Origin of the sequence: Bacillus sp. RC242 (genome assembly GCF_044908245.1) — a bacterium.
Lineage (GTDB): Bacteria > Bacillota > Bacilli > Bacillales > Bacillaceae_G > Bacillus_A > Bacillus_A mycoides.
The window spans coordinates 1-221,440 of sequence record NZ_JBIYCZ010000008.1; the positions used below are offsets into that span (position 1 = coordinate 1).

Annotated in this window: 235 protein-coding genes, 8 pseudogenes, 1 riboswitch and 7 other annotated features; of the genes and pseudogenes, 74 read left to right on the top strand and 169 right to left on the bottom strand. The window is 36.8% G+C overall.

The window, feature by feature from the left end; genetic code table 11:
* Nucleotides 1-217 (bottom strand): annotated as a pseudogene (locus ABH957_RS16185) (BclA C-terminal domain-containing protein); the annotation flags it as partial.
* Nucleotides 218-537: 320 nt separating this feature from the next.
* Nucleotides 538-843 (bottom strand): annotated as a pseudogene (locus tag ABH957_RS16190) (sigma factor); the annotation flags it as partial.
* Between the two features lie 236 nt (nucleotides 844-1,079).
* Between ABH957_RS16190 and ABH957_RS16195 the strand changes: the two are divergent.
* Nucleotides 1,080-1,583, top strand: coding sequence for a DinB family protein (locus ABH957_RS16195; RefSeq protein WP_002129313.1), 504 nt, complete (start codon nucleotides 1,080-1,082; stop codon nucleotides 1,581-1,583).
* 134 nt (nucleotides 1,584-1,717) lie between these two features.
* Entirely contained in the window at nucleotides 1,718-2,050 is a 333-nt protein-coding gene (locus ABH957_RS16200; protein WP_001093305.1) for a YfjL-like protein, read from the top strand.
* Nucleotides 2,051-2,113: 63 nt separating this feature from the next.
* Here ABH957_RS16200 and ABH957_RS16205 read toward each other — a convergent pair whose 3' ends face one another.
* The 6 genes from ABH957_RS16205 to ABH957_RS16230 all read right to left on the bottom strand — a co-directional run bounded on the left by ABH957_RS16205 (nucleotide 2,114) and on the right by ABH957_RS16230 (nucleotide 6,485).
* The gene (locus ABH957_RS16205; RefSeq protein ID WP_404511805.1) at nucleotides 2,114-2,809 is read right to left on the bottom strand and encodes an ABC transporter permease; all 696 of its coding nucleotides are present in this window, start codon (nucleotides 2,807-2,809) and stop codon (nucleotides 2,114-2,116) included.
* Nucleotides 2,810-2,913: 104 nt separating this feature from the next.
* On the bottom strand, nucleotides 2,914-3,618 hold the full coding sequence (locus tag ABH957_RS16210) for an ABC transporter permease (RefSeq protein ID WP_404511807.1): 705 nt from the start codon (nucleotides 3,616-3,618) through the stop codon (nucleotides 2,914-2,916).
* 34 nt (nucleotides 3,619-3,652) lie between these two features.
* Nucleotides 3,653-3,814 carry a hypothetical protein gene (locus ABH957_RS16215; RefSeq protein ID WP_002143307.1) on the bottom strand — a complete coding sequence of 54 codons (162 nt, stop codon included), beginning with the start codon at nucleotides 3,812-3,814 and terminating at the stop codon, nucleotides 3,653-3,655.
* A complete protein-coding gene (locus ABH957_RS16220) occupies nucleotides 3,807-4,730 on the bottom strand; it encodes an ABC transporter ATP-binding protein (protein WP_002015435.1) in 924 nt (307 codons plus the stop codon). The genes ABH957_RS16215 and ABH957_RS16220 overlap by 8 nt, the downstream gene beginning before the upstream one ends.
* Before the next feature lie 125 nt (nucleotides 4,731-4,855).
* Nucleotides 4,856-5,791, bottom strand: coding sequence for a HAMP domain-containing histidine kinase (locus ABH957_RS16225; RefSeq protein WP_404511809.1), 936 nt, complete (start codon nucleotides 5,789-5,791; stop codon nucleotides 4,856-4,858).
* 1 nt (nucleotide 5,792) lies between these two features.
* The gene (locus ABH957_RS16230) at nucleotides 5,793-6,485 is read right to left on the bottom strand and encodes a response regulator transcription factor (protein WP_002088884.1); all 693 of its coding nucleotides are present in this window, start codon (nucleotides 6,483-6,485) and stop codon (nucleotides 5,793-5,795) included.
* Between the two features lie 171 nt (nucleotides 6,486-6,656).
* On the opposite strand from ABH957_RS16230, the gene ABH957_RS16235 reads away from it, so the two are divergent.
* Nucleotides 6,657-6,830, top strand: coding sequence for a hypothetical protein (locus ABH957_RS16235; protein ID WP_002015431.1), 174 nt, complete (start codon nucleotides 6,657-6,659; stop codon nucleotides 6,828-6,830).
* Complete coding sequence (locus ABH957_RS16240) at nucleotides 6,831-7,025, top strand: YwbE family protein (protein WP_001014315.1); 195 nt, start codon at nucleotides 6,831-6,833, stop codon at nucleotides 7,023-7,025.
* A gap of 40 nt (nucleotides 7,026-7,065) precedes the next feature.
* On the opposite strand, the gene ABH957_RS16245 is transcribed toward ABH957_RS16240, so the two are convergent.
* Nucleotides 7,066-8,265, bottom strand: a complete 1,200-nt coding sequence (locus ABH957_RS16245) for a class I SAM-dependent rRNA methyltransferase (protein ID WP_002184870.1) — start codon at nucleotides 8,263-8,265, stop codon at nucleotides 7,066-7,068.
* Nucleotides 8,266-8,512: 247 nt separating this feature from the next.
* Here ABH957_RS16245 and isdG point away from each other — a divergent pair, with 247 nt between their 5' ends.
* Nucleotides 8,513-8,836, top strand: coding sequence for a heme oxygenase (gene isdG / locus ABH957_RS16250; RefSeq protein ID WP_404454199.1), 324 nt, complete (start codon nucleotides 8,513-8,515; stop codon nucleotides 8,834-8,836).
* A 72-nt stretch (nucleotides 8,837-8,908) separates the two neighbouring features.
* On the opposite strand, the gene srtB is transcribed toward isdG, so the two are convergent.
* The 13 genes from srtB to zapA all read right to left on the bottom strand — a co-directional run bounded on the left by srtB (nucleotide 8,909) and on the right by zapA (nucleotide 24,944).
* Nucleotides 8,909-9,673: a class B sortase gene (gene srtB / locus ABH957_RS16255; RefSeq protein ID WP_201056952.1), complete on the bottom strand. Its 765-nt coding sequence runs from the start codon at nucleotides 9,671-9,673 to the stop codon at nucleotides 8,909-8,911.
* A gap of 43 nt (nucleotides 9,674-9,716) precedes the next feature.
* Complete coding sequence (locus tag ABH957_RS16260; protein ID WP_016120867.1) at nucleotides 9,717-10,487, bottom strand: ABC transporter ATP-binding protein; 771 nt, start codon at nucleotides 10,485-10,487, stop codon at nucleotides 9,717-9,719.
* Nucleotides 10,477-11,460: a FecCD family ABC transporter permease gene (locus ABH957_RS16265; RefSeq protein WP_016120868.1), complete on the bottom strand. Its 984-nt coding sequence runs from the start codon at nucleotides 11,458-11,460 to the stop codon at nucleotides 10,477-10,479. The genes ABH957_RS16260 and ABH957_RS16265 overlap by 11 nt, the downstream gene beginning before the upstream one ends.
* 27 nt (nucleotides 11,461-11,487) lie before the next feature.
* A complete protein-coding gene (gene isdE / locus ABH957_RS16270; protein ID WP_340953400.1) occupies nucleotides 11,488-12,369 on the bottom strand; it encodes a heme ABC transporter substrate-binding protein IsdE in 882 nt (293 codons plus the stop codon).
* Between the two features lie 69 nt (nucleotides 12,370-12,438).
* Nucleotides 12,439-15,582, bottom strand: coding sequence for an NEAT domain-containing protein (locus ABH957_RS16275; RefSeq protein ID WP_404511811.1), 3,144 nt, complete (start codon nucleotides 15,580-15,582; stop codon nucleotides 12,439-12,441).
* Nucleotides 15,583-15,614: 32 nt separating this feature from the next.
* On the bottom strand, nucleotides 15,615-16,073 hold the full coding sequence (locus ABH957_RS16280) for an NEAT domain-containing protein (RefSeq protein ID WP_404511813.1): 459 nt from the start codon (nucleotides 16,071-16,073) through the stop codon (nucleotides 15,615-15,617).
* Nucleotides 16,074-16,096: 23 nt separating this feature from the next.
* Nucleotides 16,097-16,807, bottom strand: a complete 711-nt coding sequence (gene isdC, locus ABH957_RS16285) for a heme uptake protein IsdC (protein WP_016120874.1) — start codon at nucleotides 16,805-16,807, stop codon at nucleotides 16,097-16,099.
* A gap of 488 nt (nucleotides 16,808-17,295) precedes the next feature.
* Complete coding sequence (brnQ6, locus tag ABH957_RS16290; RefSeq protein WP_404511815.1) at nucleotides 17,296-18,621, bottom strand: branched-chain amino acid transport system II carrier protein BrnQ6; 1,326 nt, start codon at nucleotides 18,619-18,621, stop codon at nucleotides 17,296-17,298.
* Between the two features lie 113 nt (nucleotides 18,622-18,734).
* Nucleotides 18,735-18,985 (bottom strand) — a binding site (T-box leader).
* 107 nt (nucleotides 18,986-19,092) lie between these two features.
* Nucleotides 19,093-19,782 (bottom strand): 23S rRNA pseudouridine(2604) synthase RluF, encoded by a 690-nt coding sequence (locus ABH957_RS16295; protein ID WP_404454213.1) that lies wholly within the window; start codon nucleotides 19,780-19,782, stop codon nucleotides 19,093-19,095.
* Nucleotides 19,783-19,978: 196 nt separating this feature from the next.
* Nucleotides 19,979-22,339 (bottom strand): endonuclease MutS2, encoded by a 2,361-nt coding sequence (locus ABH957_RS16300; protein WP_404491709.1) that lies wholly within the window; start codon nucleotides 22,337-22,339, stop codon nucleotides 19,979-19,981.
* Between the two features lie 19 nt (nucleotides 22,340-22,358).
* On the bottom strand, nucleotides 22,359-24,077 hold the full coding sequence (gene polX, locus ABH957_RS16305) for a DNA polymerase/3'-5' exonuclease PolX (RefSeq protein ID WP_002129332.1): 1,719 nt from the start codon (nucleotides 24,075-24,077) through the stop codon (nucleotides 22,359-22,361).
* A 55-nt stretch (nucleotides 24,078-24,132) separates the two neighbouring features.
* Nucleotides 24,133-24,672 (bottom strand): CvpA family protein, encoded by a 540-nt coding sequence (locus ABH957_RS16310; protein WP_002129333.1) that lies wholly within the window; start codon nucleotides 24,670-24,672, stop codon nucleotides 24,133-24,135.
* A 2-nt stretch (nucleotides 24,673-24,674) separates the two neighbouring features.
* Nucleotides 24,675-24,944 (bottom strand): cell division protein ZapA, encoded by a 270-nt coding sequence (gene zapA, locus ABH957_RS16315; protein ID WP_002112165.1) that lies wholly within the window; start codon nucleotides 24,942-24,944, stop codon nucleotides 24,675-24,677.
* A gap of 123 nt (nucleotides 24,945-25,067) precedes the next feature.
* Here zapA and rnhC point away from each other — a divergent pair, with 123 nt between their 5' ends.
* The 3 genes from rnhC to ABH957_RS16330 all read left to right on the top strand — a co-directional run bounded on the left by rnhC (nucleotide 25,068) and on the right by ABH957_RS16330 (nucleotide 26,660).
* A complete protein-coding gene (rnhC, locus tag ABH957_RS16320; RefSeq protein WP_404491711.1) occupies nucleotides 25,068-26,003 on the top strand; it encodes a ribonuclease HIII in 936 nt (311 codons plus the stop codon).
* Between the two features lie 137 nt (nucleotides 26,004-26,140).
* Nucleotides 26,141-26,395 (top strand): hypothetical protein, encoded by a 255-nt coding sequence (locus ABH957_RS16325; protein WP_404491713.1) that lies wholly within the window; start codon nucleotides 26,141-26,143, stop codon nucleotides 26,393-26,395.
* Nucleotides 26,396-26,408: 13 nt separating this feature from the next.
* Nucleotides 26,409-26,660, top strand: a complete 252-nt coding sequence (locus tag ABH957_RS16330; protein ID WP_404454226.1) for a hypothetical protein — start codon at nucleotides 26,409-26,411, stop codon at nucleotides 26,658-26,660.
* A 41-nt stretch (nucleotides 26,661-26,701) separates the two neighbouring features.
* Here the strand turns inward: ABH957_RS16330 and ABH957_RS16335 are convergent, their stop codons facing one another.
* The 5 genes from ABH957_RS16335 to ABH957_RS16355 form a co-directional block, all read right to left on the bottom strand.
* A complete protein-coding gene (locus tag ABH957_RS16335) occupies nucleotides 26,702-26,836 on the bottom strand; it encodes a YuzL family protein (protein WP_000039594.1) in 135 nt (44 codons plus the stop codon).
* 92 nt (nucleotides 26,837-26,928) lie between these two features.
* Nucleotides 26,929-28,320: an asparagine--tRNA ligase gene (asnS, locus tag ABH957_RS16340; RefSeq protein ID WP_002015453.1), complete on the bottom strand. Its 1,392-nt coding sequence runs from the start codon at nucleotides 28,318-28,320 to the stop codon at nucleotides 26,929-26,931.
* A gap of 52 nt (nucleotides 28,321-28,372) precedes the next feature.
* Nucleotides 28,373-28,624 (bottom strand) — a binding site (T-box leader).
* 194 nt (nucleotides 28,625-28,818) lie between these two features.
* Complete coding sequence (gene pheT / locus ABH957_RS16345) at nucleotides 28,819-31,239, bottom strand: phenylalanine--tRNA ligase subunit beta (RefSeq protein WP_404454229.1); 2,421 nt, start codon at nucleotides 31,237-31,239, stop codon at nucleotides 28,819-28,821.
* A gap of 18 nt (nucleotides 31,240-31,257) precedes the next feature.
* Complete coding sequence (pheS, locus tag ABH957_RS16350) at nucleotides 31,258-32,292, bottom strand: phenylalanine--tRNA ligase subunit alpha (protein WP_002015457.1); 1,035 nt, start codon at nucleotides 32,290-32,292, stop codon at nucleotides 31,258-31,260.
* Between the two features lie 43 nt (nucleotides 32,293-32,335).
* Nucleotides 32,336-32,564 (bottom strand) — a binding site (T-box leader).
* A gap of 92 nt (nucleotides 32,565-32,656) precedes the next feature.
* Complete coding sequence (locus ABH957_RS16355) at nucleotides 32,657-33,454, bottom strand: TrmH family RNA methyltransferase (RefSeq protein ID WP_002015458.1); 798 nt, start codon at nucleotides 33,452-33,454, stop codon at nucleotides 32,657-32,659.
* 82 nt (nucleotides 33,455-33,536) lie between these two features.
* On the opposite strand from ABH957_RS16355, the gene sspI reads away from it, so the two are divergent.
* The 5 genes from sspI to ABH957_RS16380 all read left to right on the top strand — a co-directional run bounded on the left by sspI (nucleotide 33,537) and on the right by ABH957_RS16380 (nucleotide 36,208).
* On the top strand, nucleotides 33,537-33,746 hold the full coding sequence (gene sspI / locus ABH957_RS16360; RefSeq protein ID WP_000009511.1) for a small acid-soluble spore protein SspI: 210 nt from the start codon (nucleotides 33,537-33,539) through the stop codon (nucleotides 33,744-33,746).
* 177 nt (nucleotides 33,747-33,923) lie between these two features.
* Nucleotides 33,924-34,481, top strand: a complete 558-nt coding sequence (locus ABH957_RS16365; protein WP_367962333.1) for an HD domain-containing protein — start codon at nucleotides 33,924-33,926, stop codon at nucleotides 34,479-34,481.
* A 139-nt stretch (nucleotides 34,482-34,620) separates the two neighbouring features.
* On the top strand, nucleotides 34,621-35,334 hold the full coding sequence (locus ABH957_RS16370) for a CPBP family intramembrane glutamic endopeptidase (RefSeq protein ID WP_404511817.1): 714 nt from the start codon (nucleotides 34,621-34,623) through the stop codon (nucleotides 35,332-35,334).
* A gap of 142 nt (nucleotides 35,335-35,476) precedes the next feature.
* Complete coding sequence (locus ABH957_RS16375) at nucleotides 35,477-35,848, top strand: DNA-binding protein (RefSeq protein WP_404443542.1); 372 nt, start codon at nucleotides 35,477-35,479, stop codon at nucleotides 35,846-35,848.
* A 24-nt stretch (nucleotides 35,849-35,872) separates the two neighbouring features.
* The gene (locus ABH957_RS16380; RefSeq protein ID WP_404511819.1) at nucleotides 35,873-36,208 is read left to right on the top strand and encodes an ammonia permease; all 336 of its coding nucleotides are present in this window, start codon (nucleotides 35,873-35,875) and stop codon (nucleotides 36,206-36,208) included.
* Nucleotides 36,209-36,229: 21 nt separating this feature from the next.
* Here ABH957_RS16380 and ABH957_RS16385 read toward each other — a convergent pair whose 3' ends face one another.
* Together ABH957_RS16385 and ABH957_RS16390 are read right to left on the bottom strand one after the other, a co-directional pair.
* Nucleotides 36,230-38,023, bottom strand: a complete 1,794-nt coding sequence (locus ABH957_RS16385; protein ID WP_002088915.1) for a DHA2 family efflux MFS transporter permease subunit — start codon at nucleotides 38,021-38,023, stop codon at nucleotides 36,230-36,232.
* Between the two features lie 12 nt (nucleotides 38,024-38,035).
* Nucleotides 38,036-38,689 (bottom strand): HlyD family secretion protein, encoded by a 654-nt coding sequence (locus ABH957_RS16390; RefSeq protein WP_002088916.1) that lies wholly within the window; start codon nucleotides 38,687-38,689, stop codon nucleotides 38,036-38,038.
* A gap of 296 nt (nucleotides 38,690-38,985) precedes the next feature.
* Here ABH957_RS16390 and ABH957_RS16395 point away from each other — a divergent pair, with 296 nt between their 5' ends.
* Nucleotides 38,986-39,603: a TetR/AcrR family transcriptional regulator gene (locus tag ABH957_RS16395; protein WP_404511821.1), complete on the top strand. Its 618-nt coding sequence runs from the start codon at nucleotides 38,986-38,988 to the stop codon at nucleotides 39,601-39,603.
* Between the two features lie 41 nt (nucleotides 39,604-39,644).
* Here ABH957_RS16395 and ABH957_RS16400 read toward each other — a convergent pair whose 3' ends face one another.
* The 24 genes from ABH957_RS16400 to ABH957_RS16515 form a co-directional block, all read right to left on the bottom strand.
* Nucleotides 39,645-40,730 (bottom strand): M42 family metallopeptidase, encoded by a 1,086-nt coding sequence (locus ABH957_RS16400; RefSeq protein WP_002088917.1) that lies wholly within the window; start codon nucleotides 40,728-40,730, stop codon nucleotides 39,645-39,647.
* A gap of 69 nt (nucleotides 40,731-40,799) precedes the next feature.
* Complete coding sequence (locus ABH957_RS16405) at nucleotides 40,800-41,291, bottom strand: dUTP diphosphatase (protein ID WP_002015469.1); 492 nt, start codon at nucleotides 41,289-41,291, stop codon at nucleotides 40,800-40,802.
* Between the two features lie 668 nt (nucleotides 41,292-41,959).
* Nucleotides 41,960-42,316, bottom strand: coding sequence for a 50S ribosomal protein L20 (rplT, locus tag ABH957_RS16410; RefSeq protein ID WP_001138364.1), 357 nt, complete (start codon nucleotides 42,314-42,316; stop codon nucleotides 41,960-41,962).
* A 38-nt stretch (nucleotides 42,317-42,354) separates the two neighbouring features.
* A complete protein-coding gene (rpmI, locus tag ABH957_RS16415; protein ID WP_001125945.1) occupies nucleotides 42,355-42,555 on the bottom strand; it encodes a 50S ribosomal protein L35 in 201 nt (66 codons plus the stop codon).
* 21 nt (nucleotides 42,556-42,576) lie between these two features.
* Nucleotides 42,577-43,080, bottom strand: a complete 504-nt coding sequence (gene infC / locus ABH957_RS16420; RefSeq protein ID WP_002015470.1) for a translation initiation factor IF-3 — start codon at nucleotides 43,078-43,080, stop codon at nucleotides 42,577-42,579.
* 63 nt (nucleotides 43,081-43,143) lie between these two features.
* Nucleotides 43,144-43,264: a sequence feature (ribosomal protein L20 leader region), on the bottom strand.
* 206 nt (nucleotides 43,265-43,470) lie between these two features.
* Nucleotides 43,471-45,408 carry a threonine--tRNA ligase gene (gene thrS, locus ABH957_RS16425; RefSeq protein WP_002034275.1) on the bottom strand — a complete coding sequence of 646 codons (1,938 nt, stop codon included), beginning with the start codon at nucleotides 45,406-45,408 and terminating at the stop codon, nucleotides 43,471-43,473.
* Between the two features lie 48 nt (nucleotides 45,409-45,456).
* Nucleotides 45,457-45,684: a binding site (T-box leader), on the bottom strand.
* A 31-nt stretch (nucleotides 45,685-45,715) separates the two neighbouring features.
* On the bottom strand, nucleotides 45,716-46,597 hold the full coding sequence (ytxC, locus tag ABH957_RS16430; RefSeq protein WP_404443557.1) for a putative sporulation protein YtxC: 882 nt from the start codon (nucleotides 46,595-46,597) through the stop codon (nucleotides 45,716-45,718).
* A gap of 389 nt (nucleotides 46,598-46,986) precedes the next feature.
* A complete protein-coding gene (dnaI, locus tag ABH957_RS16435) occupies nucleotides 46,987-47,925 on the bottom strand; it encodes a primosomal protein DnaI (RefSeq protein ID WP_354656657.1) in 939 nt (312 codons plus the stop codon).
* Between the two features lie 33 nt (nucleotides 47,926-47,958).
* Nucleotides 47,959-49,365, bottom strand: a complete 1,407-nt coding sequence (locus tag ABH957_RS16440) for a replication initiation and membrane attachment family protein (protein ID WP_113935711.1) — start codon at nucleotides 49,363-49,365, stop codon at nucleotides 47,959-47,961.
* Between the two features lie 145 nt (nucleotides 49,366-49,510).
* Nucleotides 49,511-49,972 (bottom strand): transcriptional regulator NrdR, encoded by a 462-nt coding sequence (gene nrdR / locus ABH957_RS16445; RefSeq protein ID WP_001203686.1) that lies wholly within the window; start codon nucleotides 49,970-49,972, stop codon nucleotides 49,511-49,513.
* Between the two features lie 196 nt (nucleotides 49,973-50,168).
* A complete protein-coding gene (speD, locus tag ABH957_RS16450) occupies nucleotides 50,169-50,552 on the bottom strand; it encodes an adenosylmethionine decarboxylase (protein ID WP_002003660.1) in 384 nt (127 codons plus the stop codon).
* Between the two features lie 388 nt (nucleotides 50,553-50,940).
* On the bottom strand, nucleotides 50,941-51,969 hold the full coding sequence (locus tag ABH957_RS16455; protein WP_002088923.1) for a glyceraldehyde-3-phosphate dehydrogenase: 1,029 nt from the start codon (nucleotides 51,967-51,969) through the stop codon (nucleotides 50,941-50,943).
* Between the two features lie 109 nt (nucleotides 51,970-52,078).
* A complete protein-coding gene (gene coaE, locus ABH957_RS16460; RefSeq protein WP_002088924.1) occupies nucleotides 52,079-52,681 on the bottom strand; it encodes a dephospho-CoA kinase in 603 nt (200 codons plus the stop codon).
* Between the two features lie 53 nt (nucleotides 52,682-52,734).
* A complete protein-coding gene (gene ytaF, locus ABH957_RS16465) occupies nucleotides 52,735-53,367 on the bottom strand; it encodes a sporulation membrane protein YtaF (RefSeq protein ID WP_404511823.1) in 633 nt (210 codons plus the stop codon).
* A 72-nt stretch (nucleotides 53,368-53,439) separates the two neighbouring features.
* A complete protein-coding gene (gene mutM, locus ABH957_RS16470; RefSeq protein ID WP_002015480.1) occupies nucleotides 53,440-54,270 on the bottom strand; it encodes a DNA-formamidopyrimidine glycosylase in 831 nt (276 codons plus the stop codon).
* A gap of 12 nt (nucleotides 54,271-54,282) precedes the next feature.
* Complete coding sequence (gene polA, locus ABH957_RS16475; RefSeq protein WP_002138586.1) at nucleotides 54,283-56,916, bottom strand: DNA polymerase I; 2,634 nt, start codon at nucleotides 56,914-56,916, stop codon at nucleotides 54,283-54,285.
* 284 nt (nucleotides 56,917-57,200) lie between these two features.
* Nucleotides 57,201-58,964, bottom strand: coding sequence for a sensory box histidine kinase PhoR (gene phoR / locus ABH957_RS16480; RefSeq protein ID WP_002167588.1), 1,764 nt, complete (start codon nucleotides 58,962-58,964; stop codon nucleotides 57,201-57,203).
* Entirely contained in the window at nucleotides 58,957-59,676 is a 720-nt protein-coding gene (gene phoP / locus ABH957_RS16485; protein WP_002129355.1) for a two-component system response regulator PhoP, read from the bottom strand. The genes phoR and phoP overlap by 8 nt, the downstream gene beginning before the upstream one ends.
* A 164-nt stretch (nucleotides 59,677-59,840) precedes the next feature.
* A complete protein-coding gene (locus tag ABH957_RS16490; protein WP_404511825.1) occupies nucleotides 59,841-60,077 on the bottom strand; it encodes a hypothetical protein in 237 nt (78 codons plus the stop codon).
* Between the two features lie 95 nt (nucleotides 60,078-60,172).
* Nucleotides 60,173-60,646: a MaoC/PaaZ C-terminal domain-containing protein gene (locus ABH957_RS16495; RefSeq protein ID WP_002015489.1), complete on the bottom strand. Its 474-nt coding sequence runs from the start codon at nucleotides 60,644-60,646 to the stop codon at nucleotides 60,173-60,175.
* A 216-nt stretch (nucleotides 60,647-60,862) separates the two neighbouring features.
* Nucleotides 60,863-61,801, bottom strand: coding sequence for a malate dehydrogenase (gene mdh, locus ABH957_RS16500; protein WP_002131240.1), 939 nt, complete (start codon nucleotides 61,799-61,801; stop codon nucleotides 60,863-60,865).
* 19 nt (nucleotides 61,802-61,820) lie between these two features.
* The gene (icd, locus tag ABH957_RS16505; RefSeq protein WP_002088934.1) at nucleotides 61,821-63,113 is read right to left on the bottom strand and encodes an NADP-dependent isocitrate dehydrogenase; all 1,293 of its coding nucleotides are present in this window, start codon (nucleotides 63,111-63,113) and stop codon (nucleotides 61,821-61,823) included.
* A gap of 160 nt (nucleotides 63,114-63,273) precedes the next feature.
* Nucleotides 63,274-64,422, bottom strand: coding sequence for a citrate synthase (gene citZ / locus ABH957_RS16510; RefSeq protein WP_404491717.1), 1,149 nt, complete (start codon nucleotides 64,420-64,422; stop codon nucleotides 63,274-63,276).
* 386 nt (nucleotides 64,423-64,808) lie between these two features.
* Nucleotides 64,809-65,270 carry a DUF441 domain-containing protein gene (locus tag ABH957_RS16515; RefSeq protein WP_000625507.1) on the bottom strand — a complete coding sequence of 154 codons (462 nt, stop codon included), beginning with the start codon at nucleotides 65,268-65,270 and terminating at the stop codon, nucleotides 64,809-64,811.
* Between the two features lie 420 nt (nucleotides 65,271-65,690).
* On the opposite strand from ABH957_RS16515, the gene ytvI reads away from it, so the two are divergent.
* Complete coding sequence (gene ytvI, locus ABH957_RS16520; RefSeq protein ID WP_002129361.1) at nucleotides 65,691-66,809, top strand: sporulation integral membrane protein YtvI; 1,119 nt, start codon at nucleotides 65,691-65,693, stop codon at nucleotides 66,807-66,809.
* A 474-nt stretch (nucleotides 66,810-67,283) separates the two neighbouring features.
* On the opposite strand, the gene ABH957_RS16525 is transcribed toward ytvI, so the two are convergent.
* From ABH957_RS16525 to dnaE, 8 genes are all read right to left on the bottom strand, one after another.
* Nucleotides 67,284-67,673 (bottom strand): FxsA family protein, encoded by a 390-nt coding sequence (locus ABH957_RS16525; RefSeq protein ID WP_002088939.1) that lies wholly within the window; start codon nucleotides 67,671-67,673, stop codon nucleotides 67,284-67,286.
* A 233-nt stretch (nucleotides 67,674-67,906) separates the two neighbouring features.
* Nucleotides 67,907-69,664 (bottom strand): pyruvate kinase, encoded by a 1,758-nt coding sequence (pyk, locus tag ABH957_RS16530; protein WP_002088940.1) that lies wholly within the window; start codon nucleotides 69,662-69,664, stop codon nucleotides 67,907-67,909.
* A gap of 53 nt (nucleotides 69,665-69,717) precedes the next feature.
* Nucleotides 69,718-70,677, bottom strand: a complete 960-nt coding sequence (gene pfkA, locus ABH957_RS16535; RefSeq protein ID WP_002034288.1) for a 6-phosphofructokinase — start codon at nucleotides 70,675-70,677, stop codon at nucleotides 69,718-69,720.
* A 128-nt stretch (nucleotides 70,678-70,805) separates the two neighbouring features.
* On the bottom strand, nucleotides 70,806-71,780 hold the full coding sequence (gene accA, locus ABH957_RS16540) for an acetyl-CoA carboxylase carboxyl transferase subunit alpha (RefSeq protein ID WP_000818787.1): 975 nt from the start codon (nucleotides 71,778-71,780) through the stop codon (nucleotides 70,806-70,808).
* Nucleotides 71,768-72,637, bottom strand: coding sequence for an acetyl-CoA carboxylase, carboxyltransferase subunit beta (gene accD / locus ABH957_RS16545; RefSeq protein WP_002015500.1), 870 nt, complete (start codon nucleotides 72,635-72,637; stop codon nucleotides 71,768-71,770). The genes accA and accD overlap by 13 nt, the downstream gene beginning before the upstream one ends.
* Before the next feature lie 185 nt (nucleotides 72,638-72,822).
* The gene (locus tag ABH957_RS16550; protein ID WP_002129364.1) at nucleotides 72,823-73,467 is read right to left on the bottom strand and encodes a FadR/GntR family transcriptional regulator; all 645 of its coding nucleotides are present in this window, start codon (nucleotides 73,465-73,467) and stop codon (nucleotides 72,823-72,825) included.
* A 14-nt stretch (nucleotides 73,468-73,481) separates the two neighbouring features.
* Nucleotides 73,482-74,690 (bottom strand): NADP-dependent malic enzyme, encoded by a 1,209-nt coding sequence (gene ystJ / locus ABH957_RS16555; protein WP_161793975.1) that lies wholly within the window; start codon nucleotides 74,688-74,690, stop codon nucleotides 73,482-73,484.
* Between the two features lie 133 nt (nucleotides 74,691-74,823).
* Nucleotides 74,824-78,156 (bottom strand): DNA polymerase III subunit alpha, encoded by a 3,333-nt coding sequence (gene dnaE / locus ABH957_RS16560; RefSeq protein ID WP_033707218.1) that lies wholly within the window; start codon nucleotides 78,154-78,156, stop codon nucleotides 74,824-74,826.
* Between the two features lie 42 nt (nucleotides 78,157-78,198).
* On the opposite strand from dnaE, the gene ABH957_RS16565 reads away from it, so the two are divergent.
* Both ABH957_RS16565 and ytrI read left to right on the top strand, forming a co-directional pair.
* Nucleotides 78,199-78,612: a YtrH family sporulation protein gene (locus ABH957_RS16565; protein WP_002015507.1), complete on the top strand. Its 414-nt coding sequence runs from the start codon at nucleotides 78,199-78,201 to the stop codon at nucleotides 78,610-78,612.
* Complete coding sequence (ytrI, locus tag ABH957_RS16570) at nucleotides 78,609-79,112, top strand: sporulation membrane protein YtrI (protein ID WP_002088948.1); 504 nt, start codon at nucleotides 78,609-78,611, stop codon at nucleotides 79,110-79,112. Before ABH957_RS16565 ends, ytrI begins: the two co-directional genes overlap by 4 nt.
* Nucleotides 79,113-79,163: 51 nt before the next feature.
* Here the strand turns inward: ytrI and ABH957_RS16575 are convergent, their stop codons facing one another.
* A complete protein-coding gene (locus tag ABH957_RS16575; protein ID WP_404491719.1) occupies nucleotides 79,164-80,096 on the bottom strand; it encodes a DHH family phosphoesterase in 933 nt (310 codons plus the stop codon).
* Between the two features lie 316 nt (nucleotides 80,097-80,412).
* On the opposite strand from ABH957_RS16575, the gene ABH957_RS16580 reads away from it, so the two are divergent.
* Complete coding sequence (locus ABH957_RS16580; protein WP_002138595.1) at nucleotides 80,413-80,718, top strand: YtpI family protein; 306 nt, start codon at nucleotides 80,413-80,415, stop codon at nucleotides 80,716-80,718.
* A 7-nt stretch (nucleotides 80,719-80,725) separates the two neighbouring features.
* On the opposite strand, the gene ABH957_RS16585 is transcribed toward ABH957_RS16580, so the two are convergent.
* Together ABH957_RS16585 and ABH957_RS16590 are read right to left on the bottom strand one after the other, a co-directional pair.
* Entirely contained in the window at nucleotides 80,726-80,989 is a 264-nt protein-coding gene (locus ABH957_RS16585) for a DUF3949 domain-containing protein (protein WP_002015513.1), read from the bottom strand.
* 213 nt (nucleotides 80,990-81,202) lie between these two features.
* Nucleotides 81,203-82,516 carry a CBS domain-containing protein gene (locus ABH957_RS16590; RefSeq protein WP_002088951.1) on the bottom strand — a complete coding sequence of 438 codons (1,314 nt, stop codon included), beginning with the start codon at nucleotides 82,514-82,516 and terminating at the stop codon, nucleotides 81,203-81,205.
* 244 nt (nucleotides 82,517-82,760) lie between these two features.
* Here ABH957_RS16590 and ABH957_RS16595 point away from each other — a divergent pair, with 244 nt between their 5' ends.
* Nucleotides 82,761-82,922: a hypothetical protein gene (locus tag ABH957_RS16595; RefSeq protein WP_404443586.1), complete on the top strand. Its 162-nt coding sequence runs from the start codon at nucleotides 82,761-82,763 to the stop codon at nucleotides 82,920-82,922.
* Nucleotides 82,923-82,962: 40 nt separating this feature from the next.
* Here the strand turns inward: ABH957_RS16595 and ABH957_RS16600 are convergent, their stop codons facing one another.
* Nucleotides 82,963-83,646 (bottom strand): metal-dependent hydrolase, encoded by a 684-nt coding sequence (locus ABH957_RS16600; protein WP_113935787.1) that lies wholly within the window; start codon nucleotides 83,644-83,646, stop codon nucleotides 82,963-82,965.
* A gap of 149 nt (nucleotides 83,647-83,795) precedes the next feature.
* Here ABH957_RS16600 and pepQ point away from each other — a divergent pair, with 149 nt between their 5' ends.
* Nucleotides 83,796-84,893, top strand: coding sequence for a Xaa-Pro dipeptidase (pepQ, locus tag ABH957_RS16605; RefSeq protein ID WP_404443589.1), 1,098 nt, complete (start codon nucleotides 83,796-83,798; stop codon nucleotides 84,891-84,893).
* A gap of 31 nt (nucleotides 84,894-84,924) precedes the next feature.
* Here pepQ and ABH957_RS16610 read toward each other — a convergent pair whose 3' ends face one another.
* Nucleotides 84,925-85,299 (bottom strand): hypothetical protein, encoded by a 375-nt coding sequence (locus ABH957_RS16610; protein WP_404443592.1) that lies wholly within the window; start codon nucleotides 85,297-85,299, stop codon nucleotides 84,925-84,927.
* Between the two features lie 93 nt (nucleotides 85,300-85,392).
* Between ABH957_RS16610 and ABH957_RS16615 the strand changes: the two genes are divergently transcribed.
* On the top strand, nucleotides 85,393-86,223 hold the full coding sequence (locus tag ABH957_RS16615; protein WP_404443595.1) for a DUF2785 domain-containing protein: 831 nt from the start codon (nucleotides 85,393-85,395) through the stop codon (nucleotides 86,221-86,223).
* 13 nt (nucleotides 86,224-86,236) lie between these two features.
* On the opposite strand, the gene ABH957_RS16620 is transcribed toward ABH957_RS16615, so the two are convergent.
* From ABH957_RS16620 to ABH957_RS16650, 7 genes and pseudogenes are all read right to left on the bottom strand, one after another.
* Nucleotides 86,237-86,443 carry a hypothetical protein gene (locus tag ABH957_RS16620; protein WP_002129372.1) on the bottom strand — a complete coding sequence of 69 codons (207 nt, stop codon included), beginning with the start codon at nucleotides 86,441-86,443 and terminating at the stop codon, nucleotides 86,237-86,239.
* 63 nt (nucleotides 86,444-86,506) lie between these two features.
* A pseudogene (locus ABH957_RS16625) lies at nucleotides 86,507-86,790 on the bottom strand (anti sigma factor C-terminal domain-containing protein); the annotation flags it as partial.
* A gap of 125 nt (nucleotides 86,791-86,915) precedes the next feature.
* Complete coding sequence (locus ABH957_RS16630; protein ID WP_002088958.1) at nucleotides 86,916-87,371, bottom strand: GNAT family N-acetyltransferase; 456 nt, start codon at nucleotides 87,369-87,371, stop codon at nucleotides 86,916-86,918.
* Between the two features lie 69 nt (nucleotides 87,372-87,440).
* Complete coding sequence (locus tag ABH957_RS16635; protein ID WP_404443600.1) at nucleotides 87,441-87,785, bottom strand: DUF6176 family protein; 345 nt, start codon at nucleotides 87,783-87,785, stop codon at nucleotides 87,441-87,443.
* A gap of 3 nt (nucleotides 87,786-87,788) precedes the next feature.
* Nucleotides 87,789-88,583, bottom strand: coding sequence for a GNAT family N-acetyltransferase (locus tag ABH957_RS16640; protein ID WP_404443603.1), 795 nt, complete (start codon nucleotides 88,581-88,583; stop codon nucleotides 87,789-87,791).
* Nucleotides 88,580-88,912, bottom strand: coding sequence for a cupin domain-containing protein (locus ABH957_RS16645; protein ID WP_404443606.1), 333 nt, complete (start codon nucleotides 88,910-88,912; stop codon nucleotides 88,580-88,582). The genes ABH957_RS16640 and ABH957_RS16645 overlap by 4 nt, the downstream gene beginning before the upstream one ends.
* Before the next feature lie 44 nt (nucleotides 88,913-88,956).
* On the bottom strand, nucleotides 88,957-89,379 hold the full coding sequence (locus tag ABH957_RS16650; protein ID WP_107887375.1) for a hypothetical protein: 423 nt from the start codon (nucleotides 89,377-89,379) through the stop codon (nucleotides 88,957-88,959).
* A 131-nt stretch (nucleotides 89,380-89,510) separates the two neighbouring features.
* On the opposite strand from ABH957_RS16650, the gene ABH957_RS16655 reads away from it, so the two are divergent.
* Nucleotides 89,511-89,774, top strand: a complete 264-nt coding sequence (locus ABH957_RS16655; RefSeq protein WP_404454258.1) for a helix-turn-helix transcriptional regulator — start codon at nucleotides 89,511-89,513, stop codon at nucleotides 89,772-89,774.
* Nucleotides 89,771-90,196 (top strand): hypothetical protein, encoded by a 426-nt coding sequence (locus tag ABH957_RS16660; RefSeq protein ID WP_002138610.1) that lies wholly within the window; start codon nucleotides 89,771-89,773, stop codon nucleotides 90,194-90,196. The genes ABH957_RS16655 and ABH957_RS16660 overlap by 4 nt, the downstream gene beginning before the upstream one ends.
* A 51-nt stretch (nucleotides 90,197-90,247) precedes the next feature.
* Here ABH957_RS16660 and ald read toward each other — a convergent pair whose 3' ends face one another.
* Nucleotides 90,248-91,381 (bottom strand): alanine dehydrogenase, encoded by a 1,134-nt coding sequence (gene ald, locus ABH957_RS16665; protein ID WP_098635277.1) that lies wholly within the window; start codon nucleotides 91,379-91,381, stop codon nucleotides 90,248-90,250.
* Nucleotides 91,382-91,594: 213 nt separating this feature from the next.
* Nucleotides 91,595-92,386 carry an SDR family oxidoreductase gene (locus tag ABH957_RS16670; protein ID WP_002015530.1) on the bottom strand — a complete coding sequence of 264 codons (792 nt, stop codon included), beginning with the start codon at nucleotides 92,384-92,386 and terminating at the stop codon, nucleotides 91,595-91,597.
* A 147-nt stretch (nucleotides 92,387-92,533) separates the two neighbouring features.
* Here ABH957_RS16670 and ABH957_RS16675 point away from each other — a divergent pair, with 147 nt between their 5' ends.
* Complete coding sequence (locus tag ABH957_RS16675) at nucleotides 92,534-92,992, top strand: universal stress protein (RefSeq protein WP_002164984.1); 459 nt, start codon at nucleotides 92,534-92,536, stop codon at nucleotides 92,990-92,992.
* A 41-nt stretch (nucleotides 92,993-93,033) separates the two neighbouring features.
* Here the strand turns inward: ABH957_RS16675 and ABH957_RS16680 are convergent, their stop codons facing one another.
* Nucleotides 93,034-93,738, bottom strand: coding sequence for a hypothetical protein (locus ABH957_RS16680; protein ID WP_404443614.1), 705 nt, complete (start codon nucleotides 93,736-93,738; stop codon nucleotides 93,034-93,036).
* A gap of 95 nt (nucleotides 93,739-93,833) precedes the next feature.
* Here ABH957_RS16680 and ABH957_RS16685 point away from each other — a divergent pair, with 95 nt between their 5' ends.
* Complete coding sequence (locus ABH957_RS16685) at nucleotides 93,834-94,013, top strand: ProA domain protein (RefSeq protein ID WP_113935729.1); 180 nt, start codon at nucleotides 93,834-93,836, stop codon at nucleotides 94,011-94,013.
* 96 nt (nucleotides 94,014-94,109) lie between these two features.
* A complete protein-coding gene (locus ABH957_RS16690; protein ID WP_404443617.1) occupies nucleotides 94,110-94,676 on the top strand; it encodes a DinB family protein in 567 nt (188 codons plus the stop codon).
* 37 nt (nucleotides 94,677-94,713) lie between these two features.
* Here ABH957_RS16690 and ABH957_RS16695 read toward each other — a convergent pair whose 3' ends face one another.
* The 3 genes from ABH957_RS16695 to ABH957_RS16705 form a co-directional block, all read right to left on the bottom strand.
* Nucleotides 94,714-95,067 (bottom strand): DUF3139 domain-containing protein, encoded by a 354-nt coding sequence (locus ABH957_RS16695; protein ID WP_002067555.1) that lies wholly within the window; start codon nucleotides 95,065-95,067, stop codon nucleotides 94,714-94,716.
* A gap of 98 nt (nucleotides 95,068-95,165) precedes the next feature.
* Nucleotides 95,166-96,554, bottom strand: a complete 1,389-nt coding sequence (gene argH, locus ABH957_RS16700) for an argininosuccinate lyase (protein ID WP_404443620.1) — start codon at nucleotides 96,552-96,554, stop codon at nucleotides 95,166-95,168.
* On the bottom strand, nucleotides 96,551-97,756 hold the full coding sequence (locus tag ABH957_RS16705) for an argininosuccinate synthase (protein ID WP_002088976.1): 1,206 nt from the start codon (nucleotides 97,754-97,756) through the stop codon (nucleotides 96,551-96,553). Before ABH957_RS16705 ends, argH begins: the two co-directional genes overlap by 4 nt.
* Before the next feature lie 167 nt (nucleotides 97,757-97,923).
* On the opposite strand from ABH957_RS16705, the gene ABH957_RS16710 reads away from it, so the two are divergent.
* The gene (locus tag ABH957_RS16710) at nucleotides 97,924-98,241 is read left to right on the top strand and encodes a radical SAM protein (protein WP_113935732.1); all 318 of its coding nucleotides are present in this window, start codon (nucleotides 97,924-97,926) and stop codon (nucleotides 98,239-98,241) included.
* Nucleotides 98,242-98,269: 28 nt separating this feature from the next.
* Here ABH957_RS16710 and ABH957_RS16715 read toward each other — a convergent pair whose 3' ends face one another.
* Complete coding sequence (locus tag ABH957_RS16715; RefSeq protein WP_002067549.1) at nucleotides 98,270-98,464, bottom strand: hypothetical protein; 195 nt, start codon at nucleotides 98,462-98,464, stop codon at nucleotides 98,270-98,272.
* A gap of 851 nt (nucleotides 98,465-99,315) precedes the next feature.
* On the opposite strand from ABH957_RS16715, the gene ABH957_RS16720 reads away from it, so the two are divergent.
* A complete protein-coding gene (locus ABH957_RS16720) occupies nucleotides 99,316-99,966 on the top strand; it encodes a YitT family protein (protein ID WP_404443624.1) in 651 nt (216 codons plus the stop codon).
* Nucleotides 99,967-99,997: 31 nt separating this feature from the next.
* Here ABH957_RS16720 and ABH957_RS16725 read toward each other — a convergent pair whose 3' ends face one another.
* Nucleotides 99,998-100,831 (bottom strand): EcsC family protein, encoded by an 834-nt coding sequence (locus ABH957_RS16725; RefSeq protein WP_098586020.1) that lies wholly within the window; start codon nucleotides 100,829-100,831, stop codon nucleotides 99,998-100,000.
* 137 nt (nucleotides 100,832-100,968) lie between these two features.
* Between ABH957_RS16725 and ABH957_RS16730 the strand changes: the two genes are divergently transcribed.
* Both ABH957_RS16730 and ABH957_RS16735 read left to right on the top strand, forming a co-directional pair.
* Nucleotides 100,969-101,604: a DUF1796 family putative cysteine peptidase gene (locus ABH957_RS16730; protein ID WP_404511850.1), complete on the top strand. Its 636-nt coding sequence runs from the start codon at nucleotides 100,969-100,971 to the stop codon at nucleotides 101,602-101,604.
* Between the two features lie 71 nt (nucleotides 101,605-101,675).
* Nucleotides 101,676-102,110: an NUDIX hydrolase gene (locus tag ABH957_RS16735; protein WP_002138624.1), complete on the top strand. Its 435-nt coding sequence runs from the start codon at nucleotides 101,676-101,678 to the stop codon at nucleotides 102,108-102,110.
* Nucleotides 102,111-102,136: 26 nt separating this feature from the next.
* On the opposite strand, the gene ackA is transcribed toward ABH957_RS16735, so the two are convergent.
* The 5 genes from ackA to ABH957_RS16760 all read right to left on the bottom strand — a co-directional run bounded on the left by ackA (nucleotide 102,137) and on the right by ABH957_RS16760 (nucleotide 106,510).
* A complete protein-coding gene (gene ackA, locus ABH957_RS16740; protein WP_002015546.1) occupies nucleotides 102,137-103,330 on the bottom strand; it encodes an acetate kinase in 1,194 nt (397 codons plus the stop codon).
* Between the two features lie 299 nt (nucleotides 103,331-103,629).
* Complete coding sequence (locus tag ABH957_RS16745) at nucleotides 103,630-104,616, bottom strand: class I SAM-dependent methyltransferase (protein WP_002015548.1); 987 nt, start codon at nucleotides 104,614-104,616, stop codon at nucleotides 103,630-103,632.
* 211 nt (nucleotides 104,617-104,827) lie between these two features.
* Nucleotides 104,828-105,328: a thiol peroxidase gene (gene tpx / locus ABH957_RS16750; RefSeq protein ID WP_002015549.1), complete on the bottom strand. Its 501-nt coding sequence runs from the start codon at nucleotides 105,326-105,328 to the stop codon at nucleotides 104,828-104,830.
* A gap of 135 nt (nucleotides 105,329-105,463) precedes the next feature.
* The gene (gene ytfJ / locus ABH957_RS16755) at nucleotides 105,464-105,859 is read right to left on the bottom strand and encodes a GerW family sporulation protein (protein WP_048544422.1); all 396 of its coding nucleotides are present in this window, start codon (nucleotides 105,857-105,859) and stop codon (nucleotides 105,464-105,466) included.
* Between the two features lie 12 nt (nucleotides 105,860-105,871).
* Nucleotides 105,872-106,510 carry a DUF2953 domain-containing protein gene (locus ABH957_RS16760; protein ID WP_002129404.1) on the bottom strand — a complete coding sequence of 213 codons (639 nt, stop codon included), beginning with the start codon at nucleotides 106,508-106,510 and terminating at the stop codon, nucleotides 105,872-105,874.
* A gap of 205 nt (nucleotides 106,511-106,715) precedes the next feature.
* On the opposite strand from ABH957_RS16760, the gene ABH957_RS16765 reads away from it, so the two are divergent.
* Nucleotides 106,716-107,519 carry an NAD kinase gene (locus ABH957_RS16765; protein ID WP_002015552.1) on the top strand — a complete coding sequence of 268 codons (804 nt, stop codon included), beginning with the start codon at nucleotides 106,716-106,718 and terminating at the stop codon, nucleotides 107,517-107,519.
* A 261-nt stretch (nucleotides 107,520-107,780) separates the two neighbouring features.
* Here the strand turns inward: ABH957_RS16765 and ABH957_RS16770 are convergent, their stop codons facing one another.
* The 8 genes and pseudogenes from ABH957_RS16770 to ABH957_RS16805 all read right to left on the bottom strand — a co-directional run.
* Entirely contained in the window at nucleotides 107,781-109,349 is a 1,569-nt protein-coding gene (locus tag ABH957_RS16770; protein WP_404454267.1) for an amidohydrolase, read from the bottom strand.
* Between the two features lie 88 nt (nucleotides 109,350-109,437).
* Nucleotides 109,438-109,869: a VOC family protein gene (locus tag ABH957_RS16775; RefSeq protein WP_404454270.1), complete on the bottom strand. Its 432-nt coding sequence runs from the start codon at nucleotides 109,867-109,869 to the stop codon at nucleotides 109,438-109,440.
* A 102-nt stretch (nucleotides 109,870-109,971) separates the two neighbouring features.
* Nucleotides 109,972-111,558 (bottom strand): acyl-CoA synthetase MbcS, encoded by a 1,587-nt coding sequence (gene mbcS, locus ABH957_RS16780; RefSeq protein ID WP_404454273.1) that lies wholly within the window; start codon nucleotides 111,556-111,558, stop codon nucleotides 109,972-109,974.
* A gap of 221 nt (nucleotides 111,559-111,779) precedes the next feature.
* Nucleotides 111,780-111,974 (bottom strand): alpha/beta-type small acid-soluble spore protein, encoded by a 195-nt coding sequence (locus ABH957_RS16785; protein WP_000168891.1) that lies wholly within the window; start codon nucleotides 111,972-111,974, stop codon nucleotides 111,780-111,782.
* A 79-nt stretch (nucleotides 111,975-112,053) separates the two neighbouring features.
* A complete protein-coding gene (gene thiI / locus ABH957_RS16790; RefSeq protein ID WP_002067574.1) occupies nucleotides 112,054-113,268 on the bottom strand; it encodes a tRNA uracil 4-sulfurtransferase ThiI in 1,215 nt (404 codons plus the stop codon).
* A gap of 6 nt (nucleotides 113,269-113,274) precedes the next feature.
* Entirely contained in the window at nucleotides 113,275-114,417 is a 1,143-nt protein-coding gene (locus ABH957_RS16795; protein ID WP_002167571.1) for a cysteine desulfurase family protein, read from the bottom strand.
* Nucleotides 114,418-114,843: 426 nt separating this feature from the next.
* Complete coding sequence (gene ezrA / locus ABH957_RS16800) at nucleotides 114,844-116,553, bottom strand: septation ring formation regulator EzrA (protein WP_002129414.1); 1,710 nt, start codon at nucleotides 116,551-116,553, stop codon at nucleotides 114,844-114,846.
* Nucleotides 116,554-116,801: 248 nt separating this feature from the next.
* A pseudogene (locus tag ABH957_RS16805) lies at nucleotides 116,802-117,368 on the bottom strand (LysR family transcriptional regulator substrate-binding protein); the annotation flags it as partial.
* Between ABH957_RS16805 and ABH957_RS16810 the strand changes: the two are divergent.
* A pseudogene (locus ABH957_RS16810) lies at nucleotides 117,357-117,671 on the top strand (EamA family transporter); the annotation flags it as partial. The pseudogenes ABH957_RS16805 and ABH957_RS16810 overlap by 12 nt on opposite strands.
* Nucleotides 117,672-117,682: 11 nt before the next feature.
* On the opposite strand, the gene refZ reads toward ABH957_RS16810, so the two are convergent.
* Nucleotides 117,683-118,321, bottom strand: a complete 639-nt coding sequence (gene refZ / locus ABH957_RS16815) for a forespore capture DNA-binding protein RefZ (protein ID WP_002164973.1) — start codon at nucleotides 118,319-118,321, stop codon at nucleotides 117,683-117,685.
* A 147-nt stretch (nucleotides 118,322-118,468) separates the two neighbouring features.
* On the opposite strand from refZ, the gene ABH957_RS16820 reads away from it, so the two are divergent.
* Entirely contained in the window at nucleotides 118,469-118,948 is a 480-nt protein-coding gene (locus tag ABH957_RS16820; RefSeq protein WP_002138633.1) for a GAF domain-containing protein, read from the top strand.
* A 63-nt stretch (nucleotides 118,949-119,011) separates the two neighbouring features.
* Here ABH957_RS16820 and megL read toward each other — a convergent pair whose 3' ends face one another.
* Nucleotides 119,012-120,187 carry a methionine gamma-lyase gene (megL, locus tag ABH957_RS16825; RefSeq protein ID WP_404443649.1) on the bottom strand — a complete coding sequence of 392 codons (1,176 nt, stop codon included), beginning with the start codon at nucleotides 120,185-120,187 and terminating at the stop codon, nucleotides 119,012-119,014.
* Nucleotides 120,188-120,585: 398 nt separating this feature from the next.
* Between megL and rpsD the strand changes: the two genes are divergently transcribed.
* A complete protein-coding gene (gene rpsD / locus ABH957_RS16830; protein WP_340813131.1) occupies nucleotides 120,586-121,188 on the top strand; it encodes a 30S ribosomal protein S4 in 603 nt (200 codons plus the stop codon).
* A 379-nt stretch (nucleotides 121,189-121,567) separates the two neighbouring features.
* On the opposite strand, the gene ABH957_RS16835 is transcribed toward rpsD, so the two are convergent.
* Complete coding sequence (locus ABH957_RS16835) at nucleotides 121,568-121,696, bottom strand: hypothetical protein (protein ID WP_002015573.1); 129 nt, start codon at nucleotides 121,694-121,696, stop codon at nucleotides 121,568-121,570.
* Between the two features lie 149 nt (nucleotides 121,697-121,845).
* Here ABH957_RS16835 and ABH957_RS16840 point away from each other — a divergent pair, with 149 nt between their 5' ends.
* Nucleotides 121,846-122,148, top strand: a complete 303-nt coding sequence (locus ABH957_RS16840; protein WP_377953525.1) for a YjdJ family protein — start codon at nucleotides 121,846-121,848, stop codon at nucleotides 122,146-122,148.
* Between the two features lie 78 nt (nucleotides 122,149-122,226).
* On the opposite strand, the gene tyrS is transcribed toward ABH957_RS16840, so the two are convergent.
* The 6 genes from tyrS to acsA all read right to left on the bottom strand — a co-directional run bounded on the left by tyrS (nucleotide 122,227) and on the right by acsA (nucleotide 127,497).
* On the bottom strand, nucleotides 122,227-123,483 hold the full coding sequence (gene tyrS / locus ABH957_RS16845) for a tyrosine--tRNA ligase (RefSeq protein WP_404511828.1): 1,257 nt from the start codon (nucleotides 123,481-123,483) through the stop codon (nucleotides 122,227-122,229).
* Nucleotides 123,484-123,552: 69 nt separating this feature from the next.
* Nucleotides 123,553-123,781: a binding site (T-box leader), on the bottom strand.
* 77 nt (nucleotides 123,782-123,858) lie between these two features.
* Nucleotides 123,859-124,104, bottom strand: coding sequence for a hypothetical protein (locus tag ABH957_RS16850; RefSeq protein ID WP_016092439.1), 246 nt, complete (start codon nucleotides 124,102-124,104; stop codon nucleotides 123,859-123,861).
* On the bottom strand, nucleotides 124,085-124,630 hold the full coding sequence (locus ABH957_RS16855; protein ID WP_002129421.1) for an RNA polymerase sigma factor: 546 nt from the start codon (nucleotides 124,628-124,630) through the stop codon (nucleotides 124,085-124,087). Before ABH957_RS16855 ends, ABH957_RS16850 begins: the two co-directional genes overlap by 20 nt.
* Complete coding sequence (locus ABH957_RS16860; protein ID WP_404443657.1) at nucleotides 124,611-125,066, bottom strand: hypothetical protein; 456 nt, start codon at nucleotides 125,064-125,066, stop codon at nucleotides 124,611-124,613. Before ABH957_RS16860 ends, ABH957_RS16855 begins: the two co-directional genes overlap by 20 nt.
* 66 nt (nucleotides 125,067-125,132) lie before the next feature.
* Nucleotides 125,133-125,690, bottom strand: coding sequence for a maltose acetyltransferase domain-containing protein (locus ABH957_RS16865; RefSeq protein WP_404443660.1), 558 nt, complete (start codon nucleotides 125,688-125,690; stop codon nucleotides 125,133-125,135).
* Nucleotides 125,691-125,778: 88 nt separating this feature from the next.
* Nucleotides 125,779-127,497: an acetate--CoA ligase gene (gene acsA, locus ABH957_RS16870; RefSeq protein ID WP_002067621.1), complete on the bottom strand. Its 1,719-nt coding sequence runs from the start codon at nucleotides 127,495-127,497 to the stop codon at nucleotides 125,779-125,781.
* A 176-nt stretch (nucleotides 127,498-127,673) separates the two neighbouring features.
* Here acsA and acuA point away from each other — a divergent pair, with 176 nt between their 5' ends.
* The 4 genes from acuA to ABH957_RS16890 all read left to right on the top strand — a co-directional run bounded on the left by acuA (nucleotide 127,674) and on the right by ABH957_RS16890 (nucleotide 131,114).
* Complete coding sequence (gene acuA / locus ABH957_RS16875) at nucleotides 127,674-128,306, top strand: acetoin utilization protein acetyltransferase AcuA (protein ID WP_404454278.1); 633 nt, start codon at nucleotides 127,674-127,676, stop codon at nucleotides 128,304-128,306.
* Between the two features lie 17 nt (nucleotides 128,307-128,323).
* On the top strand, nucleotides 128,324-128,968 hold the full coding sequence (locus ABH957_RS16880; protein WP_002160217.1) for an acetoin utilization AcuB family protein: 645 nt from the start codon (nucleotides 128,324-128,326) through the stop codon (nucleotides 128,966-128,968).
* Entirely contained in the window at nucleotides 128,965-130,131 is a 1,167-nt protein-coding gene (gene acuC / locus ABH957_RS16885) for an acetoin utilization protein AcuC (RefSeq protein WP_404443831.1), read from the top strand. Before ABH957_RS16880 ends, acuC begins: the two co-directional genes overlap by 4 nt.
* Before the next feature lie 143 nt (nucleotides 130,132-130,274).
* Nucleotides 130,275-131,114, top strand: a complete 840-nt coding sequence (locus tag ABH957_RS16890; RefSeq protein ID WP_404443669.1) for an alpha/beta fold hydrolase — start codon at nucleotides 130,275-130,277, stop codon at nucleotides 131,112-131,114.
* Between the two features lie 52 nt (nucleotides 131,115-131,166).
* On the opposite strand, the gene ABH957_RS16895 is transcribed toward ABH957_RS16890, so the two are convergent.
* Nucleotides 131,167-131,454 carry a hypothetical protein gene (locus ABH957_RS16895; RefSeq protein WP_404443672.1) on the bottom strand — a complete coding sequence of 96 codons (288 nt, stop codon included), beginning with the start codon at nucleotides 131,452-131,454 and terminating at the stop codon, nucleotides 131,167-131,169.
* A gap of 281 nt (nucleotides 131,455-131,735) precedes the next feature.
* On the opposite strand from ABH957_RS16895, the gene ABH957_RS16900 reads away from it, so the two are divergent.
* Both ABH957_RS16900 and mscL read left to right on the top strand, forming a co-directional pair.
* Nucleotides 131,736-132,662: a Gfo/Idh/MocA family protein gene (locus ABH957_RS16900; RefSeq protein WP_404443675.1), complete on the top strand. Its 927-nt coding sequence runs from the start codon at nucleotides 131,736-131,738 to the stop codon at nucleotides 132,660-132,662.
* Between the two features lie 128 nt (nucleotides 132,663-132,790).
* Nucleotides 132,791-133,192, top strand: a complete 402-nt coding sequence (mscL, locus tag ABH957_RS16905; RefSeq protein ID WP_002015591.1) for a large-conductance mechanosensitive channel protein MscL — start codon at nucleotides 132,791-132,793, stop codon at nucleotides 133,190-133,192.
* A 49-nt stretch (nucleotides 133,193-133,241) separates the two neighbouring features.
* Here the strand turns inward: mscL and ABH957_RS16910 are convergent, their stop codons facing one another.
* Nucleotides 133,242-133,514 (bottom strand): DUF3917 domain-containing protein, encoded by a 273-nt coding sequence (locus tag ABH957_RS16910; RefSeq protein ID WP_000636592.1) that lies wholly within the window; start codon nucleotides 133,512-133,514, stop codon nucleotides 133,242-133,244.
* Nucleotides 133,515-133,625: 111 nt separating this feature from the next.
* Here ABH957_RS16910 and ABH957_RS16915 point away from each other — a divergent pair.
* Nucleotides 133,626-133,733, top strand: a pseudogene (locus ABH957_RS16915) (DUF3949 domain-containing protein); the annotation flags it as partial.
* Nucleotides 133,734-133,748: 15 nt separating this feature from the next.
* Nucleotides 133,749-134,111, top strand: a complete 363-nt coding sequence (locus tag ABH957_RS16920; RefSeq protein WP_002184820.1) for a DUF4288 domain-containing protein — start codon at nucleotides 133,749-133,751, stop codon at nucleotides 134,109-134,111.
* Nucleotides 134,112-134,145: 34 nt separating this feature from the next.
* Here the strand turns inward: ABH957_RS16920 and ccpA are convergent, their stop codons facing one another.
* From ccpA to ABH957_RS16945, 5 genes and pseudogenes are all read right to left on the bottom strand, one after another.
* Nucleotides 134,146-135,144: a catabolite control protein A gene (ccpA, locus tag ABH957_RS16925; RefSeq protein ID WP_002034370.1), complete on the bottom strand. Its 999-nt coding sequence runs from the start codon at nucleotides 135,142-135,144 to the stop codon at nucleotides 134,146-134,148.
* Nucleotides 135,145-135,420: 276 nt separating this feature from the next.
* Nucleotides 135,421-135,819, bottom strand: a pseudogene (locus ABH957_RS16930) (bifunctional 3-deoxy-7-phosphoheptulonate synthase/chorismate mutase); the annotation flags it as partial.
* Between the two features lie 166 nt (nucleotides 135,820-135,985).
* Nucleotides 135,986-137,002 (bottom strand): CamS family sex pheromone protein, encoded by a 1,017-nt coding sequence (locus tag ABH957_RS16935; protein WP_002015611.1) that lies wholly within the window; start codon nucleotides 137,000-137,002, stop codon nucleotides 135,986-135,988.
* Nucleotides 137,003-137,115: 113 nt separating this feature from the next.
* A complete protein-coding gene (gene ytxJ / locus ABH957_RS16940; protein ID WP_404443681.1) occupies nucleotides 137,116-137,442 on the bottom strand; it encodes a bacillithiol system redox-active protein YtxJ in 327 nt (108 codons plus the stop codon).
* Nucleotides 137,443-137,444: 2 nt separating this feature from the next.
* Nucleotides 137,445-137,954 carry a DUF948 domain-containing protein gene (locus ABH957_RS16945; RefSeq protein WP_016095984.1) on the bottom strand — a complete coding sequence of 170 codons (510 nt, stop codon included), beginning with the start codon at nucleotides 137,952-137,954 and terminating at the stop codon, nucleotides 137,445-137,447.
* Nucleotides 137,955-138,141: 187 nt separating this feature from the next.
* Between ABH957_RS16945 and ABH957_RS16950 the strand changes: the two genes are divergently transcribed.
* Nucleotides 138,142-139,257, top strand: coding sequence for an aminopeptidase (locus ABH957_RS16950; RefSeq protein WP_002184819.1), 1,116 nt, complete (start codon nucleotides 138,142-138,144; stop codon nucleotides 139,255-139,257).
* 37 nt (nucleotides 139,258-139,294) lie between these two features.
* Here ABH957_RS16950 and ABH957_RS16955 read toward each other — a convergent pair whose 3' ends face one another.
* The 16 genes from ABH957_RS16955 to ABH957_RS17030 form a co-directional block, all read right to left on the bottom strand.
* A complete protein-coding gene (locus ABH957_RS16955; RefSeq protein ID WP_002129451.1) occupies nucleotides 139,295-139,729 on the bottom strand; it encodes a hypothetical protein in 435 nt (144 codons plus the stop codon).
* A 348-nt stretch (nucleotides 139,730-140,077) separates the two neighbouring features.
* The gene (locus tag ABH957_RS16960; protein WP_078177727.1) at nucleotides 140,078-140,482 is read right to left on the bottom strand and encodes a PH domain-containing protein; all 405 of its coding nucleotides are present in this window, start codon (nucleotides 140,480-140,482) and stop codon (nucleotides 140,078-140,080) included.
* 76 nt (nucleotides 140,483-140,558) lie between these two features.
* Nucleotides 140,559-141,050 (bottom strand): GNAT family N-acetyltransferase, encoded by a 492-nt coding sequence (locus ABH957_RS16965; protein ID WP_033731444.1) that lies wholly within the window; start codon nucleotides 141,048-141,050, stop codon nucleotides 140,559-140,561.
* A complete protein-coding gene (locus ABH957_RS16970; RefSeq protein WP_088004788.1) occupies nucleotides 141,047-141,595 on the bottom strand; it encodes a GNAT family N-acetyltransferase in 549 nt (182 codons plus the stop codon). Before ABH957_RS16970 ends, ABH957_RS16965 begins: the two co-directional genes overlap by 4 nt.
* Before the next feature lie 64 nt (nucleotides 141,596-141,659).
* The gene (locus ABH957_RS16975) at nucleotides 141,660-142,556 is read right to left on the bottom strand and encodes a DMT family transporter (RefSeq protein WP_002164956.1); all 897 of its coding nucleotides are present in this window, start codon (nucleotides 142,554-142,556) and stop codon (nucleotides 141,660-141,662) included.
* Complete coding sequence (locus ABH957_RS16980; RefSeq protein WP_002015599.1) at nucleotides 142,546-142,959, bottom strand: MerR family transcriptional regulator; 414 nt, start codon at nucleotides 142,957-142,959, stop codon at nucleotides 142,546-142,548. Before ABH957_RS16980 ends, ABH957_RS16975 begins: the two co-directional genes overlap by 11 nt.
* 121 nt (nucleotides 142,960-143,080) lie before the next feature.
* Nucleotides 143,081-144,391 (bottom strand): UDP-N-acetylmuramate--L-alanine ligase, encoded by a 1,311-nt coding sequence (gene murC, locus ABH957_RS16985; protein WP_016120911.1) that lies wholly within the window; start codon nucleotides 144,389-144,391, stop codon nucleotides 143,081-143,083.
* A 251-nt stretch (nucleotides 144,392-144,642) separates the two neighbouring features.
* Entirely contained in the window at nucleotides 144,643-145,761 is a 1,119-nt protein-coding gene (locus ABH957_RS16990) for a nicotinate phosphoribosyltransferase (RefSeq protein ID WP_404511830.1), read from the bottom strand.
* Between the two features lie 61 nt (nucleotides 145,762-145,822).
* Nucleotides 145,823-149,764, bottom strand: coding sequence for a DNA translocase FtsK (locus ABH957_RS16995; RefSeq protein WP_404511832.1), 3,942 nt, complete (start codon nucleotides 149,762-149,764; stop codon nucleotides 145,823-145,825).
* A 156-nt stretch (nucleotides 149,765-149,920) separates the two neighbouring features.
* Nucleotides 149,921-150,877, bottom strand: coding sequence for an N-acetylmuramoyl-L-alanine amidase (locus ABH957_RS17000; protein WP_002015615.1), 957 nt, complete (start codon nucleotides 150,875-150,877; stop codon nucleotides 149,921-149,923).
* A 40-nt stretch (nucleotides 150,878-150,917) separates the two neighbouring features.
* Entirely contained in the window at nucleotides 150,918-151,262 is a 345-nt protein-coding gene (locus ABH957_RS17005) for a hypothetical protein (protein ID WP_002015616.1), read from the bottom strand.
* Nucleotides 151,263-151,406: 144 nt separating this feature from the next.
* Nucleotides 151,407-152,021 (bottom strand): YtpR family tRNA-binding protein, encoded by a 615-nt coding sequence (ytpR, locus tag ABH957_RS17010; RefSeq protein WP_002089041.1) that lies wholly within the window; start codon nucleotides 152,019-152,021, stop codon nucleotides 151,407-151,409.
* On the bottom strand, nucleotides 152,018-152,830 hold the full coding sequence (locus ABH957_RS17015; protein WP_003191882.1) for a DUF1444 domain-containing protein: 813 nt from the start codon (nucleotides 152,828-152,830) through the stop codon (nucleotides 152,018-152,020). Before ABH957_RS17015 ends, ytpR begins: the two co-directional genes overlap by 4 nt.
* Before the next feature lie 79 nt (nucleotides 152,831-152,909).
* Nucleotides 152,910-153,224 carry a thioredoxin family protein gene (locus ABH957_RS17020; protein ID WP_002015619.1) on the bottom strand — a complete coding sequence of 105 codons (315 nt, stop codon included), beginning with the start codon at nucleotides 153,222-153,224 and terminating at the stop codon, nucleotides 152,910-152,912.
* 83 nt (nucleotides 153,225-153,307) lie between these two features.
* A complete protein-coding gene (locus ABH957_RS17025) occupies nucleotides 153,308-153,817 on the bottom strand; it encodes a DUF84 family protein (RefSeq protein ID WP_404491741.1) in 510 nt (169 codons plus the stop codon).
* 356 nt (nucleotides 153,818-154,173) lie between these two features.
* The gene (locus tag ABH957_RS17030) at nucleotides 154,174-155,247 is read right to left on the bottom strand and encodes a M42 family metallopeptidase (RefSeq protein ID WP_078184718.1); all 1,074 of its coding nucleotides are present in this window, start codon (nucleotides 155,245-155,247) and stop codon (nucleotides 154,174-154,176) included.
* 148 nt (nucleotides 155,248-155,395) lie between these two features.
* Between ABH957_RS17030 and ABH957_RS17035 the strand changes: the two genes are divergently transcribed.
* On the top strand, nucleotides 155,396-155,707 hold the full coding sequence (locus tag ABH957_RS17035) for a PepSY domain-containing protein (protein WP_002015622.1): 312 nt from the start codon (nucleotides 155,396-155,398) through the stop codon (nucleotides 155,705-155,707).
* Nucleotides 155,708-155,835: 128 nt separating this feature from the next.
* Here ABH957_RS17035 and ABH957_RS17040 read toward each other — a convergent pair whose 3' ends face one another.
* Both ABH957_RS17040 and trmB read right to left on the bottom strand, forming a co-directional pair.
* Nucleotides 155,836-156,690 carry a YtnP family quorum-quenching lactonase gene (locus ABH957_RS17040; protein WP_431183423.1) on the bottom strand — a complete coding sequence of 285 codons (855 nt, stop codon included), beginning with the start codon at nucleotides 156,688-156,690 and terminating at the stop codon, nucleotides 155,836-155,838.
* Nucleotides 156,691-156,760: 70 nt separating this feature from the next.
* A complete protein-coding gene (gene trmB, locus ABH957_RS17045) occupies nucleotides 156,761-157,414 on the bottom strand; it encodes a tRNA (guanosine(46)-N7)-methyltransferase TrmB (protein WP_002138679.1) in 654 nt (217 codons plus the stop codon).
* A gap of 232 nt (nucleotides 157,415-157,646) precedes the next feature.
* Here trmB and ABH957_RS17050 point away from each other — a divergent pair, with 232 nt between their 5' ends.
* Nucleotides 157,647-157,925, top strand: coding sequence for a YtzH-like family protein (locus ABH957_RS17050; RefSeq protein ID WP_002015625.1), 279 nt, complete (start codon nucleotides 157,647-157,649; stop codon nucleotides 157,923-157,925).
* Between the two features lie 3 nt (nucleotides 157,926-157,928).
* Here ABH957_RS17050 and ABH957_RS17055 read toward each other — a convergent pair whose 3' ends face one another.
* The 4 genes from ABH957_RS17055 to pepV all read right to left on the bottom strand — a co-directional run bounded on the left by ABH957_RS17055 (nucleotide 157,929) and on the right by pepV (nucleotide 163,306).
* Nucleotides 157,929-158,726: a phosphotransferase family protein gene (locus ABH957_RS17055; protein ID WP_002034382.1), complete on the bottom strand. Its 798-nt coding sequence runs from the start codon at nucleotides 158,724-158,726 to the stop codon at nucleotides 157,929-157,931.
* A gap of 245 nt (nucleotides 158,727-158,971) precedes the next feature.
* Nucleotides 158,972-161,113 carry a type I pullulanase gene (gene pulA / locus ABH957_RS17060; protein WP_404491743.1) on the bottom strand — a complete coding sequence of 714 codons (2,142 nt, stop codon included), beginning with the start codon at nucleotides 161,111-161,113 and terminating at the stop codon, nucleotides 158,972-158,974.
* A 137-nt stretch (nucleotides 161,114-161,250) separates the two neighbouring features.
* A complete protein-coding gene (gene thpR / locus ABH957_RS17065) occupies nucleotides 161,251-161,796 on the bottom strand; it encodes an RNA 2',3'-cyclic phosphodiesterase (RefSeq protein WP_404491744.1) in 546 nt (181 codons plus the stop codon).
* 103 nt (nucleotides 161,797-161,899) lie between these two features.
* Nucleotides 161,900-163,306, bottom strand: coding sequence for a dipeptidase PepV (gene pepV, locus ABH957_RS17070; RefSeq protein ID WP_404511834.1), 1,407 nt, complete (start codon nucleotides 163,304-163,306; stop codon nucleotides 161,900-161,902).
* Nucleotides 163,307-163,663: 357 nt separating this feature from the next.
* Here pepV and ABH957_RS17075 point away from each other — a divergent pair, with 357 nt between their 5' ends.
* The gene (locus tag ABH957_RS17075; protein ID WP_000805512.1) at nucleotides 163,664-163,885 is read left to right on the top strand and encodes a DeoR family transcriptional regulator; all 222 of its coding nucleotides are present in this window, start codon (nucleotides 163,664-163,666) and stop codon (nucleotides 163,883-163,885) included.
* An 82-nt stretch (nucleotides 163,886-163,967) separates the two neighbouring features.
* Here ABH957_RS17075 and ABH957_RS17080 read toward each other — a convergent pair whose 3' ends face one another.
* Entirely contained in the window at nucleotides 163,968-164,696 is a 729-nt protein-coding gene (locus tag ABH957_RS17080) for a pseudouridine synthase (protein ID WP_002034388.1), read from the bottom strand.
* 41 nt (nucleotides 164,697-164,737) lie between these two features.
* A complete protein-coding gene (locus ABH957_RS17085; RefSeq protein ID WP_404511836.1) occupies nucleotides 164,738-166,390 on the bottom strand; it encodes a putative polysaccharide biosynthesis protein in 1,653 nt (550 codons plus the stop codon).
* A gap of 284 nt (nucleotides 166,391-166,674) precedes the next feature.
* Between ABH957_RS17085 and ABH957_RS17090 the strand changes: the two genes are divergently transcribed.
* Nucleotides 166,675-167,946, top strand: a complete 1,272-nt coding sequence (locus tag ABH957_RS17090) for a BaiN/RdsA family NAD(P)/FAD-dependent oxidoreductase (RefSeq protein ID WP_002129466.1) — start codon at nucleotides 166,675-166,677, stop codon at nucleotides 167,944-167,946.
* Between the two features lie 212 nt (nucleotides 167,947-168,158).
* On the top strand, nucleotides 168,159-169,601 hold the full coding sequence (locus ABH957_RS17095) for an MDR family MFS transporter (RefSeq protein WP_404454300.1): 1,443 nt from the start codon (nucleotides 168,159-168,161) through the stop codon (nucleotides 169,599-169,601).
* Between the two features lie 40 nt (nucleotides 169,602-169,641).
* Here the strand turns inward: ABH957_RS17095 and ABH957_RS17100 are convergent, their stop codons facing one another.
* Both ABH957_RS17100 and ABH957_RS17105 read right to left on the bottom strand, forming a co-directional pair.
* Complete coding sequence (locus ABH957_RS17100) at nucleotides 169,642-169,965, bottom strand: ArsR/SmtB family transcription factor (RefSeq protein ID WP_113935762.1); 324 nt, start codon at nucleotides 169,963-169,965, stop codon at nucleotides 169,642-169,644.
* Nucleotides 169,966-170,397: an SRPBCC family protein gene (locus ABH957_RS17105; protein WP_404454303.1), complete on the bottom strand. Its 432-nt coding sequence runs from the start codon at nucleotides 170,395-170,397 to the stop codon at nucleotides 169,966-169,968.
* 424 nt (nucleotides 170,398-170,821) lie between these two features.
* Between ABH957_RS17105 and ABH957_RS17110 the strand changes: the two genes are divergently transcribed.
* Nucleotides 170,822-171,049, top strand: a complete 228-nt coding sequence (locus tag ABH957_RS17110; protein WP_002129470.1) for a DUF3973 domain-containing protein — start codon at nucleotides 170,822-170,824, stop codon at nucleotides 171,047-171,049.
* A gap of 34 nt (nucleotides 171,050-171,083) precedes the next feature.
* On the opposite strand, the gene ABH957_RS17115 is transcribed toward ABH957_RS17110, so the two are convergent.
* A complete protein-coding gene (locus ABH957_RS17115; RefSeq protein ID WP_000621751.1) occupies nucleotides 171,084-171,266 on the bottom strand; it encodes a sporulation protein Cse60 in 183 nt (60 codons plus the stop codon).
* Nucleotide 171,267: 1 nt separating this feature from the next.
* On the bottom strand, nucleotides 171,268-171,504 hold the full coding sequence (locus ABH957_RS17120) for a DUF2553 family protein (RefSeq protein ID WP_002089059.1): 237 nt from the start codon (nucleotides 171,502-171,504) through the stop codon (nucleotides 171,268-171,270).
* A gap of 280 nt (nucleotides 171,505-171,784) precedes the next feature.
* Here ABH957_RS17120 and ABH957_RS17125 point away from each other — a divergent pair, with 280 nt between their 5' ends.
* Nucleotides 171,785-172,264, top strand: a complete 480-nt coding sequence (locus tag ABH957_RS17125; protein ID WP_002089061.1) for a CarD family transcriptional regulator — start codon at nucleotides 171,785-171,787, stop codon at nucleotides 172,262-172,264.
* A gap of 74 nt (nucleotides 172,265-172,338) precedes the next feature.
* Here ABH957_RS17125 and ABH957_RS17130 read toward each other — a convergent pair whose 3' ends face one another.
* From ABH957_RS17130 to ABH957_RS17160, 7 genes are all read right to left on the bottom strand, one after another.
* A complete protein-coding gene (locus tag ABH957_RS17130) occupies nucleotides 172,339-173,124 on the bottom strand; it encodes a glucose 1-dehydrogenase (RefSeq protein ID WP_002015659.1) in 786 nt (261 codons plus the stop codon).
* 12 nt (nucleotides 173,125-173,136) lie between these two features.
* Entirely contained in the window at nucleotides 173,137-173,994 is an 858-nt protein-coding gene (gene glcU / locus ABH957_RS17135; protein WP_002129475.1) for a glucose uptake protein GlcU, read from the bottom strand.
* Between the two features lie 33 nt (nucleotides 173,995-174,027).
* Entirely contained in the window at nucleotides 174,028-174,450 is a 423-nt protein-coding gene (locus ABH957_RS17140) for a DUF3888 domain-containing protein (RefSeq protein WP_002089063.1), read from the bottom strand.
* Nucleotides 174,451-174,549: 99 nt separating this feature from the next.
* On the bottom strand, nucleotides 174,550-174,783 hold the full coding sequence (moaD, locus tag ABH957_RS17145; protein ID WP_000621795.1) for a molybdopterin converting factor subunit 1: 234 nt from the start codon (nucleotides 174,781-174,783) through the stop codon (nucleotides 174,550-174,552).
* Between the two features lie 2 nt (nucleotides 174,784-174,785).
* Entirely contained in the window at nucleotides 174,786-175,250 is a 465-nt protein-coding gene (gene moaE / locus ABH957_RS17150) for a molybdopterin synthase catalytic subunit MoaE (RefSeq protein WP_404454308.1), read from the bottom strand.
* On the bottom strand, nucleotides 175,247-175,768 hold the full coding sequence (gene mobB / locus ABH957_RS17155; protein ID WP_404454311.1) for a molybdopterin-guanine dinucleotide biosynthesis protein B: 522 nt from the start codon (nucleotides 175,766-175,768) through the stop codon (nucleotides 175,247-175,249). The genes moaE and mobB overlap by 4 nt, the downstream gene beginning before the upstream one ends.
* Nucleotides 175,732-177,021, bottom strand: a complete 1,290-nt coding sequence (locus tag ABH957_RS17160) for a molybdopterin molybdotransferase MoeA (RefSeq protein WP_404511838.1) — start codon at nucleotides 177,019-177,021, stop codon at nucleotides 175,732-175,734. The genes mobB and ABH957_RS17160 overlap by 37 nt, the downstream gene beginning before the upstream one ends.
* An 83-nt stretch (nucleotides 177,022-177,104) precedes the next feature.
* Here ABH957_RS17160 and moaC point away from each other — a divergent pair, with 83 nt between their 5' ends.
* Nucleotides 177,105-177,590: a cyclic pyranopterin monophosphate synthase MoaC gene (gene moaC, locus ABH957_RS17165; protein ID WP_002129484.1), complete on the top strand. Its 486-nt coding sequence runs from the start codon at nucleotides 177,105-177,107 to the stop codon at nucleotides 177,588-177,590.
* 42 nt (nucleotides 177,591-177,632) lie between these two features.
* On the opposite strand, the gene ABH957_RS17170 is transcribed toward moaC, so the two are convergent.
* The 6 genes from ABH957_RS17170 to ABH957_RS17195 all read right to left on the bottom strand — a co-directional run bounded on the left by ABH957_RS17170 (nucleotide 177,633) and on the right by ABH957_RS17195 (nucleotide 183,769).
* Complete coding sequence (locus ABH957_RS17170) at nucleotides 177,633-178,646, bottom strand: molybdopterin-synthase adenylyltransferase MoeB (RefSeq protein WP_201038830.1); 1,014 nt, start codon at nucleotides 178,644-178,646, stop codon at nucleotides 177,633-177,635.
* A gap of 16 nt (nucleotides 178,647-178,662) precedes the next feature.
* Nucleotides 178,663-179,676 (bottom strand): GTP 3',8-cyclase MoaA, encoded by a 1,014-nt coding sequence (gene moaA / locus ABH957_RS17175; RefSeq protein WP_242248659.1) that lies wholly within the window; start codon nucleotides 179,674-179,676, stop codon nucleotides 178,663-178,665.
* A gap of 196 nt (nucleotides 179,677-179,872) precedes the next feature.
* Entirely contained in the window at nucleotides 179,873-182,695 is a 2,823-nt protein-coding gene (locus ABH957_RS17180; protein ID WP_404454318.1) for a BclA-related collagen-like exosporium protein, read from the bottom strand.
* A gap of 121 nt (nucleotides 182,696-182,816) precedes the next feature.
* Nucleotides 182,817-183,140: a hypothetical protein gene (locus tag ABH957_RS17185; RefSeq protein WP_113935769.1), complete on the bottom strand. Its 324-nt coding sequence runs from the start codon at nucleotides 183,138-183,140 to the stop codon at nucleotides 182,817-182,819.
* Between the two features lie 20 nt (nucleotides 183,141-183,160).
* Complete coding sequence (locus tag ABH957_RS17190) at nucleotides 183,161-183,385, bottom strand: spore germination protein (RefSeq protein WP_113935770.1); 225 nt, start codon at nucleotides 183,383-183,385, stop codon at nucleotides 183,161-183,163.
* Nucleotides 183,386-183,463: 78 nt separating this feature from the next.
* Nucleotides 183,464-183,769, bottom strand: coding sequence for a rhodanese-like domain-containing protein (locus tag ABH957_RS17195; RefSeq protein ID WP_000141214.1), 306 nt, complete (start codon nucleotides 183,767-183,769; stop codon nucleotides 183,464-183,466).
* Between the two features lie 199 nt (nucleotides 183,770-183,968).
* Here ABH957_RS17195 and ABH957_RS17200 point away from each other — a divergent pair, with 199 nt between their 5' ends.
* The gene (locus tag ABH957_RS17200; RefSeq protein WP_002129493.1) at nucleotides 183,969-184,151 is read left to right on the top strand and encodes a hypothetical protein; all 183 of its coding nucleotides are present in this window, start codon (nucleotides 183,969-183,971) and stop codon (nucleotides 184,149-184,151) included.
* 48 nt (nucleotides 184,152-184,199) lie between these two features.
* Here the strand turns inward: ABH957_RS17200 and ABH957_RS17205 are convergent, their stop codons facing one another.
* The gene (locus ABH957_RS17205) at nucleotides 184,200-185,324 is read right to left on the bottom strand and encodes a homoserine O-acetyltransferase family protein (RefSeq protein ID WP_404443756.1); all 1,125 of its coding nucleotides are present in this window, start codon (nucleotides 185,322-185,324) and stop codon (nucleotides 184,200-184,202) included.
* A 152-nt stretch (nucleotides 185,325-185,476) separates the two neighbouring features.
* Between ABH957_RS17205 and ABH957_RS17210 the strand changes: the two genes are divergently transcribed.
* The 5 genes from ABH957_RS17210 to ABH957_RS17230 all read left to right on the top strand — a co-directional run bounded on the left by ABH957_RS17210 (nucleotide 185,477) and on the right by ABH957_RS17230 (nucleotide 190,529).
* Nucleotides 185,477-187,564, top strand: a complete 2,088-nt coding sequence (locus ABH957_RS17210; protein ID WP_404511840.1) for a spore germination protein — start codon at nucleotides 185,477-185,479, stop codon at nucleotides 187,562-187,564.
* 16 nt (nucleotides 187,565-187,580) lie between these two features.
* On the top strand, nucleotides 187,581-188,675 hold the full coding sequence (locus tag ABH957_RS17215; RefSeq protein ID WP_002138709.1) for a spore germination protein: 1,095 nt from the start codon (nucleotides 187,581-187,583) through the stop codon (nucleotides 188,673-188,675).
* Nucleotides 188,651-189,730, top strand: coding sequence for a Ger(x)C family spore germination protein (locus tag ABH957_RS17220; RefSeq protein WP_404511842.1), 1,080 nt, complete (start codon nucleotides 188,651-188,653; stop codon nucleotides 189,728-189,730). Before ABH957_RS17215 ends, ABH957_RS17220 begins: the two co-directional genes overlap by 25 nt.
* 92 nt (nucleotides 189,731-189,822) lie before the next feature.
* Nucleotides 189,823-190,008 (top strand): hypothetical protein, encoded by a 186-nt coding sequence (locus tag ABH957_RS17225; RefSeq protein WP_002129504.1) that lies wholly within the window; start codon nucleotides 189,823-189,825, stop codon nucleotides 190,006-190,008.
* Between the two features lie 98 nt (nucleotides 190,009-190,106).
* Nucleotides 190,107-190,529 (top strand): pyrophosphohydrolase domain-containing protein, encoded by a 423-nt coding sequence (locus ABH957_RS17230; RefSeq protein WP_404511844.1) that lies wholly within the window; start codon nucleotides 190,107-190,109, stop codon nucleotides 190,527-190,529.
* A 44-nt stretch (nucleotides 190,530-190,573) separates the two neighbouring features.
* Here ABH957_RS17230 and ABH957_RS17235 read toward each other — a convergent pair whose 3' ends face one another.
* Nucleotides 190,574-191,641 (bottom strand): VrrB protein, encoded by a 1,068-nt coding sequence (locus tag ABH957_RS17235; RefSeq protein ID WP_404511852.1) that lies wholly within the window; start codon nucleotides 191,639-191,641, stop codon nucleotides 190,574-190,576.
* Between the two features lie 157 nt (nucleotides 191,642-191,798).
* Between ABH957_RS17235 and ABH957_RS17240 the strand changes: the two genes are divergently transcribed.
* Nucleotides 191,799-192,227 (top strand): GNAT family N-acetyltransferase, encoded by a 429-nt coding sequence (locus ABH957_RS17240; RefSeq protein WP_404443771.1) that lies wholly within the window; start codon nucleotides 191,799-191,801, stop codon nucleotides 192,225-192,227.
* A 25-nt stretch (nucleotides 192,228-192,252) separates the two neighbouring features.
* On the opposite strand, the gene leuS is transcribed toward ABH957_RS17240, so the two are convergent.
* From leuS to ABH957_RS17295, 11 genes are all read right to left on the bottom strand, one after another.
* Nucleotides 192,253-194,661 carry a leucine--tRNA ligase gene (gene leuS, locus ABH957_RS17245; protein WP_404511846.1) on the bottom strand — a complete coding sequence of 803 codons (2,409 nt, stop codon included), beginning with the start codon at nucleotides 194,659-194,661 and terminating at the stop codon, nucleotides 192,253-192,255.
* A 65-nt stretch (nucleotides 194,662-194,726) separates the two neighbouring features.
* Nucleotides 194,727-194,945 (bottom strand) — a binding site (T-box leader).
* 198 nt (nucleotides 194,946-195,143) lie between these two features.
* Complete coding sequence (locus ABH957_RS17250; protein ID WP_002089089.1) at nucleotides 195,144-196,337, bottom strand: MDR family MFS transporter; 1,194 nt, start codon at nucleotides 196,335-196,337, stop codon at nucleotides 195,144-195,146.
* A gap of 190 nt (nucleotides 196,338-196,527) precedes the next feature.
* Nucleotides 196,528-197,751, bottom strand: coding sequence for a cation:proton antiporter (locus tag ABH957_RS17255; RefSeq protein ID WP_404443777.1), 1,224 nt, complete (start codon nucleotides 197,749-197,751; stop codon nucleotides 196,528-196,530).
* 3 nt (nucleotides 197,752-197,754) lie between these two features.
* Nucleotides 197,755-198,252 (bottom strand): cation:proton antiporter regulatory subunit, encoded by a 498-nt coding sequence (locus ABH957_RS17260; protein WP_002089091.1) that lies wholly within the window; start codon nucleotides 198,250-198,252, stop codon nucleotides 197,755-197,757.
* A gap of 39 nt (nucleotides 198,253-198,291) precedes the next feature.
* Nucleotides 198,292-198,858: a tyrosine-type recombinase/integrase gene (locus tag ABH957_RS17265; protein ID WP_404443780.1), complete on the bottom strand. Its 567-nt coding sequence runs from the start codon at nucleotides 198,856-198,858 to the stop codon at nucleotides 198,292-198,294.
* A gap of 112 nt (nucleotides 198,859-198,970) precedes the next feature.
* Nucleotides 198,971-199,159 (bottom strand): hypothetical protein, encoded by a 189-nt coding sequence (locus tag ABH957_RS17270; protein WP_002067637.1) that lies wholly within the window; start codon nucleotides 199,157-199,159, stop codon nucleotides 198,971-198,973.
* A gap of 158 nt (nucleotides 199,160-199,317) precedes the next feature.
* Nucleotides 199,318-201,177 carry an FtsX-like permease family protein gene (locus tag ABH957_RS17275; protein WP_404443783.1) on the bottom strand — a complete coding sequence of 620 codons (1,860 nt, stop codon included), beginning with the start codon at nucleotides 201,175-201,177 and terminating at the stop codon, nucleotides 199,318-199,320.
* A 16-nt stretch (nucleotides 201,178-201,193) separates the two neighbouring features.
* Nucleotides 201,194-201,955, bottom strand: a complete 762-nt coding sequence (locus tag ABH957_RS17280) for an ABC transporter ATP-binding protein (protein ID WP_105585974.1) — start codon at nucleotides 201,953-201,955, stop codon at nucleotides 201,194-201,196.
* 239 nt (nucleotides 201,956-202,194) lie between these two features.
* Entirely contained in the window at nucleotides 202,195-203,217 is a 1,023-nt protein-coding gene (locus tag ABH957_RS17285) for a DUF418 domain-containing protein (protein WP_404511848.1), read from the bottom strand.
* A gap of 136 nt (nucleotides 203,218-203,353) precedes the next feature.
* Nucleotides 203,354-203,503, bottom strand: coding sequence for a hypothetical protein (locus tag ABH957_RS17290; protein WP_001129345.1), 150 nt, complete (start codon nucleotides 203,501-203,503; stop codon nucleotides 203,354-203,356).
* A gap of 15 nt (nucleotides 203,504-203,518) precedes the next feature.
* The gene (locus ABH957_RS17295; protein WP_002089099.1) at nucleotides 203,519-203,782 is read right to left on the bottom strand and encodes a YtzC family protein; all 264 of its coding nucleotides are present in this window, start codon (nucleotides 203,780-203,782) and stop codon (nucleotides 203,519-203,521) included.
* A gap of 261 nt (nucleotides 203,783-204,043) precedes the next feature.
* Between ABH957_RS17295 and mnmL the strand changes: the two genes are divergently transcribed.
* The 6 genes from mnmL to ABH957_RS17325 all read left to right on the top strand — a co-directional run bounded on the left by mnmL (nucleotide 204,044) and on the right by ABH957_RS17325 (nucleotide 209,446).
* Nucleotides 204,044-205,003: a tRNA modification radical SAM protein MnmL/YtqA gene (mnmL, locus tag ABH957_RS17300; protein ID WP_002034421.1), complete on the top strand. Its 960-nt coding sequence runs from the start codon at nucleotides 204,044-204,046 to the stop codon at nucleotides 205,001-205,003.
* Nucleotides 205,000-205,572 carry a tRNA 5-(aminomethyl)-2-thiouridylate-methyltransferase MnmM gene (mnmM, locus tag ABH957_RS17305; RefSeq protein ID WP_404443791.1) on the top strand — a complete coding sequence of 191 codons (573 nt, stop codon included), beginning with the start codon at nucleotides 205,000-205,002 and terminating at the stop codon, nucleotides 205,570-205,572. The genes mnmL and mnmM overlap by 4 nt, the downstream gene beginning before the upstream one ends.
* 185 nt (nucleotides 205,573-205,757) lie before the next feature.
* The gene (locus ABH957_RS17310; protein WP_002034419.1) at nucleotides 205,758-206,591 is read left to right on the top strand and encodes an ABC transporter ATP-binding protein; all 834 of its coding nucleotides are present in this window, start codon (nucleotides 205,758-205,760) and stop codon (nucleotides 206,589-206,591) included.
* A gap of 18 nt (nucleotides 206,592-206,609) precedes the next feature.
* On the top strand, nucleotides 206,610-207,290 hold the full coding sequence (locus ABH957_RS17315) for an ABC transporter permease (RefSeq protein WP_404443794.1): 681 nt from the start codon (nucleotides 206,610-206,612) through the stop codon (nucleotides 207,288-207,290).
* A gap of 24 nt (nucleotides 207,291-207,314) precedes the next feature.
* The gene (locus ABH957_RS17320) at nucleotides 207,315-207,989 is read left to right on the top strand and encodes an aspartate/glutamate racemase family protein (RefSeq protein ID WP_404454340.1); all 675 of its coding nucleotides are present in this window, start codon (nucleotides 207,315-207,317) and stop codon (nucleotides 207,987-207,989) included.
* 155 nt (nucleotides 207,990-208,144) lie between these two features.
* The gene (locus tag ABH957_RS17325; protein ID WP_404491902.1) at nucleotides 208,145-209,446 is read left to right on the top strand and encodes a PepSY-associated TM helix domain-containing protein; all 1,302 of its coding nucleotides are present in this window, start codon (nucleotides 208,145-208,147) and stop codon (nucleotides 209,444-209,446) included.
* A gap of 34 nt (nucleotides 209,447-209,480) precedes the next feature.
* Here ABH957_RS17325 and ABH957_RS17330 read toward each other — a convergent pair whose 3' ends face one another.
* Together ABH957_RS17330 and ABH957_RS17335 are read right to left on the bottom strand one after the other, a co-directional pair.
* The gene (locus tag ABH957_RS17330) at nucleotides 209,481-210,545 is read right to left on the bottom strand and encodes a tetraprenyl-beta-curcumene synthase family protein (protein WP_002089107.1); all 1,065 of its coding nucleotides are present in this window, start codon (nucleotides 210,543-210,545) and stop codon (nucleotides 209,481-209,483) included.
* 37 nt (nucleotides 210,546-210,582) lie between these two features.
* On the bottom strand, nucleotides 210,583-211,386 hold the full coding sequence (locus ABH957_RS17335) for an alpha/beta hydrolase (protein ID WP_002129529.1): 804 nt from the start codon (nucleotides 211,384-211,386) through the stop codon (nucleotides 210,583-210,585).
* Nucleotides 211,387-211,460: 74 nt separating this feature from the next.
* On the opposite strand from ABH957_RS17335, the gene ABH957_RS17340 reads away from it, so the two are divergent.
* From ABH957_RS17340 to ABH957_RS17360, 5 genes and pseudogenes are all read left to right on the top strand, one after another.
* Nucleotides 211,461-211,973 carry a gamma carbonic anhydrase gene (locus ABH957_RS17340; RefSeq protein WP_002015678.1) on the top strand — a complete coding sequence of 171 codons (513 nt, stop codon included), beginning with the start codon at nucleotides 211,461-211,463 and terminating at the stop codon, nucleotides 211,971-211,973.
* A gap of 145 nt (nucleotides 211,974-212,118) precedes the next feature.
* A complete protein-coding gene (locus tag ABH957_RS17345) occupies nucleotides 212,119-212,649 on the top strand; it encodes a phosphatase PAP2 family protein (protein ID WP_404454349.1) in 531 nt (176 codons plus the stop codon).
* Nucleotides 212,650-212,661: 12 nt separating this feature from the next.
* Nucleotides 212,662-213,804: a glycosyltransferase family 4 protein gene (locus ABH957_RS17350; RefSeq protein ID WP_404454352.1), complete on the top strand. Its 1,143-nt coding sequence runs from the start codon at nucleotides 212,662-212,664 to the stop codon at nucleotides 213,802-213,804.
* A gap of 3 nt (nucleotides 213,805-213,807) precedes the next feature.
* Nucleotides 213,808-213,991, top strand: a pseudogene (locus ABH957_RS17355) (IS200/IS605 family transposase); the annotation flags it as partial.
* Nucleotides 213,992-214,002: 11 nt separating this feature from the next.
* Nucleotides 214,003-215,115: an RNA-guided endonuclease TnpB family protein gene (locus tag ABH957_RS17360; protein ID WP_404454354.1), complete on the top strand. Its 1,113-nt coding sequence runs from the start codon at nucleotides 214,003-214,005 to the stop codon at nucleotides 215,113-215,115.
* A gap of 218 nt (nucleotides 215,116-215,333) precedes the next feature.
* Here ABH957_RS17360 and ABH957_RS17365 read toward each other — a convergent pair whose 3' ends face one another.
* A complete protein-coding gene (locus tag ABH957_RS17365) occupies nucleotides 215,334-215,936 on the bottom strand; it encodes a molybdenum cofactor guanylyltransferase (RefSeq protein WP_404454357.1) in 603 nt (200 codons plus the stop codon).
* Complete coding sequence (locus tag ABH957_RS17370) at nucleotides 215,933-216,442, bottom strand: MogA/MoaB family molybdenum cofactor biosynthesis protein (RefSeq protein WP_002034407.1); 510 nt, start codon at nucleotides 216,440-216,442, stop codon at nucleotides 215,933-215,935. Before ABH957_RS17370 ends, ABH957_RS17365 begins: the two co-directional genes overlap by 4 nt.
* 238 nt (nucleotides 216,443-216,680) lie before the next feature.
* On the opposite strand from ABH957_RS17370, the gene ABH957_RS17375 reads away from it, so the two are divergent.
* Together ABH957_RS17375 and ABH957_RS17380 are read left to right on the top strand one after the other, a co-directional pair.
* Nucleotides 216,681-216,860, top strand: coding sequence for a hypothetical protein (locus tag ABH957_RS17375; RefSeq protein ID WP_000424802.1), 180 nt, complete (start codon nucleotides 216,681-216,683; stop codon nucleotides 216,858-216,860).
* A 6-nt stretch (nucleotides 216,861-216,866) separates the two neighbouring features.
* Nucleotides 216,867-217,049, top strand: a complete 183-nt coding sequence (locus ABH957_RS17380; RefSeq protein ID WP_404454362.1) for a hypothetical protein — start codon at nucleotides 216,867-216,869, stop codon at nucleotides 217,047-217,049.
* Between the two features lie 190 nt (nucleotides 217,050-217,239).
* Here the strand turns inward: ABH957_RS17380 and metK are convergent, their stop codons facing one another.
* Nucleotides 217,240-218,439: a methionine adenosyltransferase gene (gene metK / locus ABH957_RS17385; RefSeq protein WP_002015707.1), complete on the bottom strand. Its 1,200-nt coding sequence runs from the start codon at nucleotides 218,437-218,439 to the stop codon at nucleotides 217,240-217,242.
* 169 nt (nucleotides 218,440-218,608) lie between these two features.
* Nucleotides 218,609-218,730, bottom strand: a riboswitch (SAM riboswitch).
* 228 nt (nucleotides 218,731-218,958) lie between these two features.
* On the opposite strand from metK, the gene pckA reads away from it, so the two are divergent.
* Both pckA and ABH957_RS17395 read left to right on the top strand, forming a co-directional pair.
* Entirely contained in the window at nucleotides 218,959-220,545 is a 1,587-nt protein-coding gene (gene pckA, locus ABH957_RS17390) for a phosphoenolpyruvate carboxykinase (ATP) (protein ID WP_002089118.1), read from the top strand.
* Between the two features lie 296 nt (nucleotides 220,546-220,841).
* A complete protein-coding gene (locus ABH957_RS17395; protein WP_404454366.1) occupies nucleotides 220,842-221,039 on the top strand; it encodes a hypothetical protein in 198 nt (65 codons plus the stop codon).
* Nucleotides 221,040-221,440 lie beyond the last annotated feature (401 nt).

Consider the following 221,440-nt stretch of genomic DNA (forward strand, 5'->3'; position numbering starts at 1 on the left):
CTGTTGCTCCTGTTGCTCCTGTTGCTCCTGTTGCTCCTGTTGCTCCTGTTGCTCCTGTTGCTCCTGTTGCTCCTGTTGCTCCTGTTGCTCCTGTTTCGCCTGTTGGACCGAGCTTAGGAACTGTCCCATCGCAACTAAAACAGCATGAATCAACATGCACACCATTTTGATTATTACATCCACAATATCCATTTGCATTATTACTCCATAAAGACATGTTGACCCTCCTTCGTGTTCGATCTTTTAAGTAAGCCCACTAATTAAAAATATCTTTCTAATAAAAATCAGTTTTTATTTTCCTTATCAACTACCCGCTCTGGAACAAACCTTTTATAAACAAAGTTTTTTTCCTTACATTCTAATAAATATTACATGCAATACGCTCTCCCTTCGCTTGTACTTTCGCCTTCCTCATTAAAGGAATTTCAGCTCCTTCAACCTTGATACACGTATATATTTTAATACAATATATTAAAATCCGTATAAATCGTTATTATTTCGTCAAAATTCCCAAAAAATATTAACACTTAAAATACCCTCATATTTTGTTAAATTAACATTTTTTCCTTCTACATATATTTTTTGCTGAAACTCTTGTAATTGATAGACCTTATTACTTTTTCGTTTATAATCAATGGCTTTAAATTTCGCAACAGATATAAGCCAATTTCTAAACTTCCCACGATTTTTATCATAACTATTAATGTTGTACCAAACGATTAATAAAATATCGTCAACACATTCATCCACTAGCACCTTACTATGTGCCGTATCTAAAACACTATGAACCACCTTATAAATTAAATCTCCATATTGATCAATGACTGTATGTAACGCTAACATTTCTTGTTTTCGAAGACCTTCTACTATTTCTATATCCTTCACCCTTATCACCACTCTTTACTCTATTCTTTATTCATTACATATACGAATGAAAAGATCGATTTTCTGACACTTTTACAAATATTTTCTAATTATTTTTATATCGTATCAATATATATTGAATTTTTTCTATAAAAAGGGAATGAATTAAGTATCTCGAATTTAATCTATGAACATAAGTAGAGGGGATAACAATAATGTACCAAACCATTGAAGGTTTTCTACAATCATGGACATACGAAGCTGAGTCTACTCAGAAGATGCTCGATGCATTAACCGATGAATCTTTATCACAAGAAATTGCACCTGGGCACTGGACTTTAGGGAGAGTCGCTTGGCATATCGTTACAGCACTTCCTATTATGCTATCAGGGACAGGACTTAAGTTTGAAGGAGAAACGAAAGATTATCCTGTACCAACTTCAGCAAAAACAATTGCAGATGGGTATCGCAAAGTGAATACGGCTTTTATTGAAGCACTTCAAAGTGAGTGGACTGATAAAGACTTAGCTACTATTAATAACTTCTTTGGTCGTCCTATGCCGAATTCTATATTTTTAATGACACTCATCAATCATCAAAATCACCACCGCGGACAGATGACTGTTTTAATGCGTCAAGCTGGCTTAACAGTCCCTGGCGTTTATGGTCCTGCAAAAGAAGAATGGGCTGCTACTGGAATGGAAGCTCCCCAAATGTAACGACAGAAAAAGACAAGGTGTTTATGCACCTTGTCTTTTTCTGTAACTTGTTTCATGTGAAACTATTTTCTACTAAATGGTATTTTATGAGAAAATACGTTAAGATAAATTCATATTAATTGGAGGGAACTAAATTGAATACAAAAAACAAAAAAATAACAATAAGAACTCTCTTACTAACTTCTATCATTGGAGTTATCGGTGTATCTCTTTATTTCACAAGTTATGGTACCCCTTGGGGAAAACAAACAGCAGTTACGGAATCAAAAGAATATATTACAAAATACTTTGATCTAGATGCAGAAGTCAAAAATACTTCTTACGATGCTAAAATGAATAGCTATGCAATCGCCTTTGAAACAATTGAAGATGGAGAGTTTACTATCGAATATAAAGGTCCTAATAACTTTAACATTTCTCCAGGAGTGCAAGAGTATTTAAGCAAACACTATAAATTTACAGAGTAGTAACGAAGCATACATATACAAAAAAGAGTTGGTATAACGCCAACTCTTTTTTACGTATTCTTGTCATACTGTTATATCTTCCTTCTCTATATTTTTAATTCCGTAATATGCAATCGCAACTCCAATCGCTGCAAATGTGAATTGAAGAGGAAGAAACGTCGCTATAGGAAATATGGACGGGTTATTAATTGCGATTAATACAACGATAATAGAAGAAACGATTGTAGCTGGCACAGAACGTTTACGCATCCCGAAATATAGAGGAATTAAGCTTATTCCTGCCGTGGCAATGGCTAAAGGAATAAGATTTATCCCTTCTTGAATCAATTGATCTACTGTGAATGAATTAGGAAGAATTGAAAAATAACTATCTATCCCAAAGAAAATTCCTACTACTAAAATGTTCGATAAAATAACTGTTATAAATGTTAATGTCGCTGTAATAGCCAACTTACTAACCATCATTTTCTTTCGGTTAATTGGATAAGAAAACATGAGTAGTATTGTTTTACTTTTATATTCATCAATTATTAACTTGGCTATTAGTACGCCACCAAAAATAATAAATGTTGCTCTTACTAACGCACTAGCCATCGACAAAATTATCTGCGGATCCCTTATTTTTGGATCCCCTTCTATTTGAGCAACGATACTAACGAAGATTAGTAGTGCCAGTATAACGATATTTGCAATAACTGCTCTCTTCACATACCATCCAAGCTTAAACTTCCTCAATTCTAGCTTCATAAGACGTAGCATGATAGTCCTCCTTTCATGTAAGCCACTGAAATTAACTTAAAATTGCAATTACTATTATTTTTTTCACTATTCATACCCCAGTTCGTTGTTGTTTTAAGCTTGCTTCACGCCACATCAATCTTGTCGATTTTACGATATGAAAGATAACTAATAAAAATCCCTAATAAACAGAGCACTATTGGGATAGCGATAAAATTAAACATACTTACTTGACCGTTTCCAGAACCAAAGTTACTACTAATTAGCATCCCAATTATTACTGCAGAAGTAATTGTTGTCGGTGTCGATTTCTTTCTCATCCCAAAAAATAAAGGAATTAAACTTATACCAGATATCATAAATGCATTTATAAAAGTAGCTGGAACGATAGCTATTATTTCACCTATCGTAGCTGGCGTTTCAATCAGCCCCATCATTGGACTCACAAAATATACGAGTAAACTAATACTGAAAGTAGCGATAATCGTGCTCACAAAACAAAAACAAAAAACAATTGTTAATTTCGCCCTCATTAGCATTTTTCTTTGCAGTGGGTACATAAACAATAGTTGTATTGTTTTGTTCTTATACTCATCAATTATTAAACGTGATAAAATGACCGAACTAAAAATAATGAATGTTATCCTAATAACAGTGTTTATTAAAACCATTTGTTGCGTGAAGTCAGAGAATAGCCCATCTACCTCGTCTTTCGCTCCCAACGCCATGAGGTTTACTACGGTGAAAATTGTTATAATACAAATTGCTACACTTTTAAAATAACTAGATAATTGATGTTTCTTCCATTCAAGCTTCATTAATTTAAACATGTAAACCATGCCTCCATTCCTTATATAACTGCCTCTACGCTACTAACATTCTAATTCCAGCAGTAACTACGCTTAACATTCCTATCACTAATAAAATTAAAATCCATTTCCGCTCAGGTTTTCTATAATATAAAATCCCACTTATGAACATTACGATCAATCCACTTACTATATTCACTAACAATCCATTAAGCATGAATGCCCTCTCCATCCATTACATTTAAGAAATACTCCTCTAAAGAACTATGTTTCTTATTAATACTTTCAATTTCTACATCGTTCATAATGAGTGCTTTTGAAATGGCTTGCTGCGTCGCCTTCAATTCATACACACGAATCATGTTTCCACTCATTATTTTGTAATTTTTTATAGCGAGTTTATCTTCTAAAATATAAGCTGCACGCTTCACATCAGGAACAGTAATTTCAATGTACTCTGTTTGTTTTCCGTTAATACTCTTCATTGAAACTTCTTTTATTAGCTTTCCATTTTGAATCATACCGATTGTATCTGCCATTAGTTCCATCTCGCCTAAAATATGACTAGAGACTAATAACGTAATACCATATTCTTTGCAAAGCATTTTAAATAAATCTCTTAATTCTTTAATACCAATTGGATCTAATCCGTTAATTGGCTCATCTAAAATGAGTAATTCTGGCTTCGTCATAATCGCCCTTGCAATACCAAGTCTTTGCTTCATCCCTAATGAAAAATCTTTTACTTTTTTATCATCTATACCGTGCAGCTTCACTAAATGTAAAGCATGATCAATGGCGTTTTTATCGTAATACCCCATATATTCACAATGTAATTCTAGGTTTTCCTTCGCCGTTAATTTATCATAAAAAATTGGATATTCGATAATTGTCCCCATGCGCTTTAACAATTCATAAGATGTATCCGTTAACTTCTCACCAAAAATTTCAATATCACCGCTCGTCGGTTTTATTAAGTTTGTGATCATTTTCATAATCGTTGTTTTACCTGCACCATTCGGTCCTAAGAAACCATATATCTCACCTTTTTTCACATGCATGTTAACGCTAGAAATTACTTCTTTCCCTTTAAACACTTTCGTTAACTGATTCGTTTTTAATATATATGTCATGTCACTATCTCCTTTCGCACTACCTTATACTTCTATAATAGACAACGGAATTCTCTTTTTTCTTACCCGTTCCTTACAAATTCCTTACGCTGAAAAAAAGCTTGTAGAATCTACTTCTCTACAAGCTAAAACAGCATCTTTTTTAATACAACAGTAAAAATTGTTTTTTCATACGGCTTACTAGAAAGATGTATTTTTCCATCCATCGCTTCCACAAGTCTTTTCGTAATCGTTAACCCTAAACCGCTCCCTTGGTACAATCTATTTCTGGAATCTTCAAGTGTGTACATACGCTCAAACACTTTATCAATATGAGATTCATCAATTCCTTTTCCTGTATCCCATACATCTATATACACACTCGTTTCATCATCTCTTAACGTCACACCAAGTGTCTTTCCATCGTCTCCATATGTAATTGCATTGGATATTAAATTATTCAATACTCTACCTAATACTTCTACATTTCCAAGTGCAAATATATTTCTTTCTGGTATATCAATATGAACTTGAAATCCTTTCGTCGTCACTAAATCATAAAAAGACAAAATCTTCTCGCGGCAAACTTCATTCATATTTACTTTTGTCATCTCGATTGCCTTGTCACCAGATTCTAATTTTGCTAAATCAAAAAACTTATGAATTAGTTCCATTACCTCTAATGTTTTCACATGCACCTTTTCAAGTAATATTTGCTGTTCTTCTTTACTTATCGCTTTATCCTTATTTAACATTTCTGTATATCCAAGAATAACTGTTAGTGGTGTTTTCAAATCATGTGAAATATTTGAAAGCATTTTTCTCATCGAAATTTCCACTTTCGCATGATCTGCATTCGTTTTCTGTTTTGCATCTAATAAATGATTAATCGCCACTAATAACTTTTGCAATTCTAGATCATCTGTCATAATTAATAGCTTCTCACCAGTTTGTTCTTTTACAATTCGATTTAACTTCTCATACGTGTAGCGTAAATTCCTACTACTATTTTTCCTAATTTTATATTGCACGTAAATAACGATAAGCAATATAATAATCACCACTGTTAAAAATACAACCATACTACATCACTTCCAACTTATAGCCGATGCCCCATAATGTTTTAATATATTCTGGATTAGATGGATCACTTTCAATTTTCTCACGTAATCTTCTCATATGAACATTAATAACATTATCATCACCATAATATTCTTCATTCCAAACAAGCGTATATATTTGTGCTTTCGTAAAAACACGATTTTGATTCTTCACGAATAGCTTTAAAATCTCAAATTCTTTTAAAGTAAGTTTAAGCTGTCTTCCCTTTTTCTCCACAGTAAAATTAATTGGGTCAATTATTAAATCACCAATCTGAATCGCCTCATCTTTTGATTCCACAGCTGAATACTTTGTAGACCTCCGAATACCCGCTTTTACACGTGCAGCTAGTTCAATCATAGAAAACGGCTTACAAATGTAATCATCTGCTCCAAGTCCTAATCCAACAGCTTTATCAACATCTGTATCTTTCGCTGACATCATTAAAATCGGAACGGCACTTTTTTCTCGAATGATTCGCACAACCTCTAAGCCATCTAACTTTGGCATCATAATATCGAGGATAATCAAATCAAATGAACCTTTTAAAAATGCGTTAACTCCTTCTTCTCCATCAGATGCGATTGTAACTTGAAAACCTTCTTTTACTAAATATGTTTCAACCATCTCCTGAATTGAGATATCATCTTCAACTAATAAAATATGATGTGACATATTTCTATCCCCTTTTTTTTACAAACATTAACATTTTAATTGTATCGTAACGAATGAATACTGGAAAGAATTATATGAATTTTCAAACCAACTTCCCTTCCTTCCCTAACAATGATATGATGAAATTCACTACTATTGTTCATAATTAACTTTATATAAAGGAGACTTATCATGTCAGAAAACAAAAAAGTAAGCTTAGCTGATTTAATGCGCGAACAACTTGCAAAGAAAAAGCAAGGAAATGGAAACGGCTCAAATAATGGAAGTCAAAGTCAAGAAACGAAAAAATTACAAAACCAACAAACGAAGAAAACAAACAACCAACGTAGACGTACAGGTGTATAAATGAACGGGCAAAAACGATCTAACATTTCATCAGGCCTTGAAGTTGATATTGTATTAAAACAAGATCAACGTACAGGCAAGCTAACAAGAGGAATTGTAAAAGATATTTTAACTAACTCACCCTCTCATCCGCACGGCATTAAAGTACGATTGCAGGACGGGCAAGTTGGCAGAGTCCAAAATATCATTCAATAAGAAAAGGAGCTCATTTAAACTTGAGCTCCTTTTTTCTTTATTAACCTTTAATTTTCTCGATGAAAACTACTTTTAAATAGTCTCCTTCTTTAAATTGATCAATTGTACGGAAATCTTCCGGTAAAGAATGTTCTTCTAATATTTTATACTTACCGTTCATTTCTTTAAATGCAGTATCGATAAAGCCTTTAAACTTTTTCATATCGAATGCACTGCAATTTGTTGAAGCGACGATAATACCATTATTTTCTGTAATGGCAATTGTTTCTTTTAATAAATTTTTATAATCTTTCGCTGCACTAAATGTATATTTTTTCGAACGTGCAAAGCTTGGAGGATCTAGCACAACCATATCAAACTTCATCTTTTTCTTAGCTGCATATTTAAAGTAAAGAAATACATCTTCTACGATAATATCTTGTGCTTCGTAATCAATTTCATTTACACTGAACTGCTCAATCGTTTTACTTAAACTACGATTGGCAAGGTCAACACTTGTTGTTTTACTTGCCCCGCCAAGCGCTGCAAATACAGAGAAAGCCCCAGTATAAGAGAACATATTTAAAACCGTTCTTCCTTGTGCATACTTATCACGAATTTGTTTTCGAACGTTACGCTGATCTAAAAACACACCAACCATCGCCCCGTCATTTAAATATACAGCAAAGTTTACACCGTTTTCTTTTACGATAAGTGGGAACTCACCGCGCTCTCCTGTTACGAAATCATCACCTTCAATGTACTTTCCTTTCGTATCAAAACGCTTTTTCTCATAAATCCCTTTGAAGTTTGCTACTTTTTGAAGAGCTGCTATAATTTCATCTCGGAAAGTATAAATCCCTTCACTATACCAGCTTACTACGTAATAGCCGTCATAATAATCGATGATTAAACCGCCAAGGCCATCACCTTCACCATTCAGGGCACGAAATGCTGTTGTATCATTTGATTTATAAAAATCTTTTCGTTTATGTAAAGCAGATTTGATTTTACTTTCAAAGAAAGATTGATTCACTTCCTCCTTCTCTTTTCTCGTTAAAATCCATCCATATCCTTTATTTTGTTTTCCATAATAGCCTTTTCCGATGAATTGGTTCTTCTCATCCACTACGTTGATGATTGTCCCTTCTTCACGTACATCATTTAAATTTTGAATTGCATCTTTTAAAATAAGTGGATATCCACCTTTAATTTCTTTTATAAACTTCGGTTTTATTTTTATAGTTACTTCAGATCGCATGTAATGTCTTCCTTTCCATTTGAATGCTTTCTATTAGTAGGAAGCATTTAAAAAACGAGACTGAAAAAAGCCTCGTTTCACTATACCATATTATTGCTTTGCTAGTACAACTAGCTCATCCTCTCGCTTAATCGAAAAAAAACTTATATATTTTATCATTATCATTGACAACGATAATGATTTTCATTATCATTTAATACATATGAAACGATGAACATAATGATAGATTTATAGGAGGAATAAAGAAATGATTATTGTTACAAATACATCTAAAATTACGAAGGGTGACGCACATAAATTAATTGAGCGCTTTAATAAAGTAGGTAAAGTTGAAACGATGCCCGGTTTCTTAGGATTAGAAGTTCTTCTAACTGAAAATACAGTTGATTATGACGAAGTGACGATCAGCACTCGTTGGAATGCAAAAGAAGATTTCCAAGGTTGGACGAAGAGCACTGCCTTTAAAGATGCGCATTCACACCGCGGTGGATTACCAGACTTTATTATCGATAATATAATCTCATTCTATGACGTTAAAATTGTTCGTATGCCAATAGCTGCGGCTCAATAACTTCGGTTTTAATAATTGGTATAGAAGTATGAGAAGTGATACATCTTCTCTACTTCTATACCTTTTCTTTTTTCAATTTCTTTTCACCAATTTCGCATGCACGACTAGTCTACCAGCCTCTGGATCCAGTGCATAATCACACGTTGAAAGTGTTACAATTTGATCATCCGCTGTCACTTTTGTATCTGTTTTATAGAGTGACCTTCCCTTAATTTTTTCTAGAAAAGATACATAGTCCTCATCGCTTCCAAAATCCGTTTCAATATAATAGAAATCAGTTGTCGTTGTATATACTGAAAATACTTCTACATCGTATCCTTCAAACAAAGTATCGTAATACAATTTGCGATGAGACATAAAGAAATCTTCTTCTAACATTTTTTTTAGACTCCCAAACATAGAACCGTCTTTCATACGATGTCCGTATAGAATCGTATTTCGATTTTGAGATTTCACATCGTTACGATGATCCATGAAGATACTTCCTGCTCTCATATCCTCGCCTTTATAATTACGATACAAATAGTAATCATTATCTTTCGCTTGAACAATCGGATAATTGATTTGCGTATCATCCATCGTAATCCAGCCAACTATTTCTGGATTAATTTTTTGTAAGGCTTGGAACTGTGCACGTACTGCTCCATCTGATGATTTTTCTTCCATCGGACTCCTTTGATAAATATCTTGTGCTTCAGCCATTACTTTGCGATTTTCATAGTAATCTATGAACATCCCGCCTAATTCATACACAGAGTAGAAAAAGATGCCTAAAAAAACAACTGTAAGTATTCTTTGAAAAAAGGAATTCTTTTTCTTTTCTTTCTTGCTGCTCAAAATATCACCTCAAAATGAATTGCCAAAGGGATTTAGCCGCCTGTCAAATCCCCATTGGTACCATATACAATCCTGTATCTTCATCGTGTTTCACAACGACCTCTACGCCATATATGCTCTTAATCATATCTTCTGTTACAACATCATGTGGCGTACCTTTCATAACTATTTCTCCATCCTTCATCACGATAATATGATCGCTATAACGGATTGCTTGATTAATGTCATGTAATACCATAACAATCGTTAAACCATGTACTTCATTTAACTCTTTCACTAACTCTAATATTTCAAGCTGATAGTAAATATCTAAATACGTCGTTGGTTCGTCTAAAAACAGCATGGGCGTATTTTGCGCTAAAGTCATCGCAATCCAAACACGTTGCCTTTCTCCACCAGATAATGCGTGTATTGGCTTATCACGCTTATCTTGTAGTCTCGTACACGTCAATGCTCTTTCGATTGCTTCGCTATCCTCATCCGTTTGTGTAGAAAAAATATTTTTATATGGCATACGCCCAAAACTCGTCAATTTTTCAACTGTAATATCTGCTGGCGCCTCATTTTGCTGATGAACGACCGCTAGCTTTCTAGCAAACTCTTTCGGCTTATACTGGCTAATAGCTTTACCATCTAGCATTACTTCTCCACTACGGGGATCATGATTTCGCGACATAACACCTAGTAATGTTGATTTCCCACAACCATTTGGGCCAATAATTGTTGTAATTTTTCCAACCTCTATTTCACTACTAACAGACTTTAAACGATCCGTTACATTATCATAAGAAAAGGTTACATTTTTAATTTCCATGAACTTGATCACTCTTTCTAAGCAAGAATATTAAGAACGGACCACCGATAACTGCCATAATCGTTGCTGCTGGAATTTCATTTGGCGGTACGATAAGCCTACCGATTGTGTCTGCCGTTAAAATTAATAACGCACCTGCAAGGGCTGAAAACGGAATAAGTACTTTATGATCCGATCCAACCAATTGCCTTGAAATATGCGGGATAAGTAATCCAACGAAAGCGATAACGCCCGCAATCGCAGTTGATACAGCCGCTAACAAGACAGCGATAGCAGAAATAATAAGGCGTACCCTTGTTACATGAAGTCCAAGGTTTTTAGCCGTTTTATCTTGTAAAGATAATAAATTACACCATGCCCCTACAAACAGTGCAAGTATAAGGCCGATTGATCCATATGTAACAAGTACTTCCACATCGCTCCATGTCTTCATCGTTATATTAGATGTTGTCGTCTGCTTAATACTTTTAATGAAATATCCGCAAATCGTAACGAAAGATTCATTTAAACCAGTAAACATCGCATTTATCGCTATACCGATCAAAATGATACGCAGCGGACTTAAACCTGATTTCCAAGAAAACGCATAAACGAGATAACAAGCAAACGCACCGCCTAAAAACGCGAATAGTGGTGTCCAGAAAAAGAACTGAGGAAATAGTGTAATGATAACAAGTGTCATAAAACTGGCCCCTGAAGATATCCCGATAACCCCAGCATCCGCAAGTGGATTTTTCATAACCGCTTGGAAAAGCACACCAGAAACAGCAAGCGCTGCTCCAGTGAAAAGTGCAATAATAATACGCGGGAAACGTAAATCTTTAATGACTTCAACATCTTCATTTGTCCCTGTAAATATACCTTGTAAAAGATCAATGACACCTATTTCTAAACTACCTTTCACAGCGGATACAGTAGTCATAATAACTAGTAATACCGTGACGATGAAGAAACTCCAAAATTTTTTATTCATCTCAATCTTCCTTTATATATACATGTATCATGGATACATCATTTTCTTTAATTCATCTAGAGCTTCAATAGCTGCTAAATTCCCTGTTGTTCCAAACAAACGCTCTTCTAAATCGTACACTCTATTATTTTTAACTGCGGCAAAATGCTTCCAAATGTCGTTCGTTTTAAATTCCTTATCGAACATTTTCACAACTTCATCTGGCATACCGTGTGCTGCACGTAAAATAATATCTGGGTCAGCTTTTTTTAAGTACTCTGTATTAGAAGCTAAATACTCTACTTTTTCACCTTGTACGATATTTTTACCACCTAGTTGTTTTACTAAATCCCCAATATATGAGTGTTCTGTCGCTACCAAATAACTTCCAGGTACTCCAAGTAAAATAAGGACTGTCGGTTCTTTCTTCCCTTTTACTTGTTTTTGAATGTCTGTAACCTTGTTATCAAACTTTGTTACAACTGCTTCAGCCTGCTTCTCACGCCCATACTTTTCACCCAACTCTGTAATTGAGTTTTTCATGTTTTTTAAACTCGTTAAATTTAAAAAATTTGCCTTAATGCCCGCTTCATTAAAAACTGGCTTCAACTCATATTCAAGCGTCGTAACAGATAATACTTCTGATGGTTTCATTGATTTTACTTTTTCCATATCAGGACTCATCGGATTTCCAACATCCGGTAAACCTTTATAACGCTTCGGTAATGTTTTATAACTAGTTGGAACACCAACTAAATCTACTTCTAATGCATCCATAATTTCAGTCACGGCGACTGTCGTTGCAATAACACGTTCCTCACTACTGCTCTTTACCTTTTTTGCCGTTTCTTTTTTGGGTGATGAGCACCCAGCTATACTAAATAAAAGAATGATAGCCATGAATACACTCGTGATTTTCTTCACTCTCAATCACCACTCCTTTCGGTACAATATGAAACGAGTCTTGATGCATGAAACCATGCATCAAGACTCCAAATTTTACAGTCTACCTGCTCTATATTTACGAACTAAGAAAGCAAGTGATCCTAGTAATAGCAACATATACATTCCAATCTGTGCTGTATCTGCTGTTTTTGAGTTTTTCTCTTTTTTTACATCATTCTTCACATTTTCATTTTGCTTCTTACCGTCTGCATTTCGATTAAAATCAGGATTACTGATTGTTTTTACATTGTCTACTTTCGGTGTACTCACTGGATTTTTCGGTTCATTCTTCGGATCGTTTTTCGGATCCTCTTTAATAGTTCCTACTGCACCAATATTATTTGTATCAAATTGAATTTGCACGTCGTAGAAATGATGGTAGTTCATTGAATCGATATCTACTTTTGTTTTCGCATTTAATTTCGCAAATAACTCATCAATTTCAAACTCTACTACTCTCGTATCTGCATTTTTATCTTCACTCACTACTTTTGCATCAACAAATGCACCAGCACTTTCTGTTTGGAACTTCGTAATCCATGCACTATTTTTCAGTGTCATCGCAACATATTTCTTGCCATCTTTCACTGTTAATCTTGCTGGCTTTACAACGTATTGATTCATCATTGAAATCTCATCCGTTTTATCTTTTAACACTTTAAAAGTAACATCATATTGACCGTCTTTTAAATTTTTCGGATCAACTATTGTGTGTCCATTTTGATTATTATTTCCACCTTGATTATTGTTATCGTCTTGGTTGTTATTTCCACCTTGGTTATCGTTTCCGCCTTGGTTGTTATTTCCACCTTGGTTATCGTTTCCACCTTGGTTGCCTAAAGCTTTAATACTACCTTTATCAAATGCGAATTGAATGTCGTAGAAATGATGGTAATTCATCGCATCAATATCAACTTTCACTTTTGCATTTAACTTTTTCGATAAGTCGTCTACTTCCACTACTCTTGTATCTAGCTCTTTATTTGTACCTAATACTTTCGCATCGACAAACGAATTATTCTTTTCAAACTCAAACTTTGTAATCCATGAGCTATTCGTTACTGTGAAAGATACATATTTCTTACCATCTTTCACTTTTAATACGCCTGGACTCTTCGTATATGTGTTCATCATTGAAATTTCGTCTGTTTTATCTTTTAGCACTTTAAAACCGATACTGTATTCACCGTCTTTAAGAGCATTGGGATCAATTGTTGTGTTATTGTCTTGGTTGTCGTTTCCGCCTTGGTTGTCGTTTCCACCTTGGTTATTGTTTCCGCCTTGGTTGTCGTTTCCACCTTGGTTATTGTTTCCGCCTTGGTTGTCGTTTCCACCTTGGTTATTGTTTCCGTTTTGGTTGTCGTTTCCACCTTGGTTATCTAACGGCTTAATGCTATCTTTATCAAATGCAAATTGAATATCGTAGAAATGATGATAATTCATTGAATCGATGTCTACTTTTACTTTTACATTTAATTTTTTTGATAAATCTGCTACTTCTACTTCCACTACGCGTGTGTCAGCTTTCGTATCTTCACTTAATACATTCACATCAACAAACGAACCATTTTTATCAAATTCAAACTTTGTAATCCATGCGCTATTCGTTAATGTAAATGATACATATTTCTTACCATCTTTTACTTTTAATACACCTGGATTTTTTGTATATGTGTTCATCATTGAAATTTCGTCTGTTTGATCTTTTAATGTTTTAAAATTGATGCTGTATTCACCATCTTTAATTGTTTCAGCATCTGGGTTCTTATTTCCATCCGGTTTTTCTACTTCCGGCTTTTTATCTTCATCCGGTTGTTTCTCTTCATTTTTAACTTGTTCAAGTTTATCTTGCTCAAATACAAGCTGTACGTCATGAGTTTGCTTGTAACCTTGCGATGCCACTTCAATAAATACTTTTGTATTTAGTTTTTTTGATAAATCAGCTACTTCAAATTCTACTACTCTTGTATCTTTTTCTTTATCTTCACTCACTACTTTTGCATCAACAAATGCACCATCTTTTTCCGTTTGGAAATTTTTAATTAATGAGCTACTTTTTAGCGTTACAATCGCTTTTTTCTTACCATTTTCTACTTTCAATACCCCTGGATTTTCCATGTAAGTATTCATCTTAGATTCTTCATCTGTTTGATCTTTTAATACTTTAAATGGAATGCTGTACGCACCATCTTTAATTATTTCAGCATCCGGCTTTTTATCTTCATCCGGTTGTTTCTCTTCATTTTTAATTTGTTCAAGCTTGTCTTGTTCAAATACAAATTGTACGTCATGAGTTTGCTTGTAGTTTCTTGATGCCATCTCAATAAATACTTTTGTGTTTAGTTTTTTTGATAAATCAGCTACTTCAAATTCTACTACTCTTGTATCTTTTTCTTTATCTTCACTCACTACTTTTGCATCAACAAATGCACCATCTTTTTCCGTTTGGAAATTTTTAATTAATGAGCTACTTTTTAGCGTTACAATCGCTTTTTTCTTACCATTTTCTACTTTCAATACCCCTGGATTTTCCATGTAAGTATTCATCTTAGATTCTTCATCTGTTTGATCTTTTAATACTTTAAATGGAATGCTGTACGCACCATCTTTAATTGTGTTAGAATTTGGTTGTTGATCTGAGTCAGGCTTTTGGTCGGGCTTCTGACTTGGATCCGGATTTTCATTTGGATCTGGCTTATTAGCTGGGTCCTCTTTTTCATCTGGTTTTTCTACATGAATTGGTGTAATGCTATTTTGGTCGAATGAAATACGAATATCATAGTAATGATGATAATTAAAAGCATCAATATCAACTTTCACTTTCGCATTTAATATTTTCTCTAAATCTTCCACATCAAATTCTACTACTCTTGTATCGCTCTCTTTATCTTCACTAACTACATTTACATCAACGAATTGACTACCTTTTTCTGTTTCAAACTTCGTAATCCATGAGCTATGCGTTAACGTAAAGGATACTTTCTTTTTCCCATCCTTCACCTTCAAAGTCCCAGGGCTTACAGAATATTGATTCATCATTGATTCTTCATCTGATGTATCTTTCAAAACTTTAAAACCAATTGAATACTCACCGTCAGCTAATTGGGTAGCTGCTTGAACTGCAAGTGGTTGTAGTGTCGACACGAATGTAAATATGGTTAAAAACATTGCAACGACAATTTTAAAATATCTGTTCAATAGAATGACTCTCCTTTTTGAAAAATTTCCAATTATTTAATACTGTTCCCATCAAATACAAAACGAATATCATATGAAGCGTTATAATTAATAATTGGGATATTAATTTTCACCTTGCCTTTTAGTTTTTCTGACAAGTCAGCAACTTCAAATTCTACTACTCTAGTATTCTCTTTTTTGTTTTCACTTAAGACTGTTGTTTCTAAGAATTGACCATCTTTTTCTACTTGAAAACTTTTAATAGAAGCACTATCTTTCACTTTAAATGAAACATATTGTTTTCCATTTTTAACGGTTAATGTTGCTGGGCTTTCAAAATAACTATTCATTCTAGATGATTCATCTTTATCGCCTTTCCACACAGTAAAAGCAATATTATATTTTCCATCAGCTAGTTGTGTAGCAGCTTTTGCATCTTGTAAACCTAGTGTTGCTATAAACGTAAATAAGGCAGCAAATACGGCAATAATCATTTTAAATTGTTTAAACATATATTCATCGCCCTTCCAAAGATTTATTTACTTAACTTCACTTTACGAACTAAGAAAATACCTGAGATTAAAACTAACGCTGCAAATAATCCAATGCGAGCATCATCACCTGTTTTTGGGTTATCTGTTTTTTCAGCCTTTCCACTTTCATTTGTTCCTTTATTTGCATCTTTATTTGTTGCTTTGCTCTCTTCTTTCTTTTGCTCTTCTTTTACTTGGCCATCTTTTTTAGTTTGATCATCAGTTTTTGTTACACCAGCTACACCTTTATCGCCACCTACAGCTTTTACATTCGCATCAAATGCAAAGCGAACTGTGTAATGATGGTCATAGTTTGCACTTGGTACAACAACATGAATTTTTACTCCTAACGGTTTAGATAAATCATCAACTTTAAATTCAACCGTTCTTTTATCTGCTGCTTCGTCTTTGCTAATTACTTTTGAATCAACGAAGTTCCCATTATCTGGTGCTTTAAATTCTGTAATCCAAGCACTATGATTCATTGGAACTTGTACTCTCATCTCACCATTTTTCACAATTAACTTAGCTGGTTTTTCAAAATAATCATTTGCCATTGAAGCTGAATCATCTTCCGCCTTTTTGATAACGTAGTTAATATCGTAAGTACCGTCAGCTAATTTTGCTGAAGCTTGTCCAGATGGCATTACGAGAAAAGCTAGCATACATACTAACGTTATAATAAATGCGGATAATACTGAAAACTTTCTCATTTTGCTTACTTCCTCCTTGTTTATCTTTCGTTTTATAATTTGAAAATGATAATTATTCTCAATTTATAAGAAAAAAATAATCTCTTCTACCTTTATTTAATTGTCATTACTTTATGTAATATAAGTATCATTGATTATCATTCTCACTAGAGGTCAAAAAATATAATATCCCTCAATATTCCCTATAAAAAGCAATCTAAAATAATTTAACCATTTTACTGATTATCATTCTCAACAGACTACAAAAAAAATAAACTACCTATTCTACTGTTCCATCACCCCTTCTTCAAAAATGATATAGTCATAGAAAACCTCTTCCCTTGCCCCCGTCACTTCCCTTCCAACATTTCCACAACTAAGTCAATCTTAGCCTAATGCTAATTTTTTTGTCAACTATATTATGTATAAAATTTTTAATATCTAAATTTCTCTATATACGGCTTTCCCTACAAAAAAAGAGACTTTCTTTCATAGAAAGCCTCTTTTCTCTATTTTTCTACAGCAATTTTTTGCTTTTGAAACTTAGGAACTATATAACCAATTCCTATACCGATCATACCTGGAACTAACCAGCCAATCCCTACACTATATAATGGAATCTTCTCTAAAATAGGTGCTAATGCTGCAATTTGCAGATTCGCATTGTGCAATCCATCAAAGAAGCTAATTGCAAATGCGCCTACAATACCGCCTACATACATAGCTAATGGAAGACGAATATAGTTTTCAACAAGTGATAATACGATCAGTACGATACCAATTGGGTAAATTGCAATTAAGATTGGTAATGCTAATGCGTTTAACTGAGTTAAACCAAGATTTGCTACCATAAATGCTAATACAGAGAAAATGAAAATGACTTTTTGATAAGAAAGCTTTGGTAATAACGAAGAAAAATATTCTCCACAAGCTGCTACAATACCGACAGAAGTTGTTAAGCATGCTGCTGTAATTGCGATACCTAGTAATAATGTTCCGTAGCTACCAAATAAATGATTCACGACGTTTGTTAAAATAATTCCGCCGTTTGCTCCCATTCCAAGTGAAACACTTGAAGCTCCAAGGTAAGCAAGTGCTAAATAAACAAGAAGTAAGCCAAGTGCTGCAATAAATCCTGCAAAGATTGTTACTTTCGCAATACTGTTCTTATTTGTAATGCCTTTTGCTTTTAAAGCATTGATCACAACATTTCCGAAAACAAGTGCTGCAAGTCCATCTAAAGTTAAATATCCATCAATAAAACCTTTAAAGAGCGGGGCACTATACGCTTCTGTAGGGGCACCAAACTCTCCCATTGGAGTCATAATTGCTTTCGCTACAATAATTGCAATAACAGCTAATAAAATTGGAGTTAACACTTTACCAATGCGCCCCACTAATTTCGATGGGTTTAATGCTAAATAGAAAGTTACTGCAAAGAAAATAAATGTAAAGATAACAAGTGGATAGGATTGACCAGCTATCTCACTTGGTAAAAACGGTGCAACACTCATTTCATAAGCAACAGTCCCTGTACGTGGCACACTAACAAATACGCCTAAACATAAATAAATTGCAGTAATGAAAATTAGCGCGAATACAGGATGTACACGTCTTGCTAATTCATTAATATCTCCCTTTAGAGCTATAACAATAACTCCTAATAAAGGCAGTCCTACACCTGTTACGATAAAGCCAAATAACGCGATCCATACATCTGTTCCAGCACCTTGCCCTAACGCTGGTGGGAAAATCATATTACCGGCACCGAAAAACAGTGCAAATAACATTAAGCTTATTGCAAACATCTCAGAAAACTTTAAAGATGACTTCATTTCTACTACCTCCTAATTATTTTATTGACAAAATATTCTGAATTAAAATCCGTCACATATCCTCTTTCAAGCATACTTCCCCGTAAAAGAACGCAAAAAACACCCGTCCCTAACAAAGGGACGAGTGTTGAAATCGTGGTTCCACCCTTATTCTAATAAAATGAATTTATAACGAAATAAGCTCATTTTATAGCTCGTGTAAATTGATAACGGTTTTATCCGCCAAGAATTACAATGCATCTGCAGTTCACTCTTGAAGTTTAGAGGTGGTAAGTTTGTCTTTCCGTATTAGGAAGCTCACAGCCTAAGGCTTCCCTCTCTGAAAATCGTCAAAAACAACTCATGTCCTCATCATTACTTTTATAAAATATGTTGTCGAAACTTGTTGTTTTTTATTATATGGGCTATTTTTTAAAAAATCAATAGTTTTATTTTTTCTGACAAAAAAATATAGGGAGAAAACTTTCCTCCCTATAACTGCCTTATTAATATTTCTAATTCCTTAGGTGTAATGTCTCGCCATTTTCCAGCTTCAAGCTCATTTAGCTCTATATTCATAATGCGCACTCGCTTTAGCTTTGTTACAGTAAATCCGAAAGCACGACTCATTCTACGAATTTGCCTGTTCATTCCTTGCGTTAAAACGATGCGGAATGTAGACTGATTAACTCTCGTCACTTTACATGGCTTCGTCATTCCATCTTTAATCTTTACACCGCTGGACATCTCATCAATAAACCAATCTGTAAACGGCTTATCAACAGTGACAACATATTCTTTCTCATGCTCATGATCACTGTGCAAAATTTGATTCGCAATCGTGCCATCATTCGTTAATAAAATGAGTCCTTCCGATGCTTTATCTAATCGTCCAACAGGAAAGATTCGCTCTGGATAATTGATATAATCAATAATATTATCTTCAATATGATCGGCTGCTGTACAAGTAATTCCAACTGGTTTATGGAAGGCAATATACACCTTTTCTTTCTCTTCTTTTGCAATAACTTGCCCATCAATCGTTACAATATCACCTTCATTAACGAGTGCACCGTGCGTACATACTTCACCGTTAATACAGGCACGTCCTGCTTTAATGAGACGGTCTGTTTCACGTCTTGAGCAGGATTTTGCTTCGCTTATGTATTGGTTGATTTTCATGTTTTATTCCTTTTCTTATAGATTAAAAGCGTCAATCCATGGCAATATCATTATGCCAAGATTGACGCTCCTTTACTTCGCAAAAACAACTAAATAAATAACCCCAATTACCAAAAATATTCCGCAACAAGCTAACAATACTTTTGCAAGTTTGTCCATAAACATATAATGGTTTCCCCTTTTGTTTGGTTGTTTGCTATTTTAATTCGACAACTGTTACGCCTAGGCCTCCCTCGCCCATATCACCGTAGCGGTAGGTTTTCACGCCGCGATGTTTCTTCAAGTAATCTTGTACACCTTGGCGAAGCGCTCCTGTTCCTTTGCCGTGAATAATTGATACACGAGGATAGCTTGCAAGCTGTGCATCGTCTAAATATTTTTCAACGCGCATCATTGCATCTTCATAACGTTCGCCGCGAAGGTCTAGCTCTAACGACACGTGATAATCTCTACCCTTCACACTTGCGACTGCTTTTTTCTCAGTTTGCTTCGGTGTATTAATGTATTCCATATTGGATTCTTTCACTTTCATCTTCAGAATACCAATTTGTACGCTCCACTCTGTATCACTTACTTTTTCAAGCAATTGACCTTTTTGACCGAACGTTAACACTTTTACTTCATCACCTGATCGTAATTGTTGTTTCGGCGCTGTATTTTTCACATGTACTTTTTGTTTCTTCACAAGCTCTGGCGCTGCCCCTTCTAGACGGCTCTTCGCTTCAATAAGCTCATGGTCTTTCACATTTACAAGCTGTGCTTTACGCAATTGACGAAGTTCATGAATAATGCCTTCTGCTTCTTTCTTCGCAGCTTCGACTTTTTCTTCCCCTTCTTTTTGCGCTTTTAATAATTTTTCATCGCGCTCATCATTAAATTCAATAATTTGACGCTGTAATTCACGATGAAGTTTTTCAGATTGCTTACGATGCTCTTCCGCTTCTTTTCGTTCGCGCTCTGCATTTTTTTGGCTTTCTTCTAGCTTTGCAATCATATTTTCGATTTTGTTCGTATCTGTACTAATATGGTTACGAGCGCGATCAATAACTCGATCAGACAAACCAAGACGCTTCGAAATTTCAAAGGCGTTACTACGTCCTGGTACACCGATTAATAATTTGTACGTTGGGCTTAATGTATTCACATCGAACTCAACGCTCGCATTAATAACTTGCTCACGATTGTATCCATATGCTTTTAATTCTGGGTAATGCGTCGTTGCAACAACGCGAGCACCACGGTTACATACTTCATCTAAAATAGAAATCGCTAGTGCAGCCCCTTCTTGCGGATCTGTCCCAGCACCTAATTCATCAAATAGGACTAAACTTTCAAAATCAGCTTTTTCTAAAATATCTACAATGTTTACCATATGAGAAGAGAATGTACTTAAATTTTGTTCAATCGATTGCTCATCACCGATATCAGCAAAGATGTTTTTAAATACACATATCTCTGATTCATCCATTACTGGAATATGAAGACCAGATTGCGCCATTAAGACACAAATACCGACTGTTTTCAGTGTAACTGTTTTACCACCTGTATTCGGTCCTGTAATAACGATTGTTGTAAAGTCTTTACCAAGCATAATGTTATTTGGCACGATAATTTCCGGATCAATAAGCGGATGGCGTGCTTGTTTTAAATCCATGTAGCGTTCATTATTTACGATTGGCTTCGTCGCTTTAATTCGCTTCGCATAAAGAGCTTTCGCAAAAATAAAATCAAGATTTGCAACTACTTCTACGTTTGATAAAACAATATCAGCTTCCACTGCCACTTCTTCCGTTAACATCATTAAAATGCGTTCTACTTCTTGTTTTTCTTTCACACGTGCTTCTTGAAGTGCGTTATTTAATTCCACGATTACTTGCGGTTCGATAAATAATGTTTGTCCAGAAGCAGATTGATCGTGAACAATACCACCATATACGCCGCGGTATTCTTGTTTTACCGGGATTACGTAGCGTTCGTTACGAATCGTTACAATTGCATCTGATAACATTTTTTGCGCGTTTGAAGAACGCGTCATGTTTTCTAATTTCTCACGAATACGGCTTTCCGCAGTACGAATTTGATTACGAATACCACGCAATTTGTCACTTGCGCTATCGACTACTTCACCGCCGTCACCAATACAATTTGTAATCTTCTTTTCTAAGTCATATAAAGACACAATTTGCGCGACATGTGTTTCTAAAATTGGAAGCTCAACACCGTTGTCAATCATATCGTCAATGAAACGTTTCATTTGGCGACTACCGTACATCGTACTTGCGATTTCAATTAATTCATAAGGACTTAACATACTTCCAATTTTCGCACGCTTAATATTTGAACGAATATCAGAAATCCCTCCAAGTGGTACATGTCCTTTTAAACGGATGACTTTCACTGCCTCATCCGTTGTTTCTTGCAATTCCACAATTTCTTCAAAATCTGTGCTTGGCACTAAATTCTTCACTTTATCACGACCAAGTGAAGATGCTGTATGTTCAAGTAATTGTTCTTTTACTTTATTGTATTCTAATACACGCAACGTTCGTTCTAACATGTTGCAGGTCCCCCCTGTATTACTTATTACGTTTAATATAGTCTAATAAACGTTCAATATCCCATGTGTTAATCACGTTATCTTTTTGAATCCAACCTTTACGCGCTGCTGCTACACCTGTTTCCATATCTTCTAACATTTCAAGTGTATGGGCATCCGTATTAATCGCTACTTTTACACCAGCATCTTGTGCTTGTTTTAATAATTTCGCGCTTAAATCTAGACGGTTTGGATTTGCATTTAATTCTAAAACTGTATTTGTTTCTTTTGCGAGCTGGATTAATAAATCTGTATCTACATCGTAACCCTCACGGCGCCCAAGAAGACGTCCTGTCGGATGGGCAATCATTGTGACATGCTTATTCTCAAGTGCAGTGCGAAGACGCTTCATAATCGTTTCACGGTCTTGTGAGAAGCTTGAGTGAATAGCTCCAATGACATAATCTAGTTCTGCTAATACTTCATCGTCAAAATCAAGTGTCGCATCTGGTAAAATGTCCATTTCAATCCCGCGCAAAATTGTAATGTCTGGATACTTTTCATTCATACGTTCAATTTCTTTCGCTTGTTCACGAAGACGCTCTTTCGTTAAACCGTTCGCTACTTTCAAGTATTGCGAGTGATCAGTAATTGCCATAAATTTATATCCATGAGCGCGGCACGCTTGTACCATTTCTTCAATTGAAAAAGCACCGTCACTCCACGTTGTATGCATATGTAAATCACCCTGTATATCAGAGAACTGAATTAAGTTCGGATACTCTTTAATTAATTCAATTTCTTTTCCATCTTCACGCACTTCTGGTGGGATGAATGGAAGGCCAAAGTGGGCGAAGAATGCTTCTTCTGTTTCGAATGTTTTCACTTCACCTGTGTCTAAGATTTCCACACCGTATTCACTAATTTTCTCGCCTCTATCTTTCGCAATTTGGCGCATTTTTACGTTATGGTCTTTTGATCCGGTGAAATGGTGAAGAGTTGTAATAAATTCTTCTGGTTTTACTAAGCGGAAGTCAATTGAAATATCATATTCATATTGAAGACGAACAGATACTTTCGTATCTCCACTTGCAATCACTTCAATCATATTATCAAATTGTAGTAAATGTTCACGCACTACTGCTGGCTCTGTCGTTGCAATGATGAAATCTAAGTCCTTCACTGTCTCACGAACACGGCGTAAACTACCAGCGCGTGAGAAACGAATTATTTCAGCAACATTCGACAATTTCTCCTCTATTTCCCCGGCAATAGGCAATACCATCGCAATTGGTAAACGCTCTGGACGAGAGCCTACTTGATCAATTGCTTCTAATATTTTCTCTTCTGTTTTCTTACCGAATCCAGCTAAAGCTTGTACTTTATTTTCTTCACAAACAGCTTTTAACGTTTCCATATCAACAACACCAAGTTCTTTGTATAACTTGGCCACCTTCTTACCACCAAGGCCTGGTAGTTTTAATAGTGGTAATAAACTGCTTGGTACTTCTTTTTCAAGTTCTTGTAGTACTTCAGATGTTCCCGATTCTATATATTCTTGAATAACTGCTGCCGTTCCTTTTCCGATACCTGGAATCTTTGTGAAATCTTCAATTTCAGAAAGACTACGGTCATCACTTTCTAGTGCTGCCGCCGCTTTACGGAATGCAGATATTTTAAATGGATTCGCGCCCTTTAGTTCCATAAATAGGCCGATTGTCTCTAGTAATTTGATAACTTGTTTTTTATTCACTTTCATCATTGCCCCGCCTTTCTTTCATAGAAAAAAACTTCTCTTTCCGAAAAAAGAGAAGTTACACTCTGCTACCTGTCTGCCATAGTTCCTTCACCTTTTCAGAAAGAATCGGTGTATCGTCTACAATTATTTTGCTAATTGATGATTTTTGTAATGGTGTTTGTATTTGTTCAATTGGAAGAATTGTTCCAACAATAATTAAGACAAACAGAATGATATACACTTCTAAAAAGCCAAGAAGTGCCCCAGCAACCGCATTGACTTGCTTTAAAACTGGGATTTCTGCAAACATATTCAGTAAATTACCAAGTAGTGAAAGTGCGATTTTTGTAATAATAAATAATACGATAAACGCAATTGCTTGATAGAAGACACCCTCAATATTATTCGCATCTATCCATTCTGGAACAGAAACATTCTTATCAAATGGATACGGAATAATTTTCGCAAGTGCTGGCGCTAAATCTTTACAATACCAGTATGCAACGAGGTATGCGATAATAAAGCTTGTTAACTTTACAAGTTGCAAAATAAATCCTCTGCGTAAACCGAGGAAGAATCCCATAACAAGCAATAAAATGATAATAATATCAATCATGTTTATTCAATTCCTTTTTGTGTCATACTTTCTTTCAATTTCTCATGTTCTTCTTTTAATTTTATGTAATCGTGTATGACGTTTACCGCCGTCAATACCGCTAGTCTACTCGTATCAAGCGAAGGATTCTTGGCATTGAGTTCGCGCATTTTATCATCCACAATCGCTGCTACCATGCGGATATGACTTGTACTTTCATCGCCAACAACTGAATACTGTTGGCCATATATTTCTACATTAATTCGACTTTTATTTCCCTTTTGTTGTGACAACTCACCGGCCTCCAATCACGTACAGAATCCTAAAGTTTATCATACCATGAACCATCATAATATGGAAACAGAAAGAACAATCCGATATGATAAAAATAACAACATAAAAAAGGAGCGACCATTTTGTCAAATTCTATCGTAATACAAACAAGTTCTACAGTAATTGAAGACATGAAACAACAATACAAACAAGCACTTAGCCCCAAAATTCCGCAAGGCGGTATCTTTATGGCAAAAGTTCAATCTTGCACAATTACAGCTTATAAATCAGGAAAAGTGATGTTTCAGGGTGGACGTGCTGAAGCAGAAGCTTCTCGTTGGCAAACTGTCTCTCAAACACCAAAATCAGCTGTAAAAAAATCGGTCAATTCACATCGTTATGCGCCGCCCGCTTCCATCGGCACAATGTCTATTCTAGGATCAGACGAAGTAGGTACTGGTGATTACTTCGGACCGATGACAGTAGTTGCTGTATATGTGGATGCAAAGCAAATTCCACTTTTAAAAGAACTTGGTGTAAAAGACTCCAAAAACTTAAATGATGCTCAAATTGCTGAGATTGCAAAACAACTCCTTCACGTTGTTCCTTACAGCTCCCTCGTTCTTCATAATGAAAAATATAACGAGCTATTTGATAAAGGAAACAACCAAGGTAAACTAAAAGCTTTACTGCATAACAAAGCCATCACAAACTTATTGGCAAAAATCGCGCCTACAAAACCAGAAGGCATCTTAATCGACCAATTTACACAGCCTGATACATACTATAAATATTTAGCGAAACAAAAACAGGTACAGCGTGAAAATGTTTACTTCGCTACAAAAGGTGAAAGTGTCCATTTAGCAGTAGCCGCCGCTTCCATTTTAGCTCGTTACTCATTCGTAAAACAATTTGACGAACTAAGCAAAAAAGCTGGTATGCAACTTCCGAAAGGTGCTGGTAAACAAGTTGATATTGCCGCTGCTAAATTAATTCAAAAGCTTGGTAAAGAACGACTACCTGAGTTTGTGAAAGTGCATTTTGCTAATACAGAGAAGGCGTTTCGCTTATTAAAATAGTATCGACAAAAACAGGAGCCTACAAACTCCTGTTTTTTGTTTCGCTTTAGTCCACTCTACTATCGCCTGTGTATTTTTGTTATAATTAAAATATACATATTTTTCAAACATATGAGTTCCTATTACTACTTCTACAAATGATTCTAGATATTTTACTAGGTGATCCACACGAAAAACAGTTCGAAATTAGAGAAAACATTCAGCTACTAAGTGAACAACCAGTGTTCAACGATTTAATAGAGCGCTATGGCCGATCTTTCTTATTAAACTTTCGGATTCAAAGATTTATCGGGAAACACGATGCCCGCTTGTTAATACATAATCCAGCAAAGCTGCAACACTTCTGTGAGGAACTTGAATTTATGATTAGAAAAAGAGGATTGTTTAAATAAGGAGGTAATTCATATGAACTCTGTTAAAGTTAAAAAGATATTATATGTTTTCGTACACCTCGTGTTCCCTCTTTCTTATCTTACAATCTCTATCATTTGGGGAGCTTTTTTCACTTCCAAATCCACATTCGAAAATATATCTGATAATCTTTGTGTTATGGCCATCTATTACGTTCTCATGAGCTTACTGTGGTTTTTCTATTTAGATCGATTAGACAAAGATGTAGATAAAATTACAAAAGAGATTAATGATAATAAGATGTAATACATAAAAAAGGAGAGCCGCCAAGACTCTCCTTTTTTATGTTAGCTTCGTTTCTGCTTCTTATTTGATGAAGATACTTTATGAGAACCTGTTTCATGTGTCGTCGTTCCTTGCCCTTCTACTTCTGGAGAACCTAGGCTTGATCTTGAATGATCTTTTTTCACTTTTTTACTCATTTATATTCACCCCTTCGCGTTACTTTTTGCTACGAGGTAATAAACTATTCAAAATAAAAAGCGAGAGGAAACCCTCTCGCTTTTTTCATATTTTAGAACTCAGAAGAACCTGGAGTTCTTGGGAATGGAATTACGTCACGGATGTTAGCCATGCCAGTGATGTACATTAGGAAGCGCTCGAAACCTAGGCCGAATCCAGCGTGTTTTGTACCGCCGTATTTTCTAAGTTCTAAGTACCACCAGTAGTCCTCTTCGTTCATACCTAATTCTTTAATTCTGTCTACTAAAACGTCCATTCTTTCTTCACGTTGGCTACCGCCGATTAATTCGCCGATGCCAGGAACTAGAAGGTCAGTAGCAGCTACTGTTTTACCATCTTCGTTCATACGCATGTAGAATGCTTTAATGTCTTTCGGATAGTCAGTTACGAATACAGGGCGTTTGAAGATTTCTTCTGATAAGTATCTTTCGTGCTCTGTTTGTAAGTCAATACCCCATTCTACTGGGTATTTAAATTCAGCACCTGATTCTTGAAGTACTTTAATTGCTTCTGTATAAGTGATGCGACCGAAGTCAGAGTTGATCACGTTGTTCATGCGCTCTAGAACTGTTTTATCAACGAAGCTGTTGAAGAAGTCCATTTCTTCTGGTGCATGCTCTAGTACGTATTTCATTGCATATTTCAGCATATCTTCTGTAAGATCCATTACATCGCCTAACTCAGCGAATGCAATCTCAGGCTCAACCATCCAGAACTCAGCTGCGTGGCGAGTTGTGTTTGAGTTTTCTGCACGGAATGTAGGACCGAATGTGTACACATCACGGAATGCTAACGCATAAGCTTCAGCATTAAGCTGTCCACTTACTGTTAAGTTTGTTTCTTTACCGAAGAAGTCTTTTGATTCGTCAACTTGTCCGTCTTCACCTTTAGGTACGTTGTTTAAATCTTGCGTTGTTACGCGGAACATTTCGCCTGCACCTTCTGTATCACTACCAGTGATGATTGGTGTGTGAACATGTACGAATCCACGCTCTTGGAAGAACTGGTGAATCGCAAATGCTGCGATAGAACGCACACGGAACGTTGCAGAGAATGCATTTGTTCTTGGACGTAAGTGAGCGATTGTACGTAAGTATTCAAACGTATGACGCTTCTTTTGAAGTGGGTAATCAGAATCTGATAAGCCCTCGATATCAATTTTTTCTGCTTTAATTTCAAATGGTTGCTTCGCTCCAGGTGTTGCAATTACTTTACCTTCTACTTTAACTGAAGAGCTAAGTGGAAGTTTTGCAATTTCTTTGAAGTTCTCTAATTCTGTATCGAAAACGATTTGAACGCCTTTGAAGAAGCTACCGTCGTTTAATTCGATGAAACCAAATGCTTTTGAATCACGTAAGTTACGAATCCACCCTGATACTTGTACTGTTTGATCTGCATACTTTTCTGTATCTCTATACAGACTTTTTACTAATGTGTTTTCCATAGTGAAATTCTCCTTTGCTGATATATTTAAATACAAAAAAACCTTTCATCCATAAAGGGACGAAAGGTTAAACTTCGCGGTACCACCCAATTTGTCATAAAGACCAACTTTAACTCGTATGTAATACATACTTCCCGGTTTGTAACAGGCCGGATTCCCGTCTAAGTCTACTCTTGAATACAAGTTTCAATTTCGGTTAGCAACTCCAAGGTGTTCTTCACATATACCGCCTCATCAGGCTCTCACCGTCCCTGACTCGCTTTGGATTATAGTATATACTACTTTTCCTTATCATCGTCTTTCGTTTTGTTAAACTAAAATTAATGTACTACATTCGAGAGAAAGATGCAAGATGCCAGAAAATATATCAGCGATTTTCGCAATATATCGACCGTAACTCCAAATATATCAGCGATTTTTATAATATATCGACTTACCGACATTTTCCGACAATCATGCCATAAAAAAAATTACCGGACTTAATCCGGCAATTTTTTATTACTTACGTAACTCCGCACCAAATTTCTCTTCTACCGCTGTTAATACACGGTTATGTGCTTCTGTTACTTCTTCGTCTGTTAATGTACGTTCTGCATCGAAGTAGTTCATAGAGAATGCAAGTGATTTCTTGCCTTCTTCCATTTTTTCGCCTTCGTATAAGTCGAATAGTGCTACGTCTTTCAGAAGTTCTCCGCCAGCTTCAGCAATGACTTGCTTCATTTCACCAGCTTTTGTTTCTGTTGTTACTACAACAGCCATATCACGTGTCATAGATGGGAAACGTGGAATTGCTAAGTAGTAAGTTTCCTCAGCGTCTGCACCGAATACTTTTGCAAGAGATAATTCGAATACGAATGTATTTTTCACATCTAATTGTTTTTCTGTTTCCGGGTGCAATTGACCGATGAATCCGATTGCTTCACCATCTAATACGATGTCAGCTGTACGGCCTGGGTGCATACCTTCACGTTTTGCTGGTGCATAAGTGATTTGATTTGCCACGCCAAGTACGTCGAATAATCCTTCTAATACACCTTTAACAACGAAGAAGTCTACAACTTTCTTCTCACCTTGCCATGCATGGTGAAGAGCAAGACCTGTCATAACACCTGCAAGATGTTGTTCTTCTTTCGGAAGTTCTCCTGCTTCTGTTGGTAAGAAGATAGAACCTACTTCATATAATGCAACGCTGTCGTTTTTACGTGCAACATTGTATGAAACTGCTTCTAACAATTGTGGCACTAAGCTTAAACGAAGTTGGCTACGCTCTTCGCTCATTGGAAGCGCAAGATTTACAGGAGCTTTTTCGTTCGGCTCAACCATATATTGTTTCGCTTTGTCAGCGCTTGTTAATGAATATGTGATTGCTTCATATAAACCAGCACCTTCTAGGAAGCGGCGTACTTTACGACGTTTCGTTTGTGCTGATGTTAATTTACCACGTGTCATTGTTCCAGATGGTAATGTAACTGGAATGTGATCATAACCATACAGACGACCTACTTCTTCTACTAAGTCTTCTGAAATTGTAATGTCAGGACGACGTGCTGGTACATTTACATGGAATGTTCCTTCTACTTCTGTGAATGGGAATTTTAAGTTTGTGAACATTGTACCCATTTCACTCGCAGAAATATCTGTACCTAATACACGGTTTACTTTTTCAGCTGTAACAGATACTGTACGTTCTTGTACTTGTAAGTTATCAGCTTCTACTACACCTTCAAGTGCTTCTCCACCAGCGTATTTTGCCATTAAAGCAGCTGCATGTTGAATTGCTTCAAATGTACGTGTTGGGTCGATTCCTTTTTCAAAACGTGCACTTGATTCGCTACGAAGACCTAAGTCTTTTGATGTACGGCGCACGGTTTGACCTGCAAAGTATGCAGACTCAATTAGAACGTTTACTGTCTCGCTATCAACTTCAGAATCCGCTCCGCCCATTACACCAGCAACAGCTAACGCTTTTTCACCGTTTGTAATAACAAGGTGGTGGCTTTGTAACGTACGTTCTTGAGCATCTAATGTTTGAATCTTTTCGCCTTCTTTTGCAAGACGAACAACGATTTCTTTTGAACCTAATTTATCGTAATCGAATGCATGTAACGGTTGACCGTATTCCATTAAAATGTAGTTTGTAATATCAACTACATTACTAATTGGACGAATGCCAGCTGCCATAAGACGAGTTTGCATCCACATTGGTGATGGACCAATCTTTACGTTCTTCACCATTTTTGCAATATATAATGGGTTTTCTTCTTTCGCTTCTACACTTACAGAAATGTAATCAGAAGTTTTTTCTTCTGTTTCTTGTAAGTCGATAGCTGGAAGTTTTACTTCACGGCCGTAAATAGCAGCTACTTCATATGCAACACCTAACATATTTAAGCAATCTGCACGGTTTGGTGTTAAACCAAGCTCAAGTACTTCATCGTGTAAGTTTAAAATTTCAAGTGCATCTGCACCAACTTCAGCGTCACTTGGGAAAATGAAAATACCATCTGCGTATTCTTTTGAAACTAACTTCCCATCAATGCCAAGCTCTTGAAGAGCGCAAACCATACCGTGAGAAGCTTCACCGCGTAGTTTTGCTTTTTTAATTTTGAAGTTACCAGGAAGTACAGCGCCTACTTTTGCAACTGGTACTTTTAAACCTTTTGCAATGTTAGCAGCTCCACAAATAATTTGAACTGGTTCTTCTTCACCGATATCGATTAAGCATTTGCTTAATTTATCAGCTTCTGGGTGTTTTTCACATTCTAATACGTGACCAACTACAACACCTTTTACACCTTTATTTAATACTTCAACGCCTTCTACTTCAATACCACTTTTCGTGATTTTGTCTGCTAGTTCTTGTGCTGTTACATCTTTAATATCTACATACTCTTGTAACCAACGATATGATACGAACATATTTATCCTCTCCTTCCCTTACGCTCGTTTGAATTGTTGTAAGAAACGTACATCATTTGTATAGAAATGACGAATGTCATCTACGCCGTATTTCAACATTGCAATACGCTCTGCGCCCATACCGAATGCGAAACCTTGATATTCTTTTGAATCATAACCAGCCATTTCAAGTACGTTCGGGTGAACCATACCTGCTCCTAAAATTTCGATCCAGCCAGTCCCTTTACAAGTGCCACATCCTTTACCGTGACACATCATACAAGAAATATCCATCTCTACAGACGGCTCTGTGAATGGGAAGAAACTTGGACGAAGACGGATTTCACGATCTTCACCGAACATCTTTTTCACGAATACTTGCAGTGTACCTTTTAAGTCACTCATGCGAATGTTTTTATCAATTACAAGACCTTCAATTTGCATGAATTGGTGTGAATGCGTCGCATCATCGTCATCGCGGCGATACACTTTACCAGGACAAATAATTTTAATCGGTCCTTTTTCTTTATTCTTTTCCATCGTACGTGCTTGCACAGAAGATGTATGTGTACGTAGTAACGTTTCTTCTGTAATGTAGAATGTATCTTGCATATCACGCGCTGGGTGATCTTTCGGTAAGTTTAATGCTTCGAAGTTGTAGTAGTCTTTTTCTACTTCTGTTCCTTCAGCTACTTCATAGCCCATACCGATGAATACATCTTCAATTTGTTCAACAACTGCTGTTAACGGATGGTGACAACCTGTTTCAACAGGACGACCTGGCAGTGTAACATCAATTGTTTCAGTAGCTAATTTCGCCTCAATTACTGCTTTTTCTAAGTTGCCAATTTTGTCTTCTAGACGCGTTTGAATCGCTTCACGTACTTCATTTACTAATGCTCCCATACGTGGACGCTCTTCTGCTGATAATTTTCCCATGCCGCGTAATACTTCTGTAATTGGACCTTTTTTCCCTAAATACGCTACGCGTACGTCGTTTAAGCCCTTTAGCTCTTTCGCTTCTTCAATAAGCTCTAACGCTTTTTGCTTTAGCTCTTTTAAACGTGCTTCCATTTGGAACCCTCCTAATTTTAAAAATAAAAAAACCCCGCTCCCAAAAAGGGACGAGGTAAATTCGCGGTACCACCCTAAATTGACAGAACAAGTCTGCCCACTCATTAGTTATAACGATCAATTCTGACCGGAACGCCTTTACATATAAATGGTCCTGGCGCCAACTCCAGAGGTGAATTCACTTCCATCTACCATAAGAATGCTTTCAGTCTACGGCACTCTCTCCCTATATGGCGATTTTGTAAGCTACTCTTCTCTATCAACGTTTTTCATTAATATACTTTTATTATATGTTCAAAAAAGTTCGATACTCATTTCACCACTTTTTTATGAACATGCACTTCAACTTATTATAAAAAGTTTTTTATCGATTCGCAACTGGGCTTTGTAAATAATACGTTAAAATCCCTGCTGCAACCGCAACATTTAATGATTCTGCCCCGCCGTAAATCGGAATATACAAGTTTTGATCACTTTTCGCAAGAATTTCTTGGCGTACGCCGCTTCCTTCATTCCCTACAATTAATGCAAAACTTCCAGCCGGGGTTACTTCACCAAATGGAACTCCATTTTCAAGAGCTGTTCCATATACAGGGACGTTATTTTCTTTTAACTTGTCTACCCATTCTTCTAAGTTCCCTTTCACAACCGGTAAGTGGAAAATAGAACCTTGTGTAGATCGTAGTACTTTACTATTATAAACATCAACGCACCCTTCTCCAAGCACAACGGCATGAATACCCGCTGCATCCGCTGTACGAATAATCGTTCCCAAATTACCTGGGTCTTGAAGGCCGTCTAATAAAAGAAATTTCCCATCAGTAAGAGCTACTTCTTTCTCATGTTTCTCACAAACAGCAAATACACCTTGCGTTGTTTCTGTTTCGCGAAGTACTTTTACAATTGCTTCAGGCACAATATACATTTCAACATCATTAACTGTCCAATCTTTCGGAAGATCTGTCTGATCTGAAACGATAAGTTCTGTTACAACTCCTGCCTTTAACGCTTCCTCTACTAAATGGAATCCTTCTACAAAAAATAAAGCTTTGTTATCGCGCTCTTTTTTCGTCTGCAGCTTTTTCCACTGCTTCACACGCGGGTTTTGTACTGAATCAATGTTTTTCATAATATGTATTTCCCTCTCTTCTTGTCTTATCATTATAGCCTATTTTTCATACATATTTACATAAAAAAGAACAAAAACTAACGTCAGTTTCAATTCTGAAGAAGAGGTGAAGATAATGAGTTTTAATTTACGCGGCGCGGTATTAGCGAATGTATCTGGAAATTCACAAGATCAATTACAAGAAACGATTGTCGATGCAATTCAAAGCGGTGAAGAAAAAATGCTTCCAGGTCTTGGCGTTTTATTCGAAGTCATTTGGAAAAATGCTGATGAAAATGAAAAACACGAAATGTTAGGAACACTGGAGCAAGGATTAAAAAAATAAGCAATAAAAGGTCACCTTAGAAAAAAAACTAAGGTGACCTTTTATGTCTATAAAATTTTTCTTCTCCTAAACATTTCTACTTTACTAACGCTGATTGATGGAGTACAATGTTCAAAATACATTTAAACCGATCGATTTTCTTCATATACATCATTGGATAAAAGGAGTGAATGTTTTATGCACCGTATTACGCTTGAACAAATTTTTAAACATCACATTACGCAAAAATATGTAAACCGTTCTGGAATGGTCCACGCGATTGCTGTCGCTTACCATGCGTTTCACTTAGCCAAAAAGCATCACGCCTCAGTCGATGCTGCGACAAAGGCTGGCTTCCTTCATGATATCGGACATCATACGTGGTACACAGGCGGCGAATGGGACTATGACTTGTATAAAAAGAATGATATACATGCGATTAAAGGAGCAGAAAGATCTCATAAATTGCTTATTAGATTAGGAGAACATCCTAAACTAGCAAAAGAAATTTCTATTGCGATTCTTCTTCATACAGATTCTTTCTTAGTACAGCAAGAAATTGAAAGAACATCTCTTCAAAACATTATTAAATGGGCAGACGAAGCAGATGAAGAACCGGGCGGAGCGCATCATTATAGAACGATTTCTTATGAAAAAGCACTTAAAGCAATTCAGCAGTTAGATCGATTGGTCGAGCGTGAATTACAAATAGAGCAATCGAAATCGAACAATAAAGCAGAACATAGTTATCAATGAGAAAGAGGCATCACTATAGGGTGATACCTCTTTTATTATTTTGCGAAAAATACACCTTTATATGTAATATTTAAATATTACACTCAAAAGCAAAATACTTTATAATTAAATATACAAATATAAAGAGGTGATTTTACAAATGCAACCCGTTACACAACTTTCTAATGAGCAGCAATACTCTATGTCATGGGGACAATTTATTAGCTCCGTTTTATTCGCTTTTTTCGGAACCGGACTTATTACTGTGTTCCTCGCAATGCCCTTAACAATTTATACAGCCGGTCTTACAGATAAAAAACAAATTGCCCTGTATGAATCTATTGCAAATACTGCAAGTATCGTATTACAACTAGCCGTGTTGTTATTCTTCATTTTTAAATTCGAACCCGCAAAAAAATTACTACTAAAATCTTTTAACTTTAAAGTACTTAAAGAATGGCGTACATACGTATACTTACTTCTTTTCTTCGCTATAAACATTATACTCAATTACATCTTGTTAAATTATGTGTTCCAAGACGCAACGAAGCAGCAATCTTCCGCACTAAACTTAGACGTTTTTAAGCAGTATCAAATATTATTACTTCTCGGCTTCGCTATACTCACACCAATTTTTGAAGAACTTATTTTCCGTGGCTTTATACTTCGCTTCTTCTCAGAGCGCTTTCCATTTTGGATTGCAGCCATCATAACAAGCTTCTTCTTCGGTATCGCTCATACATACTCACTTGGAGTAATGGTAATTACTTTCTTCATGGGATTATTAATGGCTATTTTATGTAAAAAAACAAAATCCATTATTCCAGCTATGTTATTTCATATTATGAATAATATGTTAGCATTCTTGAATTAGAAAGAGGTGTCATCGCGATACCTCTTTTATTAATTCGTATCATCACTTCTCATTTCTATCAATTTATACATATTTATTAATAACATCCAAAATAAACCTCATGTAGTAAAATATAACTCATCACCATAGAAGGAGATTATTTATGTCGAGCTTACTTTGGATTTTTTATATGCCACTTCTTGTTTTATGCGGATTTTCCGGTGGTATTTTTTTAATTATTACTAGCATTAAACATCTTAAATTATTTGTGGGTTTAATGGGGCTACTTATCCTATCTTTTGTCACACTACCTTTTGTTTTTTGGGGCATGGGGGTGAATAGCGATACGATCCTCCCTATTTCAACTACTTTATATTGGATACTGTTTTCTTTAACTGGATTATTGGCAGGATTAAATGGATTACAGGCAAAGATTAAAAGTATACGTAATATGGGATTCATTATTTTTATCGCTGGCATATTAGGGGTTATTTTCTGGGTACTTATGTCTGTAGGGGATTCATTCTATATATAATATTTTATCGGAGGTAATACAGAAGTGTTTGGAATATTAACTTGGATGTTATGCCAATTCATCGTTGGCATTTTTTTAATTATTGCTGGCATTAAATATCGTAAATCACTTACTATTATAGCTGGTTTGATTAGCATATCGCTTATCTTTGTTCCTATCATTTGTATAGGTTTTGGAATAGATTTAGAGGGGATGGTTCCAATTTCAGGAACTTTATATTGGTGTTTCTTCTCTTTAGCTGGACTATTAGCTATTATAAGCGGAAGACAAATATCCAGCATTCGTGCTATGGGAACAATTTTGTTTATAACAGGGCTGTGCTCCGTAGCTGGTTATCATTTTTTATATCTCACTCTTTAAAAAGACAAAAAAGCAGGGAAATTAATTCCCTGCTTTTCTATTTGGTTTATTGCCTGATGGTAAGAAGAACGATAACACCCAAGCAATACCTGCGAGTATTGTCGCAATTAAGAAGGCATCGTTAATACCGTTAATTGCAGATAGCTTTGAAATTTGTCCGAATAATAGTTGTGTACTCATCGCATCTCCTGCTTGAGCTGATCCGGCTAATGCCGCTAAGCTTTGGCCCATACCGTGTACTTTATCAACTAAAATCGGGTTTGACGTTGTTAACATATTGCCATAATCCGCTACGTGAGCAGTAGTTTGTTGCGTCATAAGCGTGATTAATATCGCTGTTCCAATTGAACCAGCTACTTGTCTTGACGTATTTTGCGTTGCTGTACCGTGAGAAATTAATTTCATCGGCAGTGCATTCATACCAGCTGTCATAATTGGCATCATAATGAATGACATACCAATTGAGCGTATAATATAATCCGTCATAATAACGCTATACGGTGTATCCATCGATAAGGTTGTAAATTTATATGTCGCAAATGTTGTAATGGCTAATCCGACAATTGCTAACGGACGAATACCATACTTATCAAATAGTTTACCTGCAACTGGTCCCATGATCCCCATAATTAATGATCCTGGAAGTAATAATAAACCAGATTCCATCGGTGTAAAACCGCGAATGTTTTGCAAGTATACTGGAAGTAATAACATACCTCCGAATAAGGCCATCGTTACAATCGCGTTAATTACTAATGTGAAAGTGAACGTCGGATATTTAAACACTTGTAAATCAAGCATTTTATTGTCTGTTGTTAACTCTCTCCAAATAAATACAGCTAAACCAATGACACCGATGATAAGTGTTATAACAACTTCTGCACTAGTCCAGCCATTATTTCCAGCTTCACTAAATCCGTACAGTAAGCTACCTAGTCCAATACTTGAACTAATAACACCGAATACATCTAACTTTGTTTTAGACACTGGCTGAGCTAGTGTAAAGAATTTTAAAGATAAGAACGTAATAATTAAACCGATAACAAACATCCCATAGAACATTAAGTTCCAGCTATAGTTTTCAATTACCCAACCTGTTACAGTTGGTCCGATAGCTGGTGCTAAAATCATCGCTACCCCAAGTAGTCCCATAGCTGCTCCGCGTTTATTAGGCGGGAATAATGTCATGAAGATATTCATACCAACTGGCATTAAAATACCTGCACCAACCGCTTGAATAACGCGGCCCGTCATCATCATTGTGAAGTTTCCTGATGTAGCACAAATGATAGATCCTACAGTGAAGAATAACATTGCTGCTATGAATAATTTACGATACGTAAACCGTGAAACTAAAAATGCACTGATTGGTACTAAAATTCCGTTTACAAGCATGAAGCCTGTAATTAGCCATTGTGCTGTTGAAGTTGATACGTTAAATTCGTTCATTAATGGAGGCAGTGCAACATTAATGATCGTTTGGTTTAAAATAGAAACGAACATACCGAGAATTAATACAGCTACAACTGCTTTTACATTCACATTCTCTACCGGCAATTGTCTCTTCAGCATTTCTTTTTCCTGTTTTACTTGCTCTTGCTTCCCTGTTTCTAATTCCACTACGTTAGAAGCTTCTGTTTCTTGTTTTTGTTCAAGTTCTTTCTCTACTGTTTCTGCTTGACTTACTTCTATCTTACTTACGGCTGGGACTTGTTCTTCTCCCACATTCGTTTTTTTCTTTCGTAAAAGACGATTTATAAGGAAGAAGACGATTATACAAAATAGTGCATATCCTACAATTGCAATTGAGGACATCTCATCTCCCCCTTACTTATGAATACGAACTGACACATTCATTCCAGGAACAATATTTACTGATTTACTATGATCTAAAGAAATTTTAACTGGTACAACTTGCTTTACTTTCGTATAGTTCGCTGTTGAGTTACTTGATGGTAACATCGAGAATGTATTCGCCGTTGTTAATCCAACTTGTTCTACTTTTCCTGTTAACGTTGTATCTGGGTATGCATCTACATACACATCTACTGTTTGGCCTTTTTGAACATCATCAATATTTGTTTCTTCAATATTTGCTGTTACCCATAAATTGTTCATATCAAATGCATAAGCAATTGGGCTTCCTGCTCCAACGAACGCATTAGTTGTTGCGTTTGATTGTACAACTGTTGCATTTTGTGGAATTGTTACATCTACTGTTTGCTCACCATTTGCTCCTGCTACAGTAACCGCACCTAATTTATCGTTCTCATTGTAGTTTTTTCCTACTTCAGCTTTCCAGTCTGTTAATTTACCTGCTACTGGTGATGCAATTGGGATTACTTTCCCATCAATCTTTGCATTTTCTGTTTTTAAATAGTTTTCCGATTGATTGTAATAGTAATAACCGCCAATACCGCCGCCAACTAATACAATTAATGTGATAATGTTGATAATTACCATTCTTCGAAACTGATTCATTGCATTCCTCTCCTTATATCGCATATAATTTTTTTCTAAACTATTTACACCCTTAGTGTTTATATTGTTTAATTGTTAATTATATTAACCTTTAAACAAAAAAAGCACACCTTTTACGATGCAAACTATGTTTTGTCTGCATCCTAGCGGTGCTGATTTCTAAAGGACTATCGTTTATAATTATAAATAATTATCCCGAATCTACAACCAACAATTTAAACCTATATGTTGTTTAAACAACATTACACTATACATGTGTTGTTTAAATTCAAAAAATTAAACGAGGTGAAGTAAAAATGTCTATTAAAAATACAAATGATCCACGTGTAAAACGAACGAGACAACTCATACAGGATGCTTTTGTCGATTTAGTAGGCGAAAAGGGCTTCGAAAATGTAACTGTGCAACATATCGCGGAACGTGCTCCTGTAAATCGCGCTACATTTTATAGCCATTACCATGATAAATATGATTTATTAGACAAAAGCATAGAAGAAATGTTAGAAAAATTAGCTGAAGTAATTAAACCACAAAATCGAAATAAAGAAGATTTTCAGCTCACTTTTGATTCACCGCATCCAACATTTTTAGCTTTGTTTGAACATATAGCAGAAAATGTGAACTTCTATAACGTTATGCTTGGTGATAAAGCCGCTGGAAACTACTCTTATAAAATGATGAAAACAGTCCAAACACATTTAACATTAAGCTTATCTATTTCACAACCTGATGATGAAGAACTCATGGTTCCTCGTGACATTCTTATTAGTTATGTTACAGGGGCTCATATCGGAATGATTATGTCATGGTTAAAAAGAGGCATGATTTATACCCCGCATTTCATGGCAATGCAATTAACTCGCTTAATTATTTTAGGAGCCCATACTGCAGCAGGATTAGAACGACCGTTTTAAAAATGGAAAAAGCGAAGGAAATTATCCTTCGCTTTTTTCTATTAATTAAATGTAATGTTATGTACAGCCTCTTTATCAAGACGTTTAATAACTTCCACAATTAACTTCACTGCGTTTTCATAATCATCACGATGTAACATCGCTGCATGAGAATGAATGTAGCGTGTCGCAATCGTAATTGCCATAGACGGAATACCGTTTACAGAAATGTGAATTGCTCCTGCATCCGTTCCCCCGCCCGCTACAGAGTCATATTGGTATGGAATTTGTAATTCATCAGCAACATCAACTACGAAATCACGTAAACCTGTATGACCTATAACAGAAGCATCATATAAAATGATCTGCGGTCCATCGCCCATTTTACTTTGCGCTTCTTTTGCCGTTACACCTGGTGTATCCCCAGCAATACCAACATCTACAGCGAATGCGATATCAGGTTTAATATAGTTTGCAGATGTTTTCGCACCACGAAGACCAACTTCTTCTTGTACAGTACCAACGCCGTATACAACGTTTGGATGCTTTTCATCTTTTAATTGTTTTAATACGTCAATTGCAATTGCACAACCAATTCGGTTATCCCATGCTTTTGCAAGTAACATCTTTTCATTCTTCATCACTTGGAATTCGAAGTACGGTACAACTTGATCTCCTGGTCGTATGCCCCACTCCATCGCTTCTTCTTGGCTAGAAGCACCAATATCAATGAACATGTCTTTAATTTCAACTGGCTTTTTACGAGCTTCTGGAGGTAAAATGTGCGGTGGTTTTGAACCAATTACACCTGTTACATCTCCTTTACGCGTTACAATCGTTACGCGCTGTGCAAGCATAACTTGCGACCACCAGCCACCCACCGTTTGGAAACGAAGGAAGCCTTTGTCATCAATTTGCGTAATCATAAAGCCAACTTCATCTAAATGACCTGCAACCATAATTTTCGGGCCGTTTTCTTCCCCAACTTTTTTCGCAACTAAACTTCCTAAATTGTCAGTAGAAAGTTCATCTGCAAACGGCTCAATATATTTCTTCATTACTTCACGTGGTTCGCGCTCGTTACCCGCAATACCGCGTGCGTCTGTTAATTCTTTTAGCATTGTCAATGTCTCGTCTAATTTTATCATTGCCAACACCCTCCTTTTTCTTCAGTCACTTTATTATACAAAAGGAAATTGAAATATTCAAAAATTAAATTAGTATCCTTGTGTTTGACGCTGATGATTTACTTCATTTTTATCTAAATATGCTTTTTCAATTTCATCTTGTTCAAATTCAAGCGCTTGTCCAAGGCGAAGATAGCTTGTAAATAGTTCAATATAGTTCGTAATAGAAGGTTGATCTGTAAAACGAATTACTTTCGCATATGTGTCTAAGAAAATTTCCACTTGTGTTTTATTCGTTTGCGCACATTTATAGAATAAGAAGTTTTTATCAATTCCTAAATCGATTCCGATTGATAAAATAAAATGCAAACCATCTACGTATTCTTCTAATATTACTTCACGTTCTGAAGCTGGTTTATTGCTCCAATATTTAAAACAACGTGTTTCATTTGCAAGTTCTCCAATTTCTACAAGAAGAGCTAACATTTTTTCTTTTAACAATTTCTTCGGTTGTAAGTCATGTTCTTTCACAATACGGTCATCTAATTCTTTTTGTAATTTAAATAGTTGTAGTAAGTCCATTCTATTGTCCTCCTCCAACATCGCATTTTCCGCAACAATGTTGTTTCATCTCAAAGTTCATTATTATTTTTCGTTTCTTATTAACAAGTCAGCTACCTACATCTTATAAAGATAGCTTGTCCTTAATTTGCAAATACGTTTCAATCATCACTCATATATTGTTCACTTGATGAAAGTTCCATATCATCTTTCCATTATAGCAGTGTCGTTTCTGCTAGGAAAGATGCACTTCTCACGAATGAGTTCAAATAAAGTGAAACTTTAATAAGTGGGGGGTTTTGTTCATCCCCACTTATTATTAGCCTTCACCAATCGGGCTTTTACGGGCAGTTGATCTCCCACCTAACTTCTTTGCTCCAGCTGAATTTTGAGGTGGGAGTTTTACTGCCCGCAAATAGCGGGATAAAAAAAGTCAGGAGGATTCTCCTGACTTTATATATATATTCTTTTATATCGCTATAGCTTTTATATTGATTTTGTCATATCGATAACGACACATCCGTTAATCTTTCCTACTTTCATGTAAAAGCCTCCTCGTTATCGTTACAAAAGTTCTTACAAGCACATCTTAATATACTTGAGCAAGAAATAACGATAATAAGTGGAGGATTTTACAATAAATGCAAATAAAAAAACCTTAGAAGAAAATCTTCTAAGGTTTTAAACAATTAGTTAATGTTGTTTTTTGCAACTGTTGCTAATTCAGCGAAAGCTTTTTCGTCATGAACAGCTAAGTCAGCAAGCATCTTGCGGTTAACTTCGATGCCAGCATTTTTTAAACCGTGCATTAAGCGGCTGTAAGAAAGACCATTCATACGAGCTGCTGCGTTGATACGTGTAATCCATAATTTACGGAAGTCACGTTTCTTTTGACGACGGTCACGGAATGCATACATTAGAGATTTCATAACCTGTTGGTTAGCAACCTTAAATAATGTACTCTTAGAACCGTAGTAACCTTTTGCTAATTTTATAACTTTTTTACGACGTTGACGAGTAACTGTACCACCTTTTACTCTTGGCATAATATTACCTCCTAGTTTGTTCTATATATCAGCCGAACTTATTTTAAGTTGTCAAGCATTTGACGAATGCGTTTGAAGTCACCAGCGCTAACTACACCAGCTTTACGTAGTTTACGTTTAGCTTTTGTAGATTTGTTAGCGAATAAATGGCTTGTGTAAGCGTGAGAACGCTTCAGTTTACCAGATCCAGTCTTTTTGAAACGCTTTGCAGCGCCGCGATGAGTTTTTTGTTTAGGCATAGGTATTTCCTCCTCTATCTATTACTTATCGTTTTTCGGTGCTAAAACTAAGAACATACTACGTCCTTCCATTTTAGGCTTAGATTCAATTGTACTAACTTCAGCACAAGCTTCTGAGAAGCGATCTAAAACACGTTGACCGATTTCTTTATGAGTAATGGCACGTCCTTTAAAGCGAATTGACGCTTTAACCTTGTCGCCTTTCTCTAAAAACTTGACAGCATTACGAAGTTTTGTGTTAAAGTCATGTTCATCAATTGTTGGACTTAAACGAACTTCTTTCATGCTAATTACTTTTTGATTTTTGCGCTGTTCTTTTTCTTTCTTCTGTTGCTCAAAGCGGAATTTACCGTAGTCCATAATGCGGCATACTGGTGGTTTCGCATTTGGAGCAACCAATACTAAATCAAGATTAAGACCTGCAGCTAAGTCTAAAGCGTCATTACGAGACTTGATTCCAAGTTGATCGCCGTTTGCGCCAACTAAGCGTACTTCACGTGCACGAATTTGCTCGTTAATCATCATATCCTTGCTAATAGTAAGCCACCTCCAAGGTTTTCTTAGAATACGTTTTGCAATTGTAGAACCCGAACAAAAAAAGTGCGGGCACACGGCACCCACACTTGTAATATCTCTAGTAAGAAATACATTTACCTGCTAACTGCGAATGCGTCCATCAGGTGAGAAGCGGGTGCTTCTACTTGTCAAAACCATATTCTATTATCCTTGATGAGTTTATCATAGGACATGACGTCTGTCAAGAAGACGCGATGTGTTTTACTAACAACAAGAAATATTGTAACAAACAACCAGCATACTTGCAATACTTTTTTATGATAAGTATTGTTTGGTTATTTTTTCTAGATTTTCTTTTTTATTATACATAAAAAAGCCGCGGTATACCGCGGCTCTTTCTTATCGTTTTCCTTCTACCTTAATCATGTCAACAAACGCATCTAATGCGATTGTTTCTGATTTTTGTTCACCATATTTACGTACGTTAACGCCATTTTCAGTAACTTCATTGTCACCTACTACAAGCATGTACGGAATCTTTTGCATTTGTGCTTCACGGATTTTGTAACCAATTTTCTCTTCACGAGTGTCTAATTCAACACGGATACCAGCACGTCGTAATTCATCTTGTACTTTCTTCGCATAGTCTAAATGTACTTGCGGAGAAACTGGAATTACTTGCGCCTGAACTGGAGCTAACCAAGTTGGGAATGCGCCTTTGTATTCTTCAATTAAGAAGGCTACGAAACGTTCCATAGTTGATACAACACCACGGTGAATTACAACTGGACGATGTTGTTTACCGTCTTCACCAACGTAAGTTAATTCAAAGCGTTCTGGAAGTAAGAAGTCTAATTGTACAGTTGAAAGTGTTTCGTCTTTTCCAAGAGCAGTACGAACTTGAACGTCAAGTTTCGGACCATAGAATGCCGCTTCACCTTCAGCTTCATAGTAATCAAGACCCATTTCATCCATAGCTTCTTTTAACATACCTTGTGCTTTTTCCCACATCTCATCATCAGCATAATACTTTTTAGTATCTGCTGGGTCACGATAAGATAGACGGAATGAATAGTTTTCTAAACCGAAATCTTTGTACACTTCTAACGTTAAGTTTACAACACGTTTTAATTCTTCTTTAATTTGATCTGGACGAACGAAAATGTGCGCATCATTTAAAGTCATTCCGCGTACACGTTGTAATCCAGATAATGCTCCAGACATTTCATAGCGGTGCATTGTTCCAAGTTCCGCAATACGGATTGGTAATTCACGGTAGCTGTGAATATCGTTTTTATAAACCATCATATGGTGAGGGCAGTTCATTGGACGAAGAACTAACTCTTCATTATCCATTTCCATTGATGGGAACATGCCATCACGGTAATGGTTCCAGTGACCAGAAGTTTCATAAAGTTCTCTACTTCCTAATACTGGAGTGTATACGTGATCATAGCCTAAGCTTGCTTCTTTATCAACGATGTAACGCTCGATAATACGGCGAATTGTTGCACCTTTTGGTAACCAAAGTGGTAAACCTTGTCCTACTTTTTGGCTATTAGTAAATAGTTTTAACTCTTTACCTAATTTACGGTGATCGCGCTCTTTCGCTTCTTCAAGCATACGTAAGTGCTCATCTAATTCTGCTTTCTTAACGAATCCAGTACCGTAAATACGTTGTAACATTTTATTATTGCTATCGCCGCGCCAGTAAGCACCAGCAACACTTAATAATTTAAACACTTTAATCTTCCCTGTAGATGGAAGGTGAACACCACGGCAAAGGTCGAAGAATTCGCCTTGCTCATAGATTGAAATAACTGCATCTTCTGGAAGATCGTTAATTAAATCTAATTTTAACTCATCGCCGATTTCTTCAAAGCGACGAAGTGCTTCTGCACGTGGTACTTCATGACGAACGATTTCTAAGTTTTCGTTCACGATTTTTTGCATTTCTTTTTCGATTTTCTTGAAGTCCTCAACCGTAATTGCTTCTTCCATATCAATATCGTAGTAGAAGCCATTTTCGATTACTGGACCAATGCCAAGCTCAAGCTTAACATCTTTATATAAACGTTTTAACGCTTGTGCTAAAAGGTGAGCTGTTGAGTGGCGTAAAATATATAAGCCATCTTCAGAATCTAATGTAATAATAGAAACTGCACCATCTTCTTCGATTGGTGTAACAAGATCAATCATCTCATCGTTTAATTTTCCAGCCACAGCTTTTTTCTTTAAGCCTGGGCTAATAGAAGCTGCGATTTCTTCAGTTGTTACTCCTTTTGGAAACTCCTTCACAGCTCCATCAGGGAAAGTAATTTTAACTACATCTGCCATCACTGGTCACTCCTCTTTTTTTTCAAAATAAAAAACACTCATCCCATAAAAAGGGACGAGTGTTGAATTCGTGGTTCCACCCTTGTTCCAATTAACCTTATTGTTAATTGCTCAAGTTCAACATAACGGTGTTGTCCGTTAGCAATTACTAGAAAAACGTTCACTGCTAAAGTTTAGAGGTGGTAAGTAATAATCCCGTACTAGGAAGCTCGCACCCTAAGGCTTCCCTCTCTGAAAATCGTAGATAACTACTCATGTCCTCATCATGACATTTCAATATATTTCATTTATGTAGGTAATTATATGCTCAAAAACTTAGAAAATCAAGGGCGTTACCTTTATTTTTTAAATTTTTCACATTGCGCTCAAACTCATGCAAACCATGTAATTGGACCCGTTCTTGAAATACATTTCGCAAAGTAACAATCATGTTATGATCTTGTTTTTTCGTATATAAATAAATCTTTTTCGGCGAAATAGAAAGAAGTGGTGCAATTACTTTCGTATCGATATATACATCCTGTTTCTTTAATAATTCTTCATCTATATATTGAACCAATTTCTCCTGTTTTAAACGCCTACCTTTATCATCATAGAAAATAAAACTTTCATCAAAAATAAGATGTACACAGGACAAACGTGATTTCCGGCTACTTACTTGTTGGCGAAGTGTCTCAATGAATATTTGGTATTCCTGCTCCATCTTATACTCATCAATTGCAACTTCAGCAAGCTTAGTTACCATTTCCCTATATGTACGAAGACGAAAACGAACGTATGATGAAAACGAGAATGAGAGCGGATCACAAAGCCATTCATTCAAAGACGACGCAATATAAGATTCAAATTTTTGACGTGTTAAATCACTAGCTACTCCTTTTCTTCTTTCCTTTAAAATCTCATGTGCCATATGCAATATTTGATGACACTCTTCTTGTTCTTCATAAAAAAACTTTTCCTTTAAAATGGTATGAATCCATTCATTTTGTTTCACATTCATAATGAAATATAGTAATACTGGCAATAAAATCTTTTCAATATAATTTGATTCACATAATGGTATATGAATAACAACCTTTTGTTCATTTAAATATACACTTGTTTCCTTATATAAGGATTCTGTTCTTTTCGTTAGTTGTCTGTATACGTACACAGCATCATTTTTTTCTTCGAAGCAAATTTCAATCACTTTTGTCCCCCCTTTTATCCCCGCTCTAAAGGATTGCATCTATACGTTACAAATCCTATAAGAGTCCGATCTATGGAAGTTCACTCTTAGTAGAAACCTATCTCCCATCGTTAGAACATCCACTCGATATGGCTTGCTAATTTTATATATATTAAGGGAGGGAGAAAAAAATGATACAAGCTACTCTGAAAAAATGATTAAAATAAAGTGAAGCTTTAATCAGTGGAGGTTTTGTCCATCCTCCACTGATTATTAGCCCGCACCAATCGGGCTTTTACGGGCAGCAGGGCTCCCACCTAACTTCTTTGCTTTACAGCCGAATTTTGAGGTGGGAGTCTTACTGCCCGCCAATAGCGGGATAAAAAAGAGCAAGCTTCTCAGCTCGCTCTTTACTTATTACGACGATTTTTCCCGCCAATTGGGATTGGCTTCGCTAAATATTTAATTCGTTCCATAATACGGGCTGCTTTCATCTCTTCTGCTTCACCGCGCTGTGTATACGTTAAATGATGTTCCAACTGTTTGAAATCAAAGTTAGATGTAAAGAACGTCGGTAAGTTTTCCAACATACGGAATTGCAAGATTGCACCGAGTACATCATCACGTACAAAACTTGACATCGCTTCTGCCCCGATATCATCTAACATTAATACTTGTACACGTTTGACAGCATCAATCTTTCCGCTAATCGAATTATCTTGAATCGAACTTTTGATTTCACGTAAAAATTCAGGGAAGTATACGAGCATCGAACTAATTTTCTTTCGCGCAAGCTCATTTGCAATTGCCCCTAAAAGATACGTTTTCCCTACACCAAATTTACCGTACAAATATAAACCTTGTGCTTTTTTACCTGGTTCGTATGTGTTTAAAAATTCATTCGTTGCACCTATTGCATCAATACGTGCATCTAAATCTGAAGGGTCTAAATTTCCCATAGTTGCCTGCAAAATGTCAACTGGCATATATACACTTTGAACGAGTTTTTCATATTTTTTTCTCTCATCATATGCTACTTTTCTAATACAACGATCGTATTGAATATCAATCATCTTACCTTGAATGACGAGCTTCGGCTCATATCCTTGTAGCATATTTTTACATGACCCTAAATCTGGACAATCCGCACACCCTACACTTTGTCCAATATATTCATATAACTTCACAAGACTTCGTTCAATCATAGAAGTCGTTACTTCACCTTTATGTTCGTCTATAAATTCTTTCACACGAGGGTGCGCCATCACTTCTGCCTTTAAGACTTCATATCTATTTTTAAAGTTTTTATTTTCCATTAATTTCGTAAATGAATTTTGAATATGCTCCATTTTCTCACCTCAAAGAGCGTTCATTTTATTTTATTAATCACGCTTATATTTTTTCAATACTTCTTCTAATCGTTTCCGTTCATCTTCTAACGTACTTGCATCTTTTTTCGCACTTACGTCATTTTTTACAGGTTCTTTCTCTTCTTCTTTCGACTCTTCCTTAAGCCAATCTGGTACCATTTCTTTTCGCACTGTTTTCTTCGCTGTACGACCTTTTTTCTTCGTCTCAGCCCACTCTTGATATTGACGATTCTCTTCTTTTGCTAGCGCCATCGCCTCGCCTACTGTACCGACCTTTTTTCGCGCCCAATGTCCAGCAATCTTCTCGACATACGTTTTAGCAAGCTTCATATCTGAGCGTAGCATAACGTAATAAATAAGTACATTCACAACCCCTGGCGTTAATTTTTGATTTATCATTACATCCTCAACGATTTGCAAGTCCGCTTTCGTCGCCTCTGCACCGCCTGAAATCTCTTTCAATAGTTGTTTTGGCGAGATTTCCTCTAACTGCTTCATTAGCATCTCTTCTTGCGTAGATGGCTCTTTCTCTTTCATTGTACGAGCAGCATGAGGTTGCACTCTTTCACTTAATACAGGTAACGCTTGACCATTTTCGAATTGATACCAATCGCGTGCTCCCTTCCGAAGCCTTTCGATATCAATTGTTTGCACTTCTGTCACTGCGCCAAGAACGATATTTTGCATCGATAACACATCCACACCGTACACATAAGCGAGTGTAATAACACATTCTCTCACTTGATCTGTAATCGCCTTTTTAGGAACAAGCGCTGATAGTCCGTCTACAAATAAAGAGAAATCAAAGAAGTCGTTCCAAACTTTCGGAGCATCCCCATTCTCGTTACTTGGCATAATTGTCGTTTTCGGGATACGCAGTTCTTCTTGCGCATATTCAAACTGACCTGGGTTAAACGAATCAAATATATCGTTGAAGGAGCGCGTAACATTTTCATAAGAACCAAAATCGAATTCTTCTTCTAAGAAATATTGCTTTACTTGGTTGTATTTTGTCCGACTCAAGCGATTATATAAAAAGATACTTAAAACAATATCATCAAAAAACTGCTTCGGAGATAAAGGTGGTTGCAATTCATATATAAACATTCGAATATCTTTTTCTTTCTTAATATATACATTTAAAAGACCAATCGCTTCTAACTTTACTCGTTCCCCATATATTTCAGGAAGTTGCATTTGCATAGTCACCATAAGGGAGTGATGTGTATTCTCTTTTCCAAACACACGATCTTGCTCTAACTCTCCCCATAGTGTCATGTATAAGCTAAAAGCTCTACTACCTATTAACGGCTGATACAACATCGTTAATACTTTCCGGTCGTAATTATGTAACAACCCTTTCGCACTTACTTTATAACGATCAATCGGCAATAGCTCCATCCATGACTGTTTTTCCATTCTTGCTTTTCCTTTCTCTCATCCAATCTAACCTACATTTCACTCGTTCTATCTTTATTATATAATTTATTAGCGAAAAAGAGCTATTAGCTTCCGCTTCTAGCTCTCTTATCTCGTTTACTTACAGTATATAAAGAGATTCCTTCTACTCTCTCTCTTTTTGCAGTATATCTTTTAATTCTTCAATAAATACATTTAAATCTTTAAATTGACGATACACAGAAGCAAAACGTACGTAAGCAACATCATCAATATCACGAAGTTCTTCCATAACAATTTCACCAATCATATCACTTTTCACTTCTGATATACCTAAGTTACGAAGTTCACGCTCCACACTTTGTGTTACTTCCTCTAACTGCCTTAAAGATACAGGTCTTTTTTCACACGCTTTAATTAAACCGCGTAAAATTTTCTCTTTATTAAACTCTTCTCGTGTTCCTTCTTTTTTAACAACGATAAGAGGTGATTCTTCTACTCTTTCAAAGGTCGTAAAGCGACTTAAACAACTTTCACACTCTCTTCTTCTTCGAATAGAGCGCCCCTCGTCTACCGGACGCGAATCTAACACTCTTGTTCCATTATGAAAACAGGATGGACAACGCAATTCATTCACTCCTTTACACTATAATCTTTATTCTTTCGCTACTCACCTACATGTGAAAATATATATACAATATTATATAACTCATTCTTCTATAATGACCACTCTAAGTTATTACATATCATGATCCTATTTTATATAAACTAAAAAAGAGGTGCATTATACACCTCTTTACATTTTAAATCAATTATGTTCTTTTTTAAAGAGCTTTTGTTTCTCTCTGCTTAATTTCGAAGCTACCAGTGCCTCGAGGAAGCTCGATGCTCTCACGCGTTTTCGCGTTTAAACCTTCTGCAATATATTCTGCAGCAACATTTGGATCAATACGATCCCCACAAGTATAAACATCAATACTTGCGTAACCGTGCTCCGGAAAGCTATGAATTGTTAAATGTGATTCCGAGATAATTACTACTCCACTTACACCTTGTGGTGCAAATTTATGAAAAGCAACCTCACGTACCTCAGCACCAGCTCTTAGTGCTGCATCCACAAATAATTGTTCAATATACGGCATGTCATTAAGCTTGTCGAAATCGCAATCCCAAAGTTCAGCAATCACGTGACGACCCATCGTATCCATAGTATCCATTCTACAGTTCCCCCTTGTAAATTTATTCTAACTGTTCGAATTGAAAACTAATTTGCAATTTGGCTTGCTCCACTACCACGGGGGAAAGTTAGTCCAGAGAGGTCCTAACCCTTTAAGTAGTGACTACGTACCTCAGCTCTTAAGTTTACGAGTGTTAGTATACTTTGTTTATTTTCATTTTGCAACAACAGTTTTTTCGATTTTCTGTCATATTTTCCTCTTTACTTTTCCCTAAAAAAAATTAATGATTCACGAATACAGTAATCCCAACGTTTCGTGGTATGTCCACTATTTGAAAATATATTCATATAATTTTTTCCCTTTTCAGAAAAAAATAAAAAAAGAGGGCAAATATTTACTTGCCCTCTCTCTATTTCACTTAAATATGTTGCACATTTTCTTGTTTTGCTAATTCATCAACAACTAACGTTACAAGATCTACAACACGACGAGAGTAGCCCCACTCGTTATCATACCAAGCAAGCACTTTCACTTTACGATCACCCATTACTATTGTAGATAAACCATCAATAATAGCTGAGTGTGTATTTGTATTAAAGTCGATAGACACTAAAGGCTCTTCGCTGAATTCTACAATTCCTTTTAACGCACCGTTTGCAACAGTTTTGAATGCTTCATTAATATCTTCAACTGTTACATCACGTTTTACGTCTACTACTAAATCAACAAGAGACACGTTTGGTGTTGGTACACGAAGTGCCATACCATGAAGTTTTCCGTTTAAGTGTGGAAGAACTTTTGCTAGCGCTTTTGCAGCACCCGTCGTTGTTGGAATGATAGACTGTCCGCAAGCACGCGCTCTTCTTAAATCTTTATGTGGGTTATCAATATTTTTTTGGTCATTTGTATAAGCGTGAACAGTTGTCATTAAACCGTTTTCAATTCCGAACTGCTCATCTAACACCTTTACAACAGGCGCTAAACAGTTTGTTGTACAAGATGCATTTGAAATAACAGTATGTTTTGTAATATCTAATTGGTCTTCGTTCACACCAACTACGATTGTTACATCTTCATTTTTACCAGGTGCTGTTAAAATAACTTTTTTCGCTCCAGCTTCAACATGAAGAATTGCTTTTTCTTTCGAGTTAAATTTACCAGTTGCTTCAATTACAACTTCAACACCTAGATCTTTCCAAGGCAACTCCTTTGGATCGCGGTTGTTTAAAAGGCGAATCATTTTCCCATCAACTAGTAAGTGATCTTCAAATGCTTCCACTGTTCCGTCAAACTTTCCATGAACTGTATCATATTTAATTAAATGCGCTAACGTTTCTGATGGATAGCTTGCATTGATCGCTACAATTTTGAATGCGCTTTCTTTTATTGCTTGACGAAATACCATTCTCCCGATACGTCCAAATCCATTAATTGCCACACGAGTCATAATATGTTATCCCCCTTGAATGCGTTATACTATTTATCTCCAATCCCAATAATAGTATAACACAAAAAGGAGATATGTCACTAAGCATTTTCATTAATTTCACAATTTTTTAATCAATAATGTTCCATTCTTTCAAAATAGAAGCTAATTGTGTTTTCGTTCCAGTAATTGTGCCATCATTATAAATCACCTCATCTGCCTTCTTTACTTTTTCTTCTAATGGCATTTGAGATTGAATACGAGCCGTTGCTTCTTCTTCTGAAAAGTTATTTCGTTTCATTAAACGTTCCAATTGCGTATTCGGTGTGACTGCTACAACTAAAACACGATCAACGAGATTTGTTAATTTACTTTCAAACAAAAGGGGGATATCTAACACAACCGCTTGCATACCTTCTTTTATGTACATCTCCTTTTGTGCATTCATTTCTTCACGCACTGCAGGATGAACAATTTCGTTTAACTGCAATCGTTTTTCTTCATTATAAAAAACGACACTCCCAAGCTTTGGTCGATCAAGCTCTCCATCTTTTTGTAACACTTCCGTTCCGAACACCTCTACAATTTTGTTATATGCCGGTTTTCCTCGTTCTACAACTTCTCGCGCAATAATATCTGCATCAATAACCGGTATACTCATTTCACGAAACATTTCTGATACCGTACTTTTTCCGCTTGCAATGCCTCCTGTTAATCCAATTACTACTGTCATAATAATCCTCCTCACAATATTAAAGGCGCGAAACTAATGTTCCACGCCCATACTTACATTTTCCAAATTCCAATAATAATGAGTAATACCCCAGGCAGGAATGTAAATTTTTGTAACCATTTCATATTTGATAAAATCGTACCGAGCTTCATTCCAATAAATAAAAATAAAGAACTCATAATCGCGACTAATGCCGCCATCATCGCGGGTGCATAACCTAATAAAGATGCACCAATTCCAGCACCAAACGAATCTATAGAAAGAGCGATACCGAGAAGTAGCGCTTCTCCTGCAGAGATAGTTCCTGATTTATCAAAATCCGCAACAGTCGGCTTCCGCAAAATTTGAATCACTAACCCTAGCGAAGCAATTTCTAGTTTCCAAACCTTCTCCTCTTGCTTCGGTTCTTCTTTTTTATCACTTCGAAAAAATTGATATAATACCCAAATACCTATTCCAATAAGAACAAATCCGCCGATACGCGTTGCGATAACAGGTGAAAATATTTTCGCGATCATATGTCCAATTCCCATGGAAACGAGCATTACAGCTGCTGAACAGATCCCGATAATTATAATTGATCTTAGTGGAATTCTTACGCTCCTTAACCCGTATGTTAGCCCTACACTACAGCTATCTAAGCTTAATGTAAAAGCTAATAAAATAAGAGATAAATAAAGGTACATCGGTAAGCTCCTCCCTTATACATAGCTCTGCTCTATGTATATGACAAATGCCTATCCGATGTTATCCCTTTTCTATATTCTAGGTTGGCAAATTGGGCAGTAATGTGTTCCCCTTCCGCCAACAACCGTTTTTTCTAATAGCGTACCGCAAGTCACACACGGTTCTCCTTTTTTCCCATATACATTTAGAAGTTCCTGGAACGAACCAATTTGTCCTTGTGAATTAATATACGTTCTAATTGTACTTCCGCCTCGCTTAACAGCTTCGCCCAGCGTTGTAACAATCGCCTCGTAAATTCTTTCTATTTCTTCTTCTGTTAAAGATGCAGCTTCTCGTTCTGGGTGAATTTGAGAACGGAATAACACTTCATCTACATATATATTTCCAAGCCCTACTAAAAGACGCTGATCTAATAATACGACTTTTATTTTACGATTTGTTTTTTGCAATCTTTCTTGTAAATACTGCGGTGTCAATTCAGCATCAAATGGCTCCGGGCCTAAGTCAGCAAGAGGCATTTGATTCAACTCTTCACCTTTCTTAAAGAGATGCATCGTACCAAACTTCCTCACATCTTTATAATGTAATTCAGTTCCATCTGTAAATAAGAAACGGACGTGCGTATGTTTATCAATCGGCTCATCCTCTTGATGAAGTAAAAACTTACCTTCCATGCGCAAATGTGAAACAATGACATAATTCGTTACATATAAAAGCAAAAACTTTCCTCTTCGCTTTATATTTTCAATTGTCTCGCCTCTTAGCATTTCTTTAAAAATTTCTGCATCATCCGGTCGTTTTACTATTTTGGGATAAGTAATAACGACATCTTCAATCGTTTTTCCTGTTACAAGATTTTCAAGCGTCCGTCTAACGTTTTCAACCTCTGGTAATTCCGGCATTTCATCACGTCCTTATTTCGCATCGTACCAAGTTGGACCGTAAGAATAATCAACTTTCAATGGAACGGCTAGTTCAATTGCATGCTCCATTACTTCAGGTACAAGCTTCTCTAATTTTTCAATTTCTTCTTTTGGTGCTTCAAATATCAATTCATCGTGTACTTGCAGAAGAAGACGTGCTTGTAATCCTTCTTCTTCTAGACGATCTGCCATAATAATCATCGCTTTTTTAATAATATCAGCCGCACTACCTTGAATTGGTGTATTCATAGCTGTACGCTCAGCAAAGCTACGTAAATTGAAATTACGACTCGTAATTTCCGGAATGTAACGGCGACGATTTAATAATGTAACCACATATCCTTTTTGTTTCGCATCTTTTACGATTTCATCCATGTATTCTTGTACACCAGGGAAACTTTCTAAATACTTTTCAATAAATTCCGCTGCTGCTTTTCTTGTAATTCCTAAGTTTTGCGAAAGACCATAATCACTAATACCATACACAATTCCGAAGTTAACAGCTTTTGCTTGTCGTCTCATGTTAGATGTTACTTCATCTTTCCCAACACCAAATACATCCATAGCTGTTTTCGTATGAATATCCATGTCATGTTGGAACGCTTCAACTAACCCTGGATCATTTGCAATATGAGCAAGCACACGAAGTTCGATTTGTGAATAATCAGCCGCGTACATGATCCATCCTTCTTCTGATGGAACGAATGCCTGACGAATCTTTCTTCCTTCTTCTAATCGAATCGGGATATTTTGTAAGTTCGGATCTGTTGAACTTAATCGACCTGTTTGCGTTAACACTTGATTAAAACGAGTATGGATTTTAGATGAATCTTCATGTACAACTTTCAATAAACCTTCAATGTACGTTGAATTTAGCTTTCCTAATTGACGGTAATGTAAAATATTTGGAATAATTTCATGACGATCCATAAGTTTATCTAATACATCCGCCGACGTAGAATAACCTGTTTTCGTCTTTTTAATAACTGGTAAATTTAAATTCTCAAACAGAATAACCCCAAGTTGCTTCGGTGAATTAATATTAAATTCTGTTCCCGCAAGCTTATAAATTTCCTGTTCCATTTCCTTTAATCTACCTGCAAGTTCTTCTCCCATATTACGAAGACGCTCCGTATCAACTTTTACACCTTTCACTTCCATATCAGCTAATACACGTGCAAGTGGTAATTCTAATTCCGTAAATAATTCATATTGCTCGTTCTTTTTTAATTCTTCTAAGAACGTTTGCTTTACATCATATAATACATGCACTTTACGAGCTATATGCTCCGCTACTACCTCTAGCTCCGGAACAGCACGCTTCGCACCTTTTCCGTAAACTTCTTCATCTGATTTTACGGCATGCGTTTCTTTCATTTTCGCTACAGTACGGAAATCTTTATCCGTATCAGCTGGATCAAGTAAATAAGCAGCGATTAATAAATCAAAGTCAATTCCTTGAATATCTACACCTTTCCACTTGAGGGCAACGATAGCACGCTTCGCATCAAATGTATGTTTTCTCATTTCTCCATTTGCAAGCCACTCTTTAAAAGCATCCGATTTAAGAGCAACATCGGCTGGAATGAAGTAACAACCATTTTCATTTTGAATACCAAAACCTTGAATATCGGCTTTATGATAATTATCTTCTTGCACTTCAACAATAAGCGCACTATCTTGCTGAAGCATTTCTTCTGTAACTTCTTCTACAATATCAAATGTAATATCATCTAATTCAGCTGGAGCCGTTTCCTCCGGCGTAACACCTAACTTATTTAAAAGGGATGTAAATCCTAAATTCTCGAACATTGGAATCAAATCGCTTGGTTCATACCCTTTATATTCCATATCATCTACATGCACAGTAATCGGTGCGTCTGTAATAATAGTCGCAAGTTCTTTACTCATAAGAGCTTGTTCTTTATTCGCTTCTAACTTTTCTTTTAATTTCTTTCCACTCACTTGATCTAAGTTTTCATATACTGCTTCTACCGTTTCAAATTGCGTTAATAATTTAATGGCGGTCTTCTCACCAACACCTGGTACACCTGGAATGTTATCCGATTGGTCTCCCATTAAACCTTTCATATCGATAATTTGCTTTGGTGATAAGCTATATTTCTCAAATAAAGCTTCTTTCGTATATTCATCTACTTCCGTAATCCCTTTGCGAGGAATACATACGAGTGTATTATCTGAAACAAGTTGCAGTAAATCTTTATCTCCTGAAATAACTTTAACATGAAACCCTTGCTCACTCGCTTCTTTCGCTAACGTTCCCATAATGTCATCCGCTTCATAATTTTCCAGCTCATAACGCGGTACATTGAATGCATCAAGCACCTCACGAATAAACGGGAATTGCTCTGATAACTCAGGTGGAGTCTTTTGACGCCCTCCCTTGTAATCACTATACGTTTTATGACGGAATGTTGTTTTCCCCGCATCAAATGCCACAAGCATATGCGTCGGTTTTTCTTCCTCTAGTATCCTCATTAACATCATTGTAAAACCATAAATTGCGTTCGTATGTATACCTTTGTCGTTATTTAAAAGCGGTAGTGCAAAGAAAGCACGATACGCGATATTATTACCATCTACTAATACGACTTTTTTTTCCAAACTACAAACCTCCCCATACATATTTGAAACGATTTTTCCCACAGAAAAAAACCGTTCCTGTCCTCTCTCTATATTAACATGACTAATAGAGAGAAGAAAAATAACGGTTTTTTTCTATCATATATAAACAGACTTACATTGGCATAAAGGGAAGTGACGAGAATAGCATAACTACTCTCGTCCAAAATTACTCCTTGGATGAAGGGGTTTTCATATATTATATTAACAGAGCTTTATTAATATTTAATTAAGCCATTGTTAATATATTGTAAATATCCTTCATCCTATTTTTCAGTAGCTGATTTTGGTAAAACAACTGTAAATGTTGTTCCTTCCCCAACCTCACTATCCACCGTAATCGTACCTTGATGCGCTTCAACTAAATGTTTTACAATTGATAAACCAAGACCCGTTCCACCCGTATTTCTACTTCTTGCTTTATCCACTCGGTAAAAGCGTTCAAAAATACGCGGAATTTCCTCTTTACTAATACCAATTCCAGTATCAGATACTTTTATATAAGCATTATATTTATCTTCTGCCAATTCAACAGAAACAACGCCTCCAGCCGGTGTGTATACAATCGCGTTATTAATTAAATTAATAAAGATTTGTTTCAAGCGGCCTGGATCTCCAATAACGGAAACTCGTTTCAATGCATTCACTTGTAAAGAGATTTCTTTTTCTCCCGCTTTATTATCAAGCACCATATGAATATCTTCAAGAAGTTCCTTCATATCAACGGTCCCCATATTTAGTTTAAACCCTTGTTGCTCGATCTTTGACAAGTCTAATAAATCTTCAATTAATCCTTGCATGCGTTCACTTTCTTTTAAAATAATATGTAAGAAATGTTCGCAGAATTTTTTATTATCCATAGCCCCATCCAAGAGCGTTTCTGAAAAACCTTTAATAGAAGTAATTGGCGTCTTTAGTTCATGAGAAACATTCGCTAAAAAGTCTTTTCTCATTTGTTCTAATTTCTTTAACTCTGTTATGTCATGGAACACAAGAACAATACCTTTCCATTCATGGTTCGTCCCGATAATCGGCGCTCCATATACTTCAAAATGCTTTCGCTCAATTCCAAGCGGCAATAACATTTGTTTACGCACTTTCACTTCTGTCATAAAGATTTCTTCCACAAGCTCAATAATTTCTGTATGGTGAAATGATTCATAATATAAGCGATCTAAATATTCTTCATCTGTTACGTGGAAAGTTTCCTTATAAGAACGGTTTACAAGGTTTATATAACCGCGGCTATCAATTAAAATCATTCCACTTCCCATATTTTCAATTAACGTATGCAGACGATCCTGTTGCATTTCCTGCTCAAGAGTCATCTCTTGTAAATTACGAGCTAAAATATTAATCGCTTTACTCAGCATCCCTGTTTCATCCGAATGACTTTCATAAGCGCGTGCTTTATAATTTCCCTTCGCTAATTCAATGGCAACTTTCGTAACCGATTCAATCGGCCTAATATATTGCCCCGTAATTTTCATACCTAAAAATACGACTACGAGACAAGCGATAACAAATCCTATAATTAATAATCCCCACGTTTTTTGATGTACGTCTTTCAATGGCTCAATTGTACTTTTCACCAAAATATATCCTTGTTTTCCTGCTAGATCTTGAACGAACACCGCATGATAAAATTCATTCTTTTGATCTGTTTCTTGCGTAATCACTTTACTTCGTTGTTTTGCTGCTTCAGAAGAAAGTTCTTTAATCATCTCTTGATTAAATGCAGATGGTTGCCCTCCGCTATATTGAACTTTCTTTTTTTCATCAACAAATATAATAGAAGCTGGTATTTTTTCTTCTAACTTTTCAAATACATAAGGCTTTTTTAAAACAGCATCAAACCCTTGCTCTTCTGCTAATACCGCAACATACTGTGTCTCTTTTATCATTCTCTCTTTAGCATGATCTATATAGTAGTTTTCAAATACAGTTTCTAATAATACACCTAGTCCAACTAAAATAAAAACGATAAGAGAAACAAATGTAAAAAGAAGCCTGGAACGAAACTTATTCATCCACTTTTGGCTCCTCTAATTTATAACCTAAACCACGTATCGTTTTAATGTACGTCGGTTTTTTCGTATTTTGTTCAATTTTATCGCGCAAATGGCTAATATGGACATCAACAATTCTTGTATCACCGGCAAAATCATAATTCCATACAGCACTTAATAATTGGTCACGAGTTAATACACGACTTTTATTTTTCGCAAGATAAACAAGTAACTCAAATTCTTTCGGTGTTAATTCCAGTTTCCTTCCTTGGAAGTACGCTTCATAAAACTCCGGTAAAATTTTAAGCTCTCCAATTTTGATGCTCTCTTCATCTGGCGATTCTGAAACTTGTTCTTCCTGCTGTAATTTCGTACGGCGCAAAATCGCCTTCACACGAGCAACAACTTCCCTTGGACTAAATGGCTTCGTCATATAATCATCAGCCCCAAGCTCAAGACCTAGCACCTTATCAAATTCATCATCTTTTGCTGTTAACATTAAAATCGGCGTCATAATACGCTGCAATCGTAATTCTTTACAAACTTCCATACCATCCATTTTTGGAAGCATTAAATCTAATATAATTAAATCTGGGCGTTCTGTAGTCGCTTTTTGAAGCGCCATTTCTCCATCCATTGCTGTAATAACTTCAAACCCAGCTTGTTGTAAATTAAATTCAATTAAAGTTAAGATAAATTCCTCATCATCAACTACTAAAATACGATTGTTCATTCTTTTCCTCCAAGTTATAGACTTGAAACCTTCTTCATCCTAGTATTTTCCCCGTTATTCTCATCATACTAGAAAACAAGGTCTCCCTCAATATAATTGTCTATTTATGGAGCTCGTTTGTACTAGAGTTTCGGAAAATAAAAGCAATCGTAACTTCATTCCCTCTATCCGGTCGCTATCCAAACTTTATAGATGCATCTATCTTTTTTAAACTCTTTTTCCGTATGAACTATAAACTCTCGATTTTGCGCTAGGAAAAACGAAAGAGCATACGCTATTTTATAATCTGGTGTTTCATATCCATCAAATACTTTCCCGTACATTTCATTCGCGATTGAATCGGCCCATACTTCAGCTTCTCTTATCGTTTCAAAAATAATGTCTTCCCTCTCCCATTTCACAGTTATATCACCCTTTCCAAACAAAAAGTAGCGCTAGCATACCCTTAATAAGAATATGACTAACGCTACTTTTATATCATTCTAACTTTCATTTTTTAAAAATTATCTAATGCTTTTTCCATAATGGAAACAGATTTAAAAGGTGGTGTTACTGTTAATGAACCTTTTACAACAGTTTCTCCTTTTTCATCATGAGCAAATACAAGCATATCAATTGTATGTTCCTCCTCTGAAACAGCCACAACTTCAAAGTGGATTTGTAACGTTTCATAATGGTGAACATGTTTCACGAACGTAAGGTCCTTCCTAGTAATATGACTGCCTGGACCTGGTAAATATTTCGTAACCGCCGTTGTAATCAGTCCCGTTAGCATAATGCTTGGGACAATCGGCTTTTCATACGGAGTTTGGGATGCGTAATCATGCTGAATATATAATGGATTGGCATCATTCGTTAACCCTAAGTACAATAACAAATCTTTATCCTCAATTTTTTCAGTGATAGATAATTTCTCTCCTACTGTAATTTCATCCATTCTACGACCAATTTGAACTTTTTTCTTTAACATGTTACAACCCCCTCCGATTTTTTCACCTTATTATCCTACTAAAAGCGATACCTTATCCGAAATTTACTGTGATGAGGGCAATGTATAGTATAAGTCTATAGTTTCATTATAGGATACACCAAATGATAGCGTTTTCATATTATTTCAAAAAAACATTTCAATATATAGTAGAAAAAGATTCGGGGCCCCGAATCTTTTTCCACTTATATTTAATTATTAAACAAGAACTTTCATAACGTTACGTACAGATTCTACAGAGCGATCTAACGCTTCTTTCTCATCTGCAAGAAGTTCTAATTCAATAATTTTTTCAATTCCGTTACCACCTAGAATTACTGGTACCCCTAAGTAAAGGTCACTATAACCATATTCACCTTCAAGGTACGCAATAGCTGGTAATACACGGCGTTGATCTTTCAAGATCGCTTCTGTCATTTCAACTAAAGAAGCTGCTGGTGCGTAATATGCACTACCGTTTCCTAATAAGCCTACAATCTCACCGCCACCTTTACGTGTACGTTCTACGATTGCTTCTAAACGCTCTTTTGGAATTAATGTTTCTAACGGAATGCCACCTGCATAGGAATAGCGTACAAGAGGTACCATATCGTCACCATGTCCACCAAGAACAAATCCTGTAATGTCTTTCACAGAAAGGTTTAACTCTTGTGAAATAAATGTACGGAAACGAGCTGTATCTAATACACCCGATTGACCGATAACACGCTCTTTCGGGAATCCTGCTTCTTTAAATACAGAATATGTCATTGCATCAACTGGATTTGTTAATACAAGAATAATCGCATTTGGTGAATGTTTTGCAATGTCGCGCGTAATACTTTTCATAATTTTAGAGTTTGTTGCTACTAAGTCATCACGGCTCATACCAGGCTTACGCGCAATACCTGCTGTAATAACGACAACGTCAGAATCAGCAGTATCTGCGTAATCAGATGTACCAATAATGTTAGCATCAAAACCTTGTACTGGGCTCGCTTCTAACATATCTAACGCTTTCCCTTTTGTTGGATTTTCCAGCTGTGGAATGTCCACTAATACAACATCTGCAAGTTCTTTTTGTCCTAATAAGAATGCTGTTGTTGCTCCTGTAAATCCTGCACCGATGACTGAAACTTTCTTGCGTTTGATTGTCATAATTTACCCCCCGCTTTAATTATGCGTTTTTGATTATCGCTACATCCATGTTTTTAATAAGTTCATTAGCGAACTCAGAACATTTCACTTCTGTTGCACCTTCCATTAAGCGTGCGAAATCATAAGTTACTACTTTTGATTCAATTGTTTTCTCAACTGAATCAGTTACTAAATTCGCAGCTTCGTTCCATCCTAAGTGCTCTAATAATAATACACCAGAAAGAAGAACTGAAGATGGGTTTACTTTATCTAAACCTGCATATTTTGGAGCTGTACCATGTGTAGCTTCAAAGATAGCATGTCCAGTCACATAGTTAATGTTTGCACCAGGTGCAATACCAATTCCACCTACTTGTGCAGCAAGTGCATCAGAGATGTAGTCTCCGTTTAAGTTCATTGTTGCAACAACATCAAACTCACGTGGACGAGTTAAAATTTGTTGTAAGAAGATATCTGCAATAGAATCTTTTACGATGATTTTCCCAGCCACTTCTGCGTCTGCCATCGCTTTATTCGCTGCATCTTTTCCATCTTTTTCAACAATGCGATCATATTCAGCCCAAGTAAATACTTTGTCGCCGAATTCTTGTTCCGCTACTTCGTAACCCCAGTTTTTGAAAGCACCTTCTGTAAATTTCATAATGTTTCCTTTATGAACTAATGTAACAGAAGAGCGTTTTTCGTTAATTGCATATTGAATTGCAGCGCGAACAAGACGCTTTGTCCCTTCCTCTGAAATTGGTTTAATACCAATCCCTGATGTTTCTGGGAAGCGGATTTTATTAACACCCATTGCTTCTTTTAAGAAAGCAAGAACTTTTTCTGCTTCTGGAGAACCTTGTGCATATTCAATTCCAGCGTAAATGTCTTCTGTATTTTCACGGAAAATAACCATATCAGTATCTTCCGGACGTTTTACAGGTGAAGGAACACCTTCAAAATAGCGAACTGGACGTAGACATACATATAAATCTAATTCTTGACGAAGCGCAACGTTTAGAGAACGAATACCACCACCAACTGGAGTTGTAAGTGGACCTTTAATTGCGATTAAATATTCACGAATTAAATTTAAAGTCTCTTCTGGTAACCACTCGCCTGTTTGGTTGAATGCTTTTTCCCCTGCAAGCACTTCTTTCCAAACGATTTTCTTCTCACCATCATAAGCTTTTTCAACTGCTGCTTCTATTACGCGAGATGCTGCAGCCCAAATATCAGGACCAATTCCATCTCCTTCGATAAATGGAATAATCGGATTGTTTGGTACATTCATAACACCATTAGTTACAGTAATTTTTTCACCTGTCGTCAATGTGATAACCCCCATGTTTGAAATTTCATATGTATGAAACTGAGGGAATAACCCCTCAGTTCAAACCGTTATTCAAATTTAAATATTCTAATCATTACATCTTCCCAAAAAAATCAGACTTTTGAAAGCGTATTTTCACTATCAAAATAGTGTTTTTCGCTTATCGTTGCGCTAGCGGAACGTACACTTGATGTGTCGGTCCATCATAATCAGCACGCGGACGGATTAAACGGTTGTTTTCATATTGTTCTAGAATATGAGCTAACCAGCCTGACATACGGCTAATTGCAAAGATAGGTGTAAATAAGTCATGGTCAATTCCTAAACAATGGTATACAGAAGCTGAATAGAAATCAACATTTGGTGGAAGACCTTTTTCTTTTGTTACAATGTCTTCAATTTTGATAGACATATTATACCATTTATCTTCTCCTAAAAGCACGCATAATCTCTTAGACATTTCGCGTAAGTGTTTCGCGCGTGGATCACCATGCTCATATACGCGATGACCAAATCCCATAATTTTCACTTTATTTTGAAGAGCATTATGAATATATGATTCTACATTTTCTTCTTCGCCAATTTCAGTTAACATCTTCATTACATTTTCATTTGCCCCACCGTGAAGAGGACCTTTTAATGCACCGATTGCTGCTGTAATACCAGAATACACATCTGAAAGTGTAGCTACGCAAACACGTGCAGTAAATGTAGAAGCGTTTAACTCATGATCGGCATGAAGTACAAGTGCCTTATCAAAAGCCTCAATTTCAACTTCATTTGGCTCACGATCATTTAACATGTACAAGAAGTTTGCAGCTAATGATAGATCTTTTCTTGGCTCAACAACATCTAAACCTTTGCGAATTCTTGCATAAGCCGCAATTAAAGTTCCGACTTGAGCCTGTAATTTAACCGCTTTCAAATAATTAGACTTTCCATCCATTATTTCAGCGCTATCATCATATAATGATAGCATGGAAATCGCAGTTCGTAAAACCGACATCGGGTGCGCGATTTTTAAATCTACTTGTTTCAAATATGTTAAAATCTCACCTGGTACTTTATAGTATTCAGATACTGTTCCACTAAATTCCGCTAGTTCTTTTTCGTTAGGAAGCTTGCGGTGCCATAATAAGTACACTACTTCTTCGAACGTAGCATTCTCAGCTAAATCATCAATATTATACCCAACATAAGTTAATGTATCATCAATAATAGAGCTCACAGATGATGTTGTTGCTACTACCCCTTCTAAACCTCGAATAACAGTCATGACATTCTCTCCTTTTCCTGAAAATTCTCCCAACCTTGCTCCTTATATCTATTTGCTCCCCTTATAAATTATGAACGCTCGTTCACTCTTTAGGCAAGCAAAATGCACGTTCATGCAAATTTATTGCGATGTTCCCCTCTTATTGTCCATTGCTTAAATGGAAAGCATGAGCGTGAATGTCTCCCCGAATCCTCACGCTCAGAACAACAAGTTAGTGAGGAAAATGAATTCCGAAGAGTTTATGATAAAAACAACATAAAACAATATCATTATAAAATTGTTTTATGTTGTTTTTATTTTATCTGGTGTAAAGTCTCTGCTGTTATGTAACTTTTCAAAGTTTCTAATCCTATTATAAACAATTATCTGACTTTTGTGAACAGAAAGAATTCAAAAATTTTATATTACTATAAAATTCCTTATTTAAACATCTGTATAATACTCATAACTGCATAGGCAATTCCAGCCCCAATTAATGGACCTACAGCGACTCCATTAAATAAAGCTACAGCTATAATTGTCCCAAAAACAAGTGCGGTTGTAATATGTGGGTCCGTCGTCAATAATTGTACGCCGCCTTTCGCTAACAAAGCGACCGCCACACCTGAGGCTAAAGCAATCCATGCATAATACGATTTCGCTGCTTCTCCGAGTTGTTTAAAGCCTATTTCTCCTGTCGCAATTGGTACGAGCACTGCTATTGTAATGACTGTTACACCAAGGTTAATCCCTTTCGTTTGTAGATAAGGAAAGACTTTATCTCCTAAAAACGTAAATTTCAATAAGAATAACACTCCAATAGCTACAGTAAGCGATTGGTTTTTAGCAATAAGTCCTATAATAAGTAGTATGAATAAAAATAACGTTGACTGACTAATCATGTTTTCACTTCCTTTCTGAAAATAATGAACTCGCTTCCAAACAAAAATACCTTTAAACTTATCGTTATACATGCTATATCGATGTATATGCAACAATAACCACTTCATTTTTTTCATATTTTAAAATGACAAACTGAAACTCTAACCATCAAAAATTTAAGCATGTATACATTTTTAGAAACGGCCGTCTCTCCTTTCTTTTCTATTAAGAAACAGGTAAAATAAAAAGAAGAGAAAATGAAGTTTTTACCATATAGTAGAAGCATCAACACCAAGCTTTTCCGGTCACTCATATATTGAAAAAGCAGGAAAAATCCATCATTCCACTATAACATAAAGTGAAACTTTGATCAGTGAATCTCACTAGTTATAAGTTGAACGAATTAGGATAATCCAAATTGGAATGGGAGGTATACATCTTTGAACCGAAACTTACTATATATGATATTACGACTCATATTTGTCATTGTAGCAACGGTAGTTGGGTTCTATGCATTGCTGTACATGTCAGGTCTTATCTACCCTTTTATTATCGCTTTTGCATTCGCTTATTTGATTAATCCTGTCGTCAATTTCCTTAATCAAAAACTACAATTCCCTCGCGCATTAGCGGTACTCGTTAGCTTAATTCTCGTATTCGGAGCTATCGTTGGACTTGTTACATACCTTGTAACTGAAGCAATATCTGCCACAACGTACTTACTACAAATTGTTACAGTTAAGTTTCCAGATATCGTTGCATTCGCCCAACAATTTGCACTTAATCATATTATGCCTCTCTATGATGATTTAATCTCTAAATTTAATCATCTCGGAGAACCACAGCGATACACTATTACACAAAACATTCAAAACTTAGGCACCGAAGCAACGACACAAATGAAAGAACTTTTAACCGCCATTATAAGTGGGTTAACAAATTTCATTAGTGCATTACCAACAACTTTAACTGTCCTTGTCTTCGTCTTATTAGCCACCTTCTTCATTAGTTACGATTGGCACCGTCTTGCTCATAAAGTAAGAAAACTTCTACCTAATCGTTTGCATGGATACGGAAAAACTATTTTTGTCGATTTAAGAAAAGCTTTGTTTGGTTTTGTTAAAGCGCAACTTACACTCGTATCTATGACAACTATCATTGTACTAATCGGCCTTTTAATATTACGCGTGCCATACGCAATTACTATCGCGATTATTACAGGGGTTGTAGATTTACTCCCGTATTTAGGAACTGGAGCCGTATTCGTTCCTTGGGTTATATACGTATTTTTCACAGGCGATACTGCATTCGCCATCGGTCTTCTCATCCTATACATCGTCGTGATTGTCCAAAGACAAATCATGGAGCCAAAAGTACTTTCATCTAATATTGGACTAGATCCATTAGCGACACTCATCGCTCTATTTGTCGGCTTTAAGCTCTTTGGTTTTTTAGGATTAATCATCGGTCCAGTCATATTAGTACTACTTAATACATTACACAAAGCTCATGTATTCCACGACTTATGGAAATTCATTAAGGGTTCACCATCAAAATAATATTTCCTAATTCATACACAATAAAAAATCAACTGTAATCAGTGGGAAATTCCCACTGATTACTCACTGTACTTTTTTGTACTACCTACATCTATAAGAGAATTTCCTAAAAAAGGATAATCCTCTTATTTTTTTGCATAAAAACGCATATTTTAGGACGAAAATACATTTTTATTCTATATATTTTATAATTATTACTTACATTTATTACTTTTTATGTAAACGAATAAATATACAAAACGAGGCAGATGAACCCTTTAATCAGTAATTTTTCTTCTCCTGTCTAACTTCTGCTCACTAGTCGAATCTTACTACAAGCAAAAAACATCATCCTAATGTAACACTTTTCATTCACAAGAACCCTCTGCATCCTATCGTTTAATAACTAACAAAAATCCAACCCGAGCAGGAAGCTAACAATTGACTATAAATAGCAAATAAAAAAATAACGCGTAGATCGCTATAATCTACGCGTTATTTCTGAACAATAATAGTAGTTCTCTTTCTAAATTTCCAATCAATCCACTTCATAACAGCCGGCTTCAATAAAGCCCTCGTTATAGGAACAACAAAGATAAAACCTATTATATCCGTCACATATCCAGGCAGTACTAAAAGAATACCTCCTACGAATATAAAAATACCATCTAGAACCGCATCACCCGGCATTTCTCCTCTATTTAACCTAAATTGAATCTCTCTAAGTACTTTAAACCCTTGTCGTTTCGCCAAATATACACCTACAATACCCGTAAATACAATCATAGCGAACGTAGACCATAAACCTATTACATGACTCGATCCTATTAACACCGTAATCTCAATCGCCGGCACTAAAATAAGCAAGAACAGTAACCACTTCATAGCTCGCACTCCTTCATATTTCATTTAAAAGGTTTGAAATTATCACCCTTGCAAACCCCCTTATAAGCCCCTTAAAACGCTCATACAAGCTTCACAAAGGACAAATAACCCTCTTCCCGCTAAACATTATAATAAACGTTTTTCAAAGCGATTTCAGGTATTTAAAGCTATCTCTATCCTTTTTTGTGTAAAAAAAAAGAGAAGGACTCCGATCCTTCTCTCCGTATTACTTCTTATAGCACTTCCGCATGTCCATTATAAACAATTCCGCGTGCTGCATCAACTGTTACTTCTTGGCCATTTTTTAAAGTTGTTGTTACGCCGTTTACACCAACGATAACAGGAATACCGATTGATACACCTACAACAGCTGCATGGCTTGTTAGACCGCCTTCTTCTACAACTAGAGCAGCAGCTTTTTCAATTGCAGGAATCATATCTTTATCAGTGCTTGTCGTAACAAGGATATCACCTTTGTTTACGTTCGCTACAGCTTCAGCAGCTGTTTTCGCTACAACTACTTTACCTTTTGCAGATTTACGACCGATTCCTTGCCCTTTAGCAACTTTTTCACCAACAACGTGGATTTTCATTAAGTTTGTTGTACCAGTTTCAGCAACTGGTACACCAGCAGTGATTACTACAGTATCTCCAAGTCCGATTAGACCCGCATCCATACCTGTTTGAATTGCTGTATCTAACATTTCGTCAGTAGAAGCTGCACGTTTCTCAGACATAAATGCTTGAACACCCCAAACAAGTGCAAGACGACGTCCTACTTGCTCGTCAGATGTCACAGCTACGATTGGAGATTTCGGACGGTATTTAGAGATCATTTTCGCAGTATGTCCACTTTCTGTTGGAGCTACGATTGCAGCTACATCAAGAGCAAGTGCTGTATGCGCAACAGATTGGCTAATTGCATCTGTAATTGTTGGAGTGAACTCTTTAATGCGTTTTTTGAACATATCTTCGTATTGTAATGATTTTTCAACACGTACTGCAATGTTCGCCATCATTGTTACTGATTCTACTGGGTATTGACCCGCTGCAGTTTCACCAGAAAGCATGATTGCATCTGTGCCATCGAAGATTGCGTTTGCTACGTCACTTGCTTCCGCACGAGTTGGACGTGGGTTACGTTGCATAGAATCTAACATTTGTGTTGCAGTAATAACTGGTTTGCCTAATACGTTACATTTTTTGATTAGACGTTTTTGTACTAATGGTACTTCTTCTGGTGGAATTTCTACACCCATATCACCACGAGCAACCATTAAACCGTCAGAAACTTCTAAGATTGAATCGATGTTGTCGATACCTTCTTGGTTTTCGATTTTTGGTATAATTTGGATGTATTGAGCGTTATGCCCTTCTAATAATTCACGAATTTCTAATACGTCAGATGCTTTACGTACGAAAGATGCTGCGATGAAATCAACTTTTTGCTCGATACCGAAAACGATATCTTGCACGTCTTTTTCAGTGATACCAGGAAGCTTAATGCTTACGTTTGGTACGTTAACACCTTTTTTATTTTTTACAGTTCCGCTGTTTAATACTTTTGTACGGATGTTTCCGTCAGCTTTCTCGATTACTTCTAGTTCGATAAGACCGTCATCGATTAGAATACGAGAACCTGGATCAACATCATCATAAAGACCAGCATAAGATACAGAGAACTTCTCTGCAGTTCCTAATACTTGTTCAGTAGAAAGAATTACTTCTGCACCTGTTACAAGCTCAGCTTGTCCGTCTACGAAGTCATGTGTACGGATTTCTGGACCTTTTGTATCAAGTAAGATACCAACTGTTTTACCAGTTTTCTTTGAAGCTTCACGAATATTTTTAATACGAGCTCCATGCTCTTCATGGCTACCATGAGAGAAGTTTAAACGAGCAACGTTCATACCCGCTTCCATTAATTGCTCTAATTTCTCAATACTTTCACTAGCAGGACCTATAGTACATACAATTTTAGTTTTACGCATATTGCACCTCCGAAAATTATGAAACCGTTCCCAAATACAAGGCATTAAGCCAATTAGATAGATAATTCTTTAGATAATTGATACATATCTTTATCGATTGTATGCTTTTGAGCTAACGCTTCGATAATGTCATGATCAACAAGTTTATTATTTTGAATACCAACACAACGTCCGCCATTACCAGCAATTAATAATTCAACTGCTCTTGCGCCAAGACGACTAGCTAATACACGGTCTTGTGCACTTGGTGATCCACCACGTTGTACGTGACCTAATACAGTTACACGAGTATCAAAGCTTGTTGCTTCTTCAATGTGCTTACCGATGTCAATTGCACTTCCAACACCTTCAGCTACAACGATAATACTGTGCTTTTTACCACGTTCACTACCGCGTTTCAGACGAGCGATAACATCTTCCATGTCATACTTTTCTTCTGGAATTAAGATAGTTTCTGCACCATCAGCTAAACCAGCCCATAATGCGATATCTCCAGCGTGACGTCCCATTACTTCGATAACATATGTACGTTCATGAGATGTAGCTGTATCACGGATTTTATCAATTGCATCAATAACAGTATTTAAAGCTGTATCAAAACCAATTGTGAAGTCTGTTCCAGGGATATCATTGTCGATTGTACCTGGTACACCTACACATGGGAATCCTTGCTCAGTTAATTTTTTTGCGCCTTGGTACGAACCATCTCCACCAATAACGACAAGTCCTTCAATACCATGTTTCTTTAATTGCTCGATTCCTTTTAGTCGTACTTCTGGGTCTTTAAACTCAGGACATCTTGCTGTATATAATTTTGTACCACCACGGTGGATAATATCGCCAACAGAACCAAGTTCTAATTTTTCAATATGACCAGAAATTAAACCAGCGTATCCATGGTAAATACCATATACTTCAATATCATGGAAAATCGCTTTACGAACAACTGCACGAATGGCAGCATTCATACCAGGTGAATCTCCACCACTTGTTAATACACCAATACGTTTCATTTGTACTCACCTCATAAAGATTATTTGCCTTATAATAAAATAACACGAAAAAATACAAAAACACAATGGAGAAGATGTGTCTTTTCATAATAAAAACGTGCATTCGCGAAGAGGAACGCACGCTTTTCTTATTTTATCCCAATGGAAGCGTTTGAAAACGAAACTTGCCCAATTTTCATATATTTTTCATAACGTTTTTCGATTAATTCATCTTTCGAAATTCCGCTTAATTGTTCAAAAGTTTTCTTAAGCATTAAATCTATATTTTCTGATTGTTTCAAAACATTACGATGTGCTCCGCCTTTTGCCTCTGGAATAATTTCGTCAATTACACCTAATTCTTTCAAATCTAATGCTGTAATTTTCATCGCTTCTGCAGCTTCTTTTGCTTTACCAGCATCTTTCCAAAGAATCGCCGCCGCACCCTCTGGTGTAATAACAGAATAAGTGGAATTTTCCAGCATATGAATGTAATCTCCTACTCCAAGACCTAACGCACCACCGCTACCACCTTCACCGATAACGATACAAATAACAGGTACAGTTAAACCCGCCATTTCAAATAAATTACGGGCAATTGCCTCACTTTGTCCACGTTCTTCAGCTGCTTTACCAGGATAAGCTCCCTTCGTATCGATGAAACAAATAATGGGACGATTAAACTTTTCCGCTTGTTTCATTAGACGCAGTGCTTTTCGATATCCTTCTGGATGAGGCATCCCAAAATTACGACGAATATTTTCTTTCGTATCTTTTCCGCGTTGGTGCCCAATTACAGTTACGGGCATCCCCTTATATTTCGCAATGCCGCCGACAATCGCTGCATCGTCGCCAAATAGGCGATCTCCATGACATTCAAAAAAATTAGTAAATAAGTGCTCAATATAATCGAGCGTTGTCGGTCGTTCTGCATGACGAGCAATTTGAACACGGTCCCATACTTTCATATTGCCGTATATATCTTCCTCTAGTTTTTCTAGCTTGTCTTCCAAAATACGAATCTCCTCACTGAAGTCCATCTGGCTGTTTTTCGTATAGTCTTTCAGTTCACGAATCTTATTTCTTAGCTCAACAACTGGTTTCTCAAATTCTAGCTCTGCCATACAGCCATTTCCCCCCCTTGATGAACTTCTAAAATCTTACGGAGTGATTCTCTCATATCATCACGATGCACCACCGCATCTAATTGACCGTGCTCTAGTAAAAATTCTGCCGTTTGGAAATCTTCCGGTAGTTTCTCACGCACTGTTTGTTCAATTACGCGTCTACCAGCAAATCCGATAAGTGCACCTGGCTCTGCAAGATTGTAATCACCAAGTGAAGCGAAACTCGCTGAAACCCCGCCCGTCGTTGGGTGAGTCATAACAGAAATAAATAACCCTCCTGCATTACTATGCTTTTTCAAAGCTACGCTTGTTTTTGCCATTTGCATTAAACTTAATATCCCTTCTTGCATACGAGCACCACCCGAAGCAGTAAAGATAATAAATGGAACTTGTAAGTCGTATGCCTTTTCAACCGCACGGGCAATTTTCTCTCCTACAACAGAGCCCATGCTGCCCATTCGAAAACGAGAATCCATTACTGCAACAACAACAAGCATGTCATCAATTGTTCCTTCACCAGTTACAACCGCTTCATTCAATTTAGTCTTCTTACGATCGTTTTCTAGTTTCTCTTCATATCCCGGAAACTCAAGTGGATTTAGTGAAACCATCTCTTTGTCATACTCACGAAATGAACCTTCGTCCAATATACTATCAAGGCGTTCCCATGCATTCATCGGATGATGATATCCACAATTCACGCATACTTTTAAATTTTTAAGAAGCTCTTTCGTATACATGATTTTTTTACATTTCGGACATTTTGTCATAACGCCATCTGGTACATCTTTTCGTACTTGTTCTGAAGGTATTGCAGCGTACTTTTTCTTTTTCACGAATAAATCTCTTAGCACAATTTGACCCCCTTCATTGAGAGCTAAGGTTAGCGTAAGAAGAAAATGGGGCTAACACCAATGTTTGATGTTAGCCTTATCTTCTCAATCTGTCTAATAACCTCTCTCTTTACGTTTAACTTTAACCGCTATGCGGTAGAATGTTTGTCATAACGTGTCATGGTCATTTCGACAAATTTTATACATTACGAGTGAAACTGTATATTCTCTACTAATTCATCGTAAATTTTTAATGCATCATTTTCTTGTTTCACTTCCAAAGTAGCATAAAGCTTTCTATACATTTCGATAGAATCTCCTGAAACTTCACAAGAAAGAGTTGCAACGTAATCATTTACGATCATCCAAATGCGATAGAGTAAATAATTATTGAATTGTTCAATAAGTGTTTTAAAGAACGTTTGATGAAGCACCGGAATTGAGCTTTCATTTTCTTCAAGCACTTGGTGTAATTTACTTAGTACTTCAGAAAACGTTTCTTTCGGTAAATTACATACAAGTCGAATCATATCTTTCTCAAGCAATCGTTTTGTTTGTAATAAATCACGAATTGTTTTCTCATCTTGCAGCAAGAACGGAGCAATTAATTGTACAAGACCGTTATCGTAAAAGTTTCGAATAAACGTTCCCTCACCACGTCTCGTTTCAATTAATCCTACCAGTTCTAACGCACGTAATGCTTCTCTTACAGAGGAACGTCCAACATTTAAGCGTGAACTTAACTCACGCTCAGATGGCAAACGATCCCCTGCTACTAAACAATCCTCTTCCATAATGGAACGGATTTTTTTTACAATTTCGAGATATACTTTTGTATTTGATGATGTCAATGGAAATTCCTCGCTTATTCTTTACCAATCAGCGCTAATTGTTTTGTTTTCTCAGCGACTTCATTTGGATCTACTTGACGGCGAGCTACTCCTGTCTCCATTGCTGCTTTCGCAACGTAAGCCGCTACTTGAGGCGCTACACGCGCGTCAAATGGTGCTGGAATGATATGATCTGCATTCAACTCATCCTCTGATACAAGCTCTGCAATGGCCTGTACAGCTGCCATCTTCATTTCTTCATTAATTTGTGTCGCATGTACATCAAGTGCACCGCGGAAAATCCCTGGGAACGCTAGTACATTATTTACTTGGTTCGGGAAGTCAGAACGACCTGTTCCAACAACAGCTGCGCCCGCTGCTTTTGCCAATTCTGGCATAATTTCTGGAACCGGATTCGCCATTGCAAAAATAATTGCATCGTCATTCATTGTACGAACCATCTCTTCAGTTAATGCACCTGCTGCAGATACACCAATGAATACGTCCGCACCTTGTAAAACGTCAGCTAAAGAACCTTCTATACGACTCTTATTTGTATATTTTGCAACTTCATCTTTCACCGGATTCATACCGACAGGACGACCTTCATAGATTGCACCTTTACGGTCACACATAATAACGTCACGTACACCATAGCGATATAAAAGTTTAATGATTGCAATACCTGCTGCACCTGCACCATTTGCGACAACTTTAATGTCAGACATTTTCTTTCCAACTAACTTCAGCGCGTTCACAAGGCCTGCTACTGTTACGATAGCTGTTCCGTGTTGATCATCATGGAATATTGGAATGTTTGTCTCTTTTTTCAAACGTTCTTCAATAACGAAGCAGTTTGGCGCTGCGATATCTTCTAAGTTTACACCGCCAAAAGTTGGCTCCATTAATTTTACAGTTTCAACAATTTTATCTACATCGTTTGTATTTAAGGCAATCGGGAATGCATCTACACCAGCAAAGCTCTTGAATAATACAGCTTTACCTTCCATTACTGGAAGAGATGCTTCAGGTCCAATGTTACCAAGACCAAGTACAGCCGTTCCATCTGTCACAACTGCTACCATATTTCCCTTCATTGTATATTCATATACCTTACTTTTATCGTCATAAATTTCTTTACAAGGCTCTGCAACCCCTGGAGAATATGCAAGACTTAAATCTTTTGCATTTTCTACTTTTACTTTTGATACAGTTTCTAATTTTCCTTGATGCACTTTATGCATGTGAAGTGCTTCTTCACGAAGTGTTGACAAACTATCCACTCTCCTCAAATTATGCTTGCTGATATCAATTTCTCCAAGTGGTCTGACCACGAACACTACTACTATAATAATCGAAGTGTAGGGAAATTGTCCATTATATTTTCACAACGACATTTTCGTCACCGACAATTTCACGAAGTGCTCCTAGACATTCTTCACTTGGATGAATCGATAAACTTCGAGATAATTGTACCATTTTATGTTCCTTTTCATAATAAATTAGTACTTTCGTAAAACCTGAATAATCAAACAATATTTTTGTAACTTGATTTACAAGCTTTTTTTCATATTGAGACGGCAATTTCACGTAAACAGATGCTTCTTTCATTCCTTCATAAACATCCATTTCTTCTAGCGGATATAGTCCATTCACGATCCATTGCAACTTATGATTTCTTTGCTCGATCGTACCATCAACTAAAACGATTGCACCTTCTTGTAACCTGTCCGAAAAATGTATATACGTTTCTGGAAAAATAACGGCTTCCATTTCATCATTTTGATCACAGAATGTAATAAACGCCATCTTTTGCAACTTTTTCGTACGAATAACTTTCACACTTGTTATATATACGATCGCTCTTTGTACTTTTTTCTTATGTCGCATCGCCTGAGCAAGAGATGGAATTTCTAATTCTTTTCCTAGTTCCGCATACTGCGCTGTCGGATAACTAGATAAATAAAAACCGAGTGCTTCCTTCTCTTTATTTAACTGTTCAATAAAGGATAGCTCTTCTCCTTGTACGTATTTTGATTTCGGAACAGCATCCCCTAAATCAAAATCACGTGCAAGATTTGCATACTCCAACGCTCCTTTAAGACTTCTCCATAACGTCGTCCTCGAAACACCAAAACCGTCAAAACAACCAGACCAGACAAACGCTTCTAAATTTCGCTCTGTTACAAATTTTGATGGCATACGAAGACAAAACTCAAATAAATCTTCGAACATTTTTTCCTCTCGTTCTTCGAGTAATGCCGTCACGGTAGCCATTCCGATATTCCGAATCGAAAGTAAACTATATCGAATCGCATTTCCTTCTATTTGGAAGTTGTAACCACTTCTCTGAAGAGACGGCGGTAAAACGTGAAAACCTTTCCGCTTCGTTTCTCGTACATACTGCACAATCTTATCTTCATTTCCAATTGCACTTGATAATAACGCAGTCATAAATTCCAGCGTATAATTTGCTTTTAAATATGCAAGCTGATATCCGATCATACTGTAAGCTACAGCGTGACTTCGGTTAAAACCGTAATTCGCAAATCTTACAATTAAATCATAAATTTGTTCTGAAGATGTCTCATCGTATCCGTTTTCCAAACAACCTTGAACAAAATGCTTACGTTCTTGATCTAAAATATCACGATTTTTTTTACTCACTGCACGGCGCAGCAAATCTGCTTCTCCAAGCGAAAATCCAGCTAACTTCGATGCGATTTGCATAATTTGTTCTTGGTATACAATTACGCCGTATGTTCTTTCTAAAATCGGCTTTAAATCCGGATGTAAATATTCAATTCGTCTTTTCCCATGCTTCGATTCAATAAAGGTTGGAATTTGTTCCATCGGTCCTGGTCTGTATAACGAGTTAACAGCGACTATGTCTTCAAATTCATTCGGTTTTAACCCACGAAGTACATTTCGCATACCACCTGATTCAAGCTGGAATACACCTGTTGTATCCCCTCTTCCTAACAATTGAAACGTCTTTTCATCTTGCAGAGGTAAATTTCTTATATCAATTTGTTTCCCAGTTTTTTCAACAATAAATTTTATAATATTTTCAAGTAACGTTAAATTACGTAAGCCTAAAAAGTCCATCTTGAGCAATCCAAGTTCTTCTAATGCATCAGCTGGATATTGCGTAACATAAACATCGTTATGCCCTTCTTGAATCGCTACACTTCCCGTTAACGGTTCTTGGCTCATAATAACGCCAGCTGCATGAATAGACGTATGACGCGGTAATCCCTCTACACGTTTTGCAATTTCAAACACACGCTCATGTAACAGATTCCCTTGTATAAACTCACGGAGCGATTGCGATTCCTCATATGCATCTCTTAACGTTATACCAAGCTTTGATGGGATAAGTTTTGAAAATATGTCAATATCTCTTGGCAGGAGCCCCATTACACGAGCAATGTCTCTAATTGCGGCTTTCGCTGCAAGAGTTCCGAACGTTACAATTTGAGCAACACGAAGCTGACCATATTTATCTTTCACATATCGAATCATCTCATCACGTCTTATATCTGGAAAATCAATATCAATATCTGGAAGTGTCACACGTTCAGGGTTTAAAAACCTTTCAAATAATAATTCATATTCAATCGGATCAATATCTGTAATTTCCAATACGTAAGAAACGAGTGAACCAGCTGCCGATCCACGGCCTGGCCCAGTTAAAATATGATTTTCATGTGCATATTTCATAAAGTCCCATACGATGAGGAAATAATCGCTAAATCCCATACGAGAAATAACATTTAATTCATGATCCAAACGTCCTATATGCGCTTCTTTCGGCGTACCATAGCGTTTCTGCAAGCCTTCTTCACAAACACGGCGCAAATACGTATCATTCGTCTCGTTAGATGGAACAGGAAATTTCGGTAATTGATTTACATGGAAAGGAATTTCTACTTGGCAACGTTCCGCGATTGTTATTGTATTTTGAACCGCTTCCTCAGCATGAGAAAATAGTGCTCCCATTTCATCCGATGACTTTAAATAATACTGATCCGTTTTCATTCTCGGTCTATCTGGATCAGTCATTTTCGTTCCGCCTTCAACAGATAATAAACATTCATGAACAAGTGCGTCACTTTGATTAATATAGCGAACATCATTTGTTGCAACGACTGGAACGTTTACCTTATTAATAAATTCAGGCAGTTTTTCTTGTAAAAGCAGTTCATCTTGAATTGCATGATGCTGCAAACTTATATAAAAATTGCTGAACATATTTTGATACGTATGAGCTACTTCTTCAGCCTGACTCTCTTTGTCTTCTAATAATAGCTGTTCAATCTCTCCGTCTTTCCCTGGTGAAATTGCAATTAACCCTTTCGCATAATGAGCAAGCCACTTCTTCGGGATACCTTCTTTTGACTTCGTCATAATGCTGCTAGAGATCTTTAATAAATTTTGATAGCCTATTTCATTCTCAGCAAGTAAGACAAGTGGATAAGACCTTTCTTCTTCTTCACTAAAAATAGAAGCTGTTAAGCCGATAATAGGCTGTATACCATTTTTCTTGCATGCTTTATAAAACGGAATAACTCCATACATAACATTTTCATCTGTAATGGCCAGCGATGAAAATCCAAGCTCTTTCGCCCGAATGACAAGCTCATCAATTTTACAAGCACTTTTTAATAAACTAAAAACGGTTTGACATTGTAAATGCACAAACTTCACTGTTGTACCCTCTCTTTACCTATGTGACTACTTTTATTATAGGTGATGAGGAAAGCGGAAATCAAAACATACTTCTCATACTTTGTCCATATATATGAAGAAGAAAGGGGAATGACGATGGATGTAAGAGAACATACTTTTTTCTCTCTGCTTATTATTAGTTATTTTATTGCCTTTGGAGTTATACTTGGTGGTTCATTAATAGGCGGATTTGGTGCATTTCTCATCGGAAAACCAACTCTAACTTATATTAATCAATTCGCCCAAAATTTAAGGATTTGGGCACTCGTTGCAGCAATTGGCGGAACGTTCGATACCTTTTATAGCTTTGAAAGAAGCTTCTTTGGCGGAGATATGAAAGATATCGTAAAACAAATTCTCCTTATTTTTTTTGCAACTGGCGGTATGCAAACTGGTCTTATTATTATTAAATGGCTTACACAGGAACATGTATGAGAGTACCCAGTGCCAATACAGCCAAAAGGTGGTATTTAGTTTTAGCTGGCGCTGCTGTTGGAGGAGTTTTGAGCTGGTTTGTTTTTTTGTACATATACGGTGTTTTTCAAGAAGAACAAACTAGTAAAATAGCAGAACAAAAAGAAATTATCGAAAAACAAGAAGCAAAACTCCACGTCCTTCTCGAAGACCAAGAGAAATTGAACACAGAAAATAAACGGCTCTTAACAATTCAAGAAATCAAAATAAAAATTATAAATCGAAAAAAATATGATTTAGACAATCTTACACTTGAAAACATGACCACTTCTATCCATAATGATCTCCAGCATCTTTTAACGAAAAACATTCAAAGCATCGCAAAAAATAAAGACCTGCTCAAAAAAGTCATCGAAAATAAAACGTACAAACATTACGATCGTATATACCGCTTTAAAGTAGACACAGTCTCTTTTGATACCGTACTTGAAATTAGTATTGATATAGAGAAAGAAAAATAAAAAAAGGAGGGCTTCAGTGCCTCTCCTTCTCTTTCGTTCAACATACAATTTTTATCTACACAGCTCACGTAAATCAGCAAACAGGCGATCTGCTTCTTCCCAAGAAGATGCTTTTGCACCAGAAGCCATCGGATGTCCTCCGCCATTATATTGCATTGCTAACTTATTAATAACTGGTCCTTTTGAACGAAGACGAACACGAATAACATCATCTTCCTCTAAAAATAGAACCCACGCCTTTAATCCATCAATATTACCAAGTGCCCCGACAACACCAGATGCTTCAGTAGAAAGTACATCAAACTCTTCTAGTACCTCTTTCGTTAATTTAATGTACGCTGCACCTTCTTCTACCATTGTAAAGTTTTGTAAAATATAACCGTTTAAACGAGCAATTTTTTCTTTCGTTTTATACATTTCATTGTATAAATCTGTGAATTTTACATCCATGTCAACGAGTTCACTTACGTAACGAAGTGTTTTCGCTGTTGTATTTGGGAATAAGAAACGACCTGTATCTCCAACAATACCCGCTAAAATAAGGCGAGCTGCTTCCTTTGAAATCGTTAATCCTTTATCTTTTCCATAACTGTAAAATTCATAAATCATTTCACTTGTAGAACTTGCTGTCGTATCCACCCATGTAATATCTCCGTACGGGTCTTCATTCGGATGATGATCAATTTTAATTAACATCTTTCCTTTTGCATAACGCTGATCACAAACACGCTCTTGATTTGCTGTATCACAAACGAAAACAAGTGCATCTTCATATACACTATCTTCAATATCATCCATTACTCGTAAAAATGCTAAAGAAGGCTCGTTGTACCCAACCATATAAATATTTTTCTCTGGAAACGATTCTTGCAGAATTGTACCAAGTCCGCACTGAGAACCTAACGCATCCGGATCCGGACGTACATGACGATGAATAATAATTGTATCAAACTCTTTAATTGCTCCTAAAATTTGCTCATGCATATGTATAATCTCCTTTTTATTCAACTTCTTCATTTTATCCCGCATTAACGTGTAGTAAGACTCCCACCTCAAAAGTATTAAAAACAATGGGGCAAAATTAATTTGGAGCCTGAATGCACGTAAAAGCCCGATTGGTGAGGGCTAATAATTAGTACTTGGGATCTCCCCACACTAATTAAAGTTTTACTTTATCCCCCATTATAACGGAAAACATTTCATACATGCGAACAATTGCTTTATAATAAAAATTAGAAAGTTTAGATTTTTCTTTTTTTCTAAATTGTTATTTTTATACCAATCGATGGGAGCGTGTATTATGCCAATATTCGTCTTTTGTATTATCATCTCATTTGTGTTGTACCTCTTCTACAAAACAAAGTTCTTTCGTACAAACCGTCCAATGGAGAAAGGTTGGCTCTCTGGAAAATCCGCTATGGCACTCGGCTTATTCGTCCTCTTCTTTGGGATAAACCAATTCTTTTTAGAACTTTCAACTGCACGCATTATCGTTGGTGTTTTGTTTATTTTACTTGGCAGCGCGAGTACATTTAATGGATTCCGCCAATATAAACATTTTCTACCATTAGCAGTCAAGGAAGCCGAATCTTATAAAACAACGTAAAAAAGCATCAACATTGTGATGCTTTTTTACGTCCCTTCACTTTCAAAATCATATATGCAACAAACGCAGATGGTATATTAAAGGGATTACCTTGCACGTGAAAATGTAATTGTTCTTCTTCAAAAGACATCTGTTTGTATAGTTCTTGCTGAGATAATCCTGTTCGTTTCTTTTTTTCATTTAATCCTTGTAAGTATAAGTATTGAATTGGTATCATCACAAGGAAATAAAAGAGTGCGATACCACCAAAAAAGAGTAATTCTGATGACATATTGCATCCCCCTTCCGACATCCATTATCTTACAATCTAATTATATCATAGTATACACTCTAAACGGATTAATATTCTGTTTTTTCTAATTATAAAATCATCTCTCCTTATATATATATTTCCCGCTAAAACTCTTCCACATCTTTAGCAACAGCTTCCAAACCCAATAAAACAAAAAAGATGGAACAAACCAAAGCGATTTGTTCCATCTTTTTATTTATCGATCAATTGCACCATAAGTAATGCTTTCCCGACAACATTACCTTCATGATGCACTTCTACATCAATCTTACCAAATTTACGCCCAATTTCTAATACTTTCGGATGAACTGATACAACATTATCAATTTGAACTGGCTTTACGAAATAAATGGTTAAGTTTTCAACAATTAAATCGCTCTTCTTCTGCGCACGAATGACACGGTTTGTTGCTTCTGTCACAATTGTTGTGAATACACCGTAAGATAACGTCCCGATTGAATTCGTCATTTGTGGCGTCACTGAAAATTGATACAAATGCTCATTTTTCGCTTCTTTCGGCGTCATAAATTGGTTCGTTACAATGTCATCAATTGTTTCCCCAACTTGCGGTTGACGTTGAATCATTTGCAACGCCTGAAGTACATCTTGGCGACTAATGATCCCTTGCAATTTATTCCCTTCTTCCACAACAGGAAGTAACTCAATACCTTCCCACACCATCATACGTGCTGCAGCTGCGACAGACATTTTTCCATTTACCGTAATTGGATGCTTTGTCATCACTTTATCAATTGGTGTTTCTTTCACGACACCAATCATATCTTTTGAAGTTACAATACCTAACACCTTTTTATTTTCATCAACAATTGGATAACGTCCATGCATCGTTTCTTCATTATACGCATGCCATTGCTGTACTGTATCATTTGGCTTTAAATATAACGTTTCTTCAATTGGCGTTAAAATATCTTCAACGAGTACAATTTCTTTCTTGATAAGTTGATCATAAATTGCACGGTTAATTAACGTTGCGACCGTAAATGTATCATAACTACTTGAAATAATTGGAAGTTTTAATTCGTCTGCTAATTTCTTCACATGATCTTCCGTATCAAATCCGCCCGTAATTAACACTGCTGCCCCTGCTTCTAGTGCTAATTGATGTGCGTTCGTACGGTTACCGATGATAAGTAAATTCCCTGCTTCTGTATAGCGCATCATCGCTTCTAATTTCATAGCCCCGATTACGAATTTATTTAATGTTTTATGTAGTCCTTCTCTGCCTCCAAGTACTTGACCATCGACAATGTTAACGACTTCTGCATATGTCAGTTTTTCGATATTCTCTTTCTTCTTTTGTTCAATTCGAATTGTTCCGACACGTTCAATTGTACTAACATACCCTTTATTTTCTGCGTCTTTAATTGCACGGTAAGCTGTCCCTTCACTTACACTCAAATCTTTCGCAATTTGCCTCACAGAAATTTTATGCCCTACCGGCAGGCTATTAATATGTTCTAAAATTTGATTATGTTTGGTAGCCAAATGGTTTCACCATACTTTCTTTTCCCTAAATTCTTCATGTGTTGTATTTTCAGTATACTATATTTTCAAAACTGTTACACTCTCTCTTTATATACCTGTACCATTTTTTTTATAACAAAATACCCCTTACATTCCACCAGTCATTCTATTACAACAATGTAATGCTGTTGTCATCTCGTTCGATAGTTTGTCCACCCGATTCCATATACAATTAAGACAAGAAATGAAACAAAGGAGCGAATACATGATGAAAAAATTTTTAGAGGTTGTAGGTGCTGTATTTTTAGCTTTCGTAGATGGAAAAAAAGTTGCAATGGAGTTGAATGAAACACCCGAACAGCCACGTACAAAACGAGAAGAATCAGCTAAACAAATACAAACTTTAAAAACTGTACTATACACATAAAAAACCCTTCACTTGTCATTTCAAATGAAGGGTTTCTTTTTTATAGTGTAATACTTTCTCCAGCTTCTAATACTTTCCCTGTACAATTTTGTAGCTTTTCTACAAATTGATATGGATCTTGTTCAATAACTGGGAACGTATTGTAATGCATCGGTACAACTGTTTTCGCCTCTATCCATTTTGCTGCTAACACAGCATCTTCTGGCCCCATTGTGAAATTATCGCCAATTGGTAAAAATGCTAAATCAATATTATTCAGTTCCCCAATTAACTTCATATCAGAGAATAAAGCAGTATCTCCTGCATGATATACCGTTTTCTCCTCTGCTGTAAACAAAATACCAGCTGGCATACCTGTATAAGTAATCGTCTTATTTTCTTCATCAATATAACTAGAGCCGTGGAATGCTTGAGTAAATTTCACCTTTCCAAAGTCAAATTCATGTGAACCACCAATATGCATTGGATGTGTATTTACACCTTGCCATCCTAAAAATGTCGCTAATTCAAACGGTGCCACAACGACCGCATTATTGTTCTTTGCTAACGCTACTGTATCCCCAACATGATCACCGTGTCCGTGCGATAAAATAATCGCATCAACTTTTACATCTTCAGCCTTTAAATCTGTTTTCGGATTTCCCGTTAAAAATGGGTCAATTAAAATAACTTTTCCATTCGTTTCAATCTTTACAACTGAATGCCCGTGATACGATACTTTCATCATTACATTCCTCCCCTATTCACATTCTCACTTTTTATTCTACATGATTTCTCAATTCCCTGTCTTTTCTAACATCGATTTACTTGTCATAACGCTTTCCTCCGATGTAAAGTTATATTTGTAATTAAATATCTCGGGGGTGCCAATCGATGAATGCTAGATTAGAAAATTTAATGCAATGGCTAAAAGAAAAAAACGTAGAAGCTGCGTTCTTAACTTCTACACCGAACGTTTTCTACATGACAAACTTCCACTGTGAACCACATGAAAGACTACTTGGTATGTTCGTATTCCAAGAAAAAGAGCCTATTTTAATTTGTCCTAAAATGGAAGAAGGCCAAGCGCGTAACGCTGGCTGGGCACATGAGATTATCGGATTTACTGATACGGACAGACCATGGGATATGATTGCAAAAGCAATTAAAGATCGTGGTATTGATGCAAATGCAGTTGCAATTGAAAAAGAACATTTAAACGTAGAACGTTACGAAGAATTAACAAAGTTATTCCCAAATGCAGCTTTCAAATCAGCTGAAGAGAAAGTTCGCGAACTTCGCTTAATTAAAGACGAAAAAGAACTTTCTATTTTGCGTGAAGCGGCTAAAATGGCAGATTATGCTGTTGAAGTTGGTGTAAATGCAATTAAAGAAAATCGTAGTGAGCTAGAAGTATTAGCAATTATTGAGCATGAATTAAAAACAAAAGGCATCCATAAAATGTCATTCGATACGATGGTATTAGCAGGTGCAAACTCTGCTCTTCCACACGGTATTCCAGGTGCAAACAAAATGAAACGCGGCGATTTCGTACTATTTGATTTAGGTGTAATCATTGAAGGTTATTGCTCTGACATTACGCGTACAGTAGCATTTGGTGATATTTCTGAAGAACAAACTCGCATTTACAACACTGTACTTGCTGGACAACTACAAGCAGTTGAAGCATGTAAACCAGGCGTTACATTTGGTACAATTGACAACGCCGCTCGCTCTGTTATCGCAGATGCAGGTTATGGAGACTTCTTCCCACACCGACTTGGTCACGGACTTGGAATTAGCGTACACGAATATCCAGATGTAAAAGAAGGCAATGAGTCTCTATTAAAAGAAGGTATGGTCTTCACAATCGAGCCAGGTATTTACGTACCAAACGTAGGCGGCGTTCGTATTGAAGATGATATTTACATCACAAAAGACGGATCAGAAATCTTAACGAAATTCCCGAAAGAATTACAATTTGTGAAATAATAAAAAAGGTAGCGTGATCGCTACCTTTTTATTATTTCCGCTTTAAAACCATCTTCTCTTCATACTTATCATCCCATTTAATCACAACCTCTATCGGTTCACCTTTAGATAAAGGCGCACAACTTACACAAGATGATTTCATTTCAATCCTTGCCCCTTTATGACTTTCTGACGTTTTTGTCATTGTACTAAACGCTTCATTAATAGCAATCTCTAAATTTTTAAATTCTGTATTCCCATCTCCGCCCTTATACTGAAACGTAAACATTCCATCTTCACTGTCATCCTTAATATGACCTTTATATTGCCCCGTCCAACTTTTGCTCTCGCTAGAAAAAGTAACATACGAAATCGAACAACTTCCAAAAAAGAAAATACTAATAAAAAAGAATAATGCTCTCTTCATAATGTCCCCCCATCCAAAAGCACTTATTTCTTGTCTATTTCTTCCTCTCATTATACTATTAATATACAGAATTTTCTAAAATAGGAGGTTTACATGTTACAACAACAGTTAGAAGAAATTCGTGATAATAATTACGTAATCAATGGTGCACTCAATATTGATTCTTTAAGTTCAAGTATGCTTCAACATATCGGTGTTACTGATAGCTATTTAAGGGACAAACTCATTTACTCTACTTTTTATCATCTAATCAAGAAGGACTATATTTCACACACCCACTTACAGAAACTATTATCAGAAAGCATCAGTGAAAAATATTTATTTTATAAGATTCATTCGGATAAAGACGATGCTGTATTTACCCGTGCATTTACAACATTATTAATCGCACTCATTATTGATGCTGATACAAATCATAATTTCTTATCACAGGCTGATATTTTAAATGTAAAAGATAAATTAATTCTATATATGAACAAAGAACAGGATTTCCGTGGGTATGTACAAGACCAAGGCTGGGCACATAGTATCGCTCATGCTTCCGATACATTTGAGGCACTTGTTAATAATCCTAAACTGGAAACTTCACATTACGAAGAAATACTACAAACTTTATTAAACAAAGTTTGTGTCCATTCCATTTATTACAAATATGAAGAAGATGAGCGTCTCGTTTATCCGATTGTCGTAATGCTGCAAAATGGCTTGGAGGAAGAAATACTCATATTAGCCCTTCGTGATCTAGTAGCTCAATTACAAGTTCAAAAACCGACACTACATATTGACTCGTATGAATTTCTATACGGAAATATAAAATCTTTCTTGCGCAGCTTATTTTTCAAATTACGTACAATGTCTATATGTAAAAAAACTGAACGTGAAGTTGAAAAATTACTACAAGAACTTCATAAATATTATTACTAAAAAAGAAGGCCACTCAAAAAGTGCCTTCTTCTATCTCACTAATATTTATTTGAAATTTCACGATCCAAACTGAGAAAAGGTGGACAAGAAACGCAAACACCATACATGCTCCGCTTAAAAAAGTTAATATAGGATGCGAATACACATGCCCTAATCCATAAGATGCTCCTACGAAAAACATTGTTATGTAAATATAAATTGCTCCATGTATTTGCCTCATATAAGCCTCCTTTTCCCATATTATAACATAAATTTTCTGATTATTCACATTAATTAATTGTAATCAATATTTCTCAACTGTTACGCCTCTTACAGCCGCCTTAATATATGGTGCTCCTTGTAAATCCTCTGTTTTCCCTGTTACAACTACACCATATATTGGTAGGTCTTTTGGTTTGATGTTTTTTATTTCTTTATAATATTGTTCAAAATAATCACTTGGTATACCTTCACTATTTTTTTTGCTAAAGACTTTATTTGGTACAGAAACTCTTTTGAGTTTATTGTTACATCATTTTTCACACCTTATGTTACTTTTGCATAACTCCCTTCAAATCTAAAAAAATTTTCATAATAAAAAGCACATCTATTTTAATGTGCTTCTCACATATATTTTAATTTTTCAACATACAAATCAATTTTTTCGAAATAAAAACTTCCACTCATTTAAAAGATATATTCTCATAATATCTTTATGATTTAGTTGTCATAATAATTGAACGTGGATAAAATCCCAGCTTTTGATAAAACGATACAGCTTCATTTCCGTACACTACTATTAATTCAATGTCATCTACTTGCTTTTCTTTAAACCATTCCACTGCACTATTCATTAATTTCAAACCGAATCCGTTTCTTCGATATTTTTCATCAACAAATAAAACTTCAATCTTCCCACTTACGCTTTTACTATACGCTATACAAAAGCCTAATATATTATCTGTTTCTGACTCAATCAATAGTTCAATTCTATATTCTCCGTACTTTGAATTTTTTTTATAATCTTCAATACGTTCCTCAAATGTCATTCTTGGATAATCACCAGAAAAATATTTTGATTTACTGTTATGATATTCATGCAATTTATCTAATGAGTCTCTGATTATCTCTATTTCATCGAGAGTGATATATTTATGACTAATTCGCATCTTACAGCATCTCCAATAATATATTTCACCAAAAAAGAGGATGGTTTATCTTTACAAAATACTACTCTATTATTTCATCGCTTCTTTCACAACATCTTGAATCATAACGACTTCCGTCTTCAGATCGACAGACGGTGCTTCTTCATCAATACATTCATACCAAAACTCTAAATGCTTTTTATCAATTTCATGATGAGAATTTTCGACATGAGTACCGCCTTCTCCTTGCACAGAATACCAATATAAGTACTCTTCTCCATCTCTTATTTCCCGAAAAATTGTCTCTACATACATCTTTTCGTCGTTTAATGTCAAAAGCACTTCTTTCATATTTTCATTAAGAAGCTGCATCCATTCATCTACAAGATGCCTTTTACCTGGCTTAACTTTGAATCTTGTTAATTCTACATTCATCTTTTATTCCCCCATTTTCTTGCGGACAAACAAAACATATTCTACTGGATTATGGAAGCTTAATTTACTAGCTAATTTTTGCGAGGGAATGTTATCTACATTACAATCCCAGCATGGTGTAATATGATTTTGTATACACTGTTCAATGAAACGTGTTGCGACAGCTTGAGCTAATCCTTTTCCTTGATGCGCTTCATGTGTTGCAATATCAATTTCAGCAAATCTATTCCCGTTAAATATTGAGACGCATTCAGCTACAATCATCCCATCTTGTTCTATACAAAATCCAAAGCCACCATTTAAAAATGCTTCTTTTGATCCCCAATACTCTTTGTAATAGTCCTCTGTAAATTCATTGCTTCGTTCTATATCACTTTTATCAATACGCTTAATTTCATATGTATTTTTGTTTAATTCTATTTTTCTATCTTCAAAAACTTCTCTTTGAAATTGAAATGTCATTCGTGGGATTTTCCGAAATGCATTACTAAAGCACTCTTCAATCATCATTTCCCACTCTTCACTCGAAGTGAACAGTGTAAATCGTTTCTCTGTTTTTTCAATGGCTGTTTTTATATACGAAAATAAATCTTCGTTATAACTTTGGTCTCGAGTGTCACCAAACAAATAATAAATACCATTAGTGGTGACGATTAGTCCTGCTGTTAACTTCTCATTTATCAAAATCTCACCATTTATGTTTTGATTACAAACTGCATACGCAAAAGTTGTTGTTCGGTGGTTCCCTTCTAAAAGAGGAATTACTTTATCGTATTCTTCAATCTGTAACCTTCTCATACGCCCTCCACAATTACTGTATCCGCCTCTACATGTTCAAAACAAAGATTTACCGTTCTCTCCAATGCTCTCGTCCTATGAATTGTACCTGCTGGAATTAAAATAGAATCATTCGGCTTTAAAACTGCTGTCTCTCTATCTTGAAAATCGATAAGTAATTCTCCCTCTAACACAATGAATAATTCATCCGAATTAGAATGGTAGTGCCAATCATATTCACCAGTAAATACAGCAATTCGTAAGCAATGACTATTTACATTTGAAACGACAAAGTTTTTATGTTGTTCTTGAATGTCCTTTGTTAATTCTAATAAATTCACAGTTTCCATCTTTCGTCCCACCCTTTCATTAGTCGTTCTTCTGAAAAACTAATTTAGTCTCCACCACCTCCGCAATCTCCTCCACCATCACTTGAACTGCTACAATCGTTGCTACTGTAATCACCAAATCCGCTTGATGAGCTTGAATCGGATGAAGATTTTTTTCTTCTTTTTCTATCTTTTTTACTTTCATGACTAGGCCACACTTTATCAAATAATATAAAGAATAAGAATCCTTCTACCATAACAAGTGTAACGCCAAAAATACCTTCAATAACATTAGGGGTTATACCAAAATTTTTAACCATCCCACATAAAAACACGCAAAAAATCACATACAAGAACATACAAATATACCGAAATGTTTTTTCTATCATAATGACTACTTTTTTTGAAAGAGGTATGTTCTGTTCCTGTTTTTTCTTTATATACTTTTGTCTTTTAGCTTGCTTTTTCTTACTCTTTTTGCTCCCCATTGAATCTCCTCTATCGACTTTCATTTTTCATTTAATTCCAAATTATCATAAAAATATACATCTCAACAAGCCATATTTCACGTAAAGTTTTGTTTACTTTTTGTAAAGTTTTATTTACTTATTACCTAAAAATGGATATAATAACTGTAACAAATTTACAAAAAGGAGACTTTGTATATTTGATACAAAATAAAGTAAAACAATTCCGCGTCGTTAGAGACATCACCCAAGAGCAATTAGCTTCCTCTGTTCAAATCACTAGACAATCCCTCATCGCTATCGAGAAGAATAAATACAACCCAAGTTTAGAATTAGCATTGAAATTATGTGAGTTTTTCGGCTGTAAAGTGGAGGATTTATTTCAATTAGATAAAACTGGGGAGGAAAAAGAATGAAAAATACTTTTAATCAAGAGTTCATTTCGCATCTTACCATTTTATTGTTAGGCTCAACTTTTCTTTATTTCGATAATAATGATGAAGAAAAGATTAGTTCTGTCCTTCTATTCGCTGGCGTATACATACTCTTAGCCTTAATACTATTCGTAGTGAAACGAATATTCTTTAAGAAAAAAAAGAACGATTCCGAGAAATATCCATTACCTGAAATGGATGAAAGAATCGAGAAGATGAGTTTAAAACTTATGGCACAAATTTTCGGTCTCTCTCATTTAATCGGTTCTGCAATACTATTTATTTTATATATCACTGACAAAAATTCGATGATACGAGTTGAGTATGCCTTGTATTACTTGTTCGGCATTCTTTTCTTCACAATGATGTTCGGCTTGAAAATTGTGAAGAAATTAGATAATTAGTTTAAACAAAAAGACCCTTCCTACAAAGGAAAGGTCTTTATTTTATTTCTATTATGATAAAGCAGGAGCTTTTTCAAGAAGCTCTTTTGCATCAGCGTATTGTAAGCTGTGCGCTTCTGCAACTGCTTCGAATGTTACGTAGCCATCTAATGTGTTAATACCTTTTAATAATGCAGTGTTGCCTAGGCAAGCTTCTTTGTAGCCTTTGTTAGCAATTTGTACTGCATATGGTACTGTTACGTTTGTTAATGCAAGAGTTGATGTACGTGGAACCGCACCTGGCATATTTGCAACTGCATAATGAACAACACCATATTTTTCGTAAGTTGGGTTGTCGTGAGTTGTAATACGGTCAGTTGTTTCGAAAATACCACCTTGGTCAATCGCGATATCTACAACGACAGAACCTGGTTCCATCGATTGAATCATTTCTTCTGTTACAAGTTTTGGCGCTTTTGCACCTGGGATTAATACTGCACCGATTACAAGATCAGATTCTCTTACAGCTTCTGCAATGTTATACGGGTTAGACATTAAAGTTTTTACTTGGTTTCCGAAAATGTCATCTAATTGACGAAGACGTTCTGCACTTAAGTCGATGATTGTTACATCTGCACCTAAACCTACTGCAATCTTCGCTGCGTTTGTACCAGCTTGACCACCGCCGATAATTGTTACTTTGCCGCGTTTCACCCCTGGAACGCCTGCAAGTAAAATACCTTTACCGCCTTTGTTTTTCTCAAGGAACTGTGCACCGATTTGCGCAGACATACGACCAGCTACTTCACTCATAGGTGCAAGTAATGGTAAAGAACGATTGTCTAATTGTACTGTTTCGTATGCAATTGATACCACTTTGTTATCAATTAATGCTTTCGTTAATTCTGGCTCTGGAGCTAAGTGTAAGTATGTGAATAAAATTAAACCTTCGCGGAAATAACCGTATTCACTTTCAACTGGCTCTTTTACCTTCATAACCATATCTTGATTCCATGCTTCTTCAGCAGTTTCAACAAGTTTCGCACCAGCTTGCACGTATTCTTCATCTGTAAAGCCTGATCCTACACCTGATCCTTTTTGAACAAAAACTTCATGACCATTTTGTACTAAATGTACAGCTCCCGCTGGCGTCATTGCCACGCGGTTTTCATTGTTTTTAATTTCTGTTGGAATACCGATACGCATTATTAGTTCCCCCTTGAGTTATGAAATGACCCCTGAATCATTTTTTAAAGCGCTTTCTATGCTCTTATATTCTAACATAATATCTCAATATTTGACAAAAAATAATACGAGTTTTCCGATAGATTTAATCTTACATGAAAGGACAGTATTATCCGTACCTCTCAGTATAAAGGATAAACTGTCCAATTATTCGAAACTTCACTTTATTTAATTCTATCGATGTCTATGAATAACATCAACAGCGCCTGTTACTTCAATAATCGTGCCAGTAATCATATCAGAATCGTCCTCACATAAAAACGAAATGGTTCTTGCGATATCTTCCCCTGTTCCAGATCTACCAATTGGTGTGTTACTACCTTTCAGATTTCGTGCTTCTTCAATCGTTGCCTCTTTCATTTCACCAATTATATCACCAGGACATACCATATTCGCAGTAATACCGTATTCAGCTTCTTCGTATGCGACTGTTTTCGTTAAAGAAACAAGTCCGACTTTCGCAGCTGCAAAGGCTGAACGATAAATCCATCCAGGCGCGCTATCTGCCCCTTGAAATCCATAGTTAATAATACGGCCAAATTGCTGGTTTCTCATAATCGGTACGACAAGTTTTAATAAATGAAACACCGCTGTTAAATTACCCTGGATCATTTCATTCCATTCGTCTTCTTCGTAATCGACTAATTTTTTCCTTTCAAATACGTAAGGACCAGCATTATTAATTAAGAAGTCAATTTTGCCAAAACGACTCATCGCTTCTTCTACTATTTTATGTAAATCTTCCTTTTTCGTGACATCAGCTTGCACGAACTGTAGACGTTCTTCCATATTTTTATATGTTTCTTTCATTGTTTCCATAGCACTTGTATCGCTATGATATGTTACTGTTACTGAATATCCTTTATCCAATAACTTTTCTGTTACTTGCTTTCCTAAACCTTTCGTACCGGCTGTAATGAGCGCGTGTCTCACAAACATGCCTCCTTTTAAATTGCTATACTCCATATGTAACAAGTTCTCGCTTCAATTACAACTAAAATGAATTAAGGAAAAGTTTTCAAAATTCTGTAACGTTTCCGACAAGCACATTACCAAAATTTGTTTTATAATAAAGTTGTAAACGGTAATAAAAATGATTGGGAGGAATTTACTATGAATAATACATATACAAATATTTTAATTGCGGTGGACGGTTCTAAAGAAGCAGAAAAAGCCTTTAAAAAAGCAATTCAAGTTGCAAAACGAAACAACGCAACATTAACAATTGCTCATATCGTTGATGTAAAAGCATACTCAGCAGTAGAGGCTTATAGCCGCGCAATTGCTGAACGTGCAAATCTATTTGCAGAAGACTTATTAGAAGACTACAAAAAAACTGCGCTTGAAGCTGGTCTTGAAAAAGTAGAAACTGTATTAGAATTTGGTAATCCTAAATCTAAAATTTCAAAAGAAATCGCTCCAAACAATAAAGTGGATTTAATTATGTGTGGTGCAACTGGTTTAAATGCTGTAGAACGTTTCCTAATTGGTAGCGTCTCTGAACATATTATTCGCTATGCGAAATGCGATGTCCTTGTTGTTCGTGGTGATGAGGAGCAAGGTGATCTTTAATTTATAATTAAAACACCAAGTCCATATGGACTTGGTGTTTTTCATTTCACAAACTTCACTATAAATACAAGACAAGCTACAACAACAACGGTACCTGCCAACACATACGGCGGAAGGAATTTCAAAGACCATAGCGCCATCATTATCGTCGCAACAGTTAAGTACGTTTGCTTTGCATCTTCTGTCATTTTTTTACGAAGTAAGAAAACATACACATAACCGATTGGCGGCGTAATGAAGCAAAGAACATATATAATTTTTGATTTTAAATACCACTTTTGTTCGCCAAGTTTCTTTATGTCTTCTTCTATTCTCTTACTCTCTTGTTCTCTCACTTCTTCTTCAATCGGATCTTCCTCTACTCCTCGCCTTTCTTTCATATAAGGAAGAAAATGCATAAAAAAATAACATGCAAATACAATTGCCCAAAATTCAATATCCAATCTTTCTAGTGGAATATGCTCACTAAAAAATGCAGCAGCAATCACTAAAGAAAAACAATACGTTGTCATCCAAAATGAACGTTTTCTCTTTTTCCGTTCTATTTCTTTTTTATCTTTTACTTCTTGTACTTTCTTTTTTCTAGAAAGCCATACAGAAATACAGCAATCTACTACAAATAAAGTAAAGATAAATATTGCTATATGTATTGTTTCCACATTCTCAAATGAAAATATTTTTGGGAATGCAGCGTGTAATACAATTAGCGTATACAAAATTAACCCTACAAAATAAATACGTCTCATTTTCCATTCCTTTCTTATTTCCTAACATTACATTAACATACATTTTTTAGAAATAGACGGACAAAATATATGTGTTTAGAAAAGGAGGATGCTACATGGATGATTATGAACGTATTATTTTAGATGTGAATGATACAGAACTCGAAATGTTAAATACGATTCGCGAGCATTTTAAAGAAAAACATGGTGTTGAACTAAGCCACGGTGCATTGCTTCGAGATTTGATGGATATTGAATACATTCGAATTACGGAAGATCGACACAAGTATGATTAATCGATGAAAATTTAAGCCTAGAGCATATTGTTCTAGGCTTAATTAAATCCATACGGAAATGTTATAATTAGGAAAAAACATGGGGGATATCAAAATATGCAATCTGAAAATATATCAAAACATTTTCACACATTACATGTACAAAGAAACCAGTTCCTTCCTAAGCTTTATTCACTTTCATATGAACAACTATGGTATAGGAAAGAGGACGGAAAATGGTCTATTGGTGAACACTTTTATCACTTATATTTAATCACAAGGATGCTAAAAGTAGCGATTAAATTCTCTTTCACTCTTATCCCTTATGCCAAGCTAAGAAAAAACATCCCATTTGCAACTGAAATACATGACATTTATGCCGAATATAAAGAAAAACACGGAAAAGGAATGAAAGCTCCTTGGATTTTAATCCCTTCAAAAAAAGTCTATTACTCTATGAATGTAAACGAATTAGAAGAATTACTTTCACGTGAAACAGATGAAATAAAAAAACTAGTTCAAAATATAGAAGAAGATATTGCAGGACATATCGTATTTTTAGATCCAATTGCTCACTATCCTAACCTTATTCAATCTATCCAACTATTAGCGATTCATGAGAAGCATCATTTTAGCATTATGAAGAACAACTATAAAATGCTCGACTCCCTTCTAAAAATATAAAAGACTGCTCATATTACTTATCAGCAGTCTCCTATATCTATTTAAGCTCTTGATGCTTCCCACCCATACCACCTGGCTCATTGCTATCTTGGTGTACAGTTATTTTATTTGTTTTAGCATCTTTCGAAACTCTATATGTATACGATTCATTTGGTTCATCTTTAAACTGTACATTCATACCGTAAGAACCGATTTTACTATAAAAGGCCGGTTTTATGTATGAAATATCACTTTCTTTATATCCTTTCTCTTGCAAGTGCCACATCGTTGCGATAATCGCTTCTTCTCGCTTTTCTTGTTCACCAACAAACATATATTTGTCCAAAAGAAATACTTTCACGTTTGCAATTAAGCTAATTAACAGTAAAATGATAAATACTATTTTTTTCATAAATTTCCCCTAAATTGTGTTTTTTCACTATACTATAACTTACACACTAGTAAAAAAGAAAGTACGCCAGACTTTCACAGACTGGCGTACTTTCCAACTCAATTCCTAATAACTTCTTTAGTTAACCCCTTCGCCTTCTCCAAAGCCTTTTCAATCTGCTCAAATCCTGTCCCGCCAGCACTGTTACGACGCTTTACAGCTGCATAAGGTGAAAGAACTTCATATAAATCTTCTTCAAATAACGGACTCATTTCTTTATACGTTTCAAGTGGTACATCTAATAAATAGATTCCTTTTTGCGTACAATGAAGAACTAGTTTCCCAACAATTTCATGAGCTTGACGGAACGGCAGTCCCTTGCTTGCTAAATAATCAGCAATTTCTGTTGCATTAGAGAAGTCTTGCGTCACAGCTTGCCCCATTTTTTCTTTGTTTACAGTCATCGTTTCAAGCATGCCTGCCATAATATGAAGGCATCCTTCTACTGTTTTCACTGTATCAAACATTCCTTCTTTATCTTCTTGTAAGTCTTTATTGTAAGCGAGCGGCAATCCTTTCATTACTGTAAGTAAACTGAATAAATTACCGTATACTCTGCCCGTTTTACCACGAATAAGTTCCGCCATATCCGGATTTTTCTTTTGCGGCATAATACTGCTTCCTGTTGCGTATTGATCGCTCATTTCAATAAATTGAAACTCTTGGCTACTCCATAAAATAAGTTCTTCGCAAAAGCGTGATAAGTGCATCATGAGCATAGATGAGTTACTTAAAAACTCCAGTATGAAATCACGATCACTTACCGCATCTAAACTATTTTCATAGATTCCATTAAATCCAAGAAGCTCCGCACTATATTCTCGGTCAATCGGGAATGTTGTACCAGCTAGTGCTCCTGCTCCTAATGGTGAAATGTTAATACGCTTTAACGAATCTTCATAACGATTCACATCGCGATCTAACATCCAAAAGTAAGCAAGAATATGATGCGCAAATGAAATCGGCTGTGCACGTTGCAAGTGCGTATAGCCGGGCATAATTGTTTCAATGTTATTTTCCGCTTGATGAACAAGAACAGTTTGCAATTGTTTTGTAGCTTTTATAATATCTTCTACTTTTTCTTTTAAATACAAGTGCATATCTGTCGCTACTTGATCGTTACGGCTTCGGCCTGTATGAAGTTTCCCTCCTACTTCACCGATTCTTTCAATTAACATCTTTTCAATATTTAAATGAATATCCTCAGCTTCTACCGAGAAATCCAATTTATTTTCTTTCGCTTCCTCTAGTAAATACTGAAGCCCTATCTTTATTTTCTCTGCTTCTTCTTTCGTAACGATGCCTTGCTTTGCTAACATCGTTACGTGTGCGATACTCCCTTTTATATCTTGGCTAACCAATTGCTTATCAAAGGAAATAGAAGCTCCGAATTCTTCTACCCATGCTTCCGCTTCTTCTGTAAAACGTCCGCCCCAAAGTTTGCTCACGCTTCCACCTTCTTTTGATTCACTTGGCTGTATACTTTTGTAGGTAAACCGAATAATGAAATGAAACCAACTGCTGCATCATGATTAAATTCATCCTGGGCAGTATACGTTGCTAATTTTTCATCGTATAAAGAGTACTCAGATTTACGCCCTTCTACAATCGCATGACCTTTAAATAATTTCACACGCACTGTACCTGTTACATTTTTTTGCGTTTCTTGTAAGAAAGCATTGAGCGCTTGTTTTAAAGGTGAGAACCATAAACCGTTATAAATTAATTCTGTTAGTTTTTGCTCAATCATCGGTTTGAAATGAGCGACCTCTTTCACAAGTGTTAAATCTTCAAGTTCTTTATGCGCTGTTATTAATGTCATTGCTGCTGGGCATTCATATACTTCACGAGATTTAATACCGACAAGGCGATTTTCTACATGGTCGATACGTCCCACGCCATGTTTGCCAGCAAGTGCATTTAACGTTTTAATTAGTTCTGAAAGTGGATATGCAGTGCCGTTTAAAGTCGTCGGTACTCCTGCTTCAAATCCGATTTCTACAAACTCTGGTTTATTCGGTGTATCTTCTAATGCCAACGTCATCTCGTATGCGTCTTCTGGCGGCGCTGCCCATGGATCTTCTAAAATTCCACATTCGTTGCTGCGTCCCCATAAGTTTTGATCGATTGAAAACGGGCTATCTAAATTAATTGGAATCGGTATATCATTTTCTTTTGCATATGCAATTTCTTCTTCCCGTGACCATTTCCATTCACGTACGGGCGCAATAACTTCTAAATATGGATTCAACGCTTGAATAGAAACTTCAAAACGAACTTGGTCATTCCCTTTCCCTGTACATCCATGTGCAACTGCACTTGCGCCTTCCTGCTCTGCAATTTCTACTAATTTTTTTGCAATAAGCGGACGAGATAATGCAGAGACAAGAGGATATTTCCCTTCGTATAACGTGTGAGCTTGCATCGCTATCAATGCATATTCATTCGCATATTCTTCTTGAACATCAATCATATATGATTTAATTGCACCTACTGAAAGTGCTTTTTCTTTTACAAATGCTAAGTCTTTACCTTCCCCTAGATCTAAGCAAAGCGCGATAATATCATAATTCTTTTCTTGTAACCATTTAATCGCAACGGAAGTATCAAGACCTCCGGAATATGCTAACACAACTTTTTTCTTCTCCATTTTGCATCCCCCTAAAGAATAAATATTCATTTTCTCTTATAATAATCCAAACTTTAACACCTTTCATAAAATGAATCAAGGGGAATCCATAAATTTTTTTCAAACAATTTCGTCGAATTTCTTTCTTTTTTTATGTAAAATAGAGGCAGGAAAATGGAGGGGTTTCTATGAAAAAGTATTTTATATACAATGAACATCTAGGGATTGAATTGCCGAACATACAAGAAAAATGGGAAGACATCTCTGAACAAGCGCAGCATTCTATTTTATTAAAATGGGAGCAAGTTCGCGGAAAAATACCTGATCGTATACAAGAGCTTGAACGTCATATTAATCAAAAACAACATTGCTTAAATAACGAAGAGAATTTCGAAATTTCCTGTAGGCTTAATTCAGAAATTGCCGATCTTGCTTCAATTATTAATGATCTTTGGCTTTGGTATCGTCTAACCCAAAACGTATCTGAGGGAAAAGCACACCAATGAAAAAAGCATGCCCCTCAATTACTTTGGGTCATGCTTTTTTGTCGTAACACGATTTACAATATATTTCTTGTGCTGTTTTCGCCAAACACACATCAAACGGACCAACTAATATACTTCTTTCTTTTGGCAACTTTACAAAAGCAACTAGCTCTTCTTCATATTGAATCTTTTTCTGACATGAAACACATTTTAATTCTTTTCTTTTAAACATGTCTTTTAGCATATCTCCATTCTCCCCCTCATCTATCTATATTAATATACTCTCATAATAGTTAGAGCTTGTAAAAAAATGACACATCACAAAGTAAGGGATTCATATACTATGTACAAAAGGAGGCCTCAAAATTATGCGTGCTTTCATTATTATCACTCTAACATTTTTAAGTGTGATTAGCTGGGATGCATTTTTTAAAGATAAAAGTGACGAAAACAATACTACTAAATGAAAACTCTTCTTTTCTTACTTATTGGACAAACTTCTAAAAACTGCCCAATCCTGCAAAATCACTTAGGCTTTTCTACAAAAATATTTAAACATAACATTTTTTGTAGATTCCCTCCGGTTATTGTCGGTTTCCATCCGCATGCATTTTTTGAAAGTATGATATAATAATATAAATCTTGAAGGAAGGGATTTTGATATCATGATCGCTCGAAGGAGCATGTGGCATCGTATTGACGAATCATACACGTAGCGTATTTTTCAGCTCAGATACTTTAGTCTAGCGAAAAAAATACGAGAGTGGGGAAATTATGATTGCCCGAAGGATAATTTGGCAAAAAAAAGACTCTTCTTACACATAGCGTTTTGTTTAGGACTTAATTGTTACTAGCTAAACAAAGAAGAGCAGGATTGCTAAATGAAGAATCCTACTCCACGTTTTGTTTAGTCGCTTTAAGACTTAAACTAAAACGAAGGTAGGGAGAATTGATGGACGAGAGGATTATTCGTTATTTCTTCAGCGACATATAGCGTAGTTAGTTTTTTTCGTAAACTAACTGAAAGCTACATGTGAGCTCGTAGTTAGTTTACAACACAACAAGGACTACTAACTACGGAAAGAAGGAATAACGATGAGGAACATCCAAAGTCGACAAATTATTAAAGAAGTTTTTATGGTTTTAATCGGTTCATTTATTTTAGCAGCAGCGCTATATCACATTCACTTCCAAAACCACTTAACAGAAGGTGGCTTTGTAGGTATTGCACTATTTATCCAAAATTTTTATGATATTTCACCATCCATTTCAACTGTAGTAATGGATATCCCTATTATTTTACTATGTGCTTCATTTTTAGGTAGAAAAATGGTTGGCTACTCATTCCTAGGTTCGATTTCATTCGGAGTATTTTATTCTCTTATGGAAAATTATTCTCCATTTACGGTCGATTTATCAAATAATTTATTTATAGCTGCAGTAGTTGGCGGTGCGTTAGCTGGTATTGGACTCGGTTTTATATTGCGATTTGGCGGTGCAACCGGCGGAGACGATATTTTAACAATTATATTAAGTAAACGAACTCGTTTTACAATTGGGCAAATTTTCTTCGTCTTTGACGCGATTGTTCTTGCGCTTTCATTATATTATTTAAATTGGACAGAAATTGCTTTTACTATTCTTTCGATTGCCGTACAGGCAAAAACATTGGATTTAATTTATTATCCAAAAGCAGAAAAGAAACCAGTATCTATTCCAATGTCCAAAAAGCATGCAACAAATTAAAAAAGCGAAAGGCCTCGGCCTCTCGCTTTTTTTATGCTCTTTTTTCCTTCTCGACTATGTGGCGCACTTGATAAAATCTATTTGCAAATTCAGTAACGCTTCTTGTTAAACGATAGTTCACTGTAGACCCAATTGCCATTCCAATGACCGGAATACCTTGGAATAATTTACGACGAAGAGCATAAATCGAAAATGTTTTCAAAATTTGTTTTAACACAACTTCAGTAGAAGCTGGCTGTAATACCGCTTCGTCTCCTTCATAGAAGAATGAGTCTTCTTGCTCTAGCTCTTGCAGTAAATTGTACCATGCGTATTGCTGAAGCCTTCCTGGTAGTAATGATGCATGAAACACCTTTAACGCAAGCATCATTTCATACGGCTTGTTCACATCATGTCCAAATGATGTTGCAATAAGTTGAACAGCTTTCACATTTAACGCGATCATAACCGGAAAATCAGCTGTTAATAATAATAACCCCCCAGCACCCGTTGCTCCGCCTTGTACGAATGAATATAGGCGATGTCTTGCTGTTTGCTGCTCTGCTATGTATGTTAATTGATCAATAGATAACGCCTTCAAATCTTCAAGTTGCTCAATTGATTCATCAAATAATCTCGATGTTCCTAAAATGCGATTACGTGCATCTAACTGTGATTGTGAACTTTGAATAAGTGCATGCAAATGAAAGAGCCATCCATCTGCTTTCGTAAAGAAATCTTTTCGTTTTTTCTCAGGCAACTTCGCAATTGTAGTATGTACCCATTTATCAAACATTTTTTGAAAATCGGTCGCTTCTTGCTCAACTAATTGCGATTCCCATTCTTTTATATTGTCTAAAATGGCTTGTTCTCGCTTCGATCGCATCGCAACAACCACCTCGTTCGATTTTTTTCTATTGTAACATATTTCCGCTTGTTCTTTGCAAATATGCTTGTCTATCTTTATTCACATACCATTTTTTAGTGACATAAAATATTAGCAAAAAGGATGAGATGAATCACATGAATCTATCCAATATAAAAAAAGAATATAATGCAGTATTCAGCTTAGGACAAAACTGCTGGCCTGCTTGGGCTTTATATCAATTCGAATTATCACTATTTTTTGGTGTTATCGATTTTATGCTAAGCCCTTCATTAGAAAAAGTGAATTTATTATTACAAAATCGATTTGACCGTTTTTTACAGTTCGAAAACTTATCCTTCATCTCATTTTGGGATGATGATGCGAAATTAAGACTACGTGACAGCCTATATGAAATCGACTCCTGTCACGACTTTAAAACAGATGTAAACACACCAACATCCTGGCCTTCTTATACAGAAATTAAGTTAAACTATGAGCATCGAATTAATCGTTTTCTAACTACAATCGAAACGGCAGAATCCACATTGTTTATTCGGACGGGAGGAACATACGAAGAAGCACGTTCCTTGGAACAAATTTTATCTCAAATAGTTAAACATACATTCTCTGTCCTATTACTCATTCCTGAAGATGTACCAACTATCGCCCAAGAAGATTGGGGATTACAAAACATTTGTGTTATAAAATGCCCTATTATGGATGTATATCAGTACAATGAAGCATTTTGGAATGACTTATTTGATGGAATCACGATTCGGCCAAACGCTTAAATACACGTCACCTTTTATCACACCCTGCCTTATAATCATCCTTATACAAAATAAATAAGGAGTGATTATATATGTATCCACGTGCAAAAGCTTTTGGCATTGCTATACATCACGGTCGCCTTCTCGTACAAGAATATCATACAGGCGATGAAACATATTACCGACCTCTTGGCGGATCAATTGAACTTGGTGAAAAATCAGCACATACTGTTATTCGCGAATTTCAAGAAGAGCTTCACACAGAAGTGGAAATCACCAATTATTTAGGCTGCTTAGAAAATATCTTTCATCTTGATGGAGAAATTGGTCATGAAATCATTCAGCTATATTCTTTACGCTTATTAGACACATCACTATATGAAATGGAAAAAATGAATATACAAGATGAGCAAACCGTATCGTATGCGAAATGGATTCCCATTACAGCTTTCATTCAGAAGGAAAAAGTGCTATATCCAGATGGAATTTTAAACTATATCCAAAAGAAAAAAGACGAAATCCTATAGGATCTCGTCTTTTTTTATATAGTATATTAACCAATATCTCCAAGACGTAATACGTCACGAGCAATCATAACTTCTTCGTCAGTTGGAATTACGATAATTTTTACTGGAGAGTGTGGGAAGCTAATGAATGCTTCTTCACCGAATACGTTATTGCGTTTTACGTCGAAGTATACGCCCATGTACTCAAGGCCTTCTAATACGCGCTCACGAATAATTGCACTGTTTTCACCTACACCAGCTGTAAAGATGATAGCGTCAACGCCTTTCATACGAGCTGTGTAAGAACCGATGTATTTATGGATACGGCTCACGAACACGTCAAGTGCTACTTTCGCACGGTGGTCGCCTTCTTCTTCTTTCGCAATGATGTCACGTAGGTCACTAGAGTAACCAGTAAGACCTAACATACCACTCTTCTTGTTTAATACGCTAACTACTTCTTCTACAGTTTGGCCTGTTTTTTCCATGATGTATGGAATTAACGCAGGGTCAATGTTACCAGAACGTGTACCCATTGTTACACCAGCAAGTGGAGTGAAGCCCATAGAAGTATCGATAGACTTACCGCCTTCTACTGCTGCGATACTTGCACCGTTACCTAAGTGACAAGAAAGTAGGCTTAAGCTTTCAATTGGACGACCTAATAATTCAGCCGCACGCTCAGTTACATATTTATGAGAAGTTCCGTGGAAACCGTATTTACGGATGCCAAATTTCTCATAGTACTCATATGGTAAGCTGTATAGGAATGCAGATTCCGGCATTGTTTGGTGGAATGCTGTATCGAATACTGCTACTGCTGGTACGTTTGGTAGTACTTCTTGGAATGCTTTAATACCAACAAGGTTTGCTGGGTTGTGAAGTGGTGCTAAATCGCTTAATTCTTCGATATCAGCTAATACTTCAGCATCAATTAAAACAGAATCAGCAAATTTTTCGCCGCCGTGTACAACACGGTGACCGATACCGCCAATCTCATCAAGAGATTTTACGATTCCGTTTTCAGTTAATTTCTTAAGAAGCATGTTAACTGCTACTGCATGATCTGGGATGTTTGTAATTTCTTTTTGTTTTTCGCCATTTACAGTAATTGTGAAGATACTATCTTCTAAACCGATACGTTCTACTAAACCTTTTGTTAATACTGTTTCACTTGGCATTTCAAATAATTGGAACTTTAACGAAGAGCTTCCTGCGTTAATCGCGATGATTTTTGACATCTAGTCTTTCGCCCCTTTTTCTCTTGGTAGTTGTGTGGATCATTCCACAAACCGCTCGATTTTATCTAATTAAATTCACTCATTATGAAAACGTTTCATCATTAGTAAATTTTATACTCACGATTTTAATTTAAACATCGTCCGACATATATTTCAAGTGAAAAAATTGTAACACCAAGAAAAAAAATATATTACAGATTTCAAAAAAATTCAGTTAAATCTTGTATATATTAAAAAACATTACATATTCTATAAAACTGTACTACATTAATTACTAACCCTGTTACATATATATCGTATTATTTATGTGTTGCAAACCAAGTATTCAATTGATCCATAATGTTCTCCATAGCCTTCATGTTAGAGAATTTAGGTAATTCCACTAGTAGTGCCTGTTTCGGCATTGTTACACCTTGGCCTTTCTTTTGGAGAACAAATATACTTTTTGCATTTTTCTCGTTTTTAAACATGGAAACAGGAAGCTGTAATAATCCTTGAATAAAGCATGTCTCTTTAATGAATGCATGTAGCTTTGGCGCTTGATCACTTTCAAAAATGAAGTTTGGTACTAAGAAGAATAAATACCCGCCTTCTTTCGTATGTTTCACACTTTGTTCAATAAATAAGTGATGTGCATATGACATTCCTTCATTTGCTTTTAATGTATATTCACTTGCAACAATTTCATTTGGATAATAACCAATTGGTAAATCTGAAACGACTGCATCAACTGGATCAATATAAAGTGGTGCTAGTCCATCTTGGTGGAAGAATTCGATTGCATGCTTTTGTAAATTTGCATTTACTAAAGCAAGTTTAATTAACACCTCATCCACTTCTACACCAAATCCACTCATTGTTAGTTCTTCTTTGGCGCTATTAAACAATGTAGTCATTAAGTTACCAGTTCCAATTGCAGGGTCTAAAACAGTAATTTCTTTTTGACCTTGCATAAATTTATGGAATAAGTAGCTCATGAACATTCCAACTGCATCTGGCGTCATTTCGTGATTCGCTTGTACGCCCTCTTTCATTCCTTTTAAAATGGCTAGCTGAAATGCTTTACGAATTTCTTCCCCTTTATATGTTTCTTCATTAAACGTACTATATTCACGATTCAACCTTTCAATTGTTGATTCGGATAATTCCTCTTGTAAAATCGCTCCTTCAAACAAGTTATCACCTGTTTCTACAAGCGCCTCTAAATATGTTACATCTAATTCTTTACGTAAAACTACCGTAGAAGAATCAAAAATAGAAAATAATGTTTCTACTGCCTGACTCACGTACATTCCTCCTTCTCTCTTTTACACATAACTTATATCATACCATAATCTAAATTTTTCCCAAAAGAAAAAGCGACCTCTTGCAAAGAGCTCCCCTTCAAGTTGTTTATGATGTAACGTCTTTTCTCATATATTGGTTCGGTTAACAATACATGAGAAAAGACGACCTCTTCTAAAGTAAAACTTTAATGAGAGGTCGTCTTCATTTACATTACTTCGCAGATTTAGCTGCTTCTAATGCTGCTTCATAGTTTGGATGGCTTGTACCTTCGCCTACGTATTCTGCGTAAACTACTTTGTCATTGCTATCTACTACGAATACTGCACGAGCAAGTAAACGAAGTTCTTTCATTACTAAGCCGTAAGCTTCACCGAATGAAAGGTCACGGTGATCAGAAAGTGTTACAACATTTTCTAAACCGTTTGCTGCACACCAGCGTTTTTGAGCGAATGGTAAATCAGCGCTAATTGTTAATACTTTCGCGTTTTCAATACCTGCTGCATCTTCGTTAAAACGACGAGTTTGTGCATCACATACACCTGTGTCGATTGAAGGTACAACACTAATTAATTTCACTTCACCTTTGTATGTTTCTAAACTTACTGGAGATAAGTCATTTGCTAATACTTGGAAGTTAGGCGCTTGATCGCCAACTTTAACTTCTGTTCCAACTAAAGTCATTGGGTTACCTTTAAAAGTTACATTTGCCACTTAAAAATCCTCCCTTATTTTAAACAAAATATGTACAATGTAAATGATAGTTTGTCCCTATCGATAATGCAAATAAAATCGCTTTATTTACAAAAAAATTAAAGAAGCTAATCCACTGATCAGCTTCTTTATTCGTTAAATTTGAAATTCAGGATCATCTTCTTTTCGTTTATCCATCATTTCTTTCACTTTATCAACAGCTTGTGGCGCTAATTCAATTATTTTATCGATGACGTGTGTTTGCTTATCTAAGTGTAATACTTTCACACCTTCTCCATTTATAACAAGAAAGGCAACAGGATTAATAGAAACTCCTCCACCACTTCCCCCGCCAAATGGATGACGGCCTGAATGTTCTACTTTACCAAATTCACTTCCACCAGCAGCAAATCCAAAACTGACTTTCGAAACTGTAAGAATTACACTTCCATCTGCCGCTTTAATTGGGTCACCAACAATTGTATTTACATCAGTCATTTGTTTTAAATGCTGCATTGCGGTTGTCATTAAACCTTGAATTGGATGTTCCATTCTATATCCCCCCTATGCTTGAACAGATTTTTCTGTCATACCAGATTTTTGCTTTCTCATAAACATGAGTAATTTTATCGCTGTTTTTACAGTACGGAATATACGAAAAGATGCTGTTAACTCGCATCTTGATGCAAATCCCTTTCCTTGAAAAACAGGAGTAATTTCAAATTCTGGTACGTCGACAATATGCATATATTGTCCTACAACTCCAGCAGCCATTCCTTTTGTCCCCCATGCATATCCAGTGACAATTCCAGTACTAGCCGCGTCGCCTGCTCCAATTTGCGTATGCCATTTCCAACCATTGATTTTCACTCTTTTGAGAAAATCTTTAACAATAGTATGAACGTCTTGAAGCTTTTTTATCAGTTCCCCTATACTATCGAGTTGTGCCATAATTTTATTATCTATTCCGCCGTCCTCTTCAGCTTTTTTAATTTTTTGTCCTGTCTTCTTCTGCTGTTTTTCAATTCTTTCCAATACATCAAACGTATATCGAATCATCCATATTTTCACTTGAAATAAACATTGTTTTTCCATTTCTGAATATAAAAACGTCACCTTAAGCGATATTTTCGATAATAGTATAAGCAAAATAAAAAGTAGAAGAATTATCATTCCAATTACGAGCCACTTCATTCGTACCATCCTTTCACTCCATACCCATTATCGACAAGTTTATTCATCATTAAACAGACTTTGATAAAATTGAATATAAAAATTTTTCTAAAAATAAAAAGGAATTTTGACAATTTATATCGAAATATACTATTTGAACATATCATCCAGAAACATACTCTGACGATATGTAGCACTAAGAATAGAAAATTTAACTGCAGTGGAGGGATACATAATGGCAAATCGTCGCAATTTATTTTTCTTTTATGGTGATGACAAAGTAACGCTCGTTGAAAAAATGAAACCAGTATATCGTATTTTAGAGGAGAATGGATTTACCATATTAGATCATCCAAAAAATGCAAACGCTATCGTCAGCGTTGGAGATGATGGGACTTTCTTACAAGCCGTTCGTAAAACCGGCTTTAGAGAAGATTGCTTATACGCAGGTATTTCTACGAAAGATGAAATTTCTTTCTACTGCGATTTCCACATCGATCACGTTGATACAGCCCTTCAAGAAATTACAAAAAACGAAATTGAAGTGCGAAAATATCCAACAATTAAAGTAGATGTAGATCACGGTACATCTTTCCATTGTTTAAATGAATTCACATTACGCTCTAGTATCATTAAAACATTTGTCGTAGATGTACACGTCGACAATTTACATTTCGAAACCTTTAGAGGTGATGGATTAGTTATCTCCACACCAACAGGAAGTACCGCTTACAATAAATCATTACATGGTGCAGTTGTCGATCCACTTATCCCATGTTTCCAAGTAAGCGAACTAGCATCTTTAAATAACAACACATACCGTACACTCGGGTCACCATTCCTTTTAAATCACGAGCGTACGTTAACTTTAACACTTAAACCAGATGGAAATGATTATCCTGTTATCGGCATGGATAACGAAGCACTTAGCATTAAACAAGTGGAAAAAGCCGTTGTTCGTTTAAGCGATAAACAAATTAAAACTGTTAAATTAAAAAACAACTCTTTCTGGGAAAAAGTACAGAGAACATTTTTATAGTAATCAAAAAACCCTCGAATTATGGGATTTCCATAATTCGAGGGTTTTTTATTTATCAAATGCAACTTGATGCTGTTTCACAAAACATTTTGGAACAGGACAACAGTATATGAAATTATATCAACGATTTTTCGAATGTATCTATCACAAGTCAAAATATATCAACGATTTTACCCAAAATATCAATTTACGACATCATCAGCCTACCTAAAAAGAGGAAGCATCACCAACATGTATTTTCGGAGCCGCTCCCTCAAATTTTTAGACGTCTTTTCTATAAACAATCTTCCCATCAATGACGGTCATTTCTGCCTGTACTTCTTTTATTTCTTCCGCCTCAATTTCAAAAATATTGCGGTCTAATATCGTAAAGTCTGCTTCATATCCTTTTGTAATTTGTCCTCGCTTTCCTTCTTTTCCAATTGCATACGCACTTCCTGTTGTAAATAAAGAAACAGCCTCATATACCGTTAATCTTTCTTCTGGGATATAACATACACCATCAATAAAACTTCTACGTGTAACAGCACTATATATACCTAAAAACGGATTCACTTGTTCAATTGGAGCATCAGAGCCTCCATTACAGTGTAATCCTGCATCCAGTAACGTCTTCCAAGCATACGCATAACGAAGACGGCGTTCTCCTAGTTTTTCAATCACTGATGGAAAATCCGATGAAACAAAGACTGGTTGAATATCAATAATAGCTGGCAATTGTTTCATTCTTTCAATCAACTCTTCACGAGCTAGCTGACAATGAATAATACGGTCACGTAATCCTTCTGCTGGTGGATGTAATTCAAGCGCATCAATGACATATTCAAGCGATAAATCACCAATTGTATGAATCGCAACTGGCATATGTAAATCTCGTGCTTTTTTCACTAAACCTGCAAGCTCTTCACGTGAGAAAATGGCAACTCCATTTGTTTCCTTCGCATCTTCATACGGTTCACTTAATAAAGCTGTTCTTCCGCCAAAAGAGCCGTCAGAAAAAATTTTCATCGCACCAAATTCAATATAGTGCTCATTTTCATATTCTTTTCGTTCATTCGCTACTTCATGGTGAACGAGTAAATGCGCTTTAAACCGCATTTCTTTTATAACGTGTGAAAACGCATTGTACGTTTTTTGAAAGCCGCCATAATAATTTAAGTCTTCCGTATGTCCGCCAACGAGTCCGTATTGCCAGCAGTCTGAAATCGCTGTTTGCAGAGCACTTTGCAAATACACTCCATCTATTTCGGGCTGAACATGTTTAATTAACTCTTGTCCTTGCTCATATAAAAGTCCTGTTAAATTATTTGACGCATCACGGCCAATTTTCCCGCCCTTTGGATCTTGCGTCGCTTCTGTTATGTTCGCTTCTTGCAATATGTATGAATTCACCCATGTCACGTGACGACAAACACGCTTTAATAAAATCGGATGTTCTTTAGAGATTTCATCTAAATCACGTACATGAACTTGTTTTGTATCTGTAAAATTATTTTCATTCCATCCTTCTCCGATAATCCAAGATCCTTTTGGTGCTTCTTCTACGCGCTTCTGAACAAGAGTAAGTACTTCGCTATAAGATTTGCAATTTGATAGATCTAGACGAAGCAACCTCTCCCCATGCCCAATAAGATGCATATGGCTATCAACCAGCCCTGGAATCATCGTTTTCCCTTTTAAGTCATATAACTTCACTTCTGAATATCGGTTTTCTAACTCTTCTTTATTCCCTATATCAACAATGACGCCATTTTCAACGTAAGTAGCTTCTACTTTTTCATTCTCTTCTCGCATAGTGTAAATGGTGCCGCCATACCAAATTTCTCCCATATACTCATCCCCCTTTTCCCTTTAGTCTACGAAATTCATTCGTATAAAAAAAGCACCATTTCGATTAAAAATGGTACTTTTCCAAAAATTAATTTTGTTCAGTAGGATTCGTTGTAATTTGCCATTCAATGCTAAATTTATCTTTTACTTGTCCGTAAGCTGGGCTCCAGAAAGTTTCTTGAAGTGGCATAATAACTTCTCCACCTTCTTGTAACTTATCGAATACTTCTTTCGCTTTTTCTGCATTACTAATTCGAACTGCAATTGTCACTTGAGATCCAATCGTATGCCCCTGACCTGGGAATGTATCAGAAATCATAAGTTCCGTATTACCAATTTTCAAATGAGCATGTGCAACGCGCTCTTTCGCTTCAGCTGGAATTGGGTATTCTGGATTTTCAGGCATCTCACCAAAAGTTTGTATTACTTCTACTTTTGCGTCTAACGCCTCTTTATAAAGCTGTACAGCCTCTTGCCCACCACCATCTAAAACTAAGTACGGATTAATACCTAAAATCATACGGACACCTCTTTTTTTAATTTACAAAATCGAACTTGTGTTCGTTTTTATAATATCATCGTTTTACATTTCATTCAACTATTTACTTCCCTATTTTCAAAATTATTTTGAAGGAAGCTCCATTTCTTGTTTTCTAAGTTCAATACGGCGAATTTTTCCGGAAATCGTTTTTGGTAGTTCATCTACAAATTCAATTTTGCGAGGGTATTTATATGGTGCAGTCAATTCTTTGACGTGTTGTTGGAGCACTGGAATTAATGTTTCTTCGTTCTTGTCTATATTCTCTCTTAATACGATAAATGCCTTCACGACACTTCCGCGAATTTCATCAGGGCTTGCAACAACCGCACATTCTCTTACGTAAGGATGTTTTACAAGCGCATCTTCTACTTCAAACGGGCCGATTGTATAGCCAGAGCTAATAATAATATCATCACCGCGCCCTTCAAACCAGAAATAGCCTTCTTCATCTTTTTTCGCTTTATCACCCGTAATATAATAATCACCACGGAATTGCATCACTGTGCGCTCATCGTCTTTATAATATTGTTTAAAGAGTGCTGGTGTTTCAATGTGAACTGCAATATCACCAACTTCTCCTACCTGTACAGGAGTTCCTTCTTCATTTACGATATCAACATGGTTGCCTGGCGTCGGTTTTCCCATTGATCCTGGTCTAATGTCCATCCCTTTCATTATCCCAACGAGTAATGTGTTTTCCGTTTGCCCATAACCGTCTCTTACTGTAATATCGAAATACCTTTGGAACGTTTCAATGACTTCCCTGTTTAACGGCTCACCTGCCGATACAGCGCTATGTAACGCTTCTAAATTGTACTCACTTAAGTTTTCTACCTTTGCCATTAATCTATACTCAGTCGGTGTACAACAAAGTACATTCACCTTATTATCACCTAATAAATTTAAATACGTTTTTGGTTCAAACTTACCATTGTATACAAATCCTGTTGCACCTGAACCGAGAGTCGCTACAAACGGGCTCCAAATCCATTTTTGCCAACCTGGACTAGCCGTTGCCCATACAACATCTTCTTCTTCGATTCCGAGCCAGTTCGGGGCGCTTGTACGTAAATGAGCGTATGCCCAGGCATGCGTATGAACAACTCCTTTTGGATTCCCTGTCGTCCCTGACGTATAAGATAAAAAGACCATATCTTCTTTATCCGTCTTCGCCATTTCTAACGTATCACTTTCCGTTTCTAATGCTGTTTTTAAATTCGTCCATCCATCTACTGATCGCTCGCTCAGGACGAATTTTTGAAGAGATTCCACCGCTTCTACGCCGTCAAATTGTCCAATATACGGTTCGTAACTTACGATAGCCTTTACTTCTCCGTGCCCAATACGATACTCGATATCTTTTTTACGCAACATTTCTGAGCTTGGAATAACGACAAATCCTGCTTTAATCGCAGCAATATACGTCATGTAAGCTTCAATTAAGCGCGGCATCATAATAAGGAGCTTGTCCCCTTTTTGTAAGCCACTTTTTATAAAAGCGTTTCCAATTCTATTCGCACCTTGCATTAATTCAAAATATGTAATCTCTCGTCTATTCCCTTTATCATCTTGCCAAATTAAAGCAAGCTTCTCTTTATCACTCGTATATTTCTCTATTTCCGAAACTAAATTATAAGACGGCGGCGCTAACAATTCCTCTCTCTTCATATAACATCCTCCTTTATTTCTATGCCTCCCTTATATAATAAAGAATTTTCAGTAAATTTTGAACCCTCTTCTTTTGACAATTTTTTTATATTTATGTCGAATTGATGTATGAATGTATAGCGACGATGTTTTTAACATAACGATTCATCGGCAAATAACGACGAAAACGACAAAAAGAAAGAGCGGGAGAACCCGCTCTTTCTAAGCCATCGTATATGGGATTATTTTTGGTAACCGCCTAATTGTTGCTCAGCTAGTGAAACTAGACGTTTAGTAATTTCGCCACCAACAGATCCGTTAGCGCGAGATGTTGCATCAGCTCCAAGTTGAACACCAAACTCTTGAGCGATTTCGTATTTCATTTGATCTAATGCTGCTTGAGCACCAGATACTGCTAATTTATTTGTGCTTGCCATGTTGTATCACCTCCTTGTGAGTATAGAGTGTGATAAACAACATGACTTCATGCACATTTGAATGTGGTAATTTATGGGTTTAGAAAAGTTCTTCGAATTTTTCTTCTTCAGCCACTACTTCTACTGTTTGTAATACCATTGTTTCTTTGTTCGCTACAGCCTCTTCAATTAACGGCGCGAAATCGTACTTCGCTTCAAAACGATTTGCTTTCTCACGCTTCGGTTTCGTCGATGGACTTGCTGGTGTAAACACTGTACAGCAGTCTTCATATGGACGAATTGAAATATCATACGTTCCAATTTCTTTTGCAATTTTAATAATTTCTAATTTATCCATCGTAATAAGCGGGCGAATAACAGGATAGTTTGTCACTTCGTTAATCGTATGCATACTATCTAACGTTTGGCTCGCTACTTGTCCAAGACTTTCACCAGTCGTAATTGCAAGTGCATTACGCTCCTCTGCAATACGCTCTGTAATACGCATCATCATACGACGCATAACTGTCATAGAATAGCTAGATGGAATTTCTTTATTAATCGTTTTTTGCACTTCAGTAAATGGAACAAGGTGAAGTGTTACACGTTTACAGTATTTCGTTAACTCTTGTGCTAAATCGATTACTTTTTGTTTCGCGCGCTCGCTTGTGAAAGGTGGACTATGGAAGTGAACTGCTTCCACAGATACGCCGCGTTTCATCGTTAAGTAAGTTGCTACCGGGCTATCGATACCACCAGAAAGAAGTACCATTACTTTTCCGCCAACACCAACTGGTAAACCGCCAGCTCCCATGTGCTCACCACACATAATATAGCTGTAACCACTGCGAATTTCTATACGTACATTCACATCTGGATTATGAACATCTACTGTGATATCCTCTGTATTTTCTAAAATGTGCCCACCGATTTCTGGAAGTAACTCCATCGTCTTCATTGGGAAGCGCTTATCAGAGCGGTGCACTGTAATTTTAAATGTTTTCACATCACCTTTTACTTGTAAGAAAGCTGCTAATGCACCTTTTTTAATATCTTCTAATTCTGATGGTACTTTCATTGCTAAGTTAAACTTATGAATACCAAATACATCTTTCAATCTTTCAGAAATTGCTTCATGGTCTTCACCATTTAACTGAATGTACATACGATCATGTGTTGCATCAATTTTAATGTTTGGGAATTTTTTTAATTTGAATTTCACATTATCTTTTAACGTACTTACAAACTTAGAACGGTTCTTTCCTTTTGTCGTCATTTCTCCATAACGAACTAAAATATATTCATATGTCATCATATTTCTTTACCTCATCACTTCATATAATTTTGGCATCGTCTCTTTAACAATACCTTCAAATTGTTTTACTTCTTCCATCGTGTTGTCTGGTGCTAGACTAATGCGAATCGCACTTGTAGCTGCGGCGTGCGGTACTCCCATTGCCACTAGTACTCTGCTCACTTCATTTGCTTTTGAAGAACAAGCAGACTTCGTCGATACATATACACCATGCTCTTCTAAAGCATGAACGACTACTTCTGGTTTTAAACCGACAAATGATACATTTAAAATGTGCGGTGCCGCATATTCAAGTGATGTATTAATCGTTACAGTTTCCATCTCTTTAAAGAAACGGACCAGCTCTGTTTGTAAATTTTGCAAATGAACTATCTTTTCTTTCACTTGTTCCATCGTCATACGAAGTGCTTTCACCATCGCTACAATACCAGGTAAATTTTCTGTACCTGAACGATACTTGAGCTCTTGTTGACCACCTGATAAGATTGGATCTAATCTTACACCATCACGTACGTAAAGAAGACCTGTCCCCTTTACGCTATGAAATTTATGTCCAGATATTGAACAAAGGTCAATATGAGAAGCGTATAAATCAAGTGGTACTTTTCCTATCCCTTGTACATGGTCCACGTGGAATCTTATTTTCGGATAGTTCGTTAATAATGTTCCAATTTCAGCAACGGGCTGAATCGCTCCAGTCTCGTTGTTCACGTGAATAATTGACACAAGAATCGTATCTTCACGAAGTGCTCGTTTTAGATCTTCTACCGATACAACACCGTGCTCGTTAACCGGTAAATACGTTACATCAAAACCGAGATCTTCTAATTGTTTATATGCTTCAAACACAGACGCGTGTTCAATATTTGTTGTAATGATATGTTTGCCGCGCGAACGATTCCTCATCGCTATCCCTTTAATCGCAAGGTTATTCCCTTCCGTTCCACCTGATGTGAAAATAATTTCAGAAGGTTTAACGTGAAGGAGCTGTGCCGCAATCGTTCTCGATTGTGTTAATAGACGCTCTGCCTCTCCTCCAAGCGAGTGGATAGAAGAAGGATTACCAAAATATTTCCCTGCAACCGTTACGTACGATTGAAGCGCTTCTGGATATGGCTTCGTCGTCGCACTATTATCAAAATAGATCATCGTTCTTCCCCTTTCAGCGCTATCACATCATATAATCATATCACAAATACGTGTAATTACGCTAAGACTACTCAAAGGTTCCGTTTTTATATAAAAGTGTACATTTCCCCCGGCCATTTGCAGGCATACTGAGTGGTGAAGATTAATAATCAGTGGTGGATGAAACCCCATCACTTATGGTTTCACTTTATCCCGCATTAACGGGCAGTAAGACTCCCACCTCAAAATTCAGCTGGAGCAAAGAAGTTAGGTGGGAAATCCACTGCCCGTAAATGCCCGATTGGTTCAACTAATAATCAGTGGGGGGATGGCCCCCCTCCCACTGATTAAAGTTTCACTTTATTTTGAAACGAACAACCTTACTGTATTCCGCTATTCATTATAGCAACATCGACTTCAAAATTACACAAAAAAACAAACCCTTTATTAAAGGGTTTGCTCATTGTCTACATATTCAGCTATTTTTTGAACAACACCAGGTTCAAGTTGCTCTAATATAGAAGCCGCTTGTTCTAAAGCTGCATCGTATTGATATTCACGGAATAATTTCTCCGCATAATTTAAGCTTTCTGCAAGATTCTCATCATGACTGCGGTATCGGTTACCGTATTGAATTAGTTTTTCAACTAAATAAGCTTGTCCAATTAATTCTTCTGTCATTTCAGATACACCATTCACAACTGTGTATGCTTCTTCTAAACTGCTATTTACAGTATTCATATTTAACGGCTTTACTTCTAATTGCTCATATACAGCCTGCATCGCCATTTGCCCTTTTTGTAAATCTTCCATAATACTCTCTGGAAGACCTGGTAAATTCGACTTTTGCATAAAACGTTTCGTCTCAAAAATTGTATTTCGCATTTCTTGTAACTTCTCACGTGCTTCAAATTCTTCTTTGCGCATCGTTTGCAGCATTTCTTTATATTCTGCATGAAGTACTTTTAAAGTTTCACATTGCTCATAAACCTCTTCTAGTTCCTCACGAATAATAGAGAATGCAATATCTTGTTCAGCAACGCGTATTTGTAACACTTCAAAACGTTTCATTAAAATATGCATTTGCTTTTCAATTACTTTTTGTGACTCAATATCTTTGTCTTGTAATTGATAACTTTGTTTTACAAGTTGTGTTTCTATTTTCGTTTCGATTGTTTCTGTACGAATTTCTTCTAAATCTTCATAAACAGACAGTGTTTTTTGCTCCACATAATGTTTCGCATGCACTTCTTGTTCAAGTTGATCATAAAAACTGTCTAAACGAGTTTTTAAGTTCTCTACTTTTTCTGCTGCTTCTGTTATATGAAGTTCCTGTATATCCATTAAACATGTGTGTAGTTGTGTCGTCATATCGCGGACTTCTTTAGGGATTTCCAAATACTCTAATACATAGCCTTGTCTTATCATATCATCATGACCTTGTAATAAATCTTCCAGCTGAACTGGTAATGTCGCTTGACACTCTACCAATAAATCCGGAATTTGATGAATAACGATTTCTAAACTTGCTAAACCTTCTTCTAAACTAATAACAATTTCTCTCGCTTTTAAATAATCACCATTATCTGTTGCCTCTTCAAAAGTTTTGAACTTCTCGGATTCAACATCTAACATCTCTTCAATTTTTTGCTCAGCTGCTCCATACATGTGTCGATGAGCAAGAACGCTCTTTTTCATACTACGATATGTATCACGTAACCCTTCAATTTCCGCGCTATTTTTCTCATGGCTTTCTAACAGTTGCTGTAATTCATTTAAAATGTCTGTAATACGATTATCAGCGTCATCTAAACCACTTATGGATTCTTTCATCGCATGCTTTGCTTTGCGGAAGGAGAATTGCGAGGCGAATTTTCGCGCTTGCCCTAAATCTTTTTCAGCTTTCGGAAGAGTTGTTGATACAATTTCATCCCACTCTTCACGCCATTTACCAAACAGCTCTTCTGTTTGACCTGTCATATTTAAATCTTTTACCCGCTTTAGTTCATCTGCCACAGGTTTATCTTTTATCTCTTGTTTCCACTGCTCCAGTGCTTCAATATCTTTATATGAACGATTTCTTATCACAAGCTCTATCATGAGCAGCACTAGAATAGAGCTTACTACAATGATAACGATCGTCAGGATAGAATCCATGCAAAAAAGCCTCCTAGTTATATCTCTTTTTTTGTCCGTTCCGTTTATGAAATGGAAGGCATTATGTATAAAAAGGGAATTCCCCTATATTTAACAACTAACAATGTTCTAATCATACCATGTAATGACGTGTTTTTGACCTAGTTTTTTTTAAAATTTCATGTTTCTTTACATGTGATTGTAATATTTCTTAATATTCCACTTATTCCATTATCCGTCCTCAAATGAATGCAATAAAGGTAAGACTTTTACGGGCAGTTAATGCAGGATAACGAGCTCTCTTTCATATGAGAGACTAAATAAATCTTTCGCATTAGTGGTGGTTCTACAGAAATCGCACGTACGTTACCTTGCATTACGGCTTACTGTAAAGCGGTTTCCGGAAGCAATGTTATACCAAGTCCAGCTCCTACCATCGCAATCATCGGTTCTGCATAAGATGTTTCAACCGCAATTATTGGTTTCGCGCCCATACATTGAAACACATTCATAATCATTTTCCTTACATCACATATTTCTGGGTATACAATTAGCTGTTCATTTTGCAACTCTTCCATTCGGATTACCTTTTTCACTCTATACGGATGATCATTTGAAACAGCACAAACGATTTTTTCTTCCCGCATTTCTTTTATATATGTAGCGCCTTCTACTACTGAATCGATGAACATCGCTTCAACTTTTCACTCTTTAAATAACTCTATTAATACTTTCATATGCTCAATTTTCCATTCTATTTCATATGTATCCTCTAATAAGTCTTTACACTTTGATATGTAATGAACCGCTAAAATCGGTAATATACCTACACAAATATAATTTCTGTACCGTCACTACATACAATTATGAGCGTTCCTTTTGAACTCCTTTATATGTCGATTGTTGCGGGAGGTATCGCTGTATTTTGCTGGAACACGGGAAATCGATATATTTCATCTATTAACGGCATATTATTTATGAATTTAGTTCCTGTACTTGCACTTATCGGTTCTATGTTTCAAAGTTATACCGTCGATAACATAGAAATTGCCAGCACCTCATTAACAATTATTGCGCTAGTATGCAACAATTTATGGCAAAGAAAACAACATATAAGAATCCCCACCTCAGTTCGTTAGGTGGGGATTTTTCACATATGAACAGCTCTTGGTAGTTCATAATACATACTCGCTTTATATAATGTTCGTTCCATCCATTGCTCAATTTCCTTCGTATACATTTCTAAGAAAAACGTCTCAGACGGAAATGAGTGTAGCACCTCTGATATATATTGCGGATATAAAAACGGCATATTCATCATGCCTTTTAATTGTGTCATAAACATTGTAAAAGATACCTTTTTAAATTCTTGATTCATTTGTCCTTGTTTAATGATTTGCTCTATATAATATCTTTCTCTAGAAAAATAAACGGTCATCACTTCACGAATTAATGTCGTATCAAGCGAAAGCTCTCTATAAAAAAAACGTGTCAGTTCTCTATTATCAAATTGATATCGTAAAATCCCGCGCACCATTTGCACCATCACATCTTTAGCCGATAAATATTCTCTCTGTTCAAATGACGTTTCAATTACGTGAATATATCCTTCTAAAAAATCAGTAATAAGCTGTTCTAATAACCCTTGCTTTCCAGCAAAATAATATGAAATATTCGCTACATTCACATCCGCTCGCTTTGCAATTTCTCGCACCGACGTTCCATCATAACCTTTCGTGTTAAACAACGATATTGCCGCATCAATTACTTTTTGTTTCGTCTGTTTCATGCGCTCACTTCCTCTCACTGAACAGCTATAGTTTAAATTTCTTGACTTTTAAGACAAATTCCTTTAATTTTCTATCGACAAAGTCATGTGAAATACATCGTATTTTGCTATCGTTTTACATATCTCGCTAAAAAGGGAGTTGTTTCCATGTTTACAAAAGAAAGTTATGCAGGATCTCGTGAAGAGCAATATGAGACAGTAATTAAACAACTGGATGCATTATTAACTGGCGAACCGAACGTAGTCGCAAACTTATCAAATGCGTCCGCACTATTAAATCAATTTTTAGATCGCGTTAATTGGGTTGGCTTTTATGTAACAGAAGGAAATCAGCTTGTTCTTGGACCATTCCAAGGGATGCCAGCTTGCGTGCGTATTCCGTTCGGACGTGGTGTTTGCGGCGTTGCAGCTGAAACAAAAACAACGCAACTTGTAGCAGATGTTCACCAATTCCCAGGACATATCGCTTGCGATAGTGCCTCTAATTCTGAAATCGTTGTACCGATTATGAAAGAAGGAAATATCATTGGTGTGCTTGATATTGATAGTCCTGAAAAAAATCGTTTCGATGAAGTAGATCAGCACTATTTAGAAAAGTTTGTGGAAACACTCCTAAAACATATTTAATAAAGAAAAGAGTGAGCTATCGATTACGTACGTAACGTACGAAACCGATAGCTCACTCTTTTTTTATTGATTCACAGTAGATATTTTCTTTAATGCTTGCTCTAAATCAGAAACGATATCTTCCCATGATTCTAAACCGACAGATAGGCGTATTAAATTATCAAAAATACCCATTTCTTTTCTTAGTTCAGCCGGAATAGCTGCATGTGTCATCGTCGCTGGATGCTGAATTAACGTTTCTGTATCACCTAAACTTACGGCAATTGTAATAAAATGGAGGTCATTGATAAACGACTGTGTTTCCTCTTTCACGCCTTTAATTGAAAAAGAAATAACGCCCCCACCTCGTTTCATTTGCCGAGATGCTAATTCTCCCTCCGGATACCAAACACCTTCTACTGCTTCATGATTTTTCAAAAACGATACAATTTTTTCCGCATTATCACAATGACGATCCATTCTTACTGCTAATGTTTTTAATCCGCGTAACAATAACCACGCGTCAAACGGCGCCATAATACCGCCGATATCTTTTCGCATCGGACGGATTTTGTCAGCTAACGTTTTCGTTCTACAAATTGTTACACCCGCTACAACATCCCCGTGACCACCAATATATTTTGTCGCACTGTGAACGACGGCGTCACAACCAAGTTCAAGAGGTCTTTGTAAATAAGGTGAACAAAACGTATTATCAACAATAACAAGCAAGTCATTTCGCTTCGCTACCCCGATCACCTTTTCTAAATCAATTAATTTCATCGTTGGATTTATCGGTGTTTCAACGAAAATGAGCTTTGTATTTGGACGAATTTTATTTTCAATATCAGCCTCTGTTTCCATATCACAAAAAGAATGCGTAATCATAAATTTCTCTTCTAACACTTCTAAAAAACCGTACGTACACCCATATAATCCATTTGAACAAATAATATGATCTCCAGCCTTTAGAAAACCGATTAACGTTGCTGAAATGGCTGCCATACCTGAACCGAACGCCAGCGCTTCCTCTCCACCTTCTAAAACAGCCATACGTTCTTCAAATAATTTCACAGTTGGATTCCCAAGCCTTGAATAAATATAAGATGGATCTTCTCCCGCAAAACTCGCTTCTCCTTGCTGTGCTGTCTCAAACGTAAATGTAGACGTTTGAAATAAAGGTGGTGTTAAACTTCCTTTATGTTCCTCTGATGTATAACCGTGATGAATTAACGCTGTCTCCATATGCTTCTTTTTCATAAAAACATCCCCCTTATGTCTTTATTTCCACATATCCACCAGGAAAAATCTGATGAACGTCTTTACTACATTTTATGTAAGCGTTTTATTTGTGTTTCTATCTTTTCTTTTATATTGTTTTAAATTCCTTCTTGTTAATTTCCAAAATTTATCTGCATAAAACAAAAAGGGAGTCTCTTGACGAAACTGTAAGTAAAAGATATAATAGCGTTTGTGTAAAATAAAAAGGCAGCCTTGTAATGTGAGTTTATCGTTTGTATTTTGTTCCTCTGCGGAGGTGTATCTCGTAACTCCCTGCTGCTGGAGCGAAGGTACATGAAAACAAAATACCCGTAAATATCGATTACGTCTGTTTTTATTTTACGAAAATAAAAACATTTTTAAAGGAGGAGTCAACTATGGCTCGTTATACAGGTCCAGCATGGAAACTGTCTCGTCGTCTTGGAATCTCTCTAAGCGGCACAGGAAAAGAATTAGAAAAACGCCCTTACGCACCAGGTCCTCACGGTCCTAACCAACGTAAGAAACTTTCAGAATACGGTTTACAATTACAAGAGAAACAAAAACTTCGTCACATGTACGGCATGACTGAGCGTCAATTCCGTCGCACATTTGACCAAGCAGGTAAAATGCCTGGTAAGCACGGCGAAAACTTCATGATCCTTCTTGAAGCTCGTCTTGACAACCTAGTTTACCGCATGGGCTTAGCTCGCACTCGTCGTGCAGCTCGCCAATTAGTAAACCACGGTCACATCACGGTTGATGGCGCTCGCGTAGATATCCCATCTTACCGCGTTAAACCTAACCAAACTATCAGCGTTCGCGAAAAATCTAACAGCCTTGTTGTTGTTAAAGAAGCGATCGAAGTTAACAACTTCGTACCAGAATACTTAACTTTCGATGCTGATAAGTTAGAAGCTACTTACACTCGTCACGCTGAGCGTTCTGAGTTAGCAGCTGAAATCAACGAAGCATTAATCGTAGAGTACTACTCTCGTTAATCTCGGTACTCTGCAAAGAGTATTATTAAAAGCCTTAGGAACCTTGTTTATCAAGGGGCCTGGGCTTTTTTTATTTATATAAATGTCGTATGTATAGTAAGATGCTTCAAGGAAGTTTTTTCATGAATTATGGATAATCGTCCTTACTTCTCTTTTATTCATTCCAACGATTGGATTCTCTTTAATACTAGCTCCGTTTATTGTGCAAAATTTTATAATCCATCTTCATTACATGCTGTTATACTTATCCCCCTAAACATATAATCATTTCGTTTTCAGACTACTCTTTTTTTCATTACTTCCAAATTATATCTCAATAGAAAAAGCTACCAAAGAAACTAAAACGTTCTCTCTGGTAGCTTTTATTTATATATTAAAATTATTTATTTTCCTCTTTTTGAACATATACATAAGCATCTTTCTGCTCTTTATGTACATCAACCTTCGTGCTCTCTGCAAGCTGACCAGCGTTTAGCAAAGAAAAAATAATGAGCGCTTCTAGTGACATTTTGTTTTACCACTCCTTTCTATTTGTTATACATTTATCATACCGCTTACATGTGATTTCCGTATGAACTCGAAAAGGAGATTACAACAAAAAGGTTACAGGAATACGAATGCACGCTATAATAACCAAAAAATAGGAGGAGTTTCATTTTGACAATAAACCAAATGGTTCAACTAGGCAGTTCGTGTATGCTGTTTATTACTTCAGCTTTGATTAGTTGGTATCAAGGGAGTAATTTAATAGACTATCCCGATGAATGGAAATATAGCGCTAAGTTTACGAATTATTTTAAAGGGTACGTTTCACATTATGACGACATTTATCAAATCGATTTCTTTATATATGCGGCAAAATTTTATCCCGTAGCATTTGTCGTTATGCTAATTAGCTTACTTTATATGCTCGTATTAATTCTTCATATTCTATTTAAAAGAAATCATGAGGCAATTTAAATGCATACATAAAAACCCCGAACGATAGACTTTTCAGCCTACCATTCGGGGTACTATTTGTTTTAAATTCTTTTCTGATTAGTAACGAATTAAGAAATATTTCTTCTTACCGCGGCGAATGATTGTGAATTTACCTTCGATGCGGTCGTTTTCTGTTACAACGTAGTCTAACGCTTGTGTACGCTCACCGTTTACGTAGATTGCACCGTTCGTTACATCCTCACGTGCTTGACGTTTAGATGGTGAAATTTTGCTTTCTACAAGTAAGTCGATTAATACTGTATCTTCTGCAGTACGTTCTACAGATGGTACGTCTTTGAATCCTTGCTCGATTTCGCTTGCAGTAAGTTCTGCTACAGAGCCACTGAATAATGCAGCTGAAATTTTAATTGCTTGCTCTAACGCTTCTTCGCCATGAACAAGTTTTGTCATTTCAGATCCTAATGATTTTTGTGCTGCACGTTTTTCTGGTGCTTCAGTTACTTGCTTCTCAAGCTCAAGAATTTCTTCATGAGATAAGAATGTGAAGTATTTTAAGTATTTAACTACATCGCGGTCATCTGTATTGATCCAGAATTGGTAGAACTCGTAAGGAGTTGTTTTCTCTGGGTCTAACCAAATTGCGCCGCCTTCTGTTTTACCAAACTTCGTACCATCAGATTTTGTAACTAGCGGAATTGTTAAACCGAATGCTTTCGCATCTTCTTCTGATTTACGGATTAATTCAAGACCAGCTGTAATGTTACCCCATTGGTCACTACCACCGATTTGTAGACGGCAATTATGGTTTTGGTATAAGTTTAAGAAGTCGTATGATTGTAAAATCATATAACTAAACTCAGTGAATGAAATACCAGTATCTAAACGAGATGCTACTGTATCTTTTGCTAACATATAGTTTAAACCGAAGTTTTTACCGATATCGCGTAAGAATGAAATTACATCTAAGTTACCAAGCCAATCATAGTTGTTAGCCATTGTTGCTGGGTTGTCCACGTTTTCAAACTCTAAGAAGTTTGAAAGTTGGTTTTTAATGCTTTCTGTGTAGTAAGCAACTGTATCTTTCGTATTTAATGTACGCTCTGCTTTTTTACCACTTGGGTCACCGATCATGCCAGTACCACCGCCAACAAGTGCAATTGGTTGGTGACCAGCTAATTGGAAACGACGTAACATTAATACTGGTAACATATGACCGATGTGTAAGCTATCCGCTGTCGGGTCGAAACCACAGTATAATTTAACGCTTTCTTTTTCTAATAATTGCTCAAGTCCCTCAGCATCTGTTTGCTGATTAATTAAACCGCGAAATTCAAAATCTTGTAAAATACCCATATCCTACATACTCTCCTTTAAGTTCATTACTGGCGTGAAGGTTGAAAACATAAAAAAATCGCCCCTTAAATAAGGGACGATTTTGATTATCGCGTTACCACCCTAGTTGCAGGCAAAAAAAGCCTACCACCTTATTTACATAACGGCTTAGCACCGTCTTTTCCCTTTTGAATACACTTCAATCGAAAAAAGATGCTCTAGGGGCGTAATTCGCGATCATCTATGTGCTGATTTCCACCGACCATCAGCTCTCTAAAACAGGGAAATGATCACTACTTCTCCCTTTCCACGCTCAATTATTCATATACTTTTCTTTATACCATCATTTATATAGGCGTGTCAAATAGAGGTATGAGTTCTTTCCCTACCAATCCTTTATAAAGTCGCAAGGAATATCGTAATAAGAGAAATAACTGGAACACCAACTAATAACGACACATGAAACACAACCGATAAATCATTCCCAATCGTCGCTTCCACAGGATCTTTCGCTGGAGAAGCAAGAAATCCAAGTAATCGCTCGAAGCGGCTTACCGTTTTTGGAAAATCCGGTATTTCTACATGATCGCTATCTAAATGCTGCTTTAATTTATATTCATTCTTAAAGGGATTTTCGTTCAATTTCATCCACCTCCAGCAATTGTTTTAATTTCTTTATCCCGTTATGAAGTCTCGACTTCACTGTTCCAACAGGAATATCCAGTACCTCTGCAATTTCTTTTTGCTGCATATCATGATAATAAGAAAGAATCAGGACCGCTCGCTGTTCTTCAGGAACTTTCAAAATTGCTTCTCTTACCGTAAGCCGGTCTTCGTGGGAAAACTCTACCTCTTGCATTGGTACTAAAAACGGTAAGAGCGAACGCCACTTTTTTCTTCTATTTAATTTATTAATCATAAGACGGTAACCGATTTGAAATAAATACGTTTTAATTTTTCCTTTTCGGGTTTCATACATATGTTTCTTACGCTCTAGAGTCAAAAACGTATCTTGAACGAGATCTATACTCAGTTGTTCATCACGATTAAATCGATACAAAAATGTATATAGCGCTGGTTTGATTAAAACATATAGTTTTTCTCCAGCTTGCTTATCTCCATTTTGGTACGCAAGCATGAGCTCCTCCTCAATCCCAATCTGCGCCATTTTTTTTGATCTCCTTTATTCCTTTTAACGTTAATGAAATACGGGAAATTAGATATGCACTTGCGACAATAATCCATACTTGTGATTGATTCGCAAAAAATTGAACATATGGGTTTTGAATCGTGAATCCAATTGAAACTAAAATATTTAATGCTTGCACACATATGCATGCATATACTGCAAGACAGACAGAAATAGTATCAAATACATTCCAGCGAAAATATACTTTTGTTTTTGTAAAATCAATTTTATTTCCATTTTTTCGTACAATATACTTCTTATCAAACGGAATAAGGATTGAAAAAATAACAATCATAATAATCCCAACTGTAATCATTGAAATTTTAAATCCAATTGGTATAGGTAATAATATACCACAAGAAAACACAACTATAATTCCAATTAAAGCAAAAGTCAGCATCAATTTATTAGACATAAAAAAGCCTCCCTCATCTATTCTTTCATAAATGTATACAGACGAGGAAGGCGCTTCGTTCAAATATTATTTTATTTTTTTTATGATTCTCGCAGGATTCCCGCCAACTACTACATTACCCGGCACATCTTTCGTTACAACAGCGCCAGATGCGATGACAGCATTATCTCCAATTGTTACGCCCGGATTAATAATCGCTCTTCCGCCAATCCATACGTTATCGCCAATTGTAACTGGTTTTCCGTACTCTGATCCGCTTATGCGCTCTACCGGATCAAGCGGATGCGTTGCTGTATAAATGTGAACACCTGGAGCTAACATACAGTTCACTCCGATTGTAACTGGGCATACGTCTAAAATCGTACAGTCAAAGTTTGCGTAAAAGTTTTCACCAACGTGAATGTTATAACCGTAATCACATCTAAAAGAAGATTCAAGATGAATGTTATCTCCAGTCGTTCCGAATAGTTCTTTTACGATTGCACTACGTTCTTCTAGCTTTACTTCTGGTGTTTCATTTAATTTTCTCGTTAATATACGAGCTTGCTCCCTCCCTTGAACTAAAACGGGATCAGCCGGTATGTACATTTCCCCTTGTATCATCTTTTCTTTTTCTGTTTTCATTTCCTTCTCCCCTTCCAACACGTATATATAAGTTTATAATAACATAAAAAAGAAGGGTCTGAACGTATTCATTCAGACCCTTCCTCTTTTAATCTTCCATCGTCGATAAATCGCCTGTTGGTAAGTTTAATTCCCACGCTTTTAATACGCGGCGCATAATTTTACCACTTCTCGTTTTCGGTAATTTATCTCTAAATTCAATTTGTCTTGGCGCTGCATGAGCTGCTAGGCCTTTTTTCACAAATTGACGAATCTCTTCTTTTAATTCATCAGATGGTTCGTATCCCACGCGAAGCGCGATAAATGCTTTAATGATTTCCCCGCGTACTGGATCAGGAATACCAATTACACCAGCTTCTGCTACAGCAGCGTGCTCGATTAATTTACTTTCTACTTCAAATGGACCAACGCGCTCACCTGACGTCATAATTACATCATCAATGCGCCCTTGGAACCAGAAGTATCCGTCTTCATCCATATAAGCTGAATCACCTGATACGTACCAATCTCCCGGCATGAAGTAAGAATCATATTTTTGTGGGTTATTCCAGATTCCACGCATCATAGCTGGCCAACCTTTACCAATCGCTAAGTTCCCCATTGTGTATGGAGGCACTTCATTTCCTTCATTATCAACAATCGCTGCTTTCACACCTGGAATTGGTTTCCCCATTGAACCTGGACGGATTTCCATACAAGGATAGTTACAAATAACTTGTCCACCTGTTTCTGTCATCCACCACGTATCATGAATACGAAGTCCAAATGCGCTCATACCCCAGCGAATTACTTCTGGATTTAATGGCTCACCAACACTTAATACGTGACGCACTTGTGATAAATCATATTTTTTAATTGCGTCTTGTCCAGCTCCCATTAACATACGGAACGCTGTCGGTGCACTATACCAAACTGTTACACCGTAATCTTGCAGTGCTTCATACCATGCCTCTGGACTAAATCTCCCGCCTAAAATAACATTTGATGCTCCCACTAACCACGGTGCAAAAATACCGTAAGCTGTTCCAGTTACCCAGCCAGGGTCAGCTGTACACCAATATACATCATCTTCTTTTAAATCTAATACCCATTTCGCTGTTTGATAGTGCTGAACCATTGCGTTTTGAGCATGAAGGACGCCTTTTGGCTTACCAGTAGAACCAGATGTGTAATGTAGAATTAAACCGTCTTCACGGCCTAACCACTCGATATGTAATTCTTTTGAAGCTTGTTCAAATAAAGGATTGAACGCTACAGTTTTCCCGCCTTCTTCTGCATTGTCTCCAACAAGGAAGACTGTTTTTAAAGCAGGTAAATCATTTAACGGTATGCGCTCTAACAATTCAGGAGTTGTAATTAACACCTTAGCTTCGCTATCTTCTAAACGATCGCGAACTGCGCCTTCCATAAATGCTTCAAATAATGGTCCAACAATTGCCCCTAATTTCACTGCACCTAAAAGTGCGAAATATAATTCTGGGGAACGCGGCATAAAAATAAAAACGCGATCGCCTTTCTCAACATCGCCATAGTTTTTCAGGACATTTCCTGCTTTATTAGAAAAATCCTTCATTTCCTTAAACGTATATTTCTCTTTTCGCGATCCATCTTGATAATAAAGTGCTACTTTATTCTTTCGATCGGATTTCGCATGCTTATCAATTGCCTCATACGCCATATTTACTCGGCCAGTTTCATTCCAAGTAAAATTTTTATTAACCTCTTCCCAGTTAAAATTCGCGTATGCCTCTTCATAATTCGGCAAATTATTTTCTCCTTTAATGACAGGAAGCGTTTCCACTTTCATACTTTACATCCCCCTCCTATGTATTCTATTATCTATTATAATAACATTATTTAAAATTTTCAGTATTTTTGTTGATTTTTAGACAAATTTTTAATGACAAAATTCGATTCACATCGCATATATTATAAAGTACGATATTAATAGATTCACAAACCCTCAAGGTGGTGAGCAATAAATTGATTCATATAAAAATATATAATGCCAGAAACTTAAAAACAGCGAAAGGCACTTTAATTATTGAAGGTCCTGTCTCTACACATAATCTTGAAATGTATGAATTTCATCCAGACTTAATTGCGTTTCGTCCTGCCGAGCAGCAATATAAAGCAATTGTCGAAATTTCTAAATTACCAGAAGCTCGTCTCATTATTGCTAGACATGACCAAACGATCGTTGGATATGTTACATACTTATATCCTGATCCGCTCGAGCGATGGTCAGAAGGAAAGATTGAAAACTTAATTGAACTCGGGGCGATTGAAGTTGTCCCAGCCTTTCGCGGTTGCTCTGTCGGAAAAAATTTATTAGAAGTTTCAATGATGGACAATCATATGGAAGATTACATTATATTAACGACTGAATATTATTGGCACTGGGATTTAAAACAAACAGGCTTAAATGTTTGGGAATACCGAAAAGTAATGGAAAAAATGATGAATGCTGGTGGTTTACAATGGATGGCTACAGATGATCCTGAAATTTGTTCACATCCTGCCAACTGTTTAATGGTCCGCATCGGTAAACGTGTTGATACGGATTCCATTCAAGCATTCGATCGTCTACGTTTTCACAATCGTTTTATGTATTAATAAAGGGGGCAACTGGAATGATTGTAGAAGAAATTATGAATCAAAATGTAGTAACATTGCATCCAGATGACACAATCGAAACAGCAATCCGAACGATACGTACGAAAGGTATTCGGCACATTCCAATTGTCGATCAAAATAATCACGTAGTAGGCATTATTTCTGATCGAGATGTAAGAGATGCAAGTCCATCAATTCTTGATGAACAAGTTTCACTCGATATGCTACAGCAACCGCTCGAACTTATTATGAAACACCCTGTCATGACTTGCCATCCTCTTGATTTCGTTGAGGAAATTGCTACTTTATTTTTTGAAAATAAAATTGGCTGCCTCCCTGTCACAAAGGCTGGAAAGTTAGTAGGAATTATTTCCGAATCTACAGTGCTACACACATTAGTGAAATTAACAGGAGCACATCAGCCTAGTTCACAAATTGAAATTCAAGTGAAAAATGAACCTGGTATTCTCGGAAAAGTAGTTGCTATTTTTAGCAATTTACAAATTAATATTGTGAGCGTTCTCGTCTATCCAGCAAAAGATGAGAATGATAAAGTACTCGTTTTCCGCATTCAAACGATGAATCCTCTAAAAGTGATTGATGCACTCGAAGCAGAGGGCTACCGCGTATTATGGCCAAACATAATGGGGATGCAAGCATGAGCAGCGCCTTCATTTATTCGGATGACTTTCGGGGCTATTCTTTTAGCCCTGATCATCCTTTTAACCAACTGCGCGTCACACTCACGTATGATTTATTACAAAAGAGCGGTTTTATCTCTCCCTCTCAAGTCATCGCGCCACGGATGGCTACAGATGAAGAGATTGCCTACGTTCATACAGAGGAGTACATAAATGCGGTAAAACGTGCTGGAGAAGGTAAGTTAGAAAAATCAATTGCGATGACATACGGACTCGGAACAGAAGATACACCGATGTTTCCCAATATGCACGAAGCAAGTGCATTACTCGTTGGCGGAACATTAACAGCTGTCGATGCTGTTATTTCCGGAAAAGTAAAGCACGCCCTCAATTTAGGCGGCGGCTTACATCATGGCTTCCGTGGTAAAGCATCTGGCTTTTGTATTTATAACGATAGCTCTATCGCAATGAAATATATTCAGAAGAAATACGGTTTACGCGTTTTATATATTGATACAGATGCTCATCACGGTGACGGGGTACAATGGTCTTTTTACGACGATCCTAACGTATGCACCATTTCATTACACGAAACTGGGCGTTATTTATTTCCTGGAACTGGCGCAGTAAATGAACGTGGACAAGGAAATGGATATAATTATTCTTTTAACGTTCCACTCGACGCTTTTACAGAAGACGAATCGTTTTTAGATTCATATCGAACAGTTGTAAAAGAAGTGGCAGCATACTTTAAACCGGATATTATTTTAACGCAAAATGGTGCTGATGCACATTATTACGATCCACTTACACACCTTTGCGCAACGATGAACATTTACCGTGAAATACCGAAGCTCGCTCGTGAAATCGCTAATGAATATTGCGACGGTCGCTGGATTGCTGTCGGCGGTGGTGGCTATGATCACTGGCGCGTCGTACCAAGAGCTTGGGCACTCATTTGGCTCGAAATGAACAACATCCAAAACATCTCAGGTTATCTCCCTCCAGAATGGATTGACGCTTGGAAAGGACAAGCAGAAACCGACCTTCCCCTTACATGGGAAGATCCAGACAACATGTATCAACCTATCCCTAGAAAACCAGAAATCGAAGAAAAAAATGCATTAACTGTAGCGAAATCCCTTGAAATTATTCGGAATAATATGACAAAATCTTTGTACTAAACGAAAAGGAGGCTCGTTTTTAAATAGCCTCCTTTTATTTATTGTCGGTTTCTGTCGGTAAGTCGATATATTTTAAAAAGCGCTGATATATTTTTATGTACTAATGGACTGGCCCAACTCTTATAAAAAAAGGTAGTGACACTATGTGGAAACAACAAATAATCAATACAAAGCGCGGCACATTCGAAATTTTCACTAAAGGCAATGGCGAACCGCTTTGTATTACACATCACTATTCACAATTTAATGAAACTGGCGATTACTTTGCGGATGTTTTCACTTCTACGCATCGTGTATTCCTCATTAATTTACGTGATGCTGGTAATTCTGAAAAAGCCAATTCAGAAAAAGAATTAACCATGATTGAAACAATCCACGACTTAGAAGCGATACGAGAAGCTTTACAACTTCCAACATGGCATTTCGCTGGCCATTCAACAGGTGGTATGCTTGGTCTTTTATATGCCATTGCATATCCAAATGCCTTACAATCATTAGTCGTGGCTGGAGCTGCAGCAAGCGACTATACGAAAACACCATTTTGTATTTATCATCCAAAACATCCACAGTTTCATTATATGCAAGAACTCATCGAAAACTTGAAAAGCCCTCATCTTACAAATGCAGAACGAAAAGAATTATCTACTAAGAGAACCCAATTATCATTGTTTAAACCTGAAAACTACAACTCTTATTTTTGTAAACCAATCCAAAAAACAATGTCCGCTAGCCGGATGAATGCTTTCTCTTGTGAATATCCGTTATTTGATTTAAGAAAGTACTTACCTTCTATCCACACAAAGACGCTTATTATTTGCGGAAGACATGATGTGCAGTGCCCGATTCAATATTCTATCGAGATGCATAAGGGTATACGTAATTCTATCTTCATTCCATTTGAGGAGAGTAACCATTACCCTTTTTTAGAAGAAGCTGCTCAGTTTACTTCTACTACTCAAATATTTTATAAATCGTTACACTAGTACCGCTATTATTAAGGAAAGCTCACAGTCTCTATAAGACTATGAGCTTTTTTCAAAAGAAATATTTCACACTAAAAACAAATAAAAGAACGCAAGAAATAACAACTAAACCCACATCAAGTAATACTGCCTTTTTATCTCCTTCTTTTATACTCATCATAAAATTAGAAATTATTTTAATTCCAAAAAAGACCATCATAAATAACCCACCGAAATGATCATTTGTAGAATCTTCATCATAAAACATTTGTATTGCACCGATAATTAATAAAATAAGTACGATATTAGTTCCAATCTTTACAGCCTTGTTTAATTTATTATCCTTTAATTCAGCCCCCAAAATCTAGCACTCCCTCTCAAACTATCGTGCGTGTTGGCACAGATCTTTTATTCCCTTTTAAATTTTAACATAAATTACCTTATATATCCTTTTCCTTACAGTCATAGGCATTCCGACAATAATGATACTCCCTTCATTACAACATGCTCGCGCTCATAACTTTGCAGAAATAGAAAAGATTTTGTTAGAAGGACGTAAGTAAAAAGCTAATTTTTGCCTTCCTCCCCCACCCTATGCTACATTTAACCCGTTACATCAATATTAATAGGGTGGGAATAAACATGAACAAACCTAAAATTGGGATGATTGGACTTGGAAGTATCGCACAAAAAGCCTATCTTCCAACACTTACAAAAGAAACAGATTGGAATTTTGTAGGGGCCTTTACACCTAACCCCGAGAAAAGAAAACAAATTTGCCAACAATATCGTATTCAAGACTTTCATTCTATGGAAACACTAGCTTCTGAATGTGATGCCATCTTCGTTCATAGTTCAACTGCTACACATTATGAAATCGTTTCTGAACTTCTGAAAAAAGGAATCGACGTTTATGTTGATAAGCCGCTAGCAGCTACAGTAGAGCAAGCTGAGAAACTAGTCGAGTTGAGCGAGAAGTATAACCGAAAGTTAATGGTAGGATTTAATCGCCGATTCGTTCCTATGTACGTTGCTGCCAAAGAGCAAGCTAATGATATTTCATGGATTCGAATTGAAAAGCACCGCACAAATAAAGTGGGGCCATATACGTATGACTTTACTATGTTAGATGATTACTTACATATTGTAGATACTGCTCGCTGGTTAGCTAACGATGACCTTAACATCGTTCATAATATGATGCAAATCAATGAAAAGAACGAACTTCTTTACGGACATCATACATATACAACTGCAAATGGACTTTTACTTTCTACGGCGATGCACCGCCATGCAGGTACAAATTTAGAACAAATTGAACTTGTAACGGCAGGTAAAATCATTCGCGTAAAAAATATGAACACATTTGAAATTGAGCAAGAAAACTCCGTTTCACAAAGTGGTTCACCATCATGGGAGACAACGTTAAAGCAGCGCGGATTTGAAGATGCTGTTCATCATTTTATCCAATGTGTACAAGGTGATACACAGCCTATTGTAGATGGATTAGAAGGATTAAAATCTCAACAAATGCTCCAATCTCTACTGCAAGCTGTAAGCAAAAATTAAAACGGATACATTTTTCAGAATTTACTTTCATTCCCATTTCCTCTTTATTTCTATCACAAATTTCTATAGAATATGTTGATAGGAATTATAAATTTCATATTGAATCGTGGAAAGGATGGGATTAACACATGTGGAACGAGTTTAAAAAATTCGCATTCAAAGGGAATGTAATCGATTTAGCTGTCGGGGTTGTAATCGGTGCTGCATTCGGTAAAATCGTTAGTTCTTTAGTAAAAGATATCATCACACCATTACTTGGTATGGTACTGGGCGGCGTTAACTTTACAGATTTAAAACTTACATTCGGTAAATCATCTATTATGTATGGTAACTTCATCCAAACTATTTTTGATTTCTTAATTATTGCAGCTGCTATCTTTATGTTTGTTAAAGTTTTCAACAAACTAACATCTAAAAGAGAAGAAGAAGAAAAGAAAGAAGAACTTCCAGAACCAACAAAAGAAGAAGAAATTCTTGGCGAAATTCGCGACTTACTAAAACAACAAAACTCTTCTAAAGATAGAGCATAATTGAACGGATAAAAAGGCATGCACCCTCGGGACATGCCTTTTCTATATGCTATAACGTTTCTGAATTCATATGAATAAATAAAATAATACCAGCAACCATAAGTACCATAATACTACCTGCAAATAGTGTAATACCCATAAACATTAAACTTGTGCTCATGTCCACTGATACACTTTCAATAAAAATAGAAATTACATACGTGATAAGGGCGATTCCTGCAAGAATACTTCCTGGAACAAATCGCTTTAAGCCATTTTGTTTTAACGTCATATATGCAAAAATAGCGGTCATGCAAAGCGTAATTATCCAAAGAACGATCATCTCTTCTCCCCCCTCACAAGCCTTTTCTTTCTATTATACATGACATCGCCCTATAATAGTTAAATTTGCACTTGTGTGACATATAACAAGGAATAATCCAAACTGTAGCGAATGTCTTATGAAGAATCCAAAATACATTATCATTATCAAAGTAACGTATTTACAATACCCGCTTCACTTATCGCGAGTATTGTTTATAAAATAAAACATTCAGCATAAGGAGACTGATCTCATGTGTATGCTGTAAAATTATTATTTGAATCTGTCCATTCAGGTAAACCTAATCCTAGTAAAATTGATGAACATTATGAAGAGAATCACGATACACTTTTTGAAGAAAGTATCATTCTCGTTAAGGCGAACAGTTTAGAGGAAGCTCATGAGCTAGGTGAAAAGATAGCTCTACAGTCTGAAGATACGTACGATAATATGTACGGTGAGCAAGTAACATGGACGTTTAGAAAAGTGTTGCATGTTTTCGAATTAGATGACACACCATTTGAGACAGGAAAAGAATTATATGCACGCTTTTTACATGTTAAGAAAACTGAAAGTGTAGATACAGTAGTTAAACACCATTATCCTGAATATGAATAAAAGCTCACAGCTATCGCTGTGAGCTCTCTTATTCTTACTTCGTTGAATCTCTAAATTGGATACGGTGAGGTAAGATAACTGAGTGATCTTCTACTTTTTCTTTGTTCATATATTTCGTTAGTAAACGCATTGCTACTGCACCAATATCATACATTGGTTGTACAACTGTCGAAAGTTGCGGACGAACCATTAATGCAAGACGTGTGTTGTCAAAACCAAGCACTTCGATATCCGTTGGTACGTTTAATCCTGCGTCTTGTGCTGCGTGGATTACACCTAGTGCCATTTCATCAGAAGATACGAAGATTGCTGTTGGTTTTTCATCCATGCCCCAAAGTCTTTCAAACGCTTCTATACCTGAATCATATGTGTAATCTCCATCAATTATAAGATTTTCATCATATGAAATACCTGCTTCTTCTAAAGCTTTTTTATAACCTTGTAACTTCTTCGCGCTTCCTGCTTTATTAATGAAAGGACCAGAGACGAAACCGATACGTTTATGTCCTTGCTCAATAAAATGCTTCATTGCATCGTAAGCTGCTTGTGTATAATCAATATTTACTGATGACGTTTCATTTTGTTCATCAAATGACGCTGCTAATACAATTGGTACTGGAGATTTTTTGAACTCTTCAACGTGAATATCTGTAATGTCTTCACCCATGAAAACAATCCCGTCCACTTGTTTCCCAAGCATCGTATTTAATAAGTGGAACTCTTTCTCTTTGTTCTGGTCAGAGTTACTTAAAATGATGTTATATTTGTACATTGTTGCGATATCTTCAATTCCACGAGCAAGTTCTGCATAAAACGTATTTGAGATATCAGGAATAATAACACCCACTGTAGTTGTCTTCTTACTTGCTAGTCCACGTGCTACCGCATTCGGGCGGTATCCTAAACGATCAATTGCTTCTAATACTTTCTTTCTTGTTGTAGGCTTTACATTTGGGTTACCATTCACAACGCGTGATACGGTAGCCATTGAAACATTTGCTTCACGCGCTACATCATAGATTGTTACGTTCATCTCTTCGCACACTCCTTCTATTTATGTTATCTATTTTTATGTATCGGTTCACTTGAATGAAAAAAAGACATCAACTCTATTTGCAGATGCCAACAATCGTCCCGAGTTCTTCCTTTTACTAATGATACGCTAAAAACACAGGGTCATACAATATTTTCCCGCAAAAGTTTCGAAAAAATTCGCTTCTTTTCTCGTATTTTCGTATTTTTTATGCAAAAAAGGTCAATTTTTGTAAAAAAGCTATGTAACAAGGGCTACATAGACTAAGAAATCTTTTTATAATTTACTTCCGAATGCTTTTAATTCTTTCATAAACTCATTGAATTCTGGAATGTCCATTTGCTGCGCTGCATTTGATAATGCAACTGCTGGGTCTGGATGTACTTCAGCCATAATAGCAAAAGCACCAATTGCCATAGCCGCTTTTGCAAACGGTAAGAGAAGGTCACGTCGCCCTGTAGAATGCGTTACATCGACAACAACAGGTAAATGTGTTTCTTTCTTTTAAATTGGCACAGCGGAAATATCAAGCGTATTACGCGTTGCTGTTTCATATGTGCGAATACCACGCTTTAATAATATTGGTTTATTTACAGCACCAGCTGCCTTTAACAGTTCAAATTTTTGCATATTGCGAGCGCCAATTTGAATAACATCAACATAATCTGACACTTTAAAGAAGGCACTGAAAGAGTCTATTTCATAAGAAAAAAGAGGTCATTCCCTACTATGTACAGGTAATGACCTCCTTTCTTCTTTCAACATCTTTAGGAAATTCGAAATGTTTTTCTCGAAGTATTCACTTTTTCAGTAGCCTCAGCTTAAAAACTGTCTTTTTTTATTATAGGAAAGAAACAAACGGTTTATCGCTGTTCTTCTCTTTTATAATAACAGCCTCGATTTTATTCTCGGACTTTATTTGTAATTGAACTTTAGCATCTTTAGGAAATTGTTCTAACATACTTTGAGCAGCCGTTTGAGAGAGTGCCATTAATTCTGACTTACCGTTATATTTAACGACAATATCCATCTTTAATTTATCCATCTTATTTTGCTTATAAGAAATCTTAGCATTAACAGGGATATAATCTCCTGGAGAAAATGCCTTCATTGCTTCAGAAAATTTCTTTAGCTTATCATTATCTTCTCCATGTGCCCCCCCAAATTCTTGAGAAGGATACGAATACGACTTTTCATCAATAGTATCCCAATTTCCAAGATTAGTCTCGTTCTTTTGAACAGTAGCGCTTGAAATATAAGTACCATTCTTTAAAGAACTTGTACTTTCTTGCTTGAATATAGCAAATGTAATTGGAGATTTGTTATATTTATCGTTTTTATTAATAGCTTCTATAAGCCCCTTAGCGACTTCAGTACCTTTAGAAATAGCTTCCTCATTAGATACACTTGAAGACATAGATAAACCAATAACAACACCAGATAAGCTTAGTTCATTTGAATTTTGTTTGCCGAAGTAGTCCTGTTCTATAATATTAGTCAAAACTGGTACTTCTTGTTTCGTAACTAATTCATCAATTGTTTTCTCTGGAATATATTGATTTAATTGTAATACGTAATTTTCTGTATCGAATTGTTTTGAAGCAATATCCATTAAACCATTTTCATATTCTGCTAAATCTAGTTTAGAATTAGTTTTAACATTAACTGTATTAATTACCTTTTGTTCTTTTAAAGGAATAACAGTTCTATAGTAATCCTTAGAAACAGCAGTTCTTGGAATCATACTTTTTTCTTTCGTATCTTTCTGTACAACTTCATCCTTCTTCTCAATAGTATTATTGCTGCAAGCCCCCAGTAATAAACTTAAGCTTGCGATGCATAATGCCATTTTCTTCATTGCTTAAAACCCACTTTCAAAAGTCAATTTACTTAGTTTTAAAGTATCTCTAGTGTACCACTAAATATATTGCAACAAAATAAAAAAGAAGCAAGCCCTTCGCTTGCCTCTCCCTATTTTACATTCTCTTCTAAAGCTTCTTTTTTAATATTCCAGTGCGATGTATGCCATACTACCATTCCATCTTTTATGTATAACACTTGCGGAGATTCATGCTTAATGCTGTACTGCTCTGCAACATGGTTCGAAACATCTCTCGCCTCTTGTACGTATAAGTAATATGCTGGCACTTCTCTTTCTTCACCGCAATACGCTTGAAACTCAGTATATGCACCGTGACTAATTGGGCATGTCGTACTATGCTTAAAAAGAACGTAGGGCTCGTTCTTTTCTACTAACGCTTCAAGTTCTTCAGTCGTTTCAATCTTCATCATACTCATCGTTACTCACCTCTCATGCGAAGTCTAGAGCGCTTCTCTCTCTTTTCAGCCTTCTGCTCAGCTCTCTCAAGTTTACGCTCTTCTTTTTCAACCCTTTTCTCTTGTCTCGTAGTACGGTAATGGTTGTATACTTCAATTGCTGCACTGCTCCATTGCACAACTTGTGCTACTTTATCTGCATTATTTTCAATTTCGTCCGTAACAGACTCTGATACATTGCGAAGCTTCGTATTTAAAGAGTGGATCGTCGTTCCGATTCCATCCACACCTTCTACTACTTTATTTAGCGACTGTGACTTCTGTTGAATATCATCAGCTAACGCATTTGTCTTATGTAATAATTGCTCCGTCTCTACGCTTATTCCTTGCATTTGCTTTTCTAAACCTTCTAACGTGCTCGCAACGTTTTCTAACGTCTTCTGAACCGATAACAACGTTCTGCATACATACACTACTAATACTGCGAAAGCAACCGCGATAATAGCCGCACTTACATATAGAAGAACTTGCATTTCATCACTTCCTTTATCTTTTTCATACTTTCTCCCATTATACAATCATTTTCCGTTTCATTCTAATCCCTATCTTTTCATTAGAATTTTCATACTTATTCGTTAACTTTAACATAAATGATTCAACAAATTCCACTAAGTAGGTTACAATAGGAGAGGATACATAATTAGTAGGGAGGCTTTACATATGAAAGATCCACGCATTGAAAAGTTAGCATACAATTTAATTAACTACTCTATTCGTTTACAAAAAGGCGAAAAAGTATTGATTGAAAACTTTGGCTTACAAAAAGAACTTGTAACTGCACTTGTAAAAGAAGCATATGCAGCTGGTGGTTTCCCATTCGTTTCTTTAAAAGATCATCAAGTAGATCGCTCTTTATTAATGGGTGCTACTGAAGAACATTTCGAACAAATCGCTGCATATGAAGCGAGCGTAATGAAAGATATGGACGCTTATATCGGCCTTCGCTCTGGTGATAACATTAACGAACAAGCTGACGTTCCAAGTGAACGTATGAAAGTTCACGGCCAAACAATTGGCAAAAAAGTTCATAGAGACATCCGTGTTCCGAAAACACGCTGGGTTGTTCTTCGCTACCCAAATGCTTCTATGGCGCAGCTTGCTAAAATGAGCACAGAAGCTTTCGAAGACTTCTACTTCGAAGTTTGTAACTTAGACTACGGTAAAATGGATAAGGCGATGGATAGCCTTGTTACATTAATGAATAAAACAGATAAGGTTCGCTTAACTGGCCCTGGAACTGACTTAACATTCTCTATTAAAGACATTCCAGCTATTAAATGCTCGGGTCATTTAAACATTCCAGATGGTGAAGTATACTCTGCACCAGTTCGCGATTCTGTTAACGGTACAGTTTCATACAATACACCATCTCCTTACAACGGTTATACATTTGAAAATGTACAACTTAAATTTGAGAACGGTCAAATCGTTGAAGCAACTGCAAATGATACAGAGCGCATTAACAAAATCTTCGATACAGACGAAGGCGCGCGTTTCGTTGGTGAGTTCGCAATCGGCGTAAACCCATACATCTTACATCCAATGGGAGACATCCTATTCGATGAAAAAATCGATGGCAGCTTCCACTTCACACCTGGACAAGCTTATGATGATGCATGGAACGGCAACAACTCTAACATTCACTGGGATTTAGTATGCATTCAGCGCCCTGAATACGGCGGCGGTGAAATTTACTTCGACGACGTATTAATCCGTAAAGACGGACGCTTCGTTGTAACTGAACTAGAAGCTTTAAACCCAGAGAACTTAAAATAATGAAAAACGCTCGGAATTTTCTCCGAGCGTCTTTTTATTAATATTGTAATAAATCTTTCGCCACATCTTCTGGCACTTTAAAACTCATTTTCTTATTTTTCATTTCAACTTCGACATAAGGGACATCTTTATATACTGTCATAGTACCAATTTCATGTAACTCTTTTTTATCTTTACCCGAATCCAATAATTTCGGTGTATCCTCTTGATACATTTTAAACGTTTTCCCTTGCGGAGTATCTAAAGGAGCCGATTCCATTTCCCACTCATCCATTTTGATTGATTCAAACAACTTTGTGATTTCTTTCTTATCGGTAATTGTTTTTTTATCACTCGAATCAATAAGCGATTCAATTTCAATTTTTTGTGCCTTTTCTAAACTAACATCAGACTTCTCTTTCTTCGCACTACATCCTATTAAAAGAATGGATGCAGTTAGCAGAAACAAAAACAACATATAGATCTTTTTCATTTCTAATCCCCCTACTTTATATGGAGCTATTTTTCTCGCTTTTTGTTTGCTGAAAATGAAAATAAAATAAAAGCGTCACTGCGATAGTACCTATTAATATTGGGACATATAAGGGCAGATCCCATTTCATATATACTCTAGTGCAACCAACAAGCACAAACAAAATTTCCAAACAAAATAAAGTGAAACTTTAATCAGTGGGGGTTTTGTTCATCCCCCACTGATTATTAGCCCTCACCAATCGGGCTTTTACGGGCAGCCCGACTCCCACCTAACTTCTTTGCTCCTGCCGAATTTTGAGGTGGGAGTCTTACTGCCCGTTAATGCGGGGTAAAAGTTTTACATACTTCATCTCTTACCTACCATTTCTATTTTTACATGTGGATTCTCTTTCTCAACAAGTGACAAAAAACTTGTCATATCTTGCGGCATCGCAATCATATGTACTTTATATGCATTCGTCGTAATTTCAAGTGATTTCCCAACTTGACGAACAACTCTTATATCTTTTAATACAACATCGTCATTTAAAATACCATATTTTAACACGCCATTTTCCACTTTATGTTTTTTAATAAATATTTCCCAAACGATTGGTACATTTACAATGAAGCATAAACCCATTCCAATCAACGCTGACATCCACTGCTCTTTATTTGTGAAAAGCATGACAATTGGATACACAAACATAAAAGCTAATGTGAGACTAACGAAAATTACCGCTGACTTACTTCTTTGAATTGGAAAATCCATACACGCACCCCCTAACTAAATTATACCATTTTTTCCATTTTAGTTCATAAAAAAAGGCCATTTATGAATGACCTTTTTAAACAGTATACCTATAAAATTTCTTATCTACCTCTAGCACTGGAAAACTTTTTGGCAACTCTTCTATACTCACGCTTTGAAAACCATTCTTTTCGTAGAAACGGTGTGCTGCTAGAAATTTAACTGTTGTTCCTAAATAAATGTCTTCCAAGTTCTTTTCTTTCGCCCAAGAAATTGCCGTTTGAAGTAGCGTATGTGATGCGCCCCATTCTTTTCCGCGGAACTCTTTCTTCACGAACATTTTTCTTAGCGCTACTTGATGCTTCCCAATATCTAATAAAGCTATCGTTCCAACTACTTTCCCATCATAAGTTGCTACCCAAAAATTTCCGTTGTCCCTTTGATAGAACGTTTCTATTTCAAGTAAGTCCGGCTGCTCTTCTTTCGTAATAGGGACCTTGTACTCTTTCCGCTGAATATGAACGATAAGATCTACTACTTCCTCTTGAAACATACTTTCATACGGAATAATACAAATCTTCTCGTTCATCGAATTTTTTTCCATTCTGAAGCTAGTAAACTGTACACAGCGATATCCTGAAAATGATCGTATAACCATTCGTCATCTCTTAAAATACCATCTAATTTAAAACCTAAACGTTCTGGAATCGCACGGCTTTTCGCATTTTCAACACCGCAACGAATTTCAATTTTATTCAGCTTTAAATTATCAAATGCATAATGAAGCACAGCCTTCACACTTCGCGTCATAATACCTTTCGCGCCAGCATCTTCTGCAAGATAATATCCAAGACTCGTAGCTTTCTTACCCCAGCTCACCGGATGAATACCTACCATCCCAACGAGCTTTCCTTTATAGCGTATACCAGCCTCAAACCCATCTCCCTCTGCAAATTTCTTTAACCAAATCGGAAAAATCTCATTATACGCATCAGCTGATTTCGTTCCATCTACCCAAGGGAGCCATCTTCTTAAATGGTTACGGTTTTGATCTAATAATTGATATAATTCCTCTTTATGATGTTTTTCTAATAGTTGTAGTTCGATTTCGTCATCTACTCGGAGTGTGAACATGTTTTTTAGCCCCTTTTTATTTTTCTTATTATTCTAACACTTACAGATACAAAATGTTAAATATTCACACTTTTTTCGGTTTTATTTGTATAAAACCAGAAGAATATAATACTCCCGTAACAACTAATATCATTCCTACAGATTGTGCGGGCGTTATATTTACTCCTTCAATAAAAGAAATAATCATTGTAACAACAGGCACTAAATTAAAAAATAAAGATGTCCTTGCTGCCCCAATTTGAGCAATTCCATTATTCCACCATAAGTAACCGAGCACACTCATTCCAATTGCCATAAAGAGAATCGCTCCCCAAGCTAACAAAGGAACTTCTAAAACTGGTACTATACTTTTTTGAGTGACAGATATCACAATAAAGGCAAGAGCACCAATCGTCATCGTATATGTCGTAGTTTGTATTGGGCTACCAGTTTTAATAAACCTTCTGCCTAGTACACCGTATAACGCCCAGCAAATATTCCCTAATAAAATATAAAAATCCCCTTTTGAAAATGATAAGCTTTGTAGTATTGTAGATGAACCTTGTGTAAGTACAAAAACAACACCAAGTAATGCAAGTAACATTCCAATACCTTGGCGCTTTATAATTTTTTCTCGTAAAATAACACTTGCTAATAGCATCGTAACGAGCGGATTCGTCGCCATAATAAGTGCACCATTAATAGCTTCTGTATGTTTCATACCTAAAAAGAAAAAGAAGTTAAAACCAAATACACCAACAATACCTAGCAAAAGGTAATAAGCCCTATTCTGCCTCCATACCTCCACCTCAAAATCTTTTCGTATTTTTAACAGACATAACATCACAAATGCAGCAATCCCAAAACGCCATGCCGCTATATGAATCGCTTCGAAATATTGCACCGCATATTTCGAAGCATTAAATGTTCCACCAGTGAAAATCGCAAAACCTAGTAACTGAGCGTATACTTTATTCTTCATTGTTGGCCTCCGAGTTTTTCTCTTCTAGAAAACCATAATAAATTTCTAACTTCTCCTCTGTTAACAAAACTACTTTTTGCAATTGCTCCTGCTGTTCCCTTAAACGATCTAAGTGTGTTGTTAAAATTGAAATCCTCTTTTTTATTTTCGCAGGTACTTCCTCTTCCCGCTGTCTAATCTCCTCTATAATACATCCGTCACTTGCAAACTCAGCCATCTCTTCTAAAGACATTCCTGTTTGCTTTAATGAATATAAAAATTTTAATAGGCGCACATCACCTTCTGTATACTGACGAATGCCACTATTCCGCGTTGGTGGTGGCAATAAACCTAGTTTCTCATAATAGCGCAAAGTATGAATACCCATCCCTGTTAATTCTGCGACTTCACCGATTTTATACATGTTTTCTCCCCCTTGTTTTTACATATTCATCTTACAACCTAGAGCTAACTCTAGGTCAATACATAAATAAAAATCGGACACAACAAAAAAAGACGCACAGCCAAGCTATGCGTCTTTTCTATTACTTCTCTGCAACTTGAACTTCTTTTACGTAAGCTGCTTCGAATTTTTGGATGTCACCTGCGCCCATGAAAATAAGAACGCCGTTTTTATGTTTCTTTAACACATCCGTTGTTGTATCTGTAATTAGTTCTGCGCCATCGATACGTTTTTGCAGATCTTCAATTGTTAATTCACCTTTGTTTTCACGTGCTGATCCGAAAATATCACATAAGTATACTTGGTCAGCTTTACTTAAGCTTTCCGCGAACTCATCTAAAAATTTCTCTGTACGTGAGAATGTATGTGGTTGGAATACAGCGACAACTTCACGCTCTGGATGTTTTTGACGAGCTGCTTCAATCGTTGCATTAATTTCTGTCGGATGGTGTGCATAGTCATCAATGATAACTTGTTCTCCCATTGGCTTTTCATTAAAGCGACGTTTTACGCCTTCAAAAGTTGTTAGCTGATGCTTAACTGCTTCTACATCAACGTTTTCATAATGGCAAAGCGCGATTACTGCTAATGCATTTAATACGCTGTGATCGCCGTATCCTGTAATTTTGAACGTGTCATAATACGTATTACGAACGAATACATCGAATATAGTACTATCAGTTCTCTTTTGAATGTTACGTGCTTGGAAATCATTATCTTCTCCAAATCCATAGAAAATAACAGGTACTTTCGCTTGAACTTTTTGAAGTTCTTCATCATCACCACATGCAATAATACCTTTTTTCACTTGCAATGCCATCTCTTGGAATGCATTAAATACATCATTGATGTCTGCAAAGTAATCTGGGTGATCGAAATCGATATTTGTCATGATTGCATAGTCTGGATAGTAAGACAAGAAATGACGACGATACTCACAAGCTTCAAATACAAAATACTTACTATTTTCTACCCCATGCCCCGTTCCATCTCCAATAAGGTATGATGTTGGGTGTGCACCTTGCATTACATGGGCTAACAAACCAGTTGTTGATGTTTTTCCATGTGCACCAGTTACAGCAACACTTGTGTACTGATTCATAAGATCACCTAAGAAGTGATGGTAACGATGTACTGGGATATTTAATTCTTTTGCTGCTACGATTTCTTCATGCGTATCAGGAAATGCATTTCCTGCGATAATCACTTGTCCTTCTTTAATATTATTCTTATCAAAAGGAAGGATGGAAATACCACGCTTTTCCAATGCTGTTTGTGTAAAGAAACGCTTTTCATAATCAGACCCTTGAACAGTATGCTTCATGTCATGAAGAATTTGTGCTAATGAACTCATTCCTGTTCCTTTAATTCCTACAAAATGGTAAACTGTCATCTTAAAGAACCTCCAACATTTCGAACTAATACAACGGCCTATCTATAAGACAGTATATGAATCTTTTTTTATTTTGGTAATCATCATACATTTCTGATGCAGTGAATTTCTTTTTATATTCACTTATCAGTGATAAACTCGTACGTACTTCTTTTATGTCCATAACACATTTATTATAGCAAAAAACAAGCCGCTATACTATGATAACAGAAAAACTGATAGGGTCAATCACCTATCAGTTTTTCTCGCTTTTACATATCTTCTTTTGTTTCTAATTGAACACGCTCTAGACGTGAATTTGGACGGTATTTACGACCAGCTTTTGCTTCTGGTTTTCCATTTAATTCTACGTTATCACCAGTAAAACCAATATTCATTTTTAATAAGCTACTTCCTACTCCGTATATATCGACAGGAACATTTTGAGCTTCAAATTCACGAATACGCTTCTCATCAAACCCACCAGTTACAACGATATCTACATGTTGGAACCCTTCCTCATCAAGAGCCTTACGAAGTGCAAATACAAGTGATGGATTTACACCACGTGGATCGAATGTTCCAAGTACTTCTGGGTGACGAATGAAGTATTGATCAATCATTGTGCGAGACGTATCGACACGTACACCTTTTAATGTTGATTCAAATTCACGCGCTACGCGAAGTGCATCTGTGATGACATCATTGTTATAATCAATTAGTACGACTAATTCATCTTCTGGGAATTTTTTATGATATGCCTTTGCAGCTTCAACAACATCACCATTAAACATTTGAATTAAAGCGTGAGGCATCGTCCCCATACCACTTCTGCCCCACCATTCATTCATTGCATGCGTCGCTTGCGCGCTCATACCTCCGATGTATGCCGCATAGCCGTCACCAGCTTGTTGCGTATAATGATCGTCACGATCTCCCATGAAAATAACCGGTTTTTCTTTATCTACACTACGTGCAGCTTGGACAACGTTATATACGTTTGTCGCAACTGATGTACGACGAGCTAAAATCCCATCAATTACACCTTCTAAAAAGCCGAAGTATTCATAAGGACCATGAATTGTTAAAACTGTTTCAAACGGACTAATATTATCGCCATCCTTTAAAGAATGAATTTCTAATTCCTCAGGATTTTTGGCAAATGTTTGTAGCAATGCGATTACCTCATCTGCTCCGCAAAGAACTGCATGTTCTTTTTGAAAAAACTGCATTGTTACAACGCTTTTCGGGCGAAATTCTTCAATGATTTCTCTAGTTTTTAAAAAGTAAACGGCAGAGAACCAGCCTTCTCCAACACGTTCATCAAATTTAAATGTTTTATTTGTTAGTCGATTTATTTCACCTTTTAATTTTAATTCAATTTCTTTCATGTCGCTTTACTCCCTACTTTACTATCCAACATTTTCTATTAGTATACAGCAAAACCGTTTCCTATACATTTGTTTCCTGCATAGCAGCGAATTCATCCTCAGAAATAAGGACATCTCTCGGTTTCGTTCCTCTTCCTTCAGAAATAATCCCTTGCGACTCCATCTCTTCAATTAGACGTGCCGCGCGATTATAACCTATGCGGAATTTTCTCTGTACAGAAGATGTGGACGCTCCCCCTTGCTCTACAACAAATTGACATGCATCAAAAAATAGTTCATCTTCAGACTCACTCTGCTCTGATTTTGCTAATAAATCCTCTTGCTTAAATAAGTAGTTTGGCTTCATTTGCTTTTTCACATGATCAACTGTTCTTTCAATCTCATCATCTGATACGTATACACCTTGTACACGAACAGGTTTAGATGTGCCGTTTCCTAAAAATAGCATATCACCACGACCAAGTAACTTCTCCGCGCCCCCAATATCGATAATCGTACGCGAATCAACTTGAGATGATACTGTAAACGCAATACGCGTTGGAATGTTTGATTTAATTAAACCTGTAATAACGTCTACAGATGGACGCTGCGTCGCAACTAATAAGTGAATACCACAAGCACGCGCTTTTTGTGCAATACGACAAATCGCTTCCTCCACATCACCAGGAGCAACCATCATTAAGTCCGCTAACTCGTCAATGACAATTACAATATAAGGTAATGTCTCACCTGGGATTTCTCTACCACTTACAATCGTATTGTAACGAGTTAAATCACGAGCACCAGCATGAGCAAACAATTCATAACGACGTTCCATCTCTTCAACCGCCCACTTTAACGCAGCTGTAGCTGCTTTTACGTCAGTAATAACAGGTGCTACAAGATGTGGAACAGAATTGTATGGTGCAAGCTCAACCATCTTCGGATCAATTAGTATCAACTTCACTTCATGCGGCTTCGCTTTATATAAAATGCTCGTTAAAATCGCGTTAATGCACACACTTTTCCCTGAACCAGTTGCACCCGCAATAAGTCCATGTGGCATTTTTCGAATATCCGTTACAATTGGATCACCGGAAATATCAAGCCCCAGCGCAACTGTAAGCGGTGATTCACTCTTTGTAAATACAGGACTTCTTAAAATTTCACGCAGGAATACTGGCTTACTTTCCTTGTTTGGAACTTCAATTCCAATTGCACTCTTCCCTGGAATTGGCGCTTCAATTCGAATATCTTTCGCAGCTAAACTTAACTTAATATCATCACTTAAATTTGTAATTTTATTTACTTTCACACCTGGGTCTGGTTGTACTTCAAAACGAGTTACCGCCGGCCCTTGTGACACATTAATAACATGTGCTCCAACATGGAAATTATTAAATGTCGTATTTAATAATTCTTCCTGTTCTTCTAGCCACTCCGTATTATCTAATGCTGCCTGCTGTGGAATTGACAACAACGTTAATGGCGGAAGTTCATACTTCGGTGGCGCTTGTAGTACGTTGCGCATATCATTCTCTTTTTGATTTACAACATATGCTTTCTCTTGTACTTCCGTACTTGAAATTGACTCTTGTACTTGTCCAGCCACCGCTACTTGTTGCATCGGTTTTTCTTCCACTTGAGCTTCTACCGCCACTTGCTGCATCGGTTTTTCTTCCACTTGAGCTTCTACTACCACTTGCTGCATTGGTTTTTCTTCCACTTGGGCTTCTACTACCACTTGCTGCACTGGACTTTCTTCTACTTGCGGGTCTACTACCACTTGCTGCACTGGTTTTTCTTCCACTTGCGGGTCTACTACCACTTGCTGCACTGGTTTTTCTTCCACTTGCAGGCCTACTACCACTTGCTGCATTGGCTTTTCTTCTGCTTGTGGTTCTACTACCACTTGCTGCACTGGCTTTTCTTCCACTCGTTCACTGACAGTTGATTGCATTACGTTCGTTCTTGCCGCATGTCTTTCCATTAATTTCTTTCTATCCTGCTTTAACATGACAACATTAAATGGGACATGACGTTTTTTCTCACGTTTCGGTTCTTCTATTTGTAAAGCAGGCTGTTCTTCAGCAACTTGCTTCTTTTCTTCCGCTTCTTCAATTAAAACGTTCGCAAAGTTTTGAACATCTTTCTTTGTTTGCTCATCCGTTTCTGAAACTGGTACGAATACTTCACTTTCTTCCTTGAACGTAATTGTTTCTTGTTGAGAAATCACTGGTTGCTCTTCAACTGCTATATTTTCTAACGACTCTATATTCATCGTTTCTTCAATTACTTCTTCTTGCGGTGTTTTCTCTAATGCGAATTCCGTAACTGATTCTATTTCCTTAGATTCCTCTAATTCCACAACTTCTTCTGCTTCCTCAGGTTCTTCTAACTCCGCAGCTTCTGCTACTTCCTTAGGTTCTTCTAACTCCACAACTTCTTCTGCTTCCTCAGATCCCTCTAATTCCACAACTTCTTCTTCCTTAGATTCTTCTAACTCCACAACTTCTGCTTCCTCAGATTCCTCTAATTCCACAACTTCTTCTGCTTCCTTAGGTTCTTCTAACTCCACAACTTCTGCCGCTTCTTTAGATTCCTCTAATTCCACAATTTCTTCTGCTTCCTCAGATTCCTCTAATTCCACAATTTCTTCTGCTTCCTCAGATCCCCCTAATTCCACAACTTCTGCTTCCTTAGATTCTTCTAATTCCACAACTTCTTCTGCTTCCTCAGATCCCTCTAATTCCACAACTTCTGCTTCCTTAGATTCTTCTAATTCCACAACTTCTTCTGCTTCCTCAGATTCCTCTAACTCCACAACTTCTTCTACTTCCTCAGATCCCTCTAATTCCACAACTGCTGCTTCCTTAGATTCTTCTAACTCCACAACTTCTTCTGCTTCCTCAGATCCCTCTAATTCCACAGCTCCTGCTGCTTCCTTAGCTTCTTCTTCAAAAACATCTGGTATTTCTATAGTAATTGTTTCTTCAAGCTTTTCATCTGCTTTTACAATCACTACATCTTCTAAGGTTTCTTCTTCGACTTGATTTGCTGCAACTTCAGCAACAGTTTCTTCTATTTCTGTATTACATTCATTTTCTTCTGTTAATATCGAATACACATGCTCTACTTTAGAATCTATTGACTCTTCTTGTAAAGTTTCTTCGTTATCTTCTGTAGATGATAACGCCACTACATCTTGCTCCTGCTTCAAGGCTTGTACAATTGTAGCCTCTTTTTCCACATGCTGTCCTACTGTTTTATGAAGCAAATCATCACTTAGGCTTTCTTCTAATGAAGGGGCTTGACGTTCAACTTCGTAACCGTTTTTCTCTAACCATGTATCCACAACCGATTTTTCTTCTACTTTATTACTTCGTTCGTTCACTCCGTTCTTAACAGATGAACTTCCTTGTAGAACTCCCGAAAAGTCAGATAATGTATATCCCTTTTTCTCTAACCATGCGTCAACAACAGCTTTTCCTTCAACAGATATTTCAAGATCTTCTCTTACCTTTTCTTCCTCCTGCACAACCTTCGTTTCTACTGAAGGACGGTTATATCCATAAATCGGAGAAATCATTTCTGTTGGACGAAATGGTCTACGGTTACTTTCTTGCGACGGTACAAATGCTTTTTTTACGACAGGCTCTGGTTCCGGTTCATATTGCAATTCCGGTTCCTCATATGTAGGTGCTTCTGTTTCCACATACGGTCGTCTGCTTCTTTCCACTTTTATTCCTCTTTGAGTAGGCTGTTCTTCATATGCTCCTCTTTGAATAGGTTGTTCTTCAAAGTTAGGCAGTTCTCTTACATCCTCCTCATCGAAGCCATTATCTGGTATTAATGGAAAACGACATTTCCCTGCATTCCGACTTGCCATTTGTGCTTCTCTTGCTTCAGTGTAGTGGTTTACACGAGGAATTTTCGGCTGACTTTCAATTTGTGCCGGTACTTCTTTATTCATCACTGTTTTTTCTTCCTCTTTGTTAAACAGCTTTTTCATCCAATCTAACATGTTTACCACTCTTTCTACTAAATAGTAACATCCTTTATTGTATCAGCATTCGGCAAAAAGTGCAGGTAAAATTAAGCATATTAGTTTTATCCATAATATTCTAATTCACGATTGTTTTTCATATAGAAAAACGAGGTCTTACATGTAAGACCTCGTTTAATCTTTACCCTTCCGATATTCATCCACACTATCCGTTACACTTTGCAATAAAGAATTTACATACTGTGGGTCAGATAATTTTTTGTCTTCTTCAGGGTTTGACATAAATCCAAGTTCTAATAGTACTCCTGGAACTTTTGACCAATTAAATCCAGAAAGATCATCCCGAAATTTAATTCCATTTACTTTCACTTGATGATTCTCTCTCATTTTATTTACTATCGTTTGAGAGATTTGAAGACTTTCAGCATAAATCTCTTTCGTATACGGACTTCCTTCTGCCGGTGTCAATACAGCAAATCCACTTTGATTTGGATTTTCAGAACCATCTGCGTGAAGGCGCAAAAATAAATTCGCTTTATGATCATTCGCGAATGTTGCTCGTTCCTTATTACTTATATCAACCTCATGTGACGTTCTCGTCATCAATACTTGTATACCTTTTGCTTCCAGTTTTTCTTTCAATATAAAAGCCATCTCTAATACAAGAACTGATTCCCTCTTTTTCGTTACAACTCCCGCTGTTCCGTCTGTTACTTTATATTTTTGCGTAGTTGCTCCTGGACCAATTGCCTCTAAATTTAAATTCGCTTTTTGTTGATGCCCTGGATCAATAACGACGAGAAACTTTTCTTGTTTTTCATTACTCTCTACTTTTTGTTCATTATTTTGTACTGGTTGCTCAGTTGGCTGCAGCGGCGTAGTTTCCTCTTTCTTTTCCTCGGCCGGCACTTCCTCCTGCTTATGTTCCACTTGCTCATTCGTTTGAATTGCTTGCGGTTGTTCTTTCTTTTCTTGTTCTTCTTGCTGCTTTTCTACCGGTGCGTCTTCCTTATTATCTTTGTTTTTTTCTTGTATAGAAGATGTTGTTTCTTTTTTCGGCTCTTCTTGCGAACAACCTCCCATATATATTCCAATGACTGCAATAGCGCTCATTATTTTTATATACTTCATTTTTCTCTCCTATCACTTTGCACCGGTCTCAAAGTTTTTCTTATAATTGTTTTATAATTTCATCCATATTTCCAATATGAACGGGTTGCCACGTTTCTGTACCACGCTCTGCGGTATAGACTAGATAAGCATCATCAGCTACATTTACGAAAACAGGATCCCCCATATCCGTTTCATATCCGATAACAATCCATTCCTCTTTCCATTTTCCACTTTCTTCACTTATTAATGAATTTTTATGTTTATCATATCGATAACCGATTTGTCCTTTTTCTAATTCATTTTCGCTAAACACATATATTTCATAGGAACCTAGTTCGATATCTTGCTGTTTTGAAGTTTCAATTCGTTTCAGAAGTTCTGCAATTTTTGGTTGTTGTTTCATACGTCTACCCCCTTCTTTTTTCTAAATTTTACCTAATCCATTTTTGAAATACAATATAGATTTTGAGAGGAAACGTTACAATCCTAGGAATTTCGTACAAAAAAAATAGCCTCACATATGCGAGACTACTTTTTCTAACATCAATTAAAATTTAAATTCTTGTCCAACTTCAAAGCTATCTTCTAATACAAGAATACCTTTTTCTTCTGGAGCATCTGGAAGCTCTAACTCACGTGCAGAGCAAATCATTCCAGAAGAAGGAACACCGCGAAGTTCAGCTGGTTTAATTAACATACCACTTGGCATTACAGCACCGATTTTTGCAACAACAACTTTTTGTCCTGCATCAACGTTTGGTGCACCACATACGATTTGTAATGTTTCTGTACCGATTTCTACTGTACAAATGTTTAATTTATCAGCATTTGGATGCTTCTCTTTTTCAGCTACATAGCCTACAACAAATTTCGGCGTGAAATCAGCTTCTACTTTTTCTTCAAAGCCATTCTTCGCTAAAATTCCGTTAATTTTTTCAACAAACTCTTTCGTTAATGTAACGTTTCCGTTGTCTGTTACTTCTACATAAGAAGACGCATTAAAGATGTTGAATCCTGCTGTTACGTTGCTTTCACGATCGTATACGCGAGCAACATCTCCTTTGCGGTCAAATGTACGGTTTTCTAAAGTAATATCTTGTAAGGTAACAATTAAAGTGTCACCAATTCCTTCAAGGTTGTAAAAAACGTTCACTTCGTTCATCCTTTCTCTTTTCCATCTGTCTTCTTCCGATTCTTCGCTAAAATAAAGATTGGTTCAAAGTCCCCATCTTCATATACGAATGAAAGTGATGTAATCGGAACATGCCCTTCGGCAAAAAATTTCATTGTCATTTGTGCAATAATATCATAACCGATTTCGTTGACGATATCAGCAATAATTAATACATCTTGGTGAGGAACTGCAACAACCATATCACCAGAGATCTTTTCACGCATCGAGTGTAGTAACGATTCGTTTAAAATACGACTCGCATCGTATCCATCATTTGTGTTTAAAAAGTAGAATGTATTACCTGCTACTGTCTCCTGCTTAAATTCATAGCCTAATGAGCGAGCATTAAATAATGCCATTTCACGTACTTGTTCCTCTGTAAGCTCTAATTTTTGCAATAAGCCCTCATCAATTAATCGATATGTTTTATTAGAATCTAGCGCATAGTAAATACGTGTTTCTGCCGTATGGTCCGTCATAATAAACGGATTTCCTTCTTCTGATTGTTTCGGGAAAGAAGTAGAGCGAATAACAGGTAAAATTTTCGCCGTGCTATTTTCTTCTTTATGCATTGCAATTAGCGCTTCTTGTACGTAATAAGCGACCTCTTCAATTGCTTTTTCTTTGTTCACTTCCCATTTTGCAACTACTCCTGGAAGTGATACGTTAATACCTTTTTTCGAGTCTGTTTGTTCAATACGAAGAACTTCTTTCTCGCTATCATAATGAAAGTCCCATTCTGGTCGAGATAATTTCTTCATTAACTCGTCTTTCATCTTTTTACTTGTCATTTTCATCTCTTTTTCCTCCCTTCCAAAAAAATAACCTCCCCCGCGAAGGTAGAGGTTGTTTTTACAATTCAATTGGCTAATTGTCTTATTTTAAACCTTCAATAAACTCTTCGATTTGCTCTTGTGTTTTACGATCTTTATTTACATAGCGTCCAGTTTCTTCACCTTTATTGTACGCTACAAAGCTTGGAATGCCAAATACGTCTACTTTCACGCATAAATCAATAAATTCATCACGATCTACATAGTAAAATGAGAAATCACTATACTTCTCTTCTACTTCTGGCATAAATGGATCAACGAAACGGCAATCTGGGCACCATTCTGCTGAGAACATGAAGACTACATTCTCTTCATTTTTTAATTCTTGGAATTGTTCCATGCTTTCTAATGATTTCATCTATATTCCCTCCTCTAACGAGTGCACTTTTTCACACTATAATCTTTTCTTTATACTACCATACATCGCGCATGGTGCAAGGTTTATGCTTGCTTTTCATCATACTTATATTGCCCAACAAGTAACTTAACAACGTGTACAAATAATTCCGTTCGGTCGACATAATCATCTGTAAAAATACCGATAGCACCTTCGTGACTACGAATATCTTTTCGCTCTACAAACTCTTCCATCACTTCACTTAGCTCTTTTCCTTCTTCAAGCGGTGCTAAAAAATCGTCTGGTAACTTAATACGCGCCCCGCCCGCAACAAATGTTTTACCTTCAATCGTCGCTAAAGCACCCCAGTTACACATAAATAACCCATGCTCCGTTTTCATAACGCCGCCTTCTAGCCCAATGCCGATATGAGCTGCACCTTCCTGCAATGCTCTCTTCGCCCTATTTACTGCTCCTTGCATCGTCTCTTCATCTGAAAAAGGCTGATTTGCTACTCCTGATGGAACAGAAAGAGATGTAATTTCAACATCTTCCCAAACCTTCTCCACAGCCCCAACCTTCGTCTTATTCTTCGATCCAACTACTACCTTCATTTCATTCACCTCTATATAAATTCATACTCATATTCCTTCTACATTCAAACTTTTCACTTTCACAACTTCGGGACTCAAACGTTAAAATAGATCATACTCTCACTATCTATTCGGAGTGAGCACCGATTAAGCACTAACCGCTACCACTCATCGCTGGGCCATCTATTCAATCAAAAAAAGAAAGAGCTTTTCTAAAATCATTACCGGCCTCGAACACAAAAACAGCCTTCCTCTCGCTTCCTATCCGGGGTTTAAACACATCATTCGAGCACCAATTAAGCACTAACCGCCACCACTCATCGCTGGGCCATCTCTCCTACCTAAAAAAAGAAAGGCTCTTCAGCCCTTCTTCCTCTTTACGCGTTATTCTTAATTGTCTCTAACGTCGTTTTGTCCGTCGCTCTCACAAGCTTCGTAATTAATTCCTTCGCTGCCGCATAATCATCAACATGTAAAATAGAAGCATGTGTATGAATGTAGCGTGCACAAACACCAATTACTGCTGATGGGATACCAGAGTTACTTGTATGCACACGGCCCGCATCTGTACCACCTTGTGAAATAAAGTATTGGTACGGAATGTTATGTGTTTCTGCTGTATCTAAAATGAATTCGCGCATTCCTCTATGTGTTACCATTGTGCGGTCATAAATACGAAGAAGAGCGCCTTTTCCTAATTGACCGAACTGCGTCTTATCACCAGATGCATCATTTGCTGGACTTGCATCAAGCGCATAGAAAATATCTGGTTGAATCATATTTGCAGCAGTTTGTGCTCCGCGAAGACCTACTTCTTCTTGTACAGTCGCACCAGAGTATAATGTGTTTGGTAATGTTTCATCTTTTAATTCCTTTAGCAATTCGATAGCAAGGCCACATCCATAGCGGTTGTCCCAAGCTTTCGCCATAATTTTCTTTTCATTTGCCATTGGCGTGAATGGGCAGATTGGAACGATTTGTTGCCCTGGCTTTATGCCAATTTCAATCGCATCTTCATAACTATCTGCACCTATATCAATTAACATATTTTTTATATCCATCGGTTTTGCACGTTGCGCATCACTTAATAAATGAGGAGGAATGGAACCAACAACCCCAATAACAGGACCATTCTTCGTCATAACTTGTACACGCTGAGCTAATAGTACTTGGCTCCACCAGCCACCTAACGTTTGAAAACGAAGCATCCCATTTTTCGTAATTTGCGTAACCATGAAACCTACTTCATCCATATGACCTGCTACAAGAACGCGCGGGCCAGTTTCGTCCCCTTTTTTCAGGCCAAATACGCTACCTAAACCGTCTTGCACAATCTCATCAGCATATTTGCTTAATTCTTGCTTCATAAAACTGCGCACATCATGTTCAAAACCTGATGTACCTTGTAATTCTGTTAACGTACGAAATAATTGTAATGTCTCTTTATTCACGAAGTCCCCTTCTTTCAAACCTTAGTAGAATACCTCTTTTATTGTAACGAAATTTTCGAAATGTTTCTAGTTTCTTCTTTTTTAGTTGCATTTGCATTATAATTATTATTGGTACACTATTTTTATTTTACAGAATTGAGGTGAATATATGAGCTGGAAAGGTTTAGTCACAGGTCTTGGCGTTGGGTTCGCAGCTGGTTATTTCGTTGCAAACAAAGTACAAGAACAATCCCATATTTCTTCAGAAAAAGCATTGAAAATGGTGAAACAAGCATTAAGTCATAAAGGTGAAATTACTGGCTCTTGGGTACATATGGTTCCAGAGGCATTTGAAAAATATGATGTCGCGTACGAAGTTTATCGCGGCGGTCTTACAACGATGTTAGATGAAATACAAGAACGATTTGAATTTTTAGTTGATGCTAAAACAGGTACTGTTTTAGAGGTTATAGCAGCATAAAAAGAGGTTTCCCATTAGGTGAACCTCTTTTTTTTTAGAATTACCAACAAAAGCTGATAATAACAGCAATACATAATAAGTGGAGATTGTTCCAATAAATATTTTTGGACACCTTCCTCTTATTAATATTAAGCTTCTATATTTGTTTTTCTCTCTATCTTCTCCACTATATGCCCTTCCTCATTCCACTTTACTGCACGGTAATATGCATCATGATAAAAAGTAAACCACGCCTCTTTTTCAGCACCATACTTCATCCACTTTTGTTTATGTTCAATCGATGTCATTGGATAGTCATCATATGCCATTACCCATAATACATTTTGATGTGCATACGTCGGTAAAATGTCCGCTAAATGAAGCATCGTTTCACCCTGACTTTCAAGGACGACAACGGCATGTCCATCGCTATGACCACCCGTATGCACCATCTTTATTTCATCCGTAATTTCTATTTCTTGCTTGAACGTAACAATCTTATCAACGATTGGCTCCCAATTTTCCTTCCAATATGTATTACGCGATCTAACATTCGGATTTTTCATTTCATTCCATTCAGTCTCACTTACATAAATCGTTGCGTTCGGAAACGCCGGAACAAGGTGATTTCCCTCCCATTTTGTTAAACCAGATGCATGGTCAAAATGAAGATGCGTCATTAAGACGTAATGAATATCTTCAGTATGCAGTCCCAATTTTTCTAAAGATTCCTTAACTGATGATTCTTCTGTTACACCTTGATTCCGCTTCATTTTCTCATTCAATTTACCATTCCCTATCCCTGAATCAATAAGCATGTTTCCTTCTTTCGTTTGTAAGAGTAACGGATCTGTTCGTAAATAAATATGATTTGTATCATTATGTTTATATTTTCGTGACCAAAGTACTTTTGGCACAACTCCAAACATCGCGCCTCCATCTAAATGTGTATTCCCACCTTTTAGCCACGTCACTTTTATATTTCCAATTTGTAACTGTTCCATATCCCATCCCCCTTTTTCATTTAATTTTAACATAATATTCCGATTATTTTTCATATAAAAAACCTATGCATTACTGCATAGGCTCCGTACGATATTTTGCTTCAACTCGGTAAATACGATGACCTTTACTAGAGAATTTCTCTTCGTATTCTGTCATAATGTTTCCTTCATAATCACTATTATGAAGATCTAGGCTAAGGTAAGTTAATAACATACCATACTCAGCCATACTCATAAGAGAATATTCAAATAATCCCTGGTTATCAGTTTTGAAATGAATTTCTCCGCCATCTACTAACACTTCTTCATAATTGCGTAAAAATGTTTTATACGTTAAACGACGCTTCGTATGACGATTCTTCGGCCATGGATCTGAGAAGTTTAAATAAACGCGGTCAATTTCACCTTTCGCAAAGAAAACTGTTAAATCTTCAGCATCTTTATTAATTAACTTTAAGTTCGGTACTTCTTCTTCAATTAATTTATCAAGTGCATCTACAACAACACTTGTGAATTTTTCAATTCCAATATAGTTAATATGCGGATTTGCTTTTGCCATATCATACATAAAGCGGCCACGTCCTGTACCTACTTCAATATGAATTGGCTGTTCATTTCCAAATATTTCTTTCCAGTTACCAGCGCTCTCCTCTGGGTTTCCAATTACGATATGTGAATACTCATTAATTCGATCCATTGCATAAGGCTTATGTCTTAAACGCATAGATGTCTCCCTCTCTTTACAAAACTATTTTAAAGGAAAAATTCCTTCTTTCTGTTTTAATCAATCTATCAAACAAAAAACCAAGTACGTACGAGCACTCGGTCCGTTTCTTTCAAGTATAAGATGTACCATTTTGATAAAAACTACATAAAGCATTAAACATTCCATGACGAAATAGCTTTTTCTCTTACATTTCTAGAGAGAGAAAAACACTCGAAAGGATGATCCGTTCATGCCAATTAATCAACAGCATCAATTAGAAGTGTTAAAAGATATTTTAATCAACCATCAAAGTGATTGCTGCGGGACAGTTTCTGAATGCGAGCAATTAGAGCGACTCATTCAATCGTTACTCGCAAACGATAGTATAAGTAGTGACACTAAAGTAATGCTAAACGATGTATATTCTTATAGTCAATCGGGTAAATCTTCCTCTAATTTGGACAACCATATTTCCAATAATCAAGAACAACTTACTCAGTGGATTGCTGGAATGGACAATTTTTCTTAAGTATTATTCTGAAGCAAGTAGTTGCTGTAAATATTGATGCCAATATTTAGCTTCTGCTTGCTGCTTTTTTGTTGTGTGCCATTGCATAGATAAAATCGTTTGTGCTATCACATACCATCTCATACGCCTAAGCAATGATTCATCTAGTTCAATCTCATAATATCCGAGCCACTCACTCCATTCATGGCGCGGAACATACCAATATAATAACATACCAAGATCTAAAGCTGGGTCAGCAATAACAGCCCCATCCCAATCAATTAAAAACAATTCATCTTCGTCCGACAATATCCAATTGTTATGGTTTACATCACAATGGCATACAACGAATTCATTGTACTCAATATCTTTTAATGACTCCGTTAAATATTGCAGACCTTGCTGAATTGTTTCATCAACTCTTATATCTCCTCTTAAAACGAGCTGTAATTGTTGTAATAACTCTTGCGCATGAAGCGGCTGCTTTCCTAGCCTTTGAATCATCTGCACAAGCGCTTTAGAGGAGTGTATTTTCTTCAAAAGTTTCGCAACACGTTCTAGTTTCATATCCTCTGGCTCTAACTTCTGTCCCGGAAGCCATTTTTGAGCAGAAATTACATCACCGTTCGTTACCCTTCTTGTCCAAAGTAATTTTGGAACAATTCCTTCTGCTGACAATACCGCTAAAAAGGGCGATGTATTCCGCTTTAAAAATAACTTTTGTTGTCCGTTTTGCGCAATATATGCATCGCCCGTTACTCCACCAGCCGGTATAAGACTCCACTCTTTTCCTAATAATTGTTCCAACCATTCCATATTCATTACCCGTTAACAAATCCTTATCTTTTATAGTTATGAAAAGAAAAACCGCAACATTTCTACACATGTTGTGGATTCATATATTTTACTGTATTTGAATGAAAAAACTTGGCATAAGCCGAAAACAGGATAAATCACCTGTTCTTCTAGTTTATTTTACAAAATCAATCATAGAATGACAACTTATGAAAATCGTCACCTTTGTCAATTCTACATTTATTACATTCTCATCGTCAAGTAGCGATTTGTCACATTATCGTCAATATATACGTGCTAATTGGAGCCAATTGAAGTTCCTTTCCTCTAAATGAAGAAATTGGCTCTATTTTCGCTTGCTTTTCGTTTACTAACACATGCCACGTTTCTTCTTTTGGAAGCTGCACCGTTTTAGCTTCCAAACCGCTATTAAATAAAACTACAATCTCTTTCCACGGTCCAAATAATTCTACATGCTCTAGGTGGTATGCCAGTACTTCTGTAGATGTTTGCAAAAAAGTCATATGCGTTTTTATAAGGTCTGCATTTTGTAATCGGAATGCCCCGTGCCCTTTGCGAATCGCAATTAACCCTTTTATATAGTTAACGGTCTCCATCTCTTTCTCTTTTTGATCCCAATCTAATTGATTAATTTCATCATTTGCATTATAGCTATTTTCATTCCCTTGCTTCGTACGATAAAACTCCTGCCCCGCATGTAAGAAAGGAATCCCTTGTGAAAGAATAACCATTGCAGTTGCTAAACGATGACGCCTTTTCAAAATTTCTTCTGATTCTGGATTACTTTGCACTAGTTTATCCCACATCGTCATATTGTCATGACATTCTACATAGTTGATGCTTTGCATTGGCTCTAGAAACAATCCTGTTTCTTTCATACTTAAAAGGCTACCAGCTACTATATACTGCAAATGATTACAATCTACATGCCCACCAAATGCAAAGCCACGTTTATTAATATTAAAAGTACTTCCTTTTATTCCATCACGAAATTGATCATTAAACTGTGCGATACATGGCATTTTATTCGCATTATTTAACGTCGCTTTCTCTTCAAGAGGAAGCGGTGTTTGCAAATCCCATCCTTCACCTAATAACAGCGCATCCTGCTTTATTTTTCGTACTTCTTTTTCTAATTCATTCATCGTTTCAACATCTAAAATTCCCATTAAATCAAATCGGAATCCATCAACATTGTATTCAGTAAGCCAATATAAAACAGATTCTATAATAAATTTCCTCATCATTTTCCGTTCAGATGCTATATCATTTCCAACTCCCGTCCCATTAGAAGGCATACCGTCTTCCCCATGACGAAAATAATATCCCGGGACAAGCTTCTCAAATGATGATAATTCTCTTTCATAAACATGATTATATACAACATCTATAATCACCCTGATGCCGTGATCATGAAATGTTTCAATTAGTTGTTTACACTCTACTATCCTGTTATATGGATCAGAAAGGTTTGTAACATAAAATCCTGTTGGTACATTGTAATATAACGGATTATAGCCCCAATTATATGCGGAAGCAGGATTCACTTCATCTATACCACCAAAACAATGTAAAGGTAATAGTTCAACATGTGTAACGCCTAAATCTTTTATATGAGACAATCCTGTTAATGTCCCATTTCGCCCTACTGTCTCCTCTTCCATTAGCCCTTTATATGTTCCTTTCTTATTCACCCCACTGTTTGGGTGAATAGTAGCGTCACGAATATGCAGTTCATACAATATGGCATCTGTCATTGACTGTAATGGTGATAATTCTACTCGTTTTGTCACATTCGTTTTTTCCAAATCGATAACGACGCCGTATTTTCCATTTATCATCGCAGACTTTGCATAAGGGTCAACCGCTTCGTTCCATATTAAATTAATACAAACAAGGAATGTATATCGTGCTCCATCATGATCACCTTGTAATGTATGAATCCACACTCCGTTTTCTTCTCTGTACATTTCATAATCAATATATTCTTTATCACTTTTATAAATCCGTACTTTCGCAAGCCTTGCAGTCGGAGCCCATACTTTAAATATTGTTTCTTCTTTTTTATACACAGCACCTAAGTCGGTACCTTCGTAATAATATTTTTCATCGAAAACTACTGTTCGAATCACAGCGCCTATTTGTAAATCTGTTTCTTCATTCCGTTCATCACGTACTGTATAATACTTCCCCACATCTATCGGCTCTTCTATAAAACATTCATACTTCGTTGCATCTGGAAGAGCAATAGTATGAACAATCGGTAACTCTTTCACATTGCTTCCTTCTTGTAAACGAAATGTCCGGCTTGTTCCATACGCATGCGGGAGCAAAATTGTAATTTTATTCATTTCATCTAAATAGGCATCAAATGGACGTTTTACTTTCAACATAAAAAATCACCATCATTCTCAAAATTAAAATGAAACGAGCTGCAAATGATAAAGGTTTTCTTATCAGCGAAGCTCTATACAGTAACACATTATTCCCTATAGTATATTCACCTGTATAAAAAACGTTTTCATACATTCTATTTTTGTAGTTTTATTTCAGTAATCGATTTATACTTCGGCGTTTCCTTAACGTGAGATTCATACAAAGTAATCGTATCTGCTTGAAATGATGTTACAGGTAACTCTTTTACATTTGTCAGATCAAACACTTTTTCTCCTACCCATTTACGCGCAACAGTAATATGTGGATGATAAGGACGTGTCTCTAGAGAGAAGCCATTTTCTTCACAAATTGTATGCACTTGCTTTTGTAAAGTAAACAAATCTTGATTATCACTTATCCCCGCCCAAAATATACGAGGCTGGTCCACCTGTCCGAATGTAGAAAGTCCTTGTAACGTGAACGATAATTCCGTTTTTTCTGTAAGTGTTTGTAATCCATTCTTTATTCCTTCTAACTGTTCCTGCGCCGCACTTCCTAAAAATGAAAGGGTAATATGATAGTCTTCTTCATGTACCCACGAGCGAAATGGTAATTCATCCTTCATTTCCTCTTTATAATTAGAAAGAATTTCTTTTATATGACGTGGTAAAGTTACTGCGACAAAATAATGCGGCACCATCTACATCGTCTCCTTTATGTTATTGTTGCTTTTCTTGCTTATCTCATTCAGCTAAAAAGAATCCGCCCTCTAAAGTAGAGAGCGGTCATTATTTACATATCTTTTATTTCGCTAATTCATGAATTGCTTGAGCGTAAATCGCTGTCGCTTTTAATAAATCTTCAATTTCAATGTACTCGTCTTTTTGATGCGCAAGTTCTTCTTTTCCTGGGAATAACGGGCCAAATGCAACGCCAGCTTTCAATGAACGAGCATAAGTACCACCGCCAATTGCTAACAATTCAGCTTTTTCACCAGTTTGTTCTTCATATACACGTTGCAAAGTACGAATTAACGTATGATCTTTGTCAACGTGATGCGGGCGAGAGTTAGAATAATCCGCTACTTCAAATCCATGAGTACCAACATATTCTTTTAACTTTGCAATCGTTTCTTCAAAGTTAGTTGTAACTGGATAGCGTACATTTAATCCTAAATTACCACCGTTTTCTTGCGAGTAAGACAAGCGACCAACATTCACTGTTAACGGCCCGCTAATATCATCTTTATAAGAAATACCAGCTTTTTCTCCAATAATATCACCTGTAAATGTTTCTGTTACAAACGAGGCAAATGAAGCCCCTTTTCCATCAAGTGAAACTTTCGTTAAGAAGTTTACCAATAATAAACCTGCATTTTCTCCCTTTTCCGGAGTAGATCCGTGAGCTGAAATCCCTTTGATTTGCAACGTCACCGTCTTTCCTTCTACAATTGCTTTACCTATTTTTTTAGCAGTTTGTAAATACTCCTCATATGCTACTGTAAGTGTATTTACATCTTCTCCTGTAATAACTGCTTCTGCAAAATCAGGAACCATATTTAAACGACGACCTGACTCAAATGAAATAAGCTTAAATGTGCCTTCTTTCTCTTCGCCACCACTTTGCACAACTTGTATGTCAGAAATTCCTTTTTCCGCATTAATAATCGGAAAATCTGCATCCGGTGCAAAACCGATTGTTGGCATTTCCTCATTTTTAAAATAATGCTCTACACACTTCCAATTACTTTCCTCATCTGTTCCTAAAATCATACGAACACGTTTTGAAAGAGGTAAGCCTAATTCTTTAACGATTTTCATCGCATAATAAGCTGCCATCGTCGGCCCTTTATCATCAATTGCACCGCGTGCAAAAATCTTCCCGTCGCGAATATCCGCACTATACGCAGGAGCTGTCCAGCCATCTCCTTCTGGTACAACATCAACGTGACAAAGAATACCTACTAGTTCTTCTCCTTGTCCCATTTCAAGATGACCTACATATCCTTCTAAATTTTTAGAAGCGAAACCTTCTGCTTCTCCTTTATGTAACATGAAAGATAAGGCTTTTTCTACACCTTCACCAAATGGTGCGCCCTCTTTCGCAGATTCTTCTTCCCATACACTTTTAATTTGTAAAAATTTTTGTGTATCACGAATTAAATCATCTTTTCTTTTTGTAACTTCTTCTGTCCAATTAATCGTCGACATCACGCATCCATCCTTCACTATATTGTCTCTTTCATCATAGCAAACGAAAATCTCTTATGCCATACATGAAAACCTAATAACGGACAATTTTAATATTTCAGATATTTCTTATTAGTTTTTCTTTTATTTTTCAAAAAAAATTTGCAGGAATTTGGCGTTTTACGTAGAAATTTATGAGTTAGTTGACTGACCAGACATAAAATGTCAACTACCAATATTTTTCTATATGAATATTTGTTAAACTTTTGTAAAATTTAAGTAAGTTAAAGCATGAATTTTATCATGTAGAGTACAATGGTAGTAACGACCTTCTTTCCTGAATGGGGTCAAAAAAACTAGTAGAGGAGCGGTTTTCTCTTGAAACCTACAACTACTCGTATGCTAACACGCATTAAATCAATTTATATGTACATCAATGAAAACGGTACGGTAACAACGAAAGACCTTGTAGATGAGTTCGGGATCACACCGCGAACAATACAACGTGATCTAAATGTGTTGCAGTTTAATGAACTCGTGTATAGCCCTTGCCGCGGCAAGTGGACAACGACAGGAAAGAAAGTGAGAATGACCTCATAATAAAAAATAATTGTATGTAAATAAATACATACCCCTTTCTAACTCATTAGAAAGGGGTCTTTTCTATACTTTGAAATTGGCGTTACTTTTCGTTATCTACTTGATACGTCTTTAACATTTCTACTTCTTCATCTGTTAATTCACGATATTGCCCAAGTTCTAACTCTTCATCTAACATTAAAGGTCCCATCTCTGTTCTCTTTAAATAAACTACTTTTTTCCCTACCGCTTCAAACATACGCTTCACTTGATGGAACTTTCCTTCTGTAATAACGAGTTCAATCTCAGAAATATCATCACTTTTTAAAATTGTAAGTTCGCCTGGCTTCGTTTCATAGCCATCTTCTAAAATTACACCTTTAGCGAATTCTATTACATCCTCTTCCGTTACAACGCCTGAAATGTGTGCATAATATTTTTTCGGCACATGCTTTTTCGGAGATAATAGTTGATGCGTTAACTTCCCATCATTTGTGATTAATAAGAAACCTTCTGTATCAATATCGAGCCTTCCAACAGGGAATGGATCGAAAATCGCATCTTCTAATTCTAATAAATCTATTACTGTTTCGTGGTTATCATCTTCTGTCGCTGAAATAACACCTTGTGGTTTATGCATCATTAAATAAACAAACTCTTTATATTCCACAACTTCACCGTGAATCATAACCTCTTGCTCTTCTACATTCACATGAAACTTCGCATCTTTCACTGGCGTTCCATCAATCTTCACAACGCCGTCTTTCAGTAATTTCTTTACTTCTTTTCTACTTCCGTGTCCCATATTCGCTAATAATTTATCTAATCTCATGTTCTTCACCTTCTTTATTTATCATAGAAAAGGGGACGTATTTACGCCCCTTTTGATTTCAACTTTATTTTGAATCTACTACCAAGTTTACGCTGGATTTTCTCTAAAGCTTCTCCGCCAAATACTCTTTCTAGTACTCCTGTGCGAATCGCTAACAATCCGTAAACAAGACCACCAATACCTGCACAAATCGCAACTGTAATAAGAGCACCAATACGGCCATCAGGCGAAATCATGAAGGATAGAAGCCATTGTGATAGTTTTACAGCAATAACCATTACAAGTGTTAAGACTGCAATTTGGAATGTTCTCTTATATACAACACCAAATGAATAGTGTGCGTGTTTTTTGATTTGTCTATTCGTATACCATACGGAAGCTAAGAAGCCGACTGCAGTAGCCAAAATCGCCCCAACTGTACCGAAATAACGAATAAAGATTACGTTACATGCAAATTTCAAAATAACACCCATCACAAGCGCAATAACCGCATGTTTCTGCTGGTTAATCCCTTGCAGAATTGCTGCTGTTACTGTGAATAAAGCGAATAACAATGCAACTGGCGCATACCACATTAATACTTGTCCACCTAGTGGGTCTGAATCGTAGAAAGCAGTGTAAATCGGATATGCAAGTGTAGAAATACCGACAACTGCTGGCAATGTTAAAAACATATTCGCCTGGAATGTTTGTGTAATTTGTAATTTCAAATAACGGTATTGCTTTTCAGTAAACGACTTTGTAATCGCTGGCACGAGCGTTAAACTAAACGCTGTTGCAAGTGATACTGGAATCATAATTAATTTATGCGTCCACATCGTGAAAATACCGAGTGCTCGCTCTGCGATATCTCCTTGACCAATCGCCTGCATAATAGAGTTAAATGTCAATGTATCAATTTGTTGATATAAAGGAATTGTTAATCCAATTACAACGTAAGGGATTGCATATGCAAACAACTCTTTAAACAATTGAGCGGTACTTACCGTCGATTCTGGTACAGTTTGCTCAATTAAATATTGATCCAAATATTTTTTACGTTTTAACCAGTACCAATTTAATACGCCAAGTGCTCCAACTGCTGAAACGAACGCAGCGAATGTCGCAACCCCAACTGCCGTTGCTACTGTACCGCCAAGTACTTTAATAACGATGAAACTACCCGCTAATAAAAAGACGATACGAATAATTTGCTCGATAATTTGTGAAACCGTAGTCGGTCCCATCGATTGGTGGCCTTGGAAATAACCACGAATCAAACTTGCTGCCGGCACAACAATAAGCGCAAAACTTACGAGGCGAATAATCGTCGTAACTTCTTCTATCTTATTTTGTAAACTTTGTTTACCAAGCATTGCTTCTGCAAATAATGGTGCGGTCATGTACAGTACTAAGAAGGAAAGAACTCCTGTTACTATCATCATAACCATTCCCGAGCGGAACATTCTCCGGCTCGTTTTATAATCTCCAAGTGCATTATATTTGGAAACAAACTTAGAAACAGCAAGCGGCACTCCTGCCGTTGCGATACTTAAAAATATCGTATATGGAATGTATCCATATGTATAGAGCGTTCCGCCTTCTGTGCCTACTAATGCATGAAACGGAAAAACGTAAATCATGCCTAAGAACTTTACTAAAAATGTCCCTAACGTCACAATAAGCGTTCCGCGCAGAAATTTTGAATCGGACATACGAAAATCCTCCTACATCTACAATAAAGTGAAACTATAATTAGTGGGAGACTCCCTTCCTACTAATCATTCGAGCATTTACGGACCTTTTTAACTCCCTCTTTACTTCTCATAAATCTTAAGATAGTAGTCTTATTGCCCATAAATAGCAGGATAATGCTGAACTCTAACTTTTGTATTGTACCACAATTCTCCTCTTAAGCAGTACTTCACTCTATTTTTCTTTTAAGGGAAAACATGCTATTCTTTTAGGCAGGAAATGTAGAAAATGAGGTCGATATATTATGCATTATGATGTTATTGTCATCGGCGGCGGTCCTTCAGGGCTAATGGCTGCAATCGGTGCTGCTGAAGAAGGCGCAAGCGTCTTACTTCTTGATAAAGGAAATAAACTAGGACGTAAACTTGCGATTTCTGGTGGTGGTCGTTGTAACGTAACGAACCGTCTACCACTTGATGAAATCGTTAAACATATACCTGGAAATGGTCGCTTCTTATACAGTGCTTTTTCTATTTTCAGTAATGAAGATATTATTACATTCTTCGAAAATCTCGGTGTACAACTGAAAGAAGAGGATCATGGCCGCATGTTCCCCGTATCAAATAAAGCGCAATCTGTTGTAGATGCACTGTTAACACGATTAAAAGACTTAGGTGTGAAAATACGTACGAATACGCCTGTCGAAACGATTGAGTATGAAAACGGTCAAACGAAAGCAGTTATTCTACAAACAGGCGAAGTGTTAGAAACGAATCACGTCGTTATCGCTGTTGGCGGAAAATCTGTTCCTCAAACTGGTTCTACTGGAGACGGATACGCTTGGGCTGAAAAAGCTGGGCATACAATTACAGAACTTTTCCCAACAGAAGTACCAATTCTTTCAAACGAACCGTTTATTCGTGACCGCACATTACAAGGTCTTGCTTTACGAGATGTAAACTTAAGTGTATTAAACCCGAAAGGAAAAGTTATCATTTCTCATAAAATGGACATGCTTTTCACTCACTTCGGCCTATCTGGTCCTGCTGCTCTTCGCTGTAGCCAATTCGTTGTGAAAGCGATGAAAAAGTTTAAAACGAACACAGTGCACATGAGTATCGATGCATTGCCAGAAGAAAATAGTGAGCAACTGTTCCAGCGCATGCTGAAACAAATGAAAGAAGATCCGAAAAAAGGAATTAAAAACGTTTTAAAAGGCTATGTTCCTGAACGTTACTTCCTATTCTTATTAGAAAAAAATGAAATTGACGGTAGCGAACAAGCTGGACAAGTTTCTCATGAGAAGATTCGCGCACTTGTGAAAGACTTTAAAGAATTTACCGTCCATGTAAATGGTACGCAGTCAATTGAAAAAGCATTCGTTACTGGCGGAGGTGTATCCGTTAAAGAAATTAACCCGAAAGAAATGGCTTCGAAATTCACGAATGGTTTATACTTCTGTGGAGAAGTTCTTGATATTCACGGTTATACCGGCGGCTATAACATTACATCTGCCCTTGTTACTGGCCGAATTGCCGGAACAACCGCTGGACAAAATTCAAAAATGCAATATTAAAGAAGAAACAGGGACTCCTGTTTCTTTTTTTAGTATGTTGGAATAGCAAAGTAATACACGAAATTATATCGGCGATACTTTAAATATGTCGACCGTTTCTTCAAAAATATCCCTTCCTCCTAACTTCCCATTGCTTTTTTGTTGCTTTATATACCTTAGTACCTTTATATTTTATATTGTTGAATATTCGAAAAAGGGTAAGGGGAAAACAAATGAGAAAAAAAGTCATGATGTCTTTAATGCTAATGACGTTTCTTTCTGCGGTAGAAGGAACGATTGTTAGTACAGCGATCCCTCGTATAACGAGTGATTTGTCAGGCGTCGAACTTGTTAGTTGGGTATATGCAATCTATATGCTTGCAACAGCTGTTTCGACTCCAATATACGGAAAGCTAGCTGATTTATTCGGCCGTAAAAAAGTTCTGCTCATCGGAGCAACAATCTTCTTAATCGGTTCTGCACTTTGCGGAGTCGTTACATCAATGGAACAATTAATCTTCTTCCGTGCTCTTCAAGGTATAGGGGCTGGTGCTGTTATGCCGATCACAATGACGATTATTGGAGACCTATATAGCGAAGCGAAAGACCGCGCGAAAGCACAAGGCTGGATGAGTGCAGTTTGGGGTGTATCTGGTGTTATTGGGCCGTTAGTAGGTGGATTTTTAGTTGATTCTCTTTCTTGGCGCTATATTTTCTTCTTAAACGTTCCTTTTGGAATTATCGCTTGCTTAATGTTTGCCACTTCTTATCAGGAATCTGTTAAGTCCGCCGCTAAGCAACATATCGACTATCTTGGTGCGACAGTTTTCTCATTAAGTACAATTGCTTTACTATACGCATTATTAACAGGTAGCAGTAAGCAAAACTGGGGAGACATTTCAATTATCGGCCTATTAATCTTTGCCGCTGTTTCATTCATTATTTTCTTATACATCGAGAAAAAGTCTCCGGAACCATTAATTCCGCTAGCACTTTTCTCTAACCGTACATTATCTACAATAAACATACTAACACTTATTGCTGGCGCAATGATTATTAGTATTACAGTGTATCTTCCAATTTGGAGCCAAGGTGTTTTAGGAAAAAATGCGACAGAGGCTGGACTCATTTTAATGCCGATTCCTGTTATGTGGACATTCGGTGCTATGTTCTCCGGCAACTTAGTTGGCAAGTTACAAACGAAACAAATTATTTTACTTGGAGCTAGCATTTTATCAGTTGCTACTTTCTTATTATTTACATTATCAACAGATTCACCATCATTCCTTATTTATGTTGCAGTCGGATTATTCGGCTTAGGAATGGGGCTTGTTACACCAATTTACATGGTAACAATTCAAGCAGCTGTACCGGCGAATACGCGCGGAACGGCAGTTGGTTTAAATACATTTATTAATACATTTAGTCAAACACTAGGAGCTGCAATCTTCGGAACGATCTTCAATACGATGATTCATGCACGCGGCATTAAAAACCTTGATCTTGTTTCTTCTGGCGGACATGGAGGGGCTACAGCAAACGTAGCAACCGAATCACAATCCGCATTAGCATCAAGTGTACACGTCATTTATATGAGCACTTTCGTATTAGCGGTATTCACATTAATTATCGCTTGGATCCTATTAAAGCCAACTAAACAAACAAGTGAACAATAAAAAGAGGATGACCATTTTGGTCATCCTTTTTGCATAAAATCTACTCTTCATTCTCCACAATATGTTTAAGCATGGACAATTTATTATCCCAAAATCGTTCATAGTACGAGAGCCACTGCTGTAATTCCTCTAATGGTTCTGGATGCAAACGATATATCTTCTCTCTTCCGCTCTTTCTTCCACTCACTAAATTCGCTTCCGAAAGAATATGAAGGTGCTTTACAACAGCAGTACGACTCATCGGAAAATGATCCGTTATTTTTGAAATCGGTAACTCTTTGTCACTTAATAACCGTATTACTTCTCGGCGGGTTGGATCAGCAATTGCTTGAAATACATCATATTTCGCTACTGATGAGGACACTTAGCCTTCGACAACCTTTTTCAGTTTTTCATTTACAATCGCTACCCAGCCGCCGCTCATTCTTTCGTGAATAATAGAGCTCTTCGCATTTGGTTTTGGGAGGATTTCATCAGGATGTTTCCAGCCGCCGTGAATTAACGTAAATTCTGTTTTATTATCTCCTAGGTCTTTCAGATTAAATGAAACGACCCAGCCATCTGTATCCCATGAGAAAGATAGATGGTTTGGCTCATCAATTTCTAACACTTTACATGGTGATGGCCCAAATGGCGATTGCACATGAAACTCATGTCCTACCTCTAATTCAAAATCATTTGGCATAAACCATGACGCAATTCCTTCTGCAGTTGATACTACATTCCATACTTTTTGAATAGACGCGTTAAAAACGATTGTTTGTTTAATATCATTTAATGTATTTTGTTGTTCCATTTTATATCTCCTTTATTCGGCATTAAAATATAACACCTTTTAGTTTCACATCAACAATATAACACCTTTTGGTTTCATGTCAAGAAAGACTCTTTTTCACTGTTGAGAAATTCTCAACATTTTTTCAACAGGACAAACACCCTCTCACCATTCCTTCATAATATACTCACAAAGGCAATGAAAAATAGAAAATTCCCTCAATATGAAACTCTATCACTCCTATTGAGAGAAGCGCCTAACTTATCTCATCTGTACTTCGTCTCTCCTCCTTCCCTCGGGGACAATACGCGAGATATGTAAAAATCAGAAGGAGTATGCCCGCCATTTGGGTAGGTAGTTATTTCTCTTCTCCTCAACATTTCCTTAGGAGCGAAATGACTACCGACCCACTTTTTCAAACAAAAATAAAAAGGAGATGAAAGCTATGTTCTATTGCATTAACTGTTCTGAAATTCACCATGAAAAACACCCGAATGATAAAGTTTTTAAAAACGGTTTTTATATTGATCCATTTTTAGGTGATCGTTATCACCTTGGTATGTGTACAGATGCCCAAAACCATGAAACAGGGGCGCCTCTTTTAGCGACAAAGAAATTAGGCACAACTCAATCTATTATGAACGTATTACCGACACATGTTGTCCCAACATAAAACATAAAAAAGAGCTGGCTCACCCAGCTCTTTTTTATGCTTTATAAACGATCATTGCTGAAAAACAATAAATTTGGTTTTCGTCATCATTAATAGAAACACCGACTTGGTACTTAATATCTACAAAGTTACTATCATCAATTTTTTTCAAAAATACATTTACAGCGTCTTCTAAGTCCTTTTCATGACTTTCATCAAACACTTTCACACGAATCATGTTAACACCATCCTAGATCGCAGCCCTCCGCCGCTTGTTTATTGCCACGGTGCGTATCTATGATGCGATAAAACTTTCCATCTTCATATATATATCCGTCTTCTAACACATATTGTTTATCTTCAGTATAGACATAAAACTTACCTATCATAAACTTACTCGTATATAATTCCAAATAATCTTGCCTAAATTTAGCTACAACTTTATTTGTAATATCAATTCTAATTGTGCGCCCCACCTTCTATCCCTCCCTTGCAAAGAACGGATTTAGGTATATTGTATTAGCGATTTTATATTTTATGCTTAAAAATAAGTGGATATGCTCTCTTTCTGCGCCTGTACTATTTTTCCAAAAAAATTCCCCCTATTTATTCAACTTATAAGAGCAAAAAAACAAACAAAAAAACGACTTTTATATATTGACTACAGCATATCAGATGTGATATTATATAAAATTTGACATTTTTATCCTAGTATGTTATCATTAAAAGTAGTTACCACATACGGAGGTGGATGATTTGTTTCAAATTGGTGATAAAATCGTTTATCCAATGCACGGTGCAGGAATCATCGAAGCAATTGAAGAGAAAGAAATATTAGGCACTACGCGTCAATATTGTGTTATACGCATCATTAGTAAAGATATGCAAGTAATGCTTCCGATGAATCAATTACAAAAATCAGGTATACGTTATATCGTCGATAAAGGTACGTTAGATGGTATACTTCTTGAATTTCATCATGGGGAATCAGACCCCTCACTCTCTTGGAAACAAAGGTATACAATGAATATGGAAAAAATGAAGAACGGCAATCTTCAAGATAGTGCAGAAGTTGTTCGTGATTTACTTCGTCGCAATAAAGAAAGAGCATTAAATGCGAGCGAAAAACAAATGCTAGATAATGCGCGTAAAATGGTTATTAGTGAAGTTGCGCTCGTACAGAATGTTTCAGAACATCAAGCAACAGAATTTCTTCAAGATACAATCAATCATTAATTTTAAAAATAGCCGACCGCTATTTTTTTTTGCGTAAAAAAGGCCAAAGAGTTAAATCTCTTTGGCCTTTCATATTACCCACGCCCCGCTTGAAATGATGGGTATAAAGTCATTCCACCATCTGCAAATAACGTAATTCCAGTTACGTAACTTGCCTCTGCTGAAGCGAGCCACGTTGCTACTGCTGCGATTTCTTCAGGTTTTCCAATGTAACCCATTGGAATCATACTTTCTACGTCGTCACGTTTTTTCGGGTCAGCAAATTTTTCAGCATTAATTGGCGTATTAATTGCACCAGGCCCAATATTATTTACCCGAATACCTTTTGGTGCATATTCTAACGCTAACGTTTCTGTCATAAGCTTAATCCCCCCCTTACTAGCCGCATAATGCACAAATAATGGCCACGGGATTTTCTCATGAACACTAGACATATTAATAACCGAACCTTTAATATCGTGTTCCACAAAATATTTAATCGCTTCACGACTTCCTAAAAAAGCACCTGTTAAATTTGTATGAATTACTTTATTCCAATCCTCTAACGGCATTTCATGCGACGGTACCGCGTTTTCTATCCCTGCATTATTAATCATGACGTCGAGCGTACCAAACTCTTTCACAGCAGATTGAATGAGATTTACAACATCTGCCTCGACCGTCACATCACCTTTTACAGCAATCGCTTCTCCACCTACCTTTTTTATTTCTTCTAATACATCGTTCGCTTCTGACTCTCTTGAGCGGTAGTTAATAACAACTTTCGCCTTCTCTTTAGCAAATCTTACTCCCATGGCTCTTCCAAGACCAGTTGCTGATCCTGTAATAACGACGACTTTCCCTTCTAAATCGCTATACATTTTAATACCTCCTTAACCTTTCGCAATCCCCAGCATAATTCCAGCTGCAATAATAAAAACGATACCAATAACAATCCCAATTAATTGACGCTTCGTTTTCCTTTCACCTAATATAAAAATCCCCCCAAGCGTCGAAATAATAATTCCCATTTGTGAAAGGGAAAAGCTTGTTGCGACCCCAACTCTTGGCTGCGAAATGAATAAAAACATATTTCCAGCTGCCCAAATCAATCCTGGAAGAATATTTCGAATCGCATATTTATTGAATGGATGATGTTTAAATGTGAGTAAAATCCCGCCTAATACCATACCGACCGCTTGTGGTAATAAAGCCGACCAACCGTTCACGTTAAATAACCGGATAACTACTACGTAAACTAAATAACCGACTGTTGAAATTAATAAAATAATAATTCCTTTTTTAAAATTTCCTGCTTGCTCTGCATTCTTCTCTTCTTTACTTTGAAGCGATGTTAAAATAACCCCGATAATAATACAAACGAGCGCCAAAACTCCAAGAACGACCGATATCGTCGTTGACCATTCATGAAACACGATAACCCCGAATAATGTTGTCGCGACTAATTGAAGCCCTGTTGAAATCGGCATCGTTCTAGAAACACCCATTAAATCAATACTTTTTAATTGATTCGCTTGACCAAGTGCCCAAAATAAGCCAGATACAATTCCAACTCCAATAACGGTCGGAGTTAATACCGGCTTCATAAAAATATAAACGACAATTGAGAAGATAAGTGCACCGAACGTTGTACCGAGCGTTTGACTATACGGTCCCCCGCCTAGTTTCACGTTAAATAGCACAATACTCCCCCAAAATATAGCTGGTAAAATCGCTAAAAGTATATCCATCGCTCATTACCTTTCTCTACAAAATGTCATAGGTTATCGCTCTAAATCATTAGAGTGAGCTTTTATTTTTTCGTTTTTTCGTGCACAAATCTTTTCTACAATAGCACCAGAAACATTCTTTTCTCGCTCCACTTTCTTTATCTTTATGTGATCTAAATTGTCTTCCAAAGTAAGTGTAACTTTATCATTCGGCGGATTATGTGCCCCTTGAAATGTAAGAAATTGTATCGTAACTTCAAACCTAGGAACAAACTCATCTTTCTTGCCTAGACGCTTTATATTTGTAACTGAGTCACATTCATATTGATCTTCTGTCACTTGCCTTATAACCGAGTAATATCGATTCAGTAACGCACTTTCTAAAAGCTGTTCCGTCGATTCTTTTGCCAAAGAATTGCTTGGAGAAAAGAAAAAAACAGAACATATCATTGCAATCATTACACATATCTTTTTCATAATTTCCTCCTTTTCCTATAAGATAGTGTTCTCCAAAATGCCATAAAAAAACGACTTTCCCTATTTAGGAAAGTCGTTTTTTATAGCATAAATCCAATATTAACCACCACTCACTGGTGGTATTAGTGCAACTACATCACCAGATTGTATCGTATCATCTTCATTCGCGTACTCTTCATTAATCGCAACCATTATTGGCGCTGACACTGGTACATTATATTCTTTCGCAACAATATCTTTTAACTCTGCAACAGTAATATTTTCTTTCTCTATTTGTAATTCACTCGTTCCTGCTTCTTCTTGCAAGTTCGCAAATAACAATACTCGAATCATATTTATAACTCCTTCCCAGGCTCTCCTGCTGGATATGGTGTTTTTTCTAATTGGTCACCAATCCATGAGTCACCAGCTTCCCAAAATTCCTTTTTCCAAATTGGAACAATTTGCTTAATACGCTCCATAATATATTCATTCGCTTCATAAGCCTCTTTGCGATGAGGCGTTGATACAGCAACAACAACCGCTATATCAGAAATTTGTAGCGTGCCGATGCGATGCGTAATCGCAACATGTGTACCGGGCCACTTCTCCTTCACTTCTGACCCAATTTTCTGTAGCATCTTTTCTGCCATCGTCTTATAAGCTACATACTCTAAGTATAGTGTACGACGCCCTTTCGTAAACTCCCTAACTGTCCCGATAAATGTTGTAACAGCACCACATTCACGGCGAACTACTTTCTTTGTCACCTCTTCAATCGAGATTTCTGTATCAATTACTTCATAATACGTATTTATCATTTTGCACCCCTAGCCGTTTGTAAAAACCAGTCTATATACAATTTTTCTTCTGTTATATGAAATACTTTATATTCTTCTCGCACATTTGACGAAGCATCATACCACGTAATAACTGCCGCTATATTTTCTACTTTATGTAAAAGTTCAGCGTCTTCCGCAGAACGAAGTAACACTACTTTCGGATAGTTCTCAGCTTTATAGCCCTCTATTAAAATCGTATCTACTTCAAAAAATTCGTACAAGCGGATAATTTCTTGCAAGGACCATTCATCTCGCAAAGAGGACAAAGATAGTAATCCAGCACCTTCTACACTACTTACTACAGCACCAGCTTTTCTGTGTCTTTCACTGTCTTTTTGCGCTACTTCAGGAAAGTCCCCGTGACCATGATGTTTAATTGTAGCAACCTTCATTTCTCTTTCAGTTAATGCATGCACCATCTTCTCTACAAGTGTTGTTTTCCCGCTATTTTGATACCCTACTATTTGTAAGATTGAAGAGGCTTTGCCCACGGCCAATCACTTCCCTCAGAGCATTCTAACAATAATACAGACACTTTCATTCCTGCTTCAAATCCTCTCGTTCCTCCAGGCAGCACGATAAAAGCATTTGCATCCGCAAGCGAAGAGACCGCACTCGATTTATCTAAACCGACTGGCATCGCTTGTAGTGCCCCATTAACAATACTCGCTTTCGCTCTTACAAAACGAGTAAACGGATTTGGTTTCGGGAAATCTTTTTGTAAAATAGCATCAGTTCTATATACGTGAGGCTCCTTCGCATGCAAATACGTTTTCATAATTGGATGTACAAATAATTCGAAACCTACATAACAAGCTGACGGATTACCTGATAAACCGAAAAGTAACTTTCCATCAGCTTCAGCTACTGTCGTTACACTTCCAGGTCTCATCGCTATTTTATTAAAGAGTACATTCGCCTGTAACCTTGCATAAATAGCCGGTAAGTAGTCGTAATCTCCTACTGAAACACCGCCCGTTGTAATTAAAATATCAACCTCACCTATCGCTGATTTAACGGCTGTAAAACATGCATCTAACTCATCAGCAAGTTGTCCATAGTAACGCACTTTTCCGCCAGCTTTCATAATTTGAGCGGCAATCATGTAAGAGTTACTATTTCTAATTTTTCCTGGTTCTAACGCCTCATGCACTTCTAGTAATTCGCTGCCCGTCGTTACAATACCGACAACAGGCTGTTTTACAACTTTCACAGTGCTATATCCAAACGTCGCTAATAATGCGGCAACACCTGGATTGATTACAAAACCTTTCTTAACGAGGACTTGATTTTGTTTTATATCTTCTCCTTTAAATGACACATTGTCACCGTTTTGGAAAGGACGTTTTAACTTCATATATGTACTTTCGTTCCTCTCGAATCCTTCCGTCAGTTCTAGCATTACGACTGCATTGCAATCTTCTGGAATAGCTGCTCCTGTCATAATACGAACCGCCTGAAAAGCCCCTACTTCTTCTGCAAAAACAGATCCTGCTCCGATCTCTCCTATTACTTCAAATTCAATCGGATGCTCTTGACCCGCTTCCTTCGTGTCTTCTGCTCGAATTGCGAAACCATCGTAAGGAGAACGATCAAAGTGAGGAACGTCGTGATCTGAGACAACATCCTCTCCAAGAATCCTCCCGTAACTTTCTGTAATAGAAACTTCTTCTACTTCACCATGCTTAGCATATTTCATAACCCGCTCTACAGCCTCAGCAACTTGAATCGGGATTCGTTTTTCTACCATTGTTTCTCACCTCATATTTGCAAAATATCTAATCTCGATTACACTTTATATATTAAATCGCAATTACTTCAAGGAGGAATTCCATGTCTTCATTCACACATTTCAACGACCAAGGGCGCGCTAAAATGGTTGATATAAGTGACAAAAAAATAACCGTTCGAACAGCAATAGCATGCTCTAGCATTCTTGTTACGAAAGAAATTTTTGATAAAATCTCACGCAACGAAATTGGTAAAGGTGACGTATTAGCCGTCGCACAAATCGCAGGTATTATGGCTGCAAAACGTACTTCTGATATTATCCCAATGTGCCATCCTTTATTATTAAAAGGTGTTGATGTCTCTTTCGATTGGAAACAGTCAGAAGAACAATATCGGCTACTTATTGAAGTAAAAGTTAAAACAGAAGGTAGTACCGGCGTTGAGATGGAAGCTTTAACAGCTGCTTCCGCTACCGCTCTTACTGTATATGACATGTGTAAAGCCGTTGATAAGGGTATGATTATTGGCGAAACGTACTTACTTGAAAAAACGGGCGGAAAAAATGGAGATTATATTAGAAATTCTTAATCCTACCTTTTCCATTTGAACCTAAAGGATTCCCCTTTAGGTTCAACCTATATATCTTGCATATAGTCGTTTTGCAACATTCATATCATTCGTACCATGAATAAACGCCCTGCCATCTGTAAATAAAACAAAACGATATTCTTCCACTGGAAATGATAATAAATACGGCGTTGCTTTTACATCCACACTTTTTTGTAAGCGCTTTTTAATTTCTTTTAAATTAAAACCCTGACGCACACCTGGACGGATTTGAACTGTATTTCGCCCACATAATACTTCTGTTTTCGTTTGTGCTTCAAATGTTAAACTCGGATATGTACGTAACTTTCCACAGGATAAACATGTATCCTTTTTCTGCCTATTCACTTTAAATGCCATCTGCTGATTATTCCACAGATCAAATGATAGCATCGTTTCACGAAGTGCCTCAAAATCTTCTACTAATATTTTCAAGGCTTCCGTTATTTGATGTGCAACTACTAATTGCACTGCTGGCTGTATAATACCGGCCGTATCACATGTCGCTCCGCTCGCTGGATGCTCCATTAAACATCGAAAACACGGCGTTTTTCCTGGCAAGATTGTATAAGTTACTCCGTAGCTTCCAACGCATCCTCCGTATATCCACGGAACGTTATACATCTGCGATATATCATTAATAAGAAGGCGCGTTTCAAAATTATCTGTCGCATCTAATATTAAATCTACACCTTTAATTAATTCTTCCATTTCTTGCACCGTTACATCAGTCACAACCGGTACAATTTCTACTTCGGAATTAATTGCCTTTAAATGTTCTGCTGCCGCTATTGCTTTCGGTTTATAATGCTTTGCATCTTCTTCTGTATATAATTGTTGCCTTTGTAAATTACTCCATTCTACATAATCACGATCCGCAATTGTTATTTTTCCAACACCTGCTCTAACAATTGCTTCTGCATTCGCTGCTCCGAGTGCACCAGCACCGATAACGAGCACATGCTTCCCTCTTATTTTCCGTTGCCCTTCTTCCCCAACACCAGAAAATAACATTTGTCTTGAATATCGCTCTTGCATACGACATCCCCCTTTCTTATCCTCCTATATAAGACATTTCAATTTTCGGACGATTTTTCGCACTTTCTTCTGTCCGTTCATCTGAATATCGATCTTTTCTATTCTTCCATACATATTCTATAGCTTTTAATAACTCATTATCCGAAAGGTTCTCCCTCAGAAGTTTCCTTAAATCCATTCCTTCTGTCGCAAACAAGCAAGTATAAAACTTTCCATCTGCCGAAATTCTTGCTCTCGTACAAGAAGAACAAAATGACTCAGAAACAGAGGTAATAAAACCAACCTCTACATTCGTTCCAACGTATCGATACCGCTTCGCAACCTCACCAAAATAATGAGCTTCAGCTGGCTCAATTGGATACACCCCATGAATCATATCAATTAATTCTCGTTTCGTAATAACTTGATCAAAATTCCATCCATTCGTACTGCCAACATCCATAAACTCAATAAACCTAAGCGTGATTCCTTGTTCTTTAAAATACGTAGCAACCGGAAGTACTTGATGATCATTCATTCCTTTTTTCACAACCATATTTACTTTCACTTCAAGGCCTGCTTCTTTCGCTGCCATAATTCCTTTTAACACTGGCTTCGTATTCATATTCCGGCCATTAATTGCGCGGAACACATTATCATCTATCGCATCCAAACTAACATTTACTCGGTGTAACCCAGCTTCTTTTAACGCCTTCGCTTGCTTCGTTAAATGAATCGCATTTGTCGTTAATCCTATATCTACTAAACCGTCAATTTTCACGAGACGTTCGATAAGTTTTGTTAAGTCCTTACGGAGCAAGGGTTCGCCACCAGTAAGTCTAATTTTCCGTACACCGATGCTAACAAATACTTTTGCTAATCGCTCTATTTCATCAAATGTCAGTAAAAACTCATCTTTCAAAAAAGCATAATCAGGACCAAACACTTCCGCTGGCATACAATACGTACACCGTAAATTACAACGATCAATGACAGAGATGCGTAAATCTTGAAGTGGGCGTCCGAAAAAATCTTTAACCTTCTCCTGCATCGCCACTCTCCCTTTCTGCCAAATTTATACCTCTCTTCATTCTATTATAATATATTTTTGAACCGCGATGTTTTTGCTAAGGTGAATAAAGTGAAACTTTAATCAGTGGGGGTTTTGTCCATCCCCACTGATTATTAGCCCACAAATAGAGGGATAAAAAACCTTGAAACATAAAAGTTCCAAGGTTTTCTGTTTATTAACTTAATCTAATAATAGTTAGAGTAGCTCCTGGCGTTGTTGTAGATAATGTAGCTATTGCAACTAATCCAAATAACTGCAGACTAATAGCAGCTCCAGCAGGCAAGTTAGCAATTATTGGTGCACTAAATGAACCAGTAGCCACTGTCGGGGAGTTTATCGTTCCCGCAAGCGGACTGCCATTTACGGTTATACGAGAACTGACAAGTAATCCTGCCGTTAAATTAATTGTATAGGCTATATAATAATTCCCTGCATTCGCAACTGTAAATACAGTATTTCCACCACTAACGGTTATTCCTGGTCCAATATTTTGATTGTTCGGTAATGAGATATTCGTACCGCCTAATAAAACCGAAATAGCGGTTCCTGATGTATTATTCGCAAATGCATACGTTGCAGTTGTACTAACTCCAGTCACCCCGGTCGCTCCTGTTGGACCCGTGCCTCCCGTTGGACCTTGAATTCCTTGTGAACCTGTCGCTCCTGTTGCCCCCGTTGGACCTTGAATTCCTTGTGAACCTGTCGCTCCTGTTGCCCCCGTTGGACCTTGAATTCCTTGTGAACCTGTCGCTCCTGTTGCTCCCGTTGGACCTTGAATTCCTTGTGGGCCTTGTGGGCCTGTTGGACCCGTGTCCCCGGTTGGGCCTTGTGGACCTTGTAAACCTTGCACTCCTTGCGGACCGGTTGGACCTATTTCTCCTTGCACACCTTGTATTCCGGTTGGGCCTTGTGGACCAGTCGGACCTTGCACTCCTTGTATCCCTTGAATTCCCTGTGGGCCTTGTGCTCCTGTTGCACCTGTTGCCCCTTGTATCCCTTGTGGGCCTTGACCTCCTTGGATTCCTTGAGGACCTGTTGGACCTTGGATTCCTTGCGGGCCTTGAATTCCTTGCGGACCTTGATCTCCCGTTGCTCCCGTTATACCTTGGATCCCTTGTGGACCTTGAACACCTTGCGGACCGGTTGGGCCTATGTCTCCTTGTACTCCTTGTATTCCTTGTGGACCCTGCAGCCCCGTTGCTCCGATTGCACCAGTTACTCCAGTTGCTCCGGTCACACCCGTCGCCCCTGTTGCTCCCGTATCTCCTACTCCTCCCGTTACACCTGTCGCTCCTGTCGGACCAGGTGGTCCACCGGATGGACCTGTCACTCCCGTCGGACCTGATGGACCTGTTGGGCCAGTCGGTCCGGCTGGGCCTCCTGATGGACCCGTTACACCTGATGGACCCGTTACTCCAGTTGCCCCTGTAGTCCCTTCCCCTGTCGCCCCAGTTGTACCCGTATCTCCAGTTACTCCTGTCGGACCTTGGATTCCTTGAATTCCTTGTGGGCCTTGCACCCCTTGCGCACCCGTCGGTCCTTGAATTCCTTGGATTCCTTGAACTCCCTGTGGACCCATTGGACCTGTTGCACCTATATCCCCTTGAGTACCTTGCACTCCTTGCGGGCCCTCTGGACCTGTTGCTCCTATATTCCCTTGAACACCTTGAACCCCAGTTGCTCCTTGTGCTCCAGTTGCTCCTGTTATACCTTGAATCCCTTGTATTCCCTGAATGCCTTGTGGACCTTCTGGACCTGTTACTCCTATTGGTCCTTGAATTCCTTGGATTCCTTGTGGGCCCTCTGGACCTGTTGCTCCAGCTGGTCCTGGCACTCCTTGTATTCCTTGCGGACCCTGAAGTCCTTCTGGGCCTTCTGGGCCTGTTGGTCCTATATCACCCATTGGCCCTTGAATTCCTTGGACTCCTTGTGAGCCAGTGTCCCCGGTTGGACCAGGTACCCCTTGTATTCCTTGTGGGCCTTGATCTCCTGTTGCTCCGGTTATACCTTGAGGTCCTATGGCCCCTTGTATACCTTGCGGACCTTGATCTCCTGTTGCCCCCGTTATCCCTTGAATCCCCTGAACCCCTTGGATTCCTTGTTCACCAGTTACTCCTGTCGGACCAGGAATACCTTGAATACCTTGCGGACCTTCTGGACCCGTTGGCCCAATTGGCCCTTGAACCCCTTGGATTCCTTGCAGGCCCTGTGCTCCTGTTTCTCCTGTACTTCCAGTAGGACCTGTATTTCCAGTCACTCCCGCACTTCCAGTTACTCCAGTTACTCCAGTATTTCCAGTCGCTCCCGTCGCACCTGTACTTCCACTTGGTCCACCTCCTGGCCCTGTCGCACCAGTTGCTCCAGTCGGACCTGGAGGTCCTCCAGATGGGCCAGTTATCCCTGTTGGACCTGTTATTCCAGTCGGACCACTAATCCCCTGACCAGTCGCTCCTGTTGCTCCCGTATTTCCATCCGGTCCTTGTGGGCCTTGTATCCCTTGAGCTCCTTGTATTCCTTGTGAACCTGTTGCACCCGGTACCCCTTGCACTCCTTGAATTCCTTGAGGTCCCTCTGGCCCGGTAGCTCCAATCGGCCCCTGTAATCCCTGTATCCCCTGTATACCTTGTGCCCCAGTCGCTCCGGTTGGACCAATTGGACCTTGTAACCCTTGCACTCCTTGAGGTCCTGTCGCTCCAGTTTCTCCCTGTGGTCCCCTTAATCCTTGTGGTCCCTGCTGTCCTTCTGGTCCTGTTGCACCCATTTGTCCAGCTGGTCCTTGAATCCCTTGCACTCCTTGAGGTCCTGTCGGGCCCATCTCCCCCATCGGACCTTGAAATCCCCTTGGTCCTTGTGGACCAGTCGGGCCTTGTGGACCGGTTGGACCAGTAATCCCAATGCCAGTAAATCCCGTTGGAACGGGGGGAAAAGTAGGTCCAATAAGATTCGGTGAAATTCTGAAATTAGAGTTTAATGAATTTTGTCTATCGCGCTCTTTCACACTTTCACCACCTACACACCATCTTTTTTACTTTAAACAAACCTCTTCTTCTTAATATGTATTTACAAAAACAATCTCAAAGACTATTTTTATTTTAAATAATAAAAACTCCCTTAATTCCTTAAGGGAGTCCAGAAACTGAATCCATATTATCTGTATTAGGGACAGCTTGCGATATACTCGACACATTTGCACCTTGCCCCATGTTTGTTCCCGTTACAGTACCAGCAGGGGTACCTCGTGTATAGGTTGTCGTCACCGAATCTCCCGGTTGTAAACAAAGCTTCGTCTCCGTCCCTATTACTGTAACAACGTCAATCCAAGTGCAACCCGTTGAACCACTATACGATTTCGAAGCAGTAAATGAAGTATCACTCAAATTATCCCCTGTAAATATATTCCCAGTATTATTAACGATAATAAATTCTTTAATACGTGCAGGCATACTTACACTCTACCTTTCATTTATGAACCTAATGTACGTGTACTCGTCGCTAATGGCGGAAGAAACACTGATGTTCTAATCACAGCTTCTGGCTGTCGTTTCCCATTTAAAAAAACAGCCGCACTCGATCCTCCAGCACCCGCATATATTTTCGATACAGCAAAAGGTGCGATATTATAACAGTCGCCAACATTAACAGCCCCTGTATTATTAATAATTTTTACTTTACGCATGTTAATCCCCATTTACCCCTCCCCCTTTTGTATACTGTATGCAAAAGAAAAAAACTTGAAACAGACTCGTTTCAAGTTTTTAACAATTAACTATTTAGTTTCCCCTTCATATTGAAGCATACCGCCAACCATGTTCACTGTTTTAAATCCTTGTTCATTTAAATAATGGCATACATTTTCACTGCGCATTCCCGAACGACAAATAAAGATATATTCATTCTCTTTCTCAAAGAAATCTACTTTATTTGGAATATCACCCATTTTAATATGTACAGCTTCTGGAATTTTCCCTGCCGCTACTTCTTCATCTTCCCTTACGTCTACTAAAAATAACGTTTCTCCATTTTCTAAACGCTCTTGCACTTCTTCTGTAGTAATTGTTTTTACTTCTGTCATATGTAGTTCCTCCTTATATACAATAAAACCTTCAGTTTCTTCTTTAAACAATCATTTCTCATCAATTTTAGCACGCGAAGGAAGGAACGCAAAGAATGGAACATTTATTTCTCAATTTTCCAGCAAAACTTATTCTTTACAAACATAACTGACGCATTGTATCCTCAATATACTTGTTTGATGAAAGGAGCCAGTTAAAATGACACTTTTTCTTTTCATTATGGGCATCATTTTCTTAGTTTTTGCAGTTATTGCTCTTAGTATGAAAAATAATAAAAAGATAAAATCCCCTCAAGAAATGTCATTCTTATTTCTATTACTTAGTATAGCTTTCTTCGGTTTATCAATCGCTTCATATATTTTCCGTCTGCAAATCATGTAAAAAAAGGTGCCTACTATAAATCATGCACCTTTCCACATTAATTATTTCCTACACAAAACTAGATACTTTCCGGTTTAAAAACTCATAAATTTTCTTTTCAAATAAATGAACATCTAACGCTCCTGCCATATGCCCATTTATACTTTCTATCTCATATACTTCTGCGTACTTCCCTTGCTTTTGTAAAATATCTACCATTCTATAATTGTAACGAGGCGGCTGAAGTAAATCTTGTTTGCATGGAATCATGAGTACATTCGCTTCAACCTTAGAAAGAGCCTCTTCTAAGGAAGAAAATCCATGTGCAACATCATGTAATAAGACCGCTTTCGCAGTATACATCCATGAATTTGCATCTACTAAATCTATACTTTTACATGTCACTTTATTTATCTCTTTTTCAAATGATGTTAATGCAGAAAATTGTTGATAAGGTGCCATGTCTATACTGTTCCGCGGGAATGCTGTTTCATAAAAATGTTCATCAAATGCATTCATAAACATCATTTTATTCGCTAAATGAAGCCCCTTCATTGGTTGCTCCTCTCCGTACTTTCCGCCTTTCCAATCTGGATCAAGCTGAATTGCTTCAATCGCATTTTGCGCTACATTTCCCGACGTTATAATTGGATTTTGCGGATTCGTAATAACTCCAATCATTCGCTGCACCATATGAGGATAGTGGACAGCCCATTGCTGCGCAATCATCCCACCTGCCGATGGTCCCATTACAGCATGTAACCTAGCAATCCCCATATCTTTTATTAACTCATATTGCATACGTGCTACATCTAAAAATGTGAAAACTGGAAAATCCATCGCATACTCAAAACCAGTCATCGGATTTATCGATTTTGGTCCCGTTGTAATCACATATGGGTTCTTCACTTGTACATTACAAAGGTTATCAGTACATATAATGAAATATTTATTTGTATCAATTGCTTTCCCAGGTCCAATTAATCCATCCCACCAACCAGCCCCCTCATCATGCTCTGTATATTTTCCTGCCGCATGACTTGTTGCACTAAAATAGTGACAAACCAAAATCGCATTTGATCTTTCTCTATTTAAAGTACCATACGTCTCATACCCCATTTGAACAGGAATCTCCCTACCATTTTCAAACACAAACTTTTTTAAAACAAACTTCTCCTTTTTTACAATTTGCACAGAATCGCCTTCTTCCCGTCATATTATGAACTGCTTACTAAAGGATTTTTTTTATGCAAACCAATCTCCTCCTTCTTTTAATAAATAAATGAATAATATACAAAATTAGCCACAAAATAGCACTATATTACAAGATCAAAGAGGGCATACATATGATTTGGAATTGGTTACGCAAGAAAAAAAACTCAAATACAAAAGAGACAGATGATTCGAAACAACAGTCTGATGATCAAAAGGAACATAACAAAGATAAGAATGACGAGCCAAAAAGTAAGGAACAAACTGAGGATTCTTCTCAAAACAAGCAGCAAAATTCTAAGCAAGATAATAATTCTCAAGACAAACAGCAAAATTCTAAGCAAGATGATAATTCTCAAAACAAGCAGCAAAACTCTAAGCAAGATGATAATTCTCAAAACAAACAGCAAAATTCTAAGCAAGATGATAATTCTCAAAACAAGCAGCAAAACTCTAAACAAGATGATAATTCTCAAAACAAACAGCAAAATTCTAAGCAAGATGATAATTCTCAAGACAAACAGCAAAACTCTAAGCAAGATGATTCTTCTCAAGACAAACAGCAAAATTCTAAGCAAGATGATTCTTCTCAAGACAAACAACAAAATTCTAAACAAGAGGATAATTCTCAAAGCAAACAGCAAAATTCTAAGCAAGATGATAATTCTCAAAACAAACAGCAAAATTCTAAGCAAGATGATAATTCTCAAAACAAAAAACAAAGCTCAGGTAGTAACAGCATTTATGACTTTAGCAAACCAGAAAGTGACCATATTCATTCTCTACAAGATTTAATAAAGAAGCTGAAACAGTCTAGTGATTTTGTTAATTACCATACATCTGACGATGAAACGATGCCTTATTGGATTTCTTACTATCGCCCTTCACTTGACGGTGAGAAATTGCAAAAGTATTTAATGCCTACTCTAATGGAACGTCCTTGCGCTCCATTAGAAGAATTAAAAGAACATATTCCAATGAGTGGTATAACGATTACGAACGACTTACAAAAAATTGAGGACATGGTTTTAAAGGGACATGCGATTATTCAATTGAATCAGCAAGATCAAAAATGTATGCTTGCAAACATTGCAATTGATAATTATCGTGCACCAACTCCTCCATTAAATGAATCAACCGTTATCGGGCCACAAGAAGGATTCGTAGAAGATATTGATACGAATATTAATTTAGTACGAAAACGTCTTCCTGTTTTAGATTTACACACAAAAGAGATGATTATCGGAGAGTTTTCAAAAACAAAGGTTGTCATGATGTATTTAGACAACCTTGCCGAAAAAGATAATGTAGACTTTCTAGAAGAATCACTTCGAGCTCTTGAATATGATCAAATTAACGATAGTGCTTATATACAGGAATTAATGGGTGAAAAGTCAATTTTTCCTCTCTATATAAATACAGAACGCACTGATAGAGTCACAAAAGCACTTATTGATGGAAAAATTGCTATTTTTGTTGATGGTTCTCCTAGTGTCCTATTAACGCCTGTATCATATTTCGATTTTTTCATTTCACCAGAAGACTATAACGTATCTTGGCTATACGCGACATTTTCAAGAATATTACGCCTTATCGCAGTTCTATTCTCAATTTGTGCCACACCGTTATATGTCGCTATTTTAAATTATCATTACGAGCTCATTCCAAGTGATTTGCTTGAAACATTGATTTTATCAAGGGCACAAGTACCCTTCCCACCTTTAATCGAGGCACTCTTTTTAGAATTAGCTATTGATTTATTAAGAGAAGCTGGCGCGCGATTACCAATGAAAGTTGGACAAACACTAGGTATTGTAGGCGGTATTGTAATTGGGCAAGCATCTGTACAAGCTGGTTTAACGAGTAATATTTTATTAATTATCGTTGCCTTATCAGCGTTAGCTTCCTTTATTACGCCCATTTATAAAATGGGTAACGCCGTTCGTTTACTACGTTTCCCATTTCTCGCATTTGCAGAAATAGGTGGGCTCTTCGGTATATCTCTTGGATTTATCTTTTTATTTACCCATTTGTTTAGACTTACTTCTTTACGTAAACCGTACGCTCTCTTTTATCCAACGAGACAACAATCCTTTAAAGATTCTTGGATTCGTTTTCCATTAACAATGATTGATACTCGAGATGTTCAAGCAAGACCGCAACACGTAAAAAAAGCAACTAATGGAATTTCTACGAAACATACGTCAGATTTTGATGATTAAGAAATGAGGTGCATCGATGAGTAAAATTAAAGCAGAACACCAAATATCACCCGTCTTCGTTTTCTTTTTAATTCACGGTGCACAATTTGGTGCTGGTGTTCTCGGATTTGCCCGCATTATTGCGAAAGCAGCAGGATACGATGGCTGGATAGGTGTCCTTCTCACAGGAATCATCATTCATATTCTCCTATGGATGATGTATTCCTCATTAAAAGATATAGATGGTAATTTAATTGATTTGCATAAGCAAACATTCGGAAAGTGGCTCGGGAATGGGATTAACATTATATTTATGGTGTATTTTTTAATCGTAAGTATTTCTGTTATTCGAACATATGTAGAAATTATTCAAGTATGGATGTTTCCCTCTGCTTCGACTTGGATGTTAACAACTTTTCTATGCTTAGTCGGTTACTATATTATTTCATCTGGTTTTCGTGTTATTACTGGTATCTGCGTTATTTCTGTCGGTGGCACGCTCGGATATCTTTTCCTTAGCCTTTTTATCTTAAAATACACTCACTGGTCTAATTTACTCCCTGTATTTTCACATTCATTTTCAGACATTTTAAAAGCAGCTCACTTATCAATCTATACTATGACCGGATTTGAAATTTTCCTTATGATTTATCCATTTGTAAAAGACTCTAAAAAATCTCATAAATTCGCTCAATACGGTGCATTATTTTCTAACCTTTTATATTTATTTAGCACCCTCTTAGCTTTTACATTCTTTAGCGAAAAACAATTATCCAAAACGATTTGGGCCCAGCTCTCTATGACTCAAGTTATTCAACTACCTTTCATAGAACGGCTAGAGTACATTGCAATTTCTGCTTATGTTCTCGTTATTATTACGAGCTTTATTCTTCCTTTATGGGCAGCAACAAGAGGAACACACGAAATATTTCGTGTAAAACAAAGAGGTGTTTTAATTGCTTTTATGCTCATTACCCTCATTATTTCACAGCTTTTAACGAACAGACATGATATTAACGATTTTATTAGTAATGCATCAAGGATTAGTTTTTGGCTTATATACATATACATCCCAATTCTATTTATTATTGTGTGGGTGAAAAGAAAATGGAAAAAATCAAAAGAAAATTAATGCTTCTTTCTTGTATCGGCGTCCTTAGTCTAACTGGTTGCTTACAAAAAAATATTATCGATGATGTCAACCTAATTCAAGGGACTGTTTTTGATACAGCAAAAGATAATAAAGTAAAAGTCACATTCGTTTGTCCTATACAGAAAAAAGGTAATAAAGTTCAAGTCTTTGAAGGAGTAGGAAACGCAGTAAAACAAGTAAAAGCGGATACTTCTTTAGAATCCTCTCAACCGTTTGCAAGTGGACAAATGCGTATTGCTTTATTTACTACAAGAATCGCTAAAAAAGGATTGTCAACTTCCTTTGACACGTTAATTCGTGATGTGAACATCGGGAACTCAATGTATGTCGGTCTATTAGAAGGAACTGGAATGGACTTACTAAAAGGTAAATATACAACATCATCTAACGTTGCCATTTATATAAAGAAAATGTTAGACCATAATATGCAAACAGGCCCTTTACCTACTGACAATCTACATTTAGGAGCTTATCGATATTATCGTGAAGGCCAAGATTCCTATTTACCAATTCTCAAAAAAGATAAAGATAAAATAAAAATTACTGGCATCGGCCTTTTAAAAGGAGATAAATATATTGGCAAAATTAATTATCATGATATGTTTGCCTTTAAAGGCTTATTGGAAAAACACCGATTAGATTCACATGAATTTAAAGCAAACTCCGGATACACAATCATTAATAACATTCGATCCGTTCCAACTTACCAAGTAAATATAAAAAACGGAAAACCATCATTTTTCATACACGTCAAACTAGAAGCGCGTATTCAAGAACTATCTAAACAGTTCAACTTAGACAATAAAAAGAATACACAAAAAATAGAAAAATCAGTTGAAAAACAATTAGATGCAACAGCTAACAAACTAATTAAACAGTTTAAATCTTTAAATGTGGATCCGCTCGGCCTTGGTGCAAGATACAAAGAACATTATCGCTCATTCAAATTAGAAGAGTGGAAAAAAATGTACAAAGATGTCCCTATTAAAATAAAATACACCGTAAATATTACAAATTCTGGTGTAATTGAATAAGTTAATGATTGAACTCCCCTCTCTGGCATGGTACAACGGAGAAGGGAGTTTTTATTTTTAAATAGAGAAAAGGGATATTTACGGGGGAGCTTATGTCTAAAAAATTAGTAAAACCTATTTTAAATGGTATTTTATTTCTCGGCGTCTTTTTATTTGCTCATACATACTTAAAAAATGTTTCTTTCACACGTTATTTACTTGTCGTTATACCAATGCTACTCATCGGAATGTTTGGCATCGATCTTATTTTATCCGTTTTAATCAAGAAAGAAGAATAACGAGCGAACATCTTATTTCTCATAAGATGTTCTTTTTATTTAATAACTACCTTATGTTACAATAAAATTCGGCATAACGTAAGAAAGGATGAAACAACATGACAAACGAAAAAGGTTTAGATAAAGGATACGAACTTGTTGCAAAAATGCATGAAGAATTCGGACATCCTGTGACAAATACTCCAACAAAACTAGCAGAAGAGCGTGCAAAAATTCGTGCTAGCTTTATGCAAGAAGAGCTAGAAGAATTTCTAGAAGCAACAACTGTTGAAGATCAATATGATGCACTTATTGACCTTATTTACTTTGCATTCGGAACGTTTGCAGAAATGGGCGTACGTCCAGATAAAGGATTTGAAATTGTAAACAATGCTAACATGGCAAAACTATTCCCTGATGGAAAGCCTCGATTCCGCGAGGGCGATGGCAAAATTATGAAGCCAGAAGGATGGCAAGCACCGGAACCACAACTTCGTGCGGAAATCGAACGTCAGCGCCAAGAAGCTGAAAAAAACTGCTAGGATCTCCTAGCAGTTTTTTATTATGTCTTTTTTCCTTTGGTCTATTAATGACCCACGTGTCCCGCGTGTCCAGCTGCTCCTGCAGTACCAGCTGCTGCTCCTGCTGCCGTCCCTGCTCCAATTCCACCTCCCCAAGGCTGTTGTTGCTGCTGATATTGTTGGTATTGTTGTTGACCCTGATGCTGTTGTTGACCTTGATGATGCTGTTGACCTTGATGATGCTGTTGGCCTTGATGATGCTGTTGGCCTTGGTGATGGTGTTGACCTTGGTGATGATGTTGACCTTGGTGATGGTGTTGACCTTGGTGATGATGTTGACCTTGGTGATGATGTTGGCCTTGGTGATGGTGTTGACCTTGATGAGTTTGATAAAGGACAGCCTGCGGGTGAATTTGATGATGACCTTGGTGATGTACTTGTTGCTGATGGTGGCCGTGGTGTTGATGATGACCATGATGACCGTGGTGTTGATGCTGGCCTTGGTGACCATGATGACCATGGTGTTGATGTTGGCCTTGGTGACCATGATGATGAGTTTGATAAAGAACAGCCTGCGGATGAATTTGATGATGACCATGATGATGTACTTGTTGTTGATGATGATGGCCATGATGCTGATGATGGCCGTGTTGTTGATGATGACCGTGATGGCCGTGATGCTCATGATGTACATGCTGGCCGTGATGGCCGTGATGCTCATGATGTACATGCTGACCGTGATGACCGTGATGCTCATGATGCACATGCTGACCGTGAACACCTTGAGGGAAGCCGCCGATTCCACCAGCTACAACACCAACGCCTGGTACAGGGAATCCTGTTTGTACGCCTCCAACGAAAGATGGGAATGTAGTTGGCATACCTACAGGCACTCCTCCTTGTGTACCTCCTACTAGTGCCGGAAATCCTGTTTGCACTCCAGCTACTGATGTTGGGAATCCTGTTTGTACACCCGCCACTGACGTCGGAAATCCTCCAGCTGCTCCTCCCATCCAACTTGGAATTCCGCCATATCCGTGTTGACCATCTCCTCCCATGAACATCATTTGTCCATAACTATCCGATCCACCTCCGAAGAAGCCATGTGGTGCATTATTGTCCATCCCTTTCATTCCTTTCACCTCTTCTGTTCAATTTAACCTACCTTTTTCATCATATTTCCTATAGAAGAATAGGTGTTTGTCTATATGGGAATTCCGCGCCTTTTTCTTCGTTCTTCATTCATGATAAACTAAATTAACTGATTATTTTTCAAAGGAGGCGTTTTCGTTGGAGAACGTAGCAAAAGCTTCCATCGACGATTTAGATTCAATCTTACAAATAAATGTTGATGTGATCGGAGACGATAGTAGACGAGATTATATTAAACACGCTATTGATGAAGGAACCTGCATCATTGCAAAAGAGGACAATTCCATTTCTGGTTTTCTAACATACGATACAAATTTCTTTGGTTATACTTTCCTCTCATTAATCATTGTTTCGCCAACGAAAAGAAGACAAGGTCATGCAAGCTCATTAATCTCATATATGTTAACTCATTCTCCTACTCAAAAAATATTTTCTTCAACGAATGAATCGAATGAGAGTATGCAAACCGTTTTTAATGCGAATGGATTTGTACGTAGTGGAATAGTTGAAAATTTAGATGAAGGTGATCCAGAGATTATTTTCTACACAAAAAAGCTCAGAGCATAAACGCTCTGAGCTTTTCTTTCAATCATTAGTTTGCAACAACGTTAACAAGTTTTCCAGGAACAACAATTACTTTACGAACTGTTTTCCCTTCAATTTGTTCTTTGATTGCCTCAAGTGCAAGTTGTTCCATTTCTTCTTTTGATGCGTCTTTACTCATTGTTAGTTTTGTGCGAACTTTGCCCATAATTTGAACAACGATTTCAACTTCATCTTCTACAAGTTTAGACTCATCAAATGTTGGCCAGCTTGCATATGTGATTGTTTCACTGTATCCAAGTTTGCTCCATAGTTCTTCCCCGATGTGAGGTGCAACTGGTGCAATCATTTTTACGAAACCTTCTACATATTCTTTCGGAAGTGTTTCAGCTTTGTATGCATCGTTGATGAATACCATCATTTGAGAAATCGCTGTGTTGAAGCGAAGCTCTGCATAGTCTTCTGTTACTTTCTTCACTGTTTGGTGGTAAGCTTTTTCAAAATCTTTGTTTGGTGCATCAGTAATTTTCTCACTTAATTCACCGTTCTCTTGAATGAATAGGCGCCATACGCGGTCTAGGAAGCGACGAGCTCCGTCAAGACCATTTTCAGACCAAGCAATTGAAGCATCTAATGGTCCCATGAACATTTCGTATAGACGAAGTGTATCTGCACCATGGCTTGCTACGATATCATCCGGGTTTACAACGTTACCTTTTGATTTACTCATTTTCTCGTTGTTTTCACCTAAGATCATACCTTGGTTGAATAATTGTTGGAACGGTTCTTTCGTTGGAACTACACCGATATCATATAATACTTTATGCCAGAAACGAGCATATAGTAAGTGAAGTACAGCGTGCTCTGCTCCACCGATATAAATATCAACTGGAAGCCATTGTTTTACTTTTTCAGGGTCTACAAGTGCTTCGCTGTTGTTTGGATCGATGTAGCGTAGGTAGTACCAGCAGCTACCAGCCCATTGCGGCATTGTATTTGTTTCACGACGACCTTTTTTACCAGTTTCAGGATCAACAACATTTACCCACTCTTCAATGTTTGCAAGTGGTGATTCACCTGTACCTGAAGGACGAATATTCTCTGTTTTCGGAAGAACTAATGGTAATTCTTCTTCTTTCACAGCTGTCATTGTACCATCTTCCCAATGGATTACTGGAATTGGCTCACCCCAGTAACGTTGGCGACTAAATAACCAGTCACGTAGACGGTACGTTACTTTTTGATTTCCTGCGCTTGTTACTTCAAGCCACTCAATCATTTTTACAATTGCTTCTTCTTTATTTAAACCATCAAGGAATGCTGAGTTTACGTGCGCACCATCACCTGTATATGCTTCTTTCGAAATGTCTCCGCCTTTTACAACTTCCTTCATTGGAAGATTGAACGTTGATGCGAATTCATAGTCACGCTCATCGTGAGCTGGAACTGCCATTACAGCACCTGTTCCGTAAGTTGCAAGAACATAATCAGCGATCCAGATTGGTAATTTCTCACCGTTTACTGGGTTAACTGCGTAAGCACCAGTGAATACACCAGTTTTTTCTTTCGCAAGTTCTGTACGCTCTAAATCGCTCTTCATTTTAACAGAGTTAATGTAAGCTTCTACAGCTTCTTTTTGATCTGCTGTTGTAATTTCTGCAACAAGCGCATGTTCCGGAGCAAGTACACAGTATGTTGCACCAAATAGTGTATCAGGACGCGTTGTGAAAACTGTGAACTTCTCATCTGTACCGTCGATGTTGAAGTGTACTTCTGCACCTTCAGAACGACCGATCCAGTTACGTTGCATGTCTTTTAAGCTTTCTGGCCAATTAAGCTCATCTAGATCTTCTAATAGACGATCTCCGTAAGCTGTAATTTTTAACATCCACTGTCTCATCGGACGACGCTCAACTGGATGTCCACCGCGCTCACTCTTACCGTCAATGATTTCTTCGTTTGCAAGTACTGTACCAAGTGCTGGGCACCAGTTTACAGGTACTTCATCAACGTAAGCTAAACCTTTTTCAAATAGTTTTAGGAAGATCCATTGTGTCCACTTGTAGTAGGTTGGATCTGTTGTATTTACTTCACGATCCCAATCGTAAGAGAAGCCTAATGCTTTAATTTGATTACGGAACGTATTAATATTAAGCTCTGTAAATTCAGCCGGGCTATTCCCAGTATCAAGTGCATATTGCTCTGCTGGAAGACCGAATGCATCCCATCCCATTGGATGAAGAACGTTATATCCTTGCATACGCTTCATACGAGATAAAATATCTGTCGCTGTATAACCTTCTGGATGACCTACGTGTAAGCCTGCACCTGATGGATATGGGAACATATCTAGTGCATAAAATTTTGGTTTTTCTGTTTCATCTGGCGTACGGAATGTTTTATTCTCTTCCCAATGCCCTTGCCACTTCTTCTCAATTTCTTGATGATTAAAGCTCATGAGATACCCTCCTTGAAATTCTATTTATTTTCACCGCCCAAAATACAAAAAACCTCTCATCCCTAGAAAGGGACGAGAGGTTATAGATTCCCGCGGTACCACCCTAAATTAATGTAATAAATACATTCGCTTAGATCCGTAACGTGGATTAACGGCAATTGCTACTAATGATTTCACAACTGCAACTCAAAGGCGAGTTCATAACGAAACGTGGATTGACTTGCACCGACCGTCAACTCTCTAAACCAGCTTCTATTACTACTACTCCTTCTCACTGTTATTACAAATATGAGTTAATGTGAACTACCCACCACTTAGTATCTCTTAAGAGCTTACTTGAAGCGAGGGCTTCTCGGTTAATCGTTACTCTTGCTAACTAACGAATTCGTCTTAGGACAGCCGAGCTAACTCCCTTGTTCCAAAGGATATTTTATTACTATTTATTTAAATATATTCTAAAACATGTTGCATGTTCCGTCAAACTAAACTGCAATTTTTTCTTCAACTGTTTCTTCTACTTTTACTCGTCTATCATAAATACTCGTTGCTATAAGCGCTACTACAAGCATTACCATGATCGCAATAAACAATACTTCCATATTGTATAAGTCAACAATCGCTCCGCCAACGACCGGTCCGAACATTTTCCCTACAGTCGCTGCGCTATTTACAACACCTTGATAAAATCCTAGCTTATCTTTCGGTGCAAGTATATTTGCGATGGTCGGAACTGCCGGCCATACGAATAATTCACCAATTGTTAATGTCACCATCGCAACGAGAAACATCGTAAATTGCTGCGCTTGACTTAACACAATAAATGACGCCGCAAAAATGACGATTCCAATCATAATTTGTTGTTTTAAAGAACGCTTCATCCAGCGAATTAACATACTAACAAGTGGCTGCGCACAAACAATCATCGCCCCGTTTATCGTCCATAATAAACTATAATGGCGGAGGCTAATATCTAATTCTCGCATATGAGTCGCAATTGCCCCTTGCCACTGTACGTATGTAACCCAGCATAAAGCATATGCTACACATACGATTAGAAGCGCTTTGAAGCCAGGTGTAAGTGACCAACCTTTTTTCGTTTCGGCTTCTTTTTGTACCTCTTGCTCTTTTTTTGCTTCCATACCACGAAATCCAATAAACGCAATTAAGAAGAAAATAAAATATAAAATAAAGTTCGCTAAGAAAATATAATCAAAACGATAAGACGCAACTAATCCACCGCACGCTGTTCCAATCGCAATCCCAACGTTTTGTCCAACATACATTGCATTGAACGCTCGTCTCCCTCCTTCTGGCCAAACCGTACCGACCATCGCATACATCGATGGAAACACCATTCCAGAACCGAATCCGATTAATGCTAGCCACACAACATATAATGGCCAACCATGGAAAAATACAAGACCTAAAATCGATACAAGTGTAATGACAATCCCTACTAAAATTGATTTATAACCGCCCCATTTATCAAATAAAACACCGCCGAGCAAGTTTCCGATTACACCAGTAAGCGAGTTGATCATTAATACCATTCCGGCTACTGATAAAGATTTCCCTAAACTATCATGTAAGTAAATTGTATTAAAAGGCCATAAAAAAGAAGCACCCGTGACATTAATAATCATCCCAGCTACTAATAGCCATACTTTCCTTGGCATAGTCTCCCCTCCTATTCTCTTTTTTTCGTTCATATATATAACAGTAAAATTGTAGTCGTTTTTAAATAGGAAGGCAACTGATTAATAGTTGATGAAATTCAGATAATAGCACAAAGACGATTAGAATGTATTCTAATCGTCTTTGTAAAATATTAATCTATAAATAATGGAATCGTTCCCTCGCGAAAGGTTATCCAACTTCCTTTTTACGTTTTGCACTTTCTTTAGCACTCCATTTAAATATTTTGTCTAGTAGAGAGTATATTCTCCCAGACTCCTTCGTTAATAATGGCCCTAACGACGCCAATATTAAAACATATAAAGCTGAGAATGGTTTAATCGTTGCCATTAAGCCACCCGCTATTCCAAGATTCGCGACAATAATGGAGAATTCCCCACGTGATATAAGTGTTAAACCGATATTCGTAGAAGCCTTATGCGATAACCCAGCTTTACGCCCTGCAATCATTCCAGCTGTAAAATTACCGATGAGAGTAATGAAAACTGCTCCTAATGCCAACCATACTGCTCCTCCAAGCGAAAACGGATCTATACTTAAACCGAAGCTGAAGAAAAATATAGCTCCAAAGAAATCACGAAACGGGACGACGAGATGCTCGATTCGATCACTATGCTCTGTTTCTGAAAAGACGAGTCCTAACAATAAAGCCCCAATCGCTTCCGCAACATGAATTGTTTCTGAAAATCCTGCTACAAAGAATAAAATAGCGAATATTACGATAATAAAAATTTCGTTTGACGAAATATCTAATACTTTATTTAGGAACGGCGTAGCTTTTCTAGCGATTACAAAGAATAGTAACATATATCCTACTGCGATTAGTACGGATGTAAGAGCACCTACAAATGATGTTGCACCTCCGAGTACTAATCCTGAAACAACTGATAAATATACAGCTAAAAAGATATCATCAAACATAATGATTCCTAAAATTAGTTCTGTCTCTTTATTACCAGTTCTTCTTAAATCAACGATTACTTTCGCTACAATTGCACTCGATGAGATTGTAATAATTCCAGCAATAATTAATGTTTCTAGTAAGGGGAAGCCCATTATATATCCATAAAGTAAACCTAATATGAAATTAAGCGATATATGAACACTACCCCCAAAAGCAATCGACTTTCCTGATTTAATTAATTTTTTTATTGAGAATTCTAAGCCTAAGTAGAATAGGAGGAATATGACGCCAACACGGCCGAGGAAGGAAATAACTTCTCCGCTTTCAATAAACCTTAAATCGATAAGTCCTAAATCTGGGGCATGAGGCCCCACTAGCATACCGAGTATAATGAGAAACGGAATAATCGAAAACTTTAACTTTGCAGCGAGGATAGCTGCAAAAGCTACTAATACTAACGCAGTTCCAACTTCCAAAATTAAAGTATCCATCGATTATGAATCACCTCCTGCCGAAAGTAATTCCTTAATAATTCTTTTCACTTCATGTCTTTCGCCCGATAATACGAGCATATCGCCAGCTTCAATGATAGAATCTGGGCCTGGATTAAAGAACTTCTTCATATTCTTTTTCAAAATAGCAATGATTGTTACGTTATATGTTTTTCTAACGTGTAAGCTCCCAATTGTTTTTTGTACCACTGGTGCGTTATTTTCTACTTTAAACCATTCAATTGATAATCCTTCAAAAGCCATCTCAATCGTGTCTAAAGCTTGTGGCCTATATACCATCCCGCCTAATATAGCCGCAATTTGTCTTGCTTCAGAATCACGAAGAGAAATGCTTGAAATACTCTCATCATGATCCGCATCAAAATGGTACATTTCCCTTCTTCCATCATCGTGAATAACAATAACCATTTTTTCATTACCTTTTGTTATCACTTCAAATTTACATCCAATGCCTGGTAGTTCACTCTCTCTAATATTCATATTCCCGCCTCCTAATTTTTTAGTTACGGCTCTTTCCTTTTACAAATCTACATCAATCTCTGTTTTAAACTTCTCATCTTTTGATATCCCTAAATACTTTAACGTTTCTGATGGAGTTGCGTGATGAAAATGCTTTTGCAATAGCGCAATCGCTATTCCTCTTTTGTACGCATGAAATCCAAATGTTTTTCGCATTGAATTCGTTCCAATCTTTCCAATAATCCCAACCGCTTCAGCTGCGCTATGGATAACACGATATGCTTGTTGGCGTGAGATTGAATTTGTCGTTTTATTAGATTGAAATACGTAGTTTTCCCTTTTAACATCAATAGATTGTACGTACGCTAAAAGCGCTTCTTTTACTTTTGTATTTAAATAAATATCTTGTTTAAACTTTTCATCTTTCACAGGAAGAGAATAAAACTCTTTAACAGTTCCATCTTCATTTAATACATCTTCAAATTTAATACTCAGTAGTTCAGTAATTTTTAAACCTGTGTTAATTCCAATAACAAATAAAAGATAATCTCGCTGTGAATGCTCTTTTAAATATTTTTTCATAGCCTCAATTTGGCTTATATTTTTTAATGCCTCTACAACTTCCATACATGTATTCTCCTCATCTTATGAACGGTAATTTTCTCATCATGTTGTCCATTTTACCTTATCATGCTATGGGAATTCCATGTATTATCCATTTCCTTTTAAATTTTTTACGCTATACAATTGGAGCGATATACTTTAATGCACCTAAAAATTCTGGATATTTATGATTTGGAAACTTACTATTGTAAAAATACGTTGCGGTTAGAAAAATAACGAGGGATAAAAATGAAAATAGTAAAACTTCTTTGGACCTTAGCGCTATACCTATAACTTCAAATAAAGATCCATCTTCTTTCTGCAATTTAGATTCCTCCTTTCAGTTCCTGCTACTTTATACATTCAGTTTATGTTACTTAATTACATTCTATAACACAATTAAGTAACATATCAACGTTTTTTATTATTTTTTCTGAAAATAACGAAAAATACCGAGCACCCTCTGCTCGGTATTTTTCGTTATTAATCTTCTTTCGGAAGAACAATTCCTTTATACAATTGAACTGTAATGAAGTAGTAAATTGCATAAATGACTACGAAAATTACAATCGGTACCCAAATACGGAAATACGGATCCACTAAAATGAAACCGAAAATATTCATACCAACTAATACGTGGGCAATACCTACAATTGCTGGGAATAAGAATACTAAGAACAACTCTTTATAAATTGATTTCGTTAATAATTCATGGCGCACTCCGATTTTACGAAGCATTTGATAACGTGTAATATCTTTTGATGCACCAGAAAGAATTTTAAACATTAAACAACTTGCCATCATTGCTAAGAATGCAATTCCAAGGAAGAAGCCCATAAACACTGTTCCACTCGCAACACCGTAGAACATATCGTAAGCTTGATATTTACTGTTCATTCTTTCAGCTGTTACATTTTTATATTTATCTAGTTGCAACTCGTCAAGTTTTTTCCATTTTTTTGTATATGTTAAGAAATCATCTGTTTTTCCGATAAATGCTATACCTTCTTTACCATTTATCCCATCGTACATTTTTTGATCTACAATTTTAATTGCATGATCTTCGTATATATAATATGGCTGGATTGTACTAAAAGCATCAACCCATTCTCCTGGAAGTTCTTTAGCGTTCGCATCTTTTTCATTCATTTCTCTAGAAACTGCACCTACTGGTAGTTCCTCTGAAACTTTTTTCGTATTTACTAAATCCTTCATCGATTCCATATTTGCCATATCTTTTACTAAAGGACGATTGTTCTCTAAATCTTCTTTTACATAGTAAACGTATTTATCGTCAACTTTGTAACGATATTCATTTTTCTCTTTAAATGGAATACCATCTAAAATTTTCTTTTCTTCAGCTGTAGGATTATGAACAACTGAATCATATATTACTAAACCATCGACCATTTTTATAACGTTATTTTTAAACGCCATACCACCTGAAATCGCACCAGCTCCAAGAGCAACTAACATCGCTACTGTCGCAAGCACTTTCGTTAAACTATTAATACGGAAGTTTAATTGTGCAAATGTAAAAGCGTTAAGTCCTTTTTCACTACGTTTTTTATTACTTTTTAACTTTTTAATAATAACTGGAAGAAGCGATCCAAACAGCATGTAAGTACCAGCTGTTGTTGTAATTAATGCAATAAGGATTCCCATCTCTCTTAGTTTATCCATATAAATCATTGATGCATAGCCAATGCCTAATAAAATAACCGCTAGGAATGCAACTAAACCTGTCATTTTTCCTTTTACTGCAACACGTTCTGTTTGTGCATCTGCATGTACAAGTTGCAGTACAGAAATACGCGATAACTTAATACTGTTCATAATTGCTGATAATACAAATAGTGCAAAGAAGAAGATGCAAGTAACAGTCATAGATGGCAGATAAAATGCTTTATAGCCTTCACCCGCAAATTCGAGTTGTTTCATTAATAACTGACCGATACCTTCTGCAAGTCCTACACCAACTGTAAGTCCAATCGCAAGAGACGCAGCACCTAATACGATTGTTTCAATAAACATAAGTAATGTAACTTTATGCTTTTTTGCTCCTAACATCATATACATACCAAACTCTTTTTGACGAAGAGATAATAAGAAAGAGTTCGCATATAAAATATAGAAGAAGGTTATTATTGCTAATAAAAATGAACCTGCTTGGAATACAAATCCGATAGACTTAATCACTGAATTAGATTCAATAAACGCTTTATTCAGCGCTAACGTTTGAAACATATAAAAAATTGAAATCGACATGACAAGACCGACAAGTAAGACGATATAATCTTTCAGCTTACTTTTTAGCCCTGACATGGAAAGTTTGAATAACATGCCAAAGTCTCCTTTCTTACGCTTTTTGTGTGCCTAAGTCTGCAAGCACATCTAAAATTTCTTTATAAAACTCTTCACGTGTACCACCGCGATGAATTTCTTTATATAGCTCACCATCTTGAATGAATAAAATACGCTGACAGTAACTTGCACTATATGGATCATGCGTAACCATCATAATAGATACGCCTTGTTCTTCATTTAAGTTTGTCATCGCATCAAGTAAACTTGCTGCATTTTTAGAATCAAGAGCTCCTGTTGGCTCGTCCCCTAAAATAATTGCAGGCTCATGCACAAGTGCACGCGCTGCTGCCGAACGCTGTTTCTGTCCTCCAGATACTTCAGTTGGATACTTTTGAAGTATTTCTGAAATTCCTAACATATCCGCTACTTTCTCTACTTTCGGACCAATATTACGTGATGGGACACCTTGAAGTGAAAGTGGAAGTGCAATGTTCTCATAAATAGATAAGTTCTCTAATAAGTTGAAGTCTTGGAAAATGAATCCTAACTTTTGCGAACGGAAATCAGAAAGCTCACCTTGCTTCATTTTCGTAATGTCCGTACCCGCAATTTCAACAACGCCGCCCGTTGCTTTATCAAGCGTTGAAATTACATTTAATAATGTCGTTTTACCAGAACCAGATGGTCCCATAATTCCAACAAACTCACCCTCTTGAATTGAGAATGAAACACCTTTTAACGCGTGTGATTGGTTCTCACCTTTTTTACCGTACACTTTTTGAACGTTTTTCACGTCTACAACTGGTTTCGTCATATATATCCTCCTACACTTGTTTTTCCATTACCTATTTTGCGCCTTTTGGAGGTGAACTGCTATTTATTAACATTACAATTACCTTACACTTTTGTAAGAAAAAAAACTGAGCATGTAAGCTTAGTTTTTTCATTAGTAAATGCAATTTTATCAGCGATTTTTCAAATATATCGACTTACCGACAAAAGATGACAATAAAAATAGGCTGTTTCGCATGTGGAACAGCCTATTTCCTACTCTTATTTCTTTAAAGGCGTTACCGTCCAATACGTAATAACACGCCAAATCCATTCTAATGGACCCATTTTAAAGATTTTCATCCAAATCACACTGAAAATAATTTGAATTGCATAAATTGCGATACACACATATAGCATCTGCATGTACGTTAAGTTTCCTGCAAAATTAAATACACTGCCTGCAATTAAAATCATTGCAGTTTGTCCAATATAATTTGTTAAAGCCATACGACCATAGTATTTCAGTGGCGCTAACAATGCTTGAACTGGTTTTAACTGAAGTAATAAAATTAATGCTCCTACATAGAAAGCTGAAATAATTGGTCCAACTGTAACACCAATTTTTAAAAACTGACCTGCAGCATCCATTGTTCCATCCTCAGTCATAAGTATCATATTTACAAATGGATTAGCAGGAACGTGCCCATATTGATACCATAAAGCTATCACACTTAAAACAAACATAACTCCTGTAAAAATAGCGACTTGCTTTATTTTCGCTGAAAGATTTTCAAATATTTTGTACTGTCCTGCAGCAAGACCTAATAAAATTAAACCTACAGGCAATAATTCCTTAGCCGCCATAATACTAAAAACTATCGTAAGAATAAGACCGATTACTAAATTTATTTGCTTCTTCACTTTATAAAATGGTAAAGTGACTAATCCACAAATTGCGTATAACGCTAGTGCTTCTCCGGGCTGAAACATTTGATGAATCAAACCAAAAATAAATAGTGCAACTAAGCGGCGTAAAAATAAAACATATCCATTCTTCCCTTTTACAATCGCTCTTGTGATGAAGATATAGAATCCTACTCCAAATAAGAATGAAAAGATTGAGAAGAAACGACCTTCTACAAATAAGTATAGAAACCTTTGATAACTTGCATCCACTGTATTAGGGTCTGGAACTTTAATATTAAGTAACGCCAAAATATTTACTAAAATAATCCCCAGTAATGCGAAGCCACGAATGTAATCTAACTCATCAATTCGTTTGTTTGTAATATTGTTCCCCATAATACAACTCCTTGTCCTAAATTAAATCCTCCCTTACTCTACTGGAAAAGTAAGCTTACAACTATCGGAAAACCTTACAGAAATCTTACATTATTGTCATATAACAAAATAAAACCAGGTCATATTGCGACCTGGTTTACTCTGATTGCTTCGATCTTTGAGGTTGTCCCTTTTTACTATTACGCTGTTTCACTTGAACAACTGGATCAAGTTCATTTGAAAATTCAGCGTTATGTCCATTTTGCGTTTTTTGCTCTGGATTATTTTGATCTGAACGTTTCGCCATTACATTCACTCCTTATTAGTGCGGTGTAATAATCATTTGATGTTGCAATTGGCGAATTGCCATACGTGCTCTATTTAATTGCTCACGTTGCTCATCATTCGCATGTTGTTGCATCGTTTGTAAATCATTATATGCTTGTTCTAATTGTAACTGAGCATCCGAATACTCCATCGTATTGTAATGCTCTTGTCTCATGCCTTGGTCTAATTGTTCTTTCGCATATTCCACCGCTTGTTCTGCCTGTGTAATATACTCTTCAAGTGATTGACGCTCTGCCATAATTGTCCCTCCTTGCTTCAATTCCCCTTTAGTGTGTCCCTTCCATATGAACCTTATGAGTATGTTATAATGGATTTTGTTTCATCCCGCATTAACGGGCAGTAAGACCTCTACCTCAAAATTTGGATGAAACAAAAAAAGGTAGGTGAGAGCTCAACTGCCCGTAAACGCCCGATTCGTGAGGGCTGATAATCAGTGGGGGGAACATCCCCCACTGATTAAAGTTTCACTTTATTTTGACTCGTCTTAGGAGGGAAAGTAATGAAGGTTCAAAACCCTTTTCCATATACAAACGACAATAAACGTTATCATACATGGAATTACCACTTACGAAATGAATTTGGTGAAAAAATCTTTAAAGTTTCATTAGATGCTGGCTTCGATTGCCCGAACCGTGACGGTACAGTTGCTTACGGTGGTTGCACGTTTTGTAGTGCTGCTGGATCTGGTGACTTCGCTGGTGATCGCCGCGATGATGTTATAACGCAGTATCATGAAATGAAAGAAAAAATGCGCTCAAAGTGGAAAGACGGAAAATGTATCGCTTATTTTCAGGCTTACACAAATACACATGCACCACTTGAAGTGTTAAAAGAAAAATTCGAACCGCTTCTAGCAGAAAAAGACGTTGTCGGTCTTTCTATCGCAACTCGTCCAGATTGTTTACCAGACGATGTCGTTGAATATTTAGCGGACTTAAATAAACGTACGTACCTTTGGGTTGAACTCGGACTACAAACTGTTCATGAACGTACTGCAAATCTTATTAATCGCGCTCACGATTATCCATCTTATGTGGAAGGCGTAAATAAATTACGCAAGCACGGGATTAGAGTTTGCTCTCATATTATTAACGGTCTTCCCCTTGAAGATTACGACATGATGATGGAAACAACTCGTGAAGTAGCAAAACTTGACGTACAAGGAATTAAAATTCATTTACTTCATTTATTAAAAGGTACGCCAATGGTGAAGCAATATGAAAAAGGTCAATTAGAATTCCTTTCTCTTGAAGATTACGTAAGTCTCGTTGTTGACCAACTTGAAATTATTCCTGAAGATGTAATTGTGCACCGCATCACAGGTGACGGTCCACCTGACTTAATGATTGGTCCAATGTGGAGCTTAAATAAATGGGAAGTATTAAATTCCATCGATGCAGAATTTGTACGCCGCGGAAGCTGGCAAGGAAAATATGCAAATGAGGAGAAACAAAAATGAAATTAGAACGTGTATTACCGTTTGCTCGCTCGCTGCTGCAAACGGCTGTTAAAGAAGGCGATTACGCTGTAGATGCAACTTTAGGAAATGGACATGACACTTGCTTCCTAGCTGAAATCGTTGGAGATAACGGAAAAGTATTTGGATTTGATATTCAAAAAGAAGCAATTGAAAGCTCTACTATCCGCCTAAAAGAAAAAGAGCTTTTTGAACGTACTGTTTTAGTTCACGATAGTCACGATACGCTTCTATCCGTACTACCAGAAGATGCAAAAGGAAAAGTAACAGGCGCTATCTTCAACTTAGGTTACCTTCCAGGCGGTGACAAGCATATCGTCACAAAACCGAACTCAACAATCTCGGCGATTGAACAATTACTAGGAGTAATGGCACCTGAAGGTATCATCGTCCTTGTCATTTACCACGGACATCCAGAAGGACAAGTAGAACGCGACGCTGTACTTAAATTTGCAGAAGAACTAGATCAAAAAGAAGCTCACGTTTTGCGATACGGCTTCATTAACCAGCAAAATAACCCGCCATTTATTGTGGCGATTGAGAAGCGATAAAGTGAAACTTTAATCAGTGAGGTTTACTGTCCGGCAAATAGCAGGATAATTATATCAACGATTTTTCAGATATATCGATCATTCGACAAAACATAACAAAAAAAGACGTGCATTCATTGCACGTCTTTTTCTTATTCTCCTATATAATGGATGTATACAATATTTGAAGAAAGAAGGATAGAACTTTGCTAGTAGAACTAAGGGGAATTCAAAAGAAGTATGGCAAATCACTTATACTAGACAACATCGATTTATCCATTCCAGAAGGAGAAGCACTCGCTATTATTGGTGGGAACGGGACTGGAAAAAGTACTTTACTCAAAATAATTGCAGGCTTTATTCCACCTACGGCAGGGACACTTCAAAGAAAAGAACATATACAAATCAGTTATGTCCCTGAACATTTTCCTGAAGGAATTCGTTTTACATTAGAGGATTATTTATATCATCTCGGCCACATTCACGGTTTATCAACAAAATATTTAAGAAATAAAATTCCGATGCTCCTTGAATCTTTTCATCTACATCATGCAAAGCATTACGTTGTACGAAACTTTTCAAAAGGTATGAAACAAAAAACAGGCATTATGCAAGCATTACTTACGGACGTCCATTTATTAATTCTAGATGAACCTCTTTCTGGACTCGACCCTAACTCTCAGCAAGAATTAGAGCATATTTTACTCTCATTAAAACAACAAGGCATATCTATACTCTTCACATGTCACGAAAAACAACTACTAGAAAACTTCGCCGATAGAATTGTGACATTAGCAAATCATACAATTGCGGAAGATACCTCTGTGCAAAAATCAACAGAACAGGTCTATATTGAGGCAATTGTTCACGAAACATTTTCAGCTATAGAACTACAAAAGCAATCAGGATTTATACAAGTTACACACAATTCAAATCAAAACCTCATTCAATTACAAATCGAAAAGGAATATGCAAACGAAATGCTTCAGTTTTTATTACATAAAAAAGCATCTATCACACTGCTACAGCCTAATTTTTAAATCGAAAGAAGGTTTATTATGTTTGCGCTTATTCGTTACCATTTTCTCGACTACACGAAATCGTATAAGTACATTCCTCCTATTGCGATGTACTGCATAAGCTTACTTTTTGTATATACATATAAACCAACTCCCATTGTACCAACATACTTAGAAACAGCACTCGCACTTTATTTATTATCTGCCTGGATTACAGTCACAATTTTTCATACTGAAGATCCTGTACAAGAACAAATCACTATTTCACATACAAATAATATTTCGGCATTATACGTTGGTAAATATATTACGGCTTTTCTTATTTGTACTGCTTTATCTTTTATATCCGTAATCTATCCAATTATTTTGCAAATGTTTAATGAAAAAATGACAGCTTCTTTATTTCTAGTCGGATTTCTCGCTCACATGTCTTTATCTATACTAGGAATTTCAATCGCAACATTATTTACTAGAAATATTATTCAAAAAGCAAGCACCGCTTGGCTTAGTCTTACATTTATATTACTTATGACGATTGCCTCAATCCGGTTAAAAAAAGAGTTACTATGTTTTTTACCACCTGTCGAAAGCTTTATAATGCTTGGACAATACAAATATAATATACTTACTCATACTCTATGGCTTACAGCTTGGGCTATCGTATATTCATTTTTATTACTTACTTTATTTCTTTTTCTCGTTCGCAGAAAACGTTTTTGATTACATATTAAAGGGGACTAAACAATGATTGGAATACTAGCAGGAATGGGTCCAAAATCAACCGGACCATTCGTCGATACAGTTGTAGCAGAGTGCCAAACAATTTATGGAGCAAAGCATGATATGGACTTTCCTCATATGATGATTTATTCGTGCCCAACACCGTTTTATATGGATCGCCCTATTGATCATGCGGCGATGAAAAAAGCGATTATTGAAGGAGCGCAAAAACTTGAAAGTACTGGTGTAGATTTCATCGCAATGCCATGTAATACATCGCATCTTTATTTCGAGGAATTACAGCGTTCTATTACCATTCCTATTTTGAATATAGTCGATGAGACGTTAAAAGCAATTCCTGAAAATACAAAAAGAGTCGCTCTTCTTGCAACAGAAGCGACTGTTCAAGCAAGTATTTACCAAGATGGAATTACAAAACGTGATATAGAGTACATTCATAATGAACAATGGCAAGAAATGATTAATCAAATTATTACTTGTATTAAAGGCGGAGAAATTGAGGAAGCTCGTAAATTATGGAGTCTGCTCGTTTTACAGTTAAAAGACGAAGTAGATACCGCTATTATCGCATGTACCGATTTGAATGTGGTGGTGAGTGAGGACTTTGTTGATTCCGCTCAATGTCTTGCGAAAGCAGTTGTTAGGATCTATGCATCAAATATAAAAAAGTCTTCATAAACATAGAACACATCCTTTTTAAAATGTGTTTTATGTTTGATAAAAACAACCAAAACTTTTAACTTTTTTCACAATTATTTCAAAGTAATCACACTTAATCTCGCTATATTAAATAAGTAGTTTATTCATATAGGGAAGGTTAGGGGAACTGAAGTATGAAAGTAAATCGTTCGCTTCATTATATTTTTTGGAGGTGGCATTTTTACGCCGGGCTTTTTATTACGCCGCTTCTTATTACTTTGTCACTGAGCGGAATTGGGTATTTATTTCGTGAAGAGGTTGAAGATTTCATCTATAAAGATTTATATTTTGGGAAGAGCGCCCAAACAGAGTCTATTTCGATGGCTGATTCGCTTTTCTTAACAGCGAAAAAATATCCACATTATAGTGTGGCGAAAATTAGTGAGTTTAATGGGGATTATAATACGAGGCTTACTATTGCAAATGAATATACAGGAAAGCAAAAATATGTGTATTTAGATAGCAATAATCAAATTGTTGGAGATCAAAATGCAAGTGAAACGTTTGCCAATATAATGAGGGAATTACATAGTTCTCTTTTAGTTGGTGGTACTGTCGTTAACTACATTGTAGAGCTTGCGGCATGCTGGACAATCTTTTTAATTGTGACTGGATTGTATATGAGTATACGCCAATTCAAAAACACACCCGCATCCACTAAGCGAGAAAAGGCAAAACGACGTCATTCTATTATCGGTATTATATTTACAATTCCACTCGTTTTGTTAGTCGCATCTGGATTGCCGTGGTCAGGATTTATGGGTAACCAAATTTATAAAATCGCATCGTCGAATGAATCAATTGGATATCCAAAGTTGTATATGGCACCGCCTGAATCGAAGGTAAAAGAATTGCCGTGGGCAACAAGAAAAGAAGCTCCTCCTGAATCGAATTCAAATGAGCCAAAAGCAATTTCTGTCGATGAATTACAAAAAGGAATTGAAATAAAGAAGCCATATGTTATCTCACTACCGGCTGATCCGAAAGGTGTATTCACCGTTTCGAAATCAAGCGGTTCCGGTATTACGGGTATGCATGTCGCACCAAATGAAGAAATAACAGCTTATTTTGATCAATATAGCGGAGAACTTATTTCCAAAACGGACTATCGTGATTATGGATTATTTGCACAATGGTTTACTTACGGTATCCCGCTTCACGAAGGACATTTATTCGGATGGCCAAATAAAATATTATGCTTACTAACGACATTATCTTTATTACTTCTCATTTATTACGGAATAAAAATGTGGTTAGCAAGAAAGCCAAAAGGAAAATTAGCAGCACCGCCAAAGCAAAGAGATAAGAAAAGCATAATCGTTTTCTTTATCATGATGGTTATACTAGGCGCTGTCATGCCTTTATTCGGACTATCTGTTTTAGTTATTTTCGCAATTGAACTTCTCATATATGTATTTTCAAAAATACAATCATAATAAGAAAACCACTCTACAAGAGTGGTTTTTTTCATCACTGCGCCATTTTCTTTCGGTACATCTTCCCGTTCCAGTAGAAGAATCGTGAAGTGAGCCCTCCGTATTTTACAATGCGCCGTGCCATTTTGTGCATATTCTTTTGCGCTGATACTTTTTGATCTGATAAATAAATACCAAGTAATCCTCGGCTTATGAGACGATGAAACTTCGCATGAGGCAAATCACCAATGCTCTTCTCTGCTTCTTCTACAAAATGTTTCATACGATCTAATATAGCTTGCTCGTTTTCATAATAACTACAGAAATTCAAATCTCCGCCGATACGGTCTTCTTCTTGATCGATGAAATAATCAAGTAAAATGTGAAGTCCTTGTACGTATGGAAAATACCCTTGTCTAATTTTCACAATATCTTCTTCATGTAACTCATCATGAAATGCATATGCTACAAGACAGAAAATTCCAAGCGTAGAACCTGCACATGCTGAAAACTCAAACCAACTCATCGGTGGTAAATTTTCTTTATGCGCTTCAAACCATGTTTTTAAGCGTGGTTCTCTTTCTTCTAACTTCACGTGTTTATGAATTTGCAAATCACAATAATAACAAGCAAGTTCATGAAGAATTGGAGCAATTTTATCATAATGCTTCGTTTTCTTTAAAACATCCTGACATGTTTCAACAAGCTCATCTAAATAACCACCATCATCTTGATCATCACGATAACGATAATAGTTACCGCCCCCTTCAACTTCAGGGCTTAATGCCATTACCATCGACTCATGAAGAGCCGCAAAGTCTTTCGGGTCAAGTGATGTACTACGATCACATAAATTATCTAAATAGTCGCTAATCGTTTGATAAGCTACGATAAAACGAATACATTCCTCACGATGTTCATTTGCTAGTAGCGCTAAAATGCCACCGCCCTCGCAATGAAACGTTTTATTCTCAATACTTGCGATTGCCTGACTATGAAGCTCGTCATTCGGAATATGGTAGGCACGCTCTTTCCACATCGCTAGCTCATGGTGTACTACCGGAAACACATCACGGTATACTTTCGCCATGAGCGTTATGGGATTACTCGGTACGTTCACTTCTTCCTTCATCTCCTCTATTCAATGTACAAATAATTTACTTATTTGTTTCTATTATGTTATTGATGCGTATTTCAGTAAATGACTGAATATAATTCAAAATTTCATCACGCTCATACTCATTTAATAACTCATGATAACAATTCGGCCATTCTTTAAAAGCCTTATCACTTATTTTAACATTATCAAACCAAGTACGGACACGTGTTTTATCTACAAGTTTATCCTCACAAGCCTGCATTAGCAAGAGTGGAACGTCTGGAAAATCGCCTATTTTTTTATGCGCAATTTCGATAGACTTAATCAATTCACTATACCAACGTACTGATACTTTGCGCAAGAACAATGAATCATTCTCCATCGCATCTCTCACTTCATGATTACGAGTTGACATTTCCACTGTAAGATTCGTTGCAAATTGCAATTTTGGAGCAACAACATTTAATATTTTTGAGGCAGCTCGAAGCGGAGCAGAAGGTCCAGTTAATACACCTAAACATGGTGAACTTAAAATAATACCATCTACATCTTCTCTCTTCGTTTCTTGCATCATACGAATGACAATAAGACCACCCATACTATGACCAAATATAAAAATAGGTAATCGATACTTCCTTGCCTCTTTCACCCATAATTTAACTTCCTCTATGTATTCATCAAATGAATCAATATGTCCTCTATTTCTCGAAGTCGTTCCATGTGATGGAAGGTCTCCCATCACAACGTGGTAGCCGATATGATTCCACATTTCTGCTATAGCTTCGTAACGTCCGTGATATTCCATTGCGCCGTGCACGATAACGACTACAGCTTTCGCTTCCTCTGCTTCATAATTCCACATACGGACCTCCTCCATTTCACTCTTTCTCATAATTTGATACACTAAAACTAGTCTCTAGGAAAGGAAGGCTTTACATGATATATCCTTACAAAGAAAAAAATCCAAAAATTGCGAGTAGTGCTTTTATCGCTGACTATGTTACCATTACAGGCGATGTGACAATTGGCGAAGAATCTAGCATTTGGTTTAATACAGTCATCCGCGGTGATGTATCACCAACGATAATTGGAAATAGAGTAAATGTACAAGATCAATGTACACTTCACCAAAGCCCCCAGTATCCTCTTATTTTAGAAGATGACGTTACCGTTGGGCATCAAGTTATTTTACATAGCTGCAAAATTGAAAAAGATGCTTTAATCGGAATGGGATCTATCATATTAGATGGCGCTGAAATTGGTGAAGGAGCTTTCATCGGTGCTGGTAGTCTCGTTTCACAAGGAAAGAAAATCCCTCCTAATACGTTAGCTTTCGGTCGCCCTGCGAAGGTCATTCGCGAATTAACAGAAGAAGACCGTAAAGATATGGAACGTATCCGCACACAATACGTTGAAAAAGGACAATATTATAAATCGTTACAAAAGTGATTTTATCGCTGCCATAAGACTGGCAGCTTTTTTTATGAAAAAATCTAACTTTTTCTTTACAAAACCTTATTATCCCCTCAATAAAATCTTATTAAAATAGAAGTTAATAACTCCATATATATGTAAATGAGGGAGGAAAAATCTCATGAAGGTCAGTGGACTATATAAAATAGAATGTTACATCTTCAAAGGAATTAATCGCTACTTTGATCAAAAAACATTAAACATCTTTTTCAGCAATATTACCCATATCGGTGGTCCAAGTTTTTCCATTGCACTTACCCTATTCTTTTTAATTTTCGCAACAGGGAATTTGCATCAAGCTGCAATTGCAACTGCTATTTCTTTGACAATTAGCCATATTCCTGTGCAAATATTAAAAAGATGGTATCCACGAAAACGTCCTTATTTAACAATTCAAGATGCGAAATATCCAGTACAGCCTTTAAAAGATCATTCTTTTCCATCCGGACATACAACGGCTGTTTTCTCTGTCCTCATTCCATTTATTTGCTATAATCCAAACTTGCTTGCTTTTCTATTACCGTTAGCATTATGCGTCGGTATTTCCCGTATTTATTTAGGGCTTCATTATCCGTCAGATGTATTTGTAGGCATGTGCCTTGGCACTTGCTCTGGCATCATCTCTTTTTATCAACTCATTCCACTCATGTAAAGGAGCGATATGATGAGAGTCGCCATATTTACCGATACATTTACACCACAAGTCAACGGTGTGGCGAAAACTTTGGAACGTTTAACTAAATATTTTCAAAAAGAAAATATCGCCTATTCTGTTTTCGCCCCTCAGCATACGGCAGAAGATAATTTCGTAGCGAATGTGAACAAAATGAGAAGTATCCCGTTAACAATATTATATCCAGAATGTCGCTTTGCCTTTCCTACTCCGCGCATTAAGCGGGAACTTCTTGCCTTTAAACCTGATATCATTCACATCGCTACGCCTTTCAATATGGGACTTTGTGGGTTATATTATGCCAAAAAGTTAAATATCCCAGTTGTCGGTTCTTATCATACTGATTTTGACGCCTATTTACGCTATTACAAAATCGAATTTCTCTCCAATATGCTATGGAACTATTTAAGCTGGTTTCATAGTCATATGCAAAAAAACTTTGTTCCTTCTCCTGAAACATTACATCAATTAAAGAAAAAAGGATTTCAACAGCTCTATATTTGGGGACGTGGTGTAGATTGTACTCTCTTTCATCCAACTTACAATAAAGACCTATTCCGAAAAAAATATAATATTACAGCGAAATATATTCTTTCCTACGTCGGGCGCCTTGCTCCTGAAAAAGATATCGATACTCTTCAAACACTTATTCAAACGACAAACAAAGAACGTGACGATATTCATTGGCTCATCGCTGGAGACGGGCCTCTAGCAACAAATTTGCGTGAAGCTGTTCCGAAAACAAATGTCACTTTTACTGGATATTTACAAGGCACGGATTTAGCTCAAGCATATGCTTGTTCTCATATGATGGTATTTCCATCAGCTACTGAAACGTTCGGAAATGTCGTACTTGAATCATTTGCATGCGGTACACCTGTCATCGGAGCAAATAGTGGCGGGGTTAAAAATATTATTACAGATGGAAAAACGGGAATTCTTTGTCCGCCCAAAAATACGGATTCATTTCTATCATCCATCTATTCTTTATTGCAAAATGAAGAGAAACTTATGCAAATGGGCATAGCTGCTTCGTCTTATGCTAAGTCAAAAAGCTGGGATGAGATTTTTCGTGGATTACTTGAGCAATATGAAGAAGTCCTTCAGCACACTGTATCAGAATTACTCGCTTAAAAAGAAATGACAAAATTTATTAATGCTTATAAAAGTGCAAGTTCTCAACTAATCAAAAAAGACTTTCCACAAGTGAAAAAAACTTTAGAAAGAAATGTTTTGGTCAAGAAGTTTTTGCTTACTAACTACTGGTAGTTCGCCAATAGACGTAGTAAAGAAACATATTGAAAATCAAGGTAAAAAGTGAGGTGAAATGATATGACAAAGCAGAATAAAGCATATAAATTCCGGTTGTATCCAACAGAAGAACAAGCAAATCTTATACGTAAAACCTTCGGTTGTGTACGTTTCGTGTACAATAGAATGTTAGCTGAGCGAAAAGAAGCGTACGAAAAATACAAAGATGATAAGGAACAACTAAAGAAACAAAAGCCTCCAACCCCTGCGAAATATAAAGCAGAATTTGAGTGGTTAAAAGAAGTTGATTCATTAGCTTTGGCAAATGCTCAACTACACTTGCAAACTGCATATAAGAATTTCTTTAGTGGTCAAAATAACTTCCCAACATTCAAAAGTAAAAAGGACAGAAAGTCTTATACAATGAATGTAGTAAACGGTAATATTCTGTTGCTTAATGGTCATATCAAATTGCCAAAACTGAAAATGGTACGTATCAAAAAACATAGAGAGATACCACAAGATTATATGATCAAGTCTTGTACGATTTCTATGACACCTACTGGTAAATACTATGTGTCAATCTTGACTGAATACGAAAAAGAGATTGTACAAAAAGAAGTAGAAACAGTTGTTGGATTAGACTTTGCAATAGATGGATTATACGTCAGTTCTGAGGATGAGAAAGCCAATTATCCTAAGTTCTATCGTAACATGTTAGACCGATTAACAAAGGCGCAACGAGTATTATCAAGACGCAATAAAGGTTCTGAACGTTGGAATAAACAACGTATTCGTGTAGCTACGTTACATGAGAAAGTAGCTAACCAACGTAAGAATTTTCTTCATCATGAGTCTAAAAAGTTAGCTGCCAATTTTGATGTTGTAGCTATTGAAGATCTAAACATGAAAGGAATATCGCAAGCACTTCATTTTGGAAAAAGTGTCGCTGATAATGGGTGGGGTATGTTCACTTCTTTCTTAACTTATAAACTAAACGAACAAGGAAAACAACTTGTGAAAATAGACAAATGGTCTCCATCAACAAAAACATGTAGTAGCTGTGGAAATGTGAAAAGTCTGACATTGTCTGAACGAATCTATTCTTGTATATGCGGTGTAAATCTCGATAGAGATTATAACTCAGCTATCAATATTAAAAATGAAGCAATACGTCTTTTAGCGTCAGCATAAATTGTAATAAAATAACCTTTGGAACAAGGGAGTTAGCTCGGCTGTCTTAGGACGAATTCGTTAGCTATCAGAAGTAATGATTAACCGAGAAGCCCTCACTTCAAACACTCCTTTAGGACGTTAAGTGGCGGGTAGTTCACGAAATCCCCTTAAAATTAACTTACTCACATACCTTTATACAGTAATTGTTCCCCAATTTCTGTATATCAAAAAACCTTTCATTCATTTGAAAGGTTTTTTTGAGCTTGTACATATTCTTCTTTCGTATTCACATTTATAAACCAATCTGCATTCGCCTGTACATCTTCACCAGCAATATACTTCACATTACATTGTGATAAAAGTTGGCCCATACTTCTTTTTTCTTCTTGAAGCAAAGCATAAATTTTTTCTTTCACACGGTTATGATACGCTGCAAGTAACGGTTGTTTTCTTCCATTAATAATAGGGACAACAGCATCATATTCATCGCTCGTTTGCTCTAATAAAATGGTAATCCATTCATTTGAAACGTTCGGTGCATCACAAGGCATAATAGCGTACCAATCTGCTTCTATATATTCCATTCCTGATACAATTCCAGCAAGCGGCCCATTTCCTTTATAGTGCGACATATCTTCTATAACTGGAACTTGTACTAATTGCTCTACTCTCTCTTTTATATCAGAATGACTAATGACTACAATTTCTTGCACAGCGCTTTCCATTACTTTCACAATATGCTCAATAAAAGTACTCTCTTTCCAGCCTACTAACGCTTTCGGCTCACCGAATCGGCTCGACATACCTCCTGCTAATACAATTCCAGCACACTTACTCATTGACGATGCAACTCAAATGTAATATGACCTAATTCCGGTAAAATTAACTTGTTCATCGCAAGACGAACCGCTCCGCTAGACCCTGGCATCGAAAAGACAACTTTACGCCCGATTGTACCGCCGATTGCTCTACTTAACATCGCACTACTTCCGATATCTTCTAAGTAACTTATCATACGGAACAACTCACCAAATCCAACAATTTCTTTATCTAATAACACTGAAACTGCCTCAATCGTCACATCACGTTTCGTAATACCAGTTCCGCCATTCGTTAACACGACATCAACATCTTCCCTATGATAACCAGCTAACACAGCCTGCTGGATACTTTCTTTATCATCTTTCACAATTTCATAAGAGGTCACTTTATGTCCTGCTTCTTTTAATAATTCATGTAATAGTTGTCCGCTCTTATCCGTCTCTTCCGTACGTGTATCGGAAATCGTCACGATTTTGCAGCGCACTTCTTTTGGAGCTTGTTTTTTATGTTCAGTTACACTCATTTTTCATCTTTCCTTTCTTAAAGACTTTTCTTCATTTTATCATACATATCTTTACACAATTATGTATGAAGCCAATGATGCACCGTGATACAATATAAGTATATACGACCACAAAAAGGAAAATATACTTTCTTATACGCCTGGACTACACACCATTAGCTACTCTTTAAATCCCCTTATATTTTCTACATAGTAGATTTCATTTTAAATTACAAAATAATTTGGAGGTTCACACACTATGGAACTTTATAAAAAATTAACAACAACATTCATTCTCTTATTTGTTGCTTCCATCACTGTCGGCTTTTCCTTAAAAGGCGCGATTCCATATGCTACATTAGTGAGTATTATATTCGCAACGCTATTTTTACTGAGCAGTGCTTTTTGCGCAGGAAAAGCACACCAACTGAAAGGGTGACCGTCTATGTTCCGTAAGAAACCACTCCTTTGTAAATCATGTGAAAAGGAAATACAAACGTATGAAAAAGCGTGGATTCATATGCCATTTCCGGCAAGTGGGATGACAAATATGAAGAAGTATATTGAGCTAGACGGGGAAGTTTATTGTAGTTCTTGCATTCAAGTAGTAAATAAAGTGAAACTTTAATCAGTGGGGATTTTGTTCTTCCCCACTGATTATTAGTTGAACCAATCGGGCTTTTACAGGCAGTTAGCCTCCTACCTAACTTTTTTGCTTTACAGCCGAATTTTGAAGTGGGAGGCTTACTGCCCGTTAATGCGGGATAAAACCAAATAAAAAAAGCTTTGCGACACGCGCAAAGCTTTTTTTTCATATATTATAGACCAGCTTGCTCTTTTAAAGTAGCTGCTTTGTCTGTACGTTCCCATGTAAGATCTACATCAGTACGTCCGAAGTGGCCGTAAGCTGCTGTTTGTTTGTAAATTGGGCGACGTAAGTCTAGCATTTTAATAATACCAGCTGGGCGAAGATCGAAGTTGTTACGAACTAGTTCTACTAATACGTCTTCAGATACTTTACCAGTGCCTAATGTATCAACTGAAATTGATACTGGTTGTGCTACGCCAATTGCGTATGCAAGTTGTACTTCTGCTTTGTCAGCAAGACCAGCTGCTACGATGTTTTTCGCAACATAACGAGCTGCATATGCTGCAGAACGGTCAACTTTCGTTGCATCTTTACCAGAGAATGCACCACCGCCATGGCGAGCGTATCCACCGTAAGTATCAACGATGATTTTACGTCCTGTTAAACCAGCATCACCTTGTGGTCCACCAATTACGAAGCGGCCAGTTGGGTTAATGAAGAATTTCGTTTCTCCATCCATTAATTCTGCTGGAACTACAGCTTTAATTACGTGCTCTTTTAAATCGCGATCGATTTCTTCCCACGTAACATCTGGATGATGTTGTGTAGAAATTACAATTGTATCCACACGTACAGGTTTACCATTTTCATCATACTCAACTGTAACTTGCGTTTTTCCATCCGGACGTAAGTATGATAATGTGTCATCTTTACGTACTTCAGTTAAACGACGAGCTAATTTGTGAGCAAGCGAGATTGGAAGTGGCATTAATTCTTGTGTTTCATTACATGCGAAGCCAAACATTAAACCTTGGTCTCCCGCACCAATTGCCTCAATCTCAGCGTCAGTCATTTGACCTTCGCGTGCTTCTAGTGCTTGGTCAACACCCATAGCGATGTCAGCAGATTGCTCATCGATAGATGTTAAAACTGCACAAGTTTCTGCATCGAATCCGTATTTTGCGCGTGTGTAACCAATGCCTTGAATTGTTTCACGAACGATTTTTGGAATATCTACGTAAGTAGAAGTCGTAATTTCCCCCGCTACCAATACTAAACCAGTTGTTACAGTTGTTTCACAAGCTACACGTGCATTTGCGTCCTTTGCTAAGATCGCATCTAAAATTGAATCAGAAATTTGGTCACAAATTTTATCTGGATGTCCTTCAGTTACAGACTCAGATGTGAACAGATGACGTTTTTTTGTCATGTGGTAAACCTCCCTACAGTAATTGTATATATTGTACGGAACTCATCCTTAATTTGCCACAAACTGCGACATACATTTATTCTCCCACACAAGCATACAGAAAAACCTTTCCTACTTAACATAGAGGAAAGGTTTAATTTGCTACTTGCATACTGCTTTTTGCCCTTTGCTCTTATCGTTCGAGACCGTTAGCCTCGCACAGGTTTTAGCACCTATTCACCTGTATTTACCACTACAAGTGAGGTTGCTGGGCTTCATCGGGCCTGTCCCTCCGCCAGCTCGGGATAAGAGAGTATCCGTCCCAACCTATACTAAAGAAATGATATTCATTTGTCAATTAATATTCACATTTTCCTGAAAGTTTTTCTCAATACGTATAGAATGAAATATTAATAGGGAAATGATACATTCACACAAACAAAAATAAATAAATAGTATACATTATTTATATAATTGTGTTATACTATTGGTGGGGATTACGAGAAATATTTCATTAAATGAAAAGGATGGTATATAAATATGAGTACTGTGAATGTCCAAATTGGTTTACATGAATTATTGAACGGAAGCAATGCACAGATTCAATTAAGTGTTCCGCAATTAGTGGAAAAAGTATTAATGCGAAACGAAGGGAAATTAACTTCTACTGGTGCCGTTTCTGCTTCAACAGGAAAATACACAGGACGTTCTCCTAAAGATAAATTTATTGTGAAGGAAGCATCGGTTGCTGACAAAATTGCTTGGGGAGCCGTGAACCAACCGATCTCTGAAGAACATTTTAATAAATTATATATAAAAGTTTTAGAATACTTAAAAGAAAAAGAAGAGTTATTCATCTTCAAAGGATTTGCTGGCGCTGATCGCAACTATCGCCTACCAATTCAAGTTGTTAACGAATATGCATGGCATAATTTGTTCGTACATCAATTATTTATTCGTCCAAATGAAGAAGAATTAGCAACTCACGAATCAGAGTTCACAATTGTTTCTGCACCAAACTTCAAAGCAGATCCAGCAATTGACGGTACAAATTCTGAAGCATTCATTATGGTTTCATTCGAAAAACGTATCGTACTAATCGGTGGTACAGAATACGCTGGAGAAATGAAAAAATCAATCTTCTCTATTATGAACTTCTTGCTACCTGAACAAGACATTCTTTCTATGCACTGCTCTTCAAACGTAGGCGAAGAAGGCGACGTAGCACTATTCTTCGGTTTATCTGGAACAGGCAAAACAACATTATCTGCTGATCCAAACCGTAAATTAATCGGTGACGATGAGCACGGTTGGTCTGATAACGGCGTATTCAATATTGAAGGCGGTTGCTATGCAAAATGTGTAAACCTTTCTCATGAGAAAGAACCACAAATCTTCGATGCAATCAAATTTGGTTCAGTTTTAGAAAACGTTGTCATTGATGGTCAAACACGCATCGCTGACTATAACGATACTACTTTAACAGAAAATACACGTGCTGCATACCCTATGCATGCGATTGACAATATCGTACTGCCAAGTGTTGCAGGACATCCAAATACAATTATTTTCTTAACTGCTGATGCATCTGGCGTATTGCCTCCAATCAGTAAGTTATCAAAAGAGCAAGCTATGTACCATTTCTTAAGCGGTTACACTAGTAAGCTAGCAGGAACAGAGCGCGGTGTTACATCTCCACAAGCTACATTCTCTACTTGCTTCGGTTCACCGTTCTTACCGCTTGATGCATCTCGTTATGCTGAAATGCTTGGTGAAAAAATCGAGAAACATGATGCGAAAGTATTCTTAGTAAACACTGGCTGGACTGGTGGCGAATACGGCGTTGGTAAACGTATGAACTTAGGTTACACTCGTGCAATGATTCAAGCAGCACTAAGCGGTGAACTTGCTAAAGCTGAAACTGCAAAACACGACATCTTTGGCCTTGAAGTACCTCGTCATGTTCCAGGTGTACCTGATGAAGTATTAATGCCTGAACAAACTTGGGCTGATAAAGATGCTTACAAAGCGAAAGCAATTGAGCTTGCAAACGAATTTAAAGAAAACTTCAAAAAATTCGATAGCGTTTCTGAAGCTATTATTAACTTAGGCGGTCCAATCGCTTAATTACAAATTTTCTGTTGGAATAACCCTTTTACTCATATGAATAAGTGTCGTGTAACCGTAAAGTTCCGCGTACTCACCGACAAAACCCAATGCGGCTTAACGGTTACACACACTTACATAAAAAAGAAGCTTACGTTAAAAACGTAAGCTTCTTTCTATGTCTTATATAAAGTGAAACTTTAATCTCTTCATCTATTGCATACCAATACCCGTAAACTTACAGAAAATTCATTTTATAATCATTCATTTGTAGTTTCCCATGATATAATTTACATATACAGGAAAGGATGAGGCCTATGAAAAATTTTTCTCGTACAGGAAAATTTTTATTCAGTTATGGAGCGATTCAAATGTTTTGGGGACTTGTGATGCTTAACGTTAATTTATTTGAGCATACAAGTGAAACGATAAAATACATTATTCTAATTACCGGAATAGTTTGTTGTATTGTATCCAACTTTTTTAAAGAACCTAAGAGTCATACTACTAAGTGATTTCATATTAACTTATTGGAAACGGAAACCTATATTTTATACAAAGTTACGCTTCCTGTTGTACTATCCACCGCCGGATCCCTTATTCCAGAGTAAGCCAATTTTCAATTTAAATAACCAGATTTTCATTTATACAAACCACGGCTTCGAACATATAAACTATTTTCCCACTCACTACATCCTTCTCGTTTCACACCGCATGGGACTAAAAAAGGATCTGACCGCTTCTATCCATCGCCAGATCCTCTATTCCATCTAAAAAAGTTCCAAACCTAATTTTCAATTGATATACTCGGATTTTCACACATACAAACCACGGCTTCGAACATATAAACTATTTTCCCACTCACTACATCCTTCTCGTTTCACACCGCATGGGACTAAAAAAGGATCTGACCGCT

Bases quoted from the DNA above. Each gene is read 5' to 3' on its own strand.
- ABH957_RS16195 (WP_002129313.1), top strand. From the start codon at position 1,080: ATGTACCAAACCATTGAAGGTTTTCTACAATCATGGACATACGAAGCT.
- ABH957_RS16205 (WP_404511805.1), bottom strand. From the start codon at position 2,809: ATGCTACGTCTTATGAAGCTAGAATTGAGGAAGTTTAAGCTTGGATGG.
- ABH957_RS16210 (WP_404511807.1), bottom strand. From the start codon at position 3,618: ATGTTTAAATTAATGAAGCTTGAATGGAAGAAACATCAATTATCTAGT.
- ABH957_RS16215 (WP_002143307.1), bottom strand. From the start codon at position 3,814: ATGCTTAATGGATTGTTAGTGAATATAGTAAGTGGATTGATCGTAATG.
- ABH957_RS16220 (WP_002015435.1), bottom strand. From the start codon at position 4,730: ATGACATATATATTAAAAACGAATCAGTTAACGAAAGTGTTTAAAGGG.
- ABH957_RS16225 (WP_404511809.1), bottom strand. From the start codon at position 5,791: ATGGTTGTATTTTTAACAGTGGTGATTATTATATTGCTTATCGTTATT.
- ABH957_RS16230 (WP_002088884.1), bottom strand. From the start codon at position 6,485: ATGTCACATCATATTTTATTAGTTGAAGATGATATCTCAATTCAGGAG.
- ABH957_RS16235 (WP_002015431.1), top strand. From the start codon at position 6,657: ATGTCAGAAAACAAAAAAGTAAGCTTAGCTGATTTAATGCGCGAACAA.
- ABH957_RS16240 (WP_001014315.1), top strand. From the start codon at position 6,831: ATGAACGGGCAAAAACGATCTAACATTTCATCAGGCCTTGAAGTTGAT.
- ABH957_RS16245 (WP_002184870.1), bottom strand. From the start codon at position 8,265: ATGCGATCTGAAGTAACTATAAAAATAAAACCGAAGTTTATAAAAGAA.
- isdG (WP_404454199.1), top strand. From the start codon at position 8,513: ATGATTATTGTTACAAATACATCTAAAATTACGAAGGGTGACGCACAT.
- ABH957_RS16260 (WP_016120867.1), bottom strand. From the start codon at position 10,487: ATGGAAATTAAAAATGTAACCTTTTCTTATGATAATGTAACGGATCGT.
- ABH957_RS16265 (WP_016120868.1), bottom strand. From the start codon at position 11,460: ATGAATAAAAAATTTTGGAGTTTCTTCATCGTCACGGTATTACTAGTT.
- ABH957_RS16280 (WP_404511813.1), bottom strand. From the start codon at position 16,073: ATGTTTAAACAATTTAAAATGATTATTGCCGTATTTGCTGCCTTATTT.
- isdC (WP_016120874.1), bottom strand. From the start codon at position 16,807: ATGAGAAAGTTTTCAGTATTATCCGCATTTATTATAACGTTAGTATGT.
- brnQ6 (WP_404511815.1), bottom strand. From the start codon at position 18,621: ATGAAGTCATCTTTAAAGTTTTCTGAGATGTTTGCAATAAGCTTAATG.
- ABH957_RS16295 (WP_404454213.1), bottom strand. From the start codon at position 19,782: ATGAAAATCAACCAATACATAAGCGAAGCAAAATCCTGCTCAAGACGT.
- ABH957_RS16300 (WP_404491709.1), bottom strand. From the start codon at position 22,339: ATGTTAGAACGAACGTTGCGTGTATTAGAATACAATAAAGTAAAAGAA.
- polX (WP_002129332.1), bottom strand. From the start codon at position 24,077: ATGAAAGTGAATAAAAAACAAGTTATCAAATTACTAGAGACAATCGGC.
- ABH957_RS16310 (WP_002129333.1), bottom strand. From the start codon at position 24,672: ATGATTGATATTATTATCATTTTATTGCTTGTTATGGGATTCTTCCTC.
- ABH957_RS16325 (WP_404491713.1), top strand. From the start codon at position 26,141: ATGATTCTAGATATTTTACTAGGTGATCCACACGAAAAACAGTTCGAA.
- ABH957_RS16330 (WP_404454226.1), top strand. From the start codon at position 26,409: ATGAACTCTGTTAAAGTTAAAAAGATATTATATGTTTTCGTACACCTC.
- ABH957_RS16335 (WP_000039594.1), bottom strand. From the start codon at position 26,836: ATGAGTAAAAAAGTGAAAAAAGATCATTCAAGATCAAGCCTAGGTTCT.
- asnS (WP_002015453.1), bottom strand. From the start codon at position 28,320: ATGGAAAACACATTAGTAAAAAGTCTGTATAGAGATACAGAAAAGTAT.
- pheT (WP_404454229.1), bottom strand. From the start codon at position 31,239: ATGTTCGTATCATATCGTTGGTTACAAGAGTATGTAGATATTAAAGAT.
- pheS (WP_002015457.1), bottom strand. From the start codon at position 32,292: ATGGAAGCACGTTTAAAAGAGCTAAAGCAAAAAGCGTTAGAGCTTATT.
- ABH957_RS16355 (WP_002015458.1), bottom strand. From the start codon at position 33,454: ATGATAAGACAAGAAGAGAGGGAAATACATATTATGAAAAACATTGAT.
- sspI (WP_000009511.1), top strand. From the start codon at position 33,537: ATGAGTTTTAATTTACGCGGCGCGGTATTAGCGAATGTATCTGGAAAT.
- ABH957_RS16365 (WP_367962333.1), top strand. From the start codon at position 33,924: ATGCACCGTATTACGCTTGAACAAATTTTTAAACATCACATTACGCAA.
- ABH957_RS16370 (WP_404511817.1), top strand. From the start codon at position 34,621: ATGCAACCCGTTACACAACTTTCTAATGAGCAGCAATACTCTATGTCA.
- ABH957_RS16375 (WP_404443542.1), top strand. From the start codon at position 35,477: ATGTCGAGCTTACTTTGGATTTTTTATATGCCACTTCTTGTTTTATGC.
- ABH957_RS16385 (WP_002088915.1), bottom strand. From the start codon at position 38,023: ATGTCCTCAATTGCAATTGTAGGATATGCACTATTTTGTATAATCGTC.
- ABH957_RS16390 (WP_002088916.1), bottom strand. From the start codon at position 38,689: ATGAATCAGTTTCGAAGAATGGTAATTATCAACATTATCACATTAATT.
- ABH957_RS16395 (WP_404511821.1), top strand. From the start codon at position 38,986: ATGTCTATTAAAAATACAAATGATCCACGTGTAAAACGAACGAGACAA.
- ABH957_RS16400 (WP_002088917.1), bottom strand. From the start codon at position 40,730: ATGATAAAATTAGACGAGACATTGACAATGCTAAAAGAATTAACAGAC.
- ABH957_RS16405 (WP_002015469.1), bottom strand. From the start codon at position 41,291: ATGGACTTACTACAACTATTTAAATTACAAAAAGAATTAGATGACCGT.
- rplT (WP_001138364.1), bottom strand. From the start codon at position 42,316: ATGCCAAGAGTAAAAGGTGGTACAGTTACTCGTCAACGTCGTAAAAAA.
- rpmI (WP_001125945.1), bottom strand. From the start codon at position 42,555: ATGCCTAAACAAAAAACTCATCGCGGCGCTGCAAAGCGTTTCAAAAAG.
- infC (WP_002015470.1), bottom strand. From the start codon at position 43,080: ATGATGATTAACGAGCAAATTCGTGCACGTGAAGTACGCTTAGTTGGC.
- thrS (WP_002034275.1), bottom strand. From the start codon at position 45,408: ATGGCAGATGTAGTTAAAATTACTTTCCCTGATGGAGCTGTGAAGGAG.
- dnaI (WP_354656657.1), bottom strand. From the start codon at position 47,925: ATGGAGCATATTCAAAATTCATTTACGAAATTAATGGAAAATAAAAAC.
- ABH957_RS16440 (WP_113935711.1), bottom strand. From the start codon at position 49,365: ATGGAAAAACAGTCATGGATGGAGCTATTGCCGATTGATCGTTATAAA.
- speD (WP_002003660.1), bottom strand. From the start codon at position 50,552: ATGGATACGATGGGTCGTCACGTGATTGCTGAACTTTGGGATTGCGAT.
- ABH957_RS16455 (WP_002088923.1), bottom strand. From the start codon at position 51,969: ATGACTCGTGTGGCAATTAATGGATTTGGACGTATCGGGAGAATGGTA.
- coaE (WP_002088924.1), bottom strand. From the start codon at position 52,681: ATGACAGTAGTAATTGGATTAACAGGAGGCATTGCAAGCGGAAAAAGT.
- ytaF (WP_404511823.1), bottom strand. From the start codon at position 53,367: ATGTACCTTTATTTATCTCTTATTTTATTAGCTTTTACATTAAGCTTA.
- mutM (WP_002015480.1), bottom strand. From the start codon at position 54,270: ATGCCGGAATTACCAGAGGTTGAAAACGTTAGACGGACGCTTGAAAAT.
- phoR (WP_002167588.1), bottom strand. From the start codon at position 58,964: ATGAATAAGTTTCGTTCCAGGCTTCTTTTTACATTTGTTTCTCTTATC.
- phoP (WP_002129355.1), bottom strand. From the start codon at position 59,676: ATGAACAATCGTATTTTAGTAGTTGATGATGAGGAATTTATCTTAACT.
- ABH957_RS16495 (WP_002015489.1), bottom strand. From the start codon at position 60,646: ATGTTAAAGAAAAAAGTTCAAATTGGTCGTAGAATGGATGAAATTACA.
- mdh (WP_002131240.1), bottom strand. From the start codon at position 61,801: ATGACAATCAAACGCAAGAAAGTTTCAGTCATCGGTGCAGGATTTACA.
- ABH957_RS16515 (WP_000625507.1), bottom strand. From the start codon at position 65,270: ATGATTAGTCAGTCAACGTTATTTTTATTCATACTACTTATTATAGGA.
- ABH957_RS16525 (WP_002088939.1), bottom strand. From the start codon at position 67,673: ATGAAGTGGTTACTGTTCTTGCTTATTTTAGTGCCGGCGATTGAGATT.
- pyk (WP_002088940.1), bottom strand. From the start codon at position 69,664: ATGCGTAAAACTAAAATTGTATGTACTATAGGTCCTGCTAGTGAAAGT.
- pfkA (WP_002034288.1), bottom strand. From the start codon at position 70,677: ATGAAACGTATTGGTGTATTAACAAGTGGTGGAGATTCACCTGGTATG.
- accA (WP_000818787.1), bottom strand. From the start codon at position 71,780: ATGGCAGAGCTAGAATTTGAGAAACCAGTTGTTGAGCTAAGAAATAAG.
- ystJ (WP_161793975.1), bottom strand. From the start codon at position 74,690: ATGCATAAAGTGCATCAAGGAAAATTAGAAACTGTATCAAAAGTAAAA.
- ytrI (WP_002088948.1), top strand. From the start codon at position 78,609: ATGAGAGTACCCAGTGCCAATACAGCCAAAAGGTGGTATTTAGTTTTA.
- ABH957_RS16575 (WP_404491719.1), bottom strand. From the start codon at position 80,096: ATGCATGAGCAAATTTTAGGAGCAATTAAAGAGTTTGATACAATTATT.
- ABH957_RS16580 (WP_002138595.1), top strand. From the start codon at position 80,413: ATGCCAATATTCGTCTTTTGTATTATCATCTCATTTGTGTTGTACCTC.
- ABH957_RS16585 (WP_002015513.1), bottom strand. From the start codon at position 80,989: ATGTCATCAGAATTACTCTTTTTTGGTGGTATCGCACTCTTTTATTTC.
- ABH957_RS16595 (WP_404443586.1), top strand. From the start codon at position 82,761: ATGATGAAAAAATTTTTAGAGGTTGTAGGTGCTGTATTTTTAGCTTTC.
- ABH957_RS16600 (WP_113935787.1), bottom strand. From the start codon at position 83,646: ATGAAAGTATCGTATCACGGGCATTCAGTTGTAAAGATTGAAACGAAT.
- pepQ (WP_404443589.1), top strand. From the start codon at position 83,796: ATGAATGCTAGATTAGAAAATTTAATGCAATGGCTAAAAGAAAAAAAC.
- ABH957_RS16610 (WP_404443592.1), bottom strand. From the start codon at position 85,299: ATGAAGAGAGCATTATTCTTTTTTATTAGTATTTTCTTTTTTGGAAGT.
- ABH957_RS16615 (WP_404443595.1), top strand. From the start codon at position 85,393: ATGTTACAACAACAGTTAGAAGAAATTCGTGATAATAATTACGTAATC.
- ABH957_RS16620 (WP_002129372.1), bottom strand. From the start codon at position 86,443: ATGAGGCAAATACATGGAGCAATTTATATTTACATAACAATGTTTTTC.
- ABH957_RS16630 (WP_002088958.1), bottom strand. From the start codon at position 87,371: ATGCGAATTAGTCATAAATATATCACTCTCGATGAAATAGAGATAATC.
- ABH957_RS16635 (WP_404443600.1), bottom strand. From the start codon at position 87,785: ATGAATGTAGAATTAACAAGATTCAAAGTTAAGCCAGGTAAAAGGCAT.
- ABH957_RS16640 (WP_404443603.1), bottom strand. From the start codon at position 88,583: ATGAGAAGGTTACAGATTGAAGAATACGATAAAGTAATTCCTCTTTTA.
- ABH957_RS16645 (WP_404443606.1), bottom strand. From the start codon at position 88,912: ATGGAAACTGTGAATTTATTAGAATTAACAAAGGACATTCAAGAACAA.
- ABH957_RS16650 (WP_107887375.1), bottom strand. From the start codon at position 89,379: ATGGGGAGCAAAAAGAGTAAGAAAAAGCAAGCTAAAAGACAAAAGTAT.
- ABH957_RS16655 (WP_404454258.1), top strand. From the start codon at position 89,511: ATGGATATAATAACTGTAACAAATTTACAAAAAGGAGACTTTGTATAT.
- ABH957_RS16660 (WP_002138610.1), top strand. From the start codon at position 89,771: ATGAAAAATACTTTTAATCAAGAGTTCATTTCGCATCTTACCATTTTA.
- ald (WP_098635277.1), bottom strand. From the start codon at position 91,381: ATGCGTATCGGTATTCCAACAGAAATTAAAAACAATGAAAACCGCGTG.
- ABH957_RS16670 (WP_002015530.1), bottom strand. From the start codon at position 92,386: ATGGAGTATAGCAATTTAAAAGGAGGCATGTTTGTGAGACACGCGCTC.
- ABH957_RS16675 (WP_002164984.1), top strand. From the start codon at position 92,534: ATGAATAATACATATACAAATATTTTAATTGCGGTGGACGGTTCTAAA.
- ABH957_RS16680 (WP_404443614.1), bottom strand. From the start codon at position 93,738: ATGAGACGTATTTATTTTGTAGGGTTAATTTTGTATACGCTAATTGTA.
- ABH957_RS16685 (WP_113935729.1), top strand. From the start codon at position 93,834: ATGGATGATTATGAACGTATTATTTTAGATGTGAATGATACAGAACTC.
- ABH957_RS16690 (WP_404443617.1), top strand. From the start codon at position 94,110: ATGCAATCTGAAAATATATCAAAACATTTTCACACATTACATGTACAA.
- ABH957_RS16695 (WP_002067555.1), bottom strand. From the start codon at position 95,067: ATGAAAAAAATAGTATTTATCATTTTACTGTTAATTAGCTTAATTGCA.
- ABH957_RS16705 (WP_002088976.1), bottom strand. From the start codon at position 97,756: ATGGAGAAGAAAAAAGTTGTGTTAGCATATTCCGGAGGTCTTGATACT.
- ABH957_RS16710 (WP_113935732.1), top strand. From the start codon at position 97,924: ATGAAAAAGTATTTTATATACAATGAACATCTAGGGATTGAATTGCCG.
- ABH957_RS16715 (WP_002067549.1), bottom strand. From the start codon at position 98,464: ATGCTAAAAGACATGTTTAAAAGAAAAGAATTAAAATGTGTTTCATGT.
- ABH957_RS16720 (WP_404443624.1), top strand. From the start codon at position 99,316: ATGAGGAACATCCAAAGTCGACAAATTATTAAAGAAGTTTTTATGGTT.
- ABH957_RS16725 (WP_098586020.1), bottom strand. From the start codon at position 100,831: ATGCGATCGAAGCGAGAACAAGCCATTTTAGACAATATAAAAGAATGG.
- ABH957_RS16730 (WP_404511850.1), top strand. From the start codon at position 100,969: ATGAATCTATCCAATATAAAAAAAGAATATAATGCAGTATTCAGCTTA.
- ABH957_RS16735 (WP_002138624.1), top strand. From the start codon at position 101,676: ATGTATCCACGTGCAAAAGCTTTTGGCATTGCTATACATCACGGTCGC.
- ackA (WP_002015546.1), bottom strand. From the start codon at position 103,330: ATGTCAAAAATCATCGCGATTAACGCAGGAAGCTCTTCGTTAAAGTTC.
- ytfJ (WP_048544422.1), bottom strand. From the start codon at position 105,859: ATGGAACATCCAATTCAAGGTTTAATGACAACCGCAATGCAGCATTTA.
- ABH957_RS16760 (WP_002129404.1), bottom strand. From the start codon at position 106,510: ATGGTACGAATGAAGTGGCTCGTAATTGGAATGATAATTCTTCTACTT.
- ABH957_RS16765 (WP_002015552.1), top strand. From the start codon at position 106,716: ATGGCAAATCGTCGCAATTTATTTTTCTTTTATGGTGATGACAAAGTA.
- ABH957_RS16770 (WP_404454267.1), bottom strand. From the start codon at position 109,349: ATGGGAGAAATTTGGTATGGCGGCACCATTTACACTATGCGAGAAGAG.
- ABH957_RS16775 (WP_404454270.1), bottom strand. From the start codon at position 109,869: ATGATTTTAGGTATTAATCCGTACTTAGTTTTAGATGGTGGTGGGCAA.
- mbcS (WP_404454273.1), bottom strand. From the start codon at position 111,558: ATGAAGAGAGAGGAATTGTTAGCGCCGCCGTCTTATAATTTAGTTTCG.
- ABH957_RS16785 (WP_000168891.1), bottom strand. From the start codon at position 111,974: ATGGCAAGCACAAATAAATTAGCAGTATCTGGTGCTCAAGCAGCATTA.
- thiI (WP_002067574.1), bottom strand. From the start codon at position 113,268: ATGATGACATATGAATATATTTTAGTTCGTTATGGAGAAATGACGACA.
- ABH957_RS16795 (WP_002167571.1), bottom strand. From the start codon at position 114,417: ATGATCTATTTTGATAATAGTGCGACGACGAAGCCATATCCAGAAGCG.
- ezrA (WP_002129414.1), bottom strand. From the start codon at position 116,553: ATGGATTCTATCCTGACGATCGTTATCATTGTAGTAAGCTCTATTCTA.
- refZ (WP_002164973.1), bottom strand. From the start codon at position 118,321: ATGAAACAGACGAAACAAAAAGTAATTGATGCGGCAATATCGTTGTTT.
- ABH957_RS16820 (WP_002138633.1), top strand. From the start codon at position 118,469: ATGTTTACAAAAGAAAGTTATGCAGGATCTCGTGAAGAGCAATATGAG.
- megL (WP_404443649.1), bottom strand. From the start codon at position 120,187: ATGAAAAAGAAGCATATGGAGACAGCGTTAATTCATCACGGTTATACA.
- rpsD (WP_340813131.1), top strand. From the start codon at position 120,586: ATGGCTCGTTATACAGGTCCAGCATGGAAACTGTCTCGTCGTCTTGGA.
- ABH957_RS16835 (WP_002015573.1), bottom strand. From the start codon at position 121,696: ATGTCACTAGAAGCGCTCATTATTTTTTCTTTGCTAAACGCTGGTCAG.
- tyrS (WP_404511828.1), bottom strand. From the start codon at position 123,483: ATGGGTATTTTACAAGATTTTGAATTTCGCGGTTTAATTAATCAGCAA.
- ABH957_RS16855 (WP_002129421.1), bottom strand. From the start codon at position 124,630: ATGGCGCAGATTGGGATTGAGGAGGAGCTCATGCTTGCGTACCAAAAT.
- ABH957_RS16860 (WP_404443657.1), bottom strand. From the start codon at position 125,066: ATGTCTAATAAATTGATGCTGACTTTTGCTTTAATTGGAATTATAGTT.
- ABH957_RS16865 (WP_404443660.1), bottom strand. From the start codon at position 125,690: ATGAAAACAGAAAAAGAAAAGATGATACAAGGGGAAATGTACATACCG.
- acsA (WP_002067621.1), bottom strand. From the start codon at position 127,497: ATGAAAGTGGAAACGCTTCCTGTCATTAAAGGAGAAAATAATTTGCCG.
- ABH957_RS16880 (WP_002160217.1), top strand. From the start codon at position 128,324: ATGATTGTAGAAGAAATTATGAATCAAAATGTAGTAACATTGCATCCA.
- acuC (WP_404443831.1), top strand. From the start codon at position 128,965: ATGAGCAGCGCCTTCATTTATTCGGATGACTTTCGGGGCTATTCTTTT.
- ABH957_RS16890 (WP_404443669.1), top strand. From the start codon at position 130,275: ATGTGGAAACAACAAATAATCAATACAAAGCGCGGCACATTCGAAATT.
- ABH957_RS16900 (WP_404443675.1), top strand. From the start codon at position 131,736: ATGAACAAACCTAAAATTGGGATGATTGGACTTGGAAGTATCGCACAA.
- mscL (WP_002015591.1), top strand. From the start codon at position 132,791: ATGTGGAACGAGTTTAAAAAATTCGCATTCAAAGGGAATGTAATCGAT.
- ABH957_RS16910 (WP_000636592.1), bottom strand. From the start codon at position 133,514: ATGATCGTTCTTTGGATAATTACGCTTTGCATGACCGCTATTTTTGCA.
- ccpA (WP_002034370.1), bottom strand. From the start codon at position 135,144: ATGAACGTAACAATCTATGATGTAGCGCGTGAAGCAAATGTTTCAATG.
- ABH957_RS16935 (WP_002015611.1), bottom strand. From the start codon at position 137,002: ATGAAGAAAATGGCATTATGCATCGCAAGCTTAAGTTTATTACTGGGG.
- ytxJ (WP_404443681.1), bottom strand. From the start codon at position 137,442: ATGAGTATGATGAAGATTGAAACGACTGAAGAACTTGAAGCGTTAGTA.
- ABH957_RS16945 (WP_016095984.1), bottom strand. From the start codon at position 137,954: ATGCAAGTTCTTCTATATGTAAGTGCGGCTATTATCGCGGTTGCTTTC.
- ABH957_RS16950 (WP_002184819.1), top strand. From the start codon at position 138,142: ATGAAAGATCCACGCATTGAAAAGTTAGCATACAATTTAATTAACTAC.
- ABH957_RS16955 (WP_002129451.1), bottom strand. From the start codon at position 139,729: ATGAAAAAGATCTATATGTTGTTTTTGTTTCTGCTAACTGCATCCATT.
- ABH957_RS16960 (WP_078177727.1), bottom strand. From the start codon at position 140,482: ATGGATTTTCCAATTCAAAGAAGTAAGTCAGCGGTAATTTTCGTTAGT.
- ABH957_RS16965 (WP_033731444.1), bottom strand. From the start codon at position 141,050: ATGAACGAGAAGATTTGTATTATTCCGTATGAAAGTATGTTTCAAGAG.
- ABH957_RS16970 (WP_088004788.1), bottom strand. From the start codon at position 141,595: ATGTTCACACTCCGAGTAGATGACGAAATCGAACTACAACTATTAGAA.
- ABH957_RS16975 (WP_002164956.1), bottom strand. From the start codon at position 142,556: ATGAAGAATAAAGTATACGCTCAGTTACTAGGTTTTGCGATTTTCACT.
- ABH957_RS16980 (WP_002015599.1), bottom strand. From the start codon at position 142,959: ATGTATAAAATCGGTGAAGTCGCAGAATTAACAGGGATGGGTATTCAT.
- murC (WP_016120911.1), bottom strand. From the start codon at position 144,391: ATGACAGTTTACCATTTTGTAGGAATTAAAGGAACAGGAATGAGTTCA.
- ABH957_RS16990 (WP_404511830.1), bottom strand. From the start codon at position 145,761: ATGAAAGAAATTGAATTAAAATTAAAAGGTGAAATAAATCGACTAACA.
- ABH957_RS16995 (WP_404511832.1), bottom strand. From the start codon at position 149,764: ATGTTAGATTGGATGAAAAAGCTGTTTAACAAAGAGGAAGAAAAAACA.
- ABH957_RS17000 (WP_002015615.1), bottom strand. From the start codon at position 150,877: ATGAAGTATATAAAAATAATGAGCGCTATTGCAGTCATTGGAATATAT.
- ABH957_RS17005 (WP_002015616.1), bottom strand. From the start codon at position 151,262: ATGAAACAACAACCAAAAATTGCAGAACTTCTGAAACGAATTGAAACT.
- ytpR (WP_002089041.1), bottom strand. From the start codon at position 152,021: ATGAACGAAGTGAACGTTTTTTACAACCTTGAAGGAATTGGTGACACT.
- ABH957_RS17015 (WP_003191882.1), bottom strand. From the start codon at position 152,830: ATGAAAATGACAAGTAAAAAGATGAAAGACGAGTTAATGAAGAAATTA.
- ABH957_RS17020 (WP_002015619.1), bottom strand. From the start codon at position 153,224: ATGAAATCATTAGAAAGCATGGAACAATTCCAAGAATTAAAAAATGAA.
- ABH957_RS17025 (WP_404491741.1), bottom strand. From the start codon at position 153,817: ATGAAGGTAGTAGTTGGATCGAAGAATAAGACGAAGGTTGGGGCTGTG.
- ABH957_RS17035 (WP_002015622.1), top strand. From the start codon at position 155,396: ATGAGCTGGAAAGGTTTAGTCACAGGTCTTGGCGTTGGGTTCGCAGCT.
- ABH957_RS17040 (WP_431183423.1), bottom strand. From the start codon at position 156,690: ATGGAACAGTTACAAATTGGAAATATAAAAGTGACGTGGCTAAAAGGT.
- trmB (WP_002138679.1), bottom strand. From the start codon at position 157,414: ATGCGTTTAAGACATAAGCCTTATGCAATGGATCGAATTAATGAGTAT.
- ABH957_RS17050 (WP_002015625.1), top strand. From the start codon at position 157,647: ATGCCAATTAATCAACAGCATCAATTAGAAGTGTTAAAAGATATTTTA.
- ABH957_RS17055 (WP_002034382.1), bottom strand. From the start codon at position 158,726: ATGAATATGGAATGGTTGGAACAATTATTAGGAAAAGAGTGGAGTCTT.
- pulA (WP_404491743.1), bottom strand. From the start codon at position 161,113: ATGTTGAAAGTAAAACGTCCATTTGATGCCTATTTAGATGAAATGAAT.
- thpR (WP_404491744.1), bottom strand. From the start codon at position 161,796: ATGGTGCCGCATTATTTTGTCGCAGTAACTTTACCACGTCATATAAAA.
- pepV (WP_404511834.1), bottom strand. From the start codon at position 163,306: ATGTCGACGATTAATTGGACAGAAGAAGTTACAAAAAGAAAAGATGAT.
- ABH957_RS17080 (WP_002034388.1), bottom strand. From the start codon at position 164,696: ATGAGATTAGATAAATTATTAGCGAATATGGGACACGGAAGTAGAAAA.
- ABH957_RS17085 (WP_404511836.1), bottom strand. From the start codon at position 166,390: ATGTCCGATTCAAAATTTCTGCGCGGAACGCTTATTGTGACGTTAGGG.
- ABH957_RS17090 (WP_002129466.1), top strand. From the start codon at position 166,675: ATGCATTATGATGTTATTGTCATCGGCGGCGGTCCTTCAGGGCTAATG.
- ABH957_RS17095 (WP_404454300.1), top strand. From the start codon at position 168,159: ATGAGAAAAAAAGTCATGATGTCTTTAATGCTAATGACGTTTCTTTCT.
- ABH957_RS17105 (WP_404454303.1), bottom strand. From the start codon at position 170,397: ATGGAACAACAAAATACATTAAATGATATTAAACAAACAATCGTTTTT.
- ABH957_RS17110 (WP_002129470.1), top strand. From the start codon at position 170,822: ATGTTCTATTGCATTAACTGTTCTGAAATTCACCATGAAAAACACCCG.
- ABH957_RS17115 (WP_000621751.1), bottom strand. From the start codon at position 171,266: ATGATTCGTGTGAAAGTGTTTGATGAAAGTCATGAAAAGGACTTAGAA.
- ABH957_RS17130 (WP_002015659.1), bottom strand. From the start codon at position 173,124: ATGTATAGCGATTTAGAAGGGAAAGTCGTCGTTATTACAGGATCAGCA.
- glcU (WP_002129475.1), bottom strand. From the start codon at position 173,994: ATGGATATACTTTTAGCGATTTTACCAGCTATATTTTGGGGGAGTATT.
- ABH957_RS17140 (WP_002089063.1), bottom strand. From the start codon at position 174,450: ATGAAAAAGATATGTGTAATGATTGCAATGATATGTTCTGTTTTTTTC.
- moaD (WP_000621795.1), bottom strand. From the start codon at position 174,783: ATGATTCGAGTATTGTTATTTGCGAACTTGCAAGAAGAAGCAGGAACG.
- moaE (WP_404454308.1), bottom strand. From the start codon at position 175,250: ATGATAAATACGTATTATGAAGTAATTGATACAGAAATCTCGATTGAA.
- ABH957_RS17160 (WP_404511838.1), bottom strand. From the start codon at position 177,021: ATGGTAGAAAAACGAATCCCGATTCAAGTTGCTGAGGCTGTAGAGCGG.
- moaC (WP_002129484.1), top strand. From the start codon at position 177,105: ATGTCTTCATTCACACATTTCAACGACCAAGGGCGCGCTAAAATGGTT.
- ABH957_RS17170 (WP_201038830.1), bottom strand. From the start codon at position 178,646: ATGCAAGAGCGATATTCAAGACAAATGTTATTTTCTGGTGTTGGGGAA.
- moaA (WP_242248659.1), bottom strand. From the start codon at position 179,676: ATGCAGGAGAAGGTTAAAGATTTTTTCGGACGCCCACTTCAAGATTTA.
- ABH957_RS17185 (WP_113935769.1), bottom strand. From the start codon at position 183,140: ATGCCTGCACGTATTAAAGAATTTATTATCGTTAATAATACTGGGAAT.
- ABH957_RS17190 (WP_113935770.1), bottom strand. From the start codon at position 183,385: ATGGGGATTAACATGCGTAAAGTAAAAATTATTAATAATACAGGGGCT.
- ABH957_RS17195 (WP_000141214.1), bottom strand. From the start codon at position 183,769: ATGACAGAAGTAAAAACAATTACTACAGAAGAAGTGCAAGAGCGTTTA.
- ABH957_RS17200 (WP_002129493.1), top strand. From the start codon at position 183,969: ATGACACTTTTTCTTTTCATTATGGGCATCATTTTCTTAGTTTTTGCA.
- ABH957_RS17210 (WP_404511840.1), top strand. From the start codon at position 185,477: ATGATTTGGAATTGGTTACGCAAGAAAAAAAACTCAAATACAAAAGAG.
- ABH957_RS17215 (WP_002138709.1), top strand. From the start codon at position 187,581: ATGAGTAAAATTAAAGCAGAACACCAAATATCACCCGTCTTCGTTTTC.
- ABH957_RS17220 (WP_404511842.1), top strand. From the start codon at position 188,651: ATGGAAAAAATCAAAAGAAAATTAATGCTTCTTTCTTGTATCGGCGTC.
- ABH957_RS17225 (WP_002129504.1), top strand. From the start codon at position 189,823: ATGTCTAAAAAATTAGTAAAACCTATTTTAAATGGTATTTTATTTCTC.
- ABH957_RS17230 (WP_404511844.1), top strand. From the start codon at position 190,107: ATGACAAACGAAAAAGGTTTAGATAAAGGATACGAACTTGTTGCAAAA.
- ABH957_RS17235 (WP_404511852.1), bottom strand. From the start codon at position 191,641: ATGAAAGGGATGGACAATAATGCACCACATGGCTTCTTCGGAGGTGGA.
- leuS (WP_404511846.1), bottom strand. From the start codon at position 194,661: ATGAGCTTTAATCATCAAGAAATTGAGAAGAAGTGGCAAGGGCATTGG.
- ABH957_RS17250 (WP_002089089.1), bottom strand. From the start codon at position 196,337: ATGCCAAGGAAAGTATGGCTATTAGTAGCTGGGATGATTATTAATGTC.
- ABH957_RS17255 (WP_404443777.1), bottom strand. From the start codon at position 197,751: ATGGATACTTTAATTTTGGAAGTTGGAACTGCGTTAGTATTAGTAGCT.
- ABH957_RS17260 (WP_002089091.1), bottom strand. From the start codon at position 198,252: ATGAATATTAGAGAGAGTGAACTACCAGGCATTGGATGTAAATTTGAA.
- ABH957_RS17265 (WP_404443780.1), bottom strand. From the start codon at position 198,858: ATGGAAGTTGTAGAGGCATTAAAAAATATAAGCCAAATTGAGGCTATG.
- ABH957_RS17275 (WP_404443783.1), bottom strand. From the start codon at position 201,177: ATGTTATTCAAACTTTCCATGTCAGGGCTAAAAAGTAAGCTGAAAGAT.
- ABH957_RS17280 (WP_105585974.1), bottom strand. From the start codon at position 201,955: ATGACGAAACCAGTTGTAGACGTGAAAAACGTTCAAAAAGTGTACGGT.
- ABH957_RS17285 (WP_404511848.1), bottom strand. From the start codon at position 203,217: ATGGGGAACAATATTACAAACAAACGAATTGATGAGTTAGATTACATT.
- ABH957_RS17290 (WP_001129345.1), bottom strand. From the start codon at position 203,503: ATGGCGAAACGTTCAGATCAAAATAATCCAGAGCAAAAAACGCAAAAT.
- ABH957_RS17295 (WP_002089099.1), bottom strand. From the start codon at position 203,782: ATGGCAGAGCGTCAATCACTTGAAGAGTATATTACACAGGCAGAACAA.
- mnmL (WP_002034421.1), top strand. From the start codon at position 204,044: ATGAAGGTTCAAAACCCTTTTCCATATACAAACGACAATAAACGTTAT.
- mnmM (WP_404443791.1), top strand. From the start codon at position 205,000: ATGAAATTAGAACGTGTATTACCGTTTGCTCGCTCGCTGCTGCAAACG.
- ABH957_RS17315 (WP_404443794.1), top strand. From the start codon at position 206,610: ATGTTTGCGCTTATTCGTTACCATTTTCTCGACTACACGAAATCGTAT.
- ABH957_RS17320 (WP_404454340.1), top strand. From the start codon at position 207,315: ATGATTGGAATACTAGCAGGAATGGGTCCAAAATCAACCGGACCATTC.
- ABH957_RS17325 (WP_404491902.1), top strand. From the start codon at position 208,145: ATGAAAGTAAATCGTTCGCTTCATTATATTTTTTGGAGGTGGCATTTT.
- ABH957_RS17335 (WP_002129529.1), bottom strand. From the start codon at position 211,386: ATGTGGAATTATGAAGCAGAGGAAGCGAAAGCTGTAGTCGTTATCGTG.
- ABH957_RS17340 (WP_002015678.1), top strand. From the start codon at position 211,461: ATGATATATCCTTACAAAGAAAAAAATCCAAAAATTGCGAGTAGTGCT.
- ABH957_RS17345 (WP_404454349.1), top strand. From the start codon at position 212,119: ATGAAGGTCAGTGGACTATATAAAATAGAATGTTACATCTTCAAAGGA.
- ABH957_RS17350 (WP_404454352.1), top strand. From the start codon at position 212,662: ATGAGAGTCGCCATATTTACCGATACATTTACACCACAAGTCAACGGT.
- ABH957_RS17360 (WP_404454354.1), top strand. From the start codon at position 214,003: ATGACAAAGCAGAATAAAGCATATAAATTCCGGTTGTATCCAACAGAA.
- ABH957_RS17365 (WP_404454357.1), bottom strand. From the start codon at position 215,936: ATGAGTAAGTGTGCTGGAATTGTATTAGCAGGAGGTATGTCGAGCCGA.
- ABH957_RS17370 (WP_002034407.1), bottom strand. From the start codon at position 216,442: ATGAGTGTAACTGAACATAAAAAACAAGCTCCAAAAGAAGTGCGCTGC.
- ABH957_RS17375 (WP_000424802.1), top strand. From the start codon at position 216,681: ATGGAACTTTATAAAAAATTAACAACAACATTCATTCTCTTATTTGTT.
- ABH957_RS17380 (WP_404454362.1), top strand. From the start codon at position 216,867: ATGTTCCGTAAGAAACCACTCCTTTGTAAATCATGTGAAAAGGAAATA.
- metK (WP_002015707.1), bottom strand. From the start codon at position 218,439: ATGACAAAAAAACGTCATCTGTTCACATCTGAGTCTGTAACTGAAGGA.
- pckA (WP_002089118.1), top strand. From the start codon at position 218,959: ATGAGTACTGTGAATGTCCAAATTGGTTTACATGAATTATTGAACGGA.
- ABH957_RS17395 (WP_404454366.1), top strand. From the start codon at position 220,842: ATGAAAAATTTTTCTCGTACAGGAAAATTTTTATTCAGTTATGGAGCG.